The 230,686-nt window shown below is 47.7% G+C and carries 207 protein-coding genes, 5 tRNA genes, 1 other RNA gene and 1 pseudogene (1 of these 214 cut by a window edge); 133 read left to right on the top strand and 81 right to left on the bottom strand.

Annotated elements, in window-relative coordinates; genetic code table 11:
- A protein-coding gene (locus ASG24_RS01060; protein ID WP_055868352.1) for an Mth938-like domain-containing protein crosses the window boundary here: on the bottom strand, window positions 1–323 show its 5' portion. 67 nt of this gene lie to the left of the window's left edge; the window shows 323 of its 390 coding nt (coding positions 1–323); its start codon is at window positions 321–323; the stop codon falls past the left edge of the window.
- Between the two features lie 172 nt (window positions 324–495).
- Here ASG24_RS01060 and ASG24_RS01055 point away from each other — a divergent pair, with 172 nt between their 5' ends.
- The 5 genes from ASG24_RS01055 to ASG24_RS01035 all read left to right on the top strand — a co-directional run bounded on the left by ASG24_RS01055 (window position 496) and on the right by ASG24_RS01035 (window position 6,112).
- Window positions 496–1,722: a pyridoxal phosphate-dependent aminotransferase gene (locus ASG24_RS01055; RefSeq protein ID WP_055825452.1), complete on the top strand. Its 1,227-nt coding sequence runs from the start codon at window positions 496–498 to the stop codon at window positions 1,720–1,722.
- Between the two features lie 59 nt (window positions 1,723–1,781).
- Window positions 1,782–3,113 carry a homoserine dehydrogenase gene (locus ASG24_RS01050; protein ID WP_055866848.1) on the top strand — a complete coding sequence of 444 codons (1,332 nt, stop codon included), beginning with the start codon at window positions 1,782–1,784 and terminating at the stop codon, window positions 3,111–3,113.
- A 44-nt stretch (window positions 3,114–3,157) separates the two neighbouring features.
- Window positions 3,158–4,591 carry a threonine synthase gene (thrC, locus tag ASG24_RS01045; RefSeq protein ID WP_055866846.1) on the top strand — a complete coding sequence of 478 codons (1,434 nt, stop codon included), beginning with the start codon at window positions 3,158–3,160 and terminating at the stop codon, window positions 4,589–4,591.
- Between the two features lie 26 nt (window positions 4,592–4,617).
- Window positions 4,618–5,412, top strand: coding sequence for a thymidylate synthase (locus tag ASG24_RS01040; protein ID WP_055866844.1), 795 nt, complete (start codon window positions 4,618–4,620; stop codon window positions 5,410–5,412).
- Window positions 5,413–5,587: 175 nt separating this feature from the next.
- On the top strand, window positions 5,588–6,112 hold the full coding sequence (locus ASG24_RS01035; protein WP_055866841.1) for a PepSY domain-containing protein: 525 nt from the start codon (window positions 5,588–5,590) through the stop codon (window positions 6,110–6,112).
- Window positions 6,113–6,419: 307 nt separating this feature from the next.
- On the opposite strand, the gene ASG24_RS01030 is transcribed toward ASG24_RS01035, so the two are convergent.
- A complete protein-coding gene (locus tag ASG24_RS01030) occupies window positions 6,420–7,550 on the bottom strand; it encodes a GntR family transcriptional regulator (RefSeq protein WP_255352540.1) in 1,131 nt (376 codons plus the stop codon).
- Between the two features lie 362 nt (window positions 7,551–7,912).
- On the opposite strand from ASG24_RS01030, the gene ASG24_RS01025 reads away from it, so the two are divergent.
- Entirely contained in the window at window positions 7,913–9,784 is a 1,872-nt protein-coding gene (locus ASG24_RS01025; protein ID WP_055866833.1) for a PQQ-binding-like beta-propeller repeat protein, read from the top strand.
- A 167-nt stretch (window positions 9,785–9,951) separates the two neighbouring features.
- On the opposite strand, the gene rsgA is transcribed toward ASG24_RS01025, so the two are convergent.
- The 3 genes from rsgA to ASG24_RS01010 are packed head-to-tail and all read right to left on the bottom strand — an operon-like array spanning window position 9,952 to window position 12,372.
- On the bottom strand, window positions 9,952–10,827 hold the full coding sequence (gene rsgA, locus ASG24_RS01020; protein ID WP_055866831.1) for a ribosome small subunit-dependent GTPase A: 876 nt from the start codon (window positions 10,825–10,827) through the stop codon (window positions 9,952–9,954).
- Window position 10,828: 1 nt separating this feature from the next.
- The gene (locus tag ASG24_RS01015; RefSeq protein WP_055825428.1) at window positions 10,829–11,128 is read right to left on the bottom strand and encodes a cytochrome c; all 300 of its coding nucleotides are present in this window, start codon (window positions 11,126–11,128) and stop codon (window positions 10,829–10,831) included.
- Window positions 11,125–12,372, bottom strand: coding sequence for a M48 family metallopeptidase (locus ASG24_RS01010; protein ID WP_055866828.1), 1,248 nt, complete (start codon window positions 12,370–12,372; stop codon window positions 11,125–11,127). The genes ASG24_RS01015 and ASG24_RS01010 overlap by 4 nt, the downstream gene beginning before the upstream one ends.
- A 117-nt stretch (window positions 12,373–12,489) precedes the next feature.
- Here ASG24_RS01010 and orn point away from each other — a divergent pair, with 117 nt between their 5' ends.
- A complete protein-coding gene (orn, locus tag ASG24_RS01005; RefSeq protein WP_055825424.1) occupies window positions 12,490–13,056 on the top strand; it encodes an oligoribonuclease in 567 nt (188 codons plus the stop codon).
- A gap of 134 nt (window positions 13,057–13,190) precedes the next feature.
- Here orn and glgA read toward each other — a convergent pair whose 3' ends face one another.
- Window positions 13,191–14,639 (bottom strand): glycogen synthase GlgA, encoded by a 1,449-nt coding sequence (gene glgA / locus ASG24_RS01000; protein ID WP_055866823.1) that lies wholly within the window; start codon window positions 14,637–14,639, stop codon window positions 13,191–13,193.
- Between the two features lie 95 nt (window positions 14,640–14,734).
- On the opposite strand from glgA, the gene crcB reads away from it, so the two are divergent.
- Window positions 14,735–15,106 carry a fluoride efflux transporter CrcB gene (gene crcB, locus ASG24_RS00995; RefSeq protein ID WP_055866820.1) on the top strand — a complete coding sequence of 124 codons (372 nt, stop codon included), beginning with the start codon at window positions 14,735–14,737 and terminating at the stop codon, window positions 15,104–15,106.
- 100 nt (window positions 15,107–15,206) lie between these two features.
- Here crcB and ASG24_RS00990 read toward each other — a convergent pair whose 3' ends face one another.
- Window positions 15,207–17,948, bottom strand: coding sequence for an Rne/Rng family ribonuclease (locus ASG24_RS00990; RefSeq protein WP_055866818.1), 2,742 nt, complete (start codon window positions 17,946–17,948; stop codon window positions 15,207–15,209).
- A gap of 587 nt (window positions 17,949–18,535) precedes the next feature.
- On the opposite strand from ASG24_RS00990, the gene ASG24_RS00985 reads away from it, so the two are divergent.
- The 4 genes from ASG24_RS00985 to ASG24_RS00970 all read left to right on the top strand — a co-directional run bounded on the left by ASG24_RS00985 (window position 18,536) and on the right by ASG24_RS00970 (window position 21,772).
- Complete coding sequence (locus tag ASG24_RS00985; protein WP_082487946.1) at window positions 18,536–19,657, top strand: pseudouridine synthase; 1,122 nt, start codon at window positions 18,536–18,538, stop codon at window positions 19,655–19,657.
- A gap of 33 nt (window positions 19,658–19,690) precedes the next feature.
- A complete protein-coding gene (locus tag ASG24_RS00980; protein ID WP_055866808.1) occupies window positions 19,691–20,344 on the top strand; it encodes an HAD family hydrolase in 654 nt (217 codons plus the stop codon).
- On the top strand, window positions 20,341–20,691 hold the full coding sequence (locus ASG24_RS00975) for a Rieske 2Fe-2S domain-containing protein (protein WP_055825408.1): 351 nt from the start codon (window positions 20,341–20,343) through the stop codon (window positions 20,689–20,691). Before ASG24_RS00980 ends, ASG24_RS00975 begins: the two co-directional genes overlap by 4 nt.
- Window positions 20,692–20,791: 100 nt before the next feature.
- The gene (locus ASG24_RS00970; RefSeq protein ID WP_055866805.1) at window positions 20,792–21,772 is read left to right on the top strand and encodes a S49 family peptidase; all 981 of its coding nucleotides are present in this window, start codon (window positions 20,792–20,794) and stop codon (window positions 21,770–21,772) included.
- A 78-nt stretch (window positions 21,773–21,850) separates the two neighbouring features.
- On the opposite strand, the gene der is transcribed toward ASG24_RS00970, so the two are convergent.
- From der to ndk, 11 genes are all read right to left on the bottom strand, one after another.
- Window positions 21,851–23,284 carry a ribosome biogenesis GTPase Der gene (gene der, locus ASG24_RS00965; RefSeq protein ID WP_055825400.1) on the bottom strand — a complete coding sequence of 478 codons (1,434 nt, stop codon included), beginning with the start codon at window positions 23,282–23,284 and terminating at the stop codon, window positions 21,851–21,853.
- Window positions 23,284–24,471, bottom strand: coding sequence for an outer membrane protein assembly factor BamB (bamB, locus tag ASG24_RS00960; RefSeq protein WP_235562269.1), 1,188 nt, complete (start codon window positions 24,469–24,471; stop codon window positions 23,284–23,286). Before bamB ends, der begins: the two co-directional genes overlap by 1 nt.
- 34 nt (window positions 24,472–24,505) lie before the next feature.
- Entirely contained in the window at window positions 24,506–25,144 is a 639-nt protein-coding gene (locus ASG24_RS00955) for a tetratricopeptide repeat protein (RefSeq protein WP_055866800.1), read from the bottom strand.
- Between the two features lie 33 nt (window positions 25,145–25,177).
- Window positions 25,178–25,987 carry an ATP-binding cassette domain-containing protein gene (locus ASG24_RS00950; RefSeq protein ID WP_082487945.1) on the bottom strand — a complete coding sequence of 270 codons (810 nt, stop codon included), beginning with the start codon at window positions 25,985–25,987 and terminating at the stop codon, window positions 25,178–25,180.
- A gap of 10 nt (window positions 25,988–25,997) precedes the next feature.
- Window positions 25,998–26,822: an ABC transporter ATP-binding protein gene (locus ASG24_RS00945; protein ID WP_055866796.1), complete on the bottom strand. Its 825-nt coding sequence runs from the start codon at window positions 26,820–26,822 to the stop codon at window positions 25,998–26,000.
- A 106-nt stretch (window positions 26,823–26,928) separates the two neighbouring features.
- The gene (gene hisS / locus ASG24_RS00940) at window positions 26,929–28,188 is read right to left on the bottom strand and encodes a histidine--tRNA ligase (protein ID WP_055866794.1); all 1,260 of its coding nucleotides are present in this window, start codon (window positions 28,186–28,188) and stop codon (window positions 26,929–26,931) included.
- Between the two features lie 21 nt (window positions 28,189–28,209).
- Window positions 28,210–29,496, bottom strand: a complete 1,287-nt coding sequence (gene ispG, locus ASG24_RS00935) for a flavodoxin-dependent (E)-4-hydroxy-3-methylbut-2-enyl-diphosphate synthase (RefSeq protein WP_082487944.1) — start codon at window positions 29,494–29,496, stop codon at window positions 28,210–28,212.
- A gap of 2 nt (window positions 29,497–29,498) precedes the next feature.
- Window positions 29,499–30,710, bottom strand: coding sequence for a RodZ domain-containing protein (locus ASG24_RS00930; protein WP_055866792.1), 1,212 nt, complete (start codon window positions 30,708–30,710; stop codon window positions 29,499–29,501).
- Complete coding sequence (gene pilW / locus ASG24_RS00925) at window positions 30,711–31,508, bottom strand: type IV pilus biogenesis/stability protein PilW (protein ID WP_055866788.1); 798 nt, start codon at window positions 31,506–31,508, stop codon at window positions 30,711–30,713.
- A gap of 3 nt (window positions 31,509–31,511) precedes the next feature.
- Window positions 31,512–32,660, bottom strand: coding sequence for a 23S rRNA (adenine(2503)-C(2))-methyltransferase RlmN (rlmN, locus tag ASG24_RS00920; protein ID WP_055866784.1), 1,149 nt, complete (start codon window positions 32,658–32,660; stop codon window positions 31,512–31,514).
- Window positions 32,661–32,827: 167 nt separating this feature from the next.
- Window positions 32,828–33,232 carry a nucleoside-diphosphate kinase gene (ndk, locus tag ASG24_RS00915; RefSeq protein ID WP_055825381.1) on the bottom strand — a complete coding sequence of 135 codons (405 nt, stop codon included), beginning with the start codon at window positions 33,230–33,232 and terminating at the stop codon, window positions 32,828–32,830.
- Window positions 33,233–33,490: 258 nt separating this feature from the next.
- Here ndk and ASG24_RS00910 point away from each other — a divergent pair, with 258 nt between their 5' ends.
- From ASG24_RS00910 to ASG24_RS00885, 6 genes are all read left to right on the top strand, one after another.
- Window positions 33,491–34,708: a hypothetical protein gene (locus tag ASG24_RS00910; RefSeq protein ID WP_055866781.1), complete on the top strand. Its 1,218-nt coding sequence runs from the start codon at window positions 33,491–33,493 to the stop codon at window positions 34,706–34,708.
- On the top strand, window positions 34,705–36,372 hold the full coding sequence (locus ASG24_RS00905; protein WP_055866776.1) for a formylmethanofuran dehydrogenase subunit A: 1,668 nt from the start codon (window positions 34,705–34,707) through the stop codon (window positions 36,370–36,372). The genes ASG24_RS00910 and ASG24_RS00905 overlap by 4 nt, the downstream gene beginning before the upstream one ends.
- On the top strand, window positions 36,372–37,295 hold the full coding sequence (fhcD, locus tag ASG24_RS00900; protein ID WP_055866772.1) for a formylmethanofuran--tetrahydromethanopterin N-formyltransferase: 924 nt from the start codon (window positions 36,372–36,374) through the stop codon (window positions 37,293–37,295). Before ASG24_RS00905 ends, fhcD begins: the two co-directional genes overlap by 1 nt.
- A complete protein-coding gene (locus tag ASG24_RS00895; RefSeq protein ID WP_055866770.1) occupies window positions 37,292–37,960 on the top strand; it encodes a formylmethanofuran dehydrogenase subunit C in 669 nt (222 codons plus the stop codon). The genes fhcD and ASG24_RS00895 overlap by 4 nt, the downstream gene beginning before the upstream one ends.
- Window positions 37,961–38,087: 127 nt before the next feature.
- Entirely contained in the window at window positions 38,088–39,008 is a 921-nt protein-coding gene (locus ASG24_RS00890) for a rhodanese-related sulfurtransferase (protein ID WP_055866765.1), read from the top strand.
- Window positions 39,009–39,173: 165 nt separating this feature from the next.
- Window positions 39,174–41,360, top strand: coding sequence for a bifunctional diguanylate cyclase/phosphodiesterase (locus ASG24_RS00885; RefSeq protein WP_055866762.1), 2,187 nt, complete (start codon window positions 39,174–39,176; stop codon window positions 41,358–41,360).
- Between the two features lie 38 nt (window positions 41,361–41,398).
- On the opposite strand, the gene ASG24_RS00880 is transcribed toward ASG24_RS00885, so the two are convergent.
- Window positions 41,399–42,382 carry an integron integrase gene (locus ASG24_RS00880; RefSeq protein WP_055866759.1) on the bottom strand — a complete coding sequence of 328 codons (984 nt, stop codon included), beginning with the start codon at window positions 42,380–42,382 and terminating at the stop codon, window positions 41,399–41,401.
- Window positions 42,383–42,589: 207 nt separating this feature from the next.
- Here ASG24_RS00880 and ASG24_RS00875 point away from each other — a divergent pair, with 207 nt between their 5' ends.
- From ASG24_RS00875 to ASG24_RS00825, 11 genes are all read left to right on the top strand, one after another.
- Window positions 42,590–43,069 (top strand): VOC family protein, encoded by a 480-nt coding sequence (locus tag ASG24_RS00875; RefSeq protein WP_055866757.1) that lies wholly within the window; start codon window positions 42,590–42,592, stop codon window positions 43,067–43,069.
- Between the two features lie 157 nt (window positions 43,070–43,226).
- Window positions 43,227–43,562 (top strand): hypothetical protein, encoded by a 336-nt coding sequence (locus ASG24_RS00870; RefSeq protein ID WP_055827196.1) that lies wholly within the window; start codon window positions 43,227–43,229, stop codon window positions 43,560–43,562.
- A 7-nt stretch (window positions 43,563–43,569) separates the two neighbouring features.
- Complete coding sequence (locus ASG24_RS00865; protein WP_055866754.1) at window positions 43,570–43,992, top strand: VOC family protein; 423 nt, start codon at window positions 43,570–43,572, stop codon at window positions 43,990–43,992.
- Between the two features lie 18 nt (window positions 43,993–44,010).
- Window positions 44,011–44,373 (top strand): iron chaperone, encoded by a 363-nt coding sequence (locus tag ASG24_RS00860; protein ID WP_055866751.1) that lies wholly within the window; start codon window positions 44,011–44,013, stop codon window positions 44,371–44,373.
- A gap of 54 nt (window positions 44,374–44,427) precedes the next feature.
- Complete coding sequence (locus ASG24_RS00855; protein ID WP_055866747.1) at window positions 44,428–44,796, top strand: VOC family protein; 369 nt, start codon at window positions 44,428–44,430, stop codon at window positions 44,794–44,796.
- 14 nt (window positions 44,797–44,810) lie between these two features.
- Window positions 44,811–45,242: an EamA family transporter gene (locus tag ASG24_RS00850; RefSeq protein WP_229007461.1), complete on the top strand. Its 432-nt coding sequence runs from the start codon at window positions 44,811–44,813 to the stop codon at window positions 45,240–45,242.
- A gap of 133 nt (window positions 45,243–45,375) precedes the next feature.
- On the top strand, window positions 45,376–45,600 hold the full coding sequence (locus ASG24_RS00845; RefSeq protein WP_055866742.1) for a hypothetical protein: 225 nt from the start codon (window positions 45,376–45,378) through the stop codon (window positions 45,598–45,600).
- A gap of 192 nt (window positions 45,601–45,792) precedes the next feature.
- Complete coding sequence (locus ASG24_RS00840; protein WP_055825337.1) at window positions 45,793–46,995, top strand: PQQ-dependent sugar dehydrogenase; 1,203 nt, start codon at window positions 45,793–45,795, stop codon at window positions 46,993–46,995.
- A 5-nt stretch (window positions 46,996–47,000) separates the two neighbouring features.
- Window positions 47,001–47,441, top strand: coding sequence for a thioesterase family protein (locus ASG24_RS00835; protein WP_055866739.1), 441 nt, complete (start codon window positions 47,001–47,003; stop codon window positions 47,439–47,441).
- Between the two features lie 3 nt (window positions 47,442–47,444).
- Window positions 47,445–47,771 (top strand): YnfA family protein, encoded by a 327-nt coding sequence (locus tag ASG24_RS00830; RefSeq protein ID WP_055866737.1) that lies wholly within the window; start codon window positions 47,445–47,447, stop codon window positions 47,769–47,771.
- A 48-nt stretch (window positions 47,772–47,819) separates the two neighbouring features.
- A complete protein-coding gene (locus ASG24_RS00825; RefSeq protein WP_235559624.1) occupies window positions 47,820–48,227 on the top strand; it encodes a hypothetical protein in 408 nt (135 codons plus the stop codon).
- A gap of 68 nt (window positions 48,228–48,295) precedes the next feature.
- On the opposite strand, the gene ASG24_RS00820 is transcribed toward ASG24_RS00825, so the two are convergent.
- The gene (locus tag ASG24_RS00820) at window positions 48,296–49,132 is read right to left on the bottom strand and encodes an outer membrane protein assembly factor BamD (protein WP_055866734.1); all 837 of its coding nucleotides are present in this window, start codon (window positions 49,130–49,132) and stop codon (window positions 48,296–48,298) included.
- 47 nt (window positions 49,133–49,179) lie between these two features.
- Here ASG24_RS00820 and rluD point away from each other — a divergent pair, with 47 nt between their 5' ends.
- From rluD to rimO, 6 genes are all read left to right on the top strand, one after another.
- Window positions 49,180–50,310, top strand: coding sequence for a 23S rRNA pseudouridine(1911/1915/1917) synthase RluD (rluD, locus tag ASG24_RS00815; protein WP_055866731.1), 1,131 nt, complete (start codon window positions 49,180–49,182; stop codon window positions 50,308–50,310).
- On the top strand, window positions 50,300–51,031 hold the full coding sequence (gene pgeF / locus ASG24_RS00810; RefSeq protein WP_156376496.1) for a peptidoglycan editing factor PgeF: 732 nt from the start codon (window positions 50,300–50,302) through the stop codon (window positions 51,029–51,031). The genes rluD and pgeF overlap by 11 nt, the downstream gene beginning before the upstream one ends.
- Window positions 51,032–51,107: 76 nt before the next feature.
- Window positions 51,108–51,761, top strand: a complete 654-nt coding sequence (locus tag ASG24_RS00805; protein ID WP_055866728.1) for an HAD family hydrolase — start codon at window positions 51,108–51,110, stop codon at window positions 51,759–51,761.
- A 4-nt stretch (window positions 51,762–51,765) separates the two neighbouring features.
- Window positions 51,766–52,185: a hypothetical protein gene (locus ASG24_RS00800; RefSeq protein ID WP_055866726.1), complete on the top strand. Its 420-nt coding sequence runs from the start codon at window positions 51,766–51,768 to the stop codon at window positions 52,183–52,185.
- Window positions 52,186–52,276: 91 nt separating this feature from the next.
- On the top strand, window positions 52,277–53,209 hold the full coding sequence (locus ASG24_RS00795) for a ZIP family metal transporter (protein WP_055866723.1): 933 nt from the start codon (window positions 52,277–52,279) through the stop codon (window positions 53,207–53,209).
- Window positions 53,210–53,221: 12 nt separating this feature from the next.
- Window positions 53,222–54,556 carry a 30S ribosomal protein S12 methylthiotransferase RimO gene (gene rimO, locus ASG24_RS00790; protein WP_055866720.1) on the top strand — a complete coding sequence of 445 codons (1,335 nt, stop codon included), beginning with the start codon at window positions 53,222–53,224 and terminating at the stop codon, window positions 54,554–54,556.
- A 108-nt stretch (window positions 54,557–54,664) separates the two neighbouring features.
- On the opposite strand, the gene ASG24_RS00785 is transcribed toward rimO, so the two are convergent.
- Window positions 54,665–55,006, bottom strand: a complete 342-nt coding sequence (locus ASG24_RS00785; protein WP_055868339.1) for a hypothetical protein — start codon at window positions 55,004–55,006, stop codon at window positions 54,665–54,667.
- 116 nt (window positions 55,007–55,122) lie between these two features.
- On the opposite strand from ASG24_RS00785, the gene gltX reads away from it, so the two are divergent.
- From gltX to ASG24_RS00705, 16 genes are all read left to right on the top strand, one after another.
- Complete coding sequence (gene gltX / locus ASG24_RS00780) at window positions 55,123–56,529, top strand: glutamate--tRNA ligase (RefSeq protein ID WP_055866717.1); 1,407 nt, start codon at window positions 55,123–55,125, stop codon at window positions 56,527–56,529.
- A 113-nt stretch (window positions 56,530–56,642) separates the two neighbouring features.
- Window positions 56,643–56,885 carry an RNA chaperone Hfq gene (gene hfq, locus ASG24_RS00775; protein WP_055825305.1) on the top strand — a complete coding sequence of 81 codons (243 nt, stop codon included), beginning with the start codon at window positions 56,643–56,645 and terminating at the stop codon, window positions 56,883–56,885.
- A 3-nt stretch (window positions 56,886–56,888) separates the two neighbouring features.
- Window positions 56,889–58,016, top strand: a complete 1,128-nt coding sequence (gene hflX / locus ASG24_RS00770) for a GTPase HflX (protein WP_055866716.1) — start codon at window positions 56,889–56,891, stop codon at window positions 58,014–58,016.
- 26 nt (window positions 58,017–58,042) lie between these two features.
- Complete coding sequence (hflK, locus tag ASG24_RS00765) at window positions 58,043–59,233, top strand: FtsH protease activity modulator HflK (RefSeq protein ID WP_055866712.1); 1,191 nt, start codon at window positions 58,043–58,045, stop codon at window positions 59,231–59,233.
- A 22-nt stretch (window positions 59,234–59,255) separates the two neighbouring features.
- Window positions 59,256–60,125 (top strand): protease modulator HflC, encoded by an 870-nt coding sequence (gene hflC / locus ASG24_RS00760; RefSeq protein WP_055866709.1) that lies wholly within the window; start codon window positions 59,256–59,258, stop codon window positions 60,123–60,125.
- A gap of 24 nt (window positions 60,126–60,149) precedes the next feature.
- Window positions 60,150–60,329, top strand: a complete 180-nt coding sequence (locus ASG24_RS00755; protein WP_055825293.1) for a DUF2065 domain-containing protein — start codon at window positions 60,150–60,152, stop codon at window positions 60,327–60,329.
- A gap of 129 nt (window positions 60,330–60,458) precedes the next feature.
- A complete protein-coding gene (locus ASG24_RS00750) occupies window positions 60,459–61,613 on the top strand; it encodes an ATP phosphoribosyltransferase regulatory subunit (protein WP_055866707.1) in 1,155 nt (384 codons plus the stop codon).
- Between the two features lie 54 nt (window positions 61,614–61,667).
- Window positions 61,668–63,002, top strand: coding sequence for an adenylosuccinate synthase (locus ASG24_RS00745; RefSeq protein ID WP_055866705.1), 1,335 nt, complete (start codon window positions 61,668–61,670; stop codon window positions 63,000–63,002).
- A 16-nt stretch (window positions 63,003–63,018) separates the two neighbouring features.
- The gene (locus ASG24_RS00740; protein WP_055866703.1) at window positions 63,019–63,606 is read left to right on the top strand and encodes a flavoprotein; all 588 of its coding nucleotides are present in this window, start codon (window positions 63,019–63,021) and stop codon (window positions 63,604–63,606) included.
- A 5-nt stretch (window positions 63,607–63,611) separates the two neighbouring features.
- A complete protein-coding gene (locus ASG24_RS00735) occupies window positions 63,612–65,048 on the top strand; it encodes a DUF6513 domain-containing protein (RefSeq protein WP_055866700.1) in 1,437 nt (478 codons plus the stop codon).
- 3 nt (window positions 65,049–65,051) lie between these two features.
- The gene (locus ASG24_RS00730) at window positions 65,052–65,624 is read left to right on the top strand and encodes a DUF447 domain-containing protein (RefSeq protein WP_055866697.1); all 573 of its coding nucleotides are present in this window, start codon (window positions 65,052–65,054) and stop codon (window positions 65,622–65,624) included.
- On the top strand, window positions 65,624–66,358 hold the full coding sequence (locus ASG24_RS00725) for a (5-formylfuran-3-yl)methyl phosphate synthase (RefSeq protein ID WP_235562268.1): 735 nt from the start codon (window positions 65,624–65,626) through the stop codon (window positions 66,356–66,358). The genes ASG24_RS00730 and ASG24_RS00725 overlap by 1 nt, the downstream gene beginning before the upstream one ends.
- A 117-nt stretch (window positions 66,359–66,475) precedes the next feature.
- Window positions 66,476–67,582, top strand: a complete 1,107-nt coding sequence (locus ASG24_RS00720) for an OmpA family protein (protein ID WP_055866695.1) — start codon at window positions 66,476–66,478, stop codon at window positions 67,580–67,582.
- 102 nt (window positions 67,583–67,684) lie between these two features.
- On the top strand, window positions 67,685–69,022 hold the full coding sequence (locus ASG24_RS00715; RefSeq protein ID WP_055866692.1) for a TRZ/ATZ family hydrolase: 1,338 nt from the start codon (window positions 67,685–67,687) through the stop codon (window positions 69,020–69,022).
- A 21-nt stretch (window positions 69,023–69,043) separates the two neighbouring features.
- Window positions 69,044–69,742, top strand: coding sequence for a bifunctional 2-polyprenyl-6-hydroxyphenol methylase/3-demethylubiquinol 3-O-methyltransferase UbiG (ubiG, locus tag ASG24_RS00710; protein WP_055866689.1), 699 nt, complete (start codon window positions 69,044–69,046; stop codon window positions 69,740–69,742).
- Window positions 69,742–70,386 (top strand): HAD family hydrolase, encoded by a 645-nt coding sequence (locus ASG24_RS00705; RefSeq protein ID WP_055866686.1) that lies wholly within the window; start codon window positions 69,742–69,744, stop codon window positions 70,384–70,386. Before ubiG ends, ASG24_RS00705 begins: the two co-directional genes overlap by 1 nt.
- A 30-nt stretch (window positions 70,387–70,416) precedes the next feature.
- On the opposite strand, the gene ASG24_RS00700 is transcribed toward ASG24_RS00705, so the two are convergent.
- Window positions 70,417–72,798 carry an EAL domain-containing protein gene (locus tag ASG24_RS00700; protein WP_055825262.1) on the bottom strand — a complete coding sequence of 794 codons (2,382 nt, stop codon included), beginning with the start codon at window positions 72,796–72,798 and terminating at the stop codon, window positions 70,417–70,419.
- Window positions 72,799–73,177: 379 nt separating this feature from the next.
- Between ASG24_RS00700 and ASG24_RS00695 the strand changes: the two genes are divergently transcribed.
- Entirely contained in the window at window positions 73,178–73,375 is a 198-nt protein-coding gene (locus ASG24_RS00695; protein WP_055866684.1) for a CsbD family protein, read from the top strand.
- Between the two features lie 100 nt (window positions 73,376–73,475).
- Here ASG24_RS00695 and ASG24_RS14535 read toward each other — a convergent pair whose 3' ends face one another.
- The 5 genes from ASG24_RS14535 to ffs all read right to left on the bottom strand — a co-directional run bounded on the left by ASG24_RS14535 (window position 73,476) and on the right by ffs (window position 77,089).
- Window positions 73,476–73,958, bottom strand: a complete 483-nt coding sequence (locus tag ASG24_RS14535) for a hypothetical protein (protein WP_156376494.1) — start codon at window positions 73,956–73,958, stop codon at window positions 73,476–73,478.
- Between the two features lie 201 nt (window positions 73,959–74,159).
- Window positions 74,160–74,759 carry a recombination mediator RecR gene (recR, locus tag ASG24_RS00685; RefSeq protein WP_055825256.1) on the bottom strand — a complete coding sequence of 200 codons (600 nt, stop codon included), beginning with the start codon at window positions 74,757–74,759 and terminating at the stop codon, window positions 74,160–74,162.
- A gap of 15 nt (window positions 74,760–74,774) precedes the next feature.
- The gene (locus ASG24_RS00680) at window positions 74,775–75,083 is read right to left on the bottom strand and encodes a YbaB/EbfC family nucleoid-associated protein (RefSeq protein ID WP_055825253.1); all 309 of its coding nucleotides are present in this window, start codon (window positions 75,081–75,083) and stop codon (window positions 74,775–74,777) included.
- A gap of 24 nt (window positions 75,084–75,107) precedes the next feature.
- Window positions 75,108–76,862: a DNA polymerase III subunit gamma/tau gene (gene dnaX / locus ASG24_RS00675; RefSeq protein ID WP_055866680.1), complete on the bottom strand. Its 1,755-nt coding sequence runs from the start codon at window positions 76,860–76,862 to the stop codon at window positions 75,108–75,110.
- Between the two features lie 130 nt (window positions 76,863–76,992).
- Window positions 76,993–77,089: signal recognition particle sRNA small type (gene ffs / locus ASG24_RS14285), an RNA gene on the bottom strand.
- A 204-nt stretch (window positions 77,090–77,293) separates the two neighbouring features.
- Between ffs and ASG24_RS00670 the strand changes: the two genes are divergently transcribed.
- The 3 genes from ASG24_RS00670 to ASG24_RS00660 all read left to right on the top strand — a co-directional run bounded on the left by ASG24_RS00670 (window position 77,294) and on the right by ASG24_RS00660 (window position 81,045).
- A complete protein-coding gene (locus ASG24_RS00670) occupies window positions 77,294–79,096 on the top strand; it encodes a GGDEF domain-containing protein (protein WP_055866679.1) in 1,803 nt (600 codons plus the stop codon).
- Window positions 79,097–79,217: 121 nt separating this feature from the next.
- Window positions 79,218–80,336 carry a sensor histidine kinase gene (locus tag ASG24_RS00665; protein ID WP_235562267.1) on the top strand — a complete coding sequence of 373 codons (1,119 nt, stop codon included), beginning with the start codon at window positions 79,218–79,220 and terminating at the stop codon, window positions 80,334–80,336.
- A 64-nt stretch (window positions 80,337–80,400) separates the two neighbouring features.
- Window positions 80,401–81,045, top strand: coding sequence for a response regulator transcription factor (locus ASG24_RS00660; protein WP_055825240.1), 645 nt, complete (start codon window positions 80,401–80,403; stop codon window positions 81,043–81,045).
- A gap of 56 nt (window positions 81,046–81,101) precedes the next feature.
- On the opposite strand, the gene pgi is transcribed toward ASG24_RS00660, so the two are convergent.
- Entirely contained in the window at window positions 81,102–82,754 is a 1,653-nt protein-coding gene (gene pgi, locus ASG24_RS00655) for a glucose-6-phosphate isomerase (RefSeq protein ID WP_055866676.1), read from the bottom strand.
- Window positions 82,755–82,877: 123 nt separating this feature from the next.
- Window positions 82,878–85,094, bottom strand: coding sequence for a 1,4-alpha-glucan branching protein GlgB (glgB, locus tag ASG24_RS00650; RefSeq protein ID WP_055866674.1), 2,217 nt, complete (start codon window positions 85,092–85,094; stop codon window positions 82,878–82,880).
- 211 nt (window positions 85,095–85,305) lie between these two features.
- On the opposite strand from glgB, the gene glgC reads away from it, so the two are divergent.
- From glgC to ASG24_RS00625, 5 genes are all read left to right on the top strand, one after another.
- The gene (glgC, locus tag ASG24_RS00645) at window positions 85,306–86,628 is read left to right on the top strand and encodes a glucose-1-phosphate adenylyltransferase (RefSeq protein ID WP_055825230.1); all 1,323 of its coding nucleotides are present in this window, start codon (window positions 85,306–85,308) and stop codon (window positions 86,626–86,628) included.
- 39 nt (window positions 86,629–86,667) lie between these two features.
- Window positions 86,668–88,377 carry a glycoside hydrolase family 57 protein gene (locus ASG24_RS00640; RefSeq protein WP_055866671.1) on the top strand — a complete coding sequence of 570 codons (1,710 nt, stop codon included), beginning with the start codon at window positions 86,668–86,670 and terminating at the stop codon, window positions 88,375–88,377.
- A gap of 80 nt (window positions 88,378–88,457) precedes the next feature.
- Entirely contained in the window at window positions 88,458–89,915 is a 1,458-nt protein-coding gene (malQ, locus tag ASG24_RS00635) for a 4-alpha-glucanotransferase (RefSeq protein WP_055866668.1), read from the top strand.
- The gene (locus tag ASG24_RS00630; protein ID WP_055866665.1) at window positions 89,908–90,840 is read left to right on the top strand and encodes an ROK family protein; all 933 of its coding nucleotides are present in this window, start codon (window positions 89,908–89,910) and stop codon (window positions 90,838–90,840) included. The genes malQ and ASG24_RS00630 overlap by 8 nt, the downstream gene beginning before the upstream one ends.
- Before the next feature lie 91 nt (window positions 90,841–90,931).
- Window positions 90,932–91,711, top strand: a complete 780-nt coding sequence (locus tag ASG24_RS00625; protein WP_055866662.1) for a DUF1566 domain-containing protein — start codon at window positions 90,932–90,934, stop codon at window positions 91,709–91,711.
- Window positions 91,712–91,792: 81 nt separating this feature from the next.
- On the opposite strand, the gene queG is transcribed toward ASG24_RS00625, so the two are convergent.
- Complete coding sequence (gene queG, locus ASG24_RS00620; RefSeq protein ID WP_055866659.1) at window positions 91,793–92,899, bottom strand: tRNA epoxyqueuosine(34) reductase QueG; 1,107 nt, start codon at window positions 92,897–92,899, stop codon at window positions 91,793–91,795.
- Between queG and tsaE the strand changes: the two genes are divergently transcribed.
- A complete protein-coding gene (tsaE, locus tag ASG24_RS00615) occupies window positions 92,898–93,356 on the top strand; it encodes a tRNA (adenosine(37)-N6)-threonylcarbamoyltransferase complex ATPase subunit type 1 TsaE (protein WP_055825215.1) in 459 nt (152 codons plus the stop codon). The genes queG and tsaE overlap by 2 nt on opposite strands.
- Window positions 93,347–94,684 (top strand): N-acetylmuramoyl-L-alanine amidase, encoded by a 1,338-nt coding sequence (locus ASG24_RS00610; RefSeq protein ID WP_055866657.1) that lies wholly within the window; start codon window positions 93,347–93,349, stop codon window positions 94,682–94,684. Before tsaE ends, ASG24_RS00610 begins: the two co-directional genes overlap by 10 nt.
- A 163-nt stretch (window positions 94,685–94,847) precedes the next feature.
- Here ASG24_RS00610 and ASG24_RS00605 read toward each other — a convergent pair whose 3' ends face one another.
- Window positions 94,848–96,371 carry a helicase-related protein gene (locus ASG24_RS00605; protein ID WP_055866655.1) on the bottom strand — a complete coding sequence of 508 codons (1,524 nt, stop codon included), beginning with the start codon at window positions 96,369–96,371 and terminating at the stop codon, window positions 94,848–94,850.
- Window positions 96,372–96,406: 35 nt separating this feature from the next.
- Between ASG24_RS00605 and mutL the strand changes: the two genes are divergently transcribed.
- From mutL to ASG24_RS00590, 3 genes are all read left to right on the top strand, one after another.
- Window positions 96,407–98,290, top strand: a complete 1,884-nt coding sequence (gene mutL / locus ASG24_RS00600) for a DNA mismatch repair endonuclease MutL (protein ID WP_055866652.1) — start codon at window positions 96,407–96,409, stop codon at window positions 98,288–98,290.
- 40 nt (window positions 98,291–98,330) lie between these two features.
- Window positions 98,331–99,266, top strand: coding sequence for a 5'-nucleotidase (locus ASG24_RS00595; RefSeq protein ID WP_055866649.1), 936 nt, complete (start codon window positions 98,331–98,333; stop codon window positions 99,264–99,266).
- Window positions 99,267–99,502: 236 nt separating this feature from the next.
- On the top strand, window positions 99,503–100,303 hold the full coding sequence (locus tag ASG24_RS00590; protein ID WP_055866645.1) for a hypothetical protein: 801 nt from the start codon (window positions 99,503–99,505) through the stop codon (window positions 100,301–100,303).
- Between the two features lie 91 nt (window positions 100,304–100,394).
- On the opposite strand, the gene ASG24_RS00585 is transcribed toward ASG24_RS00590, so the two are convergent.
- Window positions 100,395–101,345 (bottom strand): GlxA family transcriptional regulator, encoded by a 951-nt coding sequence (locus ASG24_RS00585; RefSeq protein WP_055866642.1) that lies wholly within the window; start codon window positions 101,343–101,345, stop codon window positions 100,395–100,397.
- Window positions 101,346–101,590: 245 nt separating this feature from the next.
- Here ASG24_RS00585 and ASG24_RS00580 point away from each other — a divergent pair, with 245 nt between their 5' ends.
- The 4 genes from ASG24_RS00580 (at window position 101,591) to ASG24_RS00565 (ending at window position 104,796) form a co-directional block, all read left to right on the top strand.
- The gene (locus tag ASG24_RS00580) at window positions 101,591–102,388 is read left to right on the top strand and encodes an SDR family oxidoreductase (protein WP_055866639.1); all 798 of its coding nucleotides are present in this window, start codon (window positions 101,591–101,593) and stop codon (window positions 102,386–102,388) included.
- A 22-nt stretch (window positions 102,389–102,410) separates the two neighbouring features.
- Window positions 102,411–103,277 carry an aldo/keto reductase gene (locus tag ASG24_RS00575; RefSeq protein ID WP_055866635.1) on the top strand — a complete coding sequence of 289 codons (867 nt, stop codon included), beginning with the start codon at window positions 102,411–102,413 and terminating at the stop codon, window positions 103,275–103,277.
- A gap of 136 nt (window positions 103,278–103,413) precedes the next feature.
- Complete coding sequence (locus ASG24_RS00570) at window positions 103,414–103,902, top strand: PEP-CTERM sorting domain-containing protein (RefSeq protein WP_055866633.1); 489 nt, start codon at window positions 103,414–103,416, stop codon at window positions 103,900–103,902.
- Between the two features lie 345 nt (window positions 103,903–104,247).
- Entirely contained in the window at window positions 104,248–104,796 is a 549-nt protein-coding gene (locus ASG24_RS00565; RefSeq protein WP_200936955.1) for a bifunctional 2-polyprenyl-6-hydroxyphenol methylase/3-demethylubiquinol 3-O-methyltransferase UbiG, read from the top strand.
- Window positions 104,797–104,879: 83 nt separating this feature from the next.
- Here ASG24_RS00565 and ASG24_RS00560 read toward each other — a convergent pair whose 3' ends face one another.
- Entirely contained in the window at window positions 104,880–105,365 is a 486-nt protein-coding gene (locus tag ASG24_RS00560; RefSeq protein WP_055866629.1) for an ester cyclase, read from the bottom strand.
- A 129-nt stretch (window positions 105,366–105,494) separates the two neighbouring features.
- Between ASG24_RS00560 and ASG24_RS00555 the strand changes: the two genes are divergently transcribed.
- Entirely contained in the window at window positions 105,495–105,938 is a 444-nt protein-coding gene (locus ASG24_RS00555; RefSeq protein ID WP_235559622.1) for a helix-turn-helix domain-containing protein, read from the top strand.
- A gap of 5 nt (window positions 105,939–105,943) precedes the next feature.
- On the opposite strand, the gene ASG24_RS00550 is transcribed toward ASG24_RS00555, so the two are convergent.
- From ASG24_RS00550 to ASG24_RS00530, 5 genes are all read right to left on the bottom strand, one after another.
- Window positions 105,944–106,657 (bottom strand): SAM-dependent methyltransferase, encoded by a 714-nt coding sequence (locus tag ASG24_RS00550; protein WP_055866626.1) that lies wholly within the window; start codon window positions 106,655–106,657, stop codon window positions 105,944–105,946.
- Window positions 106,658–106,782: 125 nt separating this feature from the next.
- On the bottom strand, window positions 106,783–108,210 hold the full coding sequence (locus ASG24_RS00545; RefSeq protein WP_082487941.1) for a DUF4139 domain-containing protein: 1,428 nt from the start codon (window positions 108,208–108,210) through the stop codon (window positions 106,783–106,785).
- A 101-nt stretch (window positions 108,211–108,311) separates the two neighbouring features.
- On the bottom strand, window positions 108,312–108,911 hold the full coding sequence (locus ASG24_RS00540; protein ID WP_055866620.1) for a Maf family nucleotide pyrophosphatase: 600 nt from the start codon (window positions 108,909–108,911) through the stop codon (window positions 108,312–108,314).
- Between the two features lie 73 nt (window positions 108,912–108,984).
- On the bottom strand, window positions 108,985–110,835 hold the full coding sequence (oadA, locus tag ASG24_RS00535) for a sodium-extruding oxaloacetate decarboxylase subunit alpha (RefSeq protein WP_055866617.1): 1,851 nt from the start codon (window positions 110,833–110,835) through the stop codon (window positions 108,985–108,987).
- A 34-nt stretch (window positions 110,836–110,869) separates the two neighbouring features.
- Window positions 110,870–112,288: an acetyl-CoA carboxylase biotin carboxylase subunit gene (locus ASG24_RS00530; protein WP_055825188.1), complete on the bottom strand. Its 1,419-nt coding sequence runs from the start codon at window positions 112,286–112,288 to the stop codon at window positions 110,870–110,872.
- A 323-nt stretch (window positions 112,289–112,611) separates the two neighbouring features.
- Here ASG24_RS00530 and ASG24_RS00525 point away from each other — a divergent pair, with 323 nt between their 5' ends.
- From ASG24_RS00525 to fabF, 8 genes are all read left to right on the top strand, one after another.
- Window positions 112,612–113,124, top strand: a complete 513-nt coding sequence (locus ASG24_RS00525; protein ID WP_235562266.1) for a DUF177 domain-containing protein — start codon at window positions 112,612–112,614, stop codon at window positions 113,122–113,124.
- Between the two features lie 159 nt (window positions 113,125–113,283).
- Window positions 113,284–113,463, top strand: a complete 180-nt coding sequence (gene rpmF, locus ASG24_RS00520; RefSeq protein WP_018985326.1) for a 50S ribosomal protein L32 — start codon at window positions 113,284–113,286, stop codon at window positions 113,461–113,463.
- A 217-nt stretch (window positions 113,464–113,680) separates the two neighbouring features.
- The gene (gene plsX, locus ASG24_RS00515) at window positions 113,681–114,733 is read left to right on the top strand and encodes a phosphate acyltransferase PlsX (protein ID WP_055866614.1); all 1,053 of its coding nucleotides are present in this window, start codon (window positions 113,681–113,683) and stop codon (window positions 114,731–114,733) included.
- 58 nt (window positions 114,734–114,791) lie between these two features.
- On the top strand, window positions 114,792–115,733 hold the full coding sequence (locus ASG24_RS00510; protein WP_055866611.1) for a beta-ketoacyl-ACP synthase III: 942 nt from the start codon (window positions 114,792–114,794) through the stop codon (window positions 115,731–115,733).
- 82 nt (window positions 115,734–115,815) lie between these two features.
- Complete coding sequence (gene fabD, locus ASG24_RS00505; RefSeq protein WP_055866608.1) at window positions 115,816–116,739, top strand: ACP S-malonyltransferase; 924 nt, start codon at window positions 115,816–115,818, stop codon at window positions 116,737–116,739.
- Window positions 116,740–116,767: 28 nt separating this feature from the next.
- Entirely contained in the window at window positions 116,768–117,508 is a 741-nt protein-coding gene (fabG, locus tag ASG24_RS00500) for a 3-oxoacyl-ACP reductase FabG (RefSeq protein ID WP_055866605.1), read from the top strand.
- Window positions 117,509–117,626: 118 nt separating this feature from the next.
- The gene (acpP, locus tag ASG24_RS00495; protein ID WP_055825178.1) at window positions 117,627–117,863 is read left to right on the top strand and encodes an acyl carrier protein; all 237 of its coding nucleotides are present in this window, start codon (window positions 117,627–117,629) and stop codon (window positions 117,861–117,863) included.
- A 51-nt stretch (window positions 117,864–117,914) separates the two neighbouring features.
- Complete coding sequence (gene fabF / locus ASG24_RS00490; RefSeq protein ID WP_055825174.1) at window positions 117,915–119,147, top strand: beta-ketoacyl-ACP synthase II; 1,233 nt, start codon at window positions 117,915–117,917, stop codon at window positions 119,145–119,147.
- 121 nt (window positions 119,148–119,268) lie between these two features.
- Here fabF and tpx (ASG24_RS00485) read toward each other — a convergent pair whose 3' ends face one another.
- Entirely contained in the window at window positions 119,269–119,769 is a 501-nt protein-coding gene (gene tpx / locus ASG24_RS00485) for a thiol peroxidase (RefSeq protein ID WP_055825171.1), read from the bottom strand.
- Window positions 119,770–119,855: 86 nt separating this feature from the next.
- On the bottom strand, window positions 119,856–120,362 hold the full coding sequence (gene tpx, locus ASG24_RS00480; RefSeq protein ID WP_055866601.1) for a thiol peroxidase: 507 nt from the start codon (window positions 120,360–120,362) through the stop codon (window positions 119,856–119,858).
- Between the two features lie 184 nt (window positions 120,363–120,546).
- Between tpx (ASG24_RS00480) and dnaE the strand changes: the two genes are divergently transcribed.
- The 7 genes from dnaE to ASG24_RS00445 all read left to right on the top strand — a co-directional run bounded on the left by dnaE (window position 120,547) and on the right by ASG24_RS00445 (window position 132,457).
- A complete protein-coding gene (gene dnaE / locus ASG24_RS00475; RefSeq protein ID WP_055866599.1) occupies window positions 120,547–124,026 on the top strand; it encodes a DNA polymerase III subunit alpha in 3,480 nt (1,159 codons plus the stop codon).
- Window positions 124,027–124,049: 23 nt separating this feature from the next.
- The gene (locus ASG24_RS00470; protein WP_055825162.1) at window positions 124,050–125,045 is read left to right on the top strand and encodes an acetyl-CoA carboxylase carboxyltransferase subunit alpha; all 996 of its coding nucleotides are present in this window, start codon (window positions 124,050–124,052) and stop codon (window positions 125,043–125,045) included.
- A gap of 2 nt (window positions 125,046–125,047) precedes the next feature.
- Window positions 125,048–126,514 (top strand): tRNA lysidine(34) synthetase TilS, encoded by a 1,467-nt coding sequence (tilS, locus tag ASG24_RS00465; protein WP_055866596.1) that lies wholly within the window; start codon window positions 125,048–125,050, stop codon window positions 126,512–126,514.
- Between the two features lie 205 nt (window positions 126,515–126,719).
- Window positions 126,720–129,194, top strand: coding sequence for a TonB-dependent receptor (locus tag ASG24_RS00460; protein WP_055866592.1), 2,475 nt, complete (start codon window positions 126,720–126,722; stop codon window positions 129,192–129,194).
- Between the two features lie 23 nt (window positions 129,195–129,217).
- The gene (locus ASG24_RS00455; protein ID WP_055825154.1) at window positions 129,218–130,633 is read left to right on the top strand and encodes a sigma-54 dependent transcriptional regulator; all 1,416 of its coding nucleotides are present in this window, start codon (window positions 129,218–129,220) and stop codon (window positions 130,631–130,633) included.
- A 193-nt stretch (window positions 130,634–130,826) separates the two neighbouring features.
- Entirely contained in the window at window positions 130,827–132,023 is a 1,197-nt protein-coding gene (purT, locus tag ASG24_RS00450; RefSeq protein WP_055866589.1) for a formate-dependent phosphoribosylglycinamide formyltransferase, read from the top strand.
- Between the two features lie 5 nt (window positions 132,024–132,028).
- Window positions 132,029–132,457 (top strand): group II truncated hemoglobin, encoded by a 429-nt coding sequence (locus ASG24_RS00445; RefSeq protein WP_055866586.1) that lies wholly within the window; start codon window positions 132,029–132,031, stop codon window positions 132,455–132,457.
- A 53-nt stretch (window positions 132,458–132,510) separates the two neighbouring features.
- Here the strand turns inward: ASG24_RS00445 and ASG24_RS00440 are convergent, their stop codons facing one another.
- Both ASG24_RS00440 and ASG24_RS00435 read right to left on the bottom strand, forming a co-directional pair.
- Window positions 132,511–134,052: a DEAD/DEAH box helicase gene (locus tag ASG24_RS00440; protein WP_055866583.1), complete on the bottom strand. Its 1,542-nt coding sequence runs from the start codon at window positions 134,050–134,052 to the stop codon at window positions 132,511–132,513.
- Between the two features lie 8 nt (window positions 134,053–134,060).
- Window positions 134,061–135,704 (bottom strand): DEAD/DEAH box helicase, encoded by a 1,644-nt coding sequence (locus ASG24_RS00435; RefSeq protein WP_055866580.1) that lies wholly within the window; start codon window positions 135,702–135,704, stop codon window positions 134,061–134,063.
- 400 nt (window positions 135,705–136,104) lie between these two features.
- On the opposite strand from ASG24_RS00435, the gene typA reads away from it, so the two are divergent.
- The 4 genes from typA (at window position 136,105) to ASG24_RS00415 (ending at window position 140,972) form a co-directional block, all read left to right on the top strand.
- Window positions 136,105–137,910, top strand: a complete 1,806-nt coding sequence (gene typA / locus ASG24_RS00430) for a translational GTPase TypA (protein WP_055825142.1) — start codon at window positions 136,105–136,107, stop codon at window positions 137,908–137,910.
- 180 nt (window positions 137,911–138,090) lie between these two features.
- Window positions 138,091–138,903: a polyphosphate kinase 2 family protein gene (locus ASG24_RS00425; protein ID WP_055866578.1), complete on the top strand. Its 813-nt coding sequence runs from the start codon at window positions 138,091–138,093 to the stop codon at window positions 138,901–138,903.
- A gap of 114 nt (window positions 138,904–139,017) precedes the next feature.
- Complete coding sequence (locus ASG24_RS00420; protein ID WP_055825136.1) at window positions 139,018–140,319, top strand: ATP-binding protein; 1,302 nt, start codon at window positions 139,018–139,020, stop codon at window positions 140,317–140,319.
- 32 nt (window positions 140,320–140,351) lie between these two features.
- Window positions 140,352–140,972 (top strand): response regulator transcription factor, encoded by a 621-nt coding sequence (locus ASG24_RS00415; RefSeq protein ID WP_055827174.1) that lies wholly within the window; start codon window positions 140,352–140,354, stop codon window positions 140,970–140,972.
- On the opposite strand, the gene ASG24_RS00410 is transcribed toward ASG24_RS00415, so the two are convergent.
- Both ASG24_RS00410 and ASG24_RS00405 read right to left on the bottom strand, forming a co-directional pair.
- The gene (locus ASG24_RS00410; protein ID WP_255352537.1) at window positions 140,969–141,868 is read right to left on the bottom strand and encodes a DMT family transporter; all 900 of its coding nucleotides are present in this window, start codon (window positions 141,866–141,868) and stop codon (window positions 140,969–140,971) included. The two genes, ASG24_RS00415 and ASG24_RS00410, sit on opposite strands and share 4 nt — an antisense overlap.
- Before the next feature lie 9 nt (window positions 141,869–141,877).
- Window positions 141,878–143,029: an aromatic ring-hydroxylating dioxygenase subunit alpha gene (locus tag ASG24_RS00405; protein ID WP_055866572.1), complete on the bottom strand. Its 1,152-nt coding sequence runs from the start codon at window positions 143,027–143,029 to the stop codon at window positions 141,878–141,880.
- Between the two features lie 262 nt (window positions 143,030–143,291).
- Here ASG24_RS00405 and tal point away from each other — a divergent pair, with 262 nt between their 5' ends.
- From tal to hxlB, 3 genes are all read left to right on the top strand, one after another.
- A complete protein-coding gene (tal, locus tag ASG24_RS00400; RefSeq protein ID WP_055825127.1) occupies window positions 143,292–144,245 on the top strand; it encodes a transaldolase in 954 nt (317 codons plus the stop codon).
- A 179-nt stretch (window positions 144,246–144,424) separates the two neighbouring features.
- Window positions 144,425–145,057: a 3-hexulose-6-phosphate synthase gene (gene hxlA / locus ASG24_RS00395; RefSeq protein ID WP_055825124.1), complete on the top strand. Its 633-nt coding sequence runs from the start codon at window positions 144,425–144,427 to the stop codon at window positions 145,055–145,057.
- Between the two features lie 105 nt (window positions 145,058–145,162).
- A complete protein-coding gene (gene hxlB / locus ASG24_RS00390; RefSeq protein ID WP_055825121.1) occupies window positions 145,163–145,699 on the top strand; it encodes a 6-phospho-3-hexuloisomerase in 537 nt (178 codons plus the stop codon).
- Window positions 145,700–145,749: 50 nt separating this feature from the next.
- Here the strand turns inward: hxlB and ASG24_RS00385 are convergent, their stop codons facing one another.
- On the bottom strand, window positions 145,750–146,445 hold the full coding sequence (locus tag ASG24_RS00385) for a HisA/HisF-related TIM barrel protein (RefSeq protein ID WP_055866569.1): 696 nt from the start codon (window positions 146,443–146,445) through the stop codon (window positions 145,750–145,752).
- Between ASG24_RS00385 and ASG24_RS00380 the strand changes: the two genes are divergently transcribed.
- From ASG24_RS00380 to ASG24_RS00365, 4 genes are read left to right on the top strand one after another with little or no spacing between them, the layout of a single operon-like run.
- Window positions 146,440–147,543 (top strand): ATP-grasp domain-containing protein, encoded by a 1,104-nt coding sequence (locus ASG24_RS00380; RefSeq protein WP_055866567.1) that lies wholly within the window; start codon window positions 146,440–146,442, stop codon window positions 147,541–147,543. The two genes, ASG24_RS00385 and ASG24_RS00380, sit on opposite strands and share 6 nt — an antisense overlap.
- Window positions 147,540–148,592, top strand: coding sequence for a hydantoinase/oxoprolinase family protein (locus tag ASG24_RS00375; RefSeq protein ID WP_055866564.1), 1,053 nt, complete (start codon window positions 147,540–147,542; stop codon window positions 148,590–148,592). Before ASG24_RS00380 ends, ASG24_RS00375 begins: the two co-directional genes overlap by 4 nt.
- Window positions 148,583–150,010, top strand: coding sequence for an aminodeoxychorismate synthase component I (gene pabB, locus ASG24_RS00370; protein WP_055868330.1), 1,428 nt, complete (start codon window positions 148,583–148,585; stop codon window positions 150,008–150,010). Before ASG24_RS00375 ends, pabB begins: the two co-directional genes overlap by 10 nt.
- An 18-nt stretch (window positions 150,011–150,028) precedes the next feature.
- Window positions 150,029–150,679 (top strand): hypothetical protein, encoded by a 651-nt coding sequence (locus tag ASG24_RS00365; RefSeq protein ID WP_055866561.1) that lies wholly within the window; start codon window positions 150,029–150,031, stop codon window positions 150,677–150,679.
- Here the strand turns inward: ASG24_RS00365 and ASG24_RS00360 are convergent.
- From ASG24_RS00360 to ASG24_RS00345, 4 genes are all read right to left on the bottom strand, one after another.
- A complete protein-coding gene (locus tag ASG24_RS00360; protein WP_055866559.1) occupies window positions 150,657–153,812 on the bottom strand; it encodes an efflux RND transporter permease subunit in 3,156 nt (1,051 codons plus the stop codon). The genes ASG24_RS00365 and ASG24_RS00360 overlap by 23 nt on opposite strands.
- A gap of 36 nt (window positions 153,813–153,848) precedes the next feature.
- Window positions 153,849–154,913, bottom strand: coding sequence for an efflux RND transporter periplasmic adaptor subunit (locus ASG24_RS00355; protein ID WP_055866556.1), 1,065 nt, complete (start codon window positions 154,911–154,913; stop codon window positions 153,849–153,851).
- Window positions 154,910–156,328, bottom strand: a complete 1,419-nt coding sequence (locus ASG24_RS00350; RefSeq protein WP_055868327.1) for a TolC family protein — start codon at window positions 156,326–156,328, stop codon at window positions 154,910–154,912. Before ASG24_RS00350 ends, ASG24_RS00355 begins: the two co-directional genes overlap by 4 nt.
- A gap of 92 nt (window positions 156,329–156,420) precedes the next feature.
- Window positions 156,421–156,657, bottom strand: coding sequence for a hypothetical protein (locus ASG24_RS00345; RefSeq protein ID WP_055825094.1), 237 nt, complete (start codon window positions 156,655–156,657; stop codon window positions 156,421–156,423).
- A 164-nt stretch (window positions 156,658–156,821) separates the two neighbouring features.
- Here ASG24_RS00345 and ASG24_RS00340 point away from each other — a divergent pair.
- The 10 genes from ASG24_RS00340 to ASG24_RS00295 all read left to right on the top strand — a co-directional run bounded on the left by ASG24_RS00340 (window position 156,822) and on the right by ASG24_RS00295 (window position 166,667).
- Window positions 156,822–156,906, top strand: a tRNA-Leu gene (locus ASG24_RS00340).
- 168 nt (window positions 156,907–157,074) lie between these two features.
- Window positions 157,075–157,455, top strand: a complete 381-nt coding sequence (locus ASG24_RS00335) for a RidA family protein (protein WP_055866553.1) — start codon at window positions 157,075–157,077, stop codon at window positions 157,453–157,455.
- Between the two features lie 274 nt (window positions 157,456–157,729).
- Window positions 157,730–159,037, top strand: a complete 1,308-nt coding sequence (gene tig / locus ASG24_RS00330; RefSeq protein ID WP_055866550.1) for a trigger factor — start codon at window positions 157,730–157,732, stop codon at window positions 159,035–159,037.
- A gap of 3 nt (window positions 159,038–159,040) precedes the next feature.
- Complete coding sequence (gene clpP, locus ASG24_RS00325) at window positions 159,041–159,685, top strand: ATP-dependent Clp endopeptidase proteolytic subunit ClpP (RefSeq protein ID WP_055825085.1); 645 nt, start codon at window positions 159,041–159,043, stop codon at window positions 159,683–159,685.
- A 33-nt stretch (window positions 159,686–159,718) separates the two neighbouring features.
- Complete coding sequence (gene clpX / locus ASG24_RS00320) at window positions 159,719–161,008, top strand: ATP-dependent Clp protease ATP-binding subunit ClpX (RefSeq protein ID WP_055825082.1); 1,290 nt, start codon at window positions 159,719–159,721, stop codon at window positions 161,006–161,008.
- 135 nt (window positions 161,009–161,143) lie between these two features.
- The gene (lon, locus tag ASG24_RS00315; RefSeq protein WP_055866547.1) at window positions 161,144–163,579 is read left to right on the top strand and encodes an endopeptidase La; all 2,436 of its coding nucleotides are present in this window, start codon (window positions 161,144–161,146) and stop codon (window positions 163,577–163,579) included.
- Window positions 163,580–163,696: 117 nt separating this feature from the next.
- Entirely contained in the window at window positions 163,697–163,969 is a 273-nt protein-coding gene (locus ASG24_RS00310; RefSeq protein WP_055825077.1) for an HU family DNA-binding protein, read from the top strand.
- A 58-nt stretch (window positions 163,970–164,027) separates the two neighbouring features.
- Window positions 164,028–164,103, top strand: a tRNA-Val gene (locus ASG24_RS00305).
- Window positions 164,104–164,270: 167 nt separating this feature from the next.
- Window positions 164,271–164,347 (top strand) — tRNA-Asp (locus ASG24_RS00300).
- 421 nt (window positions 164,348–164,768) lie between these two features.
- Window positions 164,769–166,667, top strand: a complete 1,899-nt coding sequence (locus tag ASG24_RS00295) for a SurA N-terminal domain-containing protein (protein WP_055866545.1) — start codon at window positions 164,769–164,771, stop codon at window positions 166,665–166,667.
- Between the two features lie 360 nt (window positions 166,668–167,027).
- Here ASG24_RS00295 and ASG24_RS00290 read toward each other — a convergent pair whose 3' ends face one another.
- The 7 genes from ASG24_RS00290 to gloB all read right to left on the bottom strand — a co-directional run bounded on the left by ASG24_RS00290 (window position 167,028) and on the right by gloB (window position 175,299).
- Window positions 167,028–168,041 carry an acyltransferase gene (locus tag ASG24_RS00290; protein ID WP_055866542.1) on the bottom strand — a complete coding sequence of 338 codons (1,014 nt, stop codon included), beginning with the start codon at window positions 168,039–168,041 and terminating at the stop codon, window positions 167,028–167,030.
- Between the two features lie 272 nt (window positions 168,042–168,313).
- On the bottom strand, window positions 168,314–169,099 hold the full coding sequence (locus ASG24_RS00285) for an enoyl-ACP reductase (protein ID WP_055825068.1): 786 nt from the start codon (window positions 169,097–169,099) through the stop codon (window positions 168,314–168,316).
- Between the two features lie 35 nt (window positions 169,100–169,134).
- On the bottom strand, window positions 169,135–169,959 hold the full coding sequence (locus tag ASG24_RS00280; protein WP_055866539.1) for an ABC transporter permease: 825 nt from the start codon (window positions 169,957–169,959) through the stop codon (window positions 169,135–169,137).
- 14 nt (window positions 169,960–169,973) lie between these two features.
- Window positions 169,974–170,999, bottom strand: a complete 1,026-nt coding sequence (locus tag ASG24_RS00275) for an ABC transporter permease (RefSeq protein WP_055866536.1) — start codon at window positions 170,997–170,999, stop codon at window positions 169,974–169,976.
- Window position 171,000: 1 nt separating this feature from the next.
- Window positions 171,001–172,647 (bottom strand): peptide-binding protein, encoded by a 1,647-nt coding sequence (locus ASG24_RS00270; protein ID WP_055868324.1) that lies wholly within the window; start codon window positions 172,645–172,647, stop codon window positions 171,001–171,003.
- A gap of 63 nt (window positions 172,648–172,710) precedes the next feature.
- Complete coding sequence (locus tag ASG24_RS00265; RefSeq protein ID WP_055866532.1) at window positions 172,711–174,282, bottom strand: transglycosylase SLT domain-containing protein; 1,572 nt, start codon at window positions 174,280–174,282, stop codon at window positions 172,711–172,713.
- Between the two features lie 237 nt (window positions 174,283–174,519).
- On the bottom strand, window positions 174,520–175,299 hold the full coding sequence (gloB, locus tag ASG24_RS00260; protein ID WP_055866530.1) for a hydroxyacylglutathione hydrolase: 780 nt from the start codon (window positions 175,297–175,299) through the stop codon (window positions 174,520–174,522).
- A gap of 86 nt (window positions 175,300–175,385) precedes the next feature.
- On the opposite strand from gloB, the gene ASG24_RS00255 reads away from it, so the two are divergent.
- Genes ASG24_RS00255 through dnaQ form a run of 3 tightly spaced genes read left to right on the top strand, consistent with a single transcriptional unit; the run spans window position 175,386 to window position 177,294 of the window.
- Window positions 175,386–176,153, top strand: coding sequence for a class I SAM-dependent methyltransferase (locus ASG24_RS00255; RefSeq protein WP_055866526.1), 768 nt, complete (start codon window positions 175,386–175,388; stop codon window positions 176,151–176,153).
- A gap of 1 nt (window position 176,154) precedes the next feature.
- Window positions 176,155–176,601: a ribonuclease HI gene (gene rnhA, locus ASG24_RS00250; RefSeq protein WP_055866523.1), complete on the top strand. Its 447-nt coding sequence runs from the start codon at window positions 176,155–176,157 to the stop codon at window positions 176,599–176,601.
- Between the two features lie 12 nt (window positions 176,602–176,613).
- Window positions 176,614–177,294 carry a DNA polymerase III subunit epsilon gene (gene dnaQ / locus ASG24_RS00245; RefSeq protein ID WP_055866520.1) on the top strand — a complete coding sequence of 227 codons (681 nt, stop codon included), beginning with the start codon at window positions 176,614–176,616 and terminating at the stop codon, window positions 177,292–177,294.
- A 49-nt stretch (window positions 177,295–177,343) separates the two neighbouring features.
- On the opposite strand, the gene queD is transcribed toward dnaQ, so the two are convergent.
- Window positions 177,344–177,790: a 6-carboxytetrahydropterin synthase QueD gene (gene queD / locus ASG24_RS00240; protein ID WP_055866518.1), complete on the bottom strand. Its 447-nt coding sequence runs from the start codon at window positions 177,788–177,790 to the stop codon at window positions 177,344–177,346.
- 56 nt (window positions 177,791–177,846) lie between these two features.
- Entirely contained in the window at window positions 177,847–178,020 is a 174-nt protein-coding gene (locus tag ASG24_RS14725) for a hypothetical protein (RefSeq protein ID WP_200934417.1), read from the bottom strand.
- Between the two features lie 227 nt (window positions 178,021–178,247).
- Here ASG24_RS14725 and ASG24_RS00235 point away from each other — a divergent pair, with 227 nt between their 5' ends.
- The 4 genes from ASG24_RS00235 to ASG24_RS00220 all read left to right on the top strand — a co-directional run bounded on the left by ASG24_RS00235 (window position 178,248) and on the right by ASG24_RS00220 (window position 181,854).
- Entirely contained in the window at window positions 178,248–178,778 is a 531-nt protein-coding gene (locus tag ASG24_RS00235) for a glutathione peroxidase (protein ID WP_055825037.1), read from the top strand.
- A gap of 330 nt (window positions 178,779–179,108) precedes the next feature.
- Window positions 179,109–180,212, top strand: coding sequence for a hypothetical protein (locus ASG24_RS00230; RefSeq protein WP_235562265.1), 1,104 nt, complete (start codon window positions 179,109–179,111; stop codon window positions 180,210–180,212).
- Entirely contained in the window at window positions 180,209–181,057 is an 849-nt protein-coding gene (locus ASG24_RS00225; RefSeq protein WP_055866515.1) for a 1-acyl-sn-glycerol-3-phosphate acyltransferase, read from the top strand. Before ASG24_RS00230 ends, ASG24_RS00225 begins: the two co-directional genes overlap by 4 nt.
- Before the next feature lie 14 nt (window positions 181,058–181,071).
- Entirely contained in the window at window positions 181,072–181,854 is a 783-nt protein-coding gene (locus tag ASG24_RS00220) for a glycosyltransferase family 2 protein (protein ID WP_369814149.1), read from the top strand.
- Between the two features lie 21 nt (window positions 181,855–181,875).
- Here the strand turns inward: ASG24_RS00220 and fabG (ASG24_RS00215) are convergent, their stop codons facing one another.
- From fabG (ASG24_RS00215) to queF, 16 genes are all read right to left on the bottom strand, one after another.
- Window positions 181,876–182,595, bottom strand: a complete 720-nt coding sequence (fabG, locus tag ASG24_RS00215; RefSeq protein WP_055825031.1) for a 3-oxoacyl-ACP reductase FabG — start codon at window positions 182,593–182,595, stop codon at window positions 181,876–181,878.
- A gap of 21 nt (window positions 182,596–182,616) precedes the next feature.
- A complete protein-coding gene (locus tag ASG24_RS00210; protein ID WP_369814148.1) occupies window positions 182,617–183,102 on the bottom strand; it encodes a 3-hydroxylacyl-ACP dehydratase in 486 nt (161 codons plus the stop codon).
- Complete coding sequence (locus ASG24_RS00205) at window positions 183,096–183,896, bottom strand: beta-ketoacyl synthase chain length factor (protein ID WP_055866512.1); 801 nt, start codon at window positions 183,894–183,896, stop codon at window positions 183,096–183,098. Before ASG24_RS00205 ends, ASG24_RS00210 begins: the two co-directional genes overlap by 7 nt.
- On the bottom strand, window positions 183,893–185,152 hold the full coding sequence (locus tag ASG24_RS00200; RefSeq protein WP_055866509.1) for a beta-ketoacyl-[acyl-carrier-protein] synthase family protein: 1,260 nt from the start codon (window positions 185,150–185,152) through the stop codon (window positions 183,893–183,895). The genes ASG24_RS00205 and ASG24_RS00200 overlap by 4 nt, the downstream gene beginning before the upstream one ends.
- Before the next feature lie 187 nt (window positions 185,153–185,339).
- Window positions 185,340–186,173 carry a polysaccharide deacetylase family protein gene (locus ASG24_RS00195; RefSeq protein WP_082487940.1) on the bottom strand — a complete coding sequence of 278 codons (834 nt, stop codon included), beginning with the start codon at window positions 186,171–186,173 and terminating at the stop codon, window positions 185,340–185,342.
- Window positions 186,170–186,847, bottom strand: a complete 678-nt coding sequence (locus ASG24_RS00190) for an alpha/beta hydrolase-fold protein (RefSeq protein ID WP_055866506.1) — start codon at window positions 186,845–186,847, stop codon at window positions 186,170–186,172. The genes ASG24_RS00195 and ASG24_RS00190 overlap by 4 nt, the downstream gene beginning before the upstream one ends.
- Window positions 186,831–189,227, bottom strand: coding sequence for an MMPL family transporter (locus ASG24_RS00185; RefSeq protein WP_235562264.1), 2,397 nt, complete (start codon window positions 189,225–189,227; stop codon window positions 186,831–186,833). Before ASG24_RS00185 ends, ASG24_RS00190 begins: the two co-directional genes overlap by 17 nt.
- Window positions 189,228–189,240: 13 nt before the next feature.
- Window positions 189,241–189,861, bottom strand: a complete 621-nt coding sequence (locus tag ASG24_RS00180; RefSeq protein WP_055866503.1) for a LolA-related protein — start codon at window positions 189,859–189,861, stop codon at window positions 189,241–189,243.
- Window positions 189,858–190,808 carry an acyl-CoA synthetase gene (locus tag ASG24_RS00175; RefSeq protein ID WP_055825018.1) on the bottom strand — a complete coding sequence of 317 codons (951 nt, stop codon included), beginning with the start codon at window positions 190,806–190,808 and terminating at the stop codon, window positions 189,858–189,860. Before ASG24_RS00175 ends, ASG24_RS00180 begins: the two co-directional genes overlap by 4 nt.
- A gap of 4 nt (window positions 190,809–190,812) precedes the next feature.
- Entirely contained in the window at window positions 190,813–191,130 is a 318-nt protein-coding gene (locus tag ASG24_RS00170; protein ID WP_055866500.1) for a hypothetical protein, read from the bottom strand.
- 25 nt (window positions 191,131–191,155) lie between these two features.
- Entirely contained in the window at window positions 191,156–192,487 is a 1,332-nt protein-coding gene (locus ASG24_RS00165) for an AMP-binding protein (protein ID WP_055866497.1), read from the bottom strand.
- Between the two features lie 19 nt (window positions 192,488–192,506).
- Window positions 192,507–193,148 (bottom strand): hypothetical protein, encoded by a 642-nt coding sequence (locus tag ASG24_RS00160; protein WP_055866494.1) that lies wholly within the window; start codon window positions 193,146–193,148, stop codon window positions 192,507–192,509.
- A gap of 32 nt (window positions 193,149–193,180) precedes the next feature.
- Window positions 193,181–193,447, bottom strand: coding sequence for a phosphopantetheine-binding protein (locus tag ASG24_RS00155; RefSeq protein WP_055825004.1), 267 nt, complete (start codon window positions 193,445–193,447; stop codon window positions 193,181–193,183).
- A gap of 328 nt (window positions 193,448–193,775) precedes the next feature.
- Window positions 193,776–193,851: transfer RNA gene (locus ASG24_RS00150), tRNA-Glu, on the bottom strand.
- Between the two features lie 87 nt (window positions 193,852–193,938).
- Window positions 193,939–194,014, bottom strand: a tRNA-Ala gene (locus tag ASG24_RS00145).
- Window positions 194,015–194,170: 156 nt separating this feature from the next.
- Window positions 194,171–194,617, bottom strand: coding sequence for a preQ(1) synthase (gene queF / locus ASG24_RS00140; RefSeq protein ID WP_055825001.1), 447 nt, complete (start codon window positions 194,615–194,617; stop codon window positions 194,171–194,173).
- Between the two features lie 80 nt (window positions 194,618–194,697).
- On the opposite strand from queF, the gene smc reads away from it, so the two are divergent.
- From smc to ASG24_RS00100, 8 genes are all read left to right on the top strand, one after another.
- Window positions 194,698–198,204 carry a chromosome segregation protein SMC gene (gene smc, locus ASG24_RS00135; RefSeq protein ID WP_055866492.1) on the top strand — a complete coding sequence of 1,169 codons (3,507 nt, stop codon included), beginning with the start codon at window positions 194,698–194,700 and terminating at the stop codon, window positions 198,202–198,204.
- A gap of 51 nt (window positions 198,205–198,255) precedes the next feature.
- A complete protein-coding gene (locus ASG24_RS00130; RefSeq protein ID WP_055866489.1) occupies window positions 198,256–199,680 on the top strand; it encodes a cell division protein ZipA C-terminal FtsZ-binding domain-containing protein in 1,425 nt (474 codons plus the stop codon).
- 2 nt (window positions 199,681–199,682) lie between these two features.
- The gene (ligA, locus tag ASG24_RS00125) at window positions 199,683–201,776 is read left to right on the top strand and encodes an NAD-dependent DNA ligase LigA (RefSeq protein ID WP_055866486.1); all 2,094 of its coding nucleotides are present in this window, start codon (window positions 199,683–199,685) and stop codon (window positions 201,774–201,776) included.
- A 1-nt stretch (window position 201,777) separates the two neighbouring features.
- Entirely contained in the window at window positions 201,778–202,668 is an 891-nt protein-coding gene (locus ASG24_RS00120) for a hypothetical protein (RefSeq protein ID WP_055866483.1), read from the top strand.
- Window positions 202,669–202,943: 275 nt separating this feature from the next.
- On the top strand, window positions 202,944–203,837 hold the full coding sequence (locus ASG24_RS00115) for a DUF4394 domain-containing protein (protein ID WP_082487980.1): 894 nt from the start codon (window positions 202,944–202,946) through the stop codon (window positions 203,835–203,837).
- A 176-nt stretch (window positions 203,838–204,013) separates the two neighbouring features.
- Window positions 204,014–204,964: a protein-methionine-sulfoxide reductase catalytic subunit MsrP gene (gene msrP / locus ASG24_RS00110; protein ID WP_055866477.1), complete on the top strand. Its 951-nt coding sequence runs from the start codon at window positions 204,014–204,016 to the stop codon at window positions 204,962–204,964.
- A gap of 59 nt (window positions 204,965–205,023) precedes the next feature.
- Complete coding sequence (locus ASG24_RS00105) at window positions 205,024–205,647, top strand: sulfite oxidase heme-binding subunit YedZ (protein WP_055866475.1); 624 nt, start codon at window positions 205,024–205,026, stop codon at window positions 205,645–205,647.
- Between the two features lie 309 nt (window positions 205,648–205,956).
- A complete protein-coding gene (locus tag ASG24_RS00100) occupies window positions 205,957–208,251 on the top strand; it encodes a bifunctional diguanylate cyclase/phosphodiesterase (RefSeq protein WP_055866473.1) in 2,295 nt (764 codons plus the stop codon).
- Window positions 208,252–208,276: 25 nt separating this feature from the next.
- On the opposite strand, the gene ASG24_RS00095 is transcribed toward ASG24_RS00100, so the two are convergent.
- From ASG24_RS00095 to flhB, 7 genes are read right to left on the bottom strand one after another with little or no spacing between them, the layout of a single operon-like run.
- Window positions 208,277–209,170, bottom strand: coding sequence for a flagellar motor protein MotB (locus ASG24_RS00095; RefSeq protein WP_055866470.1), 894 nt, complete (start codon window positions 209,168–209,170; stop codon window positions 208,277–208,279).
- Entirely contained in the window at window positions 209,170–209,922 is a 753-nt protein-coding gene (locus ASG24_RS00090) for a flagellar motor protein (RefSeq protein ID WP_055824968.1), read from the bottom strand. The genes ASG24_RS00095 and ASG24_RS00090 overlap by 1 nt, the downstream gene beginning before the upstream one ends.
- The gene (locus ASG24_RS00085) at window positions 209,922–210,659 is read right to left on the bottom strand and encodes an RNA polymerase sigma factor FliA (protein WP_055824965.1); all 738 of its coding nucleotides are present in this window, start codon (window positions 210,657–210,659) and stop codon (window positions 209,922–209,924) included. Before ASG24_RS00085 ends, ASG24_RS00090 begins: the two co-directional genes overlap by 1 nt.
- A 16-nt stretch (window positions 210,660–210,675) precedes the next feature.
- The gene (locus ASG24_RS00080) at window positions 210,676–211,482 is read right to left on the bottom strand and encodes a hypothetical protein (protein WP_055866467.1); all 807 of its coding nucleotides are present in this window, start codon (window positions 211,480–211,482) and stop codon (window positions 210,676–210,678) included.
- On the bottom strand, window positions 211,475–212,815 hold the full coding sequence (flhF, locus tag ASG24_RS00075) for a flagellar biosynthesis protein FlhF (RefSeq protein ID WP_055866463.1): 1,341 nt from the start codon (window positions 212,813–212,815) through the stop codon (window positions 211,475–211,477). Before flhF ends, ASG24_RS00080 begins: the two co-directional genes overlap by 8 nt.
- A 1-nt stretch (window position 212,816) precedes the next feature.
- A complete protein-coding gene (gene flhA, locus ASG24_RS00070) occupies window positions 212,817–214,904 on the bottom strand; it encodes a flagellar biosynthesis protein FlhA (protein ID WP_055866460.1) in 2,088 nt (695 codons plus the stop codon).
- A gap of 27 nt (window positions 214,905–214,931) precedes the next feature.
- Complete coding sequence (gene flhB / locus ASG24_RS00065; protein ID WP_055824953.1) at window positions 214,932–216,104, bottom strand: flagellar biosynthesis protein FlhB; 1,173 nt, start codon at window positions 216,102–216,104, stop codon at window positions 214,932–214,934.
- A 615-nt stretch (window positions 216,105–216,719) separates the two neighbouring features.
- Between flhB and flhD the strand changes: the two genes are divergently transcribed.
- The 12 genes and pseudogenes from flhD to ASG24_RS14525 form a co-directional block, all read left to right on the top strand.
- Window positions 216,720–217,043, top strand: a complete 324-nt coding sequence (gene flhD / locus ASG24_RS00060; protein WP_055824950.1) for a flagellar transcriptional regulator FlhD — start codon at window positions 216,720–216,722, stop codon at window positions 217,041–217,043.
- 46 nt (window positions 217,044–217,089) lie between these two features.
- A complete protein-coding gene (gene flhC, locus ASG24_RS00055) occupies window positions 217,090–217,656 on the top strand; it encodes a flagellar transcriptional regulator FlhC (RefSeq protein ID WP_055824947.1) in 567 nt (188 codons plus the stop codon).
- Window positions 217,657–217,718: 62 nt separating this feature from the next.
- On the top strand, window positions 217,719–218,579 hold the full coding sequence (locus ASG24_RS00050) for a class I SAM-dependent methyltransferase (RefSeq protein WP_235562263.1): 861 nt from the start codon (window positions 217,719–217,721) through the stop codon (window positions 218,577–218,579).
- 209 nt (window positions 218,580–218,788) lie between these two features.
- Entirely contained in the window at window positions 218,789–219,649 is an 861-nt protein-coding gene (gene motA, locus ASG24_RS00045; protein WP_055824944.1) for a flagellar motor stator protein MotA, read from the top strand.
- 39 nt (window positions 219,650–219,688) lie between these two features.
- On the top strand, window positions 219,689–220,651 hold the full coding sequence (gene motB, locus ASG24_RS00040; protein WP_055824942.1) for a flagellar motor protein MotB: 963 nt from the start codon (window positions 219,689–219,691) through the stop codon (window positions 220,649–220,651).
- Window positions 220,652–220,742: 91 nt separating this feature from the next.
- Window positions 220,743–221,285 carry a hypothetical protein gene (locus tag ASG24_RS00035; RefSeq protein ID WP_055866456.1) on the top strand — a complete coding sequence of 181 codons (543 nt, stop codon included), beginning with the start codon at window positions 220,743–220,745 and terminating at the stop codon, window positions 221,283–221,285.
- Between the two features lie 42 nt (window positions 221,286–221,327).
- Entirely contained in the window at window positions 221,328–221,696 is a 369-nt protein-coding gene (locus ASG24_RS00030) for a response regulator (protein WP_055824936.1), read from the top strand.
- A 27-nt stretch (window positions 221,697–221,723) separates the two neighbouring features.
- Entirely contained in the window at window positions 221,724–224,114 is a 2,391-nt protein-coding gene (locus ASG24_RS00025; RefSeq protein ID WP_055866453.1) for a chemotaxis protein CheW, read from the top strand.
- Window positions 224,115–224,126: 12 nt separating this feature from the next.
- The gene (locus ASG24_RS00020; protein ID WP_082487939.1) at window positions 224,127–224,639 is read left to right on the top strand and encodes a chemotaxis protein CheW; all 513 of its coding nucleotides are present in this window, start codon (window positions 224,127–224,129) and stop codon (window positions 224,637–224,639) included.
- 57 nt (window positions 224,640–224,696) lie between these two features.
- A complete protein-coding gene (locus tag ASG24_RS00015; RefSeq protein ID WP_055866450.1) occupies window positions 224,697–227,315 on the top strand; it encodes a methyl-accepting chemotaxis protein in 2,619 nt (872 codons plus the stop codon).
- Between the two features lie 508 nt (window positions 227,316–227,823).
- A pseudogene (locus ASG24_RS14530) lies at window positions 227,824–229,495 on the top strand (MCP four helix bundle domain-containing protein); the annotation flags it as partial.
- Between the two features lies 1 nt (window position 229,496).
- The coding region (locus tag ASG24_RS14525; protein ID WP_235562262.1) for a methyl-accepting chemotaxis protein at window positions 229,497–230,645 on the top strand (1,149 nt) is incomplete at its 5' end.
- Window positions 230,646–230,686 lie beyond the last annotated feature (41 nt).

Raw genomic sequence — 230,686 nt, 5'->3', positions numbered from 1 at the left:
ATGTTGAAGGTGCGGCAGGCAGCCGCGGTAGTCATGCATTCGACACCGATATTTTGCGACAGAAAAACCTGGGTATGTTTGGGGTGAATAAAGCGTTGCTTATCACCCGTACCCAGTAGCACTACTTCAGGCGTGAACGCCAATATTGCGGATAGTCTTTCTGCATCCAGAGACTCCCATGCGCCGCTAAACCAGTCTGTAGTGAGTGCATCATCACTGACAATCAGGGGTTGTGTATATGGCTGGTGATTGATGGTAATTGACTGGCTATCTACACCATTAATCTGATATTGCTGATCACTGCTGTGCAAGTGTAATTTCATGCTTTTGTGTTCATCTCTCACATTCAAAAATAAAACAGAAATTGTACCGTGCATGACCCTCACTTCATCGACTGGTTCATCAGGCGTTCATTGATGAAGAAAGGCTTTGCAGGTAGAATGAAAGTTTTACTTTAAGAGCTTAACACACGCCAAATGTGTTTGTTAACAGAGTATGCAGCCAGTCAATAAATCAAATAAATTAAGTAATGTCTGCTACGACATCCGCGGCCCGGTTTTACAGCGTGCCCGCCAGATGGAAGAAGACGGTCAACGGATTATCAAGCTGAATATCGGTAACCCGATGCCTTTCGGCTTTAACGCGCCTGAAGAAATCGTGCAGGATGTCATCCTGAATATGGATCAGGCCTCCGGCTATACTGATTCCAAAGGCCTTTTTTCAGCTCGCAAGGCCATCATGCACTACACCCAGCAAAAGAAAATTGAAGGGGTGACAATAGACGACATTATTGTCGGCAATGGCGTGTCTGAACTGATTGTAATGGCCATGCAGGGTTTGCTGAATAATGGCGACCAGGTGTTGATTCCAATGCCGGATTACCCACTGTGGACCGCTGCGGTAAATCTGGCTGGTGGTAGTGCACGTCACTATATCTGTGATGAACAGTCTGGCTGGTTGCCAGATCTGAAAGATATCGAAAATAAAATCACTGCCAATACCAAGGGTATTGTGATTATTAATCCGAACAACCCGACCGGCGCCTTGTACCCCCGAGAAATCCTGGAAGGCATTATCGAGATTGCGCGTCATCACGGCCTGGTGATCTTTGCAGATGAAATCTATGACAAAGTGTTGTATGACGGTAACACGCATACCTCAATTGCTTCGCTGGCAGATGATGTCCTGTTCGTGACCTTCAATGGTTTGTCAAAAAATTACCGCGCCTGTGGCTACCGTTCGGGCTGGATGATCATTTCAGGTGATAAAAAACCTGCCAAGGACTACATCGAAGGCTTAAATATGCTGGCCTCCATGCGGCTTTGTGCCAATGTGCCTGGGCAGTTGGCTATCCAGACAGCGCTGGGCGGCTATCAAAGTATCAATGACCTTGTGGCACCCGGCGGACGCCTGTGTAAGCAACGCGATTTGGCTTATGACATGTTGACCGCCTTGCCTGGTGTAAGCTGTGTCAAGCCGCAAGCAGCCATGTATCTTTTCCCAAGACTGGATCCTGAGGTTTATCCGATCCATGATGACCAGCAATTTATCCTGGATTTATTGCTGGAAGAAAAAGTATTACTGGTACAAGGCACGGGCTTTAACTGGCCGTCGCCTGACCATTTCAGGGTGGTATTTTTACCCAATGTCGATGACCTGACAGAAGCAATGACGCGCATAGGCCGCTATCTGGATGGTTACCGTAAGAAACATACCAAATAGCACGTGCAAGCACGTGCCAATGATTTATTTAGAGATTTGCTAAGTTATAGAATGTGGATATGAAAGAACTAAAAGTCGGTAAAGAATTAAAAGTAGGTTTATTGGGCATAGGTACAGTCGGCGGCGGCACTTATACCGTGCTGACGCGCAACCAGTCTGATATCGCGCGCCGCATTGGCGGCAATATCCGCATTGTGCAAGTGGCTGACCGAAACCTGGAACTGGCAAGGCAAGTGACTGGTGGCCAGGTTGCTGTGACCGATGATGCATTTGCGGTAGTCAATAATCCTGAAGTGGATGTGGTGGTCGAGCTCATTGGTGGTTATACCATCGCCAAGGAACTAGTGTTGCAAGCTATTGCCAATGGCAAACATGTGGTTACCGCTAACAAGGCTTTGCTGGCCGTACACGGCAACGAGATTTTTAAGGCAGCGGCTGAGCAGGGCGTAATTGTGGCCTTTGAAGCGGCAGTGGCGGGTGGTATCCCTATCATCAAGGCATTGCGTGAAGGATTGAGTGCGAACAAAATTGAATGGGTAGCCGGCATTATCAATGGCACCACCAACTTTATTCTGACTGAAATGCGGGACAAAGGCCTGGCCTTTGCGGACGTGCTCAAAGAAGCACAACGTCTGGGTTACGCAGAGGCCGATCCAACCTTTGATGTGGAAGGCATTGATGCCGCCCACAAACTCACCATCATGGCCAGCATCGCATTTGGTACACCGATGCAGTTTGAACAAGCCTTTACTGAAGGCATCACCAAACTGACCACCCAGGATATCCAGTATGCGGGAGAGTTAGGTTATCGCGTTAAATTGCTGGGCATCAGCAAAAAAACCGAAGCGGGCATTGAGTTGCGCGTGCATCCAACCTTGATCCCTGAAAAACGCCTGATTGCCAATGTCGATGGCGCGATGAACGCCGTCGTGGTGAAAGGTGATGCAGTCGGGCCAACTTTGTATTACGGTGCGGGTGCCGGCGCTGAACCTACCGCCAGTGCGGTGGTGGCTGATCTGGTCGACATTGCGCGTTTGCATGGCACTACTGCAGAGCAGCGAGTGGCTTTCCTGGGGTATCAACTGGATCAGCAGCAAGCGTTGCCGGTATTGCCGATTGCCGAAATACAGTCTGGTTATTACCTTCGCTTACGTGCTTCCGACAAGCCAGGTGTGATGGCTGATGTGACCAAGATCCTGGCAGATTTAGCGATTTCGATTGATGCCATGCTGCAAAAAGAACCGCAAGAAGGTGAAGCCGAGGCAGATATCATTATTCTTACGCATACCACTCAAGAAAAAACCATGGATGCCGGTATCGCCAAGATTGAAGCATTACCTGCAATCGCCGGTGCAGTGACCAAAATCCGTCTGGAAACATTGTCGCGCTAAGCTAGTTTTGCATAATGTGGCTATAAATTATTAGGTTTAATGTAATGAAATATATCAGTACCCGCGGACAGTCTGCCGCCTCGAGTTTTAGTGAAATTTTGCTGGGTGGCCTGGCGCCAGATGGCGGCTTATACCTGCCTGAGCAATATCCGCAATTCAGTGACGCTGATTTGACGGCCATGCGCAGTATGAATTACCGTGAGCTGGCGTTTGCGATTTTGTCGCGCCTGGTGGATAACAACGATATCCCGCATACCGACCTGCAAGCCATTATCGACAAAACCTATCGCGCTGACGTATATGGTTATACCCGTGCGGGGCAATCTGCCGAAGATATCACACCGACCATTAAGCTGGAAGATAACCTGTACCTGTTAAGTCTTTCCAACGGTCCAACCCTGGCTTTTAAAGATATGGCCATGCAGTTGCTGGGCAACCTGTTTGAATACGTACTGACGAAAACCGGCCAGACGACCAATATCCTGGGCGCCACTTCAGGCGACACCGGCTCTGCCGCTGAATACGCTATGCGCGGTAAAAAAGGCGTGCGCGTATTTATGCTATCGCCCTACCAGAAAATGAGCCGCTTCCAGACTGCGCAAATGTTCAGCCTGCAAGATGACAATATTTTCAATATTGCCGTGAAAGGCGTGTTTGATGATGCACAGGATATCGTTAAAGCCGTATCCAACGACCACACTTTTAAAGCGCAATATAAAATAGGTGCCGTGAACTCCATCAACTGGGGCCGTATTGCGGCACAAATCGTGTATTACTTTAAGGGTTACCTGGCAGTCACCACCAGTAATGACCAGAAAGTCAGTTTCAGCGTCCCTAGTGGCAACTTTGGTAATGTCTGTGCTGGCCATATCGCCCGCATGATGGGTTTGCCGATTGCGCAATTGATAGTAGCGACGAATGAGAATGACGTTCTTGATGAATTCTTCAAGACCGGTGTTTATGCGCCACGTGGCGCTGCTAATACTTACCAGACCTCCAGTCCGTCCATGGATATCAGCAAAGCCTCCAATTTTGAGCGTTTTGTTTATGACCTCGTAGGCCGTGATAGCGCCAGGATACGCGAGCTATGGACGGCAGTTGATCACGGTGGCAAGTTTGACTTGAACACCGAGGGCTATTTTGACCAGGTCGGTGATTTCGGTTTCGTGTCCGGTAGCAGCAATCATGCAAATCGCCTGCAAACCATACGCGCAACCAAAGAAAAATACGGTGTGACTATCGATACGCATACTGCAGATGGCTTAAAAGTCGCCTTGGAAAAACGCGACCCGAATGTGCCCATGCTAGTGTTGGAAACAGCGTTAGCCGCCAAATTTGAAGATGCTATCGTGGAAGCGCTGGGTGAAGTGCCTGAACGTCCGGCCAGCCTGGAAGGCCTGGAAGACTTGCCACAGAAGTCTACCGTACTGGAGGCTAATGTAGATTTAATCAAAAGCTTCATTGTTGCCAATACCTAACCATCTCAAACTGACGGAGTCCATGTATGCAACAATATCATGACCTGCTAAACCACGTGCTTGCACACGGGCACCAGAAAACTGACCGTACCGGCACCGGTACGATTTCTGTATTTGGTTACCAGATGCGTTTTAACCTTGCGCAAGGCTTTCCGTTACTGACGACCAAAAAAGTCCATTTAAAATCTATTATTCATGAGCTTCTGTGGTTTTTAAAAGGCAGCACCAACATTGCCTACTTGAAAGAAAACGGCGTAAAAATCTGGGATGAGTGGGCGGATGCTGAAGGTAACCTTGGCCCTGTATATGGCTACCAATGGCGCAACTGGCCTAAGCCTGACGGTTCTCACATAGACCAGATCACACAAGTCGTAAACCAGATCAAGAAGACGCCAGACTCACGTCGTTTGATCGTGTCTGCCTGGAACGTGGCTGATGTTGACCAAATGAAGCTGCCGCCGTGTCACGCATTTTTCCAGTTTTATGTGGCGGATGGTAAATTGAGCTGCCAGTTGTATCAGCGCAGCGCAGATATTTTTCTCGGTGTGCCATTCAATATTGCTTCTTATGCCTTACTGACCATGATGGTCGCGCAAGTCTGCGATCTGCAATTAGGGGATTTCGTCCATACGCTTGGCGATGCGCATATTTATAATAACCATATGGAACAGGTGAAGGAACAATTGTCACGCTCAGAACGTGCGTTGCCTACGATGCTTATTAACCCTGAAGTAAAAGACATCTTCGCTTTCCGTTTTGAAGACTTTACGCTGGAAGGTTATGATCCACATCCGGCGATTAAGGCACCAGTCGCTGTATAGTCCAGTTTGTAAAATTCATCCCAAATGGCTATTTTTAGCCATTTTGTTAACAGAATGTAATATTTAAAACAACTAATTACGTTTTTGATATCCTTTTCGCGTTATGAATCGCGGTGTAAGAGTACCTAGCTTGCGCATCGCACCCTCATCATGACTTTAAACACGGAGATCAAAAATGCAAAAAGTGTCAATTATCACTGCCGCCCTGTGCGGTCTATTGTCTGGTCAGGCGTTTGCTGACCACGAAACTATCAAGCCAAAAGCCTATGACAGCCTGGGTAAATGCGTAAAAGCAGCTTTGTCCAAGCATGACGGCAAAATCGTTAAACTGGAAGCCAAGTCCGAGCGTAAGCAACTGGTTTATGAGTTTGACGTACAATCTAACGATGGTAAGGCCTGGGATATCGAGTGCAATGCCAAAACTGGCAAAATCACTGAAGTAGAAGAAGAAGTGACTGCTGATGATGAAAGATTCAAGGCTCTGACAAAGGTATCTGAAGAAGATGCAAAAGCCACCGCTTTAGCAGCACATCCAGGCAAGGTCGTAGAAACAGAATACGAACTTGAGCCTGATGGTAAAGCTTCCTACGAGTTTGATATTCTTGAAGCTGACAACGAAGAAGTTAAAGTTGAAGTAGACGCAACGACTGGCAAAATCGTAGAAACCAGTTATGAAGTTTACCAAATTGGTCAAGAGTAATAAGTGAATTGAATAGCCTGTAAGTTTACTCAGGCATTCCAGATGTTCAAAAAGGCACCGCGGTAGCGGTGCCTTTTTTGCATGAGATCAATATGCAAGTTAGGGAGTGTCTACCCCGATATGGGCAAATTTGCAGTTGCCCATATCGGTCCTAGTGATAGTTCACTCCCTACTTGTAACCTGCATTTTGTATGCCAGTTTGAGGTGTGCATTTAAACTGATGATTGAAAAAACGTTTTTTTCAGTCAATGGGAGTTTTTCCTGAATTTTAGGTGGTTGATTACAACCATTTGGTTGTATGCATAACTTATGCTGGTGTCAACAATTTGGCATCAGGGGTTTGCATAAAGCGATAAATACCAGTCAGCAGTTTTTTGTATTCTCCGCGTTTGATCAATTCACTTTGAGCCAGCATATTGAGCAATGAGGATTGCTGGTGTTGCTCATTCAAGGCGCTCAGAAACTCGCTGGAAAGGTTCTCATTGCTGGCGACAAAGCACAAGTTAAAAGTGTCGCAAAAGTTGCCGTACAAGCTCCCCAGCATCATGCTTTTAGCGTACTTGCTGGCTAACGGTGGATGGTTTTGCTGGCTCAATGGAAAACTGCCACGCTGGTCATCAATCAACAATAAGTGGTAGTCAGCTAATTTTTGGATAAGCAGCGTTTGGCCGGCTGCATCACTCTCATTATTAAAGAGTGTCGAGCTATTACACCAGACCGCCGCTACGGGATAGTTAATACAATACTTTTCGATCTGCTCGGTAAAGTTGATCGCCTGATTGCCATTACTTTCCGGCAGTTGAATAACGCTAATACCTTGTTTTTGCAGGCTCTTGATCATCACCGCGCTTGTATGATGATCCGCCAGCAACAATCCATCTTCGGGCCTGATACTTTGGATGACAGCGTATTGCAGCGCTAGCCAGCTTCCGCAGGCGATATGTTCAGGAGACACCAGGAACCTTCTTTCATGCGCCAATAGATTAGCCAGCATATGTTTAAGGTTAAACAATCCGGTGGCATCGTAATCATGCGCTTGCAGCTTGTGCATATGCAAAGCTGCTCGACGGATGTGGTGCAAACTGGTTTTCTGGATCAGGTGGTGAATGCTGTTCGAATAAGGGTCTACCTGCTGGCGCTGCAAAGGGGGGTATGTCTCTGATTCATTTGAAGCTGATGGTAATGCGTTTGATACAAAAGTACCGCGCTTAGGCTGCGTATAGATGAGGCCTAAGGCTGAAAGCTCTTCGTACACACGTGAGACTGTTTTACGGTTAATCCCCAGGCGTTGCGCAATGTCGCGTGAGCTGGGCAGGGCGCTACCGCCAAGCCAGGCTCCGCCTTCAATCATTGTGCGGAAATGCCCTATGAGTTGTTGATGGATGGACGAAGAGGAGTCTTTGTCTAATACCAGAGAGTAATGCCAGGGTCTGAGCACAGCCAGTGTTTACCTTAAATTTATCAAGTAAAAAAGCATCATCTTTGCAAAGAAGATGCCGCAATTACCTGAAGGTCACACTAGGACATGTCCCTCAATAACAGAATGATACAAAAAAAAATCAATTCAACAAAGTTTTCGGAAAAATTCCCTATCTGGCCCATGAATAAAACCCTGAACTGGCTGGCTGTTATCCCTGGCTATCTATATTACAGTTACAACCGCTTAATAAAGTGATACATCTGTTACCAGATGGTTAAAAAGCTCTGGAAGCCTAGTCCGGTTGCAAACTTTAAGCATTCCGCAATGTTTAAATGTTTCTTCAATATTGCTACATGTGATTTATCTTCGGAGATATAACTATGATGAAAATCAAAACTGCTTTTGGTGTTGCTGCTAGCGTAGCACTTGCCTTGCCAGTGATGGCGTTTGCAGCTGCTGACCAAGAAGCCGCGATGAAAGACCCAAATAACTGGGCACATCCACGTGGCCAACACAATAACCAGGGGTATAGCGCTTTGGCACAAATTAACAAGGGCAACATCAAAAACCTGAAAGCCGCCTGGACATTCGCTACCGGTGTAAACCGTGGTCACGAAGGTTCACCAGTGGTTGTGGGCAATATGATGTACCTGGTATCTGCTTTCCCAAACAACGTTTACGCTCTGGATCTGAATGATAACCAAAAAATCGTTTGGTCCTATTTCCCTAAACAAGACCCTAGCGTTCAAGCGGTACTGTGCTGTGATAACGTGACACGTGGCCTGGGTTTCGGCGACGGTAAAATCTTCCTGCAACAGAATGACGGTATGCTGGTTGCTTTAGATGCTAAAGACGGCAAAAAAATCTGGGATGTTAAAAACACAGATCCAAAAGTAGGTGCGACTAACACTAACGCGCCACACGTGATTAAAGACAAAGTATTGACCGGTTGTTCAGGTGCTGAATTCGGCGTACGTTGCTTTATCCAGGCTTATAACATCAAAGATGGTTCCACTGCATGGAAAGCCTACTCAACAGGCCCGGACAGCGAAACATTGCATGACGCAAACACTAACAAAGACAATCCTCTGTATAACGCACTGTCAGTTTACCAAGACGTAAACGGCGGTAACAGAGAAGGTGGTTCTTTCAAACGTTTGACGGCTGAACAAATCAAAGGTGGCGAAAAAGAATTGGGTACACGTACCTGGTTGAAACCACAAGCGATCAAAGATGGCTGGCAACATGGTGGTGGTTCCGTGTGGGGCTGGTGGCCGTATGATCCAAAAACAAACCTGGTTTACTACGGTGCTGGTAACCCATCTGTTTGGAACCCGGATGTACGTCCAGGCGACAACAAATGGTCCATGACTGTGACTGCACGTGATCTGGACACTGGCGTGGCCAAATGGGCGATGCAAATGACACCACATGATGAGTGGGATTACGATGGCGTAAACGAAGTCATCCTGTTCGACAAAGGTGGCAAAACATACGCTTGGCACCATGACCGCAACGGTTTTGCTTACACATGGAATGCAAACACAGGTTCTTTGATTGCTGCTGAAAAAGTACATCCATTCGTTAACTGGGCAAATGACGTAGACCTGAAAACAGGCGTACCAAGCAAAGATGGCCGTTATTCAACTCACCAGGACTACAACGCTAAAGGTATCTGCCCAGCTGCGTTGGGTACTAAAGACCAACAACCAGCTGCTTACTCACCAAAAACCGGTTTGATGTATTCTCCACTGAACCACGTATGTATGACATACGAGCCAGTTGAGTCCAAATACGTTGCTGGCCAACCATGGGTGGGTGCGACTTTGACTATGTTTGCTGGTCCTGACGGTGTGATGGGTGGCTTCGGCGCTTATGATCCAATGACCAACAAAAAAGTCTGGTACAACAAAGAGAAATTCTCTGCATGGAGTGGCGCTCTGACAACAGCATCTGATTTGGTGTTCTACGGTACTCTGGATCGTTGGTTCAAAGCGGTTGATGCCAAATCCGGTAAAGAGTTGTGGAAATTCCAGGTTGGTTCAGGTGCGATTGGTAACGCATTCACCTACGGTAACAAAGGTAAACAATACGTTGGTATCTTTTCAGGTATCGGTGGTTGGGCTGGCGTGGCGATGAACCTGGGTATGACAAGTGACACCGACGCACTGGGTGCTGCTGGTGGTTACAAAGAGTTGACCAAGTACAACGCTGCTCCTGGCGGCGGTGCACTAAACGTTTTTGCACTGTAATTTGAGACTTGTCTCACATTACGCGTAGAAAAGCGTAGACTTAAAAACACCCTGCTTCAGCAGGGTGTTTTGCTTTATAGAGTGCTGACAATAGAAATAAAATGCAGAGCGGGCAGCAGTTTAATCTGCTTTAAAAATCATTGGACTAAAGAAGAAGTAGTTAGCGCCTAACCGTAAATATGGACAGCGTTTTCAGCACGTATCTGCTGGAAAATCTGATGTCTTGCTGGGGCGATTTCACCTTTGGAAACGGCTTCCAGGATCATGCATCCAGGCTCATGTGTATGCGTGCAGTTATTGAATTTGCAGTGGCCAATATGCGGCCTAAACTCAACAAAAGCATATTCGAGCGCGATATTGTCGATGTGGTATAACCCAAATTCTTGCAGGCCGGGGGAGTCTATGATGGCACTGTCACTATCCAGATGATAAAGATGGGTAGCCGTAGTGGTATGCTTGCCACTATCCAGGGTAGTACTGATTTCCTGGGTCTTACTACGTACCTCGGGCAATAAGCCGTTAATAATGGTTGATTTACCCATTCCGGATTGCCCGACCAGTATGCTCGTATGTCCGGCGAGGATAGGCCGTAAAGCATCTACCGATTCTTTGGCGTTGAGTGGTAAGGAGATGTAGCCTAACTGTGCATATCGGGCAAGCTTTTCCACCGCATCTGGGTTAGGCAAATCACTCTTGTTCAGAATAATCACTGCGCGTATGCCAGCAGCTTCAGCCGCGATCAGGCAACGGTTTAGCAGGTCTTCATAAAAACTGGGCTGGGTGGCCAGTACGATCAATATCTGTGTGACATTGGCTGCAAGAATTTTGCTTTTAAAGGCGTTGCTGCGGTAGAGCAGGGTATCGCGCACCAGAGTTTTCTCGATCACGCCTTCTTTATGTGAAGTCAGTTTGACTGACACACGGTCACCCGCAGCGTTATCGACTTTTTTGCCGCGCGTAACACAACTGAGTACGCGCCCATCAGCCAATTCAACGTTATAGCGCTTGCCAAACGCAGAGACTATCAATCCTTCTTCAAGCATATTAGAAATGATAGTAGGTGTGATTAAGATACTGTACTACCTGTTGCTCATCGTCATCAAACCACTTGAGGTTAAGCATGGTATTACAGTTGGTGACCTGGGCTTTCAGGCCATTGAATGAGCGCACTTTGCGGTATTCCCTGGTGTAAATGCCGCTGCCATCGCCACCGAAGCTGCTGGCATGGCAGGAAATGCAGTGCGTTTTAACCAGCTTTTCACCTGCTTGAAAGTCGGGAGAGCCAGCAGCATAGGCGTTATTGAATACGAATGTTGATAAAGCGATGATGACTAATGTTTTCATGCGTAGGTCTGCAATTTCGCAATGCGCAAACTTGCAGGTGGGTGCGAATCATAAAACGCCGAATGCAGTGGATCAGGTGTCAGTGTCGAGGCATTATCGCGATATAACTTAACTAGTGCATCAATCAGGTATTGAGGGCGAGATTGTTGTGACGCATAGTGATCGGCTTCAAACTCATTGGTACGTGAATAAGCTGCCAGCAATGGGCGCAGAATAAACATGAATACCGGGCTGACGATCATAAACAGCAGCAAGGCCATATGATTGCTTGCTTGTGCAACGCCCAAACCGTTATAAAACCAGTCCTGTTTCATTAAAAAGCCTAGCAAAGCCAATCCCAACAGGCTTAAGCCAAACATCATGACAATACGCTTGATTACGTGTTGATGTTTGAAATGCCCTAGCTCATGCGCCAGCACGGCTTCAATCTCATCCGCATTCAGTTTTTCCAATAAAGTATCGAAAAACACCACGCGCTTGTTTTTACCGAAACCAGTGAAGTAAGCATTGCCATGACCGGAGCGGGTAGAACCATCCATCACAAACAAACCCTGGCTGGCAAAACCGCACTTTTTCAGCAATGCTTCAATACGTGCTTTCAGGCCTTGGTCTTCCATAGGTGTGAATTTATTGAACAAAGGCGCAATCCAGATCGGGTATACGGCCAGCATAAACAGGTTGAAGGCACTCCAGATTAACCACAGGTATAACCACCACCAGTCGCCAGCACCTCGCATCAGCCAAAGCGCCACGAATAATATCGGGCCACCTAACAAAAGGGCTACGATTGAGTGTTTGATCAAGTCTGCAAAAAACATCGCGCGGGACATTTTGTTAAAACCAAATTTTTCATCGACGTTGAACGTCTGGATATATTCGAAAGGCAAGGTCGCGGCACTTGAAATTAACATGGCCGAGCAAATAACTAAAGCGCCGCGGATAACTTCATGTTCTGGCAGCCACTGTAACCAAAGCTTGTCCAACATTTGCAGAACACCGCCTAATGTTAAGGCCAGCAGGACGACTGATTCCATTACCGTTTCACTCAGGCGCAATTTCACTTTTGCCGATGTGTAATCAGCTGCGCGCTGATGCGCTTCTAAGCTGATGCTTTCACTAAAGGCGGCAGGGACTTGCTGGCGATGTTGCTGGATATGACGGATATGACGAAAGCCAAGCCAGACACGGATGCTGAAGCTGATCACAATGACAGCAACAAAAATTTGAGTAAAGAGTTCAGTCATAAAGGTTACGGATTCTTAGAGTAATTGGTAGCTATTTTGATGGATTTATATCCACCTTGTTCACTGAACTGAATATAATGTTTCATTTTAATGGAAATCATGACATGAGGCACACAATTGGCGACTAATCAGGACAATTTAATCTGGCTGGATATGGAAATGAGTGGCTTGCTACCGGATACAGATCGTATTCTTGAACTGGCAGCTGTTGTGACAGATGCGCAACTCAATGTGATTGCAGAGTCTCCCGTTTTGGTCATTCATCAATCTGATGCTGTGCTGGATGGCATGGATGCATGGAATAAAGGTACGCATGGCCGCAGTGGCCTGATTGATAAAGTAAAAGCCTCTACGCTGGATGAAGAAGCGGCTACTGATGCAATGCTGGCTTTCCTGAAAGAACATGTGCCTGCGAGTAAATCACCTATGTGTGGCAACTCTATCTGTCAGGATAGACGTTTTATGGCGCGTTACATGCCGCGTCTGGAGCAATTCTTTCATTACCGCAATCTGGATGTCAGCGTTTTTAAAGAGTTGTCACGTCGCTGGCGCCCGGACATCTATTCAGGCTTTAAAAAAGCCAGTCGCCATGAAGCATTGGCTGATATTTACGAATCCATTGATGAGCTGAAGTATTACCGTGAACATTTCCTGGTCATGACACCACCGGCCAAGACTGAGTAATAGATAAAAAAAGGACGCCTACTTGGGCGTCCTGAGGGAGGAGAAGTTAGCTTTGGAGAAGCTTGATTAGTAATAAGCATCTTCTGTGCCAGCTCTCTTCCTTTTTTATGGCTTAAAAGTGAGAGTTGATTTTTTTATTTTAAAACAACGGTTTGATAAAGGTTTGAATAGTTTTCAGCCCTGGTTTCCCAGCTGACATCTTGTAGCATGGCCTGTTTTTGCAGTTGTTGCCACTGACTAGGATTGGCAAATACCTTAATTGCCTGACGCAATGTGACCAAAAGTGTCCACGGATTATTTTGCGGCATTACAAATCCTGTCATGTTTGCAGGCACGCCTTCTGCCTTAATTTCACCACCATGCACTGAGTCCGCTAAGCCGCCGGTTTTGGCGACTAGGGGAATTGTGCCATAGCGCAAGCCGTACATTTGGTTTAGGCCACAGGGTTCAAAGCGAGAAGGCATCACAAAAATATCCGTACCTGCCATGATGCGATGAGATAGCGGTTCGTTATAACCGATGGTGACAGACACTTGCCCAGGATATTGCTGCATGAGCGCTTGATACTGTTGCTCCAGCAAAGGTTCACCGCTTCCCAATACCGCTAATTGACAACCGCTTTCCAACAGTTGATGGGAAATCGTAGCCAGCATATCCAGGCCTTTTTGGTGCGTCAGCCGGCTGACAACGCCAAGCAAAGGCACATTTGCCTGTTGTGCTAATCCCAGTTCAGTTTGCAGCGCATGTTTAACCTCTTTTTTGCAGCGCAATTTATCAACATGGTAATGTACTGGCAGATAGGCATCCGTCGCCGGATTCCATACCTGCGTGTCAATGCCATTTAAAATGCCGGTCAAGTCTGCTGCGCGATGTTTCAGCAAGCCTTGAAAGCCGAAACCAAATTGCTCGGTTTGAATTTCTCTGGCATAGGTCGGGCTGACTGTAGATAGGGAATCAGCGTAATAAATACCTGCTTTCATGAAGGAGATCTGGCCATAAAACTCATAGCCGTCTACTTTGAAATCCTGTTCATCCAGGGTGAGGCGGAAGCGCCAATCTGCATGAAAATTACCCTGGAATGCTAAATTATGAATGCTGAAAACAGACTTGGCTTCACTGTTCATCTGGCGTAGATAGTAAGGGGTAAGGCCGGTTTGCCAGTCATTACAGTGGACCACTTCCGGTTTCCATGCTTGTAATGCATTAGGAATCGCCAATAAGGCGGTTACTTTAGAAAGTACGCCAAAACGTAAAGCATTATCCTGCCATTCGCCATACACGGGATGGTGGTAAGGCCCACCTTCTCGGTCATAAAGTTGGGGGTAATCAATCAAGAGTAGGGGAATCTGCGTACCCGGAAGTTTGGTCTGGTAAATATCACAGTTGATATCATGAAACACCTGCAATGATCCAAGCCATCGCGGTGATTCGCAGGTGGCCAGCATGCCACGGTAGGCGGGTAACACAATCTGTATATCCATTCCGGCGGCAAATAGTGCTGTTGGTAAAGCGCCGCTGACGTCTGCTAAGCCTCCTGTTTTGATCAATGGGAAAATTTCTGAGGTGGCAAATAATAAACGCAAGGGAATCTCTTTAAATCAAACAGAATGAGGTAGATTGGCAGTATCGTTAACGAGTTATGATACATTGCCTGAATTGGTTTTAGAAGGACAATAAAATGAAATCTTGGCTAGCAGTAGCGGTAGGAGCGAGTGTTGGTGCATGGATACGCTGGGGCTTGTCTGTCAGTTTGAATGGGGTAGGGGTCATACCCCTGGGGACTTTTTTAGCCAACGCGATAGGCGGTTTATTAATGGGCGTTGCGCTTGGCATATTGCAAAGTGTGCCAAATTTATCACCGGAGTGGCGTTTATTGATGACTACCGGTTTCCTCGGCGGATTAACGACATTCTCCACTTTTTCGGCAGAGGCTTTTACCCTCATGCAGAAACAAAGTTATGGTTGGGCGGTACTCCACATTAGCAGCCATGTGATTGTATCGATTGTACTGACCATGATTGGTTATTGGTGTGTGCTGCGCTGGCAGTAAGCATGTAGAAATGCATCTTTAAAAAAGCACCTCATAAAAAAAAGAGAGCCAGTGATGGCTCTCTTTTTTTGCTGGTTAGGTATAACACCAGAAGTGAAAGCTACTCTTTCTTCTGCGTTTCTACCATCACCATTTGATTCGCTTCACCAGTGGCAGCTTCATCTTTTTTCCACTTGGCAGTAGCACGTGGTTTCTTAGGTTTAGCTGGCGCATCCGCAGTTTTAGTCTCTGCAGTTTTGCTTTCACCAGAATTAGTCTCTACCAGTTGAATACCTGAGTCTGCAGTTGAAGCGTTAGCTTCTTTGGCAGCGGCTGGTTTGCGCTTGCGAGCAGCCGGTTTTTTCTGGGCTTCTGGTTTTTCAGTAGCCGCTTCATTGCTGGCTTTGCTAGATGCTGCGGTTTCAACTAACTCAATCGCTGGCGCAGCGCTAGCCGACGCTTCATCTGCGGCTTTACTACGCGTTTTGTTAGCGGCTTTGCCGCCACGGGAGCGATTACGGGCCGGTTTTTCTGCACCGGCTTCGTCAGATCCAGCGTTTTCATTGGCTTTCACTTCAGCAGTTGTTTTTGCTGGCGTAGCCGTTTCAATAGTTTCAGCAACATTAGCTTTTGCCGCTGGCTTGGTTTCAACGACTGGTGTATTTGCTTCAGTATTGGCCGCGGGCGCTGTTACAGCAGGCGCTTGCGTAGGCGTTACTGATTGCGCTTCAACCGTCTGGTTGTTGTTTAAATTTTCTGCATTTTCGCTGTTAGCAGATTCATCACGCGGGCGACGATCACGACGACCATGACGGTTACGACGATTACCACGCTCGCTACGCTCTCTATTCTCAGCTGGCTGCGCAGTTAATGCCGCCTGGTTAGCATCCGTTTTTACTGCTTCTTGCGCGGGTTGACGTGGTTGCCTGTCTTTATTGTTTCTTTCTTGCTGATTATTTCTTTCCTGCAGCGGGCGTTCTTGTTGTGGACGCTCCTGTCTAGGTTTATTAGACGTATCTTGGTCTTTAGCCTGGCGTTCGCCGCGTTCTTGTTGTGGACGTTCGCGTTGGCGGTCACGGTCACGACGATTACGGTTCTTATTACGGTCACGACCATTGTCTTTGTTTTCTCTGGCTGGCTTGGTGACTTCTACCACAGTTTCTTTTTCTTCCAGGCCCAACCAGGATTTAATCACACCGAAGAATGATTTTTTAGGTTCTACGGCTACGTAAACAGGCTTCTCTTCCACGATGGGTGCAGAGGTTGCCGGGGTAATGCCTTTTACCAATGCTTCAACTTTGCCTGGGGCAGCTGCCTGTTCTAAACGGTGCTGGTAATCTGACTCAGTTGGCAGATCTACCATTTTGTAGCTGGCTTGATTGGTTTCTTCGTTTACATCATCCAGGCGGATACGCACGATATTGTAGTTAGGCGTTTCCATATGAATGTTTGGGATGAGGATAACTTCAACCCCGGTGCGTTGTTCAATTTTGTGAATATCTGCACGTTTTTCATTGAGCAGGAAAGTCGCGGCTTCAACAGGCAGTTGCACCTGGATGATCGCACTGTTGTCCTTCATCGCTTCTTCTTGTGTAATGCGCAGAATATGCAATGCAGTTGATTCAATGCCACGGATATGACCGGTACCATTACAACGCGGACAGGTCATATGGTTAGTTTCACCCAGGCTAGGACGCAGGCGCTGGCGTGAAAGCTCTAACAGACCAAAACGTGATATCTTGCCCATTTGGACACGTGCACGGTCGTGGTGCAATGCATCGCGCAGTGCGTTTTCCACGTCACGCTGGTTGCGCTGGTTTTCCATATCGATGAAGTCGATCACGACCAGGCCACCCAGGTCACGCAGGCGCATCTGGCGTGCCACTTCTTCCGCTGCTTCCAGGTTGGTATTGAATGCAGTTTGTTCAATATCAGCGCCTTTAATTGAGCGGCCTGAGTTGACATCTATCGATACCAGCGCTTCGGTATGGTCGATCACAATCGCACCGCCGGAAGGCAGGCGCACTTCCCGTGAGAATGCCGATTCAATCTGGTGTTCGATCTGGAAGCGGGAGAATAACGGAATTTCATCCTGATACAGTTTGACGCGTGTGACATTGCCTGGCATCACGTGATTCATAAACTGTAAAGCTTGCTCATGTACGTCAACGGTATCAATCAGGATCTCACCGATATCAGCACTGAAGTAATCACGGATCGCACGGATGACCAGGCTGCTTTCCTGGTAAATCAGGTAGGCGCCAGGCTGGAAGTTGGAAGCATCTTCAATGGCCTGCCATAATTGGGTCAGGTAATTCAGGTCCCATTGCAACTCTTCAGCGGTACGGCCAATACCGGCAGTACGCGCAATAATGCTCATGCCATTTGGCACTTCAAGTTGTGCCATGGTGTCGCGCAATTCATTGCGGTCTTCACCTTCAATACGGCGGGAAACACCACCTCCGCGTGGATTGTTAGGCATCAGCACCAGGTAACGGCCGGCCAGCGAGATAAAGGTAGTTAAGGCGGCGCCTTTGCTGCCGCGCTCATCTTTATCCACCTGGACGATGACTTCCTGGCCTTCCTTGATCACATCCTGGATACGGGCGCGACCTTCAGGTTTATCATTGAAGTAGCTGCGGGAGATTTCCTTGAAAGGCAAAAAGCCGTGTCTGTCGGTACCATAGTCGACAAAGGCGGCTTCGAGGGAAGGTTCAATACGGGTGATGACCCCTTTGTAGATATTGCTTTTACGCTGTTCTTTGCCAGCATGTTCAATATCCAGGTCAATCAGTTTTTGTCCATCGACAATGGCAACGCGCAATTCTTCTGATTGCGTTGCGTTAAATAACATTCTTTTCATGCAGTGCTCCTAAACGAAGCTGCAGAATACGAATGAGTACAGGGCGAGCCAGGGTTGTGAATCAACCACCTGAATCTAACGTGGGGTAAGTGCAATGGCAATTGCAAAGCAGTGAAGCAATGCATGCATCAATATGCACAATATTTAAGTATGTCAATGAATCGCAAGGGCAATCATATTGATACTCAATATATCTGACAGAGTCTAGCTTGATGAAAGGTTTGGCAGGTGTTGGATTGTTATCCACCTGTATGATCCAACACTATTTATCTACTAAAATAAAACCCTATGCAGAGTCTAAATTCGTTAAAATTCGGGTTTGGCAAACGCCGGGCTCATATCATTAATTATTCTGCTTGAGCTTCGCGTTTCGTATTTCTATTAATTATCGCTACTTGATGGCGAGCGGTATTCACCAAAATTTTTTGATTCTGAATTTACACGCGGAGCCAGTAAAATGGCGGCTGTAACAATGGTTATTTCGATGTCGGCATCATAAAAAATCGTCGACGAAACCGGAAAAAACGCAGACCCAGAATGCCGACAGTATATCTATAAGTCCTGATAAAGCAAAGCAACACCTGCATATGACCTCGAATTCACAATCATCACCATTACAGGTGACGTCTGCAAGCCCTGAAAAGCCTTTCAGCCATCAGGATAAACCGGCCAGTGACCGGGTAACGCTATTGCTTGTAGATGAAGCGTCTGAAACACAGCGCGTGGATAACTACCTGGCTAAGGTGCTCAAAGGCGTTCCTAAAAGCCATGTCTATCGCATCTTGCGTAGCGGTGAAGTGCGTGTCAATAAAAAGCGGGTCACTGCCGAATATCGTTTGCAACTCGGTGACGAGGTCAGGGTGCCACCCATACGTATTGCGGAAGCTGCGCCTAAACCTGGTTTGCCAATAGTGAAAGCCAAGCTTGCAGAGATGGTCATTTATGAAGATGACGCCATGCTAGCCTTGAATAAACCTGCCGGTATGGCGGTGCATGGTGGCAGCGGCATCAGCCTTGGTGTCATTGAGCAATTACGCCTGGAAAGGCCACAAGCGAAATTTCTTGAGTTAGTGCACAGGTTGGACCGGGAAACTTCCGGCGTACTGATGATTGCCAAGAAGCGCTCTGCCTTAACAGCTTTGCATGAAGCCATGCGCCAGCACAAGATGGATAAACGCTATGTCATGATGGTGCAGGGGCAGTGGCAGGATGCGAAAAAGAAAGTCACGCTGGATTTGCAGAAGTTTGTCACTGAAAGTGGCGAGCGGCGAGTACATGTAGTTGAGCAACCTTTACTCAACACTGAACCTGGCGGCCGTAAATCGCTCAAATCCAGTGGTGTGATTGCAAAACAGCAGGCAGCCAAAGGCAGGTTTGAGGTTGAAACTCAAGTTTCTGAAACCTGGTTTTATTTGCAAGAACCACTTGGGCAATATAGTTTATTACAGGCGAAATTGATTACCGGACGCACGCATCAGTTACGCGTGCAATTGTCTTATTTGGGTTTTCCTATTCTCGGTGACGATAAATATGGCGATTTTGCGTTAAACAAGCAGCTAAGCAAACAGCGCTTGAAGCGTATGTATTTACATTCCAGCGAAACGCGTATTGCGCATCCATTAACCGGAGAGCCGTTACATTTAGTGGCTCCTTTACCGGAAGAACTGGAAAATTTCCTGCAATATCAGCGTCAACTAAATGCTGAATAATGTTTTTCTTGATCTAAAAAACGAAGGTTACATGTGAAGCAGTTTGATTTAATTGTCTGGGATTGGGATGGCACCATCGCGGACTCCACCGGCATGATTACGCAGGCGCTGATTAAAGCGGCCGCCGAAGCAGGTTTGCCCGCATTAAGTGAAGTGCGTGCGCACAGCATCATCGGTCTGGGTTTGCGTGAATCGATTGAGGTACTTTTTGGCGATATTCCCAACTTTCAGGCACAGGCGCTGATCACCCATTACAACCAGCATTATTACGCAGCTGAAAATACTATTCTGCTGTTTTCCGGTATTGCTGAGACAATTGCCAGCATCTCCCGAAAAGGCTGTAAGCAGGCTGTTGCTACCGGTAAGGGCCGACGAGGATTGAACACTGCTTTGCAGCAATCTGGCCTGGCTAAATATTTCAGTGCTACCAAAACGGTCGATGAATGTTTTTCGAAGCCACATCCGCAAATGCTGGATGAGTTGATGGATGAACTGGTGGTCATGCCTGAGCGCACCTTGATGATAGGCGACTCGCAATATGACATGCAAATGGGCAAAAATGCCGGTGTAATCACAGCTGCCGTGACATACGGCTCGCAAACTGCCACACATTTACAGCAGTATTCCCCGAATCATATGTTTAATGATGTGACAACATTGAGCGCATGGTTGCTGGAATCCATATGAATGAAACCATATTGAAATTTAACAGCGACGATCTGCTGGAGAAGGGTGATGGGCTGCGCTTTGCCATGCCTATATTGGGGCCACACGCCACTGGTTTTGTCGTGCGTTTTCAGGGTAAACCCTATGCGTACGTGAATCGTTGCGCGCATGTACCGGTAGAGCTGGACTGGGAACATGGGAAATTTTTCAATATGACCCAGGAATGGTTGATTTGCGCGACTCATGGCGCCATGTATTCTCCTCAGAGCGGACGTTGTATCGTGGGGCCATGCCAGGGTAAATCATTGTCGCCTATCCCAGTCAGTGAGCAGGACGGAATTGTGACAGTGCATCTGGATCAGTTTTAGCCATTTCTTTTAGCGCAGAATGACTAATTAGTGGCAAACTGATTAAAATTGTTGAAGTAACCAAAACTAGTGTGACTAAAATTTATTAATGAAAGTTGATATGCAAGAAGAAAACCAGCAGTCGCCAGAACTGAATAATAACCAGCCTTCACAAGGGGCCGCGATTTCCAGTCTGGAAAAAATAGCATTAGCCGGCTTGCAAGAGCAAAAAGTATCAAGACGCTGGTCTGTGTTATTCAAGTCGTTAACTTTTATCTACCTTTTTTTCTTGCTACTGATGTTATTGGGCTGGGTAGGGGCAAACAAAAACTCTTCACTGGCACATACTGCACTGATAGACATCAATGGTGTGATTGAGGCTGGTGGCCAGGTGAATGCTGATGCTGTCATCAGCAGCCTGAAAGACGCCTATGACCATAAAGGTACCAAAGGCATTATTCTGCGTATCAACAGCCCAGGCGGCAGCCCGGTACAAGCTGGCATTATTAATGATGAAATTCATCGTCAGCGTAAATTGCACCCTGAAGTGCCCGTATACGCGGTCGTTGAAGATATCTGCGCTTCGGGCGGATACTACATAGCCGTGGCAGCTGATAAAATCTTTGTCGATAAAGCCAGTATCGTTGGTTCTATCGGTGTACTGATGGATGGCTATGGGTTCACCGAGTTAATGAAAAAAGTTGGCGTAGAACGTCGGTTGATGACTGCTGGTGAAAACAAAGGCATGCTGGATCCGTTCTCACCCGTGAATCCAAAACAACAAGCATTTGCACAAAGCATGCTGGACCAGATTCACCAACAATTTATTAAAGTGGTGCGCGAAGGCCGTGGTAACCGTCTGAAAGAAAATGAACAGACGTTCAGTGGCTTGTTCTGGAATGGTGAAGAAAGCATCAAACTTGGCTTGGCCGATGCTGAAGGCAGCGCGGATTATGTAGCACGTGAAATCATCAAACAATCTGATATTGTAGATTTCACTTACCAGGAAACAGTGGTTGACCGTTTTGCCAAAAAACTGGGCGCCAGCATGGGGCAAGAGTTAGGTGCAACAGCAAAATCATGGTTGCCAACATTACGTTAATCACACGTTAGAATCATAGAAATACAGCAATAAAAAAGGGACAGCAATGTCCCTTTTTTATTTGAATGCAAGTGAGCATTATTTTTTGGTTTTATTTTTTTCGTTGCGTTGCTTGAGTTTTGCTCTGAGTTCGTTCTTGCGGCGACGCATGGTGACCAGGCCTTCGCCTTGTTTGCGCTCGTCTTCTTTATCAAACGGGTTATCACCTTTGTGATATTGCACTCTTAATGGCGTACCGACCAATTGGAAAGCTTTGCGGAAAATGCCTTCGAGATAACGGGTATAGCTATCTTTGATGCCATCAATATGATTGCCGTGCACAACCACAATCGGCGGATTACTACCCCCTTGGTGTGCATAGCGCAATTTCGGGCGGATTCCACGTGTAATTGGAGGTTGATGCTGCGTGGTCGCTTCGCCCAATACGCGCGTTAATTGCGGCGTTGCCAGCTTGGCCATTGCCGCTTTAAAGGCGACATCAACAGAACCCAGTAATTCATTCAGGCCCTTTTTACGCAGGGCAGAAATATAGTGGAATTTGGCAAAGTCCAGGAATTGCAATTTACGGTCAATTTCGCGTTTGATCCACTCACGTTCATCGTCTTGCAAACCGTCCCATTTGTTAATGGCGACCACTAATGCACGGCCAGAATCCAGGATATACGCAGCCACGTGCGCATCTTGTTCGGTGATACCTTCTTTGGCATCGACTACCAGAATGGCGACGTTGGCGTCTTCAATCGCCTGCATGGTTTTAACGACAGAAAATTTCTCGACCGCTTCAAACACTTTGCCGCGTTTGCGCACACCCGCGGTATCAATAATGATGTAATTTTTGCCGTCTTTTTCCAGTTCAATTTCAATTGAGTCGCGTGTAGTACCAGGCTCATCAAATGCAATGACCCGGTCTTCACCAAGCAGGGCATTCACCAGGGTAGATTTACCCACGTTTGGACGACCAACAATCGCAATTCTTGGCGTATCTGGGTTGACGGGGGCGGACTCTTCTTCCAGCTTATCAGCAATGGTTTCAAGTGCGATTTCAATCAGGTCACGCACGCCTTCGCCATGCGCAGACGAAATCGACAGTGGCTCGCCGATGCCCAGCTCGTGAAAGTCTGCGCTGACAACGGCTTTGCGCATGCCTTCGGTTTTGTTGACGGCTAGTAATACAGGGCGCTGGGCTCTACGCAAAGTCTGCGCAATTGTGAATTCCTGTGGCGTAAGGCCAGCACGGGCATCCACCAGGAAAATAATCACATCCGCTTCATCAATAGCTAGTAAAGTCTGCTTCGCCATTTCTTTCAAGATACCGCTATCAGCAGTCGGCTCAAAGCCACCGGTATCAATCACCAGATACGGCTGGCTTGCGCCCATGCCGCGGCCGTAGTGACGGTCACGTGTCAGCCCAGGCAGGTCAGCGACTAGCGCATCTCTTGACCGGGTCAGGCGGTTAAATAAAGTGGATTTGCCGACGTTTGGTCGGCCAACTAGAACAATGGTAGGTAACATTACTTGTATGTGACGGCATAAATGTGCCCATCACGTGATTGCGCCAGAAACTGGTTATTCGTTCCCGCAACCAGTGACATGATTGGTTTGGAGCCAAGCTGAATGCGGCCTACAAAGCTGCCATCATCCTGACTTAATAAATGTATATAGCCTTCGAGATCGCCCACTGCAACCACATTACTTAACGGTAATGGTACGGTCAGGTGGCGGTAGCCAAGGTTACCCTGGCGCCAGAAAGTTTTACCATTGCTGTTATCCAAAGAGTAAACAGAACCAATGGTGTGGCTTAAATAAATTTTGCTGTTATCAACCGTCAGGCCAACATAGCTGGAAATATCACGGCTCCAGGCAATCTGCCCACGCTGGCGATCAACGCCAGCTACCTTGCCTTGGTAAGCAACTACATAAACGAAAGCGCCATCCACAAACGGCAGGCTGGTGATATCCGCGATACGCTCGATTTCAGTCACGCCTTTAGGCTGGGCGACGGTGGCTTCCCATAGGAGTTTGCCATTGTCGGCGCGAATAGCAACCAGTTTGCCACCTGGGAAGCCTGCGTAGATAGCACCGCCATCCACGACAATCCCGGCCTGGTTTTTAAGTGACAGTGATGGGGTAGCACGTTCGTATACCCATTTTCGGCGTCCATCCGCAGCATCTATGCCGTAAATATGATGATCACTGGTACGGACAATGACGGTACCGTCATAGTAACGCGGTTGTCCCTGAATCTCGCTGCTGAGAATGGCACTCCACAGTTTTTTGCCATTCATGTTCAGCGCAAATAAATGACCCTTATTAGTGCCAGCCAGTACCAGCCCGCCACCAATGCCAGCACTGCTGCTAATGGCTTCATCCAGCTCGGTGCGCCATAAGATTTTGCCATTGTCAGCAGAGAGTTGCATCACGCTGCCCTCGGCATTGACGGCGTAAATCATGTTATCAGCCAGCACCGGCGCGTAAGTATAACGACCCGCTTCGCCCACATCTGTTGACCATGCTACGCGTGTTTCGTATGAACTCTTGATATCTTCAAGTTCAACTGGCGGATTAGCAGGCTCAGCCCCGAAAATACTTTCACTCAAATTGGTTTTCACATCATTGAACGCTGTACACGCGGTTAGGCTGCTGCCAAGCAATAACAAGGCAGCCAGCGTGAAAGCATTAAGCGAGGTTGGTTTTTTCATACGCAGGGCAGGGAGACTGGGCAAGCGCTGCATGTTAACCCAATGCGTCCAGTTTTTGCTGAGTCAGGTAAAACAGTTTGCCTTCAGGATCCAGACCTTTAAGCGCCTGCAGATAGGCTTCTTTCGCTTCTTTATCCTGTTTCTTTGCAATGTAGATATCACCCAGCATGGTGTTTTTCAGTCCATCAAACCCTTTGTCGTTGATAGCTTCAAGAGTTTTCTTGGCATCATCCAGTGCATTACGTTCGATTTGCAGACCTGCAATTTCAATCGCAGCCATTTGTTTGATAGCAGGTTCTTTCGCTTCAGCCATCGCCCAGTGCAATTGTTTTTCGGCGGCTTCATTTTGTTTCGCCTGATGCAAGGCGCGCGCTGCAAACAAAGCCGCTCTGCCTGCATAAGGTGTCATGCTGAAATCATTTTGTAATGCTTGTGCATCTTTAGAGATTTGCTCGGCTTTTTTGCTATCTACGTCGAGCAATGAAGTGCTGACCAGTGTTTGATAGGCAGTAGAGGCCGCTGTGGCTTTACTGTTCATCCAGGATTGGTAACCTTGCCAGCCGGCATAGGCAACGATAGCAACTATTACCAGGCGGATTGCCATCTTGCCGTTTTTGTTCCACCAAACTCTGAATTCGTCGAGTTGTTCCTGTTCTTCCAAATCGTACGCCATGATATTTTCCTGCTTATTTTTTAGTATGAGTGATTATGCGGTTGCTGCACGCAAGCCCTGACCGGGAATTGCGCTAAGTAATTGTTGTGTATAAATTTGCTGGGGTGCATTATAAATGTTTTCTACGCTTCCTTGCTCAATTACTTTGCCTTTTTGCATGACCAGCACTTCATCTGCAATATGTCTGACCACCCTTAAATCGTGGGTAATAAACAGGTAACTCAGCCCCATTTCCTGTTGTAATTGTTTTAACAACAACAGGATTTGTGCCTGCACAGAGACATCAAGTGCAGAAACCGGCTCATCACATACCACGAGCTTGGGTTGCAAAATCAAGGCACGTGCGATGCCTATGCGTTGCCGCTGACCACCGGAGAACTGATGTGGATACTTTTGCGCATCTTCAGCTTTCAATCCTACTTTTTCCAGCATGTTGATGACTTCGTCTCGCTGCTGGCTGGCATTGCCGATACGGTGGATGACCAGGCCTTCACCGATAATGTCGCCTATCCGTATTCTGGGGTTGAGCGAGGCAAATGGATCCTGGAAGATCATTTGAATATCGCGACGGGCAACCCGTAAAGCAGATTTGTCCAGTGCCAGGAAATCTACCCCGTCAAATACCACTTGGCCGCTATCCAGCGGTAACAAGCGTAATATACCGCGGGCCAAGGTGGATTTTCCACTACCGGATTCACCGACAATCGCGAGTGTGGTACCGCGTTTCAATTGCAGGCTGACATCATCCAGTGCGCGAATGCTATGATTGCCTAACCCGAGTGCGCCAGTACGCTGGGTGTAAGTTTTTACCAGGTGATGTGCTTGCAGAATGAAATCAGACATATGCACTCCGTCAGGCAGGGGTTAACCAATCATAGGTCATAGGCTGTAGTGTTTTTTTACCTTCAGCGTCTGGTACGCAAGCTAACAAGGCTTTGGTATACGGGTGTTGCGGGTTATGCAGTACCTGCTCTACGCTGCCCACTTCCACAATTTCACCCCTGAACATGACAACGACTTCATCAGCAATATCCGCCACTACGCCAAAATCATGCGTGATAAACAGCATGGCCATTTGCAAACGGTCTTTGAGTGCTTTCAACAAAGCCAATACCTGTGCCTGAACCGTTACATCCAGTGCGGTGGTAGGCTCGTCTGCGATCAGTAAAGCCGGTTCACAAGCAATGCTCATGGCAATCATCACCCGTTGACGCTGGCCGCCAGAAAGCTCATCTGGATAGCTATTGGCACGGGTCGGGTCAATACCTACTTGCTGCAATAAATCGGCGACTTTCTGTTTGAGTGCAACGCCTTTAAGCCCTAAATGGGTTTGTAATGGTTCACCGATTTGAAAGCCTACGGTCAACACAGGATTTAATGAGGTCATGGGTTCTTGAAAAATCATGCCTATTTGTCGGCCACGTATGCTTTGCATGGCTTTTTCGCCCAGGCCTGTGATGTCTTGCCCCTGGAATAACACCTGGCCCTGCATATGTAATTGTGGAGACAGTAACTTCATCACGCTCAGTGCAGTGAGGCTTTTTCCGCTACCGGATTCGCCGACAATACAGGTGGTTTTTCCGCGCGCTAATGACAGGGATACGTGATGCACCAGTTTTCGTTCCGGCGCATGGGCAGGATAGATACTTAACTGATCAATACGTAAGATTTCGTTCATGAAGCTATAAAAATACGCAATCGACTTTTCTGGATGCAGGCAACAACTTCGTTGAAAAGGATGTAAAAGAGTATGTAAATCTAGACATCCGTTTTCCTTGTGTTTCTCAAGCCGGTTGTACGATCAGCGGCACTTGCTCAATACTGACGCGGGTTTGTTCGCCCTGACCCAGCATAGGTTTCAAGCTGATTTCATCGGCAGCAGCTTCATCATCGCCGAAAATGGCAGCGAAGCGGGCACCGCTACGGTCTGCTTTTTTCATCTGTGATTTAAAGCTACCCCCGCCAGCATGCAGGACCACACTCAGCCCCATATTACGCAGGGTTTCCGCCACGGTAAAGGCTTTTTGTTCTGCCAGCTCACCCACGTTAACCAGGTAAATATCTGGCTGGTTCTGAGCGTTGATGCCGTATTCCTGCATTAGCAGAAATACACGCTCCAGGCCAATGCCAAAGCCACAGGCAGGGGTAGGGTTGCCACCAATACGCTCTACCAGGGTATCGTAGCGCCCGCCACCAGCGATGGTGCCTTGTGCACCCAGTTTTGTTGTCACCCATTCAAAAACGGTGCGGTTGTAGTAATCCAGGCCGCGTACCAAGCGATGATTAATGGTGTAAGCAATGCCGGACTGAGTAAGCAGGGCGCACAACTGTGCAAAATGTTGTTTAGACGTTTCACCCAGACCATCCATGAGTTTAGGCGCCGCCTCACACATGGCTTGCATACGTGGATTTTTGCTATCCAGTATGCGTAAGGGGTTATTGTGCAAACGCCGTTTTGCATCTTCATCCAACAGCTCTGCATGTTGCTCAAAATAGCTGATCAGTGTTTCACGGTATTGCGCTCGCTCATCGGCATCACCAATGCTGTTAATCTGTAATTCTACGTCCTGAATACCTAGCGCCTGCCACAAACGAGCCAATAGCACGATTTGCTCGGCATCTACATCCGGGCCCTCAAAACCAAATGCTTCAACACCGATCTGGTGAAACTGGCGCTGGCGGCCTTTCTGCACGTTTTCATGGCGGAACATTGGGCCCATATACCACAGGCGTTGCGGGCCGTTGTAAGTCAGGTTGTGCTCGACCACGGCGCGGACACAGCCTGCAGTGCCTTCCGGGCGCAGGGTGAGTTTGTCGCCGTTGAGCGCATCTTCCCAGGCATACATTTCTTTTTCGACAATGTCGGTATGTTCACCCACACTGCGTACAAATAATTCCGTAGGTTCAACCACCGGCATGCGAATATTGTTGTAGCCATACTGGCTCAGGATTTTGCGTGCGGTATCTTCCAGTTTGAACCAGAGCGGGGTGGCTTCCGGCAAAATGTCATAGAAGCCTTTGATGGATTGGAATTTTTGGGTCATTGCTAACGCTTGTTGCTTGAATTATTGGGAGATGGCGACGATAGGAATCACGCTGGGTTTGCTTGCACGCAATTTTCCGCCTTCCGCATAATGTGCGCGTACATAATCATCAACGATCAATTGGAATTCCTCGGCTATATGATCCCCTTTGAGGGTCACCGTTTTTTCCCCATCAACAAACACCGGCGCGACCGGTGTTTCGCCAGTGCCGGGCAAGCTAATACCGATGTTGGCCAGTTTGGACTCCCCAGGACCATTCACCACGCAGCCCATCACGGCTACATTCAATGATTCTACGCCCGGGTATTGGCTGCGCCAGACCGGCATCTGGTTACGTAACCATGTCTGGATCTGCAAAGCCAGTTCCTGGAAATAAGTGCTGGTGGTACGTCCACAACCAGGGCAGGCAGTGACTAATGGGGTGAACGAACGAATGCCCATGGTTTGCAGGATTTCCTGCGCGACAACGACCTCTTTAGTGCGTGATTCGTTAGGTTCCGGTGTCAGGGATACGCGTATGGTATCGCCTATGCCTGATTGCAATAAAATCGCAAGCGCAGCGGTTGAGGCGACAATCCCTTTTGAGCCCATGCCTGCTTCGGTGAGCCCCAAATGTAAGGGATAATCGCAACGCTGGCCAAGGTCGGTATATACCTGCACCAGGTCCTGTACGTTGCTGACTTTGCACGAAATGATAATCTGGTCGGGGCTCAGGCCCAGATCGATGGCCTGTTGCGCGCTTTCCAGCGCTGATTGAATGAGTGCTTCACGCATCAAAGCATCGGCAGATAACGGCTCGGCCAATTTGCCATTGTCATCCATCATTTGCGCCATCTTGGCTTGGTCCAGGCTACCCCAGTTCACACCAATACGTACAGCCTTTTTGTAATGGATGGCTGCCTCAATCATGGCGGCAAACTGTTCATCACGTTTGCTGCCTTTACCGACATTACCAGGGTTAATGCGGTATTTAGCCAAGGCTTCTGCGCAATCGGGGTAAGCTTGCAGCAGCTTGTGGCCATTGAAATGGAAATCACCTACCAACGGCACATTGCAACCCAACGCATCCAGGCCTTTGCGTATGGTAGCGACCTGTGCGGCGGCTTCGGCGGTGTTGACGGTGATACGCACCACCTCAGAACCGGCCTGCCATAACTCGTACACCTGGCGTATGGTGCCTTCAGCATCTGCCGTGTCGGTATTGGTCATACTTTGTACGACCACCGGTGAGGATGTCGTGCCATAGAGGCCACCACCGACTGCGACGTGGCCTATCATTACCTGGCGGGTATTTCGACGTGGTAGCATGTTTATTTCAGTTGAATACGCGCAACACGGCCACGTGTCGCCTGCGTCAAATCATAAGGTTGATTATCAATCGTCAGTTGCGTCCCCTGGGCGTGGCCGACAATGACGTTAACTGGTTTTTCAGCCGTCACATTGTGCTCGCTACCTGCTGTCAGCACTTCACTCAAGACTTTTTTACCTTGCATATCTTCGATGCGTACCCAGGAATCTTCAGTGACTTTAAATACCAGGACGGCTTTTTGCGGATCAGCAGATTTAAGCGTCGTGCTCTCTATAACATTGTTGGCAGCAGGGGTAGGGGTGCTGACAATCGTGCTATCAGAGGTTGATGAAGGTGTGCTTGCCGGTTCCGCAGCGATTGCTGGTGCAACTTCAGCCGGATTACCAGCCGCACTTTCTGCCGCTGGTAATGTTGAGGGTGCAACGGCAGTTTCAGGCGCCGTTGTTGCATCAGTCGCTGTGCTAGGTTGAACAGCGGGGTCAGTCATGGGTGCCGGAACATTAATTTCTTGGCCGGTGGTTTCACTGATTTCATCTACATCCAGCGCCAGCGAGGCATTCTTGAGCGCTTGCGGTTTGATATGGTTCACGTAAAAGTAAGCCAGAATCGCAGCCAGGATCAGAAAAATAAAAAACGTTAATATACGTTGCGGGCGAATAGCGCGCGCAGGCTTGTCAATAATAGACGGGCTGGCGTTAGACCTGACGCTCAGTGGCAAAGGTGCAGTGCTAGGGACCATGCGCTGATAGGCTTCCAGCACTGGCGCGACATCAATGTTCAACAACTTGGCGTAGTTGCGGATAAATCCGCGCACGATGCTGGGTTGCGGCAGTTTGTCAAAATCATCCTGTTCAATCGCCTGGATCTGCTTTGGACCGAGGCGCAGATGGCTGCATACTTCATGGATGCTGAGGCCTTGTGATTCACGAGCGGCTTTTAAAATATTCCCGCAGCCTGAGCCTGGAGTTAAAACCACAGGGGACTCTTCAGTGATGGGTGATTCGTTATCTGGTGAAGAAGGTTGCATGCTGTCATTATCGCCTGTAATTGCCGGTGAAAGCGTATCAAAAGTGTGGGTTTCAGCGCCGTTGCCTGAGCTTAGATCAGGCGTAGCCCCGGTCTCAACTTTGCGCTTGCGCCCACGTTTGGGTTTCTCTGCCTGCTCTGCCTGTAGAGCGCTGACGTGATTTCTGTCTTCTGACGTCACTTGCATTTACTCCATTTTCAACAATTGTTTGGTTTCGTTGGAATTTGGAAACAATTTATGCAGTTGCACACTGTAATGATGCGCTTCATCCGGCATTTGTAAAGCACGGTAGATGCGGACGGCTAACAACAATGATTCAGGCGTAGGGGCAACGCTGACACTATTCTGCAAAGTATTCATCGCGGCAGTGGCGTCGCCTCGGCCAAATTGCAAGTTGGCTAATTGGTAAGCGCTGGCATGCGCCAAGGGATCAACTTGCAGTGCTTTGCTGAAATACGCCTCGGCTTGCGGTTTCTGTTTGCTGCGCAGGGCGCAGACTGCTGCATTGTAGTAAGCCACCTGCGGAGTTTTATACAGGGGATTTTTAACCGCCAGCATGAATTCTTTTTGTGAATCCTCGTAACGGCCCTGGTCACATAAAAAGCGACCATAGTTGTTATGAGATTCTGAGTTTACAGGCTGCAATTGAATCGCACGCTGAAACGCCGCTTCAGCACGGGGTTTATCGCCTAAGGCTGCATATATCAGCCCTTGGCCGTTATAAGCCAGCGCATAGCTGGCACTACGTTCAATCGCTGTATTGAATTCTTCCAGTGCCACATCGTAGCGTTTGAGGCGGAAATATTCTGCCCCCAGTTCGGTATGAACACGGGCTGATTCCACATCGCCAGTTTCACGGCCGATGGGCTGCTGATCATAAGGCGCAGTATTGGCTCCGGTGGAAGGATTTTGTGCGCAACCGGCCAGCCACACGCATGCAGCCAGCAATATCAGTAAGTGTTGCGCAAAAAAATTCTTTTTCATGACTTATTGGCCAGATTGCAAAGCATCAGGCTGGATAGCACCAGATTGTATGGCGATGATTCTTTCTGTCCGGCGGGTTTTGTCGAGCACTTTGCCGGCCAGTTGACCACAAGCAGCATCAATATCCTCCCCACGGGTTTTGCGTACAGTGACTACGTAGCCAGCCTGCATTAACATATCACGAAACGCCCGCACCTGCATTGGTTTGGAAGTTCCGTAACCGCTATTCGGGAAAGGGTTGAACGGGATCAGGTTAAACTTGCATGGCACATTGCGCACGACGTCCAGCAATTGCCTGGCATGCTCAAGTGTGTCATTCACACCATCCAGCATCACATATTCAAAAGTGACAAAGTCACGAGGCGCTTTGACCAGATAGCGTTCACATGCAGCCATCAGCTCTTTAATTGGGTATTTTTTGTTGATAGGCACGATTTCATCACGTAAGGCATCGTTAGGTGCATGCAATGATACGGCCAGCGCGACCGGACAATCTTCTTTCAATTTATCCATAGCCGGTACCATGCCGCTAGTCGACAAAGTCACGCGGCGGCGGCTTAAGCCATAAGCACTGTCATCCAGCATGATCTGCATGGCAGTCACGACATTTTCATAATTGGCGAGCGGTTCGCCCATGCCCATCATGACCACATTGGAAATAATGCGGTCACTCGCGGGCAGCATGTTATAGCCTTCAGCCTGGCGTAAAGAGTGATTGGCTACCCAAAGCTGGCCAATAATTTCAGATACTGTCAGGTTACGGTTGAAGCCCTGGCGACCTGTGCTGCAAAAGGTGCATTCAAGTGCGCAGCCAACCTGGCTGGAAATGCACAAGGTGCCACGGTCATCTTCAGGGATAAAAACGGTTTCTACACTGTTTGAAGTGCCGTCTTTCAGGTTGTTTGTACCGATGAGCCATTTGCGGGTACCGTCGTCGGAAATTTGTTCCAACTGTACATCTGGCAATCTAAATTCGGCTTCCTGGCGTAGTTTTTCACGCAGGACTTTGGCGATATCGGTCATCTGGTCGAGGTCTAGTACCCCGAAGTGATGCATCCAGCGCATGAGTTGCTTGGCGCGGAAAGGCTTCTCGCCGATACTGGTGAAGTACTCGGCGAGTTGCGGTTGGTTCAAATTCAGTAAATTAACCAAAATTCCATTTCTCGATTTCAATCATTGGCCTTCTGCATTATTCGCCTTTAAATCATCAGGCCGCTAAATCAGTGCAGGCGTGCTAAAAAATGATGACGCTTTAAAACGTGAATCCATAAGGAAATCATTTTTAGCAGGAAACGCCGTTTCCGGCGTCGATTCAATGATTATCCAAAGAAGTATTTGATTTCAATCGCCGCATTTTCCAGACTATCAGAACCATGCACTGCGTTCGCATCAATGCTTTCAGCGAAGTCAGCGCGGATAGTGCCAGGGGCAGCGTCTTTAGGGTTGGTTGCACCCATCAGTTCACGATGTTTCAGGACGGCATTTTCGCCTTCCAGAGCCTGGATCATCACAGGACCGGAAATCATGAATTTAACCAGGTCGTTGAAGAAAGGGCGCTCTTTGTGAACAGCGTAAAAGCCTTCAGCTTCAGCTTGTGTCAATTGCGTGAATTTAGCAGCCACGATTTTCAAGCCAGCGTTTTCAAAACGTGTGTAAATTTGACCAATCACGTTTTTTGCAACGGCATCTGGTTTGATAATGCTAAGTGTACGCTCTAAAGCCATGAGAACTCCAATATAGTTAATTAACAAGAAAAATCAAACAGCTATTCTACTATTTTTAACGTGATTGATAAACCTTGATTACGGATTGTTTATGTATGAGTGGATCATTGATTCCCGGTAGCTTTATTTTCAATAGCCTAAATAACGCGCATTCCCCGCTTTATTTTTTCTATCCATCTAGTTTAGATGTTTGTATGATGTGATTGTTTTCAACGATGGCGTTAGTTTTTTCAGCGTAGACGAGAGATCTTTCCACATATGGTAAATACAGAACAGACTATGCATGCTTGCCCGGCGTGTGGCTTGTTATGCGACGATATTTCGGCGGATACAATTGCCAAACAGCAGTTTTCTTGTGGCAAGGCGGCGAAATTCTACGCCCGGTCTACTTCTCTGAGTGTGCAGCCTCAGGTTAATGGACAAGCTGTTTCCTTGGCGCAAGCGGTAAAAGCCGCGGCCGAATTGCTGCAGCAGGCACAATCGCCTTTGATCGCCGGTAGCAGTACTGATGTGCATGGCGCGCGTGCATTGGTCAGCCTTGCTAACCAGAGCTTTGCGGATATGACACACTTGAATGCAGATAGTACTTTGCGCAATATGAAAGTGTTGCAGCATAGAGGCTGGCAAACGACGACATTGACTGAGGTGCGCAACCGCGCGGATGTGATTCTCATGATAGGCACCGATGTGGTCACACACAATGCGCGTTTTTTTGAGCGCGTAGTATGGGTAGACGAAGCCATGTTTACCGAACCTTCAGCCCGGCAGATTATTTACCTGGGTGGCGATAAGCTCAAAACGCAGGCGGGTGTTTCGCCGGATGGCCGCGCACCGCAAGTGATAGCCTGTGCTTCCGAGCATTTGCCAGAAGTTGTGTCTGCCTTGCGCGCACTGGTTATGAACAAACCTGTGGCTGGCGAAAGTATTGCGGGTGTGCCAGTCAGCACACTTGCTGCGCTGGCTGAAACACTAAAAGCCGCAAAATACGCTACCCTGGTCTGGGTGTCCAAAGACTTGCATTTCGAGCATGCAGAATTAACCATAGAAAATATTACCGAAACCGTGGTTGCCCTGAACCAGAAATCGCGCGCCATGGGCTTGTCACTAGGAGGCAGCGATGGTGATACCAGCGTGAATTACGCACATACCTGGCTCAATGGCGTGATTATTGATGCGCCTAACTGGCAAGACCATGATGTAGTCGTCTGGGTAAACAGTTTTAGCCCGGAAGCCATGCCCCCTCCCGAAGTTTCGCCAGTGATTGTGCTGGGCGCAGCCGATAGCAAATTTACCACACCGCCAGCGGTGTTTATCCCGGTAGCCACACCAGGCCTGGATACTGGCGGCCAGCAATTCCGCGTCGATGGCTCGGTGACTTTGCCGCTGACAGCCGCCAAACCTTCTGATGTCCCTACTTTATCTAAAGTAGTTGCTTTGATTGAACAAGCCATAGCCAATGAAGGGAAGCAGGCATGATTACGTTGCTAAAAAATGCCAGGGTAATTGATCCTGCCCATCATAAAGATGGCGTACTGGAAGATATCTATATCCGTGATGGCCGCATTATCGCTAAGCCCGCCGAGACCGAGAAAATCGACCAGGCGCATGAATTGAACGGCAAAATTGTGATGGCTGGTGCGATCGATATGCACAGCCATATTGGTGGCGGCAAAGTGAATATTGCACGCATGCTGCTCCCTGAATACCAGGATATGCGACGCATGCAGGAGCCTGAAGCGCATATCTGTGGCGCGAATTGCAGCCACCATGCGACGCCGAATACCACCGACACCGGTATGCGCTATATCGAGATGGGGTATACCGCTGCGTTTGAACCGGCCATCCTGGCGGTGAATGCGCGGCAAGCGCATATGGAAATGGGCGATACGCCCATGATAGACAAAGGCGGCTACGCCATGCTGGGTAATGATGATTACCTGTTGCGCCTGCTTAGCCAGAATGCAGATCAGAAAACCATCAATGATTATGTCGCCTGGACCTTGCATGCGACGCAAACCATAGGTATCAAGGTCGTAAACCCAGGTGGCATCTCGGCGTTCAAGTTCAACGAGCGCCGCCAGGACCTGGACCAGCAGCACAGCCATTACCACATCACGCCACGCCGTATTCTGCAGGCGTTAAGCCGCGCTGTGCATGACCTTGGCATTGCCAAACCTTTGCATGTGCACTGTAACAACCTGGGCGTGGCCGGTAATTTCCAGACCACGCTGGATACTATGGGCGCCAGCGATGGCCTGCCCATGCACCTGACGCACATCCAGTTCCACAGCTACGGTACCGAAGGGGACAAGAAGTTTTCTTCAGCCGCGGCCAATATTGCCGAGGCAATCAACAAAAACAAGCATATCACCGCCGATGTCGGCCAGATCCTGTTCGGGCAGACGGTGACCGCTTCCGGCGACAACATGATGCAGCATTTGAACGCCAAGGTAGCCAACCCAAAAAAATCGGTGATCATGGATATCGAGTGCGATGCCGGTTGTGGCGTGGTGCCGTTCAAATACCGTGACGAGAATTATGTGAATGCCTTGCAATGGGCGATTGGCCTGGAAGTGTTCCTGAGTGTGGATGATCCTTGGCGTGTCTTCCTGACGACTGACCATCCAAACGGTGCACCATTTACTACCTATCCGCATTTAATCCGCTTGCTGATGGACAAATCATTCCGTAATGATGCCTTCGATAAACTGAACCTGGATGCGCAGGCGATGAGTAACCTGAAAGCGCTGGATCGCGAATACACGCTTTACGAAATCGCCACCATGACACGTTCAGCGCCGGCCAAATTGATAGGCTTGCAAGACCGGGGGCATTTGGGCGTGGGTGCCGCCGCTGATATTACCGTTTATACCGAGCAGCCTGACAAAGAAGCCATGTTTAGCAAGCCTGACCTGGTGTTTAAGGATGGTGAACTGGTAGTGAAAGAAGGAAAAGTCATTAAAGTAGTATGGGGCGCTACCCATACTGCCAAGCCTGCATTTGACCTGGGCGTTGAAAAAGACATCAAGCAGTATTTTGATCGCTATCACACCATGCAAATGCAACACTTCAAAATCAGTAATGACCATATTGCGGAAGATGGCCGCAACCATGTCATTAACCATGTGCAGGGGGCATGATGGTTATTAACGGCGTAGAAATAGACGACACTTTTGCTGAAGCCTTCAATATGCGCGCCACGCGCGTATTGATCACTGCGCAAAATTTGCGCTGGGCTTACAACGCAGCCAATGCCATGACCGGTTTTGCTACCAGCGTGATCGGCTGTGGTGTAGAGGCTGGTATAGAACGCGAGCTGACTGAGAACGAAACGCCTGATGGCCGTCCGGGTGTCAGTGTGCTGTTGTTTGCCATGGGTAGTAAAGTGCTTATGCAGCAGCTGGAAACCCGTATGGGGCAATGTATCCTTACTTGCCCGACTGCGGCCGCCTTTGCGGGTATCGAGTCCGAAGATATGATCAGCCTTGGCAAGCATTTGCGCTTTTTTGGTGATGGTAATCAAATCTCCAAACAGATTCCCAATGCCGAAGGCAAGCTCAAGCGCTACTGGCGTATTCCGGTAATGGATGGCGAGTTTCTTACTGAGGAAACCACCGGCATGGTGCGCGCGATTGGTGGCGGTAACTTCCTGGTGTTAGGCACCAGCCAGGCGCAAGTGCTGACAGCCTGCGAAGCTGCGATTGATGCCATGCGCAAGTTTCCGAATGTGATCATGCCGTTTCCGGGTGGCGTGGTGCGTTCAGGCTCCAAAGTTGGTAGCAAATATCCCAAAATGTTTGCCAGTACCAATGATGCTTTCTGTCCGACATTAAAAGGCGCGGTAAAAAGCGAGCTTGATCCGCGTGTAGAAAGTGTGATGGAGATTGTGGTGAATGGCCTGGCATTTGAAGATATTGCCGCTTCTATGAAAGCCGGTATTGAAGCTGCTTGCGGTTTGGGCAAAGAGAATGGCATTTTGCGTATTTCTGCCGGTAACTATGGTGGAAAACTGGGCCCACATCACTTCAAGCTGCGTCCAATTTTAAGTGGGGAGGCCGTATGAGCCATATCGTCTTAACCGCCAAACCGGTCTCGCGCCAGATTGATTGCCGTGCATTGTCGCCACAAGCTTTGCAGGGTAAAACGGTCTCTGAAATTACCGCTATCAAACTGACTAAACATTCAACGGTGGGTGAAGTATTCGAGGTAAGCGTTGATAACAGTGTTGAAGCATTGAAAGTCACCTTTAAAAACACCGACTCACAGCATGCTTATATTGGTTTTGGCATGACTACTGGCCAAGTGATTGTTGAAGGGGATGCCGGCGATTTTCTGGGTGCACAACTCCAAAATGGAGTGCTCATCTGCAAGGGTAATGCTGGCGCACGTGCTGGTGATCGCATGCGCCGAGGCATGTTGCTGATTGAAGGGAATGTCGGAGACTATTGTGCTTCCGGCATGATGGCGGGTACCTTGGGTGTGCTTGGCAATACCAGTGCTTATCTAGGTTACGGCATGAAACGCGGCACGCTTTTGCTGGCAAAAACACCTGCGGCACAAGCTACCTGGATTGATTGTGGGCCGCATAAATTACCATTCCTGAATATCCTTTATAAATCATTCAAATTGCTGGATAGCCGGTTTGTCGAGATTAGCAGTTTGCGTGTACACCGCTGGATGGGTGATATGGGCGGTTTGGGCAAAGCAGAAATTTTAGTGATTCAATAAATTTTTGATCTGGATCAATTATTATGAAACGGGCGCTAAGCCCGTTTTCTTTTTTGCACATTTCCCTTTTTCATTCAGCGGCTTAGGGTGGTAAAATGCGACTCTTTGAAACAAAGCTACTTCGCAAATGAGTCAATACCTTACCGCCGCACTCTACAAATTCGTTACCCTGGATAATTACAAAGACCTGCAACAACCTATCCTGGAACAATGCCTGATGCTCAGGATTAAAGGCACTTTGCTGCTGGCGAATGAAGGTATCAATGGCACCATTGCCGGTAAGCCGGAAGATATAAAAGCAATTTTGAATTACCTGCGTCAGGATCCTCGCCTGGCTGACCTTGAGCATAAAGAATCCTGGGCTGACACGCATCCTTTCTATCGCATGAAGGTCAAACTGAAAAAAGAAATCGTCACCATGGGCGTGCAGGGGGTAGACCCGAACGAGGTGGTCGGTACCTATGTGAAACCGGAAGACTGGAATGCGCTGATTTCAGACCCGGATGTTATTTTGCTGGATACGCGTAACGATTACGAAGTGCATATCGGTACTTTTAAAAATGCGGTTGACCCGAAAACCACCACCTTTCGTGAATTCCCCAAGTATGTCGCAGACAATCTGGATAAAACCAAGCACAAAAAAGTAGCCATGTTTTGTACCGGCGGGATCCGTTGCGAAAAAGCATCCTCCTTTATGAAGCAGCAAGGGTTCGAAGAGGTCTATCACTTACAGGGCGGCATCCTCAAATACCTGGAAACGGTGCCGAAAGAAGAAAGTTTATGGGAGGGCGATTGTTTCGTCTTTGATCAGCGCGTTGCAGTCAAACATGGTCTGGAAGTTGGTGATCATGACCAGTGCTACGCTTGTCGCATGCCGCTGACCAGTGAAGAAAAGTTGAGTGAGCAATACGAAGCAGGCATCTCTTGCCCTTATTGCTATGAAAAACTCACAGAAGACAAACGTGAATCGCTGCGTGAGCGTCAAAAACAGGTCAAGCTAGCCAAGGTGCGCGGACAAAGCCATATCGGGGACAAACAAAAGAATTAAACTGGCAAAATATAGTTGCCAAAGTGTAAATAAATCCGCAAAGTCAGACTAGTTCCTGGTTAGTATTTATGTAAATATATGTCATGATACTTGCATGATGTGTCAGTAGCCAATAGTTATTAGGCATAGCCCATTAATCCAAAGCTCCAGGAACATGAGACTGCGATGAAATGTCCTGCAATACTAGTCACTGAACAAGAACGATTAGCTGCTTTGTCAGAGCATGGCCTCGACAATGAAAGCCTGGTACCCAGTTTAGATCCTGTCGTACATATTGCTTCACGTATGTTTGGCATGCCAGTGGCCGCCGTGAACATCATAGGCAGCGACCAAGTGTTCTTTGCTGCCAGTTTGGGGATTGGTGAAGCGGATATGAGCCGCGATGTTTCATTCTGCGCGCATGCCATCAATCAGACGCAAGTCATGGTGGTGCCCGATGCAACGCTTGATGACAGGTTTTACGATAATCCCCTCGTCACCGGCGCAACCAATCTCAGATTTTACGCAGGTGTACCACTATTATCCCCAAATGGTTTGGCGCTGGGCGCACTCTGTGTGGTAGATAACCAGCCACATTTTAATTTTTCAGAAGAAGATCAGCGCCGCCTGAAAGAGTTAGCGCAAATGGTTTCTGACCGCCTGGAATTGAGGCGTATTGAAACTGCAAGTAACCGCAACCGCCCCAGTTTTGAAGAGTACGCCGGAAGCTCAGATTCACCAGTGGTTTGGTTTGACGAGCATCGCCAGATTGTTGCCTGGAACCAGGCGGCAGCCGACTCGCATGGTTATGAGGTGTTAGAAGGGATAGGCCAGCCGATCGATATACTTATCCCTGAGCGTGAACGTTTTGTTCTGAAAGATATTATTGATCGTGCTGTAGCAACAGGTTCGCTGGATTACCTGGAAACGCCAACAGAAATTTTTGGTTTGCGCAAAGACGGTACCGAGTTCCTGTTGGGCTTATCACTGTTTAGCTGGAAAGAAGCCGGCAAAATGCGTTTTGAAGCCATTTTGAAAGATATCACTGCACAGCGCATTGAAGAAACTGAGCTTCGCCAGCGCGCCAATATTGATGTACTCACCGGCCTGGCCAATCGCGGCAGGTTTTATCGCGTGGTCGAAGAAACATTGCTCATCCCCAAGCCGGCAGCTGTCTTCATCATTGACCTTGATGGCTTTAAAGACGTCAACGACACACTGGGCCACACGATTGGAGACAAAGTTCTGCAAGCTGTCTCGATGCGCATGTCTGCAGTGGTCAATGCGCCTGGCCTGGTCGCCAGAATTGGCGGTGACGAGTTTGCCATCATCGTCCCGAATATTACCAATGCTGAAGAGGCACTGGCGTTTGCGAATGTATTGATTTCTCAAATTGCGCAGCCAATCATCATTAATGGTCACGAAATACGCGTTGCAGCAAGCTGTGGTGTAGCGCTGGCACCTCTGCAAGCGCATGAAGCATTAGAGCTGGTCAGCAATGCAGACCTTGCCTTGTTTAAAGCCAAAAGCATAGGTGGGCGCGGGCGGGCGTTTCTGTTTACCTCAGCGCTACGGATGGAAGCCGTCACACGTCGCCTTTATGCCATGGAATTGCACCGGGCGGTAGATGAAGGCGAATTTCTGCTTTATTATCAACCGCAAGTCAGTTTAGCCACTGGTGCCATTACCGGTGCAGAAGCCTTAATTCGTTGGCATCATCCCAAACGTGGCATCCTGGCACCGGCTGCATTCATGCAAGCGCTGGAAGGCGGGCCGCTGGCTGCAATCGTCGGCTCGTGGGTGCTTGATGAAGCATGCGCACAAGTTTCATACTGGCGACGCCATGGCGCGAGCCATTTGCGTATCGGCGTCAACCTGTTTGAAGCACAGTTCAGGGTAGGCAACTTGCTGGAAGAAGTCATGCAGACATTGGCCAAACATGGCTTGCCTCCCGAGGCTCTTGAGCTGGAAGTGACTGAGAATATTGCACTGGATAGCGATGAAGTGGTGCTTGAAACGCTGCGCAAGTTAAAAAGTTCTGGCGTAGGTATTGCTTTTGACGATTTTGGTACTGGCTATGCTTCTTTAAGTTTGCTCAAGACCTATCCTTTAACGCGCATTAAAATTGACCGCTCATTTGTGCATGGCATGCTGGAGCACAAGCAAGATGATTCAGTGGTTTGTGCCACGCTTGATATAGCGCACGGTTTTGATCTGCAAGCGATTGCAGAGGGCATTGAAACCCGCAGCCAATACAACTACTTAAGGGAGAAAAGCTGTGAGGAAGGACAGGGAAGCCTGTTTGGCAATCCTATGCCAGCCATGCAGTTTGCCCGTTTAATCGGCCTTAAAATTCTATCTTCGGCTGCATAACTTATGTGCGATTCGCTATTATCTGAATCAATGCAGCACTAAATAACATCGAGTGGACTAGCCACGCCGCGCCCGCCAATATTCACCACCTGCGTGTAAATCATGGTGGTGCTTATATCGGCATGACCCAATAACTCCTGCACAGTACGAATATCCTGCCCGCCCTGCAATAGATGGGTAGCAAAACTGTGGCGGAATGTATTGGGGGTCACTAATTTTTTAATCCCAGCCTGTTTCACCACCTTTTTAATTGCACGTTGTACAGTTTTTTCATCAGCATGATGGCGATAAATATCCCCTGTTTGTTGGGTAACTGAAAGCCTGCTCGAAGGGAAAGCATATTGCCATGCCCAATCTTTACTCGCCTCAGGATATTTCCTGGCTAAGCTTGCTGGCATTCTGGTTTCGCCAAATCCTTTAGCAAGGTCTTCTTCATGTAATGACTGTACTTCCAGTAAATGCGCTTTCAACGGTTCAACCAGGCTAGCAGGCAAGAGGGTAATGCGGTTTTTATACCCTTCAGTATCGCGTACAAAAATCTCAAGTTTCGCGAAATCAATATCGGTGACGCGCAGCCGCAAACACTCCATTACACGCAGGCCGCTGCCGTATAGCAAGCTGGCGATCAACCATATCGAGCCATTCAGGTTTGAAAGGATGGCCTGTACTTCGTGTTTGGTCAGGGTTATAGGCAGCGCTTTATGGGCTTTCACTTTCACCAGGTTTTCCATCACTGGTAATTCACGTTCCAGCACCTGTTCATATAAAAAACGCAGGGCGCTTTTGGCCTGGTTTTGCGTGCTGGCCGAAACTTTCTTTTCTTCAGCCAGATGGTTTAAATAAGCCTCTATTTCTTCACCACCCATATCCCGTGGGTGACGTTTGCCATGGAAAGTAATAAACCGTTTAATCCACTGAATATAAGATTCTTCGGTGCGCTTGCTGTATTGAAGTGTCGTTAAACGCTCAGTAATGCTCGGGAAAAGCTTGGGCGGAGATGATGATATAGGTGGGCTATCCATTTTTTAATCTCTATTATCAGGTGCACTAAATTTTATTTATATATTGAAATATATAACAATATGGTTAATAAAATTAATTGTAGGCATGGATTTAAATAAAATTCAATGAAGATCATCAATTGAACCAGCTTTGAATTTTTTTTGTCATCATTAATGACTAATTTATGATCCAATCTCAGCACTATTAAAGGTCACGGCGGAGGAGATATGGCTGCAAAAAACACAATTTGTCTATGGTTTGATGGCGATGCATTGGAAGCGGCAACGTTTTATGCCGCCACTTTTCCTGATAGCACGGTGGGTGCGGTACATTATGCGCCTGGCGATTACCCTTCAGGCAAACAAGGTGATGCATTGACGGTTGAGTTTACGGTAATAGGTATTCCTTGCCTTGGATTAAATGGCGGCCCGATCTTTAGACATAATGAGGCCTTCTCTTTTCAGGTAGCTACTGATGATCAGGCCGAAACTGATCGTTTATGGAGCGCGATTGTGGATAATGGAGGCGAAGAAAGCGACTGTGGCTGGTGTAAGGACAAGTGGGGAATTTCGTGGCAAATCACGCCACGCGCATTAATGGCTGCAATTACCGATCCGGACCGTGCTGCGGCCAAACGTGCTTTCGAAGCGATGATGCAGATGCAAAAGATTGATATCGCCACTATTGAAGCAGCTCGCCGCGGTTGATATCACTCTCAGCTTACTTGAGGATAGGGATAACTTTGTCGAGTAGGGTGGAGCAATTTGAATCTCCGCAACCTACCTGTTTCGCTATCAAGGGTGGACGTATAGGCATTCAGCCCGTACTATGCAGACAAAGTTAAATAATGTTGGCGAGGTTATTATGGCAATTCAGTTTTTACCTATTATCAAGGCGTTGGCACCGTATATCGCGCAAGTAGCCACTTCTGCTGTGCCTGCCTTTACTTCCAAATCTGAAGCGGCTGCCAAGGTTGATCCTTTGCTGGCCAAGCAAATTCAAGAGCTTCAGGCTGCGGCTGTGCAGAATGCAGAATCAATACATGTTTTGGCCGAGAAAATGCAGCAGGCTATCCAGCAAATTGAAGCGGCTGCGCAAGTGGCAAACAAACAGGTAGCCGCTTATAAAACCATGCTGTTTGTTTCTTTTGGCTTGTCTATCGCTGCCGTTTCAACATGCGTATACATCCTGACCAGATAAGTAAACGATGAAACCTTCGATTGCCATGATTACGCTAGGCGTAGATAACCTGGAAGCCTCGCTCAGGTTTTATCGCGATGGCATGGGATTAGCGACCGAAGGGATCATGGGAACAGAGTTTGAACATGGTGCCGTGGTGTTTTTTGAACTGAAAGGTGGCTTGAAGCTGGCACTCTGGCCGCGCGACAGCCTTGCACATGATACAAAGCTGCCAGTTTTACCTTCAAGCCCGACTAGCTTTGCGATTGCACACAACGTCGGTTCAAAAGCAGAGGTTGATGAAGTCATGACGCAAGCCAGCAAAAGCGGTGCATCCGTCACCAAGCCTGCACAGGATACTTTCTGGGGCGGTTATGGAGGCTACTTTCAAGACCCGGATGGACATCTTTGGGAAGTGGTCTGGAATCCTGATTGGCAGATTGAAGCTTAAACTTCCCAGGAGCCATCTTTGGCATTTAGCGCACATGAGGAATATATCAAAAGCCTGAGTCCTGAGATTCAGGCTTTAATGCTTTCTATCCAGGAAAAAGTCGAGACCTTGCTACCGGAAGCAATGCGTTGTATCAGCTATCAAATACCTGCATTCCGCGCCGATCAACATGTATTTTTCTATTTCGCAGCATTCAAGCAACACATCGGCATCTATCCTCCTGTCACCAAGGATTTAGCATTAATCAATGTATTGCAAGCCTACCGTGGCAAAAAAGGCAATTTATCTTTTCCACTCGATCAGCCATTGCCTCTGGAGTTGATAGGGCAGGTAGCCATGGCTTTGTACCGTGAATATGAGGCAGGTACACGCAAGGGATGAGCTTGATTTATACTTGAGTCATACCAGCAATTCACTAGATAGGCTCACCTCAACATGACAAACCTGAAAGTTACAGAAATCAAGGCATTCGTTCCGGCCAAAGACTTTGAATTATCCAGGCAGTTTTATCAGGATATTGGGTTCACCATGGCCTCAGAAGGTGGCGGTATCGCTTATTTCCACTTTGGGAATTCGAGTTTTTTACTGCAAAATTTTTGTGCTGAGGGTTTTGCCGAAAATTTCATGATGCATCTGCTGGTGGAAGACGTTGACGCATGGTGGCAGAAAATAGAGAAAAGCGGTGTGGTCAATAAATACGGCGTCAAATTGTGGCCGATAGAATTGCAGCCTTGGAAAATGCGCGATTTTTGTATCACCGATCCTTCAGGTGTGCTGTGGCGCATTGGTCAGAATGTTGATTAGCAAACAAGGGCAGTGTGATGATCAATGACTGGTTTTTCTGGGCAGCACTTTCAGCCTGCTTTGCGGCCCTCACCGCTATTTTTGCTAAAATCGGTATCACCGGCGTTGATTCTGATTTCGCTACTTTGATCCGCACGCTGGTCATCACCGCCGTGCTTGCACCCTTCGTCTGGTTTGCAGGTAAATGGAGCAATCCGTTCACCATGCCGGCGCGCTCATTATTATTCATAGGCTTATCCGCTGTCGCGACAGGAGCCTCCTGGATATGTTACTTTCGCGCGCTGCAATTGGGCGAAGCTTCGAAAGTGGCGCCAGTCGATAAATTCAGCCTGGTGCTGGTCGCGTTATTTGCCTTCCTGTTCTTGGGCGAACGCCTTTCTGCGCGAGAGTGGCTAGGTGTCGCGTTGGTAGCTATGGGGGTACTGGTGCTGGCGTTTAAACGTTAAGCTGTTGAGTGTCTTGGTAGACGGTATTGCAGATATTTTTCATAGAGTAGGCATCACAGCCCCACAAGCAAAAGTTTGCGCCGATGTCAAAATTGATAACTGGAATTAATGGTAACGTTGTCATGGAATACATATGTTACGTGGATTGATTTACGGCCTGGCCATTTTGCACCTTGGGCCAGGTTTTGCATTTGCGGTAGTGGCTTTTGGCTGTGATACTGTTAACCCCCTATTGGGTGAAGTTTGCCAGCAGGATACTTTTGCAGCATTTATTAAACTGACACTAGTAGCATGGTTAGTGATGATTGCTGCATTATTACTGAAAATAATGATTACAAATTGGATGAATAAAAAATAATATATTATTGATTTATATAATAAATTTAAAATTTATATAATCGTTTTATAAACTTTTTTCTGTACTTGCGACTCGTATGTAAGTATAAGAATGGAGAACCTTGTTTTGCTTTATCAACCTCATCGATTGTTAATCCGACCACTTTTAAAATTCACATTATTTACCCTCTGTTGGCTGATACTCAGCTGGAATATGCTTGCACCGAATGTACAGGCTGCTGATGATGTGGTACCAAGATTACTGCTATCCGGCAGTGAAGCTGCGCAAGCGGATAAAGATGCTAACAAAGAGCCTGAGCCGCCAAGAATCAGCTCGGTGTTTGGCACTCAACCCCTAAAAGTTTATAAGCTCCCTTTTGAAGACCAATATCCAAGTGGACCGTTTGAGCGCCTGGATAAACATTTATTTTTGTTTATCAGCAAGTGTGGTGATGTATATTTTGTTCGCCAGAATGAAACCATGGAGCTGGTTAAGCCCGGCAAGCAATTGGCAAAATTTATACCTGGCGGTGATACTTCGGCAGATGAGAGCAGCAGCAAGCAACTCGTTTATTGCAAAGAGCTTTCTGGCGTCAAAGACTCACTGCTGATTGGCAAAACCCTCTATGTCGCCTATACGGCCTGGGATGAAGTAACCAACGGTGTGCGCCTGGCAGTGAGCGAGTTTGCGGTGGATGTTGAAAATAGCGAGGTCAGCTTTGACCGCGAGATTTATATCAGCCGACCAGCCATTAAAGAACCGATTCTCGGTCACCAGGTAGGGGGCAAGCTGGTGTTGGGGGAAAATGAACGTACCTTGTACTTAAGCATAGGGGATTTTTCCAAACCTGACCGCGTGCAGGACAAAACTACTTCTCTTGGTAAAGTCATGCGTATTGACTTGCAGCGTTTGAATACAGAGGTATATGCCACCGGTTTCCGCTCACCTTCAGGCGGCCTGTTTTACGACAGGGAAAGTAATGAGTTGTGGTTAACGGATCACGGTCCGCGTGGTGGGGATGAGATCAACCTGATCAAGCGTGGCAAAAACTACGGCTGGCCAATAGTCAGCTATGGCACGATTTATGAGCGTGATGGCATGAGTGGCTACTACGGCAACAAATTCAATAGCCACGAGGGACATGAGAAGCCGCTAATGACATTTGTGCCTTCGATTGGGATCGGCCCACTTGCAAAATATCCGAAAACCGGTCGCAACGATTTCTGGGATAACGATTTTTTTGTCGCCGGTATGGGGAATACCACTTTGTACCGCGTTCGCCGTGAAGGCACGACGCTAGTATATGCAGAGCCGGTATTAAGTGATTACCGAATAAGAGCCATCCAGATTGATGCTAATGGCACTTTTTACCTGAAAACTGACCATAATCAATTGCTTATTTCAGAGCAGGAGTAATTTTTATGGATGCTGCGCTGCAACCTGGCCTGAGATATCAGCACCAGTTCCTGGTACCTGTTTCAAAAACTGTTCCGGCGTTATACCCGGAAGCCGAAGAGTTTCTGATGATGCCGGAAGTGTTTGCAACAGGTTTTATGGTTGGTTTTCTGGAATGGGCATGTATCAAGGCGATACAGCCTTATCTTGATCAGCCACATGAGCAAACTGTGGGCACGCATATCAATGTCAGTCATCAGTCGCCTACGCCAGCTGGATTAACCGTCATTGCTACTGTTGAGCTCATCGAAATAAATGATCGAAAATTAGTATTCAAGGTTGAGGCTCACGATGACATTGACCTGATTGCTACAGGCACCCATGAGCGTTTCGTGGTTCTCAAAGACAAATTTGATGCAAAAGTTGCAGCCAAGAAAGCTTTGCTGCAACAAACCAATAAGGCATAGACGTTGATTAAAACATTTTTGTTGTTTGCACTGACCGCAGTGGCTGAAATTGTAGGTTGCTATCTGCCTTATCTCTGGTTGAAAGAGGGAAAAAGCATGTGGTTGCTGGTGCCTGCAGGCATTAGCCTGGCGGTGTTTGCGTGGCTACTGACATTGCATCCTGCGGCAGCTGGACGTATCTACGCGGCTTATGGTGGTGTTTATATTGGCGTGGCAATCATCTGGCTGTGGCTGGTAGAAGGTATACGTCCGACCGGGTGGGATATAGTCGGCGCCGGTGTGGCAATGTTGGGAATGGCTATCATTATGTTTTCACCAAGACAACTCTGAAGTCAATTTTCTCTACCAGGCTGCTAGTTATATTTAAGATAATAAATTTTGCGCTTACTTATTCTTTTATGGACGTTACCCACGACGCTGATCGGTATGCTGGCTGCAGGAGTCTGGATGTTATTTGGCGCAAAAGCACGTCTTGCACATGGTGTAGTCGAGGTGCATGGCGGCAGGTTCGCATACTGGATGATGCGTCGCGGATTCGCGGCGATGACGCTTGGGCATGTAATATTGGGTTTCTCAGCCACAAGACTGGAGCAACTACGTCCGCATGAACACGTACATGTGCGGCAGGCTGAACGATGGGGGATTCTGTTTATCCCGGCTTATTTGTTAGCGGGACTTTGGCAGGGGTTGAGAGGGCGGCATATTTATTATGACAATCCTTTTGAGCTGGAAGCTTTCGCGATGGATGCACTGGTAGCAAAGACCAACACCCATAAAAAGGTTTGAGTCACTACCAAACAAAAAAGCGCCATAAGATTGGCGCTTTTCGGTATCCGGCGAGACTTTAATCAAAATTACTGGTATAGGCTTTCCCAGAATTTCCACCAGACTTTTTCGTCTTCGTTGATTTTTCCGGTAATCATAGGATTTTCCGGATAGTTTGTTTTGAGTACACGCAAGGTGTCCTCTTTAAGGTCGTCCAGGCCCATGGCGTCGTAAGCGCTGATCATCGTTACCAGTGCTTCTTCAACAGCACTTGAGTTAGGATAGGTTTCCAATACAAATTTGGTGCGGTTCACCGCTGCGACATACGCTTTACGTTGCATGTAATAACGGGCTACGTGCATCTCATGCATAGCCAGTGTATTGACCAGGAAAATCATACGCTGCGTGGCATCTTTCACATAGCGGCTATTGGGAAAGCGTTCGACCAGTTCCTTAAACGCATTGAATGACACGCGCAATGTTTTCGGGTCGCGATCATTGATTTCCTGTTTGGTGTATTTTTCGATAACGCCGCGTTCGTTAAAGGTGGCCAGGCCTTTCAGGTAATAGGCATAGTCGAGGTTAGGGTGGTTCGGGTGCAGTTTGATAAAGCGGTCAACGGCAGAAAGGCATAACACCGGTTCGCTTTTCTTGTAATAAGCATAGGCCACTTCAAGTTGTGCCTGGGTGGCATAAGCACCATGCGGATAACGCGCTTCCAGCTTTTGGAAGTACTCGATCGCCTTATCGTAGTTTTTATCCACCATTTTTTCTTGGCCGGCGGCGTACAGGCGTTGCTCAGGCCAGCCTTTTGTTTCATCAAGCGGATTTGGATCACCAAAAATAGCGCAAGCGCTTAAGGTAAGCGCGGCGATGAAAATAAAAGCACGCGTGAGCAGGGCGTTAAGCGGTAAAATGCGAAGCATGTTGTTCAATATCGTTATATATAAGGAAACTCAGGGCATTATAACTGATGCCGTTTGAAAATATGAAAGAAAGCGCTTCCTTACAGCTGGTCGTGCCTACCAACCTTGGTGGGCAGCGGCTGGATCTGGTGTTGCAGCAAATGCTGCCTGACCATTCACGTAGCCGGTTACAGGGTTGGATCAAAGAGGGCCTGGTATTGCTCGATGGCAAAGCGCCTACCGCCAAAACCAAAGTATGGGGTGGCGAGAACATTACCGTTACGCCGCCAGTGAATGCGCAAGACAACGCATTTGAACCCGAAGATATTCCGCTGGATATTGTTTACGAAGATGACGCACTGATTGTGATCAACAAGCCTGCCGGACTGGTGGTGCATCCTGCTGCAGGGAACTGGAGCGGCACCTTACTAAATGCTTTGCTTTTCCACCGGCCGCAACTTAAAGAGGTGCCACGTGCTGGTATTGTGCACCGGCTGGATAAAGATACCAGCGGCTTGCTGGTAGTGGCGAAAACACTAGAGGCGCAAACCAGCCTGGTGCGCCAGTTACAGGCGCATACGGTCAAGCGTGAATACCGTGCGATTGTCTGGGGCCAGCTCTGGCGCAACGGTAAGGTAGATCAGCCCATAGGTCGCCATCCACACCAGCGCGTCAAGATGGCTGTGATACGCCGCGGTAAGTCTGCAGTGACGCATTATCAGGTGCTGGAGCGTTTTGGGACCAATACCTATCTGCGCTGCAATCTAGAAACCGGGCGCACGCACCAGATCCGCGTGCATTTACAGCATTTAAAAGCACCCATGGTGGGTGATCCCTTGTACGGCATCGGCAATATCATCCCGCATAAAATGATGTCCACAGAATTGCGTGCGGTGATTGGTGATTTCAAACGCCAGGCCCTGCATGCCATTAAACTGGGTCTGACGCATCCGGTAACCAATGAACACATGGAGTGGCAAATTGAGCTGGCGGATGATATGCGTGCTTTGCTCGAGGCCATGCGTGCCACCGAAGTGCCAGATGAACCCTTATCTCCAGTTGACCTCAATGTTGACGAAAACGGATTGTTTATTGGTGACGATGATGAAGACTGGGGCGATGAAGATCTTGAGGACGACCTGGAAGATAGTGAAGAGTGGGATGATGAAGCGCTGATAGCGGACGAGGATGATGCATAAACCCGAATTTATCATTCCTGATTGGCCTGCGCCTGCGAACGTTAAAGCGTTACAAACGACGCGGGCAGGAGGTATCAGCACCGGCAGCTACGCCAGCCTGAACCTGGGTGATCATGTTAAAGATAATCCATTACACGTGGCGCACAACCGCCAGTCATTAAGCCCGTTTTTACCGACGGAACCGGTCTGGCTGCAGCAGGTGCATGGCATACGCGTAATTGATGCCAGCACTTCGAGTTGCCTTGAAACTGCTGATGCCAGTTTTTCAACGCGCAAAGAAGTCGTTTGCGTGACCATGACCGCAGATTGTCTGCCGGTGTTGCTTTGTGATGAAGCTGGCACTGTCGTTGCCGCCATTCATGCCGGCTGGCGCAGCCTTTGTGATGGTGTCATTGAAGCTGCCGTTGAAGTGATGCCAGGTGAGGCAAGTCAATTAATGGCATGGCTAGGCCCTGCAATCGGTCCGGAATCCTTTGAAGTCGGCGGTGAAGTACGGCAACAGTTTATAGTGCATGACGCGCAAGCAGAAGCTGCATTCCGTCCTCATGGCAATAAATGGCTGGGTGATTTGTATACCATCGCCAGGCAACGGTTGCAGAGTTCAGGAATTACCCGTATTTATGGTGGCGGAAGATGCACCTACAGTGAACCTGAATCTTTCTTTAGCTTCAGGCGCGATGGAGATACCGGACGCATGGCGACTTTCATCTGGCTGGAATAATCCCCCAGCTTTGCCACATAGCCATTATTCGCAATACAAGTCGTAACAATGCGACTTTTTTTAGATAAAGCACCTCATGAAAAAACACCTGATTTTTGATCTGGACGGCACTTTGATCGATTCTGCCCCCAGTATCCTGGAAGGCTATGCCCATGCATTCAAAAGCACAGCGACGCCTTTAAAAATGCCATTAAGCAATGATGTGATTGGCCCGCCACTGATTGAAAGCCTTCAATTGCTTTCCGGCCAAGACGATGATGCATTATTGCAATCACTGGCAAAGGTGTTTAAAGAACACTATGACTCAAGCGGCTACCTGAAATCGGTTGTGTTTGATGGTGTGACAGAGATGTTGCAGCAACTGCACCAGGCTGGCTACAATTTATACATCGCCACCAATAAGCGATTATTCCCAACCGAAAAAATTGTCAGGCATTTGCAGTGGGATCAGTTTTTCCAGGGTGTGTATGCCCTGGATTATTTTCAGCCTGCCCTTAGTCGCAAAGCAGATATGGTTGGCCGGATTGTGCAGGACCTGGCATTGCCGATTGAGGAATGCCTGTATATCGGCGACCGGCTGGAAGATGGCCTGGCCGCAGATGCGCACAATATGGACTTTGTGCTGGTGACCTGGGGGTATGCAGCAGATGCCTCACAAAAAAAACCGCATTGGCACCGCTGTTCGCAAGTGGATGCACTGGCAACCACCATTGCCGACTTAAAAGGATAGGGCCATGGTCAAGAACAGACTTCGACGTCCTTCGGCCAAACCTGTAGACAGTGCAGCTTCATGGCGATGGCAAGACTGGAAAGTCATGTTGCCAGTCACCATATTGACGGTTGGTTTTCTTTACTGGGGCCTGCAACATCAGTGGGATGTCAAAATGCTGGCCGGCGTGGCATTGCTGGTAGGCTTTGTTTCTGGTGCATTTGTGTGGATAGTCGGATTAATCGGTTTGTTACCGGTGATTGGTCCCATCATCGTCAAAGTATTAAGCTTTGGTTTTATCTGGTTGTTGAATGCACTCGGCTATCTGGTTTCGTTTATAGCTATCCGGCGTGGCTATTCAAAAGATGTGCTGACTTACCGCGGCTTAACCGTGGCCTTAATGTTAGGGATTGTGATTGGTTACGTGATTGCGCAATTCATCTGATCTGAAAGCCTGCATTGAGGATAACTAATTGTTTATGCTCATTTTTGCTATAACTCACGTATAATGCGCGCCTCATTTCCACAAACTATGCATGATTAATTTCCCGACATCATTAACCGCGGCGCTAGCGACCATTTCCCCACTGACTGGCCTGATTCTGGCTTGCCTGGCGGGTGGCGTTTTAAGTGTGTCGATTGCGGCGGTGTTTGCACTGAATGCCAGAAAACATTGGGTACCTTTGCTGGTCAGCTATGCTATCGGTGCCTTGCTGGCGGCAGTATTCCTGGAAATATTACCTCACGCGATTGAAACCAGCCCGAATATAGAGGCGATGACTGCCACCATGCTGTTTGGGATTTTGCTGTTTTTTGCACTGGAAAAACTGGTGCTTTGGCGCCACTGTCATGGCGAGCATTGCGAAATGCATGCCATGCACGATGAAGCTCATTGTCCGGAGCTCTCTTCAGGGTCAGGCAAGGAACAAAAAGTAAAACCTCCGCAAGGGGCTATCAAATTCAGGCCGGTGCTACCCGAATCGTCACAGGTGTTAGGGCATCATCACCACCACGATCAGGGCCGTAGCGGCATGATGATTATGATAGGCGATACCTTTCATAACTTTGTTGATGGCGTATTGATCTGCGCTGCATTTATGGTAGATATGCAGGTGGGGTTGGTCACTGCGCTTGCAATTATTGCGCACGAGATTCCGCAAGAGGTAGGGGATTTCCTGATTCTGCTGCATTCCGGCTACAGTAAGCGCAAAGCATTCCTGTTTAATATCGGCTCCAGCCTGGCAACACTGGCTGGCGGTTTAATCGCTTATGCTGGACTTTCCATGGTTGAGCACTGGGTGCCTTACATTTTGAGTCTGGCGGCTTCCAGCATGTTGTACGTGGCGGTGGCAGATTTGATTCCCGGATTACACAAACGTACCGCCTTGCGCGATACGTTATTACAGTTATTATTGATTACATTAGGCGTCGCTTCGGTCGCGGTTACCAAGTTCCTGGTGGAAGGTTAAAAGGTTTAATTTATGCAGACTATGCCTAAAGTAGGTTTTGTTTCACTGGGCTGCCCCAAGGCTGGCTCTGACTCTGAGCGTATATTGACCCAGCTGCGCGCTGAGGGTTACCAGATCAGCAACAGTTATGAACAATCCGATCTGGTGGTGGTGAATACATGCGGATTTATCGATTCCGCCGTGCAGGAATCCCTGGATGCCATTGGTGAAGCGTTGAATAAAAACGGCAAGGTGATCGTAACCGGTTGCCTGGGGGCGAAAAAAGACGTCGTTACCGGCGCGCACCCGAGCGTGCTCGCAGTCACCGGTCCGCATGCGCTGGAAGAGGTGATGGGGCATGTGCACACCCATTTACCCAAGCCGCATGATCCTTACACTGATCTTGTGCCGCCACAAGGTGTGCGCCTGACACCCAAGCATTATGCCTACCTGAAAATTTCTGAAGGCTGTAACCACCGTTGCAGTTTCTGCATTATTCCAAGCATGCGTGGTGACCTGGTCAGTCGCCCGATTGGCGATGTGATGAACGAAGCGGAAAACTTGGTCAATGCCGGTGTGTCGGAAATCCTGGTGATTTCGCAAGATACTTCTGCGTACGGCGTCGATATGAAATTCCGTAGCGGTTTCTGGAACGGCAGGCCGGTTAAAACGCATATGACGGCGTTGAGCAAGGCGCTGGGTGAATTGGGTGTATGGATACGCTTGCATTATGTGTACCCGTACCCGCATGTGGACGAAGTCATTCCGTTGATGGCAGAAGGCGCGATTCTGCCTTACCTGGATGTGCCGTTACAGCATGCAAGCCCTCGTATTCTTAAAGCGATGAAGCGCCCGGCCAGTAGCGAAAACAATCTGGCCCGTATCAAAGCCTGGCGCGAAACCTGCCCTGAGATTGCTATTCGCAGTACGTTTATTGTCGGTTTCCCAGGCGAAACTGAAGACGACTTTAAAATGCTGCTCGACTTTATGGAAGAAGCACAACTGGACCGCGTCGGTTGCTTTGCCTATTCCGCAGTGGATGGCGCAACCGCCAATGCACTGGATTTTCAGGTGCCGGAAGAAATCAAGAAAGAGCGCCTGAGCCGCTTTATGGAAGTGCAGGAACGTATCAGTGCTGCCAAAGTGGCTGCCAAAGTGGGTAGCCTGCAAACTGTGCTGGTGGATGAACTGACTGAAGATGATGATGGCAACGTGATTGCCATTGCGCGCACCAAAGCGGATGCGCCGGAAATTGACGGTATTGTTTACCTGCAGGACGCTGAGGGTATTAGCCCGGGTGATTTTGTCGATGTACAGATTGTCGATGCACAAGGGCATGACCTGATAGGTGCGCCACCCGAGTTTTAATGAACTGGATAGAATAAAAAATGCCGCAAATTGCGGCATTTTTTATTTGATAGTACGGGTTAGCGCCGTGACTTAAATCCAGTAGTGCTATGGAGTTGTTAAAACTAATTATGCAGGTTGGCTGAATTGAGGCCGTTCGCAATCAGCCCGATCAGCAAAAATATCCAGTGTAAAAGGGCAGCGTTTCAGTTTGGATTGGATATTTTTACTTTTATTCGTTTTTGCCAGGTTCACATAAGGCGTCTGGCTTAGCCTGACATAACCTGACTGCAGCAGCTTGTGTTCGGTGGTTTCAAACTGGCTCAATGGGTTATCCATATTTTGCAAGGTGATGCCTTGCTTGTGCACGGCAATCACATGATAAATCACACTGGTTTGACCAGACATGGCGGGTTTGCCATAAAGCTCGCCGACATGAATCTCACCGCTGGAAGAAATAGACTGCATCATGAGCGCATGATAACGCGTTTGCTTCGGCGCTTCAATCTGAGTAATCCAGGTTTGTGGCACAGCATGAGCGGCGTCAGCATGATAAAATAGGCCGCTTAAGTATTTAGAGAGTCATCATGCAACAAGCTGTTAAAACCCGTTTCGCACCCAGCCCAACCGGCTACCTGCATATTGGTGGTGCACGTACCGCATTATTTTCCTGGGCCTATGCCAAACGCCATGGCGGCCAGTTTATCCTGCGGATCGAAGATACGGATGTTGCGCGCTCTACACCTGAAGCTGTGCAAGCGATTCTGGATGGCATGGCCTGGCTGCAGCTGGATCATGATGAAGGCCCTTACTACCAGATGCAACGCATGGATACATACAAGGCCATGATTCAGAAAATGCTGGATGCTGGCCAGGCTTATTATTGTTACAGCAGCAAAGAGGAGCTGGATGCCCTGCGTGAAAGCCAGATGCAGCAGGGCTTGAAGCCGCGTTACGATGGCCGCTGGCGTCCTGAACCAGGCAAAGTGTTGCCTGAGCCGCCAAAAGATGTGCCGCCAGTCGTGCGTTTTAAAAACCCGCAAGAGGGTGTGGTCGCCTGGGATGATTTGGTCAAAGGTCGCATAGAGATCGCTAATGCTGAACTGGATGACCTGATTATTGCCAGGGGCGACGGTACGCCTACTTACAATTTTTGTGTGGTAGTCGATGACTGGGAAATGGGCGTGACGCAGGTCATCCGTGGCGATGATCACGTGAATAACACTCCACGCCAGATCAATATGTTGCAGGCATTGGGTGCGCAGGTTCCACAGTATGCCCATTTGTCCATGATTCTGGGCGATGACGGTCAAAAACTCTCAAAACGCCATGGTGCCGTCAGCGTGATGCAATACCATGAAGATGGTTATTTGCGCGAAGCAGTATTGAATTACCTTGCTCGTTTGGGCTGGTCACATGGCGACGATGAAGTATTTGATATGGCACAGTTTTGCCAGTGGTTTGATCTCGACCATATCACGCCATCCGCCGCGCAATTTAATACCGAAAAACTTAACTGGTTAAATGCGCATTACATTAAAACTTTACCGTTGGAACAGATTGCTGCTGAAGTGAAGCCACGGTTGACTAAGTTGGGGGTCAGCGAGACTCAATCGCCAGATTTAATGGCAGTACTGAATTTATACCGTGAACGAACGAATAACCTGAATCAGTTGGCACAGGAGATCTTCTTCTTTTACCAAATGCCAGCGATCAATGATGCGGATGCAAGCAAGCATATCCAGCCTGAAACAGCTGCTTACATTGAAAGTTTTCTGGAAAAGGTTAAAGATTCCGCCTGGACTGCCGATAAATTACACGATGGCCTGAATCAGGTCGTCACTGAGCAGCAGATTAAATTCCCCAAATTGGCCATGCCATTGCGGGTGGCTTTAATCGGGATTGCACAGTCGCCGAGTATTGATCAGGTGATGTCGATTCTAGGCAAAGAAACCTGTTTACAACGCATTCGCGCTTTATTCCCAAAAAAATAAAGCAGAAGCATTGAAATTGGAACAAATTGGTACAATCATAGTCCCTGATAGGGATTGGTGTTCTACATAATAAAAACTCCAATATATGATTAAAACAAAGAAGGAGCAACTCGATGAATAATAAAGGCCAAATGCTGCAGGACCCTTTTCTGAATGCTTTAAGAAAAGAGCACGTACAAGTGTCTATTTATCTCGTAAACGGTATTAAATTACAAGGCCAGGTTGATTCGTTTGATCAGTATGTTATTTTGCTGAAAAACACGGTTACCCAGATGGTATACAAGCACGCTATCTCTACCATCGTACCAGCCCGTCCAGTTAGCCTGGGGTCACACGAGCCCGCACAAGAATCTTAATGCATGTTTGATAGACCTAGCGGCGGAGATGCTGTCGTTCTGGTCAGTGTCAACTTTGGTGATGCTGATTACGAAGAAAGTTTACAAGAGCTCCGCCACCTTGCCGGTACTGCCGGATTAAATATTTCTGCTACGCTTGAAGGCAAACGACAGTCGCCAGACCCTAAGTTTTTTATCGGGTCGGGCAAAGCGGATGAACTCAAAGCATTAATGGCCACATACGAAAGTAAGGTGGCTGCGTTTAATCACGACCTCAGCCCATCGCAACAACGCAACCTTGAAAAGTTTCTGGAAGCCCGTGTGGTTGACCGTACCGGACTGATTCTTGATATTTTCGCCCAGCGTGCGCAATCGCATGAAGGTAAGTTACAGGTCGAACTGGCGCAGTTAGAGCATTTATCGACCAGGCTTGTACGTGGCTGGACCCACCTTGAGCGTCAAAAGGGCGGTATCGGTGTACGTGGCGGCCCTGGTGAAACGCAGCTTGAGCTGGACAGGCGCATGTTGCGGGTGCGTGTCAAACAGTTGCGTGAAAGGCTAGAAAAACTCAAACAGCAGCGTGGCATGCAGCGTCGTGCGCGTAAGCGTTCCAACCTGATGACGGTTTCACTGGTTGGCTACACCAACGCCGGTAAATCCACCTTGTTCAATCGGCTGACACATTCTGGTGTTTACGCAGCAGACCAGCTATTTGCAACACTGGACACGACTTCGCGCAAAATGCATTTGCCGGAAGGATATCCCGTCGTGCTTTCTGACACGGTTGGTTTCATCAAACATTTACCCACCACGCTGATCGAAGCCTTTGGTGCCACGCTTGAAGAAGCTTCACAGGCAGATTTATTGCTGCATATTGTGGACGTCGCCAGCCCTAATCGCGACACACAAATCGAGCAAGTGAATATCGTCCTGAACGAGATTGGTGCCTCGCAAGTGACGCAAATTGTAGTGCTGAACCAGATTGATCGCATGGGTATGTCACCGGGAATCGACCGCGACGAGTATGGTAATATCAGGACAGTACGCGTCTCAGCCATGGATGGTACTGGTATCGAGGATTTACGTCAGGCATTGCTGGAACATCAGCAACATCTGAAGAAACTGAGCACGGAAGAGCGTGCTTACGTTTAACCGGAAAATAAAACACGGAGTAGAGAATGAGAAAGTTTCCAGGCTTTTGGAATAAGAATAACGAGGGCCCGCCCGATCTGGACGAGGTTTTCAAAGATTTGAATCAAAAGCTGAATCGTATGTTCGGTGGTAAGGGCGGACAGGGTGGCCCTAAGAGTAACTCACCTGCGCCACAGCCTTTGCCAATTGCACCGATTTTAGGTTTGGTGGCGTTAATTTGGCTGGGTTCAGGCTTTTACATTGTGGATCAGGGTTCACGCGGTGTAGTGTTGCGCTTTGGCAAACATGTAGAAACGACTACGCCTGGGCCGCGCTGGCATCTGCCTTTCCCGATTGAAACGGTTGAAAATGTAAACCTCGAGCAAGTGCGCACCATTGAGTTGGGCTATCGTTCATTTGAAGGTGAGTCTGGCCGTAGTAAAGAGCCGCGCGAGTCTTTGATGCTGACCGATGATGAAAACATTATTGACCTGCAGGTGGCCGTTCAATACAACCTCAAATCTGTAGAGGATTTCCAGTTTAGCAATCGTTCGACTGAAGAAAGCGTACGCGGCATTGCCGAGACAGCTATTCGCGAGATCGCCGGTAAAAGCAAAATGGATTTCGTCCTATATGAAGGCCGTGACGAAGTTGCCGCCAAAGCGAAAAAGCTGATGCAGGAAATGCTGGATAGGTACAAATCCGGCGTGCACGTGGTGAATGTCACCATGCAAAATGCGCAGCCACCCGAGCAGGTACAGGCTGCGTTTGATGATGCAGTGAAAGCCAAGCAAGACCTTGAGCGCCAAAAGAATGAAGGTCAGGCTTACGCCAATGATGTCATCCCTAAAGCGCGAGGAACGGCAGCACGTTTGTCTGAAGAAGCTTCTGGTTATAAATTACGTGTAGAAAATGAAGCCAAAGGTAATGCCGACCGCTTTGAGCAGATTTTGACCCAGTACAACAAGGCGCCGGAAGTGACGCGTCAACGTTTGTATATCGATGCGCAAGAACATATCCTGGCCAATACCAGCAAAGTTTTGGTGGACCAAAAAGGCGGCAATAGCCTGCTTTATTTGCCATTGGATAAATTGATGGGCGCAAGCGGGGCCGGGGGCGGTAGTAACGCTGTACCAGCAGCTGAAAAGCCGGCGCAAGAATCCTCACAATCATCTGATGCCGGTGTTCTGGATCGCACGCGCGATGCCATGCGTAGCCGTGATCGTGAATATCGCTAGTTTGCCCTGAAGGAAAAAGAACATGAGAAATATTGGAAGTGTGTTAATCGGGGTATTTGTATTGCTGGTAGTAATTACCTCATCAGCGTATACCGTAGATCAGCGTGAGTTTGCCTTGGTGTTCCGTTTGGGTGAAATCGTATCGGTCAAAAAGGAGCCTGGCCTCTACTTCAAGATGCCGATGGTGGAAAATATACGTTATTACGATAAACGTATCCTCACCCTGAACTGGGAAGAGCCAGACCGCTTTATTACCAGCGAGAAGAAAAACGTGCTGGTGGATTCTTTCATCAAGTGGCGCATTATTGATCCGGCAAAATACTATGTTTCTGTGCGAGGTGAAGAAGTACAGGCTGAGCGTCGTATTTCGCAAATGGTCAACGATGGTTTACGTGCTGAAATTGGTAAACGTAATATCCACGACGTAGTTTCTGGCGAACGTGCCACGATCATGAATATTCTGCGTGAACGCGCTGACAAGGAAAGCCGCCAGATGGGCATCCAGATTCTGGATGTGCGTTTGCGCCGGGTTGACCTGACTAAAGAAGTCAGCGAGTCTGTCTACCAGCGTATGGAAGCCGAGCGTAAATCTGTGGCTAACGAATTGCGTTCGCAAGGTTCTGCGGCAGCCGAGAAAATCCGTGCTGATGCAGACAGACAGCGTGAAGTCATTATTGCAGAAGCCTACCGTGAGGCACAAAAAGTAAAAGGCGAGGGCGATGCCAAAGCGGCTGAGGTTTATGCGCAGGCATATGGCAAAAACCCTGAGTTTTATGCGTTTTACCGTAGCCAGGAAGCTTACAAAAACAGCTTCAAAAGTAAATCTGACGTAATGGTGATCGACCAGAGTTCAGACTTCTTTAAATACATGCGTAATTCCGGTAAAAAATAATCAGTCTATCTGCAAAATCATTGTATGAAGTGGTGGTGGCTGATTGGTGGTGTATTGTTGATTGAGGGTTTAATGCCATTAATATTTACCCAGGCATGGCGGCAAACCTTTGAGAAGCTGCTGCAACTGAGAGACGGACAGATTCGTTTTATCGGATTTATTTCAGCGTTAGTTGGGCTACTGATTTTATGGCTTAATCGCTGATCGCAGACTTGAAATATATGAAGGCACGCTTAATCAGCGTGCCTTTTTTATATTCGCCTCTCGTGATTACAAGCCATTTCCATTACTAAAGCCATGTCTTAGGCAGGGGTTTGCAGGTATAATAATGGGATGCATAATTGGTTACTTCCAGAATATATTGAAGACGTGTTACCAGCTGAAGCTGCGCGTCTTGAATCCTACCGTCGTCAAGTATTGGATTTATTCCGTGTTCATGGCTATCAGTATGTGATGCCCCCGATGATGGAATATGTGGAGTCGTTATTAACTGGCACAGGGCATGATCTGGATATCGCTACTTTTAAAGTAGTGGACCAACTCACCGGTCGCCTGATGGGTTTGCGCGCGGATACCACGCCGCAAGCTGCCCGCATTGATGCACATATGCTGAACCATCAAGGGGTTTCCCGCCTGTGTTATGCCGGTACCGTTTTGCGTACCAAGCCGGATGGTCTTGCACGTACGCGTGAACCGTTGCAACTGGGCGCAGAAATCTACGGCCATGCCGGTATTGAAAGCGATATCGAAGTGCAGCGGTTGATGGTAAAAGCATTACAGTTGCTAGGCATGCGTACCCTGTTTGTTGATCTCAGTCACGTGGCTATTTTTGCCAGCTTGTCACATATGGCGCAGCTGGGGACTCAGCAAGAGCGTGAATTACAAATCGCATTACAAGCCAAAGACGTCTCCCGCGTAAAAGAATTAATTACAAATCTATCCGAAAAGTCACGCAAAGCTTTTGTGGCTTTGACCCAGTTAAGCGGCGGTATAGAAGTACTTGAGCAGGCGAGGGATGTCTTGCCGGACTCTCCTGAAATTGAACAGGCCTTGCATGAAATGGCTACCGTCGCTGCTGCATTAAGCAATGATGAAGTGACAGTCACCATAGACCTGAGCGAATTGCGTGGCTATCACTACCACAATGGAATGGTGTTTGCTGCTTATGCTAAAGAATATGCCGGCCCGATTGCCCTGGGCGGACGCTACGACGAAGTCGGCGCTGCTTTTGGCCGTGCGCGTCCCGCAACTGGCTTTAGCCTGGATTTGCGTGGAGCTTTGCAGGCATTGGGTCCGGCTACTTTAAACAAAGGTATTCTTGCGCCTGCATCCAGTGATGGCGAACTGGCAACAGTCGTTGAAACCCTGCGTGCGCAAGGCCAGATCGTGGTTGAGGCTTTGCCGGATGCGCTGCTGGATTACTCTGAATTGGCATGTGACCGTACTTTGGAAAAAGTAGATGGTCGCTGGCAGGTAGTTGCGATTTAAAACTGTTTTTAAATTGGCAACCCATTTTCGTTTTTGACAAGATAATTATTGAACATGACACAATCAAGGCAAGCAAAAAACGTCGTTGTTATTGGTACCCAGTGGGGCGACGAAGGTAAGGGTAAAATTGTTGACTGGCTGACCGATCACGCACAAGGTGTGGTGCGTTTCCAGGGTGGTCATAATGCGGGTCATACTTTGGTCGTCGGCCAGGGTGATGCGCAAAAAGTGTACAAACTCAACCTGGTACCTTCCGGCATTGTGCGTGAGGGTGTTAATTGTTATATCGGTAATGGCGTGGTGCTGGACACTACACATTTATTGCACGAGATTGCCACGTTGGAGCAGGGCGGGTTAGATGTTAAAAGCCGCCTGAAAGTCAGCCCTGGTTGCCCGTTAATTTTGTCCCACCACGTAGCGGTGGATCTTGCGCGCGAAGCCAAGCGCAGCACCGATAAGAAAATCGGTACCACAGGCAAAGGCATAGGCCCTGCCTATGAAGATAAAGTCGCACGCCGTGCGTTACGTGTGTATGACTTGTTCCACCCTGAACGCTTTGCAGAGAAGCTGCGGGAAGTGATGGATTACCATAACTTTGTGTTAACCCAGTATCTGGGTGCAGCTGCCGTGGATTTCCAGCAGCAATACGATGCCAGTATGCAGCATGCATCCGTGTTAAAACCGATGGTAGCTGATGTTTCTGCCGCTTTGTATGAAGCGAATGCACGCGGCGAGCATCTGTTATTTGAAGGTGCGCAAGGCACGTTGCTGGATATCGATCATGGTACTTATCCGTATGTCACCTCCAGCAACTGTATCGCTGGTCAGGCTTCAGCCGGTACCGGCGTTGGCGCCAATATGTTGCATTATGTATTGGGCATCACCAAGGCTTATACCACCCGCGTTGGTGGAGGTCCTTTCCCGAGCGAACTGGATATCGAAACCGAAGGTGTACCCGGTTACCAGATGTCTACCGTTGGACAAGAGATTGGCACGGTGACACGTCGTAAACGTCGTTGTGGCTGGTTTGATGCCGCAGCACTGCGTCGTTCTGCCCGTATCAATGGCTTGACTGGTTTATGCATCACCAAACTAGATGTACTGGATGGGATTGAGTCACTGGATATCTGTACCGGATACACACTGGATGGCAAAGTGGTTGACATGTTGCCGGTCGGTGCAGATGATGTAGCAGGTTGTGTGCCGATTTACGAAACGGTACCGGGCTGGACTGAAACTACTTTTGGCGTTAAAACCTGGGAAGGCTTGCCGAAAAATGCCCAGCATTACCTGAAACGGCTTGAAGCGTTATGCGGTGTGCCTATCGCAATTGTTTCAACCGGCCCAGAGCGCGATGAAACCATCGTTTTGCAACATCCTTTTGCCTGATTAAGGGATTTTAGCGATGCGCGCACAACGATTGGCTTGGGCAATTACCGGCTCCGGCCATTACCTGCGGGAGTCCCTGGATATTTTGCAGACCTTGCAGGATGTAGATATCTACCTGAGTCGCGCTGCTGCTGAAATTATCAAGCAATATGGTTTCCAGGCGCAACTGGATGCGGCTGGCCATAAGGTGTATCAGGATAAAACCGCCAGCAGTATCCCGGTTGAGCGCTTTTATGAAGGCGTTTATCACACGCTGGTGATTTCTCCGGCGACCTCCAACACCATTGCGAAAATGGCTTATGGCTTTTCAGATAGCCTGGTCACAAACTTATTTGCCCAGGCAGGCAAGACCCGAGTGCCTAGTATTGTGTTCGCCTGCGATACGGCGCCGGAACTCGAATCTGAAGCGCCACGAGATAATGTCGTTAAAGTCTACCCACGCCAGATAGACCTGGAAAATGTGGCTAAACTGAAGAAATTCGCTGATACTGCCGTAGTGGAAGACATGGCTGATTTGCAATCCACCATCATGCAACGCCTGGCAACGCACCATGATTTACATTTGCACGCAGGTGTACAGGTAGCTGATCACCGGGCTGAGTAGACCTGATGGCTAAACTGCTGTTCCTCACCGGAAAACTGGCAGAACATAGTCTGCACCAGGTAATAGAGTCTATCCTGGCGGATAAAAAACAATCTCCATTTGAATATGAAGTGAAACATATAGGCGTATCGGTAGCCGCACTGATGACTCCATCATTGATTGCGCGTCGGGTGCCTAAAGTGGAAAATATAGACAAGGTAATTTTGCCAGGCTTATGCCAGGGAGACCTTGAACCATTAGTCGCGCAATGGGGCGTACCGGTGGAACGTGGACCTAAAGACTTGAAAGACTTACCTCAATATTTTGGACAAAAAGGCAAAGCGCCAGACTTGACTCGCCATAGCGTGACGATTTTTGCTGAGATCGTCGATGCGCCTGATTTAAGTGTCGAACAGATTGTCGCCAAAGCTGAACATTTCCGGCAACAGGGTGCGGATGTGATTGACCTTGGTTGCTTGCCTGGGAAATCATTTGAACACATGCCGGCATCCATCAGCGCGCTGAAAGCTGAAGGGTTCCAGGTCAGCGTTGATTCTATGCGCGATGAGGATTTACTGGCTGCCGGCAAAGCAGGCGCCGACTACTTACTTAGCCTGCATGAGAAGAATTTATGGATAGCCGATGAAGTCGCTGCGACGCCTGTCCTGATCCCCACCAGACCGGCAAATACTGCCAGCCTGACCCGGGCAATTAAACACTGCCTTAAGCGTGGGCGGCGTTTTATCGCCGACCCGATTCTTGACCCGATTCATTTTGGCCTGACAGACTCTATTGTCCGTTACCATAAATTGCGCAAGCGTTATCCGGATATCGAGATCATGATGGGTGTTGGTAACCTGACCGAATTGACTGATGCTGATACCACCGGTGTCAATGCACTTTTGTTTGGTGTAATCAGCGAATTAAATATTAATGCCGTGCTGGCAACTTCAGTGAGCCCGCATGCTTCTGAAGCGATTGCAGAAGCGGATATCGCCAGGCGTGTCATGTATCGGGCAAGTCAGGATAAGCGTTTGCCGCGCGGGTATTCAAGTGGCTTATTAGGGCTGCATGATCGCAAACCATTTCCATATTCCACTGAAGAAATCATGGATCTGGCTAGCCAGATCAAAGATCCTAGCTTCAGGATTATGGTGAGTGAAGAGGGCGTACACGTTTACAATCGTGACGGTATCCAGCATGGCACCGACCCTTTCAGCTTTTATGCTGGGCTGAATGTGCAAAATGATGCACCCCATGCATATTACCTGGGCGTAGAGCTGGCCCGCGCGCAAATCGCATGGCAATTGAAAAAACGTTATGTGCAGGATGAAATGTTGGAGTGGGGGGTGGCTTCCATTCAGCAAAACAAGCAGGCCAAAATTGCGCATCGCGAAGCCTCTATTAAAGAGAGATTGGAAAACACACGCGCTGAACCTAAATCAGCGTCAGATCCGGAATAGCCAATGATTTACGAAACGATAGTGACTACATGTTCTGCCCAGGGTGAAGTGCATATTGCGCCATTCGGTGTGCAATGGAGTAATGGCAAAGTAGTTATCTCACCCTATAAGCCCTCTGCGACGTTGCAAAACATCCTTGATACCCGTCATGCCGTATTAAACCTGACGGATGATGTGCGCATATTTGCCGCTGCCATTGCAAAAAAATCACCGTTTGCCACGCAGGAGATTGCGCCCGGTTGTGTGCGTCTGCAGGATTGCCTGACGCATCACGTCCTCAAGCTGGATGAGATGGAGGAAGATGAAGTGCGCCCCAGATTGACCATGACTGTTGTGGAAAGCGCCTTGCATGGGCCATTTATGGGATTCAACCGTGCCCAGGCGGCGGTGATTGAATTGGCGGTACTTGTAAGCCGTTTACATATGTTGCCTATCGAAAAAATTAACCAGGAAATGCAATATCTGCAAATTGCTATCGATAAAACTGCCGGTGAGCGTGAGCTTGAAGCCTGGCAGTGGCTGGTGGATACGATTAATAACCATATAGCGCGCCAGAGCGGCTTGCAGCAGGCTTGATGATGCAAGTGTTGGTTAGTGTTAGTTCAGTGCCAGAAGCGCAAACCGCTTTGTCAGCAGATGTCCGGTTGATTGATCTCAAAGATACCTCACACGGCGCGCTGGCTGCACTCGATCTGCAGTTATCTCAATCAATTGTAGATATTGTGAATGTTCACCGGAAGCGCAAGCCCGACACTGGCATTACAGTCAGTGCGACGGTTGGTGATGATTGCTCGTCCGCTACGCTCTTGCAGGAATTAATTCAGTCTCGGTTGACTATAGGTATCGATGTGATCAAGTTACCTGAGGCTATCTGGGCTAATCCAAGTTATCACGATGTTATCAACACTTTCCTATTCAAGCATATCAAGTTGATTGCAGTGTTGTCACCGGCAACTATTCTTGACCAAAGCACCATCAAAGATACTTTGTCAGAACTTGCTAAAGCAGGATATTGGGGAGTCATGGTAGACACCATTCAAAAATCAAAGTCTTTAACGACATTGATTAATCTGGATATGCTGAATTCTTTCGTGTATTCGGCAAAATCATTGAATTTATATGTCGGGCTGGCTGGTGGTTTGAGCTTGGAACAGTTCGATCAGCTGGCAGATTTATCACCGGATTACCTCGGCTTCAGAAGTGGTTTGTGCATGAACCAGCAGAGGGGGCAGCCGTTGATCACGGAAAAAGTACAGCAGCTAACAACAAAATTGTCTGAAATTTGTTGTTTATTGCCTCAAACCCAATAAATACTTGAGTCCTAGTGCTATTGAGGGTTGCGTCAGGAAGTAGGTTTGCGTATAGTCTGACTTGTAAGTCTTTCTAAAGATGTGGCGAGTTAAGCCAAATAATAAAGGAGTCGATGAATGAAAAAGAATTTTTTAAGCTTGGCAATTGCGTCTGCATTTGTACTGGCATCGCAAGTTGCACAAGCTGAAGATATGTACCGTGGTGCATGGTATGTTGTACCAGGTGCGACTTATATGAACACTGACAACGATCTTGAAGCTGACAATGGCCGTGGTGGTTTCTTGTCAATTGGTAAAGAAGTTAGCGAACACTGGGATATCCAGGGTCGTTTGGGCTACAACCGTGCTGACGAAGATACTGGTATTGCTGGTGCAAGTGGTAAATACAAGCAAACAGCTTTGGGCCTGGATGCTTTATATGTATTCAGCCGCGAAAAATTCCGCCCATTCCTGTTAGCAGGTATTGGCGCAGCGCGTAACGATGTGGATTACACAGTACCTGGCTTTGATGTTGATGGTAAAAAAACATCATGGATGGCAAACGTTGGTTTGGGCGCGCAATATCTGTTCAATGACAAATTTGGTATCCAGGCAGATGTACGTCACCAATGGAGTCGTGCAAGAGTTGCAGTTAGCAATGGTGTAGCTTCTGGTTCAGAAACAGATACTATCGGTAATACATTGGTAAACCTGGGCGGTATCTTCCGTTTCGGCGCGCCAGCTCCAGTTGTTGAAGAGCCAACACCAGAGCCAGCACCGGCACCTGTAGCAGCGGCTGAGCCAGCACCTGCTCCGGCACCAGCGCCAGCACCTGCTCCGATGTGCAAACCGCAAAACGAAGTAGTGACTGTAAGTGCTGAAAAACTGTTCGGCTTCGACAAAGCTAACCTGCGTGAAGAAGGCCGTAAAGTTCTTGAAGAAACTGCAGCTAAAATCAAGGCTAACCCAGAAATTACTGCTGTTATCGTAACAGGTCACACTGACCGTATCGGTACTGATGCTTACAACCAGAAACTGTCTGAGCGTCGTGCTAAGCAAGTGTCTGATTACCTGATTGCTCAAGGTATTGATGGTGGTATGATCACTGCCGAAGGTAAAGGTAAATCTGAGCCAGTAGTACAGTGCGAAGGTAAAAAAGTATCCAAGAAATTGATTTCTTGCTTGCAACCTAACCGTCGTGTTGAAATTCGTGCTGAAGGTACGAAACAACTTGGTTGCCAATAATTAGCAGCTAGTTTTACTAAAAAGCCACGCAATGCGTGGCTTTTTTTACGTCTGTAGTTTTGAGCAGGCACAGTGCAGACTAGCCTCGGTTATAATTCAAGCATGAGTGACTCTCAATTTATTATCAAACCACGCTGGATAATTCCCATGGATGGAAAAAAGACCACGCTGGAACAGCATGTAGTGATTGTCGATGCTGGTGTTATCCAAGCAGTGGTTCCTAAAAATGAGATTCCGGAATGGGCGATTGATTGGGAAACCATTGACTGCTCCCAGCATGCACTGCTTCCTGGCCTGATTAATTTGCACGCGCATAGCAGCATGAATCTGCTTAAAGGCTATGCCGATGATTATGCATTGATGCCATGGTTAAATGACCATATCTGGCCTGCTGAACGTCAATGGGTTTCAAAGCCTTTTGTGCATGATGGCAGTCTATTGGCAGGTGCTGAAATGCTGAGCGGTGGAATTACTACTTTCAATGACATGTATTTCTTTCCCCAGGCCACAATCGAGGCTGTAAAACGACTGGGTATGCGTGCGCATATTGGATTGGTCATTATGGAGTTTCCTACCAATTATGCGAATAACGCGAATGAATATATTCGCTTAGGCACTGAAGTACGGGATCAGTTTAAATCTGATGCAGGCATCAGTTTTTCATTTGCGCCACATGCACCTTATACCGTAAGCGATCAAACTTTCGAGCAAATCAGTACCCTTGCGGAGCAATTGAACATGGGTATCCACACCCATTTGCACGAAACCCGCGCCGAAATCCAGCAAAGCCTGGATGAATTCGGGGTGAGACCTATAGAAAGATTAAAAGCGCTAGGGATTCTTGGCCCCAGCACCGTATGTGCGCATGGCGTACACCTCGAGCCAGCCGAATTGGAGATGCTTGCTACACAGGGCACGCATATTGCACATTGTCCCTGTTCCAATTTGAAATTGGCCAGCGGCATTGCACCTGTCGCCGCTGCCTTACGCGCAGGATTAAATGTAGGCTTGGGCACCGATGGTGCGGCAAGTAATAACCGACTGGATTTATGGCAGGAAATGCGTACTGCAGCGCTGTTGGCTAAAGTCGCTGATGACAATGCTGAATCGGTCCCTGCTTATACAGCCCTGGAAATGGCGACGATCAACGGTGCACAGGCATTGGGTTTACAGGATAAGATAGGCAGCATCGAACCGGGCAAACAGGCTGACCTGATTGCAGTCAGGCTGGATGATTTAAACAGTTTACCGTGTTATGACCCGATTTCGCATCTGGTATATGTCGCCGGAAGGGAACAGGTTACGCACACATGGGTAGATGGCCAATTGCGTTATCAACGCACAGAAGAAGGCCAAGCCGTCTTTGCGGACATAGACACCGAAGAATTAAGGTCTATTGCTTTGCAATGGCAATTAAAAATACAGTCATCCCAGTCTTGAATAAATGAAGAGGAATGCATCATGGCGAATGTAGAAGCCGCTGAAGTGAATAAATTTGCTGATCTGGCACATCAGTGGTGGGACGCACAAGGCGTATTCAAGCCTTTGCATCAATTAAATCCGCTACGTCTGGATTATATTGATAGTCGCGCTAGTGTGAATGGTAAACAGGTATTGGATGTAGGTTGTGGCGGCGGTATTTTAAGTGAATCTATGGCACGTCGCGGTGCACGGGTGTTAGGCATTGATATGGCTGAAAGATCTCTGGAAGTCGCACAACTACATGCATTAGAGGCAGAAATACAGATCGAATATCGTTGCATTGCAGTAGAGGCATTGGCTGAAGAAAAGCCAGCGTCATTCGATGTAGTAACTTGCATGGAAATGCTGGAGCATGTGCCCGACCCGGCCAGTGTCGTACGCGCTTGTGCTGCTTTGGTCAAGCCGGGCGGCCATCTGTTTTTTTCTACGCTTAACCGCAATGCCAAAGCTTATTTGATGGCAGTCATAGGTGCAGAGTATGTACTGAATCTGCTGCCAAAAGGCACGCACGACTATGCTAAATTCATCAGGCCCTCAGAGCTCGCAACCTGGTTACGCCAGTCTGGTTTGGAACTGCAACATCAGACCGGCGTCACCTATAATCCACTGAACAAGCAATACAGCCTGACCGCAGATACCAGCGTGAATTACATGTTGCATGCAATAAAGGATTATTAATGCAGGCAGTTTTGTTTGATCTGGATGGTACTTTGGTGGATACCGCACCAGACCTGGGTTATGCCTTGAATTTGCAACGCGCGCGCCATGGGTTACCTTTTTTACCGGATGACACTATTCGCCCACATGCATCTCACGGTTCGCGTGGTTTGCTGGCCATTGGTTTTGGTTTAGAGCCCACCGATAGTGATTTTGATGCGATGCGACATGAGTATCTCAGTTTATATACTGAAGTGATGACTCGACAGCCTGTGTTATTCGACGGTATGGCCGAAACATTGGCAGATATAGAACAGCGCGGTTTACGTTGGGGGATAGTGACTAATAAACCGAGGCGGTTTACTTTGCCTATGATTGAGCATATGGGGTTGAGCAGCCGCGCCAGTGCAGTAGTGAGTGGTGATGATGCACCGCTGCCCAAACCTTCACCACAAACATTATTATTAGCCTGTGAACACATGCAAATTGATCCGGCCAGTATCTTGTATGTAGGGGATGCTGAGCGCGATGTGCAGGCCGGTAAAGCTGCCGGTATGACCACACTGGTTGCTTTATTTGGCTACTTGTCTGATACAGATAAGCCTCAGGAATGGTGCGCCGATGGCTATATCCTGCAACCGCAAGAATTACTTGCCTATCTTTAAGCTCCTCCAATTAGCTAAACCTACCTTGATTTAACTGCGTGCACTGCTAAGCACGGCCATCGCTGCAATATTAATATCGGCAACCAGAATACTGACAAGCTGGCCGTTGTCATCCAGGATAGGCAGAGATACCGTCAGGCAGAAATCTTCAGTGGCGGTAGATAAGTAGATGCTGGATATGTAGGGCGCATTTGTTTCTGCCACGCGTTGATAATAGGCCTGTTGACTACGGTCTATGCCTGCACCACCTGCCTTGATTTTTCCATACATATTCGGATTAATCCAGTTGGCATAGCGCTGGACACCGTTAGGTTCAAGTTCAAAAATCACTTCAAAATAAGGAAATTCGGCAAAGCAGCTGTCAAGATCGTGTGAACCCGTTGAGCGATGCGTATTCAATAGTGACTGCAATGCCGACAGTGCTTTCTGTTGCCATCCTGAATAAAACTCTTTTTTCGGCAAAATGGTTTGCGGTGGTGTATCCTCGACCACCACAATACTGCCAATATTGGCTTTCCCGATTTTTTTAAGTTGGGCGGCCCGTTCCGCCGCGACCACGCTGTTTTCCAGCTCACCTTGTTTACCGTTGACAACAGCGATAGACACGCTGGCCACTGGATGATCTTTCCCGTCTTCGGTAGTAAAGAATCCGCGCTCCAAATCGGTCGCGTCATAAAGATGCACAGCCAACGCCTGAAACTGGCTAATAATATGTAGCAATGTTTCATTCAGGGTTGGGGCATTATGATCGTAGATGAGCACGAAGTCATCGCCACCGATATGCCCCACCATGACGCCGGATTTATCTTGATATTCCTGACGGATAATTTCCGATAACAACCGGATCATGGCGTCACCACGGATAAAGCCGTAGCGGTCGTTATAAGCTTTAAAATGATCCAAATCTATATAGATCAGTTGTGTATTGGCGTTATTGCGCAGGCTATTGTCCAGCGTTTGTCTAAGCGTAGGCCCGGTAGTCAAATGGCTGAGTGGATGCAAATTACCGCTGGATGCTTTACGGCTGATTAATTGAGCCATGATCTCCATGGGTTGCAAAACACCCATGTAAGCGCCTTCATCATTGACTGTAATCCAGATGTCGATGTTGCCACGTTCCAGATAAAAAATGCGCGCAAGTACAGAAGAAGGCCACATATGGTTAATGACCTTTGGCAGCGGGTCACAACAAGCGCCGAGCCCCGTTTGTTTCTTGGAAAAGACCTTGCCACGTCTTAAAACGCCGAGAGGTTTTTGTCCATCTAGTACCACCGCATTCGCAATATCGGCATGAGCATTGAATAAACGTCTTGCTTCGGCCAGCGAGCAGCTGACATCAATCGTCAGGCCATGACTGATATATTCACCGATATGAAAATCATCAGGCACATGTGAACGATGTGATTCATCGCGTACAGGCAGCGCGGTCACCTGGTCACTGGGCACGCTTTTGGGGTGGGCAAAATAATGGCCCTGCGCATAATGCAGGCCCAAATCCTGGCAATAAGTGATATCTTCTACGCGTTCAAGCCCCTCCGCAATAATGGTGCATCCCAGACGTTGCGCCATGGAAATAATAGCTTCGAGCAGCACTGTCCGCACACGGCTACCTTGTGCCTCATGCACAATCGCGCGATCTATTTTGATGAAATCTGCGCGTACCTCAGCCAGAATACGCAGTCCATTAAAGCCAGAGCCCATGTCATCCAGCGCGATACGCAGACCATGCATGCGAATTTCGTCACAATAACGAGCCAGTACTTCCGGGTCTGTTTTTTCACTTTCTACAATTTCGATCACCACATCGCGTTTATCAATCTGCTGCTGATTCAATATCTTTAAAATAAAGTCGAGCCAGCCGGGGCTCATGATTGTTTGCGGGAGCACATTAATAAAGATTGGCTTATCCGCAGATATAGATTGTGACTTGCCTATCAAAGCCAGTTGCTGGCAAGCGAGATCCAGTTCGTGAGTGCGCTTCACTTCTGCCGCAAGCGCAAAAGCCTCCATGCCGTTAAGCCATTTGCCTTCTGGCGTTTTCAGTCGGCATAAAGCCTCAAAGCCAAATACTTTACCGCCTTGGCCAAAATCAACAATCGGCTGATAATGCATTTGAATATGGGGCGTGAGGTCAGAAAGCAACCATGGATATTTGTGACGCGCATAAAAGGTATTGAAGGGCATTGTTGCCTGCAGTGCCTCCATCGGGTTCATGGAGTGATTGTCTTCTGTCACGAGCACCCAGGTATCTTTTAGTGTGAGTGCGGCTTCTGTTGCAATCACCTGGTCAAGAATTTTCAACAATTCAGGCTCTGAATCATAGCTGAACGACGAAGTATTAATTCCTGAAAAAAGTGGGTTTTCTGAATTGGCGTGACTGTTGGCGTCAAAAGTATGCAGAAATAATTCCATTTAATACGACCTTGCTTTTAAAAGTGTAACAGGCTTAAGTGACGACGTGATTGTTTTGAAAACCTGGGCGTCTACCTGTTATAACGACAATGCCGGATTTTAATTAAGTGCAGAGATGATTAGTTTGCATAATTTCTGTTGCTCCCTTATCAGCTAAGCATGTTTGAATTTAAATTCGCCTCTCTTGCATTGTAAATAGATAGTGCCTGCGAAGTCGCTAATACTCATTACAGAGTGCCGGTGTGATTTTGCCCACATTACATTTTTCAGATTGAAAATCCTACAAACGAATAAGTAACTTCCTATAAAAGCGTTATTAAATTGACACAATAATGTTTTCAGGAACTTTTCTATTAGTGCTGTAATGAAGGAGAACATTATGAACGAAGATATTGTAAAAGGTGACTGGAAGCAATTAGCCGGTAGGATTAAAGCCAAATGGGGCAGATTGACTGATGATGAAATTCAGGAAGCAGAAGGTAATACCGAATATCTGATAGGTAAGTTGCAGGAACGTTATGGACTGGCCAAAGAACAGGTGGAAGAGAATCTACGAGATATCGGATATGATCAATGATGCTTATTGTCTAGTTACAGCCATTGTTTTAATAAAATAATAAAGCCAAGAATCACTTCTTGGCTTTATTTTTTAATGACTCTATCTTGATGAGTCTATTTTAACGGGGTGTAGCTTCAGTTGGTACACAGTCGCTACCTCCTGAAGTAGGCTGACCAGCTACAGAATAACAGCCATTGTTTGGAACGGTTGGTACGGTTGTAGTGGAATTATTCATACTATTTCTGGCACGGGTATCTCGAGTATTAGGATCTACACGGTTCATATCTTTTCTACCCGGATTTGTGGTTGGATTAAGGTCTTGACCAGTCGGAGACGCTGGCTGATTTGGATTAACAGTCGGTCTGGCCGGAGGTGTGACGCCTGGATTGCCCGTTCCTGTTGCTCCAGCTCCAGTTGCATTTGGCGTGGCACCATTCGGGGATACGCCATTTGTTGTTGCGCCATTGCCAACAGTACCATTCGTTGCTCCACCTGTTGTACCGGCAGGACTTGCACCTACGGTTCCTGCACCAGCAGCCCCAGCTGCGCCTCCGGCGGCACCAGCTGCACAACTATAAGAACATTGTAATAACCCTGTCAATATGACGCTTAATACAGAAACTTGTAATTTGTCTAATTTCATTTCATGACTCCTTATTGGAAAAGTAACGCAATGCGTCACTATAGGGATTCATGTCTGGTAGCTTAATAGGTTTAAGCTTAAATTCCTGTAGGAATTAGTTGACTGGGATGGAGAAGGTTTGATGGAGGAGGATTAAAATTTTGGAAAGTGCATGTAGGCTCAAGTTACCATTTTGCGCTCTAGCAGGGCGGTTGAAAGCGTTCCGCTATCCACATATTCAATTTCGCCACCCATCGGCAGGCCGCGCGCGATCCGGCTGACTTTAATGCCTCTGGATTTTAGCATTTGGCCGATGTAATGAGCAGTAGCTTCACCTTCAGAAGTGAAGTTGGTAGCTAGAATGACTTCTTCAACCAGGTTATCTTGCGCACGCTTGAGCAGTTTATCCAGATGAATATCTTTCGGGCCTATACCATCCATGGGGGAGAGCTTACCCATGAGTACAAAATATTGGCCCTGGTAGCTACGTGTATTTTCCAGCATCATCAGGTCGGTAGGCATCTCCACCACGCATAGCGAGGATTTGTCTCTGTGGCTATCCTGGCAAAGGCTGCATACCGCATGCTCGCTGAAATTATTGCAATAGTCGCAATGCGCCAGCTTATCCAGGGCCTGTTGCAAGCTGGCGGCTAGGCGCTGGGCGCCTTCCCGGTCACGTTGCAGCAAATGGTAAGCCATGCGGGTAGAAGATTTAGGCCCCACTCCAGGCAGGCAGCGCAGGGCATTAATTAGTTGTTCAAGGACTGCGGGTGAGTTCAAGCGCGCGGTTCCGGTTTAAAACGGTAATTTAAAACCAGCTGGCATCATGCCACTCATTTTGGCAGAAGAAGTGGCTTCGGCCTTTGCTTTGCCGTCCTTTAAAGCGATGAGGATCAAGTCTTCCAGTGTTTCCTTGTCGTCCATGACTGAGTCATCGATCTGGATGCGTTTGACATCGTTGCTACAGGTCATAGTCACTTTGACCAAACCATTGCTGGCAATGCCTTCAACTTCAGTCAATGCCAGTTCGGCTTGCGCCTTTTGCATATTGGCTTGCATCATCTGGGCCTGTTTCATCATATTGCCCATGCCACCTTTCATCATCGTATGCTCCTAAATTTGATGTGGTTAATGTAGAGGTTTAATCGAGTTGGGCACAATGGTCGCACCCATTTCCTGCATCAGGCCCTGCACAAAGTGGTCGCTCAGTATGGCGTCTTTGGCTTGATCCTGTAATTCAGCTTTTTCTACCGCCATCTGTCTGGCCGGTGTGTTGGCTTCTTGTCCCACCTGGATAGTCAGTTTGATACGGCGGGCAAAATGGTTGTTCAAGGCACTGTTCAGTTTATCCAGGTAATTAGTGCTGGCAAGATGTTTGTGTGCGTCACCGATGCGTAGTGTCATTTGATCGGCATCATAAGATACCAGTTCGCAATTTTGTGCTAATGCCCGCACCAGCCCTAGTTTACTTAAATGATTTTCTACTAAGGATCGCCAGTTGCCATCCCAGTTTACTATCGCTGCTTCATTGTTACTGACTGGCTGTGCAGGCGCTGGTTCGTCAGTCTGTGGACTTTCGATCACCGGCTGGTTGATGACTACGGCTTCAGTGACAGTAATAGTCGTTTCCATCAGGCCAGCAGGCGTTGTACTAGCTGGTTCTTGCTGAACATTTGGAGCCGCTGCCTGACGGCTTTGCGCCAGCGCGGCGCGTGCGCCACCACTGGCAGATGTGGTGTGAGCATTATTTTCGTTTGACCCGGCATTGCCGGCAGGAGCCGCTGAAGAGGGCGCCATTGCGTCTGCTTTAAAAGCCAGCATCCGTAATAGTGTCATGGTGAAACCTGCATACGCATCTGGCGCAAGCCCGATATCCCTATGCCCCAAAATGCTGATCTGGTAATACAGTTGCAGCATTTCTGCTGAGAGCTGCGATGAAAGCTCCAGCAGGGTCTGACGTTCCGGATGGTCATCTGCAATGGCCTGAGGGTTATGCTGGGCAATCGCAAGCAGGTGTAATAAAGCTGCCAGGTCTTTTAACGCGCTTTCAAAACCTATGCTGCGCGAATCCATTTGCTGCGCAATATCTAACAAAGCTGGTGCATCGTTTGCAATCAGGGCACGTAACAACTCATACAGATAGCTCTGGTCAATCGCCCCCAGCATACTGCGAACATCGGTTTCACGGACTGACTGATTGCCATAGGCAATCGCTTGATCTGTTAGAGACAAGGCGTCACGCATACTGCCATTGGCGGCGCGCGCAATCAGTTGCAAAGCGGGGGCTTCAAACGTAATTTGTTCCTGACCAAGCACATCCTGCAAATGGGCTGTAATGGTACTGCTCGCCATTTGACGCAAATTAAATTGCAAACAGCGTGAAAGAATCGTGACAGGTACTTTTTGCGGATCAGTCGTTGCCAGGATAAATTTGACATGTGCTGGCGGTTCTTCCAGCGTTTTCAGCATGGCGTTAAATGCTTCTTTGGTCAGCATGTGTACTTCATCAATCATGTAGACTTTGAAGCGGCCAGCAGAAGGCGCATAAATGGCCTGCTCCAGCAGGCTGACCATATCTGCTATGCCGCGGTTGGACGCGGCATCCATTTCCACATAATCAACATAGCGGCCAATATCAATCGCACGGCAGGCATCACATTCACCACAAGGCGTCGCCGTGATGCCGGTGGCGCAATTTAATGATTTGGCCAGGATTCGAGAAAGGGTAGTTTTACCAACGCCACGGGTACCGGTAAACAGATAGGCGTGGTGCAGTCTTTGCTGGCTTAGCGCATTGCTTAGCGCTTGAACCACATGGTCTTGTCCGACCAGACTGCTAAAGGATTTTGGGCGCCATTTGCGCGCCAGCACTTGGTAAGACATTGCGTACTCTATTGATTAAATGTCATGAGGCAAACCAATACTTTAGCCTAAATTGCCTGATTATGTGCACATCTCTCAACTAATCTTTGAAAGGAACACATTAGAAAAATGCCGGAATGACAATACAGAAAGGGGCGAGCCCGACCCCCGGCACTTGCTTGACAGTTGTGGCTGCTTGCTTCCGCATCTGACCAGGTTGGCTATCTTACAATGCGGGGAGGCCCGCCGGCGCTATTGTATCGCAAAAGCCGGCTAGCATGGCTGAGTTTTTAAAAAGTTATGCCTTAAAAAGCATTAACGGCATAGCTAAAAAATAACAGGCAATCTGCCTTCTTATGGTCACATCGATTCACCGGATTTCACTTCACAATGTGCTTTATTTTCTATAAATTTACGCGGTAACAAATATTATGGCAACGAATGGATACTCCATGACTGCATCTGAAATTGCTCGTGAAACCATCAAGCAAATGGCGGTTCGCCGCGTGGAACCAACGCCTGATAATTACGCACAGATTTATTTGGAAATTTCTGGAAAACCGGCCAAGGAGGATGCTGCATCAGCCTTACGCAAAGCATTAAAGCAGTTACCACATGATTCTATGGAGCAAACCAACTGGGTTAACCGTTGGGAAAAAGTATTAAAGCAGGACAACTGGCAAGGACTGGCAGACTTGCTAAAAGAGGCAATGTTGCAACAACTTAGCCATTCCACCAAATGGCCTAAAGCGATCCGCACCTTGATGCAAGGCTGGGATGACAAACGTACAGGCATGGACTTAGGAAAAAAACGTGAAATGCTTGAGCGTGTGCTAATCAATTTTGGTAATGACGACACCTTGTCTGAAAAATTACTTGGCATGGCGAATAACTGGTTGCCCGCAGATGCCCGAGTTGAAGGGGTAACTGCTGCTCCCGAATCAAAAGACAAAACAGCTGTAATGGCTGCCCCAGCGGCTATTGAGCCTTTGACCAAAGAAGAATTACCTGGTGAGGTGCAGCAATTCCATAGTGCCTATACTATTTTACAAACCTTGTTGAAACAGACATTGCATCTTGGGTTAATCCCCAGGCTTGAGGGTTATCCGGATTTGCAATCAGAAGCAGTTGCTTTGCAAGAAAGCACAGAGCGCGCAAAAAAAGTAAAAGAGTGGGAGGCACTGGCTAAATCACTTAAAGCTTTGTTGCTACGCGTAGAGGTTATAGGTGCTAAAGAAGACGATGTGCGTGGCGACATTATTGACCTGCTGCATTTGCTGCTTTCCAATATTGGCGAGCTGGTGGCGGATGATAGCTGGTTAAGCGGCCAGGTCTATGCCGTGCAATCGATCATTGGCGGTCCGTTGGATCGTGCCAAGCTTAAGCTGGCCGAAAAAAGCTTGAAAGAAGTTATCTACAAACAGGGCTTGTTGAAACATAGCCTGATTGAAGCGAGAAATTCCTTTAAAACCCTGATCAGTTCATTTATCGATAAACTGAAATACATGGGTGACGCCAGCGAGTTGTATGGCGGCAAGATCGAAAGCTATGCCCAGCAACTTTCGCAAACTGACGATCTGATTAAAATCAATGAGTTAGTCAATTTATTAATGCGTGACACCTCGGTTATGCAAACCGACATCATGCGTTCTCGCGATGATCTGCTGAATCAGCAACGTGTTGCCAGCGACACACAGCAACGTATCTTAAAACTGCAAGATGAACTGACCCAGCTCAGCGAAGTCGTGCGGATTGACCAATTAACCGGCGTCCTGAACCGCCGGGGTATGGACGAAGCTTTTAGCACTGAGATAGCCCGTTATCGCCGAAATGGCGAGCCGCTAAGCGTTGCGCTGCTTGATATTGATAATTTCAAATTCTTGAATGATCAGCACGGCCATGCAGCTGGCGATACTGCATTGAAGCACCTGGCTAGTGTGGTAAAACGTACGGTGCGGCCAACGGATATCGTCACCCGCATGGGTGGCGAAGAGTTCGTGGTCATTCTGCCGAATACCAATCTGGAAGAGGCGGTGACCACCATGAGCCGTTTGCAACGCGCCCTTACCAAAGAGTATTTTTTAGGTAATAACCAGAAGTTGCTGATCACATTCAGTGCTGGAGTAGCGCTATTCCAGGAAGAAGATGACGTGGCATCGATTTTATTACGTGCTGACCAAGCCATGTACCTGGCGAAAAAAAGCGGTAAAAACCGGGTCATGACAGATATAGATTTACGGCAAAATCAGGTCTGATATATTTTTAGTTAATTTCAGCTCCATTGCAATCAAGGCTTAACGCCTAGCCTTTCTGTAAAGCATACCCACTTTTGCAAGTGTCATGGTATGCTAATTGGCATCTTACACGAGGTGCCCTGTGACCAGCTCTACCACTGATCTCCCTGTCGATAGCGTCAAAGATGCCTTGCAAGAAAGCGAGCGCAGATTTTCAGCCATTGTTTCCAGCATCCCCGGTTTGGTCTTTCAAATGCACATGACTGCTGATGCGCAAATCGTATTTACCTATCTGAGCGAAGGCTGTGAAGCGTTATTGGGCATTCCCGCTGCCGCATTGCTGAAAGATGTGCAGGCTTTTTTCAATGCTATGGATGAAAAGTCCGCCAGCCAGCTAAAGCACAAGCTGCAGCAATCTGCCCGTCAGCATAAACGGCTTGATTGGGAAGGTAAAATCTGGATTGCCGACTGGCAGGACATGAAGTGGGTTAATATCCGCGCCACCATACAGGCCCTGGGGCAGGGTGCTGTGCAATGGGATGGCATTATGCTTAATATCAGCCAGAGCAAGCAGGAAAAACTGGAAATCGAGCAGGCCAGGAAAGATTTGCAGGCACTTACCGCCCATTTAAACCAGGTAAAAGAGCAGGAGCGTGTCAGCATCGCACGCGAAATTCATGATGATCTGGGTGGCAATATGACGGCGATGAAGCTCGGTCTTTCAACCATTATCCAGAAAATTCAGAACGGCTCACCGGTAGATATTGAGCAGGCGACCATGCTGCAAGCAATTGTTAACCAGACATTCGATTCCGTGCACCGAATTTCCGGTAACCTGCGGCCTAATATCCTCGATCTGGGCTTGGTAGATGCACTAGAATGGCAAGTGAATCAATTCAAAAAACAATTGGGCTTGAAGGCAAGGTTCATTACTAATTGTGAAGAGCTGGAATGCGACCACGATAAATCGATGGCCTTATTCCGTATCTGTCAGGAAGCCTTATCTAATATAGCGAAATACGCGCAAGCCGATGAAGTACGGGTAGAATTGAACAGGGTTGAAGAAGAGTTATTCATGACCATTGCTGATAATGGCATTGGCATCGCACCAGCTGATAAAATAAAGCCGAATTCTTTTGGCTTGAGGGGTATGCAGGAGCGCGCAGCCGCTTTTGGAGGAGAGTGCTATATCGAATCCCCTGCGCAGGGTAAAGGCACTTTAATCCGCGTACAAGCGCCAGTGCGTACTGTTGCACTTTGAGATGACTTAAATATGTTTTACTTAGATATTTAGCACAGAACCAGGGAAATAATGAGGGAACGGTTTGGATACTAAAAAAATCAGAGTCATCATCGTCGATGACCACGCCATTCTGCGCTCTGGCATTAAACAGATATTGGTAGCGAGTGGTGATATTGACGTCGTTGGTGAAGCGGAAAATGTGGCGCAAGCCCTTAAATGTGTGCGTGAAATTGAAGCGGATGTGATGTTGCTGGATATCTCGCTTCCAGATAAAACTGGCATTGAAGCGCTAAAACTGATTAAGCGTGAAAATGCGGCATTGAATGTCCTGATGTTATCCATGTATATGGAAGACCAATATGCGGTGCGATCTATACGCTCAGGTGCTTCCGGCTATCTGTGCAAACATACCGCTTCTGAGGAATTACTTACTGCCATCCATACTCTGGCTAAAGGCAGGAAATATATTACCGCCAATGTGGCGGAAATTCTGGCCGAACAGGTCGGTAATGAACATGCAGCTGCATTACATGAGTCTTTGTCTGATCGTGAGTTTCAGGTAATGCGTATGATTGCTTCAGGTTTATCCGTCAGTGAAATTGCGGATAAATTAGCTTTGTCAGTGAAAACCGTAAGTATGTACCGCACGCGTTTACTGGAGAAAATGAATCTGAAACATAATGCAGATATTACGCATTATGCTATCAAGAACCAGCTGGTTGAATAGAGTTTAAGTAATAAAAAAGGCCTTTTAAAAGGCCTTTTTATTTTAACAACAATTAACTACGCGTTTTTCTTCGAGTAATTGATGAGTCCGTTGGTGGAGCTATCAAAGCAAGTGATCGCATCATTATTGTTCAGCAATGGCAGGATTTGGCTGGCAATCTGTTTGCCATATTCCACGCCCCATTGATCATAGCTGTTAATGTCCCAAATGATACCTTGCACAAAAATCTTGTGCTCATACATGGCGATCAATTTACCCAATGTAAATGGCGTTAATTGCTCAAACATGATAGATGTGGTCGGGCGGTTACCTTCAAACACTTTATGCGGCAACAAGTCTTCTAACGCTTTGCCGCTAAAGTCTTGCTTTACCAATTCTGCACGGGCTTCTTCGCGGGTTTTACCCAGCATCAATGCCTGGGTTTGCGCCAAAAAGTTAGCCAGCAAAATTTTGTGATGCTGGTCATCCGGGCTGCCGACTTTGTAATGGCTTTTTACCGGCATCAAAAAGTCAGCCGGGACCATTTGAGTACCCTGATGAATCAACTGGTAAAATGCATGCTGGCCATTCGTGCCAGCTTCCCCCCAGATGACCGGGCCGGTTTTATAGCTGACGCGGCTACCGTCACGGCAGATGAATTTGCCGTTACTTTCCATATCTGCCTGTTGCAGGTAAGCCGCAAAGCGCGACATGCCCTGATCGTAAGGCAAAATTGCATGCGTATCGACGTGGAAGAAGTTGTTATACCAGATGCCAAGCAACGCCATAATCACGGGCATATTTTGTTCCAGCGGCGCGGTTTTGAAATGCTGGTCCATGGCGTGACCACCGGCCAGCAACTGTTCAAAATTATCCATGCCTACATACAGGGCAATAGATAAGCCAATGGCAGACCATAGCGAATAACGGCCGCCAACCCAGTCCCAGAATGCAAACATGTTGTCCGGGTCAATACCGAATGCTCCTACAGCCTTGGCGTTCGTAGATAACGCTACAAAGTGCTTGGCGATGTGTTGCTCATCTTTTGCAGCCTCAAGGAACCAGCGACGTGAGGAGTGCGCATTGGTCATGGTTTCCTGAGTGGTGAAAGTTTTAGAAGCCACAATAAACAGTGTAGTTTCGGGGTTGCATTGCTCAAGTGCGCGAATCAGGTGTGCGCCATCGATATTTGAAACAAAGTGTGCTTTCAAATCAGGGCTGGCATATGGTTTCAATGCATCACAAGCCATTACCGGACCAAGATCTGAGCCACCAATACCAATATTCACGATATCAGTAATGCGTTTGCCGGTGTAGCCAGTCCATTGACCGCTGCGCACTTGTTCAGTGAATGTACGCATATGCGCAAGTACGGCATTCACTTCCGGCATTACATCTTTTCCATCGACTTCAATCGGTGTATTGCTACGGTTGCGCAGGGCAGTGTGAAGCACGGCACGATTTTCGGTGATGTTGATTTTTTCACCACTGAACATGCGGTCGCGCCAGGTTTCTATTTTAGAGTCACGGGCCAGTTGGAACAGCAGCGATAAGGTTTGTTGAGTGATGCGATGTTTGGAATAGTCCAGCAGGATGCCATCTACATTTAAACTGAATTCTTCGAAACGTTTTGGGTTTTGTTTAAACAAATCGCGCATTTGAACATTGCGGATATCACTTTGATGCTGGTTCAGCGCCTGCCAGCTAGGATGCGTCGTTAATTTTGCCATGTTATGTTGTTGCTTTATTTTTCAAGTCAATTAAATTTCAAGTCGGATAAATTCATCAGGCCCGCAAATGGCAATCCTTGAACGCCTTTTGCGAGCCGTTATTAATCGTTATAGTGTATCAATTCATTGTAACCGAAGTATGACACCCGCTAGTGGAGGTAAGTTTATGCTGATTGAGTCAGGCTGATCCATCCACGGAACAGGGTCAGTGTGACAGCCATAGCTGTTGCATACGTCGCTACCGCCATAAATCGCTGCATCACTGTTAAACACTTCTTTGTATACACCTGATTGTGGCACGCCCAGGCGATATTGATGACGCGGTACCGGTGTAAAATTAAGTACTATTATAACAAAACTATGGTCATTGCCGCGGCGAATATAACTCAACAGGGATTGACCCGCGTCCTGGCAATCTATCCATTGAAAACCCTCCTGGTCAAAGTCATGCACATGCAGGGCAGGGCTTTGCTTGTAAAGCGTGTTCAGGTCGCGAGCCAGTGATTGTACGCCCCTGTGCATATGGTGTTCGGGATAGCTATCTTCCAGCAAATGCCAGTCCAGGCTCTGGTTGACATTCCACTCGCGCCACTGTGCAAATTCGTTACCCATAAAATTCAGTTTTTTTCCAGGAATGGTCATCTGGAAGGTCAGTAGCAACCTTAAATTGGCAAATTTCTGCCAGTTATCCCCCGGCATTTTGCCTAGTAGGGATTTTTTGCCATGTACCACTTCATCATGAGAGAACGGCAATACAAAGTTCTCTGAGTAGGCATACATTTGCCCAAAAGTCAGCCGATTGTGTTGGTATTGACGATAGAGCGGATCGATCTCCATATAGGCGAGTACATCATTCATCCAGCCCATGTTCCATTTCATATTGAAACCAAGCCCACCTGTGTAGACAGGGCGTGAAACCGCTGGCCATGAAGTAGATTCTTCTGCGATCACAAGTGCACCGGGAAAGCGCTCGCCAACCATGGTATTCAGCTGCTTGAGGAATTCAATGACTTCAAGGTTTTCGCGTCCACCATAAATATTCGGCACCCATTCACCTGCATTGCGTGAATAGTCCAGGTATAACATCGAAGCGACTGCATCAACACGCAAGCCATCGATGTGGAATTCTTTAATCCAGTAATAAGCGTTGCTCAGCAAGAAGTTACGGACTTCATTGCGGCCGTAATTAAAAATATATGTACCCCAGTCGGTATGTTCACCTAATCTTGGGTCGGCATGCTCATAGAGTGCCGTTCCGTCAAAGCGTGCCAGCGCCCAGTCATCTTTAGGAAAATGTCCCGGTACCCAATCAAGGATCACGCCGATATTCGCGGCATGACATTGATCGATAAAGTACTTCAGGTCATCCGGGCTACCAAAACGCTGGGTAGGCGCAAAGTAACCAGTCACCTGGTATCCCCAGGACTCATTCAGTGGATGCTCGGCAATTGGCAATAATTCAATATGGGTATAGCCCATGCTGCTTACATGCGGAATTAAGGTATCAGCCAGGTTACGATAGGTCATGAAATGACCATTCTTATCTCGTTGCCAACTACCCAGATGCACTTCATAACAATTAAACGGAGCGTGCAGCCAGTCATGTTGCTGGCGATCTTGCAGCCATTGATCATCCTGCCAGACGTAACGACTCTGGCAGATCCGGTTGGCCGAACCTGGCCTAGGTTCAAACGCTTTGCCATAAGGGTCAGCTTTAACCACCACAAAGCCATGTTCGCGGTTGCGGATCTCAAATTTATATAAGTCATGTTCGGTCAAGCACGGGATAAACAATTCCCATACGCCGCTGCCACCCAGCACGCGCATGGCATGCACACGGCCATCCCACTGATTAAAGTTACCAACCACGCTGACACGTTCTGCACTTGGCGCCCACACTGCAAACCTGACGCCTTCTACGCCATCGATAGTCATCGGTATAGCGCCCAGGGTATTGTAGGCTTCCAGCAGCCTGCCTTCGCCAAACAGGTAAATATCCTCTTGAGGAATGGTGCTGTTAAAACTGTAGGTGTCTGTGGTTTCGTAATAGGTTTCTTGACCATGCGGTTGAATGCGTAATTGCACCGGGACGGTTAAAGCCGCTGGCGATGCAAATTCAAACAGACCCTGGCGATCAACCAACGCGAGCGGTTGCCAGGTTTTATTTACATGCACCCAGATTTTTTCGGCATTGGGCTGGAATACACGTACAAACCATGGCCCGTTCACCTCATCCTGATGAGTCCCGAGAAACTCGAATGGATTGTGATGAGTTGCATCGAGAATGCGTTGCAGGTGTTGGGAATAAATGTGATGCGATGCTGCTGATTTGAATGTCATGCTTGCAAGGTCCGTTTGACTAACCCTCATCCTAACAAAAAAAGTGAGGTTTTACGCCGTTTCCCGCGGAAATATCGTTGTCTTTGCCTGAATTATCATGCAGACTGTGGGTGTCGGACCTGCTATTTACAAGCGTTGAGTCGTGTTTTAGTTTGTATCGCTATGCATAGCTGCAGGCTGATTTTCAGGATCAGGAAAACAGGAAGGCATCATGGCTCAAGCAGTCGAATTCGTAGAACGCAGAAGATACAACCGACGGCAGGAGCGTCATTCTGACCGGTTTATCAGTACCCTTACAAAAAATACAGTTGCCATTATCCTTGCTGGAGGTCGCGGCAGCCGATTAAAAAATCTGACTGACTGGCGTGCGAAACCGGCAGTACAGTTTGGCGGTAAATTCCGCATTATCGACTTCCCGCTTTCCAATTGTATTAATTCCGGTATCCGTCGTATCAATGTCGCCACCCAATACAAGGCACAAAGCCTGATTCAGCACATCCAGCGCGGCTGGGGGTTTTTACGTGGTGAATTTAATGAATACGTGAACATTATTCCTGCCCAGCAGCGTTTGGGCGAAGAGTGGTACAAAGGTACCGCAGATGCGGTTTACCAGAATATTGACTTGTTACGCGAAAATGGCGGCGAGTACATTCTGATTCTGGCTGGCGACCATATTTATAAAATGGATTACGGCAAAATGCTGGCTACGCATGCGCGCAGTAATGCGGATATGACCATAGCCTGCATCAATGTACCGCTCGAAGATGCAAAAGGTTTTGGCGTGCTTGAAGTGGATAACACGGATCGTGTGGTTGCTTTTGACGAGAAACCACCTAACCCCAAGCCGATGGTGGATGACCCGACCCAGGCATTCGCAAGCATGGGTATTTATATCTTTAACGCCAAGTTCTTGTACGAGCAACTGATCCGCGATGCCTACGACCGCAATTCAAACCATGATTTCGGTCAGGACATTATTCCCTACATTATTAAAAAATACCGGGTGCAGGCACATCGTTTTACCGATAGCTGTGTGGGCGCACTGGGAAACAGCTTTTACTGGCGTGATGTCGGAACCATAGATGCCTATTGGGAAGCCAATATGGAACTCACAAAAGTCATTCCTGAATTGAACTTGTATGACAGTGAGTGGCCTATATGGACTTACCAGGAACAATTGCCGCCTGCAAAATTCGTCTTCAAGGACGAAGGTCGAACGGGTAAGGCAACAGATTCACTGGTATCCGGAGGCTGCCTGATTAGCGGTTCAAGCGTCTCCAACTCGGTATTATTCTCCGGTGTGCATGTGGCTGATTACTGCGACCTTGATGGCGCAGTCATATTGCCTAAGGTGAAGATCAACCAGGGTGTCATCCTTAAAAATGTTGTGATTGACCGCGGTTGTGACATACCGGCAGGCATGCAGATTGGCGTAGATTTAGTTCGCGACAGCAAACGCTTTTACGTGTCCGAAAAGGGCATTGTGCTTGTCACGCCAGACATGCTGGGTCAGGATTTGTATCGTGTAAAGTAATTTATAGAACTATGTAAGTCGAAGACGAAAGAGAGATGTATGTCCGATAAAAAATTGTTATTGAATCTGTATTGGCACATGCATCAACCCGATTACCGGGATCAGGTCAGTGGTGAGTATGTTCTGCCGTGGACCTATTTGCATGCGCTTAAAGATTACAGTGACATGGCCTATCATCTTGAACAGAATCCAAAGGCCAGAGTTACCTTCAATTTTGTCCCTATTCTGGTAGAGCAATTACAGGATTACGCCGAACAATCCCGTATCGGCCAATGGCGTGACCCGTTGTTACGCTTATTGGCCAGTCCTGACCTGGATCATATTAGCGATGCGGATTGCCAGTTGATTGTGGATAGCTGCTTTAAAGCGCACCACGAGAAAATGCTTAGTCCGTTCCCGCATTACCAGCGATTGTTGCATCTTTATGAATTGGTCGAGCCAGTGATGAAAACAGGACAATTTCATTACCTCTCTGCCCAGTACAAGTCTGACCTTCTCGTTTGGTATCACCTGGCGTGGACGGGCGAAGGTTTACGCCGCAAGAGTAAGGTCATTCAGCGCCTGATGACAAAAGGGTTGCTGTTTACCCTGGAGGACCGCGTAGCTTTGCTGGAGGTGCTTAGCGAAACCATGCAAGGCATTTTACCGCGCTACAAGGCACTGGCTGCCAAAGGGCAGATTGAGCTCACTACCACGCCTTACTATCATCCTATCCTGCCATTGCTGATTGACCTCAAAAGTACGCAAGATGCAATGCCAGTTGCACCTTTACCTAAATCGCCGAATTACCCGGATGGTTATGCGCGCGCCATTACCCATGTTGAAGCCGCCAAGGTTTTTCATGAGAAAGTGTTTGGGCAGAAATCAATTGGCATGTGGCCAGCAGAGGGGGCAGTCTCTCATGCTGCCTTATCACTATTGGCAGAGCAGGACGTTGCCTGGGCAGCGACCGGGCAGGGTGTACTTGCCAATAGCCTGAAAAAACTGGGACTGGAACACGAACATGCGAAAGACTATTTATACCAACCATATCGTGTCACTAATGGCCAGCAGGATATCGTCTGTTTTTTCCGCGATGACCAATTATCCGACAAAATTGGCTTTGAATATTCCAAGCAATACGCAAGTGAGGCTGTCAAAGATTTTATCCAGTCACTTGAAGCTATTCACGCCAATAGCGATATAGATACGACGCCCGTTGTAAGTGTGATTCTCGATGGTGAGAATGCCTGGGAATATTACCCTTACAACGGCTATTACTTTTTGCAGGAGCTATACCAGACTCTGGCGAATCACCCGCTGATCCAGATGACGACCTTTAGCGATATTCTTGCTTTGCAGCAATCACAAGTTTTACCACAGCCCAAACTCCTGAAAGATATTAGCGCCGGTAGCTGGGTGCATGGCACTTTCAGTACCTGGATCGGCGAACCAGCCAAAAACCGCGCATGGGACCTGTTGTGTGAGGCTAAGCGTGACTATGACCAGCACGTGCACAAGCTTTCACTCTCTGCCAAGGAGAAATGCCAGCAGCAACTGTCTGTCTGCGAAAGCTCAGACTGGTTCTGGTGGTTTGGCGATTATAACAATGCGCAAAGCGTCACCAGTTTTGACAAGCTTTACCGCCGTAACCTGAGCAATCTTTATCATTTGCTGGGACTAGTCCCGCCTGACAACCTGTCCCAATCTATAAGCCAGGGCGGTGGTAATTCGGAAAATGCAGGCACTATGCGTCGAGGGACTTCTTGAATGGGTGTCAATTAACTTGATCAGCCAGTCGCCTTTACTTTCACTTAACCCTTACAAGACCTCAATTCAATAAAAACAATATGACGCAAGCCAGACAAGTTGGTGTATTAATGCATATCACCTCATTACCCGAAGGTAATGTTGGTCCGGATGCGTATCGTTTTGTAAATCATCTCGTCGATATGGAAGTGTCTATCTGGCAAACCTTGCCAGTCAGCCTGCCGCATGAAGATCAGTCTCCCTACCAAAGCGTTTCTGCGCATGCCGGGCATACCGGGATGATCAGTGTAAAACAGCTTTTGAACGAGGGCTGGTGCCTGCCGGATGAAGTAAATCTGTCTCAACCTGAGTTATTTTCCAAGGTCATGCTGCGCGTGCAGTCGAATGGTGCTATTTCCAAAGTGGATGGCCATGGCTTGAGCTGGTCAGGTTTCGCACGTTTTTGCCAGGCGCAACAATACTGGCTTGAAGATTTTGCCCTGTTCATGAGCCTGCGTGAGCATCATGGCTACAAAAGCTGGAATGAATGGCCCGAAGCTTACCGTGTGCACGATATATTGGCGTTGCAGGCATTTGCGGAAACGCATCAGGAAAGGCTGACGCTGATCAAATTCACGCAATATATATTTTTCCAGCAATGGGCCCAGCTAAAAATATATGCCAACCAGCGCGGCATCAAGTTGTTCGGTGATCTTCCGATATTTGTTGCCTATGACAGTTCTGATGTATGGGCGCATCCAGAGTTGTTTAAACTGGATGCACAGTCAAACATGACTGTGGTGGCCGGCGTGCCGCCAGATTACTTTTCAGTCACTGGCCAGCGCTGGGGTAATCCGCATTACAACTGGGATGCCATGCAATCTAATGGCTTCTCCTGGTGGCTGGGGCGTATTGAAACCCAGTCAAAGCTATTTGATATTGTGCGCATAGATCACTTCCGCGGGTTACAGGCAGCATGGGAGATCCCAGCCAGTGAACCGACTGCCATCAATGGCTACTGGCAATCCGCTCCAGGCCATGCGCTATTACAAACCATCTTACAAACTTTCCCACAACTCAGCTTGGTGGCCGAAGATCTCGGCATTATTACTGAGGATGTAGATGCCCTAAGGCATGCCTTCCACCTGCCTGGCATGAAAATCCTGCAGTTCGCGTTTGGCAGTGGTTACGATAATCCCTATCTGCCGGAGAATATTGATGAAAACAGTGTGATCTATACCGGCACACACGACAATGACACCACACTGGGCTGGTATCAGGAGGCGGACGAAAGTGCACGGTTGCATTTGCAGGACTATGTGCGCCAGGAATCGCCAGAAATGCCTTTAGCCTTAATGCGGTTGGCCTTAAACAGCATCGCGTTCCTCGCTGTGGTGCCTATGCAAGATATTTTAGGGCTGGATGGCAGCGCACGTATGAACACACCCGGCACCAGCATTAATAACTGGGCCTGGCGTATGCATTGGGAACAACTCACCGATGAAAAGGTGTCCGTATTCAAACAACTGGTAAAGGAAAGTGGCCGCGCCTATGCCTGAATCCAGCACAGCCATGCGCCTGGGACTGGATGTCGGTGGCACTAACTTAAGACTAGGTGTGTTCTCTGATCTCACATTGTTAGAGGAAACCCGTTTTCAAGCCAACTATTCCGCCATTTGCAAACAAAACTCACCTGAGCAAGCGTGGCAAAATATATTGCAAGTAACTGCCACGGCAATCCAAACCATGCTGGATAAGCATCCTGAGATTCAGAGCATAGGAATAGGCTTCCCGGGTTTTATCAATCCGGAAACTGGTGTACTTGCTCAATCACCAAATCTCCCCGGGCTACTTAATGTCAATTTGGGCAGGGATTTATCACAGCTACTCGGACGGAAAGTACTCGTAGTTAACGATGGCAATGCAGCGGCCTATGGTGAGTACTGCTCCCTCGAACAACCTGCTGGTGGTTTGCTATATGCAGGTCTTGGTACCGGGATTGGTGGTGGATTGGTTGCCAATGGCAAAGTATGGGCAGGGGTACATGGTTACGCATTAGAGTTAGGCCATTTGATTGTTGAGCATGATGGCCCGGAATGTGGTTGTGGCAATCGTGGATGTGTAGAACAGTATGCATCAGCCACAGCAATTGGTAAAAACTATGCCAGGCAAACCGGCAAGCAATTGTCAGCACATGAAGTTTCAACGCTAGCTACACAAGGTGACAAACAAGCGCAATCAGTGTTTGCAGTTGCAGGTGAAAAGCTAGCACAGGCGGTTGCGCTAACGCTAAACATTGTCGATGTAGAAAATGTGGTGATTGGCGGTGGAGTGGTGTCTTCCTGGTCTCTGATGGAAGGGTCTTTCACAAACCGGCTTCAACACGATTTGATTCCGGTATTGCGGGATAAAGTAAACATTCATCTCTCAGCTTCAGGGGATAATGCAGGCATTTTAGGAGCAGCTTTGCTTGCAGATAATTAAGCTTAAGTGACGGTGATAAGCTGGATGTGATAAATTACGTTGTTTTTCAAAAAAATTAAAACATTAATTAAAAATTCTGGGAGGAATTGTCGTGCTTAACAATAATAAAACGGCTTTAGTTTCTGCGGTGCTTTTTGGTTTATTCAGTAGTCATTCCCATGCAGCATTAACCAATTTCACTTCGAGTGGCAGTGAAGTTGTATTTAGCAGTGCAAGCGTAATCACGTGGACTAAAGATGCCAATCTACTGGGGTCTATGTTCAACAGCCAAGGCTTTTCAACCGTTGTAAATTCAATTATCGGTGCTTATTCAGGAAGTTACTCTTTAAGCAGTGCGGACTTTCACAACAATGGGACTGCAACCTGGTATGGGGCGGTGGCATTTGTTAACTATTTGAATCACGTTTCTTATGCCGGCAGCAACCAATGGCGTTTGCCAGCCATCATAGATACAGGTGCACCTGGGTGCAGCTTTCCTCTGAATAATATTGATTGCGGCTATAACGTAGACACTAGCACCGGAGAAATGGCGACCTTATATTACGATGAGCTTGGCGCTAAAGCCGTAAAAGATGTTCATGGTAATTATCAATTTGATATCGCTGGTATTCCAGATACTGCCATTTTTGATAATGAAGTCAGGGATATTTATTGGACATCCCTGCAGTCGTCTGCAAATCCTGATAGTGCTTGGATATTTGCTACGGATGATGGTGTGCAAATGGATGGCTACAGTAAATCTTCGCATACCTATGTCTGGGCAGTCACTTCAGCGTTAGCCGCCCCGGTGCCTGAAGCGGATAGTCTGGCCATGCTGATAGCAGGGTTGGGTTTGCTCGGGCTGATGAGCAGGCGCCTACAGTCAGTCTGATCAGGCTGCTATTAAAATAAAAAAGCTGACCCCTGGTCAGCTTTTTTATTTTAATAATTTACTTTATAAATATCAATTAAATTATTGATTAATAATATTTTTATGATGAATTCTCAAAGCCCATTGCACATGCTCTCTGACCAGTTTATTGACATCGTGTTGCCTGGCTGTTAGTGCATTGATCACGGCAGCTGAAGTCGGGGCATTGCCTAAACCCACTGCCACGTTGCGCAACCATTGCACATAGCCGATACGATAAATCGCGCTGCCTGCCATGCGCTGCTGAAACTCCGTTTCTGTCCAGGTAAAGCAGGTCACCAGGTCCGTGCTGTCCAGGCCATTGCGTACGGCAAAATCGCTTTCTTCAGTGGCAACAGCAAACTTGTTCCACGGACAAATAAGCTGGCAATCATCACAGCCATACACGCGATTACCGATTAACGACCGCAACTCCAATGGAATGCTGCCTTTGTGCTCGATAGTTAAATAAGAAATACAACGCCGCGCATCGAGCTCATAAGGGGCGACGATGGCCTGGGTAGGGCAGATATCGATACACGCACTGCAACTGCCGCAATGTGAAGTCGTTGGTTGATCAATCGGCAAAGCCAGGTTGGTATAGATTTCCCCTAGGAAAAACCAAGAACCTTGTTGTCGATTAAGCAGCAAGGTATGTTTTCCGCGCCAGCCTACACCAGCTTTGGTTGCCAGTGCGACCTCCAGCACGGGTGCGCTGTCGGCGAACACCCGGTATTCAAAACTACCAAAGGTGTCGGTGATACGTGTGCATAACTGCTGGAGCTTTTGCCGCATGACTTTATGGTAATCCCGCCCCATCGCATAACGCGCGACATAAGCTTTGTTCGTATCTTCAAGAATTTTCCAGCCATCCTGTGCATCGTCCGGCATGTAATCCAGGCTCACAGAGATCACGCGCAAAGTACCGGGCACCAATTCTGCCGGTCGGCTGCGCTTGGAGCCGTGTTTTGCCATATAATCCATGTCGCCATGGTATTTTTTTTCCAGCCAGCGCATAAATCCTGGCTCAGCGGCGGACAGGTCAGTATCGGTAATGCCGATATTGCCAAAGCCCAATTCGCGCGCCCAGCCCTTGATCGTGGTTGCCATTTTTTCGGCAGCATGATGATCAGGTAACTGAATGGGAGCGGGATGTAAATGGTCTGACATGACAGAAACGTATTCTACACAGATTTTAAAAGACGAAGCAGCGACTACGCATGCGGCAGGTTTGCTGGCAAAGCAGTTACAGCCAGGGCAGGTGATTTACCTGCATGGTGACCTCGGTGCCGGGAAGACCACGCTGGTGCGCGGTATCCTGCATGCACTGGGGCATAGCGGAAAAGTCAAAAGCCCAACTTATACCATCGTAGAACCTTATAACCTGTCTATCGGTTCATGTTACCATTTTGACTTGTATCGCTTTCAAGACCCTGAGGAATGGGAAGCCGCCGGATTCAGGGATTATTTCAATGCCACGAGTATTTGCATGGTCGAATGGCCTGAGAATGCAGGTACTTTGTTACCAATTGCCGATATTGAGATTCAGTTTGATATTTTGCCACATGGGCGCGTGCTGCATATCACTAGCCAGCAACCGCTATCATTGGAAGGTTTATGCCAGTAAGTCGTTTTAACTGCTTTAAAGTCTGGCTGCTGACAGCTTTGTTATTTGCATTCAGCATCGCGTCACAGGCCGCTGAAGTGATTCTAGCCAATTTGCAGCAGCAGGGTAGCCAGGTGCATCTGGAGTTGTTGCTGGACCAGCAGGTGAAATACCGGGTATTCACACTCGATAACCCGTTTCGGGTAGTGATTGATATGGATACAGTCGCTATCAGCCCCACCTTAAAAGCGTTGCCACCGCAGCTTGATCCGCAGCATCCTTATCTCTCTAAAATCCGTATTGCGCCATTTACCGAAAATACCACCCGACTGGTGTTTGATATCAAATCTGATATCAAACCTTTGGTGACTGATATGAATGCCGGTAACTCGCAGCAACGCCTGGCCATCAGCATTGCCCCGGCTACAGCCACGACTGAACCACCGCTAGGTTCACCGGCCTTGGCACATACAAAAAAACTGCAAGAATCTGATGCTGTTGGCAATGAAGAAAAACCTGGTAGTGCCACCGAGCCAGTCGCTGAGCCAGTAACTCCTGGTACATCAGCAGAAAAGCCCGTGGAGAAGTCAGTTTCAGATAAGCCAGCTGAAAAGCCGGTTGAAAAACCTAAACAAGTAAAACCAGGCCAGAAAATTATCACCATCGCGATTGATGCGGGCCACGGTGGCGAGGATCCCGGCGCCAGAGGTGCCAAGGGCAGCCACGAAAAGAATATTACGCTGGCGATTGCACGCAAACTGAAACAACAGATTGATGCCGAAGATAATATGCAAGCCATCCTGATCCGAGATGGTGATTACTTTGTGCCATTGGGTGACCGCGTTAAAAAAGCGCGTGCAGCAAAGGCTGACTTATTTATCTCTATCCATGCAGATTCGTTTATCAACAGCACCGCGCGTGGTTCTTCGGTGTTTGCATTATCCGAACGTGGCGCCACCAGTGCCGGCGCACGTTATCTGGCGAAGAAAGAAAACGCGGTGGACTTGATTGGTGGCGTGGCCATTGATACTCGCGATATGGACCTAGCACGTACATTATTGGATTTATCACAAACGGCTACTATTCATGACAGTATTCGGATGGGTAAAGCGGTATTGGGGCGTATTGCCAAAATTAATACCTTGCATTCCAAGTATGTGGAACAGGCGGCGTTTGCGGTATTAAAATCACCGGACATTCCTTCGATTCTGGTAGAAACGGCGTTTATCAGTAATCCTGAAGAAGAAGCCAGGTTGAATGATGATGGGTACCAGGATAAGTTGGTCAATGCGATTCTGTCGGGGGTGAAGTCGTATATAGCGACGAACCCTTCATTTTCAAAAAAATAAAAGTCAGATCTCTCAGGCGAGTTCTTCTGTACGTCATTCTGGCGTAGGCCAGAATCCAGGCTGGGTTAATTTTGGCTAGTAAATATAAGAAAAAGTACGCTGTACTGCTTAAGTATTTGGTTATTTCTTTGGATATGCACGATTCCTTTTCGCTTCTCAGGCACTAGCGCTGTTGCGCCAATTCCGTCTCTCTCTGCGTCTTTCCATATCCCGCCTGCACCTTCAACGCCCGGCTGATAAATCCATTCAAAGTCTTCCTCGCCTCATCCACCAACTCTCTATCCGTGAAAATTTTAGGATACTGATACCCCAGCCAACTATACAAACTTAAATGCTGGCAAATCAGTTCTGCCTGTTCCAGATATTGCGCTTGTTTGCCTTTCAACCACTCTGGCAGCATCGGCAATGCGCGCGGTTGTTGGTGATAAATAGCCTGTATGCACTGCACAAAGTAATCACGTGCAATCGGTACCTGTATCGCAAGAGGGGCGCACATCAGGCGATATTTATCACGCATGGACAGTTGCGGAGCAGTTTCATCAATCAACAGCGCCTGCTGGTGCTGCATCGATGTGATCTGCCATTGCATGGTTTGCGTACCAGATTGTCGTTGATATTGCGTATGTAAATATTCCACACATTCCGCAAGCCGCCAGGTGGGAATCCGCTGGCTTAAATCTTCAATATCGCCGCCGCTGATTGCGACTGGCAGGGCAAAGGGTGCCACGGTGTCATCGCAGCCCAGCATTTCATTCAAATGCCATTGCTCATCATCTTCCAGCACCGTGACATAGCCGGTGTCATACAAACCATGCCGTCCGGCACGTCCGGCGATTTGCCGCATTTCGGTGGCGTTCAGCATGCGTGGTGCCACACCATCGAACTTATGGATATTGGCAAAAATCACCCTGCGGATAGGCAGATTGAGTCCCATGCCAATCGCATCGGTGGCCACTAGTATTTGCGCTTCGCCACTGGCAAAGCGGGCTGATTCGCCGCGACGTACTTCAGGAGAAAGCGCACCGTAAATAGTAGCAACCTGAAATCCCCACTGGCGAATCCTGGCTGCCAGCGTCAGCACATCTTTGCGGCTGAAAGCGATAATCGCATCGCCTGCCTGCAAGACTTTTCGCAACTTGGCTGCGTGGTACCGTTCACCGCAAATACTGGCATCTTCAATCACCAAAGGCGTCATGCGCTGCAAGTGGGTGAGGGTGTAAGGCTCATTGAGTGCATCCAGCACGCGGGTGCAGCTTTCAGTTACGCTATTGGCGCCGCAGATAAACACCTGTCTGGCGGGCACGCCAACTAAAGCAGCAGTCCATGCACTGCCTCGATCCGGGTCCATCAGCATCTGGATTTCATCAATCACGGCGACATCAACCGCCATATCTGGCCGCAGCATTTCAATCGTGGAAGCGGTGTGTCTCGCCCCAGGAACCATAACTCGTTCTTCACCCGTGACCAGGTTGCACGCCACGCCTGCCTGCATCAGCCGGTCCCGCACTTCCATCGCCAGTAAACGTAGGGGCGCCAGGTAAACGCCAGACTCCGCTTTACGCAAGGTTTCCAGGGCCTGGTAGGTCTTGCCTGAATTGGTCGGGCCGACATAAAAGTGATGCTGGCGTTTAAGCTGGCGGGCGAGGGCAAAACGGTTGAGGTAGGCCTGGAAATCGGAAAGCGACATGGCCTCCATTCTAGCAAAACAGGTAGAATAAGCAGATGCAAATTAAACTACTTCCAGATCAACTCATCAGTCAAATTGCTGCAGGTGAGGTGGTGGAACGCCCGGCCTCGGCACTCAAAGAACTCCTTGAAAACAGTGTTGATGCCGGTAGCACCCAGATTCAAGTGGCATTAATTCAAGGTGGCACCAAACTACTCAAAGTCACTGACAATGGCCACGGCATTGCCAAAGATGAGCTGGAACTCGCCTTGACGCGGCATGCCACCAGTAAAATCCAGAGCCTGGAAGACCTGGAGCAGGTTGGCAGTCTCGGCTTCCGTGGTGAAGCGCTGGCGAGTATCGCTTCAATTTCACGCACTGTGCTTACCAGCCGCCAGCAGGCTTCCAGCCATGCCTGGCAGATTAGTGCTGAAGGCACGCAAGGTCAGCCAATCAGCCCGGCAGCGCTTGATGAGGGTACCATCGTTGAGGTACATGACTTGTATTTCAACACGCCAGCCCGCCGCAAATTCCTGAAAACTGAAAACACCGAGTTCGGCCATTGCGAAGATGCATTTACCCGTATCGCCTTGTCGCGCTCGCAAATTGGTTTTTTACTGCAACATAACGGCAAAGCCATTATGCGGCTGGCAGCAAATACGCCACAGCAACGTATTACCGATGTCTTAGGTAACGAGTTTGCCTCACAAAGCGTCTGGCTGGATGAAGGCAACGGTGGTTTGCGCCTGTGGGGCATGACCGCATCGCCTACCTATCAACGCCATAGCCGCGATACGCAATATGTGTTTGTGAATGGCCGTTTTGTGCGCGATAAGTTGATTGCGCATGCCATCAAACAGGCTTACCAGGACGTATTACATGGCGACAAACATCCGGCTTTTGTGTTATTTCTGGAGCTTGATCCATCGCTGGTCGACGTCAACGTTCACCCGGCCAAAACCGAAGTCCGTTTCCGCGAATCGCAAGCCGTACACCGGTTTATTTTCCATAGCCTGCACAAAGCATTAGGCAAGACTTCAGCCGAAATTCAAGCTAGCCAGCCGGTGCAAGCGCCATTTAACCCGTTTACGCCCGGGCTATCCATGCCGCGCCAGCAAGTGGAAATACCCCTGCAAAACCGCTCGGTTTTCGATGGCAATTACCAGCCGACCATCAGTAATGGCGCAGCTATTGCCCAACAATTTTACGGGCAAATGTATGGTGACCTGAAACCTACTAACGTGAGTGTATTGGGGAGTATCCAAGAAAACGCTCTTTCAGAAGATTACTTAAACCCGATATCACTGTCTGAAGCCGTTCTCACTCAAGAATCAGCGCCACAAGCGCAACAATATCCACTCGGTTTCGCGCTAGGCCAATTGCACGGCATTTATATCCTGGCCCAAAATACGCAAGGTATGGTCGTCGTCGATATGCACGCGGCACACGAACGCATTATGTACGAGCGCCTGAAAAGTGCTTTAAGTGAGCAAGCCATCGCCACACAGCCATTGCTGATCCCAATGAGCTTTTATGCAGAAAAAGTAGAAGTTGCGACATTGCAATCTCTGCAAGGCAGCGATACCTTACAACAGCTAGGATTTGATTTAGCTACCTTGTCGCCGACCACCATTGCCATCCGTGCCGTCCCGACTATGTTGCAAGATGCTGATGTGGTGTCATTAGCCCGCGCCGTGTTGCGTGATCTACATGAGTACGGTGCCAGCAGGGTATTGCAGGAAAGACAGAATGAAGTGCTAGGTACGATGGCTTGCCATGCCGCTGTCAGAGCCAACAGGCAGCTCACACTCACTGAAATGAACGCTTTGCTAAGGGATATGGAAGCCACTGAAAGAAGCGGGCAGTGTAATCACGGCCGACCAACCTGGTTCCAGGTCAGCTTGAATGATCTGGATAAGATGTTTATGCGTGGGCAATAATATAAGCCTATATAAGAAAACTAAATAAAAATAATAGGTTATGGCTTATCCAATTGAACAAAAGTTAGTCATCAGTGTTGCTTCAAGCGCTTTGTTTGATCTAACTGAATCTCATGAGGTTTATAAAACCCACGGCGTAGAGGAATATCGCCAGCATCAAGAAAAGAACATTAATGTTCCGTTTGCAAAAGGCGTTGCGTTCCCCTTTATTCGCAGGTTCCTGGCAATTAACAAGGCCTTTCCCAAAGAGTTGCCGGTAGAAGTTGTGCTGTTATCAAGAAACTCACCGGAAACAGGATTGAGAGTGTTCAGATCAATCCAACATTACGGCCTGGATATCTCCCGCGCCAGTTTTATGACAGGCAGGTCTCCGCATGAATATATACCAGCATTCAATACCTCACTATTCCTGAGTGCCAACGAAGCGGATGTGCAAAGTGCGATAGATTTAGATTATCCCGCAGGCGTAGTTTTACCCTCAAAAGTCTATGATGATGAGACTGATACGGAGTTGAGAATCGCCTTTGACTTTGATGGCGTGATTGCGGATGACGAAGCTGAAGCTGTTTTTAAAACGAATAATGATCTAACCGAATTTGAAGCACATGAGGTTGCAAAGCAGTCTATCCCGCATCAGGCTGGCCCTTTGGCCGATCTGTTTAAAAAACTGTCTTTGATGCAAAAGCTGGAAGACAAACTCCTGAGCGAAAATCCCGATTATAAAAAAATATTGAAAATTGCCATTATCACAGCCAGGGGTGCGCCTGCTCACGAACGTGTCGTCACAACCCTAAAGGAGTGGGGCGTTTCAGCAGATGAGTCTTTTTTCCTTGGCGGCATGGAAAAGGCCAGGATTCTTTCAGTGTTAAAACCGCATATGTTCTTTGATGACCAGAGAAGTCATTTGCAATCTTCTGCTGGCGGTATTCCGATGGTGCATATTCCATTTGGGGTTGCTAATTCAAAAGTTAAATAAAATATTAATAGCAAGATTGTTACTCTGCCTATAGAGATAAAAACAACGATAATTTAATCATATTAGGCTATGCATAAGAAGTTTTTCAAGGTGTGAGTAATTCAAACATGGCCGGCAATCTAGGTTGAAGTTGGCTTCAATGATTTAGATAAGATGTTAGGCGACCTCAGTAAGCGTAATATAAAACCATAGTCGATACATAAAAATGAAACTAAGATATTTTTAGAGGGGGAGTTATGGAACATCAAGATAATCTTTTTGAAGAGTATTACAAATCCGCAAGAGATTTGATTTTGGAGCGTTTTTCTAGCCCTCTCTTTTTCTCTTTTATTATTTCTTGGTTAATAACTAATTACAAAATTGTGATCACAGTCTTGTCCGACCAGACAGCAGAGTTCAATGTATATTATAAATTTTGGCTTGTTCAACAGTATTTTAATATTTGGGATGGCCTCGTTTATCCTTTAGTAGCGGCCTTAGCATATGTCTTCCTATATCCACATATTGATTTAAAGATTACAGAGTATCTTTTAAATCGAGCGATTGAAAAAAGAAATTCAATTCACGACATTGAGAAAACTCAAACAAGAACAGCTGCTGAAGTTGCTGCAATTCATTTAAGACACTATAAAGTTGAGTCCGAATTACGAAAAGAAATAGAGGATTTAAGAATCACCGAGCAACAATTACGAGAAAAAATTTCTAGTTTCGAAACAACGTCAGTCGAAATTCCTCTAGAGCCCAGCTCAAATGCATTTGTAGATGAGCCGTTAGCTAAAAGTGAGAGCTCCGATATCAGATGGGATGCTGAAGAATTAGATACGATAAAGGCTTTAGGAATATTAGTTGATAATGGAGACGAGTATGTGGAGTTTGAAAGTATTGTTAATTATTCAGATTATTCGCAATCAGCAATTCGACTTGCCTTGTTAGATTTGGTAGAGCACAAATATGTTGATAACAATGCGAGTGTTTACTGGCTGACCAAAAAAGGCTTGGCTAAATACAAGCAGATTGTAAAAGATGCAAGGGTTTAAGATCAGTTGGCCACCTTGATAAGCCTATATTTTGCTTCGACCATTTAAGGTGTGAAACAATTTTTTTGAATGTAGATATAACTTTCTTAAACTACATTGACATTCTAGTATTACCTGCCGAAATTCGCTGTATCGCTTGCGGCGGCTGCCCATAAGCCCTGAGAAAAGCCTGTCGCATACGTTCTCTATCTCCGAAGCCTGTTTCGCGGGCAATGATTTCAATCTGGTGGTGGCCGGTTTCCATCATCAGCCTGGCCGATTCTACGCGCAGTCGCTCTACCGCTTTGGCAGGCGGTAGCCCGGTTTCTTCAGTAAACACCCGGCTAAATTGGCGCGGGCTCAGGCTGGCAACTTCTGCTAAGGATTCAACGGATAAATCTGCTTTCAGGTTTTCTTTGACGTAGGAAAGCACCATTTGCACGCGGTCAGATTTTGCGTCCAACTCTAATAGAGTTGAAAACTGGGATTGACCACCACCACGGCGTTGATGAATAACTAATTTACGGGCGATTTGTCTGGCTACATCCAAGCCAAGGTCTTTCTCCACAATGGCTAATGCCAAGTCAATACCTGCTGTTAAGCCTGCCGAAGTCCAGATCTGGTCATCTACCACGAAAATTTTGTCTTCATCTAACTGCACTTTTGGATAGAACTTCCTGAATGTATTCGAATGCAGCCAGTGCGTAGTGGCTCGCTTGCCATCCAGCAAGCCTGCTTCTGCCAGGATAAATGCACCAGTACAAATGGCTGCGATTCTCCTGATATGCTTGGGAGATTCACGTAGATAGTCCAGCAGCTCAGGTGAGGGCAATTTGCAATCGTTATCGCCTCCCACAATTAATGTGTCGTAAGTAGAGTCAGTAATCCGCTCGGTATTGACCGAAAATGTCTGCGAGGTCATGACCGGGCCGCCATGTTCCGATACCAGGCGGAAATGGTATGTTTTTTCAGGATGCATCAGGTTGGCATATTCAAAGACTGCGGAAACGGCCAAGCCCAGTGCCTGAAAGTTAGGAAAGACCAAGAGACCTATCGTATGCATGAATTTCCTTTATTTTTTGTGTGGCATAAATAATTCTTATGATATTAAATATGCCATTCATTCCACACATGGTTAAATGTTAATTATCAATATGGTTAGCATAAAACAATGTCTATATAAAAATAAAGTGAACATTTCAGCAATGGCATAAAACATTGTATATATGTCATTGATGATATTTGGTATCAAGATCAAAATGCGCTTCGTAATACAAATCAAGACACATTTTTATCTGGAGAAATAACATGACATCTACAAATAAAGGCACTGCAGTAGTCACGGGCGCATCCACTGGGATTGGTGCGGTATATGCTGATCGTTTGGCAAAAAGAGGCTACGACCTGATTCTGGTTGCCAGAAATATTGATCGCCTGAATACGCTGGCTGAGCGCTTGACCAAAGAAACTGGTGTTAAGGTCACGACCATAGGCGCTGATCTGAATGACAAGAAAGCTCTTGGCGAACTTGAAAAAATCCTGAAAGAATATAAAGACATTAACATGCTGGTGAACAATGCTGGAATTGGGTCTGTGGCTTCCATTCTGGATGCAGATGTAGATGAAATGGAAGCGATGATAGATTTGAATATCACTGCGCTAACGCGTTTGACTTATGCAATTGCGCCGGTATTTGCGGCAAAAGGTAGTGGGACCATTATCAATATTGCGTCTGTCGTTGGGATTGCGATTGAGTTGCTAAATGGTGTTTACAGCGCTTCAAAATCTTATGTGCTCAGCTTTGGGCATTCTTTGCAAAAAGACCTGGCTGATAAAGGCGTGCGTATTCAAACGGTATTGCCTGGCGGCACTGCAACCGAGTTCTGGGATGTGGCTGGTTACGCAAAAGTGAAAGAAGCACCGACCACAATGAGTGCAGAGGACTTAGTGGATGCTGCATTGGCTGGCCTGGATAATGGCGAACTGGTGACGATTCCGCCATTGCAAGATAATCAAGATTGGGAACAATGGGAAACTGCACGCCGTGCATTGACTCCAAAATTTGCCAATGCAAAACCTGGCAGCCGCTATGGTCTTGCTTCATAACATTTAGTAAAAGGTTGCGCTTATGTCTGAACTCAACACGATACAAACTCATATTAATTTGGGTGATCGTCAGCTTCACCGTATTGGTTTCGGCTCTATGCGTATCACAGGAGCCGGGGTTTGGGGGCAACCTGATGACCCGGCCCATTGCCTGGAATTATTGCGTAGACTGCCCGAGCTGGGCGTTAATTTTATAGATACCGCAGACAGTTATGGCCCGAATGTCAGTGAGGATTTGATTGCTGAGGCGCTTTATCCCTACAAAGGACTGACGATTGCAACCAAGGCAGGATTGACCAGGCAAGGCCCTAATATATGGACACCAGTGGGGCGACCAGAGTATCTACGTCAATCGCTATTAATGAGTTTGCGCCGCTTAAAAGTAGAGCAAATTGATTTGTGGCAATTGCATAGAATAGATCCTAAAGTTCCTAGAGATGAGCAATTTCAGGTAGTAGCTGAGTTTCAGAAAGAAGGCTTGATAAAGCACATTGGTTTGAGTGAAGTGAAGGTTGAAGATATTAAAGAGGCACAGAAATATTTCAATGTGGATACTGTACAAAACCAGTTCAATCTTATCAACCGCCAATACGAGGATGAGCTGGATTTTTGTGCTGCCAACCAGATTATTTTCATTCCATGGTATCCGCTAGCCAAGAATGCCCTGGCTGGAAAGCTGGATGTGTTGGGCCAGATGGCGCAGAAATACCAAGCCACACCTAACCAGATCGCGATCGCATGGTTGCTGAAACGCAGCCCTGTGATTCTGCCTATCCCCGGCACCAGCAAGCTGCAGCATTTTGAGGAGAATATGCAAGCTATCGATATCCAATTAACAGACCAGGACTTTGCCTTGCTGGCGGATGCTTACAAGACGGTTACTTCATAAGCCTAAGCTTATCCAGGCATGAGGATAGCTCCTATCAAAAGCTTCTAGTTATGACTTCATAAAACTGTCATTCGGCAATCAATGGTTTCTGTTATTTTTACGACAAATAAAATTTAATAATAAAAAGTGAGTCGTTATGAAATTTCTGAAAACAGCTTTTTTGTTGAGTCTAGCGTTCACGGTAAACGTCAGTCATGCGTTAGTGATACCTGATGCTGGACAGTCTTTGGTAGTTGATAGCTTTGAGACGCTTTATGTTAATGATGGAGATGTTCTAAATTTTTCATCAGTTAATATAAAACAAGGCGGCGGAATAGATATTTTTAGTAATACGCAGGGAGCTACTTTCTCTATTGCCGTTGAAGATGATTTTTCTCTCGCTGGGTACTTAAATCTGTTTGTTGCAAATACCGTGATTTACGCTACTAATATTTATATTTCAGGGAATATAAATATTCAACATCAAGGAACACTCGCTTTACTTTCTCAACACATTACCTTGGCTGACGGTTCTGCTGTAAGTTTCATGTCTCCCGCATCAGCTGTGCCTGAAGCTGATACCTATCCGATGCTGCTCACTGGTTTAGGTTTGATCGGCGCAATCATTCGTCGCCGTTATATTTAATGAATAATTGAATGAAAAAAACCTCGTCGGAATCGAGGCTAAGCAAGCGTGGCAAACAAGCACTTGGCTGCAGCTATTGGTGATGCATGTTTTTTCCTGCTATTTCAAATCTGCTGCTAGTATGCCTGCATGAAGAATCCAGCGCCATCCACTCTCAGTAGCGATCTCGAACTCATTGAAGCAAACCGGCAATTCTACGACCCGCTATGGACGGATGCGCGGCTAGTCAGCCCTGAGCGCTTCAATACCTGGCCGTTAGTGTCATCTTTGATCTCCCAATCTCAAACTCGTCTTGAAATCGCTCCGGGCTTAAGGCCGCGATTACCTATTGAGGGCACACATTTCGTGGACATCAGTGCACCCGCAGTTGCCAAGCTGCAAGCGCATGGTGCTAATGCGATGCAGGGCCTGGTTTCGGCGCTGCCGTTTGAGGATGGCATATTCGGCCTGGTATGCGCTTTCGATATTATCGAGCATGTCGATGACGACGATGGCGCTTTATCCGAGCTTTCGCGTGTGGCTGCACCTGGTGCGACATTGCTGCTCTCGGTGCCGCTGCATCCATCGCAGTGGACAGCTTTTGACGACTTTGTCGGACACTGTCGCCGTTACGAACCAGAATCTCTCGTCGCCAAGCTTGCCAAATTTGATTTTGAAATCGAGCAAAGTGCTATTTACGGTATGCAGCCGAAATCGTCACGCCTGCTTGATCTCGGCATGTGGTTTCTCACCCATAGACGTAAACGCGCGCTGTGGTGGTATAACAATGTATTCATGCCGATGGGTGTACGTTTCCAGAAGAAGCTCGACCTTGTCACGGGAATGATAGACACCAAAGGAGTGGATGAGGTGCTGCTTGTATGCCGCAAGATAAATAAGCGTAATACAGCTTAATAATGGTAATAGAGCTTTATCGCTGATCTAAAATGATGAAGCCTGTTATTAACAGGCTTCATCTATCTAGCGTCAAATAGTGACTATTGAATAATCCCTAGTTGTTTAAATAGCCCATACGTATCCAGCACATCCCAATGTTCTGCCAGTTTGCCATTCTCGATTCTGAAAATATCTACTGCATGGATGCTGTAATGCTTGCCGGTAGCGGGGATGCCTAACCAGTCACCTTGCTGGGTGCCTGAATACACGCCATACGCCCATACCATATCACCTTCTGCGACCAGTTTTTCCAGCTGATAGTGCCAGTCCGGGGCTGCTTTAAACCAATCCGCAAAAAAAGCTTGAAATCCGCTTAATCCTTGTGGCACCAGCGGGTTATGTTGAATATAGTTTTGCTGCATAAACTTCGGCAGTTGAGTGAAGTCTTTTTTCACAAAAACGGCATCGCAGAAATCTGCCAATAGTTGCTTGTTTTGTTGAGTGATATCTTGCGCCATGAGGGTGGTTCCTTTCGTTAACAGTGTTGTCAAAATCAATGCATTCAATATGCGTTTGATAAGTTTCATCAAATCTCCTTGCTACGGTTGCATAACACTTGTGTGTGATGGAGTTGCGCATCATAATGCCAATAGTCACTATTAGTAAGTAGGAACTTAAAAGTGACTTAGGCACCTAAAATTAACTGAAAGTAGACGATGATGATTGAAAACAGTGACCGGGTTTTGCAGATATCGAGTAGCTGGGATGCGTATCACACTGAATGTCCGACGCGGCTGGTATTAAATAGAATTGCGGATAAATGGGCAGTGTTGGTGCTTGGTTTGCTGGAGACAGAAACCAAACGTTTTAGTATTTTGCAGCGCGAGATTGGTGGGATCTCACAAAAGATGCTCACGCAAACATTGCGTGGTTTAGAGCGGGATGGGTTGATAGCGCGGACCATTTTCCCCACCGTGCCGCCTAAAGTGGAGTACACCATTACGCCATTGGGTAAAACACTGGTGGGTTTGCTGGCTGCGGTACGCGTATGGTCAGAAACGCATATTGAGGAAGTGCTGAAAGCGCAAAGCGATTATGACAAGGCTGCTCAGGAAACCCTTAACTCGGAAGCACCAGGCGTGAGAACAGTCCGCTTTTAGATGCTTTATGCCAGTAACAAAAATACCGTCGGTTTTTTATGCACATCCGGTAATGGTGTTTTCTTCCACTCTGCAGTAGTCTTAGTCACAATCAATTCATTTTCTGCCGTGATATTGCAGGCTACACACAATCTTGTTTGTGGCTGCAAGTTTGCAATCAAGTCTTCCAGCATATGCTGATTGCGGTAGGGCGTTTCTATAAACAATTGCGTTGCCTGCTGTTTCTTGGAATCAAACTCAATCCCTTTGATCGCTTTAATGCGTTCAGCTTTGTCACTTGGCAAATAGCCCAGAAACGTAAACCGTTGGCCATTTAAACCACTTGCCATTAAGCCTAATAACAAACTGCTGGGGCCAATTAAAGGCGTTACGCGTATGCCTTTTTGATGCGCCACGGCTGCCAAGGCAGCGCCGGGGTCTGCGATACCGGGACAGCCTGCTTCACTCATCAGGCCGACATCAGTCCCTTGTTGCAGGGGCTGTAATAGGGCGGGTAATTCTTTTGGCTGAGTATCTTTATTCAGCAGACTAAACGTCAACTCTCGAATCGGCGTCGGATGGCCGCTGGCGGCCAGAAACTGGCGGGCGGTTTTTTCGTTCTCGACAATGAAGTGCTGCAAGCTATGCATGCGGCTGATCACTTCTGGCGGCACGACTTGTTGCGGCGAAGTATCTTCTGCCAGGGGAACGGGAATGAAATAAAGCGTGCCGGTTGTCATAGGTTTGTTATTTGATTGAATAAGCTGAATTATCCCACGGCCGACATAAAAAAAGCATCCTTGTGAAAGGATGCTTTTTTAGCTTGATAGATCACCGTTTCCATTAGATGGAAACGGCAACTCATTTAATATTTCACTTGCACGCGATATTTAAGCGTCACATCGCTTTCAGCGGGAACGTTGATTTTCCAGGTGGCCTGATGCGCACTGGTTTTTTTGTGCGGCTGCGATTCATTGAGGATTTTCCAGTCGCCATTGATCGGCTCTTGAACGTTGACCGTCACCGCTTCTTTTTTGGCATTGTGCAGGGTGATGGCATAGGCGCTTTCGTACAGCGGCACCTGGTTATTGCTTTTGCTCAGGTTTTTAAAATCGGTTTGCACGCGTTCTGCGGTGACATCAAACGCATTGCCCAATTTGAGGCGCACGGTATCGTTTTTAGCGGTGTGATCAATCTGGTCTTCACCGACAAACTGTGCAGTGCCATCGCTATCCTTTTTGTAAACGCGCATGGTGCCTTTGGGTAATGGAATGCCCAGTTTGCTGCTTTCCTTGTTTTCAAACTCGACGTAGACCTGCACCTTCTGCTTTTTCTCTACGTCACGGTATTGGCCTTGATAGTAGTAATCAGCGCCGGTTAACACGAGCTCTTTACGCGCAGGAATCTGCTGGGCGGTGAGCAGTGCCACCTGCTTGGTCTGATTTTCGGCAATACTGGTTGCGCGTGGCAACGTATAGAGATGGTATTCCAGCAAGCCTTGCTCAGTTGGCATAGGCGCATCGGCCGCCATGGCTTCCGAGCGCATCATCATGGTTTTCGGGCGGATGGCTTCGCGCACGCGATTGACATCGCCGGCTACTAATTGCACTTTGGCATTCGGGTAAGAAGTACCGCTGGTGTTGTTCAGGGTGACCCAGCCTGACAGGTCTATAGTGTCTTCCTTACTGCTGAGTTCAGCGACGTAATCGGCTTTCCAGTTCAGGCCGCCGGTGAGGTAGCTTAATTCCACACTGCCTTGTTCAGCACCCTTATATTGCACCTGCGTGGTCAAGGTTGGGCGATCTCTCAGCTGACCAGGCACATTCGGATAGGCGATGCGGCCTGGAAAGCCGGTTTCGATACGATTGCCGATTTTAAGCACGATGCCGTTTTGTGCGGAGAGTACGGTCGCTGTTTCTTCAGTCTCGGCACCGGTTGTTGGGTTGGTTTTAATGACGCTGACTTGCTGGCCAACAAATTTCTCTAGTAATGTTTGCGGGCTGAGCAAGTCAAAATCAAAGTTTTGTTCCAGCACTTGCAGGCTGGTATTCGGCAACAGGCTGCGTAGCAGGGCTGTTTCAGGCTTGATCTGAGCGCTGACATCACGGAATGACAAAGCGGATAAGCCATTATTCAATTTGAGTTTACGGCTATCTTTGACCAGGGCCAGATCTTCGTTGTAGATTGTGACGGCGACACCGGTTTGATCTGATTGCGGGCTGATGATGGCTGTTTCCGCGTGAGCGAGTGAAAAACTACCCAGTGATAAAAGTAGCAGGGAGCTGAGTCGCATGAATATCCTCTCGTTGTTGTGTGTGCTTGTATGCTTGTGACTTTGTAAACGCGGCTGCCGTTCAAAAGTTAACAGCGTTCGCTCTGATATTTAACTATAAGCTAGGTACGTGGCAGGGATAAGACATCAATGCCAGCTTGATTCAGCATGTTGACCAGTGCAATTAAAGGCAGGCCAATTAAAGCATTAGGGTCGTCCCCACGCATATAGTCGAGCAGCGCGATGCCCATGCCTTCGGATTTGGCACTGCCTGCGCAATCGTAGGGTTGTTCCAAGCGTAAATAGGTTTCGATCTGTAGGGGCGTCAGCGTTTTGAATTTAACGAAGTAGGGCACGATAGTCGATTGCATCTGCTGGCTGGCGCTGTCATACAAAGATAAAGCACTATGAAAAACCACTTCTCTGCCACTGAGCATGGTGAGTTGTTTGACTGCGTTTTCATGATTTCCTGGTTTGCCTATTTGCAAACCATCCACCGTGGCTACCTGGTCGCAGCCGATGATCAGGGCATTTGCGTAACTCTCTGCCACTTTTAGCGCCTTGCTTTCAGCTAGTCTTAAAGAAGTGTGTTCCGGACTTTCGCTCGCTAGTGGCGTTTCGTCGATACCAGGCGACACGCATTCAAATGGCAGGTGCAGTTTTTCCAGGACTTCGCGACGGTAGCGGGAGGAAGAAGCAAGAATTAGGGTTGGCTTAGTCATTAGGATAAAAAAATCCCCGAAGGATATTCGGGGATTTTAGCATTTTGATGAAACCGGTAGATTACTCTGATTATTAATCAGGTTGAATTTCAATCAGTGTTTCGTCTGGCGTTACGCTATCGCCTTTGGCTACGTGTATTGCGACCACTGTACCTGCTTTACTGGACTGGATTTCGTTTTCCATCTTCATGGCTTCGATCACCAGTACGCCATCACCGGCATTGACTTTGTCACCAACGTTGACTTTAACAGTCACGATAGTGCCTGGCATGGCAGTAGTGACACAGCCTGGATGGGTAGGGCGAGGACGGCCACTGGAAGTCACGGCAGCTGCTTTTTTCTTGCCACCGTTGGAATTGCCACCATCACTGATTTCCATTTCGTCCAGGGTTTCAACGAAGACTTCTTCAGAGATACCATCTACTTTTACGTAGTAAGGACGGCGCTCTTCACCGGCATGGCCGCTACCAGTCAGTTTGATATGGTAGGTTTCACCGTGCAATGTGATATTGAATTCATTCGGTGCGTAGCGTGCAGCAGCGGTTTGCTGCGTCACTGCTTCCTTGCTGAGTAATTGCTCAGGTTGCAGTGAGCCGGCATTACGTTCTTGCAAGAAAGTCTGACCGATATCAGGGAACATGGCATAGGTCAGCACATCTTTTTCATTATTAGCAAAGCGTTCGGCTTCACCTTGCAACTTGGTCATTTCTGGTTGCAACAGGTCAGCAGGGCGGCAGGTAATCACTTCTGCATCGCCAACTGCTTTCTGACGCACTTCTGCATTCACAGGCGCTGGCGCTTTACCGTATTGACCTAGCAGGTAGTTCTTTACTTCGTTAGTGATAGATTTGTAACGGCCACCGGTCAATACGTTCAACACTGCCTGGGTTCCTACGATTTGTGAAGTAGGCGTCACTAAGGGAGGAAAGCCCAAGTCTTCACGTACACGCGGGATTTCAGCCAGTACTTCATCCATGCGGTTGAGCGCGCCTTGTTCTTTCAACTGGTTGGACAGGTTGGAGATCATGCCACCCGGCACCTGGTTAACCAGTACACGGGTATCTACGCCAGTGAATTCGCTTTCAAACTGCCAGTATTTTTTGCGTACGTCTTTGAAGTAGGCAGTGATTTCCTGTAATTTGCCCAGATCCAGGCCGGTATCGTATTCAGTCCCGCGTAAAGCAGCGACCAGGCTCTCGGTCGTCGGATGGCTGGCACCTTCGGAGAAAGAAGAGTTGCAGGTATCGATAATGTCCACGCCGTTTTCAACGCTCTTAAGCATCACCATACTGGCTAAACCAGAAGTGGCATGGCTGTGCATGTGCACTGGCACGCTGACTGCGGCTTTCAATTCCCTTACCAGTTCGCCGGCCAATGTTGGTGTGAGTAAACCGGCCATATCTTTAACGCCAATACTGTCGCAACCTAAGGCTTCCAACTCTCTGGCCATATTGACGAAGTAGGCCACGTCATGCACCGGACTGGTCGTGAACGACAAGGTACCAATCGCATGTTTTTTAACGTTTTTGACCGCTTCAATCGCAGTTTTCAGGTTGCGGATATCGTTCATCGCATCAAAGATACGGAACACATCGACGCCGGTATCAGCCGCCTGTTTTACAAATGCATGTACCACATCATCTGAATAATGGCGGTAGCCAAGCAGGTTCTGGCCACGTAGCAACATATTGATAGGCGTGTTAGGCAAAGCCTTGCGCAGCTTACTCAGGCGCTCCCACGGATCTTCTTTCAGAAAGCGCACGCACGCGTCAAAAGTGGCCCCGCCCCAGGCTTCAAGAGACCAGAAACCAATATCATCCAGTTTGCTGGCGATAGGCAGCATGTCTTCGGTACGCATGCGCGTCGCAATCAGGGATTGGTGACCATCTCTTAAAACGAGTTCGGTGATATGTATTTTGCTCATAATCTTGTCGATCTAATAATCTGCGATACGTTAATTAAATGCCTTCGTGGGCGGCAATCGCGGCAGCGATTGCTGCGGCCATCAACTCTTTCGGTAACCCGACGTCATATTCAGTCAGCTCCGGGTGTTGCTCTACAAAGCTGGTATTGAAATTGGCGGCACGAAAATCCGGATGCAACATAATTTGTTGGTAGTAAGGAATCGTGGTTTTCACGCCATACACCACCATGTCATTCAATGCCCGGCGACCGCGCTCAATCACGCCTTCCCAGTCCAAAGCCCAAACAGTGAGCTTGGCGCACATGGAGTCATAGTAGGGTGGAATCACATAGCCACTATAAATCGCCGCATCCATACGCACGCCCGGACCGCCAGGCGCATAGTAACGGGTGATTTTGCCAAAGCTGGGCAGGAAGTCTTTTTGCGGATCTTCTGCATTGACACGATATTCCATCGCGAAACCACGGAAAGCAATCTCGCTTTGCTTGTATTGCAGTGGCAAACCGGCAGCAACGCGAATCTGTTGCTGTACGATATCCACACCGGTAATGGTTTCAGTCACGGTATGCTCCACCTGCAAACGGGTGTTCATCTCCATGAAGTAGAAATTGTTATCGGAATCCAGCAGGAATTCGACGGTACCGGCATTTTCGTAACCAACCGCTTTGGCTGCTTTTACGCCTAAACCACCGATGTAGTCACGCTGCGCTTGGGAAAGCTGAGGGGATGGAGCAATTTCAATCAGCTTCTGGTTGCGGCGCTGGATAGAGCAATCGCGCTCAAACAAATGAATAACATTGCCATGCGAGTCAGCCAAAATCTGTACTTCAATATGACGCGGATGTACGACACATTTTTCCAGGAACACTTCTGGCTTGCCAAACGCCTTGCTGGCCTCGGAAATCACGCGGTCATAGTTACTTAGTAAGTCTTTTTCACTGTCGCAACGGCGAATACCGCGACCACCACCACCGTTAGTGGCTTTTAACATGATCGGGTAACCAATTTTTTTCGCTAATGCGACGGCTGCATCCAGCGATTCCAGGTTGCCATCACTACCTGGTACACATGGAATGCCTGCATCGATCATGGCATTACGCGCTTGAATCTTATCGCCCATCTGGCGAATCACATGTGCTTCCGGGCCAATAAACTTGATGCCGCGGCGGTCACAGACTTCAGCCAGTTCAGGATTTTCGGAAAGAAAACCATAGCCTGGATGCAAGGCATCACAGCCCGCAGCCACGGCGATATTCACTATATTATGTGCATTCAGGTAACCCGCAACCGGGTCAGAGCCGATGTTGTAGGCCTCGTCAGCTTTTTTGACATGCAATGCATGGCGATCGGCGTCGGAATAAATGGCCACGGATTTAATGCCCATTTCCGAACACGCGCGCACAATGCGCACCGCAATTTCACCGCGATTCGCGACTAAAATTTTCTTAAACACACATTACCCTTAAAGCAAGAAAAAAGGACAGAGTTTTAGTAGCACCAGCTCTTACGCGGTTTTAAACCTTGTATCAAGACTGTTTGGGCTAGTTAGGTTGTGGTTTTGTACTATCTTGACCACCAGAAGTAGGGTTGATAATACACACCGCACCATAGTTGCGCTCTTGATAAAGAGCACTGCGTGAAGCGACGCCATTATAACAAAAAACCTGCGCCTTAAATAGTATGAAGTAAACAGGGCGCGAGTGTTTGTATGGAAGGATTCGTCAATCACTGTATAGTTTGCTATATTAAATAGCCTGTAAATAAAAGGAGTTTTCTTTGTCGAATGCGCGTTATCTGGAATTAGCCAGACAGCAAAAACATACCGAAGGTGTGCTGGAGATGGCATCGCTTAACCGTTTGGAGCAGGCCTTGCGGGAGCTCGGTGTGGATGATACGAAAGCGTTGTCAGCAGTTTCGGTGGCCTATCAACTACAGGGCCTGCCGCCGCGCTATTTTGGTGATACGCAATTACCCATGCTGTCTCTCATGTTGCAAACAAATCTGCCCCTTATTTGCCAACGTTGTTTTGCGCCTATGCCGCAAGCCTTGGATGTGCAATTTGAATTTGCGGTTTGTGACGAGCCGCCTGAAGCGTTACTTGAAGATGAAGATGTTGACTGGTTGGAATCGAACGCTGAATCCACTTTTGAATCGGTGGTGGAAGATGAGTTGCTAATGGCTTTGCCTATTGCAGTGATGCACGAAGAAGAGTGCGCGCCTTTGCAAAAGACCGCTGGTGAAAAACCTAATCCTTTCGCAGCGCTTAAAAATCTGAAGTTGAATAAGTAAAAATTTAAACTTGAAGATAAAATATCCAATGAAAAGCGACGTTTGCACTATTTGTTGCAGTTGTCTCTGGAATATTTTATAATGCTGGATTAGGTAGCAATTCTGGTTTTTAAACTGCCCATTTGCAAATTGCGGCGGTTAATTTTGGAGTAATTTAAAATGGCAGTTCAGCAAAACAAAAAGACACCGTCCAAGCGTGGTATGCACCGTTCACACGACTTCTTGACAAACCCACCTTTGGCAATCGAGCCAACGACTGGTGAAGTACATTTGCGTCATCACGTAAGCCCTAACGGTTTTTACCGTGGCCGTAAAGTGATGCCTGCAAAAGGCGAGTAAATCGCTGTTAAAGCAATAAGGTAAACTGCGCCGCGCACAAAATGCGCGGCGTTTGTGTATCTGGCGCAAGCGACTACTTTTCCTGTGCCCTGCAAGGCATGCGTAGATTTAAGAGTGCTCAGATGCTGGCGAATGAATGAACTAGTGTACAGATAATGATTGTGTCAGTAATACAGCGCATAAACTAAATCGTGTGTTAGTAAACTTGGGAAATAACATGAGTACAAGTCAACACGGGCAATCTCAGGAAGTTGTGATTGCAATTGATGCCATGGGAGGAGATCACGGTCCACATGTGACTGTGCCTGCGGCAGTTCGTATCCTGAACGAAAATCCTAATCTCAATATTATTCTGGTCGGCTTGCAGGATGCCATCGAGGCAGAACTGAAAGTCCTGCATCTTTCTGCTGGCCCGCGCCTGCGCGTGCATCATGCGTCTGAAGTGGTATTGATGAATGAGTCACCACAAAGCGCTATGAAGAATAAAAAAGATTCTTCAATGCGGGTGGCTATCAACATGGTGAAAACCGGTGAGGCCCAGGCTTGTGTCAGTGCAGGCAATACCGGTGCCTTGATGGCGACGGCACGTTTTGTCCTCAAAACCCTGCCCGGGATTGACCGTCCGGCGATTGCTTCTACTTTGCCTTCTGAAAAAGGCAGCACCTTTATGCTGGATTTGGGTGCGAATGCGGATTGTACGCCAGAGCATTTATACCAGTTTGCAATTATGGGTGCCATGGTGGTCAGTTGTGTGAACAATAAACCTAACCCGACCATCGGCTTGCTCAATATTGGTTCGGAAGATATTAAAGGTAATGAAGTTGCCAAACAAGCGGCAGAGTTATTGCGTGGTAGCCATCTGAATTTCTATGGCAACGTTGAAGGTGACGATATTTTCAAGGGCACTACTGATGTGGTGGTCTGTGATGGGTTTGTCGGCAACGTCTCCCTCAAAACCACTGAAGGCTTGGCACATATGATGGGTAAATTCCTGACCCAGGAATTCAAACGCAACTGGCTGACTAAGTTAATGGCGCTTGGTGCTTTCCCGGTATTGAAGGCATTTAAAAAACGTGTAGACCCTCGCCTTTATAATGGCGCCAGCTTTCTGGGCTTGCGTGGCATTGTGGTGAAGAGCCATGGCGGCGCAGACAAGGTTGGTTTTTACCATGCTATTCACGTGGCAATGGAAGAAGCGCAAAGTGGTGTTCTGAAGCGCATTCAGTCCCAGCTTGAAATCGAACATCTGGCGACGGCGGAAGAGCCGTAGCGCGCTCATGCCATTGTTCTGTTAGGCGTTTTTATCCATTTAAGGCATAATCGCACCCATGATTTACGCACGAATTGCAGGGACCGGCAGCTATCTGCCACCTAATATATTGACCAATCTGGATTTGGAAAAATTGGTCGATACCACCGATGAGTGGATATTTTCCCGGACAGGTATTAAACAGCGTCACCGTGTCACAGATGAGCTTACCAGTGACCTGGCAACCAAAGCTGCGCTGAACGCGATTGAGGCTGCAGGCATTCAGGGACAGGATATCGACCTGATTATCGTTGCGACGACTACCCCAGATAAAATTTTCCCCAGTGTAGCCACTATGGTCCAGCGCAAGCTGGGAATTGCTGGCTGTCCGGCCTTTGATGTGCAGGCAGTATGCAGCGGTTTTATCTATGCTTTGGCCACCGCCACGCATTTTATGCGCTCAGGCCAGCATAAAAATGTATTGGTGATTGGGGCTGATACCTTTACCCGTATTTGCGATTACACAGATCGTAGCAACTGTATTTTATGGGGTGATGGCGCTGGCGCCGTGATCCTGCAGGCCAGTGACCAGCCTGGCGTGTTGTCTACCCATATTCACGCCGATGGCAGCTATGAAAACCAGCTACATGTGCCACGAAATCCTGATGGACCAGATACGGTTGTCATGGAAGGCAATGCGGTATTCAAAATTGCGGTCAACACACTAGACCAGATTGTCGACGAAACGCTCAAAGCGAATGACATGCAGAAATCTGATATTGACTGGCTGGTTCCGCACCAGGCCAATATCCGTATTCTGCAAGCCACTGCCAAAAAACTCGATATGTCCATGGACAAAGTGATCGTAACGGTTGATCGCCATGGCAACACTTCTGCAGCTTCCATCCCACTCGCATTAGATACCGCCGTCCGGGATGGCCGTATCCAGCGCGGGCACATTCTGTTAATGGAAGCATTTGGTGGTGGATTTACCTGGGGCTCTGCACTCGTTAAATTTTAAGTGAAGATGGAAGTTGTTCACTAAAACTTAACTCTTAGCCAACTATCTGTTTTTAAATAATTAATTTAATATTCTTACTCTTATGTCTACATTTGCTTTTTTCTTTCCAGGCCAGGGCTCACAATCTGTGGGCATGATGCAAGGGCTTGAGTCTCATGCTATTGTTAAGCAAACATTTGAAGAGGCTTCCTCGGTATTAGGGGTAGATTTCTGGAAAATGGCGACTGAAGCCAATGATGAAATCAACCTGACCCAGAATACGCAGCCAATCATGCTCACTGCCGGTATTGCAACCTGGCGCGTCTATCAAAGCCTTGGTGGCAAGCAACCGGTAGCGATGGCTGGACACAGTTTAGGCGAATACACAGCTTTAGTCGCCGCTGGCGCGCTAAGCTTTGCAGAGGCATTGCCTTTGGTTAAATTCCGTGCAGAAGTCATGCAGCAAGCCGTGCCTGAAGGGCAGGGCGCCATGGCAGCCATCTTAGGCTTGGATGATGACACTGTGCGTTCGGTCTGTAGCGAAGCTGCACAAGGCCAGGTCGTGCAGGCTGTAAACTTTAATTCTCCTGGGCAAGTGGTTATTGCAGGGGATAAAGCGGCGGTTGAACGTGGAATGGAGCTGGCTAAAGCCAAGGGTGCCAAACGTGCACTGCCATTGCCAGTCAGCGTGCCTTCACACTGCGAATTAATGAAGCCTGCCGCTGAAAAATTACATGCTTATTTACAGAATGTCGCTGTCCAGTCACCGCAAGTGCCGGTTTTGCACAATGCGGATGTCGCGGCTTACAGCGATGCAGCACAGATCAAAGATGCTTTGGTGCGCCAGTTATATAGCCCGGTACGTTGGGTAGAGACAGTGCAGCAACTGGCTGCGCAACAAGTTTTAAGCAGTGCTGAAGCTGGTCCCGGCAAAGTGTTGACCGGTCTTGCAAAACGTATAGTGGCTGAAATGAGTTGTGTGGCTTTGGTGAACGAAGAGTCCATACAAACCTTTATAAACCAATAATAAAAAAACGCTGTGTGAAGGAGTAATGATGCTGAATCAACAAGTAGTTTTAGTGACCGGCGCTAGTCGCGGCATTGGCGCTGCCATTGCGCAAGAGTTAGGTAAGCAGGGTGCAATCGTCGTTGGAACGGCCACATCCGCCAGTGGCGCAGATGCGATTACCACCTCCCTCAAAGCTGCGGGCGTAAATGGTATAGGCATGGCGCTGGATGTGACACAGTCGGAGCAGATCGATGCTGTGCTGAAGAAAATTGCAGAGCTCTATGGTGATGTGACTATCCTAGTAAACAATGCAGGCATTACCAAAGATACATTATTGATGCGTATGAAAGATGATGATTGGGATGCTGTGCTGAACACCAACCTGAAATCAGTATTCCGCATGAGTCAGGCAGTGTTGCGCCCGATGATGAAAGCACGTCAGGGCCGCATCATTAATATTTCAAGCGTGGTCGGGCACATGGGTAATGCGGGCCAAACCAATTATGCTGCGGCTAAAGCAGGCATGACCGGCTTTACCAAGTCATTGGCGCAAGAGGTAGGTAGCCGCAACATTACTGTAAACTGTGTGGCGCCTGGTTTTATTGAAACCGATATGACCGCCGAGTTGTCAGATGACATCAAGACAAAAATGCTTGAGCGTATCGCCGCTGGCCGTCTGGGGCAGGTTTATGAAATTGCAGCGACCGTGGCTTTTCTGGCTTCACCAGCTGCTGCTTACATTACCGGTGAAACCATACATGTAAATGGCGGCATGTACTGCGCATAGTTTGATATGGTAAGTCTATTGCCATATCTTTTTAACAATAGTTTTTTGGTATTCTAGGCAACATTTGTTAGAATACCGGTTTACTGAACACGACACTTATCAATAAGGGGTATTTTAGATGTCCGACATCGAACAACGCGTAAAGAAAATCGTTTGTGAACAATTAGGTGCAAACGAAGCTGACGTTAAAAACACATCATCTTTCGTGGATGATCTGGGTGCAGATTCTCTGGACACGGTAGAATTGGTAATGGCTTTGGAAGAAGAGTTCGATTGCGAAATTCCTGACGAAGAAGCTGAAAAAATCACAACCGTTCAGCAAGCGATTGACTACGTCAGCGCCAACCTTAAGTAATTCTTTGACTTAATTCTTTAATCAGCCCTCGCAAGAGGGCTGATTTCTATTATGACCAAACGCAGAGTAGTAGTAACTGGTTTAGGCGTGGTGTCTCCAGTAGGGATTGGTTACCAGAACGCCTGGGACAATCTTATCGCTGGTCAATCAGGCATTGCCCGTATAACCAAATTTGATCCAACGCCATTTGCATCGCAGATTGCCGGTGAAGTCAAAGGCTTTAATGCTGAAGACTTTATCCCGGCCAAAGATGCCCGCCGCATGGATACATTTATCCAGTATGGCCTGGCAGCTGGCCTGGAAGCTTTCAAGGATTCCGGTCTTGAAGTGACAGAAGCCAATGCCGAGCGCATCGGTGTCACCATTGGTTCAGGTATCGGTGGCTTGGGTTTGATCGAGTCAACCAACGACAATTACGACGATGGTGGCCCGCGCAAAATCTCGCCATTCTTCATTCCTGGCACTATCATCAATATGATTTCCGGTAACCTGTCGATCATGTTGGGCCTGAAAGGGCCAAATATTGCGATTGTGACTGCCTGTACCACTGGTACGCATAGCATTGGTGAAGCAGCACGTATGATTGAATATGGTGATGCAGATGTCATGGTTGCTGGCGGTGCAGAAGCAGCCATTACAGAGCTGAGCGTAGGGGGCTTTGCCTCTGCGCGCGCCTTATCTGGCCGCAATGATGATCCGGCGACGGCAAGTCGTCCCTGGGATAAAGACCGTGACGGCTTTGTCATTGGGGAAGGCGCTGGAGTATTGGTGCTGGAAGAGTACGAGCATGCCAAAGCACGTGGCGCAAGAATTTATGCTGAAGTGTCAGGCTATGGTTTGAGTGCCGATGCTTATCACATGACTGCACCCAATATGGACGGCCCACGCCGCTCCATGGTCAATGCACTGAAAAATGCAGGCGTGAGCCCTGACCAGGTACAGTTCATGAATGCGCATGGCACTTCAACACCTTTGGGTGATGCCAACGAAACCAATGCGATTAAGGCCACTTTTGGCGACCATGCTTATAATTTGGTCGTTAACTCTACTAAATCAATGACTGGTCACTTACTGGGTGGTGCAGGTGGCTTGGAGTCCGTATTTACGGTGTTATCAATCTACCATCAGGTATCGCCACCAACCATTAACATTTTCAATCAGGATCCCGAATGTGATCTTGATTATTGTGCCAACACAGCACGTGATTTGAAAATTGAATATGCCTTGAAAAACAACTTTGGCTTTGGTGGAACTAACGGTAGCTTGTTGTTTAAGCGTGTTTAAATTCACCTGATATCAACAAATAAAAAAGCCAGCAATAGCTGGCTTTTTTATTTGTTGAAACTGAGCGAATTTCAGTCCCAGCAGGCGGCTATGCAAGCCGGCCTACTAAATAATTCAACAGTTACAGAACGGCCAGGGCAGCTTCATAATTAGGCTCGTTAGCGATTTCGCTTACTAACTCGCTATGAAGTACTTTGTTGTTTTCATCCAGCACAACCACAGCACGGGCTGTCAAGCCAGCCAGACTACTGTCAGTGATAAAAACACCATAGTCGGTGGCAAATTTTTCTGTGTCACGGAAAGTCGACAAAGTCACTACATTTTCCAAACCTTCTGCGCCGCAGAAACGGCTTTGTGCAAATGGCAAATCTGCAGAAATGCACAATACGGCGGTATTGCTGGCTTTACTGGCTTCTTTATTGAAGGTGCGTACGGAAGTAGCACAAGTCGGCGTATCAATGCTAGGGAAAATATTCAGCACTTTACGTTTACCAGCATAGGCATCCAGGCCTACCAGGTTGCGCTTAGCATCCGCCAATTGAAAGTCAGGTGCGGTATCACCTACTGCCAGAAATTTTCCGCCAACAGCGACCGGGTTACCTTTAAGCGTTACGCTTGCCATAGTGTTCTCCAAAACGGGTTAAGTGTTAAAAGTAGCTACTGTAGCGCTTCATGCGGTGGCAATCAACCTTATAAAAAATAAGGTAATCAACGCGCAAGCAGGTTAAGGGCAGCTACAAAGTCTGGCTCTGTGGTCAAGTCATTCACTAATTCCACATGCAAGATCTTGTCATTCTCATCCGCCACCATCAGTGCCCGCGCCGGTAATCCTGCTAGTTTGCTGGACATAATCAGTACGCCATAGTTTTTAAACATATCGCGTCCACGCAGGGTAGACAGGTTGATGCTATGCGTTAAATTTTCGGCTTCGGCAAAGCGTGTCATGGTAAATGGCAGATCTGGTGAAATATTCAGGATCACAGTATTGGATAAGCTTTTCCCAAGCTTATCCAATGTACGCACGCTGTGCGCGCTGGTTGGGATATCAATACCAGGGAAGAAATGCAGGATCTTGCGTTTGCCCTGAAAGGATTCCAGGGTAATGTCTTCCAGTAAGTGATTCACGAGCTGGAAGAACGGCAAAATATCACCCACACTCGGCAAATTGTCTTCTATCAGAATAGGCTCATCAAGTAATGAAATAGCATGCGACATATCAAACAAGCCTAATTATCTACAAGCCTGACATCATAGTGCATATTCATGATGGACTTAAGTCCTTTTTGCATATGTTAAGACCATGGATTAAGCCTTGATTGGACGGCGATTCAGCGCTGTCAACCAGATTATTTATATTTCGGATGGGTACAAAAAAGTCGATGGCGGGTAAAATAACCCTATGGAATCGCCACAAACTCCACCGTCATCACCCGCATTTATTCACCTGCGTTGTCACAGTGAATATTCCATTGTGGATGGCACCGTACGCATTGGCGATTACGTCAAAGCTGCCAAGCAGGATGGCATGCCGGCGCTTGCTTTGACCGATCTTGCCAACCTGTTTGGCGCAGTCAAATTCTATAATTCTGCGCGTGGCAAAGGCTTGAAACCAATATTGGGTTGCGATGTTTGGGTAGAAAACACCATACAGCGCGACCAGCCACACCGCATGTTATTGCTCGTGCAAAACCAGCAGGGTTATCGCAATTTATGTGAGCTGTTGAGCCGCGCTTATCTTGAAAACCAATACCGTGAACGGGCAGAATTAAAACCAGAGTGGCTGGAAGAGAAAAATGCCGGCCTGTTAATGTTGTCAGGCTTTAATGCAGGGGATATCGGCCAGCTTTTGCAAGCTGGTAACCAGGCACTGGCATTGCAATCCGCGCAGCATTGGGCAGAAGTGTTTCAGGGGCGGTATTATCTGGAAGTGCAACGTGTGCACGATGCCGGGAGCCCCGAGTCGCGTGCCCAGGAGCAATTAATACAGCAAACAGCCTTCATAGCCCAGCAACTCGATTTACCTTTGGTGGCGACACATCCGATCCAGTTTCAAACACCTGATGATTTTATGGCGCACGAAGCGCGTACCTGTATAGCTGAAGGGTATGTGCTGGCAGACAAGCGCAGGCCTAAGCGCTTCGTCGCATCCCAATATGTCAAAACCCAGGCAGAGATGCAGGCCTTGTTTACAGACATGCCGATTGTTCTGCAAAACGCAGTGGAAATTGCCAAACGCTGCAATTTGGCACTGACTTTGGGCAAGAGTTATTTGCCTGACTTCCCTACACCGAACGGTGAAAGTCTGGAAGCTTTCTTGATTGACCAGTCAAAACAAGGATTGGAAAAGAGGCTACTGTACCTGTACCCCGATGAGGAAAAACGCGAGCAGAAGCGCACTGAATATGAAGAGCGCCTGCAGTTTGAGTGCGGCATTATTATCCAGATGGGTTTCCCTGGCTACTTCCTTATCGTGGCCGATTTTATCAATTGGTCTAAAAATAATGGTGTGCCGGTGGGGCCTGGCCGGGGTTCTGGTGCAGGCTCGTTAGTCGCCTACAGCCTTGGTATTACTGACCTTGATCCTCTGAAATATAACCTGCTGTTTGAGCGTTTCCTCAATCCAGAGCGGGTTTCGATGCCCGACTTCGACATTGACTTTTGCCAGGAAGGGCGTGATCGCGTCATCGATTACGTCAAAAACAAATATGGCCTGGCATCGGTATCCCAAATCGCCACCTTCGGTACCATGGCCGCCAAGGCGGTGATCCGCGACGTTGGCCGCGTACTGGACCTGCCATTTAATTTTGTAGACGGCATTGCCAAACTGATTCCGCTTGAGCTGGGCATTACTCTTGAATCCGCGCTTGAGAAAGAGCCGCAACTTCAGGAACGCCGCGAAAAAGAAGAAGAGGTCGCAGAATTACTTTCTTTGGCTTTGCGGTTGGAAGGTTTGGTAAGAAATATCGGTATGCATGCCGGTGGTGTGCTAATTGCGCCAGGCAAGATTTCAGACTTCTCCCCCGTTTATTGCCAGCCCAATGGCGACAGCCTGGTTAGCCAGTACGATAAAGATGACGTCGAAGCAGTCGGTCTGGTCAAATTCGACTTTTTAGGCTTGCGTACACTGACGATCCTTAATATGGCGTTAGAAAATGCCAATGCGCAGCGCGCGCAAGAGCAGTTACCACCGTTAAGCTTTGAAACCATTCCGCTGGACGACAAGCGTAGTTACCATCTGCTGAAAACAGCGAATACCACTGCAGTATTCCAGCTGGAATCGCGCGGCATGAAGGATATGCTCAAACAAGCCAAGCCTGACCTGTTTGAAGATATTATCGCGCTGGTAGCGCTGTATCGACCAGGCCCTATGGACCTCATTCCAGACTTCTGCCGTCGTAAACACGGTACCCAGCGAGTTGAGTATCCGCATGCATCCACTGAGTCTATCCTTAAAGAGACCTATGGCATTGCCGTGTATCAGGAGCAGGTGATGCAGATTGCGCAGGTAGTGGCCGGGTTTAGTCTCGGTGGTGCAGACTTGCTGCGGCGCGCCATGGGTAAGAAAAAACCGGAAGAAATGGTTATACAGCGTGAAATTTTCAATGAAGGCGCGCTTAAAAATGGATTGACCTTGCAGCAATCAAACGACCTGTTTGACTTGCTGGAAAAATTTGCCGGTTACGGCTTTAACAAGTCGCACGCCGCTGCTTACGCATTGGTGGCTTACCATACCGCTTACCTGAAAGCACATTATCCGGCCGCATTTCTGGCCGCGACCATGTCTGCCGACATGAACAACACCGATAACGTGCATACGTTTTTTGATGATTGTGCCGGCAACCATGTGGAAGTATTGCCACCGGATGTAAACGCCAGCATTTATCAATTCAAGCCTATGAGTGCCCAGCAGATTTTATATGGCTTGGGTGCAATCAAGGGTACAGGCGGTGCGGCGATTGATTTGATCGTCGCTGCGCGCGAAGCCGACGGACCATTCAAGGATATCTTTGATTTTTGCCAGCGCCTGGATTTGCGCAAAGTGAACCGGCGAGTGATGGAATCACTGATTAGGGCGGGTGCTTTTGATAAGCTTGAGCCAAATCGTGCTGCGTTGCTGGCAGGTTTGGATGGGGCTATCAGTGCGGCTGAGCAAAGAGCCGCGCATGCCGGGCAAGATTGCCTGTTTGGCGGTGTGGTCGAGACACAGCATCAACTGCCTGAAGTCACGCCCTGGAGCCCTGAGCAGGCGTTACAGGAAGAAAAGGCAGCGCTGGGTTTCTACCTCAGCGGGCATCCTTACCTGAGCTATAAATCACAGTTGGGGCCGTTTATCAAAGGCAACCTGGGAGAGCTCGCACCGCAAAATGAGCCTAAGCTGCTCGCGGGTGTGGTGATGGGCGTGCGGGTACGCATGACCCAGCGTGGCAAAATGGCCATCGTCACCCTGGATGATGCGGTCGGTAGAGCAGATGTGGTTGTGGGCTCTGAATTGCTGATGCAACACGCACAGTGGATCAAGGAAGACCAGTTATTGATTGTCGAGGGGCGTATTTCCAATGACGAGTTTTCCGGCGGTATTCGCGTCAGTGCCAGAAAATTATATGATCTTGCTGCCGTGCGCAACCGGTTTGCGCAGATGTTAACCCTGAGTTGCAACGGCCAATCCGACCTGCAACGGTTGATGACAGTGCTGACACCTTATCGCTACGCCAATGAGGAGCAAAAGCGCTGTCCGATCAAAGTGGATTACCATAACCAGTCAGCCCAGGTTAGCCTGATGCTGGGCGATGACTGGCAAGTGGTGTTACACGATGACCTGCTACTGAATTTACAGGGCTGGTTGTCAAAAGAAAATGTCAAAATCCTTTATAATGCCTGAACTTTTTAACTAAAGAATTCATAATGAGTGCCAAACGTTTGACGCCTAGTAAACTGACTTATCTTGATTTCGAGCAACCCATTGCCGGACTTGAAAAGCGCATTGAAGCGCTGCAGTCATCTCATGACGAGCATGATTCGCTGGATATTTCCAAAGAGCTGGATCTGTTGCAAAAGAAGAATAACAAGCTGCTGCAAGACACCTACCAAAATTTAACTGCATGGCAAATTTCACAGGTCGCCCGCCATCCCCAGCGGCCTTATACCATGGATTATATCAACGCTCTGTTCACCGATTTCCAGGAGTTACATGGCGATCGCGCCTTTGCCGATGACCCGGCAATCGTCGGTGGCATCGCCCGCTTTAAAGGTATCCCGGTGATGGTGATCGGTCATCAAAAAGGCCGCGATATTAAAGAGCGTCAATACCGTAATTTTGGTATGCCGCGTCCAGAAGGCTACCGTAAGGCCTTGCGCTTGTTCCGGTTAGCCGAAAAATTTCATATGCCTATCATCACGCTAATAGATACTCCAGGGGCTTACCCGGGTATTGGCGCAGAAGAGCGTGGTCAATCCGAAGCGATTGCGCGTAACCTGTATGTGATGGCAGAACTCAAAACCCCAATTATCGGCATTGTGATCGGCGAGGGTGGTTCTGGTGGTGCGCTAGCCTTAGGTGTAGTCGATCACTTAAATATGTTGCAGTATTCAACTTACTCTGTCATTTCACCGGAAGGTTGTGCTTCTATTCTTTGGAAAAGTGCCAGCAAAGCTTCAGACGCAGCCGAAACATTAGGTATTACCGCTGATCGCCTGAAATCGCTGGGCCTGATTGATACCATAGTGAGTGAACCATTAGGCGGCGCGCATCGCAACTATGAAGAGGTGATGGAGCGTATTGGCCAGACTATCGCTCAGCAACTTAAAACCTTGCAATCCAAAAAAATACCGCAGCTGCTGGAAACTCGTTACCAGCGTTTGATGAGCTACGGTAAGTTTAAAGCTGCCACTGACAAATAACAGTGACAAATAACGCTGCAACCGCTGTATCTGCAAAGCTGGAAAAGAGCATTGCCTCTTTTCTGGCTGCACAAAAAAACCTCACATCACCTTCGCACCTCCTGCTTGCGCTAAGTGGCGGTGTCGACTCTATTGTTTTACTGCATAGGCTGGTAAAGCTTTCTGCGGAGTTGCCATTTACCCTTTCCGCCATGCATATTCATCACGGGTTGAGCCCACATGCAGATGATTGGCTAAGCTTGTGTGAACGCGTGAGTAGAGAAATAGGTGTAGCGTTTTATGCTGAGAAAGTACATGTCGATTCTCGCAGCGGGCTAGGCGTCGAAGCTACCGCACGCGAGGCGCGTTATGAGGCGCTTGAGCAGCAGCGGCAAAAGCTTGCTGCGCATGCCATAGTCACTGCGCATCATTTGCAGGATCAAAGCGAAACCTTGCTTTTACAACTTGTGCGTGGCGCCGGCGTCAAGGGGCTTTCAGCCATGAGTGAGTGGGATGCGGATCGCCACCTGTTAAGACCATTATTACAAGTTAAAAAGGCAGATATCTTAGAGCTCGCGCATGAGTTACAGTGCCAGTGGGTAGAGGACGAAAGTAACACAGACACCAGTTATGACCGTAATTTTATGCGTCAAACGGCAATGCCTGTTCTGCGCGAACGTTATCCGCAGTTAGATAGCGCTTTGTCACGAAGTGCTCATCATATGGCTGAAGCGCAAATCTTGCTCGATTCGTTAGCCAGTCAGGATATTTCTGCATGCGATGTGCGGGAGGAGTGGTTAGGTCAGTCTGTAGATATCCAGCGCCTGCGGTTGTTGGGCGATGTACGTGCAAAAAACATGTTGCGGTACTGGTTTCAGCAGTTTGATTTGCGCATGCCTAATACCGAACAATTGCAGGATTACTGGCAACAACTATCTACGGTAAAACCGCATCGCTATCTGCATCTGCCATTACACGGGCAAGCCGGCAGACGCCTGGCCTATTTGCATAATTATCAGCAGCGCCTTTATTGTGTTGGCAAGCCTAGCGCATTACCTAAAACGCCATTGGTGTGGCAGGGCGGCAAAAGTCAAATTTGGGGTGACTGGCAAGTGCACTTCAAAGTCAGTAAAGGGCGGGGAATTGCACTTGCACGTTTGGGCGTAAATCCTGCAGCTATCACGTTGCACAGGCGCTATGGGCAAGTGTTACCTAAGTTTGAAAACCTTGAATTAATGTTGCTGCCCAGATCTGGTGGTGAGGCTTTACAGCCGGACGCCAAACGACCACGCAGGGAATTAAAAGTTATTTTCCAAATGCTGGCAATTCCGCCATGGCAACGTGCGTTTTATCCAGTCGTTCATGTCAGTTCGTCAGAATCAGATACCCCAAACCTTGTATCGCTAACCTCGCTTGCAGTAGATGCCGCCTGGCAACCTGGCCGTAATGCTTATGGCCTGGAAATCACACTGCAACCACTACCTGCTTGATAAAAAAATGGTTGCTTGCAACCAATAACAACCATAAAATTGGTTATCTACAGCCAATTTAATGGTTGTTATACACCATCTGATTTTAACTCTATTGATTTTAAACGTCTTTTTCTTTACTGCAATTGCGGAACAGTAATTGCATTTGGGAATATGCTTTTTTATAAAAGTTAAAAATTAATATTCTCGGGAAAAGGATACCTTTATGAATAAAACTACTGTCAAGCCGCTATTGCTTGCCATAGTGTCTGCATATGCAGCACAAACCGCCATCGTGAAAGCGGATGAATCATTGAATCTTCAAAAAGTTGAAGTGTTCAGTACAACACCGCTGAAAGGCATTGGTTTGCCTCTGCACAAAGTGCCAGCCAATATCCAGATGGCGAATCCTGCTGCTATCAACAACCAGACAGGTGTCTCGATTGCTGATTACATGAACAGTAATATGCAAGGCGTGACGGTGACAGAGCTGGGTGGTAACCCATGGCAGCCGGAAATTAATTTCAGGGGTTATTCTGCTTCTTCATTGCTAGGCAACCCACAAGGCTTATCCACTTATGTCGATGGCGTGCGCGTCAATGAACCGTTTGGTGATGTGACTTCATGGGACAAGATTCCAAATTTCGCTATCGGTGATATGCAACTCGTCCCGGGTTCAAATCCTTTGTATGGCTTGAACACATTAGGCGGTGCGATTGCGGTGCAAACTAAAAACGGACGCGATAACCAAGGCGCTGCTATTGAGTACGAAGCGGGCTCATGGGGACGTCAACGCGCATTAGCTGAATATGGTGGCGTTTCTAAAGATGGCTCAGTCGATTTCTTGATAGGGTTTCAGCACACTACTGAAGATGGCTGGAGAAAATACTCGCCGTCACACGTAAACCAGCTATTTGCTAAAACAGGTTGGCAAAGCGAAACTAGCAAGCTTGAGTTGACTTACATCGGTGCAGATAACAAATTAATTGGTAATGGTTTAACGCCAGAATTTCTTTTGAGCGGAGATCGCGACCAGATCCATACGCGTCCTGACGCGACGAATAATTACTCACACTTCTTGGCCCTGAATGGTAGCCATTGGTTAAGTAATGACACTCTGCTGTCAGGAAACGTTTATTACAAAAAATCCAACCGTAGCACCTTAAATGGCGACGGCTACGAAGGTTCATTTACTGATGATGGTTTGGGCGGCAGTTTCCTTACTGGCTATCCAGGAATTACATGCGCAAATCCTGCGGATGACTGCGAAGTGATTGGTTCTGTGTTTAATAGAACGCATACCAGCCAAAATACTTATGGTGCAACAGGACAGGCTACTTTCAATCAAGATTTCATGGGTAAGGAAAATCAGTTTGTAGTGGGTGCAGGATATGACTACAGCTTGATTCGTTTTAAACAAAACGAAGAAATAAATTTGTCTTCTTTGAGTGAGTCGATAGATGATGGTGACATTACTGGTACCCCAGGTAGCGGTACAGTATTTGATCCAAGCAGGGCACCTGTGACCTCCGGCGACGGTGCATTGGGTCAGCGCCAGACTGTAGGCCTAACAGGCAAGCAATACACAGCCCGTTTATTCGCCACTGATACTTTGTCACTCAACGAGTTTTGGCATTTGAATGCAGGTGCCAGCTGGAATTTCACGCGTGTAGATAACACTGACACATTGCGTGGCCCGGCTTCAGCTGCCAATAACTTCAATAGCTTAACGGCAAAAGACAGCTACACACGTTTGAATCCAACTGTAGGTTTAACTTACACACCTACTAAAGCGCTGACCGTTTATACGTCTTACAGCGAGTCCAGCCGTGCACCGACAGCGATTGAACTGGGTTGTTCTAACCCAGCTGCACCTTGCTTACTGCCTGCGGCATTGGCGGATGACCCACCTTTAAATCAGGTAGTTGCCAAGACTTATGAATTTGGTGGCCGTGGTCAACTGACAGACAATATGTTCTGGAACGCCGGCATTTATCATGCCATCAACCATGATGACATTCAGTTTACCGCTGCAAACACTCAAACAGGTGCCGGTTACTTCAAAAACATCGGCAGAACAAAACGCCAGGGTATCGATATGGGTGTTAACGGTTTTATTGAGAAGTTTAAATGGAGCGCGTCTTACAGCTTCGTTCATGCAACCTACGATACTGATGTTGAATTTGTGAACGGGTCTAACTCTTCAGGTGAAACCAATGACGGAATTTACACGGCGCGGTCTGGCGACAGAATTCCAGCCATTCCACAGCATCAGTTGAAGTTACGTGGGCAATACTCAGTCACACCTAGCTGGAATGTGGGTACCAACGTAATTGGATACTCTAACCAGTATGTTTATGGTAACGAGAATAATAGCCATCAATCAAATGCCGCGATTTGTAGTAATGGCGATGACTGCGCCACAGGCCGTGGCAAAATTGGCGGTTACTTTATTGTAAATCTGGATAGCCAGTATAACTTTGGCAATGGCTGGAAATTATTCGCTAAAGCTACCAATATTTTTGACAAGGAATATAACCTTGCCGGCCGCTTAGCTGAAAGCTTGTTTGACGCTAGTGGTACTTTTGGGGCTGAAAGCAAAACGTTGAGTTTGTTACCAGGTGCACCACGTGCTGGCTGGATTGGTTTGCGCTATGAGTTCAAACCTAAGCAATCTTTGGCAAGTTACGATAAAGACTAAAAATAAAATAAAAAGGAGGATGCGTGCTTTCACAAATTTCATCATCTACGGATAAATCGATACTTTTACCTTTCAAAAAGAAAATTTTGTTGGTGGAAGATGAAGTGCTTTTTGCACGCGCGGTAGTCAAGCGTTTGCAAAAAGCCGGGTTTGAGTGTGAGCATGCAGAATCCCTGCATGATGCCAGGTTGCTTGTTAAGCAGTTTGAGCCGGATATCGTATTGCTTGATATGCGATTGCCAGATGGCAATGGCCTGGATTTATTGTCTGACTTCGTAGCAAAAAATATCAATACCATCGTGATGACTGCGTTCGGTGATGTGACGGATGCAGTGAATGCCATTAAATTAGGCGCGATTGATTACCTGAAAAAACCAATTGATCTTGAAGAGTTGCTGTTAATCATTCAAAAGAATGAGAAAACAACTGACTTGCAGACCAGCCTTGATTATTCACGTCAACGTGACACGATTGCCAATGAATCAGTGCAGCTGATTGGCGAGAGTGCTGCTATGCAAAGCGTGCGCCAGCAAATCACACGCATTGCCCAACTGAGCTCGCTAAGCGATGCCGTGCAACCGACCGTGTTAATCACTGGTGAAACCGGCACTGGTAAAGATGTGGTGGCGCGTTATCTGCATGCGAGTTGCGTGAACCATGACAAACCTTTCGTGCATGTGGATTGCGCTTCGTTACCGGCAGAGCTGATTGAAAGCGAGTTGTTCGGTAATGAAAAGGGCGCATTTACCAATGCGGTGACTTCCCGCCCGGGCCTGATTGAATCTGCCGAAGATGGCACCTTGTTTCTGGATGAAATCGGTGAGTTGCCACTAGGCTTACAGGCCAAGCTGCTTAATGTACTTGAAAGGCGCATGGTCCGCCGTCTTGGTTCAAACAAAGAACGGCCGGTACATGCACGTATTATCGCAGCGACCAATCGCGATTTATACCAGATGTCTAACGAAGGCCGTTTCCGTTCAGACCTTTACTACCGGCTGAATGTGATCACCATGCAGATGCCGCCGTTACGAGACCGGGGCCAGGACGTGATGCTGCTAGCCAACTATTTCAGACAAATGACCGAAAAGCGCTATGCATTGCCTTACCATGAGTTTAGTTCTACCGCATTAATTGCCATTCAGCAATACCGCTGGCCAGGAAATGTACGTGAAATGCGCCACCAGATCAGCCGTGCAGTTCTGATGTGCACGCAACCGGTAATTTCGGAGCATGATTTGGGACTACCCCAGATCGGTCATCAATCAGTGAGCCCATCAGCTAGCAATGAAGCGCAGTTAACGCTGGACGATGCTGAAAAAGCCATGTTGTTAAATGCACTGGAGCAAGCGCGCAATAATGTCTCCAAAGCTGCCCGTATATTGGGCATCACCCGTATGACTATGCGTTACCGTATGGATAAGCACGGGATTTCTGTTTGATGCATTGCTAGACCTTCTTAAATTTTAAGACTTTATCAAAAGTCACTACAGTTTTAAGACCTTGCGAAAGCGAGGTCTTTTTTTATTTAACATCTTTATAAAATACCACGTGGCTTTTGCGCTAAATCAATGCCGATAAGCTTTCATATAAATCCCACATGGTAGAATTGCACTTTTATATCGGAGTGCAACAATGATCGGGACCCCATTAAGCGCAAACGCGACCAAAGTCATGCTGTTAGGCAGCGGTGAGCTGGGTAAAGAGGTCGTGATTGCCTTGCAGCGTTTAGGGGTAGAAGTGATCGCTGTAGATCGTTATGAGCATGCGCCTGGTCATCAGGTGGCGCATCATGCTTATACGATTGATATGACAGATGCAGACGCGTTAAAAGCGCTTGTCAATAAAGTAAAACCACATTTTATCGTGCCCGAGATTGAAGCATTGAATACAGATGCGCTGGCAGAAATTGAAGCTTCTGGTGTGACCGTCGTACCAACAGTACGCGCAGTACAACTGACCATGAACCGCGAAGGCATCCGTCGCCTGGCCGCTGAAGAATTAGGATTGCCAACTTCTCCGTATGCGTTCGCGCGTTCCGAGGCAGAGTTGCAGGCGGCTATTGATGCAGGTATTGGTTATCCTTGTTTTATCAAACCTACCATGTCTTCTTCTGGGAAGGGTCAATCACGCATTACCCAGGCCAGTGAAGTCAAAACTGCTTGGGAATATGCTGCCAGCGGCGGGCGTGTCAACCAAGGGGTGGTGATTGTAGAAGGCCAGATTGATTTTGATTATGAAATTACCTTGCTTACCGTGCGTGCAAAAGATGTAGCAGGGCAGGTTAAAACCTATTTCTGTGCCCCAATCGGGCATGTGCAGAAGCAGGGTGATTATGTGGAAAGCTGGCAACCTCAAGCCATGCATCCTAAAGCGCTGGAAAACGCGCAGGAAGTTGCGAGGAAAGTCACCGATGCTTTGGGTGGCCAGGGTTTGTTTGGGGTTGAGCTATTTGTCAAAGGCGAGCAGGTATGGTTTTCTGAAGTTAGCCCGCGCCCGCATGATACCGGCATGGTTACCATGTGCACCCAGCGTTTGAATGAGTTTGAGCTGCATGCAAGAGCAATCCTAGGCCTGCCGGTCGATGTCGCACAACGGGAAGCTGGCGCCAGTGCCGTGATTTATGGTGGCGCAGATGCTAGTATTCTTGAGTTTCATGGGCTGGAAGCAGCAATGTCAGTGGCTAACAGCGAAATTCGTTTATTTGGCAAGCCAGAATCTTTTATCCGACGTCGCATGGGCGTGGCATTGGCTACCGCAGAGAATACTGAATTAGCGCGTGAACATGCCAAACAGGCAGCAGCTCTAGTAACACCAAAAGTAGCTGGCTAATAAACATGGCATTCACTGATATTCAAGAGTCAAATTCAGCAAAGCAATCTTTGTATGAGTGGCTGGGCGGTGCGGAGAAGGGCACAGAGAATATTCGACTGCTGGTCGAGACTTTCTATGACATCATGGAAGCCGATCCCAAAGCATCAGGTTTACTTGCCCTACATCCGCAGGATCTGACCGAAACCCGTGAAAAGTTATTCATGTTTTTTATGGGCTGGACCGGGGGACCCCAGCTTTATATTGAGCGATATGGTCATCCGCGCTTGCGCGCCCGTCATATGCCGTTCACGATTGGTGAATCCGAACGTGACCAATGGATGTATTGCATGATAAAGGCCATGCACCAATGCCAGTTTGAGGAGAGCCTTATCCGGCATATGGCTAATCAGTTATATGGAGTGGCTGACTTTATGCGGAATCGCGAAGGTTAAAGTCCAACTGATTTAAAAATACATAAAAAGCCCCGTTGAAACGGGGCTTTTTATTATGATTGCGAGCTTTCGACTTCTACTTCTGGGGATGCCGGTTGCTCTAAGCCCTCTTTCTGGCGGGCTTTGCTTGTATTCTGCCGTTTATTTTCGGCAGGGCGTGCTTTAGCTTTTGGCGTTGCCTTGAAACCAAAGCCACCTAAAAGCGCAGCAACCACTTTACGTTTGGCTGATGATGGTTTGGTGGTTGGCGCCACCGTTGGTTTGGTAGATTCAACAAAACCAGTCGATTCATAAGGCTGGTAAAACCAGGCGTCATCAGCTGTTTTGGCTTTAGATGATCGTTGGCCAGTTGCGCGTGAACCAGGTGTACGTGGACTCGATGATTGACTAGACTTGTAATCAGGCGTGCTGGTTACCGCTTTCTCTTTCGGAATCTGTTTTTTAATCAGCTTTTCAATGTCATCAAAGTACTTGGTTTCTTCCTCATCTATCAACGAGATAGCGATACCTTTGGCTCCAGCGCGGCCTGTACGGCCAATCCTGTGCACATAGTCTTCAGGTGAAGTAGAAATTTCGTAATTGATTACCAATGGTAAGTCACTGATGTCCAGGCCACGCGCAGCTACATCGGTGGCTACCAGGGCATGAATACTACCTGCCTTGAATGCATCCAGTGCTTCAATACGTTCTTTCTGCGACTTATCACCGTGAATCGCGCTACAAGGAACTTCAGCGCGTTCCAAAGCACGTGCCAGTTTGCTGGCAGACAATTTGGTTTTGGTAAAAATAATCACTTGCTGGCTGGCATATTGTTTCAGTAGCTGCACCAGGAAACGTTCTTTTTTATCTGTGTTCACCAGAAAGGCTTTTTGCTCCACATTGTCATTGGTGGCATTGCTGCGTGCCACTTCGATCAATGTTGGCTGGTTCAAGAAGGCATCGGCTAATCTTTTAATCTCATCCGAAAACGTGGCTGAGAACATCAGGTTCTGGCGCTGTTTTGGGAGTAACGCCAATATACGCTTGAGGTCAGGCATAAAGCCCATATCCAGCATACGGTCGGCTTCATCCAGCACCAGAAATTGCACCTGGCTTAAAGACAGTGTTTTTTGCTCAACGTGGTCCAACAGGCGACCAGGCGTAGCGACCAGAATTTCGACACCGGTTTTGAGTATCGGTGTCTGTGTCTTGATATCTACACCGCCGTATACCACCAGGCTACGCAAGGAGGTATGTTTGGCGTAAGTTTTAATGTTGTCATACACCTGGATTGCCAGCTCACGTGTAGGCGCCAGCACCAGTGCCCGGATCGGATGTTTTGCCGGGGAGGTGCTGGTACTCGCATGAGGAAGCAATGTATGCAAAATCGGTAACGAAAATGCTGCCGTTTTCCCTGTGCCAGTTTGTGCACCTGCCATCAAGTCTTTGCGCTCAAGCGCTAAAGGAATAGCCTGGGCCTGGATTGGCGTTGGCGTTGTGTAGCCTGATTCTTCAATGGCTTTTAACAACGGCTCAGCCAAGCCCAAAGACCTAAAATCTAAGGGTGGCGGAGCATCTGAAGGTGCACTCAAATCTACAGTATTTTGCTCTGACATATGTCTGCTTATGCAAATGAACGAGGACGTTTGATACCACCAGCTTCACCAAATGGCTTGCTACCACCAGTGCGTGGTTTGTTTGCACCACGATTGCCACCGTTAGGATTGCCGAAGCGCTCTTGCGGCTTTGCTGATGGGCTGCCCGAAGTAGAACGTGGGCGGCGTTGACCAAACTCTTCGGTCAATGCACGGGCGAACTGAAAGTCAGTGTCTTTAGTGTAGCTTTTGCTGTTGCCATTTACTTCGCGGTCTGTTCTTTGTTCAGCATGACGTGGTTCGCTTACGCCGGTAGTTGCACGTGGCTCACGTGGTTTGCTAGGCTGGCCATCACGCATCACACGGTCACCAAAAGAGCTGTTTTCACGGTTGCCACGGAATTCGCGGTTTTCGCGTCCACCGCCATCACGGCTGTTACCACGAAAGCCACCTTTGTTTTGCGGGCGACCATTGCTGCTACCAGGACGTTTACCACCATTACCGCGTTTTTCACCACCACCATCATCCATGCGGATAGCGCGTTTAGGCTCGAAACCGGCAATGACTGCTGGCTGGAATTTATGACCGGTGTATTGCTCAATTTTACGCAACAGGTGACGATCAGTGTTAGAAGCAAAAGAAATCGCAATGCCGGAGTTGTTGGCACGGCCGGTACGACCAATGCGGTGTACGTAATCTTCAGCGAATTTTGGCAGGTCATAGTTAATGACGTGTGTAATGCCATGCACATCAATACCACGCGCTGCTACGTCGGTGGCGACCAGTACTTTGACATCGCCATGACGCAGTTTAGTGAGGGTACGGTTACGTGCACCTTGGGTCATATCACCATGCAATGCCGCTGTGCTGTGACCAGCTGCATACAAGTCTTCCGCCAGCAAATCAGCATGACGTTTGGTGCTGGTGAAAATAATCGCCTGGTTGACATCTGGAGCAATCAGCAAATGCTCCAGCAGTTTGTTTTTGTGGTTCATGTCATCTACAAAATGCAGACGCTGTTCGATATTGGCATGTTGTTCTCTTTGACCAGCCACTTGAATCGTCAGTGGATTGTTCAGGAAGCGTTTGCCGATATCCTTAATACCATCTAAGGTGGCAGAGAACAGCAAAGTTTGACGCTCAGCAGGCAAAGCGGCACAAATTTTCTCAACATCAGGCATAAAACCCATGTCCAGCATACGGTCTGCTTCGTCCAGTACCAGCATTTGCAAACGGCTCAAGTCAATACGGCCACGCTCAAGGTGATCAATAAAACGGCCAGGCGTTGCCACAAGAATATCTAATGGTTGTGACAGCAATTTGTTTTGCAATGGGTAAGGCATGCCACCGACGATACTGACGCAACGTGCGCGCAGGAATTTACCGTATTTACGGGCTGCTTCGTTTACTTGCGCAGCTAATTCGCGGGTAGGAGTTAAGACCAGAATGCGTGGGCCACGGCTGCGAACCGGGTGCTGGGTAGCTAATAAATTTAATGCTGGCAATGTAAAAGCTGCTGTTTTACCGGTACCGGTTTGGGCAGAGGCCATAATGTCACGGCCTTGCAAGGCTTCAGGAATAGATTGAGCCTGGATAGGTGTTGGATTCTCATAGCCTGCATCGGTCAATGCACGCAAAATGGATGGGTCTAGATTTAAATCTGCAAAAGACAAGGAATGTCCCTTTCATAAACAATTAAAAAGGGCGCAAGTAAAGCAAATTAAAGCAAAGCAAAAAAGCAAAGCTAACCAATGTCAGCACAAAGAAAAGTCGTGTGCTAAATCATTAAAGTAAGCCAAAGCAAATATGGAGATGAATCGCTTTTACCGGCGCTAGGCATAGCCACTAACCGATAAAAGAAGAGGTTGTCATGAAAACAACTTCTAAAGATGATAGCCTCAAAATTTCACGAGTTATCGATGGGTCAGGGCGATGAATTTAAAACAGTCGGGCATTAATTTCAACCCAGTGCGTTTTAAGTTGAGCGCAGTATAGCCATTTTATTTTAAAAGTCAAATATTTAACGTGATTTATGCTAAAATCGCGCCCTTTCCAAAACAGATGGCAGTTCACATGGCACGCAACCTTAGAAATATCGCAATTATCGCCCACGTTGACCACGGTAAAACCACCATGGTTGATAAGTTACTTCAACAGTCAGGTACTTTTGCCTCACACCAGGCAGTGACTGAACGTGTGATGGATAGTAACGATCTGGAAAAAGAACGTGGCATTACTATTCTGGCAAAAAATACAGCCTTAACTTATGAAGGCACACATATTAATATCGTCGACACACCGGGCCATGCTGACTTTGGTGGGGAGGTTGAGCGTGTATTGGGTATGGTGGATGGCGTTTTACTGTTAGTGGATGCCGTTGATGGCCCAATGCCGCAAACACGTTTCGTAACTAAAAAAGCATTGGCGCTGGGATTAAAGCCAATCGTCGTCATCAACAAAGTTGACCGCCCAAGCGCGCGCCCTGACTGGGTGATCAACCATACGTTTGATTTGTTTGCAAACCTGGGTGCTACCGATGAGCAACTGGATTTCCCGGTGGTTTACGCTTCTGCTTTAAACGGCTTCGCAACTCTTGACATGAAGGTACCTTCAGACAATATGCGTGCCTTGTTTGAAACGATTTTAAGCCATGTTGAAGCCCCTAAAGGTGATAGCAATGCACCATTGCAGTTGCAGATTTCAGCATTGGATTACTCTACATATACTGGTCGCTTGGGCGTTGGCCGTGTGACTAATGGCCGTATCAAACCAGGTCAGGTTGTAGCAGTGATGCGTGAAGATGAACAAGTAGCACAAGGCCGTATTAACCAGGTGCTCGGCTTTAAAGGTCTCGAGCGCGTACCGGTTGATGAAGCTGAGGCAGGGGACATCGTGATTATTTCAGGTATCGAAGAAATCGGTATCGGCTTCACCATCTGTGACCGTGACAAGCCAGTAGGTTTACCGCATCTTGGCGTAGATGAACCAACACTGACCATGGACTTTATGGTGAATACTTCACCATTGGCAGGTACTGAAGGTAAATTCATTACTTCCCGCCAGATACGTGACCGTTTAACCAAAGAGTTGCTGGTTAACGTGGCTTTGCGCGTTGAAGATACTGAAGATACCGATGTGTTCCGCGTATCTGGTCGTGGCGAGTTGCACCTGACTATTTTGCTGGAAAACATGCGCCGAGAAGGTTTTGAAATTGCAGTGGGTAAACCACGCGTAGTTTTCCGGGAAATCAATGGTGAAAAATGTGAGCCATACGAGATACTGACCGTCGATCTGGAAGACGAGCACCAGGGTGCTGTGATGGAGGAATTGGGTCGTCGCCGTGGTGAAATGAGCAATATGGAGTCTGACGGTAATGGCCGTACACGCCTGGAATACCGCATTCCAGCCCGTGGCCTGATTGGCTTCCAGGGTGAGTTTTTAACACTGACCCGTGGTACCGGTTTGATGGCACACATTTTTGACGAATATGCGCCATTGAAAGCAGATATGCCAGGCCGCCGTAATGGCGTGCTGATCTCTGCTGAACAAGGCGAAGCGGTGGCTTACGCTTTATGGAAACTGCAAGACCGCGGCAAAATGTTCTCCAGCCCAGGCGACAGATTATACGAAGGCATGATTATCGGTATACATAGCCGTGATAATGACCTGGTGGTTAACCCGATCAAAGGCAAGCAGTTGACCAACGTACGTGCATCCGGTACTGATGAAGCTGTGCGTTTGGTGCCGCCTATCTCTATCAGCCTGGAAAGTGCTGTGGAATTTATTGATGACGACGAGTTGGTCGAAATCACACCTAAAACCATTCGCCTGCGCAAGCGCTTCTTGCTTGAGCATGAGCGTAAACGGTCTTCCAAGTAATACTTTAAATAAAATTGCCGGCTATGCCGGCTTTTTTATTGCTGGTTCTAGCTGATGAAGTATTTAATAGTCAGCCTTAGTTTTGTCTAGACAGAGGTTCTTTTGCCTGAAGGCATGCCTGGCTGAATAAACTGCGATACACTCTTTGATATTTTCTGATAATGAGTTGGTATATATTGCATGGATAAATTAAGCAGCTATCGCGTTAACCCTAAAAAATTCTCCCTTAAACAGATTAAAGCGGACGATAAATCCGCCAGGTCAGGCGACAAAGCCGAAGATGCAGCGATATTAATGCAGCTGACCGAAGCCATTAACGAGCGGCAGGATATTCTGCATGCGCAAGGTGAGCATAAGGTGTTACTCATTCTTCAAGGAATGGACACAAGTGGCAAGGATGGCACAGTCAAGCAGGTATTTAGTGCCTGCGACCCGTTAGGCATACGACTGGCCAGTTTCAAAGGGCCTAGTGAGGACGAGCTGGCGCATGACTATTTGTGGCGTGTGCATGCGCAAGTGCCACGTAAAGGCGAGTTGGTGATTTTCAACCGTAGTCACTATGAAGATGTGTTGATCGTCAAAGTGCATGACTGGATTAATGACGCGGAAGCCAAACGCCGCTATCAGCAGATCAATGATTTCGAGCGCATGTTAACCGAAACAGGCACAACCATCATTAAGTGTTTCCTGCATATTTCCAAAGAAGAGCAAAAAGAGCGGTTGCAGGAGCGGCTGGATGATCCGACCAAAGGCTGGAAATTTAATCCCAACGATCTTAATGAGCGGGCGTTATGGGATAAATATATGAAAGCCTATGAGATGGCGCTGCAGGAAACATCTACCGAACATGCACCATGGTATGTCATTCCGGCAGATTCAAAAACCAACCGCAATTTGTTGATATCGCGGATTTTGTTGCAGGCGCTGGAAGATTTGCCCCTGGCGTATCCTGAAAAACCCAAGGAGTGGAATAAGTTAGTGATTGAAGACTGAGGTCGGATTTAATGATTTTACGCTGTCCCAAATCAGCTAATCACGGTTAAATAGCGCCAAATACTAGCTAGCTTAAAAATGAGTTTACGTTTTCGATTAAATCTCCTGGTAACCATGCTCTCATTGGCCTTTTTGGTGGCTGCCGGTGTAGTATTGGTGCGGGATACGCGAGACAGCATACGCGAACGTGTCGAAGCGGCCATGCGGGTAACAGTGCAATTACTGGATACCGTCATTGTCAGCTCTGCCATGAACCCCAGCCTGGGTCCCACCCATTATGTGCTGCAGGACTTTCTCAAGTCTTTGGGCTATGTGCGCAGCAGCCGGATCGAGCTTTACGATTATTCAAATACGCCGCTGTATATTTCCCCTGACTCCACCTTTAAAACCGAAATTGATCCGCCGCAATGGTTTGTGAAGCTGGTTTCACCCAAAGTAGAAACGGTTACGCGACGTGTGCGCTATGGCATCCTGATCATCACTTCAAGTGCTGAAGGTTCGATTCGTGAAGCTTGGTCAGGTTTTCTGCAACTGATTGTCATGGGAACCGGTTTTTTTGTGCTGCTAAATTTGCTGGTTTACGGTTTGTTAAGTCATGCCTTGCGGCCTGTGCATCATATATTGCGCGGCATCAACCAGATAGAGCAGGGGGATTTGACCACCAGATTGCCACGCTTTTCACTGCCAGAGTTTGATCGTATAGGCGCCAGCCTGAATCAAATGGCGGTTTCTCTGGATGCCGAGCGGCAATTGGAACAGAACCGTCAACTGACACAACTGATTCAGCAGCATATTGAAGATGAGCGCCGCAGTTTAGCCCGTGAACTACACGATGAATTGGGCCAGTACGTAACGGCAATTAAGACCTTTGCGGTGGCCATTGTAAACAAAACAAAGGATAAAACGCCGGATATCGCTGCAAGCGCACAGACCATTGTGGCGGCTGCTAATCATATTTACGACGGCATGCACAATATCATTCGCCAATTACGCCCTGCGGCGATGGATAACATGGGGCTGATAGAAACTTTGCGCGATATGGTGGCTGGCTACCAGGCGCAACATGCGGGGTTGAATATCCAGTTACATGTTTCTGGTCGATTCCAGCCTATGGGCGAAAATGTGAATATCAATATTTACCGGATAGTGCAAGAAGCCGTTAACAATGCAATTAAGCATGCGCACGCCCAGTCGATCAATGTGCACATCGTTTCCAGTGAAGATGACCTGCTACTGACGATTAATGATGATGGCGTCGGTATGCCGCTAGAAGCCATCGACCAAACCCGCCATTTTGGCCTGCTAGGCATGCGTGAGCGGGTACAAGCCTTGCATGGCCAGTTTAAGATCGTTTCCGAAACAGAAGCCGGTGCTGGAACTGCACTAGAAATCCGATTGCCTATACAATCGGCCTAAAACAAAAGGGAAGACTAAGTATGATTAGCGTGATGCTGGTAGATGACCATGCAGTTGTGAGGATGGGTTTTAAAATGCTGCTTGAATCCGATCAGGATATCAAGGTCATTGCCGAGGCCGAAAGTGGTGAAGCGGCCATTCGTGCCTATGTTGAACATCATCCGCAAGTGGTGGTGATGGACATCACAATGCCCGGTATTGGCGGCATGGAAGCGATTGAGCGTATTCTTGCCAAGGACAATCATGCGCGTATTCTGGTGTTGTCAGCGCATGAAGATTCGGTACATCCCAAACGCGTGCTAAATGCAGGAGCGATGGGCTATGTCACCAAACGCAGTGCGGCGGAAGAGTTGATTAAAGCGATCCGCAGTGTGGCTAATGGTAAAAAGTATATTGAAGCCAGCGTGGCACAACAGATGGCAATTCAGCAATTGTCAGGTGAACAGAACCCGGTCGATGTATTGAGTGAACGTGAGTTTGAGGTGTTTATGTCGCTGGCGCGCGGTAAATCCACTAATGAAATTGCGGAAACATTATTTCTGAGTCCGCGTACGGTGGGGACGCATTTATACAACATCAAGCAGAAACTGAACGCACAGAATTCAGCAGAAATTGCGCTGATTGCCATGCGTTGTGGCCTGCTTGAGCCTTAAGCTGATGGTCTGGGGCTACTGGCGCGGGAGCTGATAACCCCGCTCAGCATAATCAGCAGCATACCGGCATATTCAAGCCAGGATAAATGTTCGCCCCACCAGAACACGCCGATCAAGGTCGCGAATACCACTGTGCTGTAGGCGAGGCTTGCCACGGTCAATGTATGGCCTGTACGGTAAGCCCGTGTCAGGGCGAGCTGGCTGATAGTTGCCGAGATGCCTAACCCAAGTAACAACGGGATATCCTGCCAGTGTAAAGTCGTGATCTCGGTATTCAACATCAGAGCACCACTGGCAACACTACACACCAGCGTGAAATAAAACACCGTGCGCCAATCCGGTTCGCCACTAACGCCCAATTGTTTGACGTGCACATATGCCAGGGCAGCACCTATTCCGGACAGCAAGCCTACACCAGCAGTTAGCCAAAGGTCAGGTTCCCATCTTGGTTGCAGCAACAATGTCACACCGACAAATCCGCCAATCACACAAAAATTCAAGGTGTTTTGCTGCCAGCGTGACAAGGGTTGCTCTGCGCTAAGCAACCACGGTGAAAACAATGCCAGAAACATGGGAGAGGTGTAGTTAAGGGTAATGGCCGTTGCCAGCGGCAAATGCGCGATCGCATAAAAAAACAGCAACAGGGCAGTAAAGCCAATTAAAGCGCGGCTCATCTGCTTGCGTAGCACAGGACTTTTCAGCGGTTTACCTTGCCAGTAAACCATACAGGCAATCGTAATAAAGCCAAATACAGACCGGTAAAACACTAACTCTGTACTGCTGAAGCGTTCGGCGCCGGTTTTTACAAATGCGCCCATGATGGCAAAGCCTAATCCGGCGACCAGCATCCAGAGGCTGCCTAATTTCCAATGTCTTGGGTGTGAAAAGGTTGGCAAAATGTGAATCTAGCGTACTGCTTGCGCTGGTAGGTGCGGTTCTATTTGCTTGCGATACCAGTGATGAAAATGTTCCAGGCCCGTTTCCATCGGATGTTGATAAGGACCGCGCTCATCTTTTCCGGTCAGGTAAAGCGCTTTGCGGCCATCGTGCATCCGTTGGCAGATTTCGTTGTCTTCGATTGCAGTTTCGAAATAGGCAGCTTGTTGCGCTTTTATATATTCCCGCTCAAACAAGGCAATATCTTCCGGATAATAAAATTCAACTACGTTTTTACATGAGTCGACGCCGGTCGGGATGATATGCGACACTACTAGTACATTGGGGTACCACTCGATCATCAGGAATGGATAAAGTACAAACCAGATCGCACCATATTTAGGATTTTTACCTGCCTGGTAATCGGTAACTGCTTGTTGCCAGGCTTTGTAAGTCGGAGACAAACTATAATCCGGCAATGGTTTGTAACCGACGGTTTGTACGCTGTAGTGTTCACCAAACTCCCAGTTCAGCTCACCGCAATCAACGAATTGATTCAGGCCGGGGTGGAACGGGCCTACGTGATAATCTTCAAGATAAACTTCAATAAAGGTTTTCCAGTTGAAGTCATAGTGATCAACGACCGCCTGGTCAAAGTAGTAGCCGGTGAAATCAAAGTCCTGCTTGCAGCCTAATTGTTTAAGCGTGTCAGCAATCTGTAATGATTTGCTTTTAGTTGCGGGCTGGGTGGCTTTAAATAACAAACCTTGCCAGTCACTCAGTCGTTGGTTCTCCAGGTGCAAACAAGGATTTTTCTCGAAGTGGGGCGCACCAAGTAGCTGGCCATTCAAGTCATAAGTCCAGCGATGGAGCGGGCATACGATATGCTGGGCGTTTCCCTGGCCGGACAGCATGACTGCCTGGCGGTGACGGCAGATATTGCTCACCAGTTGCTGCTCGCCCTGGTTATTTACCAGTGCCATCGCATTGTGCATCCAATCCAGTGTACGGTAATCACCCGCTTTTGGTGCCATGCATGCGTGACCGATGTATTGAGGATGTAGCGAGAACAAGTGTGCTTGCTCTAATGCATAAATTTCCGGATTGAGATACCAGTCAACAGGTAATTGTGCGAAGCGAGTCTTGTTTTGTTCTTTATTTAAAGAGGTGACAGAACCCATATTCCAAACTGAATGAACACTTGCAAAAAACAATAATTGTGCCCGAAAAGGGGCTGGATGAAAAGCCAAGGCCGGAGTGATGCCTATGGTTATGTGCAGTGCTTAATTGATGGCAGCAGTGGTTAATGTGCCTGTTGTGAGCAACACGTACACAAGCAGTTATTGTAACAGCCCTTAACTATCTCAATTAAATTCAGTTATAATATTAGAGGTTTCTATGTATAACTATACGTAACGATAATTGCATTTTAGGAGCAAGCGAATGGCAAATTTATTAGATCAGTTGAAAGCAATCACCACTATTGTGGCTGACACAGGTGATGTTGAAGCGATTAAAAGCGTTAAACCGGTAGACGCAACTACCAACCCATCACTGGTATTGAAAGCGAGTCAGATTCCTGAATACGCACCTCTGATCGAGACAGCAATTGCCTATGCAAAAGCACAAGGTGGTTCAAAGGAACAACAAATTGAAAATGCAGCTGACAAACTGGCTGTGTTGATTGGCGCTGAAATCACTAAAGTGGTTCCAGGCCGTATTTCTACTGAAGTAGATGCACGTTTGTCTTTCAACATTGATGCGATGATTGCCAAAGGCCGCAAACTGATCAAACTGTACGAGGATTCAGGCATTTCCAAAGATCGCGTACTGATCAAACTGGCTTCTACCTGGGAAGGCATCAAAGCAGGTGAACAACTGGAAAAAGAAGGCATTCAATGTAACCTTACATTATTGTTCGGTTTTGGCCAGGCACGTGCTTGTGCTGAAGCTGGCGTATTCCTGATTTCCCCATTCGTTGGCCGTATCCTTGACTGGTACAAAGCGAAAAACCCAGGTACCGAGTACACACAGGAAACTGACCCGGGTGTGGTTTCTGTACGCGCTATCTACCAGTACTACAAAGAACATGGTTACAAAACAGTAGTGATGGGTGCTTCTTTCCGTAATACCGGCGAGCTGATTGCATTGGCCGGTTGTGACCGCCTGACTGTTTCTCCTAACCTGTTGCAAGATCTGGCAGCAACTGAAGGTACATTGGTACAAGTACTGAAAGATGGCGGCAAAACCAAAGAAGCTCCTGCAAAATTGACAGAGGAACAATTCCGTTTTGAATTGAACCAGGATCCAATGGCGACCGAGAAGCTGGCTGAAGGTATCCGTGGTTTCGTAGCTGACCAGAACAAACTGGAAACAGCATTAGCCGCAAAACTGTAATATCTGTGTGAGAACATAAGAAAACGGGCAGGACCTGCCCGTTTTTGATTTTTACACTCAGGCATAAATTGGCCTGTAACATTGACTTATTTTGGCTGCCGGCTTACTATTAGCGACCAGCTTGAATTGGTAGTACGCTAGAAATAGCATTTAGAAACTTTAAATATTTGGAGAAAAACATGGCATTAACTCAAATGGCATTAGACTCATTGGATTTTGACGCAACTATCGCTTTGGCAGAAAAAGTTGCTCCGCACGTTGACATTCTGGAAATCGGTACACCATGCATCAAGCACAACGGTATCAAATTACTGGAAACTCTGCGCGCTAAATTCCCAAACAACAAAATCCTGGTTGACTTGAAAACTATGGATGCTGGTGAGTACGAATCTGAGCCATTCTACAAAGCTGGTGCTGACATCTGCGTAGTTTTGGGCGTATCTGACATCGGTACAATCAAAGGCGTAATCAAAGCTGCTAACAAATACGGCAAAAAAGCTCAAGTTGACCTGATCAGCGTTGAAGACAAAGTTGCTACAACTAAAGAAGTTGTTGCTGCTGGTGCTCACATCATCGGTATCCACACTGGTTTGGACCAACAAGCTGCTGGTCAAACTCCTTTCGCTGACTTGGCAGCGATCGCAGGTTTGAACCTGGGTGTTGACATCTCTGTTGCTGGTGGCGTTAAAGCTGCTACAGCTGCTCAAGTACGTGACGCTGGCGCGACTATCATCGTTGCTGGTGCTGCTATCTACGGCGCTGCTGATCCAGCTGCTTCTGCTGCTGAAATCACTGCTATCGCTCACGGTTAATTTTTTAACTATCAATAAGTAATTATTGATCAGCGATTATAAAAACCCGACTCAGCAATGTGTCGGGTTTTTTATTTGATATTTTGACTACAACAGGATAAAAACATGGATCATCAACAGTTTATTTTGGACAATTTAAAACGTATTTTAGACGTGACTGACAAGTCAAAGGCGGCTGAATTACTCAAATTAGTTGAAGAAGCAGGCTCAACATTTATCGGTGGCGCAGGTCGCTCACTGTTGGTCTCACGTTTCTTTGCAATGCGTTTGGTGCATTCTGGCTACAGCGTTTTCATGATTGGCGAAGTAGTGACTCCTGCTATCAAAAAAGGCGACCTGCTGATCCTGGTTTCAGGTTCTGGCGGTACTGCAACCCTGTTGCCATTCGTGAAAAAAGCCAAAGAAGTTGGCGCTAAACTAGTGGTTATTTCCATGAAGAAATCTTCTGCCATGGCAGATGTAGCTGACCTGGTTGTCCAAATCGGTCAGGACGACAGCTTCCCATTGGTTAAAGGTATGCCTATGGGCGGTCAATTTGAATTGTCTACCCTGGTATTCCTGGAAGGCGCAATCTCCGAGTTGATTCACGCTAAAGGCCTGACTGAAGAAGGTATGCGCGCATTGCACGCAAACCTGGAATAAAGCTTATTCCCGTAGTAAAAAAACCGGCCTTGGCCGGTTTTTTTATTGACCTAACCCTTTAAGTCTACCGCCGTGATTTTTTTCTGGTGCAAGGCGCTGGCGATCAGTACTCCCTCCGCACCAGTGCTTTCCAGCGCGTAGATATCGTGCATATTTCTCACACCACCTGCCGCATATAACCCTGTATGCGTAGCCTGTTTGATTGCGTGTAGTTTTTCCAGATCCGGGCCCTGATTGGCACCGACTTTTGGCAAGCTCATCACAATAGTCGGTTGCGACCAATATGAGTGATCTTTTTCAAGTATCTCCGGACCATGAAAACCATCCTGGAAGTAATCCAGTGACAGCACACTGTTTTCTGCCATTTCACGCAGCTTTTCATAAGCGTGAATATCCGATAGAGATTCACTAGCGAGTACCGGCCTGATAGCGCTATTTAGCCAGGGTACAAGGTTTGCAGTGCTTTTAAAGCCGGCATCCACCCACCACTGAATCTGTGGGAATACCTGCATGGCTTCGGCAATGTAGTCTCTATGGTTTGGCAGGGTGGTATCACCGGTAATGGCATTTAAATCGGCAATATACACACAGTCAAATGGATAAACTTGTAAAATAGCAGTCACGACATCGAGCAGGGTGTGACTGTCTGTCAATTTTGATTGTATGGGACGGTAAGATTGGCGTTGCCCCTGAATGGCTTGTACTACCTGGCCATGCATCAAATCGATGACGGGAATAATATGCAAAATAAATCTCGTTTGAACATCTGGGTTTGTGAATATGTCAGTGCCGGTGGCCTGGCATCTGAATCAATGCCAGCCAGCCTGTTACAGGAAGGCCTGCTGATGCGCGACGCTCTGCTGGCTGACTTGTCTGAGCTGGATGTGAATTGTATCACCAGCCATGATGTCAGGGTGATGCCTCCAGTCAGCGTATCTAGCATGGCTATACAGCCTGCAGATGATATTTTTGCACTCTGGCGTAAACAATTGGCTACCAACGATGTAGATGCCTGTTGGGTAATCGCACCAGAGACGGATGGCATCCTTGAACGCATGTATCAGTTGGTGCAAGAGGCAGGAAAATGCTGGATTGGCTGTAGCGCAGATGCCATCCGGAAAACAACTTCCAAATTGTTAATGACCGACATTTGCGATCAGTCAGGGATTTCAGTTATTCCTGGTCGCTACTTAAAAGAGTCAATGCCATTGCGATCTCTGACCTGGTATGAAAATACTATAGCTGGCTGGGTAATTAAACCCGATGATGGGGCTGGGTGCGAACATACTTTTCACTTTAACAATGATTCAGAAGTCGCTGAATTTAATAATAATATAAAAAATAATTATTCATTCCCTTATGATAAATTACTGTTACAGCCTTATATCACCGGTCAAGCTTTAAGCATGTCTGTTTTATCAACCAAGGACCAGGTAAAAGTGATTGCAGGTCATCAGCAAAGGATAACTATTAACCAGGGAAAATTCAGCTTTGAGGGTGCGGGTGTGAATCAGGCAGCGCAGTATTTACCATTGATGCAAGCGCTGGCTGAACGCATTAAAAAAGCTATTCCGGGATTGATTGGTTATTGGGGTGCGGACATGATATTGACTGACAACAATGCGTTAACCTTGGTTGAGATTAATCCTCGATTGACAACTCCCTATATTGAACTCTCCAAGTTAGTTACTGAGAATCCAGCCAAATGCATACTGGATGCGGTTTTACATAACAGGCTGTCAGAGTGTGTAGCGCAATCGTCGGTTTCGCTGGAACTTCCGTCTGTTGAAGTGGAGTTTGATACAGAGTCCAAGGCTGTGTCGAATGAAAGTTTTACTGTATGAGTAATGTGGTTATTGGTTGGGATATAGGCGGCGCGCATGTGAAAGCGGTGATGCTGGATGCGCAAGGGCGCGTCTTGCGAGTATTACAGCAGGCGTGTGCTTTATGGAAGGGTCTGGACCGGCTCGAAGACTCATTGCAAAAAGTGCTGGATTTATGGTCTTTGGAACCCAATCAATCCATGCATGTGGTGACCATGACAGGCGAACTGGTGGATTTATTTGAGAACCGTGCGCAAGGCGTACGCGCTATAGCAGACACTGTGAAAAAATACTTGCCACAAGCCATGTTCTATATGGCTTCACAAGCTGATAAATCTGCGTTTGTTGCTTTAGTTGATGGCAAGGAATCTGGTATCGCCTCTATGAACTGGCATGCTTCAGCGCAATGCCTCGCAGAAACATATGCAGATTTAAGTATGCTGATTGTAGATATCGGTAGTACCACCTGCGATATTACGGTTTGCAATGCACAGCAGGTGCTGGCTAATGGCTGGACAGACGCCGAACGCATGGCCAGCCAGGGTTTGCTCTACACTGGTGTGGTCCGTACCCCTTTGATGGCATTAGGACCTTATATCGAGTGGCAGCAACAGGCGCGTCATATTGCCGCCGAGTATTTTGCTACCACTGCCGATGTTTACCGCGTGCTGCAAGAATTACCTTCTAAGCATGATCTGGCGGATACAGCAGATGGTCAGGATCGCTCTTCGGATGCTAGCACGCGGCGCCTGGCACGCATGGTAGGTCATGACCTGGAAGATGGCGATACAATCCATTGGCGCTCGCTGGCGCAAGCATTCAGGGATAAACAATTGAACATACTGGTCAATGCGATTCAATCTTGTACAAAAAAGTCAGCCATGCAACCGCAAACCTTAACAGGGCTAGGAGCAGGCAGTTTCTTGTTGCCTGAGATTGCGCATCGCTTAGGCATGATTTACAAACCGGCATCGGCATCAATATTGGCTGATGATTCCCAATTAAAGAACGACGCAGAAGTGTGTTTTCCGGCGTATGCCGTTGCGAGGTTATGGCAGGCATGGCATTGATTCAGCTGGAATTACCCTATCACGAAGGTGCTTATTGGCTGACACAGGTCAGACATTTGCTGTGGCCTATGTTGCTGGAAAGTGGGCGTGTTGATGCCGTTGAAAAGCAGTTTTCAGTCGATGAAGAGATCAGCCTCGGCGCCAGGTTTGATATCGTGGTTGCTGAACCGGTTGCCAGAATTATTCATCGTCGCCCGGTCACAGAGGTGCATATTAACCATGCACTGCAACAGTATGAAGAAGATCCTTTTGCAGCCATCAAGCGTTTCTTGGCACCACACAAGGTTGACCGGGTGACCGATGTACCTTTTGCCGGTGGCGCGCTAGGTTATTTTTCTTATGACCTGGGGCGCAGCATCGAACCTATGCCTGAACTGGCCGCACAGGATATGCCTTTGCCTGAGTTGCTGGTCGGCATATATGACTGGGCGATTGTGGTCGATCATCATAAACGCTGTTGCCAGCTGGTTTCACATGCCCGCTTTAACACTGCTGACTCACTCCATGCATTGCAGCTTAGCCTATTGCAGCCCAAAGAGCAGCCTGAGAAACAGGCATTCAGCGTAGTGGGCGACATTGCGCATAATATGGACAAGCCTGCTTATGCAAAAGCTTTCCGGAAAGTAAAAGACTATATTCTGGCGGGAGATTGCTACCAGATTAACCTGGCACAACGGCTGGCTGTCAAAGTGCAAGGCGATGCGTGGCAAGCGTATGACCAGTTCCGCCAATTGAGCAAAGCACCGTTTATGGCTTATTTGCAGGTGGATGACGGGCAGGGGATGCCGTTTGAAGTACTTTCCATGTCGCCGGAGCGTTTTCTGCAAGTGACTGATAATAAAGTGGAAACACGCCCGATAAAAGGCACGCGCCCCCGACATGCAGATGCAGCAATGGATAAGCAGGAAGCAGAGTCGCTGGCTGGCAGTATCAAGGACAGAGCCGAAAACCTGATGATTGTCGATTTATTGCGCAATGATATCGGCAAGGTATGTGAAATTGGCTCGGTTAAAGTGGATGCTCTGTTTCGCTTGCAGCGTTTTACCAATGTGCATCATCTAGTCAGCATTGTGCGCGGCGTACTTGCCAGTGGCTATCATGCAATGGATTTGCTACGCGGCTGTTTCCCTGGTGGTTCCATTACCGGCGCCCCCAAATTGCGGGCGATGGAAATTATAGAAGAGCTGGAACCGCACCGGCGCGGCATTTATTGTGGCAGCATCGGTTATGTTGGATTTGATGGTAGTATGGACACCAATATATCAATACGCACAGCGGTTATCTGCAACCAGACCATGACGTTTTATGCCGGTGGCGGGGTAGTTGCTGACTCTGATTGCGATAAGGAATACCAGGAAACACTGGATAAAGCTTCGCAGTTTCTTAAACTGGTGGCGCAATTTAAAACACATTCTTAATTTTTTCGGGAAAACATCATGTGGGTGATCAAGCTTGGAGGAAGCGTGACACACCATGACAGTCTGCTCAAATGGCTGGAGCTGGTTGTCCGTTGGGGCGATGGGAAAATCATTATTGTGCCGGGCGGCGGTGTGTATGCCGATGCGGTGCGTCAATTTCAGCAAATACGTGCCGAGCTGCCCGATGGCCATATCAGTGACTTGCATGCGCATGCGCTGGCTATTTATGCCATGGACCAAATGGCGCGCAGCCTGGTAGCCATGCTGCCGGAACTTGCTTTGGCTAGAAATCCACTTGAAATCGCTGAGCGCGGCTGGCAGCACCGGGGGCTGGTCTGGTTGCCTAGTGAAATGGCATTGAAACCGGAACTAGGGGGTGACACAGCGTTACCGGAAAACTGGGAAACGACTTCCGACAGCTTGGCTGCCTGGCTGGCCTGCCAGCTTGAAGCCAGCCATTTACTGCTGGTTAAATCGGATGACAGGGTGCAGCAGCCAGAAACTTCTTTTGCGCTGGCTGATTTGCAAGCCATGGGCATTGTGGATGCCGGATTGTCTAAAATCTTGCCGCAATCAGCATTCAAATCCTGGATAGTACATCAAAGCGAATTTGATTTGTTTCAGCAAGGGCTGGATACCAAAGTACTTAGCGGGCGCCTGATTCTGTAGTCTCAAACTGGCTTGTTTTCTCAAACCTGCCAAAATGCAGCATGATGGTCGGCAAGATCAGCAAATTGAGGATGGTCGAAGAAATCAAACCGCCCACAATAATGGTCGCCATCGGACCTTCAATCTCACGTCCCGGTTCGCCGCTACCAATCGCCAGCGGCAATAAACCAAGTGCTGTCACCAAGGCAGTCATTAATACTGATGGCAAGCGTTCAGTCGCACCACGGATGCAGGTTTCCATGTTCCATTCGCAACCTTCCTTATCGACCAGATGCTGGAAATGCGAAACCATCATAATCGAATTGCGCAGTGTGATACCAAACAGCGTTACAAAGCCAACCAGCGTGCCGACTGAAATCCATCCACCCGCAAAGAATGTTGCCACGACACCTCCGATCAATGCGAAGGGCAGGTTGGCAAAAGTCAATAACAGGTTACGCAAGCTGCCAAAAGCGATATAAAGCATGAGGAAAATAGCGACGCCGGCTACCATTGAATGGACGATTAAATCGCGACGGGACTCGGCATTGGCCTCAGCTTCGCCTGAAAATTCCATATAATTTCCGGTATGGAGGGTCACTTTCTGGTGTAAGGCTTTCTGTATTTCACTGAGCACAACCTCCTGGTCGCGGCCTGCAATATTGGCAGTAATGGTTTGAATACGTTTTGCTCCAGAGTGTAAAATTTTGGAGCGGCCACCTTCCTGTGCGATATAAGCCACATCGGACAGTTTCAGCATTTGACCTTCAGCATTGAAAATCGGGATGTTGCGCATATCAGCAATATCGTCCCGGTTGGCATCATTTAGCAATACGCTGACGCCAATAGAACGGTTGCCCATAAACACGTGATTGACCGGCACACCTTCATAACTTGCTTTAACTGTGTCCAGTACATCTACAGACTGCAAACCCCATAATGAAAGTTTTTCCTGCTTGAGCCTTATCGCAATTTCGGGCGTTTCCGGTGGCGACTGCACCATCACATCGCGCACACCGCGTATGCTGCCTAAAACATTCGCAACTCTTTGTGCATCGCGGTCGAGTGCATCCAGGTCAAGTCCATAGATATTAATCACCAGGCCGGCAGCATAGCCTGAAATGGTTTCTTCAATACGCTCGCTTAAAAAAGTATTAATTGCAAAGTTTGCGCCTAGAAACCCTAATTCTATTTTGCCGTCGTCATCGTCATCTTCAGTTTCTCCCGAGAGTTCTTCTCGGATAGCGCGATAGATACGTTCCTGGTCTGCACCTGAAACGGTGCCGATTTCAACCTCAAATTCGCTGTAATGTGTGCCAAAAGTATCCGCAGCATTAGGCGCACGGCCAACCCACTGGGCAACGCTTTTTACGCCCGGGATTTCCAGTAACACCTTGGTCACCTGGTTGCCAAGTTTCAGGGATTGTACTTCTGAAGTGCCCGGCACTGTGGTCATATGCAGAATGTAATGACCCTCATGCAAGGCAGGAATAAACTGACTCCTGAACAGCGGCAATAACACCAGCCCAATAGCGATACAGACAAAGCTGGTGACCAGGATTAACTGATAACGATGTTCTATGTGGTGCAACACTTTCACATATTTTTGCTTCAACCAGCGCAGTAACGGTGATTCCTGATTGTCCAGCCGCGCGTTGCCGAGAAGGGCGTAACATAGCGCCGGTGTCAAAGTGAGAGCGACCGCGAGTGAGGCCATGATGGCTGAGATATAAGCATAGGCAAGAGGTGCAAACAACTTACCTGCTACACCAGTCAGTGTGATTAGTGGTAAAAATACCAGTGCGACAATAATGGTGGCATAGACAACAGAGCCGCGCACTTCCATGGAGGCCTGGAAAACCACTTGTGGAATCGGCAAAGGCTGCGCAAGTTGACGGTTTTCGCGCAAGCGCCGGAAAATATTTTCCGTATCGATAATGGCATCATCAACCACTTCGCCCAATGCAATCGCCAGTCCACCCAACACCATGATATTAAGGCCCACGCCATATTGATGCAGCACAACAATGGCAGAAAGCAGTGAAAGCGGGATGGCCGTGGCAGAAATCACTGCCGTGCGGACATTAAACAAAAACAGGAATAGCACGGCTATGACCAGCGTTGAGCCAATCAGGATATCGGAGCGCAAGCTTTGAATCGCGGTTTCAATAAAGTTTGCCGGACGGAACAGCCCTTCATGCAAAGTGACTTGCTGACTTGTCAGGCTCGGCTTGATATCCCGCAGCTTGGTTTCCAGTAATTTGGTAAGCGCATAGGTGTTGGCACCCAGCTGGCCCTGCACAGACAGATACACCGCAGGTTTACCGTTAATGGCGGCAGCGCTGATCGATGGTGCTGCACCTTCAGCAACTTCTGCCACGTCGTTGATACGGATAGTGCGCCCCAGCTTGCGTATTAACGTGATATTACCTAGCTGCTGCGGCGTAGTGGTTTGGCCCTGGCTATTCAAAATAATGCGCTGGTTGTCATTTTGGATGTAACCGGCTCCGCGCACTCCGGTGGCGCGGCTTGCGGCATTCACCACATCCTGTACATTCAACTGGTATAGCATCAATTTGCGCGGATCGATTTTTATCTGGAACTGGCGGACTTCGCCACCGAAGACATTGATATCCGCGACGCCTGGAATCGCCATCAGATGTGGCGTCAGGTGCCAATCAACCAAGGTACGCAACTGCATCAGAGTGAGTTTGTCCGACGTGACGCCTAGACCCAACACCGTACTGGCAGAAGAGGTGAGCGGGGTAATATTGGGGGTGATGCCTGGCGGTAGCTGATTGCCCAGCATATTCAGATTTTCGGCGATGATTTGCCGGTTTCGGTAGATATCCGATTTATCCTGAAAAATAACGGTGATGACAGACAATCCCGGAATGGATTGTGAACGCAGGCTTTTAATGCCTATGGCACCGGCGATGATATTTTCAATCGGTTGGGTGACCAGTTTTTCTACCAGGCTGGCTGACAGGCCAGGAGATTCAGTCTGGATAACGATTTGGGTAGGGGCGAACTCAGGGAAGACGTTTAAATCACTTTGAGTCAGGCTATAAGTACCATAGCCTAACACCAGCAGTGCGAGGCCGATAATCACGCCATAAAATCGAATCGCGAATCTGACCAGTGCTGACATCATGCCTGTGGCTCTTTCCGGCTCTTAAGTCGGCGCGGCTTAATCGTCATTCTCATTTTTAATCTGGAATTTAAATTCTTCCGAGAGCAGCAATTGCGCCCCATGGGTGACGACTTCAGTACCCGGGCGCAGGCTGTTATCAAACCAGCCATTGTCAAGTTCTACATCAGAGGCCACAGGTTTACGCAAAAACGTATCTGCTTTGGTTTTGACATAAATCCAGGCCATACCACCATGCCAGACAATGGCCTGATTCGGCACAATCACACCTTTCAGCATAGAGGATGCCGACTGGGCAGGCACCACATTGACACGCATGCCCACCCGAAGGAACTCTGCCGGCGCACTATAGAAATAGGTTTTACCGATATTGCTGATATCAGTCTGGATAGACTGGGAAACATAGTCGGCCCGCACAGGTTTAATTTCATCCTGGATGGGCGAAATAAAAATAGTCGAGTTTGCTTCAGGCTCTTTGAAATTAAGCGGGAAACTGACTTGCACCAGTACTTTTTTTTGCGTCAGTAAATCATGCAGCGAGCCAGTTGCAGGATGCTGTGTAATCAATGTCGCCAATGGTTTACCCCATTGTGCGACTATGGTATCCGTCAACGCTTTTAATTGTGCCTGCGCAGACTTGATTTGGGTCTGGTCATTAATCACCAGTGCCTGCGCCTCTTGAACCGCTTTGTCAGAGACGTTTTTATCGTCTTCATTTAATTGTTTATAACGCTGATATTGCAATTGGTGGTTAGGCAATATGCTTTCGGCAATGGCTAATTGGGTTTTTAACTGCTGATACTGGCTGTTGTAATCCACCAGTGTCTGAATGGACACCACAGTGCCAAGAACCTTGATATTGCCATGATAGTCATAAGGGTGCAGCGGTTCTACATGGATGCCACTATTTTGCTGCGTGGCCAGGTTTAACTGCACGAGCTGCAGTCCGTGTTGCTCGACTACATGCAATGGGCCTTCAATTTCTTCTTCATTGTCATCCTGCATGGTCTCGTATTCATCGCGGCCAACCAGGACAACCGCCCAAATCAGCAGGATAATAAGTGCAATCTGAGCCCCGATAATCCAGAGTGCTTTTTTATTCATTTTAATGGCGCCTCTTGTGTCTTTATGGCAAATGTCATCGATTGCTCTGATAAAAGCAAAGGTTTTTGCATGACATTCTCAATTTCCTGCAGTGCGCGCAGCACATTGGCCTGTTGTATGACCAGTCGTTGCTGTGCTGCATAAAACTGGATTTCAGTTTGCAGGTATTCCGTTTTATCAATCAGACCTTTACGCCACTGGCTTTCCAACTGTTGCTTGCGGCTGGATTGCTGGGTGTATTCCTGCGTCATTGTAATCAGCAGATTGGCTGTATCACGATATTTTAAATAGGTTTGTTCAGATAACTGAATAATGTGGTGTTGCAGGGCATAGAATCGTGTCGCCTCGTTCTGCCGCACCTCCTCGGCATATGCCCACAGGTCTGATGATTTATTCAGCAGATTCAGCATGCCGCCAATACCCAGCGCCCAAATCCTGTCACCATATTCATACAAGATACCCGGGCTTAATGAGATATCAGGGTAGCGTTTGGCCATTTCCAACCTCAGTTGGGATTCTGCCTTGGCATATTGTGCCAGCCCGCGCTGAATATCCATGCGGTTGGTTAATGCGTAATGCTGGATTGTTTTTGCGTCCTGATAGGTTTGCGGTTGGTCAAATCTGGCCTTAAGAATTTGAGAAATGTTCAGCGGTGCAATATTCAGGGATACATTTTGCTGGTCGGTCAGGCCTGCATCATGCATGATTTTTTGCTGGGTTTGCTTGATCTGCAATGTCAGCTGTTGTAGCTGCCAGGCCGCTTGATCATGCTGCAGGCGTATCGGCAGCACATCAGACTTACCCGCCACACCAAGGTCCAGCCTTTTTTGATAGGCATTCAATAAATCCGCCTGCGACTTTTGCAGTTTCGTCAGGCTGGAATGCAAGGCCTGCTGTTCTGCCAGCGTGATCAAATCCAGACTCAGTTGCTGCCTGAGCATCCAGGCACTCTCTGAAACAAATATTTTGGCAATATCTGCCTGGTACTGCGCAATATCAATATTGATCTGGCGTTTATTGGCAGTGATAAATGGAATATCGACTTGCAAGCCATAAGCCCACGGATTGATATCGCCGTTGGCCTGGTTACTATGCGAAAGCTGGCCATTCAAACCGACCATTGGGCGCAGGCCCGCGCTGGTAATGCCTGCGAGTGCAACGGCATAATCAGACTTGGCTACTTTAAGGGCAGGGTGGAAGTAGAGGGCTGATAATGTCAGCCTGTCGATATCCCAGGAAGTAATCGGCCAGACAGTTTGCGGGTATTGTGTGCGGACAAACTCTTTGAAACCTTCCTGTGTAGGCGAGGCTTGCTGGATATTCTCAATATTTTGCTGCTGTTGTATTGGTTGGGCCTGGTATGCAATGCCGCATGCTGCGAGTAATAGCGGGCAAAAGCAGGCTAGGTAACGCATATTGTCAACAGTATTTAAAAATAGCGCGCGTATTGGCGGTGAAATCAAACTGGCTGATCGAAATGCTCAACGTCGAAGCACTATTCAACAATTTATTCGACGATAGTCGCGTTGACAGCATCCAGTGCATCCTGGAGCAGGTCTTCTGGTAACTGGTTAATGCTGGTAGCCAGCAAATCAGCGGCCTCTACAGTACGGATAGGAAGGTCTGCCGAATTTAATTCTGCAATCAATCCTGCAGCAACGCCTGCAATCTTGAGCAACACTTCACGTTCTCTCATTAAAAGCTCAAGTTCTGCTCTGAGCATATTTTCTTCGGCTGAATGCATATCCTGTCCTGACACTAACTATTTACGATAATCAATTCCGCATCTTGCAGTTGAATGCCCGGCTTGTCAATGTGATGTCAGGTAGATTGTGAGCGCAGTTGGAATGCGCTATAATGACGAAGTCGGTAGTGCACGCATGAATGCTTGCATATATGACTGGCAATGCGAAAGTGGCGGAATTGGTAGACGCACTGGATTTAGGTTCCAGCGCCGCGAGGCGTGAGAGTTCGAGTCTCTCCTTTCGCACCATACATTTAAAGCCATATGAAAAAAGTATGGCATAAGTTTTAAGGCGGCATTTTAAAATTTATCAAAATTTAAATTGTATTACGATCAATCAGGCTTCCTTCCTAGGAGGCCTTTATTGTTTGGGCACTGCCTTAATTGGTTGTTGACTTAATCATAATGGAATAAATCATGAAAATCGTACAAACTCCAAATGCACCGGCAGCAATAGGTCCTTATGCGCAAGGCGTAATCGTCGGTAACACGCTGTATACCTCAGGACAAATCGCTTTGCGCCCTGATGGCAGCTTGAATGACGGCGATGTGGTGGTGCAAACCCAGCAAGTGCTGGCAAATCTGCAGGCGATTATTGAAGCAGCAGGTGGTAATTTGCATCAAGTAGTTAAAACCACTGTTTTTTTGAAAAACCTGGATGATTTTGTGGCGATGAACCAGGTGTATGGCGAGGCCTTTGGCACCCATACTCCGGCACGTTCTACGGTACAAGTGGCTAAATTGCCGCGCGATGTACTGGTTGAAATTGAAGCCATTGTGGCATTAGGCGAGATTTAAAGGCTAAGACTCTTCAAATCCTTGCGGGTCTATTGTTTTATCTAATCGAAACGCGCAACATCGCCTCTGCAACCTGCATCTGGGTTGAGTGCTGTTTTGAAGTTTATTTCAATTGAGACTTGTGTTATATTTTTATGCTCTTTTTTCATGATTTGATCACTTTGTAAAGCTTATAGAGTATGGTCAGGTTATGCTAAACATTCATTGAGACGCGCAATGGCGCGCCCATTCACATAACCCATCGTTATCAAACGATTTTTACAGGAAGTGCAGCATGGCAGCAGTATCTGTTGAAACAGTCAGCAACTTGGAACGTCGCATGACAATTAAAGTCCCTTTAGCTCCGCTGGAAGGGCAAATCAGACAACGTTTGCAACAAATTTCGCGCACCGCCAAATTTTCAGGTTTCCGTCCAGGCAAAGCGCCGGTTGGTCTGGTAAATCAGCACTACGGTAACCAGGTGCGTGATGAAGTCTATTCCAAAGCGGTTGAAACCAGCTTTGGTGATGCTGTCGAGCAAAACAAACTGCGTGTTGCCGGCTTCCCGAACATTGAGCATCTGCCATTTAAAGAAGCGGCTGAAGAATTAGAGTATGTAGCGACTTTTGAGATTTTTCCTGAAGTCACCGTAGGCGATTTGAGCAAAGTCAAAATCGAACGCCCAACATTAGAAGTTACTGACGCCGATGTTGAAAAAACACTGGATGTCTTGGTTAAGCAGCGTGTTAGTTATGAGCCTGTAAAACGCGCGTCCAAAAAAGCTGACCGTATTAACATTACATTGAGCGCTTCCATCGATGGCGAGCAGGTTGAGAGCACTGGCGACCGTGGTATCGACCTCGTGATTGGTGAGCCTGGCCGTGTCAGCGAGTTTGATGATGCTTTGGTGGGTGGTAAAGCCGGTACTGAAAAAACATTCGATATCACTTATCCTGCTGACCATAATCCAGCGCAACTGGCTGGTAAAACAGTAACTTATGCTGTGAAGTTCATTTCAGTTTCCCAGCCGGTTTACCCTGCGGTGGATGCGGAATTTGCTAAAAACCTGGGTGTTGAAGATGGCAATCTGGAAACGATGAAGTCTGAAATCAAACAAAGCCTGGAACAAGAAGTAGCCAAACGCATAGCAGCGCGTTTAAAAGAGAGCGTATTTGAAGCGCTGGTGAACGAAACTACTTTTGAGCTGCCAAAATCTATCATTGCAGCTGAAACCAACCGATTGATGCAGGTTGCAGCACAAAACTTGCGTGAGCGTGGTGTTGACCCGCAAACAGTGCCCATGGATCCTTCACTATTTGAAGCCCAAGCGCAACGCAATGCTAAACTGCGCCTGATTTTGACTGAAGTGGTGAATAGCAATAATTTGCAAGCCAATGCGGATCAAGTGCGTGCAATGGTAGATACTTTTGCATTGAGCTTTGAAAAACCGGCTGAATTGGTGACCTGGTATTACGCGGATGTTAAACGTCTGGATGAGCCAGCAGCGTTGGCGACTGAAGAAAATGTAGTGGCTTGGGTGCTTGAAAAAGCAAAAGTCTCCAACAAAAAAATTAAATTTGATGAATTGATGATGGGTGCTTAAACCATGAATTATATGAACGCACATGATGGCATGATGCAAGAAAGAATGGAGCCGCAAGGTCTTGGGTATATCCCAATGGTCATTGAGCAAAGTGGTAGAGGTGAGCGTTCATATGACATCTACTCACGTTTGCTTAAAGAGCGCGTTATTTTCCTGATTGGCCCGGTGAATGATATGACCGCCAACCTTGTTGTAGCGCAGTTGCTGTTTCTGGAAGCTGAAAATCCTGACAAGGATATTTCTTTGTACATTAACTCACCAGGCGGTTCGGTCACTGCTGGTATGTCTATTTATGACACCATGCAGTTTATCAAGCCTGATGTAAGTACTTTATGTATTGGTCAAGCCGCTAGCATGGGCGCGTTCCTGTTAACAGCTGGCTCAAAAGGTAAACGTTTTTGCCTGCCAAACTCACGTGTAATGATTCACCAGCCATTGGGTGGTTTCCAGGGCCAGGCCTCAGATATTGCCATTCATGCTAAAGAAATTCTGTATTTAAAAGACAAGTTGAATGGCATCATGGCGCATCATACCGGCCAGCCGGTTGATAGGATTGCTGCCGATACAGACCGTGATAACTTTATGAGTGCTGATGCTGCCAAAGATTATGGATTGGTAGATCAGGTAATTGCCGCACGTACTGTTTAATATCAGTGCAAGACGACCAGCAGGGGAATAAATATGGCCAATAAGTCAGATAGCGAAAAGCTTTTATATTGCTCGTTTTGTGGCAAAAGTCAGCATGAAGTTAAAAAGCTGATCGCAGGCCCTTCTGTATTTATTTGTGATGAATGCGTAGATTTATGCAATGACATTATTCGTGAAGAAATCCAAAGTCTGAACGAGATCAAGTCAGCAGATAAAAAGCTGCCTACACCACAAGAAATTTGCGCCATTCTTGATCAGTACGTCATCGGTCAGGTGCAAGCTAAAAAGAATTTGTCTGTTGCGGTTTACAACCACTATAAGCGTTTGGGTTACAACCCGCTTTCTGACGGTGGTCAAAACAATAAAGATGATGTAGAAGTCCAAAAAAGTAATATTTTACTGATCGGGCCTACAGGTTCAGGTAAAACACTGCTAGCACAGTCTCTGGCAAGAATGCTGGATGTGCCGTTTGTCATGGCTGATGCCACTACCTTGACTGAAGCAGGCTATGTGGGTGAAGACGTAGAAAACATCATGCAGAAATTGCTGCAAAAGTGTGATTACGATGTTGAAAAAGCGCAGCGCGGGATTGTTTATATTGATGAAGTCGACAAGATTTCGCGTAAATCGGACAATCCTTCCATTACTCGCGATGTATCGGGTGAGGGCGTACAACAAGCTTTGCTTAAACTGATTGAGGGAACGATTGCCTCAGTGCCGCCGCAAGGTGGGCGTAAGCATCCGAATCAAGAGTTCGTGCAGTTAGATACCACCAATATTCTGTTTATTTGCGGTGGTGCATTTGACGGCCTGGATAAAGTCATTCGCCACCGTTCGGAAAAAGGTGGTATTGGGTTCGGTGCTGAAGTAAAAAGCAAAGAAGATATCCGCGCTGTAGGTGAAGTATTGCGTGATGTGGAACCAGAAGATTTAATAAAATTTGGTTTGATTCCGGAGTTCATTGGTCGGTTGCCAGTCGTGGCGACGCTTGAATCGCTGGATGAAGCCGCATTGATGACAATTCTGGTTGAGCCAAGAAATGCGCTGACCAAGCAATACATGAAGCTGTTCAAGATGGAGGGCGTTGAGCTTGAGTTTGAAGACTCTGCACTGCGTTTGATCGCCAAAAAAGCATTGGAAAGAAAAACCGGTGCCCGAGGCCTGCGTTCTATCCTGGAGCATTCATTGCTTGACCTGATGTATGAATTACCATCGCTCAAAGATTTGTCCAAAGTCATTGTCGATGCAGGTGTGATCGAGCATACCTCTGAACCCATCCTGATTTATCAGGATGCCCAAAAACGCGTTGAAAACGCGAGTTAAATCATGCTTGCAATAGCCTTCGGGCTATTGCAAGATACCATCTATGTCACAAGAGAATCCGTTCTCTTGATTTTTCAAAGTACGTTCCCATCTAAATGTAAAGGCACAAGCCTTTGACACTTTTTGAAAGAAGCTATGACTGAACACACTTTGTTTGACGCTGAGACTCCAGAAGAAGCCACCTTAATCCCATTGCTGCCTTTACGCGATGTCGTGGTATATCCCCATTTAGTCATCCCTCTGTTTGTTGGCCGTGCCAAATCAGTTAAAGCCTTGGAGCGTGCTTCCGAAGGTGATAAAAAAATCTTACTGGTTGCGCAAAAGTCTGCAAATAAAGACGATCCTGTGGCTGAAGACCTCTATGAAATTGGTACTTTGGCGACGGTATTACAAATGCTCAAGCTGCCCGATGGCACGGTAAAAGTGCTTGTGGAAGGCTTGCATCGTGTGCGTGTGACTGATTTCACAGAAACCGACGAATGCTTTATGGCATTGGGCGAAGAAGTCGAGCAAACTGACCAAAGCGATAAAGAAGCAGAAGCTTTGATGCGTACAGTCATGACCCAATTTGATCAATACGTCAAATTGAACAAAAAGATTCCTCCTGAAATCCTCACGTCACTTTCAACAATTAATGAACCAGGTCGGCTGGCGGATACTATTTCTGCCCACTTGACATTGAAACTGGAAGAGAAGCAAAAAGTGCTGGAAATGCTCAGCGTGATTGAACGCCTGGAGCATTTGCTATACCTGATGGAATCAGAGATTGATATCCTGCAAGTTGAAAAACGCATTCGTGGCCGTGTTAAGCGGCAAATGGAAAAAAGCCAGCGCGAATACTATTTGAACGAACAAGTTAAAGCTATTCAGAAAGAACTCGGCGAGCAAGATGAAAATGCCGAGATGGATGAGCTTGAGCAGCGTATTAAAAACGCTGCCATGCCTAAAGAAGCTTTAACCAAAGTTACTGCAGAATTCAAAAAGCTGAAATTGATGTCGCCTATGTCGGCAGAAGCTTCTGTTGTCCGTAACTACATAGATACTTTGCTCAATTTGCCTTGGAAGAAAAAAACCAAGATCAGCAAGGATCTGCAAATAGCCGAAGATATTCTGGATGCCGATCACTATGGCCTGGATAAGGTTAAAGAGCGCATTGTTGAATATCTTGCCGTGCAGCAACGTGTTGGTAAGTTAAAGGCCCCAATTTTATGCCTGGTAGGCCCTCCAGGTGTCGGTAAGACATCGCTTGGGCAAAGTATTGCCAAAGCAGTCAATCGCAAGTTTGTGCGCATGGCCTTGGGTGGTGTGCGTGATGAAGCGGAGATTCGCGGTCACCGCCGTACTTATATTGGCTCCATGCCAGGCAAAGTATTGCAAAGCATGACTAAGGTTGGCGTGAAAAACCCGTTATTCTTGCTCGATGAAGTCGACAAGATGGGGCAAGACATGCGTGGAGATCCGTCCTCTGCATTGCTAGAGGTGCTTGATCCTGAGCAAAATCATACATTTGCTGATCACTATGTTGAAGTTGACTATGATTTAAGCGATGTAATGTTTGTTGCTACGGCGAACAGCATGAACATTCCGGAGCCGTTATTGGACCGTATGGAGATTATTCGTCTTTCAGGTTATACCGAAGATGAAAAAATCAATATTGCCCAACGCTACCTGTTGCCTAAGCAGCTTAAAGCACACGCATTGAAAACCACGGATATATCCGTGGCAGAAAGCGTTTTACGCGATATCGTACGTTACTACACGCGTGAAGCCGGGGTGCGTCGCCTTGAGCAGGAAGTCGCCAAAATTTGCCGTAAAGCAGTTAAAGAGCAGTTGCTGGCTAAAGGTAAAACTAAAACCGTTAAGAAAATTAACGTCACCAGCAAAAACCTTGAGCAATATCTTGGTGTGAAACGGTATGACTTCGGTGTTGCCGCCAAGGATAACCAGGTGGGGCAGGTGACTGGCCTTGCATGGACCTCAGTGGGCGGTGAATTGCTGACGATTGAAGCTGTAACCTTACTGGGTAAAGGTAAAACCATTACCACCGGTAAATTGGGCGATGTGATGCAAGAGTCTGTAGCTGCTGCAATGAGCGTCGTGCGTAGCCGTGCCGAAGGATTGGGCATCAGTCCTGATTTCTATGAGAAAAAGGATATCCATATCCACCTTCCTGAGGGCGCTACTCCAAAAGATGGTCCAAGTGCAGGTATTGCATTAACAACTGCGCTTGTATCGGTTCTGACGGGCATTCCTGCGCGTGCTGATGTGGCAATGACTGGTGAAATTACCCTGCGCGGTGAAGTATTACCGATTGGTGGGTTAAAAGAGAAATTATTGGCAGCGCATCGTGGTGGTATTAAAACCGTATTGATTCCTTCAGCGAATGAAAAAGATCTGGTAGATATTCCTGGAAATATCAAAAAAGATCTGGAAATTCACCCGGTAAAATGGATAGATCAGGTGCTGGATTTGGCATTGGAAAGCGCGCCAAAACCACTTGCGGTAAATACTGAAGCCGTTGAAATTGTTGCTGCTGGAGACGCAAATCCAGAACAAGCAGTCACGCATTAGGCAAATTGATGCGAATTATTGTCAAAACGCGGGATTAGCGCTTGACAGCTCGTTTTGCGGCTTGATATAAAGGCAATACAGGATGTACCTGTTTTTTTAACTAGATAGGGGAAACACGTGAATAAATCAGAATTGATAGATCATATTGCTAATGCAGCCGGTATTTCTAAAGCCGCAGCCGCTCGTGCTCTGGATGCAACAACAGAGGCAATCTCTGGTGCACTGAAAAAAGGTGATTTGGTAACATTAATTGGTTTTGGTACATTCTATGTAGGTGAGCGTTCAGCCCGTTCCGGCCGCAATCCTCGTACTGGTGCGACAATCAACATCAAGGCTGCTAAATCTCCTAAATTTAGGGCTGGTAAAGGTCTGAAAGATGCTGTAAACTAGCGTGCTTTGGTTGAGCGCTAACATGCTCGGCCAACTGTAGCAACACTTGGGTTGTTACGGGTGCTTAGCTCAGTTGGTAGAGCGTCGCCCTTACAAGGCGAATGTCAGCGGTTCGACCCCGTTAGCACCCACCAGACAATTTAAAAATCAAGAGTGCGATGTCTGCGCTCTTAATTTTTTGAGTCTTGCCACACTTAATAAGTTACTTTAATAAGTAGCAATAAGTGGCGGTAAATAGTTAGAAAATAGTTGTTGAAATTATAAAAAATATCGTGCTATAATTTCATTTTTGACGAGTACTGGAGCGGTAGTTCAGTTGGTTAGAATACCGGCCTGTCACGCCGGGGGTCGCGGGTTCGAGCCCCGTCCGCTCCGCCAACATTAAAACGAGTTAGGTTAATCCCTAACTCGTTTTTTTTCGTCTTTTGTAAACATTTTTTGTTTTTATGTAGTGTTGATCTATTGCTTAACTTTTAATGAATAAGTTAGTCAATTGAGCTTGAGTCTGCTAAATTTTAATCATGATCTGGGTTTGGAAACCTTTGTCATAGCAATATGCGTTTCCACCAAACATGCTCTCAACAACAAATACTCGATGGCATTTGCTAATCTATTTTCTGTGTCAGTGCTCAAGTGTTAGCGAGTGATTTCACATTAGATACTTTCGTCATTAGTTTAGACCCGCAAGGCTTCTTAACCATATGCTTTTAAAGCGATTGCAACTGCTGGATTGGGGCGATTTGTATCGGTTTATGGTATAGTTTGCTGTTGCAAAAAATCAGGTAATGGAAATTAAAAAATGTTAGAAGCATTAAGAAAACATACACAAGGGTGGATGGCAAAAATCATTTTGGCACTGATTGTTGTACCATTTGCATTGTTCGGTATTGATTCATATCTAAACAACGCAGGCGGCCAGGTCGCGGTTGCAAAAGTAGATGGCCAGAAAATATCACTGCAAGAGTATTCAAACGCTGTAGAGAATGCGCGTAATTACCTGCAATCTCAAGGGCAAAAAGTAGATGCTGCTTTGTTGGAAAGCCCAGCGTTTAAACAATCCGTACTTGATAGCATTATTACTCGCCGTTTAGTCGAGGGCGCCATTCAGGATTACCGTTTTAAAATCAGTGATGACCAATTGAGCCAGCATGTGGTGGGTATGCCTGAGTTTCAAAGCAATGGTAAGTTTTCTGAAGATACTTATAACCAACTGTTATCGCAGAATAAATTAACTCCCGCAAAGTTCGAGCAGAATATCCGCAAGGACTTAACCGTGCAGCAAGTGCGTGATGGCTTAACCAACCTGGTATTTATGCCGCAAAAAGTTGCAGAGCAGTCATTGATGTCTGAGTTCGAACAGCGTGAAGTGTCTGTTGCAGACGTCAAGGTCGTTGATTTTATTAATCAAGTGACAGTCACGCCTGAACAAGTACAAGCGTACTACAATCAACATAAAACTAAATTTATCGCGCCAGCCAAGGTGAAACTGCAGTTCACGTTGCTATCGGCTGCCGGCTTAGTTGGTGATGTCAGCGTTAGTGATGAAGAAGTAAAGCAAGATTACGAAGAAAATGCTGCTAAATATCAAGGTGATGAGCAGCGCCAGGCCAGCCATATCCTGATTGGGTTTAACAGTACAGCTAGCGCTGAAGAAAAAGCGGCCGCTAAGCAAAAAGCTGAGTCCATTCTTAAGCAGGTAAAAGAAAATCCTAAAAACTTCGAGAAGCTGGCAATTGAATTTTCGCAAGACACGGGTTCTGCCAGTAAAGGCGGCGATCTGGGCAGTTTTGGACGTGGTGCCATGGTGAAGCCATTTGAAAATGCTGCATTTTCAATGAAAGTTGGCGAGATTAGTGACCTGGTGGAATCAGAGTTTGGTTATCACATTATCAAATTGACCGGTATTACTGGCCAGTCTTCAGATTTTGATTCTATGAAGCTCAAAATCAAAGCCGAATTACTGTTTCAGAAAGCACAGGCTAAATATGCTGAACTAGCAGATGACTTCGGCAATACTGTTTACGAGCAATCCGGCAGTTTAGAGCCAGTCGCCAAGAAGTTTAATTTGCAAGTACAAACTTCACCGGCAATGACTAAAGATGAAATTGCCAAATTCTTTAAGAGTGACCGTCTGGCCTCTATGGTGTTTTCTGACGAAGTGTTAAAAGAAAAACGTAATACTGAAGCTGTAGAAATTTCTCCAAACAACTTGGTTGCCGCGAGGGCAGTTGAGTACACACCAGAAGCACCGCGTACTTTTGACGAAGTCAAAAGCGGTATTGAGTCTTTATTGAAAGCTGAAGCTGCGACTAAATTGGCCAAGCAAAAAGGCGAGGCGCTTCTTGCCGAGTTAAAAGCTGGCAAAGCAGTGAATGCGGACTGGATTCCGCCTGTTACCATTGACCGTAGAAATGCGCAGGGCTTAACTGATGCAGTGATGAGAAATGTATTCAAAGTGAATACTCATACTCTGCCAGCCTATTATGGTTTTAACGAGCCTAATAAGGGTTATACAGTGATTAAAGTGATCGCCGTGAACCAGAAGCTTAAAGACAGTCCGGAGGTCGCTGACAAGGCTTATAAAGCGTATCAAGCGGCACTTGGGTCTGAAATGTCATATGCTTATGTGTCATCGCTGAAAGCTAAAAAAGATATTCAGTACAACACGAAAGTATTGTTGTCTAACGGTAACAATTAAATAATTGGATACCATTGAAAAAGGAGGGCAGTTGCCCTCCTTTTTTGTTTTCGACTTCTTGTCTGATCTTAAGTACTCTTGATCAGAGCTTTAAATAAAAGATTCACCGCAGTTGCGTGACAATCAATAGAGTTTAATGGCTAACGAAGGTGATTATGCTTAAAGCTAGCTGAAAAAATAATAAGCAGGGAGCTCTTTAAAAAAAGCTGAAAATGCAGATAAGAATTGGTAATGAAACAATAGGGAAGCGTGGATTGTTAATTGGCTAGTTCAAACCATTTATTTTTAATCACTGCGTTTAGTCCGCAGTGATACTCTTCATTTAAATAACAATATCCAAAATACTGCGTCTAGCTGAATTTAGCCAGTAAATAAAATTTTGATGTTTTTCTTTAGCTCGGCACGATCGATTCGCTCAAGCAAATGGCTTATCAGCAAAGTTTGTAAATAAGTGATCACAACGGCTGTGAAGAAAACAATGAAAAACTTGAGCACGTATTGTGTATGGATATTCTTAATCAAGGGAATATGCCATAAGTAAATCCAGATAGAATTACTGGCAATAAACAGCACAACATTTTTTATATTCATTTTTTCAAAAAAATACTCAATCTTATCGCTGTAAATCCACAGCAAGCTTGAAACAAGAAGCGCATATGAAAAATAGTAAATCGAGGGAGGGTATTTCAGTGATTGGGTAGGAATAAACTCGCCATTGAAAAGAAACAGTCCCATACCCGCAATGGCAAATATCCCCAAACTAATACCAGTAATTACGTAAAGTTGAGGCTTGGCGGCATTAGCCATGCGTAAGCCAATCGCGAACAGAATCTCGTAGGGAATAACATACAATAAGATGGCCGACGCTATTTCTGCCGGACCTTGCCAGATGTATGGCATGGCTAAATAACGTACCAATTCATAAAGTAAAAGGGTGGCTGCCAGCATGCCATAGTATGTGCTATTGCTTGCTGTGTTTCGATGCCAGCCATATATCACAGGCGAGATCAGTGCAACCAATAAAAATACCCTGATCACCCAGACATATCCTATGCCTTCGAGCAGCGCGTAAGAGGTGACTATGGTATGCGTTTCAAGCTCTTGGTTACCAGGATCAAATGCCATTAAGGCCAGGAAATAAAAACTTAAAAATATCCAGACTGGGAAAACCAGTCTTTTAATTCTTTTCCATACATAAGACTGGTATGGCTCATTGGTTTTATAACTCAGGCTAAATGACATTGCTGAGACTAATATCATTAAGGGGACGTCAAAATTTCGCAGTTGAAAGAGAATTCCTGGCGGATCCACATGAGCGAAAATAATCATGGATAGACCGATAAATCTAAGTATATCTATTTTTTCATTTCTCATAATTTAACCCACGCAAGAACCTGGTAAACTGAAAATTGATCTTTTAATATTTATTATTAAGTGATTGATATATTTATTTAATATTTTTATTTATAAATAAAAATTAGATAGTTGATTTTATTTAGTACACCTAATTAAACAATAATTAATAGTTTTATAAGTGCTATTTTAGTGTTAATAATGTTTGAATTCAAAAGTAGATTCTTTAACTTTTGGAACAAAAAACGCCTGACATTTAAAGTGCAGGCGTTTTTTGCTAACTCTTGAAAGCCTTAGTCGATTTGACCGGCAGCAGTGATATTCATACCACCATCAACATAGGTGATTTCGCCAGTCACCCCTGAAGCCAGATCGCTGGAAAGGAAGGCGGCAACATTACCTACTTCTTCAATCGTCACATTTCGGCGTAAGGCCGCATGTTTTTCATTAAAGCCAATCATTTTGTCGAAATCAGCAATCCCTGAAGCTGCCAATGTCTTGATGGGGCCAGCAGAAATCGCATTCACGCGGATGCCGCGTGGGCCAAGACTTTGTGCCAGGTAACGTACATTGGCTTCCAGGCTGGCTTTGGCTACGCCCATCACGTTGTAATTAGGCATAGTACGTTCAGCGCCCAAATAACTCAGCGTGAGCAGGCTGCCATTGCGACCTTGCATCATCGGATAGGCTGCTTTGGCCATTGCCGAGAAACTGTAAGAGCTGATGTCGTGCGCAATATGGAAGTATTCGCGGCTGATATTGTCCAAATAATCACCAGCCAGCGCGACTTTTGGAACGAAAGCGATGGAGTGTACTAAACCGTCCAAGCCATCCCATACTTTTGCCAACTCGACAAACAAATTGTCGATTTGGGCATCTTCAGCCACATCACAGGGTAATACCAAAGTTGATTCAAAGTCAGCTGCGAGATCACGAACGCGCGTTTCGTGTTTATCCACTTGATAAGTAAAGGCCAGTTCGGCGCCTTGACGTTTCATGGCCGCTGCGATGCCATATGCGATTGAGCGGTTGCTAAGCAAACCGGCGATCAGAATTTTTTTTCCAGCAAGAAATGCCATGCTTGATCCTGTTTATTGATTTTAAGGGTTAACGGTTAGCGTGCGGTGTGTGACCTTGGGTCAAACACATCCCGCAAACCTTCACCAAGCAGATTATACCCTAACACGGTAATTAAGATCGCAAGCCCGGGATATAGCGATAACCACCACGCAAACTGGATATACTCTTTGCCATCAGTCAGGATATTGCCCCAGGAAGCTTGCGGTGCTTGCACTCCAAGCCCGAGAAAACTGAGGCCGGATTCAAGCAGCACCGCACTGGCGATACCCAATACCACGCTGACCAAGACTGGCGTCAGGCTGTTAGGCAGGCAATGCTTAAATATCACGCGCCAATCTTGCGCACCCAGTGCAGTCGAAGCAGTCACAAATTCACGCTGGGTGAGGCTGAGGAACTCTGCCCGCACCAGTCGTGTGACACTCATCCATGAAGTCAGGCCAATCACAATCATGACATTGGTGATTGAGGGACTTAAGAAAGCGATCACGGCAAGAATGAGGAAGAAGCTGGGGATGGAAAGCATGATATCGACCAGTCGCATGATGATAGTATCAACCCAGCCACGATAATAGCCAGCAATAGCGCCCAGAAACACGCCAATCGCTGTCGAAATACCTACTGCAACAAGACCAACCAGTAGCGAAACCCTGCCACCGTACAACATGCGGCTCCATACATCGCGCCCTAAACCATCCGTACCCATCCAGTGCTGCATGGAAGGCGCCAGCAGAATTTGCTTCACGTGTATATCGTCTGGGTCATACGGTGCCAGCCAGGGAGCGAGCAGGGCGAGCAATAGAATGATGCTGATCAGTAATAGACCGGTGATCGCCAATGGATTATGCAATATTTTTTTCATGATTGACTTGTCGATTACCGGGCAGGCATCACACCTTTGCGCAAACGTGGGTCCGCCCAGGCATAAGCTAGGTCTGCCAGTAAATTACCCAGCAATGTCAGTGCGGAGCCTATGGTCAATATTCCCATGACCACCGGGAAATCACGCATCATTACCGCCTCATAAAATAATTTACCCATGCCCGGGATGGCAAAGATGGTTTCGGCAATCACCGAGCCACCAATCAACCCAGGCAAAGATAGGCCAATAAGCGTAATCAGCGGTAAAAGCGCATTACGCAGCGCATGCCGATAAGTGACCATATGATCACTTAGGCCTTTGGCACGTGCGGTAGTGACATAATCCTGACTGAGGACATCCAGCATGCCATTTTTAACGAATAAAGTAATGCCTGCCAGGCCGGTAATAGAGGGAATCACCACCGGCAGGAATAAATGCATAAACAAATCCTGGCTTTTTTGCCAGAAATCCAGTTGATCGTAATTCAAGCTGTGCATTCCTGAAATGGGGAACCAGGGATGGATCACGCCCAGCCAGTACATCAATAGCAAAGAAAGCCAGAAACCGGGAATAGAAAAACCGATAAAGTTGAATAGGGTAATTGACCGGTCAGGCCATTGCCCATATCGTTTGGCAGCCCACACACCTAAAGGTACGCCAAGCGACAGGGTAATTAACAAACCTGCAATATTCATGAGCAAGGTGATAGGCAGGGCTTCCTCAATCATGCCTGGCGTCACATTGCCGTCTTTGTCTTTTTCCGACCAGAACACCGGCTTCTGATGGCTGGCAAATGAATGGCCAAAGTCCAGGCGTACCATACGTTCCATCCATAAGCCGTATTGCACGATGACTGGCTTGTCCAGATTATATAAAGCACGTAATTTTTGCCTGGATTCTTCAGATGACTTTAGGTCAAAAGCAGTCTCGGTGCTGGTAATGTCGCCAGGGGCCAAATGCATAATAAAAAAAGAAATCAGACTGATGCCAATCAGCATCGGCACCATCCAAAGCAATCGTCTTATCAGGTAACTAAGCATGTTATTCAGCCTGTATCTGTGTGCGTCTCAGGGGCAGTGGGATGTACCATTTTTGAGAGTCGTAACCAACACCGGCTGGTGGCACCGGATTCATAATGCCTTGCACGCGTTTATGGATAGCTGTCAGGCCGTAACCTGCCGATAAGTAAACGATGGGGCTGTCTTCGTACAAAGCTTCCGCAAACTGGTGGTAAACGTGCATACGCTTGTCTGGGTCGAATTCACTACGTCCTTGCTCAAGCAGCTTATCGACTTTAGGGTTATTGTAGCCAATAAAGTTAAACTGACCTGGCTTTTGCTGGCTGGAATGCCAGATGCCATATTGGTCCGGCTCAAGCCCTAATTGCCAGCCCAGCACCACTGCATCAAAATCACCGGTTTTGATAAAGCGGGTAATAAAACTCGCCCATTCAATAGAGCGTATACGAATATCAATACCAACTTCTTTTAAGCGGCGTTGAATAATGACAACAGTTTTTTCGCGTTCCTTATTGCCATGGTTGGTTAAGACTTCGAATGACAGTTTTTTGCCGTCACGTTCGAGAATGCCATCACCATCAGTATCCTTGTAGCCAGCTTCAGCCAATAAAGTGCGCGCCTTTTGCGGATCAAAAGCATAGGGTTTTAATTGAGGGTTGCTCCAGCGTGTGCCAGGTTTATATGGCGAAGCAATCTGTTCACCCAATCCCAAATAAACGCCATCGATGATTTCCTGCTTATCAATCGCGTAATTAATTGCTTTGCGAATGCGCACATCATTAAACGGTTGGCGTTTCAGGTTAAAGCCTAGGTAGGTATAACTGTTACCTAGCGCTTTATATTGATTTAACCTCGCTTGTAACTCAGGACGCGATGGAATAATACGGGCATAGGTAATAGGGTCCATATTCATGCTGTCGATATGATCCGCCATCAACTCCAGGAATTGTGCGCCTGGATCCGGAATGATCCGCTCTATCAAAGTGCTGATTTGCGCTTGTCCTAAAACAGCCTTCGGGTTACGTTCCAGTTTCAGATATTCGCCATGTCGCCATTCTTTTAATTGGTAATAATGGCTCCCCAACGGTTTTTGCGCGAAGCTGGAGGTGTGAATATCCTGCCTGGCTAGTTTGTGCTTGGGCAGAATTTGCAAGCCAGCCCAGCTATCCAGCGCAGGCGAAAAAGCCTGGTCGTAATGCACTACAAAAGTCAGTTTATCCGGTGTTTCGGCTTTGGTGACTAGCTGAAAATCGGATGCATAAGGGCTGCGGGTTTTTTCATCAATAATCAATTGCCAGGTGAAATACACATCTTCACTGGTGAGCGGGCGACCGTCGGCCCAAATTAAACCAGGTTTCAGATGAAAGGTAATCGTTTTCTGGTCGGCAGCTACTTGCCATGACTCAGCCAATTCACCAGCCAGATCAAGATCCTTGTTATATCTCAGCAATGTGTTGAATATATTGGCAGTAATCGCGCTGGAAGCAGATTCTCCAGCCACCATGAAAATCAGGCTGCTGGGGTCTGATGGCATAGCATCAATGAATGTACCGCCAGATTGACTGGGAAAGGATTGATTGTACGGAGCGTTATTTTGCTCGGAAACGTCCGCGCTGCAGGCTGCCAACAAGCCACACAAAGAAATAATCAGGAAATAACGGTGAGCCATGTGCAATATTGTGTGTTTGGCAAGTTTATAGTCAGGCAGAACACTCATCATATACAAATTCTGTTATTTATGACTGGTTTTGCTCTTTTTTGTAGAGGATGTTGAGGACTTCTTCGATGAAGAGGACGATTTATTCGAAGAGGTCGATTTTTTAGAGCGATGGCTACTGCCGGATGAAGCCTTCTTGTAACTGGCTTTTGTAATATGTGCACCAGAGCTCTTCTTGCCTGAAACGCTGGTCATACTCTCTTGCTGCTCAAATTGCAGGGTTTGACCAACCACCAGGTTTTTACTTTTCAAGTGATTTTGCTGCATGATTTGCTTGGAACTTACCCCGTAGCGTTTCGCCAGTTTAGAGAGTGTATCGCCTTGTTTCACTTTGTGTGAGATTGCTGTGTATTTATTTGAAGCTGCTTTTTCAACAGCCACTTCAATCGGGATCTGTGCCATTGCCACTGCGTCAATCGGCTTGGTCAGCGTAGAGTGATTGCCTGCAGGCACTAATAATGTCCTGCGCACCACCAGGTTCCTGTTCGGTTTAAGGTTATTGGTCGCACTTAATTCATACAGGCTGATATCAAAGCGATTGGCGATATCGCCCAAACGCTCTCCACGTTTTGGGTGATAGCTATGCCAGTTGGATAAAGGGCGCGTGTAACCATTCAAGTTATTGGTGAAATTGCTGGCTGCCCACGTTGGGAGCAACAGTTTCTGGTAACTGTTTTCAGTGATGAGCACCGGGCGCGTGAAGCTTGGGTTCAATGCGGTGAACTCTTCCAGAGAAATGCCTGCGAGTTCTGCCGCCAGTTTGGCATCAATTTTATTCGGTGCCTGAACAGTGGTGAAATAAGGCTTGTTAGGAATTTCATTAAGCGTCAGCCCATACTGTTCCGGGCGGAAAATAATGTTTTTAATCGCCTGTAACTTGGGGACGTAATTACGTGTTTCGTCAGGCAATGACAAATGCTGGTAATCGGTAGGCAATCCCAGGCGTTGATTACGCTCAATCGCACGTGCCACTGTACCTTCACCGGCGTTGTAAGCCGCCAGAGCCAGGTCCCAGGCACCAAACATGGTATATAGCTTTTGCAGGTAATTCAGCGCTGCCTGTGTCGCAGCGGTGACGTCTTTGCGTGAATCTTTCCAGTAGTTTTGTTTAAGGCCGAAGTCTTTGCCGGTGGAGGGAATAAATTGCCAGATGCCAGACGCCTTGCTGGTTGATAAAGCTTTAGGGTTAAACCCGCTTTCAATCATAGGCAATAGCGCAATTTCGGTCGGCATGCCACGTTTTTCGACTTCGACAACGATGTGGTACAGATACTTTTTACTGCGCTCCAGCATACGCGAGACATAATCAGGCCGCGAGGCATACCATTGTTCGTGTTTGTTGGTATAGTCCGAATCAATATCCGGCATGTTGAAACCATCACGTACACGGTCCCATAGGCTATCTTGTAATGTCAGCGCATCCTCAAACTGGTAGGTGGAGCTGTAACTTTCAGCCTCGGTTTCGCCAAAGCTTTGATCATAACTGCCGTTATCATCCGACAAGGTTGCTGGTTCTACGTATTCGGCCATTACCAGCAATGGACTGGCCAAAAAGGTAATACACAACAGTAATTGATTAAAACGCATGACGGTAATTCAAAATCCTGAGGCTAATGCACGATGTCGCATAAGATAGCCTGGCTATCCGTGTATGAATGCGTGTGCATGCATTGATAAAACTTGATTGGCCGCAAATCCCGGTCAAACAGCATGTGGTTGACGTAACGTATAAGAACGGTAAAGGACGACACATTCTACGTTAATTTCAATGTGAGACAAGCCCTTGCGCAGCCATGGACTTTGTGCGTGTAAATTTGGGTTTGGTTAGAAGGCATTACGGCGTTCGCGTAGTTCGGTAAAAATTTCGACAGCTTGCTTATCTTTAAACTTGGTTTGTTTTGCCAGAGACTCGCAACGTAAAAAGGGGTTGGTAGCCAGTTCCAGTGCCAGTGTAGTCGGTAAGGAAGGCTGTTGATTCTGCCTGAGCATGGCAGTAGTTTGCGCGCGCTTTTGTAAAGCAGTATTGTCAGGCTCAACAGTGCTGGCAAAGGCGATGTTATGCGCTGTATATTCATGCGCCGGATAAATCAATGTATCTGCCGGCAAAGCCGCTATCCGTTGCAAAGATGCATACATTTGCGCTGGAGAACCTTCAAATAAACGTCCACAGCCTGCACCGAACAAGACATCGCCACTGAATAAATGTTGCTGATTGATATAGTAAGCAATATGGTCAAGGGTGTGCCCCGGTAATGCCATGACCTGGCAGGATAAATCTGGAAAAGACGCAAACTCAATACAATCACCTTCTTTGACGCGTATCGCTTTTACCGCATTGTATGTCGGGTGGTGATGATCGGGAGCATATACCGGACACTGCCAATGTTGCTGCAAGGCGAGGGCACCACCCACATGATCTGAGTGATGATGAGTCAATAAAATGCCTTCCAGCTGATACCCCTTGGCTTGCAATGCATGCTCCACCACCATGGCGTCGCCCGGATCAATCACCAAAGCATGTTTGCCAGTGTGTATCAGCCATAAATAATTATCGCTAAAAGCGGGCAGGGCAGTGATTTCTATACTTGCGGAAGTTTCTTGCATCACGCATCATTGAGAAAACGGTCATTAATGTCAAGTTAGGCGTAAAACCTTAACGTATCATCTTTGTAAATTTCATCGGAGCCTACATGCAGCCTAGTCAGCCAGTCACCTTCGATGCCACCGCGCTGGGACACTACATCGCCCAATGTGAGACTAAGGTTTATGAGCAGGCTGTCGCCAACGTTTTCGGTTTTCATGCATTGCAACTGGGTTGGTCAGGGTATGATCTGCTCGCGCAGTGCCGTATTCCTTACAAGCATTATCTGCATGGGCAATTCACAAAAGACAGCTCCATGTGTTGTGAGCCTGAGTATTTACCTTTAGCTGAAAATTCCGTTGACCTGATTTGCCTGCCGCATGTATTGGAGCAATGCCATGATCCGCAGCAAACATTGCGTGAAGCTTTTCGGGTATTGGTGCCTGAGGGAACCTTAATCCTGACCGGCATAACACCTTTCAGTTGCCTTGGTTTGCGTGCGAGAGCCGGATGGTTCAAGCAGGCAGGCGCTTTTAAACGTCTGTTCACAGCTCGCCGGATTCGAGACTGGTTAAATGTATTGGGGTTTGAAATCGTAGAGAGCCATCACCTGATGCATGCCTTACCGATCAATGATCAACATTGGCTTGAACGCCAGACCAGGCTCGAAAAATGGGGAGCTTGCACTTTTGGCATGACCGGCGGTGTTTATTTTCTCGTGGCGAAAAAAAGAGTGCTTCATGTTCGGCTGCTCAAGCCTGACTGGAAAAAATCACCGCTGAACAAGGCATTACAAACGCAAAAAAGCCGGACACGCATTCAAAACAAAGTACAAAAACAGTTAAAATGCGCGGATGTCGACACAAAGCTGGATTGAAATGTATGCGGATGGGGCCTGTAAAGGAAACCCGGGCGTAGGTGGTTGGGGCGTTTGGCTGAAAGCCGGGCTGCATGAAAAAGAATTATTTGGCGGTGAAGCCCTCACCACTAATAACCGCATGGAGTTGATGGCGGTGATTCAGGGCCTGCAGGCTTTAAAAAAACCTTCCTTAATTAAGATTTACACCGACTCCAGTTATGTGCAAAAAGGCATGACCGAGTGGATTAAAGGCTGGAAACAAAAGCAATGGCGCACGGCTGATAAAAAACCCGTCAAGAATGCTGATCTCTGGCAAATGCTGGATGCACTGGCAACCCCGCATACCATAGAGTGGATCTGGGTGAGAGGGCACGCCGGCAATGAGGGCAATGAACGCGCAGATGTGCTTGCAAACCAGGGCGTGCTAACGATCGCAAAATCATCTCCTACCAAATCAATCATTTAAAGAGGCGGATACATGAGACAAATTTTTCTGGATACGGAAACTACCGGCCTATATCCCGACCAGGGCCACCGGATTATTGAAATTGCCGCGGTAGAGATTTTTAACCGCAGACCAACCCAGCGTCACTTTCATGTTTACATCAACCCTGAACGCGAGATTGATGCCGGTGCGCAGGAAGTACATGGCATTTCGCTGGAGTTTTTGCAGGACAAGCCGCTATTCGCTCAAATCGCCGAAGAATTTGTGGAGTTTGTGCGCGGTGCGGAATTGATTATCCATAATGCCCCGTTTGATATGGGCTTCCTCAATATGGAATTGGCCAGATTGGGCCTGGATAATCTGGAAGCATCAGTCAGTGGTGTTGTTGATACGCTTAAAATGGCTAAAGAATCTCGTCCTGGCCAGCGTAATAATCTGGATGCACTGTGCCGGCACTTTGGCATAGATAACTCCAAGCGCACGCTGCACGGCGCGTTACTTGATGCGGAATTGCTAGGTGAAGTCTATATCGCAATGACGCGAGGTCAGGAAAGCCTGCTAATGGAGTTAACCGGTACGGCTGAGCAGGTAAATGACGCAAGTATCGTGGTGGATTTAAGCAGACTAAAATTGGTAACCGCAGATGTAGAAGAGATCGCAGCACATGCCAAATATATTGAAGGGCTGGCTAAATCCGGTGCAACACCTTGGTAAGCAGTCCGAAACTAGTTAAAACGATAACTTAACGTGATCAAAAACTTAACTAGGCTTGATCAAACGCATCTGTCCAACTGTTAGGTGTTTCATACAGCCTGACTTTCATCAATTTAAGATGATTGTCAAAAGTGCCGTGATATTGCGCCTTTAGCAATTTAAAAGCTTCGGCAGCCATATTTTCTGCAGTAGGGATAGTCGGGAAAATCACTGTTTTATGATTAGGCAGGCTGTTTAAAAAATCCAGAACAGCGGTATCGCCTTGGTAAACCAGGAAAGCATGGTCCCAGCGATCGACGATGGTTTCTCTGGCAATGCGCTTAACGTCGGCAAAGTCCATCACCATTCCGTTTTCTGAAGCGTGTTCTGCCTGAATAATGTCACCAGATAATGTAATCTCTATCGCGTAGCGGTGACCGTGTAAATTGCGGCATTGACTTTTGTGATCAGGAATACGATGTCCGGCATCGAACTCCAAGCGTGTAGTAATTTCCATGACGCTATTATATCAGTAACCATGCAGCTCACTCTGCACGAAAAACGGTCACACTATTAATATAAATCGTCAATATCCATCAATGCATCTTCATCTGCAGAGTAGTGCTTATGACTTTTTTCATAGCTGCCATAGCTAGTGTCAAAATCATCCACTTCATCGCCTGCAAAGTCTTCCAGCATTTGGTCAATACGTTTAAATTTGTCGGTTGGGCCTGCTTTTTGCAACATAATTTACTCCTCATTACCAGTTAATTATTGCTCAAACATGTCAGTCATGACATTCTTACCGTATTCATTAGCATAGACTGTGCCAAAGCCAAGTTTAGTTCCTGCAATTAGTTCATGTTTAAAGAGTGAAAAATAAAATATGCTAGCGATCAGATAGAACAATTAGCCTAACTGATTGTCTGTAAAGCATTAATGTAAATATTATGATTAATATCAGGAGATTTTTAATGCGTGGTTTGATAATCGCATTGTGTACCTTGGGAGTTTCTTCAATGGCAATTGCAGACTGCTTACCTATATATCAACACCAGTTTAAAACGCTGCAGGGTCAAACTGTCGATTTTTGTCAATTTCAGGATAAACCGATATTAATTGTAAACACCGCCAGCAAATGCGGATTCACGCCACAATTTGAAGCGCTGGAATCCATTTATGAGCAATATAAGGATAAAGGGCTGGTTGTCATTGGATTCCCCTCTAACGATTTCAAACAGGAACCTGGCAATAACAAGCAGGTAGGTGACTTTTGCAAACTGACATATTCTGTCAAGTTTCCCATGATGGAAAAAACCAGCGTGACTGGTGCCAGCGCAAACCCGCTGTATCAGCAACTTATCGCGCAAACCGGCAAAGCACCACAATGGAATTTCTATAAATATGTCATTCTGCCGGGTGGGCAAAAAGTATACTCATTCAACAGTATGACTCGCCCTGATAGTGAAGAGATTCTGAGTAAAATAAAACCGTACTTAAAGTAACTATCAACTTGAAGAAAATAACGGCCTGTGAGCAAAACTCACGGGCCATACTTTTTATAATGAGGTGACAACAACATTCAAACTAACCATTGAAAAAACACTTCACAATCTTGCCGCTTTCACAGTTTGAAAAAATATGCCAAGCATTTAATTATCATAAATATCAAAGCTTTGGTAATTGTGGCACTGTAACCACTTATAATTCGTTTTCTGAAATGACTAGCTTTTTATTGACTCAAACTTGCTTTGTGTCCAATATGAAAGTAGTAAACTTAATTCCGTTTGGTGCCGAACTTGGTGTGTAATGCAATTTTTAAATGAAGTAATCTAATGGGCATTAAACTTGAATACATGCCTTATTCCGAATTAAAGCGTCAACCCCAAACATGGCGAGATCAGGTTTTAGGGGCGGTCAGTTTTAGCGGCTCTCAAGGTGACCTTGATAGTCAGTCTGGTCACGATAATATCCCGGAAATTCATCTCAACGCGCCTGTCTTGTCAGGTATCCAATTGTCTAGCGAAGTCTTGCTGCCTGTCGAATCCGCAATACTAAAGAATCAGCCATTGATAAGCGATCATAAAGGTCTCATTAGCTACAGACTTAATGGAGAGCTGCTGTTTGGGGTAATCACTTTGGATGAGTCATCCAAAGTGATGATTGATAGTCAAGTGCACACGATTTCTGGATTACAACAGGCAACTGAAACCGCTTATCAGCTGATATTTGGATTGATAGATGAACTTGGCTATTCGCAGGTTTACCGTTTCTGGAACTACATGGCCGATATCAATGGCAATACTGTTGCTCATAGCGATAGCCTTGAGCGGTATCGCCAATTCAACATTGGCCGTAAAAACGTATTTGTGAATGTGGGCAGGGAACATGGCGAGCAATTGCCTGCGGCCTGTGCACTGGGTTTGCAAACCGGACCATTAAGCATCGCATTTTTGGCGGGTAAAACCCCTGCAATAGCGATTGAAAATCCGCGGCAGGTTAAAGCTTACAATTATCCAGAACAATACGGTCCATTGACGCCTAGTTTTTCAAGAGCGACCCTGGTGCAGATAGGCCAGCAAATGAGCTTGTTTATATCAGGCACTGCTAGTATTGTGGGCCATGAAACTTTGCATGTTCAAGATGTCATTGGACAAACCAGAGAGACGCTAATCAATCTGCAAGCAGTGGTCAGCGAGGCCAACCGTATGCAAGGCAAACAACTGTTCAATCTTTCCAATGCATGTTTCCGGGTGTATGTTCGCCATGCAGCAGACCTGGCATCCATTCGTGAAACACTCAACAATCACTTTAAAAAAGAGGTAAAGGCAATATTTGTGCAAGCGGATATCTGCCGTCACGAGTTACTGGTTGAGATAGAAGCAACGCTGCAAGAGATCTTGATACAAGACGATTCGCAAGCTTTGCATATCGCATGAAGACCTTTAATCGCGTATTCACATTTCCATTCTCAACGTTGCTGGTGAGACTGTATGACTACTTTGTGCTCTATGCAGGCTTACTCTGGTTAGGCTTTTTGTGCTTGTGCTGGACATTGATAGCCAGCCTGATTTATCCATTATTGCCTGAACGTAAAGCGCTTTATTTTGGGCGATATGTGATCATGATTTCTTTTCGTGCTTACCTGATGAGCCTGAGTTTATCGCAACGTTGCAGTTTTGACCTGACTGAACTGGACGAACTCCGCAATGAGCAGCCGCTGATCATCGCGCCTAACCATCCATGCCTGTTAGATGCGGTCATGATTATTTCCAGATTGCCTAATGTCGCCTGCGTCATGAAGTCTGAACTTATGAATAATGTTTTTTTAGGGGCAGGGGCGCGTTTAGCGCGTTACATCCGTAATGACCCGATACGGCATATGATCAAGCAGGCCACGGAAGACTTTAACACTGGCAGCCACTTATTATTATTCCCTGAAGGTACGCGTACCGTGCGCCCACCTGTAAACGCTTTAAAAGGAAGCATTGCAGTCATTTCGCGTCAGGCAAAAGTACCTGTTCAAACCGTTATTATTGAAACCAACTCTCCCTATTTAAGCAAAGGTTGGTCTTTGTTCCGTAAACCGGCCATGCCCGTGAGTTATAAGATCAGGCTCGGCAAACGATTCTCTCCACCTGAAGATACGCATAGCTTTATGCAAGAACTTGAAGATTATTTCAAGGATGTGCTAAGGGACGATGCTTTGAAAATGCCGATGTTGGAAAGTCACAATACATCCAGCATTGATACACCTGACTTTGATTCGCCGGTTCAATGGTGATTCAAGCAAATCTGATGATAAGTCCAACTATGAATCCTTCAAAAACCCATATTGTGTTGATTCCGAGTTACAACCCAGGTGTCAAAGTATACGAAACTGTGCAGGCTGCACGCCAGTTCTGGAACCCTGTGTGGGTAGTGATAGATGGCAGTACGGATGGGTCGGAAGTGGCGTTGAAAGCCATGGCAGAGGCAGATTCTGGATTGCGTGTGATCCATCTTCCGCAAAATAAAGGCAAAGGTGCGGCTGTGCTGCAGGGGCTGCATCAGGCGAGTGCAGAAGCGTACACGCATGTGCTGACCATGGATTCAGATGGGCAGCATCCGGCAGAGCTAATCCCGCAATTTATGCAGTCATCTATTGAACAGCCAGCTTCTATGGTGCTTGGCAAGCCGATCTTCGATGCCAGCGCTCCTAATATCCGTGTGCAAGGGCGCAAACTTTCCAATATGTGGGCTAACCTGGAAACGCTGGGTGGAAATATTGGCGATTCCCTGTTCGGCTTCCGTGTCTATCCGATAGAGCCGTTAAGGAAAGTGATGCGATTTAATCCCTGGATGCGGCATTTCGATTTTGACCCTGAAGCCGCAGTGCGCTTGAGCTGGCTGGGGGTTAAAGTGGTCAATCTGCCGGCACCCGTACGTTATTTCAGCTCAGATGAAGGTGGCGTGTCGCACTTCCGTTACTTACGCGACAATGTGCTGCTTACCTGGATGTATACACGATTGTTTGTCGGATTTGTTTTTAGACTGCCGATCTTGGTAGCACGGCGCTTGCGTACCCAGATCAGCAGTTAAATCACACACTACCTTCGCGATTTAAATCATTCCGCCGTTAATAGAGATAATCTGCCCGGTAATATAGGTAGATTGATCCGAAGCCAGAAAACTGACCAGGTCTGCTACTTCTTTTGCGGTGCCTGCACGTTTCATAGGCACCATATTGCTAATCGCTTGCGCATCAAAGGTATTTTGGGTCATTGCCGTTTCAATAATACCTGGCGCAACCGCATTCACGGTAATTCCACGGCTGGCGACTTCTTGTGCCAAGGATTTGGTCGCGGCGTTCAGCGCGCCCTTAGCCGCCGAGTAATTCGTCTGGCCGCGGTTGCCGGTGATCCCTGAAATAGAAGATACATTAATAATGCGCCCCCAGCGGCTGCGTATCATAGGCATCATCAACGGCTGTGTCACATTGAAAAATCCGTTTACTGATACATCGATGACCCGGTGCCATTGCGTCGGACTCATACCTGGAAACACAGCATCATCATGTATACCGGCATTGTTGACTAATACTTGTATAGGCTCCTCTTCAACCAGCAGGCTTAATGCCGTATTGACCGCTGCCTGGTCAGTGACGTCAAACTGCAAGGCTTCTGCACTGCCGCCCGCTGCCGTGATTTCCTGTGCCAGTTGCTCAGCAGTCGCCTTATGATGGTTGGCGTGAATAAACACGTGATAACCATCTGTCGCCAGCCGTTGGCAAATCGCTGCGCCTATGCCTCCACTACCACCTGTTACCAAAGCTCTTTTCATGATGCAACCTTCATAGATTTTCTAGTGATTAGCGATGAGGGCATCCGCATCTAAAACCACAGCGGCACGGCCTTCAAGCAGTATTTTTTCACCGGCACTTACTTTAAATTCATACAGCATATTATTTTCATTCGCCATGATACAAGTCGCATCAATGAACAGATCTGCTTGGATATCATCCAGGCGTGCCACGTGCATATTCACGCCACGCACGCTGACCAGATAACCGACTTTGGGTTTAGGCTGGTTTTTAGGCGCCGTTAGCGCACCATGGACAGCCATCGCCTGCGCTGCATATTCAATACCATTGGCAATCCCCAATTGCTGATTTGCCCGTAAAGGATTATTTGCTGAGCGATGACTAATGGCCGTACAACGAATATTGGCTGCATCCCAGGCTTGCACCTGGTCTAGAAGGCACATATCGCCTTGGTGTGGAATATGACTGGCAATCCAGGCGTGGTCCAATGGCTTACCAGGTTCAAAAAATTCTTGATTATCTAGCAAGGGTGCACCTCTACCGCCAGGCGTAAATCATCCAGGTAATCCAGCACTATATGGCCACTTTCCTTGCGTGCAATCCATTGCAGCAATGGCAGGCCGCGCATGGATGGTATGGCGGTTCGTAAAGTTTCCAGCTCGGCATCGCTAAATTGATAGGCCGGTGCATCAGTCACACTCACTGTGATTTTCGCAATACTTACTGGACTTTTTTCAGGGGTTAGCAAAAGTGCAATCCCGCTGTTATCAGGAATTGGCCGTTTACTGAACATGGGTTCCGGGTAAGGCGTATCGCTAGTCATCAAGATGCAAGGCGTATCTTGAACCACTACTTGCGTAAGCGCATCCAGCAGGCCAGCGCCGAAACTGCCATCGAATGCGCAGAGTACTGATGAAGTCGCCATGGTTTTTGTGGCGATACTCCAGTAGCCTGCAGCCGCGTTGTGTACCGAATTATGGAAACGGGTAGGGGATATTTCCCTGTCTTCGGATGCCAGCATTTCACAAATACTATGACAGTTCACGCCATCGCCATTGGAAAATGAAAATACACTGGACAGGTTGTTGTCCCTTAAACCGGCTTGGGAGATAGCTTCCAGCGAAGTCGCTAATGTCACTTTCACAATATCGCTGGCACGCCTGCGCTCTGCTGCCGGTAACAATTCCGGCGTAGGAATCACTGTTTTCGCAGATTGGTAAGGTGCCAGGCCTGCCAGCGTCTGGCTGCCGCTTGCCCAATCATTCAATCCCGGCGCGATGAGGCCTATGCCATCGATATATACGGTTAATCTGGAGCTCATGGCTTGTGACTCGTTTCTGCGTCTGCTGCGTTGGCCAAACCGAAAATTAAACTGCAGTTAGTACCACCAAAACCAAACGAATTACTCATCACCCGTTGCAGTGATTGAGGGCGGTTTTGCAATTGGTAATTTAATTGTAGTTCAGTATCTACAGCCTCGGTATTCAGGCCGCCGGGGATAAAGTTGTTCTGCAGTGCGAGGGCGCAAATCACTGCCTCAACCGCACCGGCAGCGCCTAGCGTGTGCCCGGTAGCGCCTTTGCTGGAACTGCATGGCACATCTTTATTTTCCTGCGCAAACACGGCCCTGACCGCTTTAGCTTCTGCTGCATCATTACTTGGTGTAGCTGTACCATGCAGGTTAATGTAATCGATGTCAGATGGTTTCAAGCCGGCACTATGTAACGCTTGCTGCATTGCCAGTTTCGCACCTAATCCTTCAGGATGTGGCGATGACATATGGTAGGCATCGCTGGATTCACCTACGCCTAGCAACAAGATGGTGTCAGCTGAATTTATAGAGTTAACTGAGTTAGGCGTCTGGATATCAGGCGCGCGCTCGAGTAAAGCAAAGGCAGCGGCTTCACCAATTGAAATACCATCCCTGTCCTTGTCATATGGCCGGCAGGCCTGGCTGGAAAGCAGGTTTAAGGAATTGAAACCATAGAGTGTAGTCAGGCACAATGTATCTACGCCACCAACGATTGCCGCGTCAATCAAGCCTGCTTCTATCATACGCCGTGCAATGCTGAATACTTTTGCGCTGGAAGAGCAGGCAGAGGAAACCACAGCAGCCGGCCCGGCAAGCTTAAAATACTCGCGGGTAAAGTATGCGACTGAATAGGTATTCTGGGTTTTGCCATAGATAAAATCCTCAGGCAGTTTACCTGTGGTTCTATCACGGTTGCGGAAAGCAAGTTCTGTTTCCAATATGCCAGAGGTACTGGTACCTAAAAAGACACCGATACGATCGGCGCCATAGGTGTCGATGGCTGCTTTGACAGCCAGGTCAAAGCCATCCTGCTCCAGGCCTAATTTTGCCAGGCGATTATTGCGGCAGTCGTACTCCTGCATACCTGGCGGCATGGCGACATCATCCAGCGCTTCAACTTCACCAATAAAAGTCGGCAAATCGACGGTTTCGAAATCACAAGGTTTAAGCGTTTGCCGTTGTTGTAACAAAGCATCCAGTGTTTGCTGCAAGCCTTGGCCTATGCAACTGGTCACGGTGTAATGTGAAAGTAATAATGGTTTCAAAAAATCTCGGCTTTCGTTACAAGAATTTAATATTACGCATATCTTTAATTAGTACGGATTTCTAGTGCATTGATCAAAAGTTCTCTGCTGCGTTCATTTACAGTTTCAGTACAACGTAACTTGCATGAGTTCAGTATAGCTGAGTACCCTAAGCCTGAAACAGATCGACTGGCAATTAGTAAATATATCAATTAGCGGCTTCGGCCAGGGTGACACAGCGCAGTCCCTTTGCTTTGGCAGCCTCCAATAAAGCCGGCAGCACGGCTACTATGACCGGTTCATTGGCTGGGGTGATCGCAGCATTACCATCATGTAACAAAATGATAGCGCCCGGGCACAAACCTTTTATGAGCTTGGCTTTCACTTTTTCTGCGTCATTCACTCTGGTATCAAATCCGCGCACAGACCAGCTTGCCAGGTGCAATCCCAATTTTTTAAGGATAGGATCGAGAAACGGATTCCGTAAACCTGCAGGTGCACGGAAGAACGTGGGCCGTTTACCAGTGATGCGTTGCAAAGTTTCCTGCGCAGCCAGAATTTCGATCATCATTTTTGTATAGCCGAACATTGAAAAAAAGACACTATGGTGTTGGCTATGGTTTTCTATCGCATGCCCGCGCGTAACGATCTCACGGCACAGTTCAGGATGCTGTGCCACTTTATTCCCTATGTAGAAAAATGTTGCCTTGACCTGGTAACGGTCCAGTATATCCAGCACCGGACGTGTGACTGCAGGCTCAGGACCGTCGTCAATAGTCAGGGCTATTTCATTCCTCAATATGGCAGCTGGCGGTAATCTAGTCCAGTTTGGCCCTAACCAGGTACTTCGCGGCCATAAACCGACCAACGAGATTACCAAATGGTTGGCCAGGAATACAGCCAGCCACCAGTGCCAGAGAGCAGGGACGATCACCAGGCAAATCAGTAATGCCACATGTAGCAAGATAGACGCTTTGATAAACGACGGTGCCTGCTTCCATTTGAACAGAAGACTTTCGTTTTTGGTTTGAAGCTCTGTCATGATTGTGCAGCCGTATTCTGGTTGCGGATGGTTTTCCACTGTGCCTGCTGTTTATCAAGAAAGTTATACCACAGTTGCTGCCAGACAGGCCATGTGTGATCCCCTGGGATTTTATTTACCTGCGAGGCAGGGATTGCCTGCTCCATGAGCGCAATGCCATCTGCAAAGCGGTCTTCGGTTCCGTAACCAAGGTATATTTCAACTGCCTGCGCATGTTTTAACCATATCCAGTTAGCGCGCTCAACATCGTCATCTGCAATGACTCCTGGCTGCCACGCAAGCAAGCCACCAGCATTGGCGATTTCGCCGGTGGTCATGCGATTGCCGGGATAAGGCGCCATCAGGAATAGACCATGCACCTGACCTGGATAATAATGCGCATGCGCCATGGCGATATAGCCGCCAATAGAAATCCCCGCCAGCCAGATTGACCGGTATTGTGAAATCGCAGGTGTCACCACTTTACGGTTCAAATCACACAGCGCAGTCTGGTTGGCAATCTGCTCAAACGGCAATTCCACCAGCATAAGGTCTATGTCCAGATCACGTTCACGTACTGCCTGTACAAAACCTTGCGTGATAAAGTCCTCAGGCATGTGAGTCGCGCCTGGCAGCAGGATAAAAAGAGTGCCGGCTTTTTTCCCGCTAGTGGCTAAATCAACCAGGTATCGCATCAGGCGGCTGCTTTCGTGCGAATACTGCGGAGAAAATCAATGCCAGAATCACCCCAGGCGCCACGGTCACCCCCATCGCTTGTAACACCGGTACAGTGGAGAAAGCCAGCAGGCCGAAACCGAGCACGGTGGCGACGTTGGCGAACACCAGCGAAGCGTAAGTCTGGGGAGCGATAGACTGATTGCCTTGACTGCTTGGGTTGAAAAACAGGGCATAGTTGGAGCCGATCGCCACAATCAGGAGTAAACCAATCAAGTGCAGGATAATCAGCTGCTGGCCAACTAAAGCGAGGCCAGCCATCACTGTTAATACTGCAGCCACTAACGGGATAATAATTGCCAGTAACTGTTTGAATGAACGCAGTGCAAATAATAACAACCCGATAATCCCCAGCACACCCGCCAGCGATAGCAAGATTGCCTCCTGCATATAGCTGGAATAAAGTTTGTTGGACTCGGCTTTCATGTCAACGAACAACACATTCGGGACGCTCGCATCGCGTAGCGCTTGACGTACCTGAGTGGCATCGATATCGCTGCCAGAGGGGGCAGTCAGCGGGATCAGCGAGCTCCAGCGTTGGCCTTGTTGCAAGAGCATGGCATCTACTGCCATCGCCATTGAAGTACCTTGCAAGTTGCTGCGCTGCAATAAGGGCTTTGCCCGATTGGTTTCTATATCTTGCTGGAATGGTTCTAGTAAAGCGGCTTTAATCGGCAGGTCTTTCACTGCGGTATTCAACCTGGATTTGAGTTCTGCACTATCAGGCAAGCTTTCCAACCGGGCTTGTTGGGTGGCCTGGCTAGGCAAGTAATGGCTGGCGCTGTCAAAGCTGGCCAGCAAACCTTTATTCACCAGGTTTTGCAGCGTCAGCGATATTTTTTCGGTATTACCAAGTACCGTTTCCTGGCTATCCCCTGACAAAACGATGACATAACGCACATCCGGTGCGCCCATACCGCTACGTAGCCGGCCATCCAATGCCTGGTCAGCCGCGCTTACCGGGCTGAGTGCCGATAACTCTGTATTCCATAATCGATCGTGGTGGTTGTAGACGATGATGCCTGACGCCACTACCAGCAAAATGGCCGGCCAGCGCAAGATACTTGCGGATTTAGCATAGTGTGCCAGTCGAGTACCGCTATTACTGAAGTCCTTGATATCAAAATTAGCAGGTAACAAGAAAGGCAGTACATAGCGTGTCATGGCCGCAGCGGCTATCAACCCTGTAACCGAATACAGGCCGAGTTGCGCCAAACCGGGAAAGCCGGACATCAGCAGCGATGCAAAGCCAAACACCGAAGTGAGCACGCCCAACCTGACGGTAGGCCACACGGTTGTCACCCACTTTTTGCGGTTCTGTTCCCTGTTGCCACCATGCTCGGTTTGCATGAATAAATAGATCGAATAATCCACTGCTTCGCCTATCAATGCCGTTCCGAAACCCAGGGTGATGCCATGCACCACGCCAAACACCAGGCTTACCGATGCGATGCCAGCCAGGATGCCGGTAGCGACCGGTAGAAAACCTAATAACAAAGCTATCTTCGAGCGATATACGGCTAACAGCAACAATGCGATCAGGACCGAACTGACGATAAAAATAACCCTGACCTGCATTTTGATAGTATCGCGCGCAATGACCGAAAATACGCCGGGCCCGGTCATTAATAATGTTGGCTTGATGCCTGATGCACTGATGTTTACCGCTTGGTCGAATGCAGTGCTGATGGCCTGCATCGCCAGTTTCTGCGCATCAGTATCTGACCCTGCGGCGCTTGTTTGCATGAGTAGCAGTGCTGTATTGCCATCCCGCGATGCCCAGGCGCCTTCAAACATATCCGGGCGACTATTTCCACTGAAAGCATCCAGCAATTGCAGCATCTCACCAGTTGGGTCATGCGGTAACAAAGACTTCGTCAGCAAACCAGCCGGGGATGCTAGCTGGTCTATGCTGTCAGTGATGGCTACACGCAGGCCTTCAGTGCTGAAATGTTCAGGCGTCACAGCGGGGCTTAACAGGTAGCGATGATTAAACAGATACTCGCGGTCACGTTCTGCTGTAATTTCTTCGCCATTGTTAACACTGACAAATGCAGGGTGACTGCGTAGCTTATGGGCGACAGCTTTAGAAAGCCTTGCACGGGTTTGCGGGTCAGCGCCCTCAATTCCGACCAATATCAGTCTTGAAGCCAAACCATCTTTAAGCTGATCCATCAGCAATTGCTGTTCTGCAGTGGGGTGGCTAGGCAAAAATGCCGATAAGTCGGCGGTAAAGTGGCTACGGGCTATAATTCCCAGGCTAAGCAAGACCATGAGTAGCCACAGCACTATTGCCGTACGGGCAGGGCTCTGTTGAGCAAATAAAGAAGGTTTGGTCACTAGAAGTAGCTTACTATTCGAGTGAGGCAGGCGCTTGAGGAACAGGCGTAATTGTCATGACCGAACTATCACCATCGGCTTGTTTGATTTCTATGGTCTGCATCCACTGATTGGCGCCACTAATCGTAATATTGCTCACTACTTTTTTCATCTTATCCTGTATAGGCAGCAGACTGAGTTTCCAGTCTTCCTGTGTTCCGGAGAGATTTAGTCTATAAGACTTTTCCAGGGCTTTGCGGTCGCCAGCCAGTGTGCCGCGGATACTATCAATAAAGGCAGCAATTTCAGGGTAACTCTGCAAAGACAATACGTGCTTTTTGCCGCGTTGTTCAACAGTCAATCTATCTTTCTCTAGAAGCATGCTTTCTGGTTTGGGCTTTAAGGTGCGTTTCTCCAGGCGGTCAGGAGCGGTATAGAACAACTCACCAGAGGATTCGACAGGTTTATCCAGTACAGCGATATTTTTTTTCTCAATAAAGCTGGCATGCCCGCTTTGTGTATTTGCCAGCAATCGCATGAGTTGGTCCAGATCCCAGGTGCCCTCGGCTTTGCCGGTCAAAGACAACAGACATAGCAACAAGCCAGTAAGCGCCATCGTTATGTAGCGTTTGATCATAAAATTCGAGATATTCATTTGTCCTTTTCCAGCAATGAAGCAGGGGTCGACTGCCAGTAATCGAAAAAATTAAACCAATTGTAAGGCGCCACACGCGTGTATTGGTTCAGTAATTCGGTATAACGCGCAATCGCTGCATTTACCGTCTGCTCACGCTGACCGCGTGGAACCTCTGAAAAATCTGCCAGCGTTTCAAAGTGTACCTGGTAGCGGTTATCGCCCATATACAAACCTGCCATAAATACGACCGGGCGGCGCAGCAAGGCAGCCATGCGGAACGGTCCGGTAGGAATGGCTGCTGTATCGCCCAGCAAATCTACCTCTGCCATAGGCTCATTACCCAAGGTGCGGTCAGAAAGCATGCCTACCAGCATGCCTTCATCCAGGCATTGCTGTAGTTGCAACATGGAGTCGATCTGGCCTAAAGGAATCACCCCCATAGAGGCTTCCGGATTGATCGCCGCCAGCATGGCATTGATTTTCTGTGCATTGTCTTCGTGCATGACCATAGACACTTTTAGACCGGGCAGTTGCCGGCCAATCGCACGCATCACTTCAAAACTTCCCAAGTGTGCACCCATCAGCAGCACACCCTCTTTGGCATCGATCAGGGGACGAATGACATCTTTACCGTGAATCTCGATATCAAATAAATCGTAGTCACGGTTGATCAGGTAAATGCGGTCATGGATAGTGGAAGCAAAGCTGAAAAAATGCCGGTACAGATCTCTCCAGGTAGCCGGCCGCCCCAGTGCACGCGGTAAATAATTCAGGGAGGCTTTACGGCTGGCCGGTGAGAACAGTACAAAATAAAAGGCGATAAGATGCAATGCCGAGCGAGAGATAGTACGGCCCAGGCGCAATGAGATCCAGCTCATAATATGCAGCATCAGCATATTGCTACGCTCTTTGCGCTGCAACCATGGGGCAGATTTCTGATAAACGCTTTCTTTTGGTTGTGACATGCGGTTAAGCCTTCACTTTTGCGCTGAGGCTGCCAATGACGATTTGGCGTTGATTATTATTTTGGGGACACAATACTTCAAATTTGATGCTGCCATTGGCAAGCTGCTCGTATTCAAGGCTAGCAGATTCACCCGGGGTTAGCGGGCTGAGAAATTTGACCGAGCTGATCTGCCAATCAGTAACTGTCAGGCCAATCTCGCTACTTAAGGCATGCAGTACTTTATCTAACAGTACAACGCCCGGCACGATAGGCGTGCCCGGAAAGTGGCCTGGGAAAGCCGGGTGGTCTGGTGAAATGCTGAATGGAGTATGTTTTTTCATGAGCTATTCTTCAGTTACTTTAGTGTTACCGCGTGAGCTCACTAATAAAGATTTGTAATGCCTGGCGGGGAAGCTTGCCCGTGCTGTTGCGAGGCAGCGATTGCGCAAACAACAGAGGCCTGGGTAAAAATACCGGATCAATCCGTTTGCGCAGTTCGTCTAATATATGTGCGGCAGTAAGGGTAGGCGCCACTACACACGCACTTAGACGCGTCACGTGGTCTTGCGACAGCTCGTCTGGCATAAAGAACGCCCCATCAACCACGCCGTCTATACTGGTCAAGTGATGATTCAGGCTGGCTAGAGAGTTACGCTTTCCTGCAATATTGATAATATCCTGCATGCGTCCTTGCAACAGGAACCTGTCATCAGCAGTGGGCACAATCACATCATTGAGTGCCGCTGGGATTTCTACATGGCCACCTTCAGCCCATAGCCGGTCAGCGACGGTTTTCAAGCGCACATTTGGCATCAGTCGCCATTCATCGGTTTGCGTAGTACGCCGGGTCGCAATCTGGCCGGTTTCAGTGCTGCCGTATATCTCAATCAAAGGTGCATGCACGCATGCTTCTGTTTTGTGGGCGAGAGCTTCCGATAACGGCGCAGTTGCTGATAATACTAATGCTATTTCAGGTAATGACAGTTCTGCATCTAACAGCAAGCGTAAATGCAGAGGGGTGGAAACCAGTATCCGTTCGCCATTGGTTTGGTTAAGCGCGCCAGTAATATCTTCGGGGTAAAACGGCTGTCCGCTGTGCAAAGCGTTGCTACTTTGTAACGGCAGTAACACTGTAGACTCGAATCCGTACATATGCTGGGGCGGTATAGTGCCTACGAAAGTGTAAGTAATGTCCGGCTTTAAACACAAACTTTCGGCTTGTGCCTGTACATTATGCACCAGCGAACCCCAGCTTTTTATATGAGGCAATGGTGTGCCAGTTGAGCCGGAAGTAAAGACGATAGCCGCCACTTGTTGAGCATCAATCAATGGAATTTCTTCAGCAGTTGTTTGTTTGGCCAAACTTAACGGGTAAAGCAATTTAGGCAGCGCGATGTCGCAATCCTGATTGTCATGCAGGCAGAAAACATCTGTAGCAAAAGCTTGCAGTTGCTGCACCATTTCAACCGTGTGTGTCGGAGGTAGCAGGCTCACTTTATTACTCACCAAAGCTGCCGCAAAGCCAACGGCAAAGTGATAACGGTCACGACAGACGTTCAACACATGCTTGCTTGCCGGGAGTTGATTTGCCAGTGCAGCCACATCAGCAAGAAACTGCCCGACAGTTACCATTGAATTTTTTCGCCAGGCAATCTGTTCATTGAGGCTGGTGTGGCTTACTAAAGGAAATTTCTGCATGGAATAATTGTTTAAAGCGTCAAGATTGTCTGGAGTCCAGGTATGCACGGACTGCATCCATAACATTGCCATTTGGCAAGTCTGTAAGAACGGTTCGGCGCACCAGGAATTCTGCAATAAACATCAGCGCCACCAAAGGCAGTGTCAGGAAGTTCACAAAAAACGACCAGGTAGCCAGCGGGGAAAAAAAGAAAAGCAAACTAGAGACAATTATCATCAAACCGAAGAAAGTAACCCAGGCTATTGTTACATGATAAGCATAGCGTTCGTGATCGGCGGGTAGTGGCCCGCCATTAATAGCCTCGGCAAAACCTACACATAAAGGTTTACGACCGGCTTGCAGTGTTCTGGCGAAAGTAATGAGTAACATCAGCATAAGCCCTATATCCTGTAACCAGAATATCAAACCGGTATGCTGTTTGATCAGCGGCAATGCCCACCAGCTTGAGATTAAAACCAGCAATATGAAACCGATGCCCAATAATTTGGAATCAATATTTATCGCAAATACAAATGCAATCAATAAAAGTGGCGCCAAGGCGAGCAGCGCACCTAACAGACTAGGTTGTCCCAAGGTGTTTACATGGTGAACAAGGAGCGCAAAAGAGACGATAACTAATGCTATTAGCAGGCCACTGATGGCTTTAAAAGCTTTAGGCATGGCGTCTTTTGATTACTTGGCGGATGGCCGCGCTACTTGGTTTTGTTGGCTGCTACGTAATCGGTAAGACTACGCAGAGAGCTGAAAATCTGGTGATTGTTTTCGTTATCGGACTTAAGTTGCAGACCATAGCGTTTGGAAACCACCAGTGCAATTTCAAGGATATCAATCGAATCCAGGCCTAGGCCAGTGCCATATAAAGGTGCATCAGGTTCTATCTCATTCGCAGCAACATCCAGGTTCAATGCCTGTACCATTAACTCGGCGACTTCCAGTTGTAAAGCAGTGTTTTCCGTCATATAACTCTTTATGTGAAGTTGGTTAAGTCAAAAACATAATCTTTAAGTTTGATGTATTTTAGCAGTATTGTTCAATTTTCATTGATAGCTAATTGAAGCCATAAGTTCAGAGCGTCTAGGCTGCAGCAAATGTTGGATACCTTTAAGACATCGCTAGTCAGTAGGCAAGTATGAATGGCTATGTGGAACGAGGATGAATCTTGAAGTTTTGTTCGAGGGAATTACGATGCCGTTTTGGAGGTGAAACCGGATTTTTTCAAGTATTCAAGATTTAATGGTTAAACCTTGATTGCAATGAATTTTGAAGCAGAAACACTATAGAGTGTTTTGGCGTCCCCACGGGGATTCGAACCCCGGTCGCCTCCGTGAAAGGGAGGTGTCCTAGGCCTCTAGACGATGGGGACCTAAGAAATTTTGCAACATGTGCATTATACCATTGTTTCAAGAAATCGAAAAATATTTTTATAAAAAACTCAATACTTTCAACTACTTGGTGGAGATAAGCGGGATCGAACCGCTGACCTCTTGCATGCCATGCAAGCGCTCTCCCAGCTGAGCTATACCCCCTAATCCTGGTAATGCATTTCTTTGTTTTGCACTGCAATTCAAAGAAGGCGCCATATTAATGACGGGCACATATCTTGTCAACGATTTTTCGCAGGATTCTGTAAAAAACTGTGATTGCCGTTCATTCAATGGCTGGCGCCAGTTTAAAAGCTGCTTTTAGCCGCGGATATTGCTCTGTGCGCTGAATTGTGACAGCTCCACATAAGGTTGTGGTTGCCAGCCAGCGGCGCGATGTTCGGCCACTACGTTCGTGAAAATGCCGCCCCGTACATAAAATTTAGCGGTAACGCGCATAAATTTAGGATCAATTGCTGCCACTAAATCATCCAGTATCTGATTGGTGACCGCTTCGTGAAAACAGCCTTCATCGCGGAATGACCACATATATAGTTTTAGGCTTTTTAATTCCACACATAATTTGTTAGGAATGTAATCCAGATAAATCACTGCAAAGTCAGGCTGGCCGGTTTTCGGGCACAGGCAGGTAAATTCCGGAATTTCCATATGAATATGAAAATCACGGCTTGAATTCGGGTTTTCAAAGGTTTCCAGGGCTTTAGTGGGTTCAGCTGTTGGTTTGCCACCGAGTAATTGTTCGTTCATTGCAGGCTATGTTTCTTGGGAAAAGTGGGTATTATAACGCTTAAGCAACCATTCAAATTCTTATAAGCGGTTTTCTTACTTTGCGTCTCACTCATCTAAAACTTGCGGGGTTCAAGTCTTTTGTCGATCCTACCACTATTCATCTGCACGGCCAGCGTGTAGGCGTGGTCGGGCCGAATGGCTGTGGTAAATCCAATGTGATGGAATCCGTGCGCTGGGTGCTGGGCGAATCCTCAGCGCGTGAAATGCGTGCCGATGCGATGGATGCCGTGATTTTTAATGGCTCAGGCAATCGAAAACCAATTTCACGTGCGAGTGTGGAGCTTGTGTTCGATAACAGCCTGGGCGGCGCCAGTGGTGAGTGGAATCAGTATGCCGAAATCTCGGTCAAGCGCGTGATCGAGCGCGATAAAGGCTCTACTTACTATATTAATAATACCGCCGTGCGTAGACGTGATGTGGCAGATTTGTTCCTGGGCACCGGTTTAGGTGGTCGTGCTTATGCGATTATTGGACAGAATACAATTTCACGTATCGTGGAAGCCCGACCTGAAGAATTACGGGTTTTTCTGGAAGAGGCCGCCGGCATCAGCAAATATAAGGAACGTCGCCGTGAGACGGAATTGAGACTGCGAGACACCCGTGAAAACCTCGAACGGGTTGAAGATATTTCGCGGGAGATGAATAAGCAGATTATCAAGCTTGAAGCGCAAGCAGTGGTCACGCAAAAATTTCATACCTTGCAAGACGCCCACAAGCTGGCTGAGGCGCAGTGGTGGTGGTTACGCAAGCGGGATGCCGTGCTAGCGCATGAAGCAGCTTCGCAAACCGTTGACCAGGCGGTGAATGCACTGGAAGCGCAAATGGCCAGCTTGCGCGACAAGGAGCTACAACTCGAACAATCGCGTCAACATCATCAGGAAGCTTCTTCCCAATTGCATACGGCACAAGCCGCTTTTTATGAAGCGAATTCGCAGGTTTCTAATCTCGGTTTGCAAGTCAAGCAATCAGAAGAAGCGAGAGACCGGCTGCTGCAGGAGCAGTTGCAGTTGCAGCGCCAGATGGAACACCGCGCCCAACAGCACTCACAGTTGCAAACACAACTAGCTGATAAAACGGCTGCATTGACCATTGCTGAGAGTTCGGTGGCGCAACATGCGCTGAATCTGCAATCCTTGCAGCAAGGTTTGCCGGAGCAATCAACACAATTACAGATAATCCAGCAAGCAGCAAATCAGGCACAGCAAGCTGTGCAGCAAAGCCGCCAGCAAATGCAGCTGGAACAGAATAACGTGAATTTTATCCAGCGTAACCTGACCGAAGCAGGGCAACGTTTACAGCAATTGCATTATGAGCTTGAACGCTGGGCATTGCCGGATACACAGTCGTTAGGCCAGCTTCAACTGCAGTTGATTGAGCAGCAGGATGCTTTGCAGCGCGAAGAGCAGCAGCTTGTCGATTTGCGGGCGATGGAACACACGCAACAGCAAACGTTGCAGCAATCACGCAATAGCTGGCAACAAGCACAACGTGCCTTGCATCAATTGGAAGCTGAGATTCAATCGCTGCAAAAGTTGCAGCAAAGCATGAAACAGGATCAGCAACTAGGCCCTTGGTTGCAAAAAACCGGTTTGCAATCCGCGCCTCGCTTATGGCAGGTCGTTCAGGTCGATTCAGAATGGCAGACGGCATTAGAGGCGTTCCTGGGTAATAAATTAAATGCATTATTGCCAGAAACTATATTGGAGTGGTCGCAGTTGCCACATCCACAGGCTGCTATTGCGATTGTTCATGCTGGGTCAGCCTCTTCATCTACGGAGCAATGGCAAGGGTTGCCAAGTCTGTATAGCTTGTTGACGATCAAGCAACCGCAGGTGGCTGCTGCATTGCAACACTGGTTGGCTGGAGTATATGTGCTTGCTGATGCTCAGCAATTATCAAGCTATCAATCACTACTGCCAGATGATATTAGTTTGCTGACCAAAAGCGGGGATATTTACCAGCGATTTAGTGCGGTGTTTCATGGTCGCCAAAACCAGATGCAAGGCGTGCTGGAACGGCAACAACAGCTGGATAATCTTCAAGCCGGGTTGAAAGAAGCGCAAGAGGCCGTGGCTGAGGCGCAGCAAAAAGTGCATACGCAAGAAGTCAGCCTGCAAAATACCCGCCAGCAACAGCAGCAATCCCACCAAAGCATCAAGCAATTGACGACTAGCCTGCATGACGCGCAGATGCAGGTATCACGTTTACAACAGGCGCATGATAATGCCATGCGTCGTCAAGCAGTGCTTAAAGAAGACATTACTCAAGCTGAAAGCCGCCAGGCTGATCTGGCTGCGGAAATCGCACAGGCACATGCCAATATTTCAGGGCATCAAGCGCAATTTGCTAACCTGGAACAAACGGCACGCGAAACACAGGCGCAAAAACAGCAAGCCGAACAGGCATATTACAATCTTCGTGATACTGTTCAACAAGCTGAAAAGGCACATCAGTCACAAGTATTTGAGCAAACGCTACTCAAAAATGCAGTCAATGACTTACAGCAGCGACTGACGCAAAACGAACAGGAAAGTCAGAACCTGCAACATCATCTGGCTGAAACTGAGCAGGCATTAGCCATCAGCAATATGGAAACGCTAAAAGCAAACCTTGCGCATGCGCTGACGCAACAGCACGATTGCGAGCAAGCATTGGCTCAGGCGAGAAACCAGCTTGCAGAGCAGGAAAATGCACTGCAGACACAAGAGCGCAACCGCATGCTGGTGGAACAACAGTTGCATCCGTTAAGAGATGCTGTTGAGCAACGACGCCTCAAGCAGCAGGAATGCCGCTTACAGGTAGAACAATGTCAATCTGCCCTGGCTGAAACCGGGCTGGATGAGGCATTGATTCAAAATGGATTGGATACTGATAGCAAAGTGCATGTGTTGGCACAAACTACACAAAAATTACAGCAGCAGATACAACAATTGGGGCCGGTTAATATGGCAGCGATTGAAGAGTTGTCTGTTGAGAAAGAGCGTAAAGGCTATCTGGATAGCCAGTTGAAAGACTTACTGACCGCCAGCGAGACGCTTGAAGAAGCCATCCAGAAGATAGACCGGGAAACGCGGGGCAAGCTGCGTGCAACGTTTGAAGAGGCCAATCGTAACTTTGGCGAGTTGTTCCAGACGTTATTTAATGGTGGTCAGGCCAAGCTGGAGTTACTGGGTGACGAAATCCTTGATACAGGTGTGCAAGTGTTTGCGCAGCCGCCCGGCAAGAAAAATACAACTATTCAATTACTTTCTGGCGGCGAAAAAGCTTTAACGGCGATGGCACTGGTTTTTGCGTTGTTCCGCTTGAACCCCGCACCATTCTGTTTGATGGATGAAGTGGATGCACCACTGGATGACAGTAATACCGAGCGGTTTTGTCAGTTAGTGCGGGTAATGTCTGAAAAAACGCAATTTTTGTTTGTTTCGCACAACAAAATCACCATGGAAATGTCTCAACAATTAATAGGCGTAACCATGCAGGAATCCGGAGTATCAAGGATTGTAGATGTTGATATAGATGAGGCGATACGCATGCATGCGGCGTAAGGCATGTTTTGTTGTATCATATCGCGGAGTTTTAAAGGATAGTAAGCATACATGTCTGATTTGTGGATGATTTTGGTATTGCTGGGGGTCAGCATCGTACTGGCAGTGGTAGTTTTTAACTGGTGGCAAGAGAAAAAGTACCGTAAAGATGTTGAATACCGTTTCAGCCACACCCGTGCCGATGTGCTGGACGGCAGCCAGGTAAAAGAGCCTGCCAGGAAAACACAAGGTGCTGAAAATGCCGAAGAAGTTGAAGGCTGGATGTCAGAGCCTCGTGTTCGCCCATCAGTAAAATTCGAGCCGGAATTTAATGTTGGGGATAATGCAAAAGCAAAAACAGCCTCCGCACCACCCCTTAAAACCCCTGATGCCAATAAGCAGGGTAACGAAGTACGTCCAGTGCCACCAGTGGCTAATCCTTCAGTTTCAAAAACAGAACCCGCTTTTACAGAGCCTGCTTATAAAGCTGAGCCATCTGCGCATCAGCCGCAATACCAGGCAACTGATCATTTCTCTGAGCCGAAATCACCGTCAATGGAGCAATTAACCACAGATTACTCTCCAGAATCGTACGATTCAAGGTCAGATAATGACTATCAAACTGAATCCGCAGCAGGTTCAGTATCAACCGTTGCCATACCGGCTGCCTTGCATACCGCTATGGATTGGGTAGGCGTAATCGATGCGCCATTAGGGGTCATGCTGATTGAACTGGAAGACTTGCAAGCTGAAGCCCGGACGTTCCCGCACCATGCTACTTTATGGGGGCAACAAGCTTCATCAGCAGTTTGGCTGGATGTATTGGCAATGGATGCAGCCGCTATGCAGAATCAGGTACCATTAAGCCAGGTAGTTTGTAGTTTGCAGTTGGCAGACAGAGGTGGCCCGGTTGACCAGGAAACACTGAAACGCTTCCAGAAGTCGATGGAAACCCTTGCACGCGCATTAGGGTTGACCATTCATTGGCAGGGCGGATACGAGCCGTCGCAACAGGCTCAGTTAATTGATGCTTTTTGCATTGAGGTGGATAAAGCCGTAGAGTTTCATGTGCTGGCAAATCAGGGCATGTTCCACGCAACCAAGCTACGCGGCCTCGCAGAAGCCAGCGGTATGCAACTTAGTCCAGAAGGCCGTTTTGAGTTATTTAACAGTGACGGCGACCTCGAGTATTCGATTCGCAATTATGAAGGTAAACCTTTTTCTGGCGAGATGCTAAAAACGGCAGTTATGACAGGAGTGACATTTCAGCTGGATATCCCTACAACAGCTAACAGCCTGCAGGTGTTTGATCGCATGGTCGATTTAGCACGCAATATGGCAGGCAGCCTGAGTGCGAGTTTGATTGATGTAAACCGCAAGCCTATCGGTGATGTGCAGCTAGACAAAATCCGCCAGCAGTTAAACAATATTTCAAATGCCATGGCTGCACAGGGTATTACGCCCGGTAGCGCCCATGCCAAACGCCTGTTCTCTTAATCATGTCTGTCAATGATGCTGCGCTGGTTTTGCAACAGCTTAAGCAGCGTATCGCTGAATACGACTACCATTATTATGTGCTTGATGAACCACAAGTGGATGACAATGAATATGATGGTGTCTACCGGGAGTTGTTGGAGATTGAACAAAAACATCCTGAATTGGTCACTCCAGACTCCCCCAGCCAACGCGTAGGCGGCTTGGCGTCAGCCGCTTTTGAAAGCGTACAACACCGGCAAGCCATGCTTTCGCTTAACAATGCTTTCACTGAGCAGGAGCTCGAAGCATTTGATCGCCGCGTGCGTGAGGCGACAGATGAAACAAAAATTGAATACGCGGTAGAACCCAAATTTGACGGCCTGGCAATTACGCTGACTTATGAAAATGGCGTATTTGTTCAAGGCGCAACACGTGGAGATGGTTATACCGGTGAGAATGTCACCCACAACCTTAAAACCATCCGCGCAATTCCAACCAGGCTAACCTCAAGCAACCCGCCAGCTTTACTTGAAGTGCGCGGTGAGGTACTGATGTTGAAGAAAGATTTTGAAAAACTGAACCAGCAACAGGCCGCTATCGGTGGCAAGCTGTTCGCTAATCCACGCAATGCCGCTGCCGGCAGCCTGCGCCAGCTGGATTCCAATATTACTGCTAAACGCCCATTGCATTTTTTTGCCTATGGCTTGGGTGCAAGTGAAGGGATTCCTGCATTGCATTCACACGCAGAAGCCATGCAGTACCTGGCTGACTTACGCTTTCCGGTGACAACTCTGCGCAGCGTTAAGCAAGGTGCACAAGGCTTACGTGATTATTATGCCGAGATTGGTGCTTTGCGCCCCAGTTTGCCTTTTGACATCGACGGAGTGGTTTACAAGGTCAATGATTTTGATCTGCAAAGCACGCTAGGGTTTGTCTCGCGTGCGCCACGCTGGGCGGTTGCGCATAAATTCGCCGCTGAAGAAGCGTTGACCATAGTTGAAGACATCACCGTGCAGGTGGGTCGCACAGGTGCTATTACCCCGGTGGCCAGGTTGAAGCCGGTGTTTGTCGGCGGTGTCACAGTCACCAATGCCACCTTGCACAATGAAGATGAGTTACGCCGTAAAGATATTCAAATTGGTGATACCGTGGTTGTCAGACGAGCGGGGGATGTCATCCCGGAAGTTGTTTCACCCAAACCTGAGTTGCGTCCGGCAAATGCGCGCGCATTTGTCATGCCGGTCACATGTCCTGAATGCGGCTCACATGTAGTCCGCCTCCAGGATGAAGCGATTGCGCGCTGTACCGGTGGATTGATCTGCCCGGCACAACGTAAACAGGCAGTTACACATTTTGCTTCGCGCCGTGCGATGGATATTGAAGGTTTGGGCGAGAAACTGGTTGACCAACTGGTTGCACGTAACCTGGTGAATCATCTGGATGATGTTTACCGCCTTGATTTAGAAAAATTGTCAGGCCTGGACCGTATGGCCGATAAGTCAGCACAAAATGTGCTGGCTGCCATTGAAAAAAGCAAGAAAGCCACCTTGCCACGATTTATCTATGCGCTAGGGATTCGCAATGTGGGTGAAGCAACGGCCAAGGATCTCGCGCAGCATTACGGTGATCTGGATACACTGATCAATGCCAACATTGAAAGTTTAATGCAGGTAAATGACGTAGGACCGGTGGTGGCGGAGGCGGTATACCAGTTTTTTCAAGAGCCGCACAACATAGAAGTGATTGCTGAAATGCGTCGGCTAGGTGTGCATTGGGCGGATCTGCCAAAAAAATCCCAATCAGCGGCATTTGCAGGAAAGACTTTTGTACTGACAGGCACGCTGCCTACACTCAAACGCGATCAGGCTCAGGCGCTGATTGAGGCGGAAGGCGGTAAGGTAAGCGGTAGTGTCTCTGCCAAAACCAGTTATGTGGTTGCAGGTGCAGAGGCTGGCAGCAAGTTGGAAAAAGCACAGCAACTTAATGTCACCATTCTTGATGAAGACGCATTGCTGGCGATGCTGGCATCGTCGGGTGCCGGTACGGTTAAAGAAACAACGACCAAAGAGAATTTATCTGCAGAAAATACTTCACCTAAACAAGCTGATCTATTGTGATATGTATCTAAAAATTACTTTAATTTTATTACTTAATTTATTGATTATTAATGAATCATTTGCACGAGATGCTGCATTAGAGTCTTGTGATTCGGCACTGCTAAAACGTCAGTTCTCCCAAGCCATCAACATCGCTGAAAAACACCCCGCACAAGCGGAGTTCTGGTTATGCAAAGGGCGTGCGCAATCTGCCTTGAATCAGTCCGCCGATGCAGAGCAAAGCTTTAAAAAAGCCATTGCCCTCAATCCACAAGGTCTGGATTTGATTTCAGCCTACATGCTGCTTGGGAATGTGCAGCAGGAATCAAGGCACACCCCGGCTGCATTGGATAGTTACCAGCAAGCGCTCAAATTGAGCGAGCAGCAAAATATGCGGCGCTATGTACGAATAGCGCATAATTTGATCGGCGAAGCCCTGTTTGAGAATGGCCAGTACAGCGAGTCACTGCAAGCGTTTCAGGCAGGTGAAAAGCTGGCACTAAATGATGATGAGCGGGCTGATAGCTATGTACATGAAGCGCTTACGTTTCAGCAAATGCAACAACTGGACCAGGCGATTGAATATCAGTTGAAAGGCGTCATGATGTTGCGTAAATCAGCCGAACCTCAGCAATACGCTGAAGCGAGTCTGGTTTTGGCTAAGTTATTTGTAGCCAAAAAAGACTTCGTGAGTGCTGATAAAACCTATCAACGCCTCATGGAGTATGCGCAAGAAAATGGCGGCAGCTTTTATGAAGCTAAAACAGCCATTGAATGGGCAGCAGCCAAGCACTTACAAAATGATGCAGCGGGGGCGGAGCGTTTACTGGCACAAGCAGAAAGTATCAGCCAAAAAATCCAGGATCCAGAGTTAACTGCCATGCTTGAAAAAGCACGCGCTGCAAATCCTTAATAATTATTTACATATTATTCAGAACTAGCAGCAAATTCAGCCTGTCAACGTGTAAGAGTTAAGTCTCTTATGTGATTCGACTCGTCTTACAAACTTGCCTTACAAATTAGTCTGATTTAGCGCCGTGACGCTCGACTATCTGCGATAACAATAACTTGATTCTTATGTGTAAAAGTTGGATTTGTTAATAATTAAGCACAGTATTATTTATCGTGATATAGTTTATCGGGGTTATCAGATTTCTATATAAAATAATTATTGAGAGAGGTTAGACAATGAATACACGCTTTATTCGAAAGGCAGTACTTGCAACAGTCATGCTGGCCGGCGCGTTACAGGCAAACGCTGACACGTTATACACCTTCAACACTAATCAACTGGCAGTGATAGATACGCTGAATCTTGGCGCTGTTTCCTATATCAATGTCAGCGGCCTGTCTGCCGGTGAGAGATTACTTGGCGTCGATCTCAGGCCTACCGATGGATTGGTATACGGTGTGACCAGTGCTAATAATCTTTATACATTCAATACGACGACTGGCGCGGCTACTTTTCAAGCCAGTTTGACTGGCGCTTCATTAACTGGTCAATCTGTAGGTATCGACTTTAATCCTACAGCGGATTTTGGTGGCAACCCTTCATTACGTGTGGTGACTGGCGCAGGCAATAATTATGCAGTTAATGCTAATACCGGCGTTGTGGGTAATACCGCTAACAATATTGGCAATGGTTACACCGCAGCTGCTTACACGAACTCCAATCCCGGCGTGAATCCAGGGGCGGGTGATACTACTGATTTGTATTACATCAACACAAGCAGCAACACCCTGAACTTCCTGAATACCGGTTTTAATAGTCCAGGTACGAATGGTGGAATTCAAACAGTAGGTTCATTAGGCATTGACCCTTTATCCGCTAATGGCTTTGATATTTTAGGTAACGGTCAAGCGTATGCATTGTTTAATGTTGATGACGGCACATTGAATTCCCAATTGTTTTCTATCAACCTGACCACAGGTGCAGCCACATACTTAACCACTTTGAACGGAACGTTTAATGGTGTAACAGGTTTGGCAGCTGTTCCGGAGCCAGGTTCCTATGCCATGTTGCTGGCGGGGATGGGTTTGATTGCAGGTGTTGCAGCGAGAAAATCCAAGCAGCGCGTTTAATCATCTGAGTAACACCAAAAGGGCTAAACGTCTCAGGACTTTAGCCCTTTTTTTAACCATACTTCTGTCAGCTGGGCAGGCTTTATTTTTAAAGAAGGCTATCTGGGATTCTTTATTAATCTATCATGTCCAATCTGATTCACGCATGAACCTTTTAAAACATCTTAGGAGCCAGTATGTTGTTGGACAATAATCGCCGTAACCCCAGTGACATACAGCCTTCTGAAATCACTCCGTTTGAGGTGTTTCAACAGCGTCGTACGGTACTTAAGGCGGCCAGTGCTTTAACCACAAGTCTGTTGTTGCCTGCTTATGCCAAAGCGGCGACTGCTACCCTGGATGCGAAAAAAACCGCCTATGGTAAAGACGAAAAACTGACCAGCTACGAGGATGTCACCGGTTACAACAACTATTATGAATTTGGCACCGGTAAAGAAGACCCTGCGCGCGAAGCCGTATTATTTAAACCTACACCGTGGACGATCAAGATAGAAGGCGCAGTCAAGCAGGCAAAAACAATCACTATTGAGCAGTTACTCGCACTGGCACCCCTTGAAGAGCGTATTTACCGTATGCGCTGCGTTGAAGGATGGTCAATGGTGATCCCATGGATAGGCTTGCCATTGAAAGCGCTTATTGATTGGGCGCAACCGACCGGCAATGCCAAATATATAGAGTTTGTTTCTTACAATGACTCGCGTCATATGCCTGGTGCAAGGATGCCTATTCTTGACTGGCCATATGTAGAAGGGTTGCGAATGGATGAAGCCATGCAGCCGTTAACGCTACTCGCGGTGGGTTTGTATGGCAAAGTGTTACCAAACCAGAATGGTGCACCAGTCCGCCTGGTCGTGCCCTGGAAATATGGTTTCAAAGGTGCCAAAGCAATTACTACCATCCGCTTTGTGGAGAAAATGCCGACTACCACCTGGGTGAAAGCCGGCCCGCGTGAGTATGGCTTTTATGCGAATGTCAATCCACAAGTTGATCACCCACGCTGGACCCAATCCTCAGAAAAACGTATTGGTGCAGGCTTATTTGCCGGGCGGATCAAAACCAAAATGTTTAATGGTTATGATGAAGTAGGGCAGCTGTACGCCGGAATGGATTTAAAAAAGAATTTCTAGGGCCTGATCGTTAAACCGCTAGTATTTTTGTACAGCCTAAAACAGATTTTAACGTTTGTATGAACCCTTTGACGTCTCTATTACCGACAGGCCCTGTCGCTAAAATCCGCACCTTAAAAACCCTGATCTGGCTAGGTGCAAGCCTGCCACTATTACGTCTACTAATCCTGGGAATGACCGATGATTTAGGCGCAAATCCTGTTGAATTCGTCGAGCGCTCCACTGGCACCTGGGGACTGGTGTTTTTACTACTTTCTTTAGGTATCACGCCACTCAGACAATGGACGCAGCAGGCTTGGTTGATTGCCGTGCGCCGCCTACTGGGGCTATGGATGTTTGCCTATGCCTGCTTGCATGTGCTGACTTACCTGTGGCTGGATTACAGTTTTGACTGGCCGGATATCGTTAAAGACATTATCAAACACCCCTATGTGCTAGTTGGCGCATCTGCTTTTCTGCTGACTTTACCACTGGCCGCCACTTCCAACCAGCGTGCCATACGTGCACTCAAACAGCGCTGGAAAAGCCTGCATAAACTGGTTTACGTCATCGGGCTATTGGTTTTATTGCATTACTGGTGGCTGGTCAAAAAAGATGTCACTGAACCGGTGATTTACAGCATGGTGTTTGCCGGATTAATGATTGCGCGCTGGAAACTGCATGTTAATCAGGCCAAACGATAGGCATTGATGCCAGGTGCCATCCCTGTGTTCACTACGCTCTTCCAACAAAGCTGATTCCAGGAAGGCATGATCGTTATTCATAGTGCCTAATCCCCTGTTTAAGCTTCTCATGTGACAGCCGCACGCCTGTATATTTAATTCAGGCTTGACATCATTAACGCCAGGACACATTATCGCAAATATAAAAGAGAGCAATACTTTAGGGACGACTCTCACTAATGATTTTGGGGTGTGTCATTTCAACAACCGACAGGCACAGTGTCTTGGTTGTCGGCAGTTGGATTTACACTGCGGTTGTGAAGGTATCTGATGTTAAAAGTAATTTTCGAGCCCAGCGCATTCGTCCTGGCCAATCAAGCACTCGCCAGCACGTTTGAAGAATGGCGTTCCTCTTTTGATTCCTCTGGTTTTGGTTTAGCTGCGGAAACCGATCAGCACGGAAATTGCGATGCCTTATTATTTTTTAATCGGGCGAATATCGCTGTTTCAGATAACGATGGGCAAATGGTTTCCTCAATATGGACACATTTGCCAGAGCTTACACATGGGCCGTTACAAGGATTACTTTCCCAGCCTTTGCCAGGCGTATCCCAGCGGACCATACAACTCCCTTTACAGCAACTCCAATTACCGCAACTCCCCATACAAAATGCAGATCAGCGCTGGCTTGAGATAGTCACCCACGATTTTTCCAACAGTGACGGTGAGAAGCGCTATTTGTTACTGGTGCGTGAAGTAACGCAAGAACGCCAGTCCGCGCAGGAGTTCCAGCATGAGAAATTGCGCGCTATCGCTTATGAGCGCTTCCAGTTTTCAATGCTGGAACTGGTCCTTAAAGAGCAGGATGCTACCCGTGTGCTGGAAACAATAGCCCGCGATATTGAAGCCATGCATGCGGATATGTATTGCGCCATTGTGCTCACGCAACACCTGGGCAAGCTGGTGCAAACGGTGATTGCGCCGACCTTGCCTAAGGCCATGCTGGAAACCTTGTGCCAGCTGCAACTTGAAACTGACAAAGGGTCGCTGGCGACTGCAATTGCACTTAAACAACGCGTGATTGTGGAAGATGTGATGACGCATCCCAACTGGATAAATCACCGCGATGCAGCCAAAGCTTCTGGTATCCGTGCGGGTTGGGCAGAACCCCTGCTGACAGCGGAGGGTGACGTGCTGGGTGCGTTTGCCATTTACTATCGCCAGCCGCAGACGCCCACGGCAAACGAACAGTCGATGATTGAGCAGGCGGCCAAGCTAGTGAGTATCGTGGTCGACAGGCATTTGTCGCAGGATACGATAGAAGCACTGGCTTACCTGGAACCGGTGACCGGCCTTCCTAATCGCCGTAAAGCCTACGAGGTGCTTCAACATTTGCAAACGCAAGCAGAGACGGCTCATCACTGGGGATTGATCTATATTGACCTGGATCACTTCAAGTGGATAAATGAAGCGCATGGGCATACGCTGGGCAGCAATTTGCTGTTACAAGTGGCAGAGCGGCTGCAGAAAGTGGCGTCACCGCATTTTCTGGCATGTATGGGTGGCGATGAGTTCCTGATATTGCTGTCGGGTCTGTCCGGCGAACGCGAAAAAGCGCTGCAGCAAGTGTGGGCACTACAGCGCAAACTCAAAAAGGTATTTCAGCGTGCATTTAAAGTCGCCAATCATAAGCTGCAGATCACTGCCAGCATGGGCCTATCCACTTTTACCAGTGCCGATGCGCTTGAAACCGACTTTGTGAAAGCGGTTGATATCGCCATGCATAGAGCCAAACAGGCGGGACGCAACACCGCATGCGTTTACGAAGCCGGCATGCAGACAGAAATTGCTACCCAGATCATGCTGGAAACTGAATTGCGCCAGGCGATCGAGCAGCAGCAGCTGGCTTTGCATTATCAGGTACAGGTTGATCATACCGGTCGGCCGTTCGGTGCCGAGGCCTTATTGCGCTGGCAACATCCCGAGCGTGGCTTTATTTCCCCGTTGCAGTTTATCCCGGTGGCGGAATCCAGCGGGTTAATTATCGATATAGGCATGTGGGTGCTGGATCAGGCATGCGCGCAGATTGCGCAGTGGCAGCAAGACCGTAAAACCAGTGATCTCAGCTTGTCGGTAAACATTAGCGCCCGCCAGTTCAGGCAAGCCAACTTTATTGCAATGGTCAAAAGCTGTATCCAGAAACACCAGATCAACCCGAATGTATTGCGCCTTGAACTGACCGAAAGCCTGTTGCTTGAAAATGTGGATGACGCTGTCAGCATCATGAGTGAGCTGAGCCGCCTGGGGATCCAGTTTTCACTCGATGACTTTGGTACCGGCTATTCTACGCTGCAATACCTCAAAAAATTACCTTTATACCAGCTCAAGATTGACCGCTCATTTGTCAATGATATCGTTACCGACAGCCACGACCGCACTATTGTGCGCACGATTATTGCCATGGCGCAAAGCATGTACCTCAGCGTGATTGCTGAAGGTGTGGAAACGCCGGAGCAGATGGATTTATTACTGAATAATGGTTGCCGACGCTATCAAGGCTATTTGTTTGGTAAGCCTATGCCGATTGCACAGTTTGATGCCTGCCTGGAGCAGGCACTGGTTTGATGACTGCCTAATCAGGCTGCATGAATTATGGGTTGGTTGAAACGACAGCAGGCGTTTCGCCCAATGTTTCCTTGATTGGCTCCCCGGCAGCCTCAACAGGCTCAGTCGCCTTCGGTAAAATTTCCAGCTGGGTGGTACTGGTATTATTGGCAGCTTGCTGCGCATTACTTTCAGCAGTCAGCACGCGGATGATAATACGGTTATTGATGGTCTGCGCCAGATCATTTTCACTGCTGGAAGCAGGCTTGGTATCGGCCAGGCCAATCGCAGAAAGCCGCTTGCTGATCACGCCTCGTGTACCCAGTATCCCTGCCACACGTGCGGCCTGAGTCGCGGTTATTTCCCAGCGTTTTGCCTCTGGGTTAGGATCATCAGCAAACGCATGGCGGTCAATGTGACCTTCCACCTGTATGGTGCGATATTCGTTTTTCAACACTTCGCTCACCAGTTTAATGACATACGGGCCTTCGTCCGACATCGTGGATTGATCGGGCTTGAACAGCAATTTATTCTGTATGGCAATATCCACCCCAAACTCACCTTGTTGCACGGTGATGGCTTTTTGTTCTATCCAAACGGATAAAACGTTGGCCAATTGTTGACCGATGGCACGCATTTTTTCCATGTCGCGCTGTTTTTTCTCCTGGTACAAATAGCTCAGCGGCAATGGTTTCTTGATGGCGCTCAGGTTTTGCAAAGAGGATGGATTTTCAGTATTCAGCGACGGCGCTTGGCTAGGATTACCCTGAAAAGCATTCACTACCGAATTGGATAATGTCTGGTATTTGTTCAGGTTAATCGTTGATGTGGCATACATCACCACAAAAAAAGCGAACAGCAGGGTGATGAAATCCGCATACGAAATCAGCCACCTGTCGTGGCTTTCATCATCGTCATCGTAGATCTTACGCCTGTACATCACGACTCCCGCAGGCGCAAATAGGCTTCCAGACGTTCACTGACCAGTTTCGGATTATCGCCTCTGGCGATAGAAACCCAGGCATTCAGGAGCATTTCACGGCGTGAGATTTCATGCTGGATATGGCCCTTTAGCTTATTGGCAATCGGCAGGAAAACCAGGTTGGCCAATGCCACACCGTAGATGGTTGCCACAAAAGCTACCGCAATACCGCTACCGATTTTGGCAGGATCTGAGAGATTTTCCATGACGTGAATCAGCCCGAGTACCGCGCCCAGAATACCTACTGTCGGCGCATAACCACCGGCAGCTGACCAGATTTTGGCGGCATCGCGCTCTTGCACTTCAAAGTAATACATATCAATGGCACACACTTCGCGGATGCGGTCAGCCGGTGTACCGTCTACCAGCAATTGCAAGCCTTTGCGTACAAAAGGATCTTGCTCGCGCTTGATCTGGCTTTCCAGGGATAAGACACTTTCCTTACGAGCCTGCAAACTCCATTGGTTAATGCGCTGGGCCAGCTTGTGACGGTCGTCTTCAGGATGTACGAATACCCAGCGCAGCATGCGCAGGCCTTTGATAAATGTTTTCAGTTCGGTTTGCAGCAAGACTGCACCGACCGTGCCCAGCATGACCACCACAAACGCTGACGGTTGCATCAGCGATTTAAGGTGTCCCCCTTCAATCGTTTGACCCAGCACCAGGCCGGCGAGGGCGATAAGCAGGCCTGCCAGGCTACCCCAATCCATCAGGAGACTCCGGTCCAGGATTTGTCACGCATGGACGCACGCAAGCGGGCTACGGCCTGGCTATGCAGCTGGCAGACGCGTGATTCTGACACATTCATAATGGCGCCTATCTCTTTCAGGTTCAGTTCCTGTTCGTAGTAAAGGCCCATCAACATTTTTTCTCGATCTGGCAAATTATCGATGGAGTCAATCAACGCCTCACGGAAATCGCTTTCCAGCAAGGATTTAACCGGGTCATTGCTGTCATCATCCACAAAGCGGTCTAGGAAGTGCTCGCCACCACCGTCGTCATCATGAAAATCTTCATAATAAATAAGCTGGTGACCCTGACAGTCGCTCAATACATCATAGTAGTCTTCGAGACTGAAATTCATGTGTTTGGCGATTTCTGATTCGGTAGGCGGGCGGCCCAACTTTTGTTCTAGCTGTTGCACGGCTACTTCGATATCTCGCATGTTTTTGCGGATACCACGTGGCAGCCAGTCGGCGCCACGTAATTCATCCAGCATGGCGCCGCGCACACGTTGTGAGGCATAGGTCTCAAACTGCGCACCGTGCGTATCTTCATAACGTTGAATAGCATCCATCAGGCCTATCATCCCGGCCTGCACCAAATCATCGACCTCCACGCAAGAGGGCAATTTTGATTTCAGCTGGTATGCCATTTTCTTAACCAGGCCGCTATGCTGCTTGAGCATCTGGTCAGTATTGTTAGTTTTGCCTTTAGCGGTATACATGTTATCCCTCTTTACTCTAGGCAGCAGCCAGTGACGACGTGCTTACACGTTGATCCAGGCTTCTGGCAATGGCCTTGAATGCCAGTGCAGACTGCGTTGCCGGAGATGACTCCAGGCCATGACGGTTTTTCAAGCCATTGGCTTGAATATTTTCTGTCTTTTGTACCACTTTATTTTCAGGAATAGCACCCAGAAAACTCAGGGAAATTCCCAGGAACTGCTGGCAGACCTGGTTCAGTCGCATAAAATATTGCTGGCCCTGCTCATGGCTGGAGTCCGTCACCACTACGCTTAATGGCAATTGCCCATGCTGCTGGCAAAGGCGCTTGATTGTCATATAAGCCGATTTAATGGCTGCTTCATTACGCCCCATCTGCAACACTAATGTATGTTGTGCCATCACGGGCAATATCAGGGTCTGGTCAAGCGGATCTAATAATGCTTCTATAATCACGGTATCGTAGTCATACGCAAGTTGACTCACTATACCGTTAAGCTCTGTTTTTAAATCGCCGGATAAGGACGAGGTTAATATGTCAGTTTCAGCCAGCGTCGCCAGATCGTAACCTTGCGGATGCTTGACCACCGCGCGGCTGAGTATGCTTTGGCGCAAAGCCACCGCATGTAGTGTGTATTTTGTCATAGGTCGTTGCTTAGCCTGGATTAGCAATAGACGCTGCCCAGGACCCACCATACTTGCCGCCAACTGGCTGAGCCAGGTTTCAGCAGGCTGGCCATTCGCCCCCATGACGCTGATCACACGTGCTGATGAGCGGGCCATGATACGGCGCAATCCATCAGCCTGGTCATGGTAGTTAAACATGCTGCTGCTCTCCTTGCGCTTGCATCATGCTTGAGATCACCAGCGGCAACTCTTCATCCAGATACTGGTATGGCAGGCTGGCCTGATGTGGTGTTAACACACGTTCAACCAGTGCATGTTTGTTTGCCACTTCAATATCTTCCGGTACACGTTGGCCACTGGTCGTGTAGAAAAGGCGCATACGCTCACGGATCAGCACATCCAGCACATTGCCAATCGCTGCCGCTTCATCCAGTTTGGTGACGATACAACCGGCAATATCATGCTTTTTATAGCTGCGCATCACGTCAGTGAGGGTTTCACCAGTTGAAGTCGCATTCAGGCACAGTAATTTCTGGATTGGTGTTTCAGCACGGCTCAGCATGGATAACTGCTCAGTCACTGCCTGGTCACGCTGGCTGACACCGACGGTATCAATCAGGATCATGTGTTTGCCTTTTAACTCGTTGAGTGCAATTTTCAGGTCTTCTTCATCTTTCACCGCATGTACCATCACACCCAGGATCTTGCCGTAAATACGTAATTGTTCGTAACCGCCAATACGGTAGCTGTCGGTGGTGATCAGGCCCAGGTTTTGCGTGCCATGTTTCATCACATAACGTGCCGCCAGTTTAGCTGTGGTCGTGGTTTTACCAACGCCAGTCGGGCCAACCAGGGCATATACACCGCCTTTATCCAGCAATGCATCTTCATCATCCAGCGTATGCAGGTTGCGGCTGATCACTTCTTTAGCCCACATCGGTGCTTTTTGTACATCGATATGTTGCGGCATTTTTTCTGCAATCTGGCGTGACAGCGCTGCGCTGAAGCTGGCAGAGAGCAGGGTGCTCAATACTTTGGATTTTGCAGGGCTGTGTTGTAAATGGTGTTGCCAGGTCATGGCGCTCATCTGGGTTTCAAAGTTGCTGCGCATATGACGCATTTCCTGCATCATGGTGAGCATTTTTTCTTCCAGCGTTTGCGTAGCGACCTGGTAGGCCTGCTCTTGCTGTTCGCTGTGCTGTTTGAACAAATCCATGATCGCGTGATCTTTTAATACGGCTTCTTCAGCAGGCGCTGGCGCCGGAGCAGGCGCGGCCACTGGCTGAGGCGCCATCATGCGTGGTGCTGGTTCTTTGCCGTTGACAAAGTCGAGCAGGCTGCGCGCATCATGGTTAGTCTCTGCTGACTGCTTGCCACCAGAGTTCTCGATATCAGTTTCAAGCATTGCCATAATTTCGGTGCCGCCATTGACACTGCGGTTGGCCACGATAATGGCGTCTTCGCCTAATGCTTGCTTGACTTGAGCCAATGCTTCACGTGCATTCTTGCCGAAAAATCTTCTGATATTCATGTTATTGCGCTCCGATTAAACTGGTCACTCGAATGGATTTGTTGTCTGGCAACTCGTCGTGCGACAGCACTCTGAGATGCGGGACAGTCCTTCTTAAAAATCTTGATAAAGCCTGGCGTAGCGGGGCGGCTACCAGCAATACCGGTGTCAGCCCCATTTGCTCCTGTTGTCTGGCAGCCATTTCTGTCTGTTGCGACAGTTTTTCAGCAATGCCAGGTTCAATCACGTTTTGTGCGGATTGATTGTTCTGTAATGCCTGTAGCAGCAAACGTTCCAGCTGTCCGTCCAGGGTCATCGCGGTCACTTCGTCGCTGTAAGGGAATAAATCCTGTACGATGGCACGGCCCAGCTTGACGCGTACCATGGCGGTCAGGTCGTTAGCGTCCTGGCTGTATTGCGCATGGTCAGCCAATGTTTCCAGGATCGTACGCATATCGCGGATATGCACGCCTTCGTTCAACAAGTTCTGCAATACTTTTTGCAATGAAGAAAGCGTAATCAGTTTTGGGACGATCTCTTCAATCAGTTTGCTGGATTCTTTACCCAGGTGATCCAGCAATTGCTGTACTTCCTGGCGGCCCAGCAGTTCACCGGCGTTCAGTGAAATAATATGGTTTAAATGTGTGGCGATCACGGTACCTGCATCCACTACGGTGTAACCCAGGCTTTGCGCGTATTCTTTACGCTCGGATTCAATCCATACTGCTGGCAGGCCAAATGCAGGGTCAGTAGTTTTTGCGCCATCCAGTTCCCCAGTCACTGCACCGGGGTCAATCGCCAGCATCTGGTTGAAATTGGATTCACCACTCGCCATCTCTACACCTTTCATGGTGATGCGATATGCATTCGGTTTTAAGGCCAGGTTGTCACGGATATGTACGGTAGGTGCCAGAAAGCCGATTTCCTGTGCGAATTTCTTGCGGATACCTTTGATCCGTTTCAGCAACTCACCACCTTGCGCTTTATCCACTAATGGAATCAGACGGTAACCCACTTCGAGACCGACAGTGTCCACTGGCAGTACGTCGTTCCAGGTCGCCTCCTCAGCTTCGCTGGCAGGTGCCAGTTTATCTTCCGGTTGCGGTTCCAGAATGGCTTGCAGTTTTGCTTTTTCCTGTTTCTTTTTCACAGAGTAAGCCATGCCGCCCAACATGGCACCCAGTGCCAGAAAAGCCAGGTGCGGCATGCCAGGAATCAGGCCGATACCGGCGATAATGCCAGCAGTCACGCTCAAGACACGTGGATTCTCAAACAACTGGGTGATCAGCTGACCACCAATGTCTTCGTTGTTGGCAACACGTGAAACCACCACACCGGCTGCGATAGAGATCACCAGTGATGGAATTTGCGCCACCAGGCCATCACCGATCGCCAGCAAGGTATAGTTTTTAACTGCGTCGCCAAAGCTGAGGTCGTGCTGCACCATGCCGACGATCAGGCCACCAACGATGTTGATGATGATCACTAAAATACCGGCAATCGCATCACCACGAACATATTTACTGGCACCGTCCATCGCGCCGTAAAATTCGGATTCCTGGCTGACCTCCTTACGGCGGCGGCGGGCTTCGTCTTCTCCAATCAGGCCGGCATTCAGGTCAGCATCAATCGCCATTTGTTTACCTGGCATCGCGTCTAAGGTAAACCGTGCGCCTACTTCAGCAATACGGCCGGCACCTTTGGTGATTACAGTAAAGTTGATAATGGTCAGGATCACAAACACTACGATACCGACTGCGTAGTTACCGCCAATCAGGAAGTGGCCAAAAGCTTCAATTACCTTACCTGCTGCATCCGGTCCGGCATGTCCTTCGGTCAACACCACGCGGGTAGAAGCCACGTTCAGCGCCAGGCGCAACATGGTGGTCATCAGCAATACGGTTGGGAAAGCGATAAAGTCGAGTGCTTTGGTGGTTTGCAGGCCTATCATCAGCACCAGGATGGACAACGCGATATTAAAGGTGAAAAACACATCAAGCACGATGGCCGGTAACGGCAGGATCATCATGGCCAGCAGCAATACAATAATGAGTGGTGCCGCGACTGCGCGACCATCCAGTTTCCCCATCATTTGTTGCCAGTTATTCATCTATAAGCTCCTTAAACCTTGCTTTAACTATTCAATATCTGTTGCGCTTGGTGGTGTAGCCACCAGAGCGTGTGGATCCAGTGCATCCGGTACCGGCACATTGTCTGGCATGGCCGGACGAACACCACCGTGTTGTCTGAACACGCGCAGCTGGAATACATACGCCAGGATTTCGGCCACGGCCGCATACAAGGCTTGTGGAATTTCGCGCTCTAATTCCGTATGTGCATATAAAGCACGGGCCAGCTTAGGGGATTCCAGTGTCATCACTTGATGTTCAGCTGCAATCTCTTTAATTTTCTGTGCGATCGTATCTACACCTTTAGCCACTACGATAGGCGCGCCATTTTCACCTTCTTTATAGCGTACAGCCACCGCATAGTGGGTAGGGTTGGTGATGATGACGTCGGCAGTCGGAATATTGCTCATCATTCTCCTGCGGGCCATTTCACGTTGCTGCTGGCGGATACGGCCTTTCACTTCAGGGCTACCTTCCGCTTCTTTAGCTTCGTCTTTCAGCTCCTGCTTGGTCATCTTATGCTTTTGCGCATACTGATAAAGCTGGTAGGGCACATCAATCACCGCAATCAGCACCAGGGCTGAAGCAATGGTCAGGAAGCCGGTCACCATATAATCGTTAATGGCGCTAATGCCCGATTCCAGCGGCATTTCAGATAAACCCAGCATAGGTTGCAGATCTTTTTTCACGATGGCATAGCCGACTGAAGCAACCAGCACCGTTTTCGCAATCGATTTCACCAGTTCAACGGCTGAGTTTTTAGAGATCAGGTTACTTAATCCTTTAATAGGATTAAGTTTGCCGAAATTAGGCATCAGTGATTTCTGTGACATTACCCATCCCCCCACCAATATAGGAGAGGCTACGGCTACCGCCACAATAATCACTGCCAGTGGCAGGAAGGCCCACATCACTTGCTCGATTACTTTCAATAAATGAGTGATCAGCAGTTCCGGCTCAAACGCCAAGGCCTGGTCAAATCTCAAACCTTGCCTCAATACATCTTTTAGTGCCTCACCCATCGGTTTGCCCAGCATCATGATGGCCATCCCACTGGTGAACAATACTGCACAGGCTGCCAACTCACGGGAGCGGGGGATATCACCGTCTTCGCGTGCCTTCTCCAATCGCTTGGGGGACGCGTCCTCGGTTTTCTCCATATCGCTGTCATCAGCTGCCATAACTCACTCTTTGATCTGGTATTCAGAAACACGACAGGTGTTCCGTTAATACATGAGTGATTATTAAGCAGTGAATCCTTTTTTTATAGTTCGAATAAAGGGACTTATTGACCGCAATCTAATAGTTATAGAATGATTTGTGTTAAAAAATGCAAATATTAAATTTATTTTCCTATTAGAAACAATCACTTAAAAAATAAATGAATTATTTTCAAAGAAAACCCTAAAGTTTTATTTCGTACTGCCGTAAACGAGTTATGACAAAAAGTGCCCGCGTGATTAACCGGATGATGTTTTCTTAGAGAAAATGCATCTGTTATCGGAATACAAAGGGAAAACTTTAATTATTTTTTGAATTGAAAGAAGATCATCACTGAGAAGATAGAGCTATATTTATTCTAGTTAAACATTAAATAAATATCATAACCTTATGTTTTTTATGGTTATGTGTTATGCCATGTCGGGTTTTGTAAGACAAACACCTACATGGCTGTTTTCGTCCGTCTTACAAAATTAACCGACAAACCCTGATTGTTGGCATCCATGAATGCGCGCAAAGTACGCCTAACGCAAATGCGTACTTAAATTGAACCGCAAATAAATGGAGAAAAGATCATGAATGTCATGCAAAACGATTTACTCGCTGAAATCAAAGATGCCAATCTGAACTACCTGATGCTGGCACAACAACTGATCCGCGCTGATAAAGCCACCGCAATTTTCCGTCTGGGTATCAACAAAGAAATCGCAGACCTGCTGGAAAACCTGACCAACCTGCAATTACTCAAACTGTGTAACACAAACATGCTCCTGACCCGCTTCCGTTTTGATGACAGCGAAATCCTGGGTATGTTGACCAGCTACACTAAAGATCCTGCACAAGCACATTTGCACACAGCGGTATTAATGTCCGCTCAAGCAGCAGAATCTACCGTATAAGTTGTCATTCCCATCTGACGATAAATAATAGAAAAGAGGGTTTATCATGCAAAAGAAGAGTGTAGTTAACGAAGCAGAACAAATTAAACTGGCCATGCAAATGATTGAGTTGGGCGCACGGTTGCAATTGCTGGAATCGCAAACGACTTTATCTCGTGAGCGTTTGATCAAGCTCTACAAAGAGATGAAAGGTGTTTCCCCACCAAAAGGCATGTTGCCATTCTCGACCGACTGGTTCCTGACCTGGCAGCCAAATATTCACTCCTCTATTTTCTATAATATCTATCGTTTCATGGTGGATTACGCAGGTGTTGAAGGCATACACGCGATTATCAAAGCCTACACACTGTATATCCAGCAAGTGCAAAGCCCAGATGCAAGCCAGACGGAAGAGCCAATCTTGTCTCTGACACGTGCCTGGACCCTGGTTCGCTTTATTGAAAGCAAAATGCTGACGACTAAAGTCTGTCATTGCTGCGGTGGCCAATACATCGTGAACAGCTACGATTTGAACCAGAACTATGTGTGCAACCTTTGCCACGTACCTTCACGTGCCGGTAAAACCAAAAAAGCCAAAGAACTCAGCTACAAACTAGTTTCAATGACAGCTTAAGTGAATGAGTGACTGATGGTCAGGTTGATGAGTGCAACCTGGTATTGATAGAAAGACACAGCATGCGTTCTATTAAACTTTCGGCAGGGGCGTTGCAGCAAGGTGTTGCACAACGTTCCCTGTCTCAAAAGTTATGGCCACAGAAATTATGGTGTCAGGCATTGCTGATTCAGTGTTTGAGTTTGTTGTTGATTGCGAGCATTGCGCCAGGCGTAATCAACAGCGTATTCGCTTTCGAACTACGTAGCGTGGGATTAAGACTGGACTCGGTCTGGTTCTGGTTAATTCCACATGCATTTCTAGTCAGCCTCATGGCTAGAGCCGCGCTTATGCCGGTATGGTGGCGCTGGATTCATCTTGTTTTTCCTGTAGCGGTCGTAGTGATGCTGCAAGTTGACTTGCCTGCTATCGTTTATCTTGCCGGTTTTGTGGTGACTTTGACGCTTTACTGGTCGGTGCACAATACCCGCGTTCCTTTTTACCCTTCGTTTCCTGCCACATGGCGTGCGATGCATCAAATCCTGGACCAACATGCCGGTGAACAACCTTTGCGTGTGCTGGATATTGGCAGCGGTCTCGGTGATGTGTCGTTGTTTCTATCACGTCAACGCACTCAAGACCAGATCGACGGGATTGAGATCGCGCCATTACCCTGGCTGGTGAGCAAGGTACGGTCGATTTTTTCCCATAGCCGTACGCAATTCACGCTAGGTGATTATCGCCAGAGTGACTTTGCACAACTGGATGTAGTATTTGCTTATTTGTCGCCTGCGGTGATGCCGGATGTATGGCAAAAAGTTCACCAGGAAATGCGACCAGGCAGTCTGTTTGTCAGCTCTGAGTTTCCTGTACCTGGCTTAACTGCAGGGCGTATTATCTATCCCTCCAATAGCTCTCCTGCACTTTACGTGTATTCCTTGTAACACCCTTTAACTCTGTAGAAGCTGTTTTTTAAAATCACTTGCCAAGTAATGGCTAGCAGCCATTTTTATATTCGAACTTATCCGTATTTAGTGTATGCCAGCAACGGCACGATCAATAATTAACCTGCTAAATCCCTTTTATTTGAAACATTGAAACTTGCTGGCGATTGCTATGCTGTAGGTATTCAATGCTAAAAGTGGAGTAGGGCATGTTCGTTATCATCGGGTATGTAGTCGTATGCGGCATGATTTTCGGGGGCTATGCGCTCGCAGGTGGTCATTTGGGCGCACTGTGGCAGCCGCTTGAAGTTATGATGATTTTTGGCGGGGCGTTTGGTGCATTTATTGTCGGTAACGACAGTAAAGCCATCAAGGCTACTGTGAAAGCCTTGCCGACCTTATTCAAAGGCTCCAAATACTCCAAACAGCTGTATATGGATTTGCTGGCATTGCTGTTTGAGATACTGACCAAGATTCGCAAGGATGGCTTGATGGCGATTGAAAAAGACATCGAGGATCCTGAATCCAGTGCTCTATTCAGCAAATATCCGTCCATCCTGCATGACCACCACCTGGTGGAATTCATCACTGATTACCTGCGTTTAATGGTCTCCGGCAACATGGATGCTTTCCAGGTAGAAAACCTGATGGATAACGAAATTGAAACCCACCATATGGAAGGCCATGTACCAGCGCATTGTATCGCCAAGCTGGGCGATGGCCTGCCGGCATTTGGTATTGTGGCCGCGGTGATGGGTGTGGTGCACACCATGGAAAACGTGGCATTGCCACCTGCCGAGCTGGGCATCCTGATTGCGCACGCACTGGTAGGTACTTTCCTCGGTATTTTGCTGGCTTATGGATTTGTTGGCCCGTTGTCCGGACTGCTGGAGCAAAAACTGGAAGAGTCCAGCAAGAGCTTTCAAACCGTGAAAGTCGTGCTGCTTGCCAGCCTGAACGGTTACGCCCCACCGATTGCCGTGGAATTTGGCCGCAAAGTTTTGTACTCCACCGAACGCCCTGGATTTACCGAGCTTGAAGAGCACGTGAAACAGGCCAAGTCGAAATAGTTAACCTAGTTATTAATCAGCGCATCGCTGGAGAACATCATGGCAGAAGATCGTGTTGCCCCGATTATTGTAAAAAAGATAAAGAAATCCGGTGGCGGTCATCATGGTGGCGCCTGGAAAATTGCCTATGCTGACTTTGTGACTGCGATGATGGCGTTCTTCCTGTTGATGTGGTTGCTGGGTTCTACCTCTAAAGCACAAAAAGAAGGCATTGCCGAATATTTCCAGACACCTTTACACATGGTGCTGATGGGGCCTTCTGTCGGGCAAAGTGATTCTGCACTGAAAAATACCGGCGGCCGCGATGTCACCAAAAAACAAGGACAGGTGAAACCGGTGGATGGCGATCCCGGCAAGCTGAAAACGGTCAAGATCGAAGATGTGAAAGAAGCGTTGAAACGCGCTGAGAAGATCAAGCTGGAATCACTCAAAGCCAAGATTGAACAGGCGATTGAAGAAAACCCTACCTTAAAGCAATTCAAGTCGCAGTTGAAACTGGATATCACCAGTGAAGGGTTACGCATACAGATTATTGACGAGCAAAACCGGCCCATGTTTGAGAATGCCAAGGCGGAATTGCAGCCTTATGCCAAACAGATTCTGCACGAGATAGGTAAAACGCTGAATGGCGTGGATAACAAGATCAGTTTGTCCGGCCATACGGATGCGGCAGGTTATGCTAATGGTGACCATGGCTACAGCAACTGGGAGTTATCGGCAGACCGGGCCAATGCATCGCGCCGTGAACTGATTTCCGGCGGTATGGATGAGACCAAATTGATGCGGGTGGTCGGCTTAGGCTCTGCCATCATGATGGATAAAGAAAATCCATTTAATCCGATTAACCGGCGTATCAGCCTGATCATTATGAATAAAGAAACCGAAGAAGATCTGTTGAAAGACAATGACCAGATTTCAGCCAGCGAAAGTGATCTTTCACAGGTGAAAGCATTACAAAGCAGTTCGCAACAAGAGCCACAAAAAGAAATTGAAAAGAAATAAACATTAGATCAAGGAGCCAAGAAATGAGCGATTTTTACAATGCTTATTTCTTGATTGAAAAACACGGAAATCAGGCAAGATAGGGACCACTATGAAAACATTGCCCATCGAAGAGTTAAGAGAGTTACTGGCTGCAGTTTCTCGCAATGGCAACTGGCATTTGCTGGAAATCGAAACCGATTTACAACAAACGACCTTTTTGCTGAACGAAGCGATTGAAAAACTGAGCGCCAGTTTTATGAATGTCTATGCCCAATTGACGGAGCAGCAAGCCGTCATTCAGTCATTGGCTGACACTGGCAAGCTACACCTTGACCTGGTGCAGCAGTTGCAGGTTTACCAGGACAATATCGGGCAGGAAGTAAACAAGGTTGTGACTGGCATGCAATTCCAGGACATGACCAACCAGCTATTGCAACGCACGATCAATCGTGTCAATGGCTTGAAAACACTATTAGATGAGTTATCCAGCCACCAGTTTCCGATGGCGGCAGAGAACGAGCATGAAGAAATCAGAGATTTCATCATGCAACTAAACCAGAATTTTGATCAAGGTAGCGCCCATCTCACCGGCCATTTACGTAAGTCAGTAAATCAGCAGGATTTGGCGACCGGTGATATCGATTTATTCTAATCACAGCATGTTTAACATAATGAGCGAAAAAGGCGAGTGAAAATGGCGAAGACAATTTTAACAGTAGACGATTCAGGTTCTTTGCGTCAAATGGTTGCTTTCAGTTTGAAAGCCGCCGGCTATGATGTCGTGCAGGCCGTAGACGGACAGGATGGCTTGAACAGGGCCAAGGAAAAGACCGTTGACCTGGTATTGACCGACCAGAACATGCCTGTCATGGATGGCCTGACGCTGATTACCAATCTGCGTAACCTGGCTTCCTATCAAAAAGTACCTATCCTGATGCTGACTACTGAGTCATCAGATGAAATGAAAGCAAAGGGTAAAGCCGCTGGAGCTAATGGCTGGCTGGTAAAACCTTTTGATCCTAAACGTTTGATCGAAGTCGTACAAAAAGTAATTGGTGCTTAAGCGCCGGTTAAGGGACTGGAGAAAATAATGACAGTGGATATGAGCCAGTTTTATGAGGTGTTTTTTGACGAGGCTGAGGAATTACTCGCCGAGGCAGAACGTCTCCTGCTGAATATTGATGTGGACTCTCCCGATATTGAGGAGCTGAACGCTATTTTCAGGGCAGCACACTCAATCAAGGGTGGTGCAGCTACGTTTGGCTTTATGGATATGGCGGGCATTACCCATGTCCTGGAAAACTTGCTGGACAAGATTCGCAAGCAGGAAATGGCACTGACCATGGAGCATGTAGATGCTTTCCTGGCCGCTAAAGACGTGATCAAAATGCAACTGGATGGTCATCGCCACGGGTCCGAAGTCGATGCCGCGCAAGTGGACGAAATCTCTGCCACCTTGAAAGCTCTTTCTGAAGGTAAAACTGAAGCACCAGCTCCGGCTGCTGCGGCACCGGCTGCGCCTGAACCTGCTGCTGTCCAAGGAAGCGCACCTGCACCTGCATTAACAGCTACAGCCGAAGAGCAGGCGAGCGGTATCCAGGTTTACGATGTGGGTCTGCCTGAAGTCACCGAAAAAGATTTAGATAATCTCAAAGATGAATTAGCCTTGTTAGGCGAAGTTGCTATTTACAAGCGTGGTGATAAACATGCTTTGCTGGTTAAAACAGACTCCAGTGCCGACGACATTATTTCCATCTGTTCCTTTATTGTGGATCCGGATGCACTGGTGGTTAAAGTAGCCGGCGCAGAAGCGCCTGCAGCCGAACCAGCACCTGTTGCAGAGGTAGCCGCAGAAGCGGCGCCAGCAGAGGCGGCACCAGTTGAAGCTGATCTTGGCTACGGTTTCTTCGATAGTGAACCTGTGTCAGGAGACGCCAAGCCGGCACAAGCTAGCAGCGCAGACGGCAAAGTTGCTGTTGCTGAAGAAGTGGGTTATGGCTTCTTTACCAATAGCGGTGAAGAACCACAGGAAGAAGGTTACGGTTTCTTTGCACCGTTTAAGCCACACCCTGATGCACCAAAAGCACAAATGATTGGTGATGACAATGCAGCTGCAGCGCTGGCGAAAGCCTCCTCTGAAGCAGAGGCCAAAGCTGCCACCAATGCACCGCCTGCAGAAGTGAAAGAAGACCGCCGTGCACAATCACGTCGCGAATCAGACAAGCCTGCTGCACCACAGAATGCAGAAAGCAGTTCGATTCGTGTTGGTATTGAAAAAGTTGACCAGTTGATTAACCTGGTTGGCGAACTGGTGATTACCCAGGCCATGATTGAACAGCGCGTGAATGCACTGGATCCAACGGATAACGAAGGCCTGATCAACAGTGTCAGCCAGCTGACCCGTAATACCCGTGACTTGCAGGAATCTGTCATGTCTATCCGTATGATGCCTATGGACTTCGTATTCTCGCGCTTCCCACGGATGGTGCGTGACCTGGCAGGTAAACTGGGCAAAAAAGTTGAATTTGTCACCAATGGTGCGACGACAGAGCTTGATAAGAGTCTGATTGAACGTATTGTCGACCCATTAACGCATTTGGTGCGTAACAGTGTGGACCACGGTATTGAAAAGCCTGAAGTGCGTCGCGAACTCGGCAAGTCTGAAAGCGGTACGCTGACTTTATCAGCAGCCCATAAAGGCGGCAGCATTGTCATTGAAGTCACTGATGACGGTGGTGGCCTGAACCGTGATCGTATCCTGGCTAAAGCAGCATCGAATGGATTACCGGTGAACGAGAGCATGAGCGATAGCGAGGTATACAGCCTTATTTTCGCACCAGGCTTTTCTACTGCTGAAGTGGTCACTGATGTTTCAGGTCGTGGTGTAGGCATGGACGTAGTCAAACGTAACATCAGTGCCATGGGCGGTAATATCGAAATCCGCTCGGCGCTGGGATATGGCACCACTATTTCCATTTCACTACCACTGACACTGGCGATTCTGGATGGTATGTCTGTCTCGCTGGGCAAGAGCCTGTATGTAGTGCCGTTGAACCTGATTGTAGAAACCTTGCAACCACGTGCAGAAGACCTGAAAACCGTTACTGGCGAAGGCTTGATGGTGCATGTGCGGGGCGAATACTTGCCGATCATCGCATTGCATGCCTTGTTTAACCATCCTACCGAAATCACAGCCCCGACTGACGGCGTGCTGCTGATCCTGGAGGCGGATGGCAAGAAATCTGCATTGTTTGTCGATCGCTTGGTAGGCCAGCAACAGGTAGTGATCAAGAGCCTGGAAACCAACTTCAAACGTATTCCAGGTGTATCCGGCGCCACCATCATGGGTGATGGCTCAGTAGCATTGATTCTTGATGTGCCGGCCATTACACAGATGGGCCAAACAACCAATTACATCACGGGCGGTCGGTCTTTTGCTGACCAGAATTATTCCAATTTACAGAATCACATCAATGCATAAGGAGCATATGCAATGACTACAACAGAAACGACTAACAACCACGGCGGTAACAATGCTGGCAGCATGAAAACGGCAGCCGGCGAATACCTGACGTTTGTATTGGGCAATGAGCAATATGGCATCGAGATTCTCAAGGTACAAGAGATTCGCGGCTATGACGCGGTGACGCAAATTGCCAATATGCCGCCATTCATTAAAGGCGTGATCAATCTTCGCGGCAAAATTGTGCCGATTGTGGATTTGCGCATCAAATTCAAACTGGGCAAGGTTGAGTACAACGAATTTACCGTTGTCATCATCCTTAACCTGAATGGCCGTATTGTCGGCATCGTCGTAGATGGCGTGTCTGATGTGCGTGAACTGCGCGAAGAGCATCTGCGCGAAGTGCCATCACTGGTGACGCGTATTGATACCAAGTACATCGTTGGTTTAGCCACCATAGAGCAGGAAATGCTGATTCTGGTGGATATAGAGAAACTGATGACAAGCAATGAAATGGAATTAATGGATGCAGTCGTGCATTAAGCACTGGCGCTTTTCAATAACGGAATTGAAACAGGAACTTCTTCCTAGGGGCCCATTATGTTTTCAACAATTTTAAATAAATTGGCAGCAGGTACTAAGCAGTATCAGCATATTCTGGATGAGTATGCCGAATTCTCAGCGCTTAAGACTGAGATCAATAAGGCGAGAGCTATCATTGAATTAAATGCTGATGGAAAAATTATCCACGCAAATGAGAATTTGTGTGCCGCGCTTGGTTACAGCGCCAATGAATTGCTTGGACAACATCATCGCAAGTTATTGTCTGCAGAAGATGCAGCCAAGCCTGAATACCAAAGTTTCTGGAAAGATCTTGCTGCAGGGAAGTCATCTGTAGGCACGTTCAAACTGATCAATAAGTCAGAGAAAGAAACCTGGTTTCAGGGCTATTACGCACCGGTGCTGGATAAAAACGCCAAACTGCGCAAAGCCGTAGCCTACCTGACTGATATTACACGTGACAAAAAACTAAATTTCTCTTTCCAGGAAGACGGCTACGCGGTCAACCAGACCTTTGGAGTACTGGAATGTGATGTCAATGGAAAGGTCCTGAATTGTAATGAACTCGTGGTAGCGCCTTTAGGCTACAGCCGCGAAGAAGTGATTGGGAAGCACATCGGATTTTTGCTAAAAGCACATTCTGCCCAAAGCCCTGAATATAAAGCACTATGGGAAAAACTGGCCCGGGGTGAAAGTGGTAAACAGGAAGTGTGCCGCGTCTCAAAATCCGGCAATGAATACTGGTTTAGCGCTAATTATGTGCCACTCCTGGATGATGATAAAAAACTGGCAAAAATCAAGATTTACTCTTTCTGTATCACTGCAGAAAAACAACTTGAGCTGGATTACCAGGGCAAGGTTCAAGCCATCGCTAAAGTACAGGCCGTGATTGAGTTTGACCTTAGCGGTACCGTGATCACTGCCAATCCGAACTTCCTGGCGGTAACCGGTTACACCCTGGAAGAGGTTGTCGGCAAACATCACAGCATGTTTGTCAGTGAGCGTCATAAAGCCAGCCCTGAATACAAAGAGTTCTGGGCCAAATTAAACCGTGGCGAGCCAGACGAGAGTGTCTATCATCGTTATGGCAAGAACAACAAGGATATCTGGTTACAGGCCTCCTATAACCCGATTATCGGCCTGGACGGCAAGCCAGTGAAGGTTGTTAAATATGCCACCGACATTACAAAAGCGGTATTGGCTGATAAGGAACAAGCGATTAAATCTGCTGAAGCCTTCAGAATACAAACAACACTGGACTCAGCTTCTACCAATATGATGATGGCCGATAACGATGGCATTATCCGCTACATGAATGCTTCCACAGAGCGTTTAATGCGCAGCTCGGAATCTAATTTCCGTAAAGTGTTGCCACATTTTGAAGCCGCAAAAATCATCGGCCAGAATTTTGATATTTTCCATAAAAATCCAGCGCATCAACGCAATTTACTGGCTGGTTTAACCAAAGAACATGTGGTTGAAATGCCACTGGGTGACATGTTTGTACGCCTGAAAGCCATGCCGATTTTTGACAACGCTGGCGTACGTTCTGGCACTTCACTAGAGTGGGTGGATATTACACAGGAGCGTCGCGTCAGTGACCAGATTTCATCCATCATTGCCAATGCGGCAGAGGGTGACTTGACTGACCGTATCGATTTGTCTGATAAAACAGGGCCGACAGCAGAAATCTGTAAAGGTGTGAATAACCTGCTGGAAAATATGACAGAGTTATTGATGCAGATTCGTGAAGCAGGCGAGACCATCAACACTGCTGCACAAGAAATTGCCAGCGGTAACAATGATCTTTCCAGCCGCACAGAACAACAGGCATCCAGCCTGGAAGAAACTGCGTCCAGCATGGAAGAACTCGCTTCTACCGTGAAACAGAATGCCGACAATGCACGTCAGGCAAATCAAATGGCTGAAGCTGCATCGCAAGTGGCTGTTCGAGGCGGTGAAGTGGTTGGTAATGTCGTCACTACCATGAGCGCGATTAACGAAAGTGCGCGCAAAATCGAAGACATTATTACCGTGATTGATGGCATTGCTTTCCAAACCAATATCCTGGCTTTGAACGCTGCGGTTGAAGCTGCGCGTGCAGGCGAGCAGGGTAGAGGCTTTGCGGTGGTAGCGGGTGAAGTGCGTAACCTGGCACAACGTTCAGCCAGCGCTGCTAAAGAAATCAAAGAGTTAATCAGTGATTCAGTCAGCAAAACAGCAGAAGGTACCAAACTGGTTGAAAGTGCTGGTGAAACCATGCACGAGATCGTGACTTCTGTGCAACGCGTGACCGATATCATGGGTGAAATCACTGCCGCCTCTGCCGAGCAAAGTTCCGGCATTGATCAGGTCAATAAATCAGTGACTGAAATGGATGAAACAACCCAGCAGAATGCTGCCTTGGTTGAAGAGGCGGCCGCGGCTGCTGAGTCCCTGGTTGAGCAGGCTTCAAACTTGATGGATTCAGTCAATAAATACAGACTGCACACTCAAAAACCAGCGGCACGTACAACGGTTACACCAGCGAGAAAGCCTGCATCAGCACCTATCGCACATAAAGCAAAACCAGTGACACAGAGCACTTCAAGCAGCCAGCAGGCACAGCCAAAACTGGCTAAAACCGGTACCGATAACAACGAGTGGGAAGAGTTTTAACATGTAACTAACGGAGGGTGCAGCATGACAATTAGACTACGTGAAATTTTTAATACATTGCATGAAGGTTTTTTGTTGTGGGCATCCGCCTTGATCGGTTATCCAATTTAAAAAATAAACACCACCAGGAGGCTTTGGTGGTGTTTATTTTTTATCCGGTAAGGCAGATAATTTTCTTAATTTTTAAACGAAAACTCTCTTCAAAACCAATTAAAAAATATTTCTTCCTGAAATCATTTTTATATAGCAAAAGTCATTGAATTCAATCACTAAATTCGTCTGCTTTTAACCTAAAGTTTACCTGAAAAAAGTCGATATTCATGATGTGTATCAGTAAAGTCTGCATGAGCCAGAACCAGCTGATGACAGCGACTATTTTTACAGGATTACCTGAGCAAGATTTGGCAGGTAAATACCCCTCTGATAGCCGCATATTGTTCATTGTTTTTTTGCCATAATTCAGCGATATAAAACTGAATATGTCAGTTATTTTGGTTAGGGATTTGTTATGACAATTGCGAAACGAATGTATCTGCTGATCGCCTCCTGCGCGATCGCAATGGTGATCTTGATTGGCTTTACCTTAACGCAGGTAGTCAAGGTTTTTGAGTACACCAATCAGGCCAATGCGAATAGTATTCCAAGCATCCTGGAGTTATCCAAAGCTGAGAATTACTACCAGCGCCTGCGTTTGAATCTTTTGAGACACGTGTCCGCAACCACGCCTGCCGAGAAAGCAAAGCTTGCCTCGCAAATTCAGGACCGCCGTAAAGTGGTTGAAGAAGCGATGAGTAATTACAAAGACCTGACCAGCGATAGCACAGACAAGGAAATGTTCGCGCAAGAGCAGAATATGCTGGCAGGATATTTCGATCAGATGACCCGTGTGCTTGCTTTGTCCGATGCCGGTTCGCCTGAAGCGGCCAGCCTTCTGCAAGCAGCAGATAAAGTGGCCGTTGAGCTGGCTAATAAGCTGGATGATCATATGGTGTATAACCAGAAGATCAGTAAGGTGCATGCCGACAATGCGGCCGCTATTAAACAGAAAGCCTTGTGGCAATCTGCGGCTATTGCTTTGCTGTGCCTGTCTGTGATTGTGGTGACAGGTATATTGATTACCAAACGTTTGCGTGCGCAACTGGGTATGGAACCAACTGAGCTGAGCGTGATTGCACGCAACTTTGTTGAAGGTAACCTTAACCAGAAAATTACCCTTCCAGAAACCGATAAGACTAGTGTGGCTTACTCGATTCGCACATTGCAAAAAACCTTGGATGGCCTGGTGCAGTCCCTGAACTATGTCAGCCAGCAGCATGATGAAGGCGATATTGATTGCACAGTCGACCAAACCCGTTTTAAAGGTGGTTACGGTGAAATGGCCGCAGGCATCAATAAAATGGTGGCTGGCCATATTGCCATGAACAAGGAAGCGATTGAGGTGGTTAAAGCCTTTGGTGAAGGCAACCTTGATAAAACACTGAAACAATTTCCTGGCAAAAAGGCGTTCGTGAACGAAGCGATTGAACAGGTGCGTAGCAATATTAAACGCCTGATTAGTGATGCCGATGAGCTTGCGCATGCCGCGGTTGAAGGTCGTTTGACTGCTCGCGTGGATGCAAGCAAGCATGAGGGTGATTTCCGCACTATTGTCCAGGGGCTTAACAGCACGCTGGATGCGATTGTGAAACCTTTGAATGTCACCTCCGGCTACCTGGACAACATTGCCAAAGGCAATATTCCAGCCAAGATCACCGAGCAATATCAGGGTGACTACAGCCTCATCATTAACAACCTCAATACGTGTATTGATGCTGTGAATGCACTGGTGGCAGATGCGAATGAACTGGCAGTTGCCGCGCAAAATGGTGCTTTGTCTACCCGTGCAGATACCGGCAAGCACAATGGCGATTTCCGCAAAGTGATTGATGGTCTGAACAGCACGCTGGATGCAGTTGTGAAACCACTGACAGTGACTTCAGAGTATCTGGAGAATATTGCCCGTGGTCATATCCCAGCCAAGATTACCGATCATTATCCAGGCGACTACAGCCAGATAATTGATAACATGAACACCAGCATTGACGCGGTGAACGCTTTGGTTGCAGACACGAATCTGCTGGCCGAAGCTGCCGGTGAAGGCCGTATTACCGTACGTGCCGACGCTGACAAACACCAGGGCGNGACGCGGTGAACGCTTTGGTTGCAGACACGAATCTGCTGGCCGAAGCTGCCGGTGAAGGCCGTATTACCGTACGTGCCGACGCTGACAAACACCAGGGCGACTTCCGCAAGATTATCGAAGGTGTGAACAGCACCCTGGATATGGTGGTAGACCCRATYATCGCTGTGACTGAAGCMGTAGAAACCATCACCACAGCAGCCAATGAAATCTCCAGCGGTAACGCCGACCTGTCAGCCCGTACGGAACAGCAAGCCTCCAGCCTGGAACAAACGGCTGCCAGCATGGAAGARCTGGCTTCAACGGTGAAACAGAATGCCGAGAACGCCAAACAGGCGAACCAGCTGGCATTAACTGCTTCTGATGTGGCTGTCAAAGGCGGTGCCGTGGTTAACGAAGTGGTCGCGACCATGAGTGCCATTAACGATAGCGCCAAGAAGATTGAAGACATTATCTCTGTGATTGACGGTATTGCCTTCCAGACCAACATCCTGGCCCTGAACGCAGCGGTGGAAGCCGCCCGTGCAGGCGAGCAGGGTAGAGGCTTTGCCGTAGTGGCAGGTGAAGTGCGTAATTTGGCACAACGCTCAGCCAGTGCTGCGAAAGARATTAAAGAGTTGATCACAGACTCAGTGAATAAAACCACTGAAGGTACGCGCCTGGTTGAGAATGCCGGTAGCACCATGGAAGATGTGGTGTCCTCGGTACAACGTGTGGCTGACATCATCAGTGAGATCTCGGCTGCCTCTGCCGAGCAGACCACCGGTATTGACCAGGTCAACCAGGCAGTGACCAGCATGGATGAAACCACGCAACAGAATGCGGCCTTGGTTGAAGAAGCGGCAGCTGCAGCTGAATCACTGGTAGACCAGGCTAACCAGCTGGCTGATGCCATCAGCCAGTTCAAGCTGGAAGGCAAGAGCTTTGGTGGCGGGCATGCGGTGACGCAGAAACCGGCAGCAAGACACAGCCCGGTGAAAGTGGCYTCTAGCCAGCAGGGTGCGCAAAGGGATAGCGGTTATAGCTCGAAATCTGTCTCTGAAGGCTCATTTGGCAAGTCGGCCTCCGGAGGTGGCAGTAGTCCGCCACCGATGAAGTCCAGCGCCTCCAAACGCACTGGTACTGACGATAGTGACTGGGAAGAGTTTTAGCCAGTAACGGAATCACAAAAAGCCGACCTAAATAAGGTCGG

Origin of the sequence: Methylophilus sp. Leaf414 (assembly GCF_001425425.1) — a bacterium.
GTDB lineage: Bacteria > Pseudomonadota > Gammaproteobacteria > Burkholderiales > Methylophilaceae > Methylophilus.
This window is presented reverse-complemented; position numbering and strand designations above follow the sequence as displayed.

What these genes read in the sequence shown, in the direction of transcription:
- ASG24_RS01055 (WP_055825452.1), top strand. Translation starts at nt 496, where the DNA reads ATGCAGCCAGTCAATAAATCAAATAAATTAAGTAATGTCTGCTACGAC.
- ASG24_RS01050 (WP_055866848.1), top strand. Translation starts at nt 1,782, where the DNA reads ATGAAAGAACTAAAAGTCGGTAAAGAATTAAAAGTAGGTTTATTGGGC.
- thrC (WP_055866846.1), top strand. Translation starts at nt 3,158, where the DNA reads ATGAAATATATCAGTACCCGCGGACAGTCTGCCGCCTCGAGTTTTAGT.
- ASG24_RS01040 (WP_055866844.1), top strand. Translation starts at nt 4,618, where the DNA reads ATGCAACAATATCATGACCTGCTAAACCACGTGCTTGCACACGGGCAC.
- ASG24_RS01035 (WP_055866841.1), top strand. Translation starts at nt 5,588, where the DNA reads ATGCAAAAAGTGTCAATTATCACTGCCGCCCTGTGCGGTCTATTGTCT.
- ASG24_RS01025 (WP_055866833.1), top strand. Translation starts at nt 7,913, where the DNA reads ATGATGAAAATCAAAACTGCTTTTGGTGTTGCTGCTAGCGTAGCACTT.
- rsgA (WP_055866831.1), bottom strand. Translation starts at nt 10,827, where the DNA reads ATGCTTGAAGAAGGATTGATAGTCTCTGCGTTTGGCAAGCGCTATAAC.
- ASG24_RS01015 (WP_055825428.1), bottom strand. Translation starts at nt 11,128, where the DNA reads ATGAAAACATTAGTCATCATCGCTTTATCAACATTCGTATTCAATAAC.
- ASG24_RS01010 (WP_055866828.1), bottom strand. Translation starts at nt 12,372, where the DNA reads ATGACTGAACTCTTTACTCAAATTTTTGTTGCTGTCATTGTGATCAGC.
- crcB (WP_055866820.1), top strand. Translation starts at nt 14,735, where the DNA reads ATGAAATCTTGGCTAGCAGTAGCGGTAGGAGCGAGTGTTGGTGCATGG.
- ASG24_RS00990 (WP_055866818.1), bottom strand. Translation starts at nt 17,948, where the DNA reads ATGAAAAGAATGTTATTTAACGCAACGCAATCAGAAGAATTGCGCGTT.
- ASG24_RS00985 (WP_082487946.1), top strand. Translation starts at nt 18,536, where the DNA reads ATGACCTCGAATTCACAATCATCACCATTACAGGTGACGTCTGCAAGC.
- ASG24_RS00975 (WP_055825408.1), top strand. Translation starts at nt 20,341, where the DNA reads ATGAATGAAACCATATTGAAATTTAACAGCGACGATCTGCTGGAGAAG.
- ASG24_RS00970 (WP_055866805.1), top strand. Translation starts at nt 20,792, where the DNA reads ATGCAAGAAGAAAACCAGCAGTCGCCAGAACTGAATAATAACCAGCCT.
- der (WP_055825400.1), bottom strand. Translation starts at nt 23,284, where the DNA reads ATGTTACCTACCATTGTTCTAGTTGGCCGACCAAACGTCGGCAAATCC.
- bamB (WP_235562269.1), bottom strand. Translation starts at nt 24,471, where the DNA reads ATGAAAAAACCAACCTCGCTTAATGCTTTCACGCTGGCTGCCTTGTTA.
- ASG24_RS00955 (WP_055866800.1), bottom strand. Translation starts at nt 25,144, where the DNA reads ATGGCGTACGATTTGGAAGAACAGGAACAACTCGACGAATTCAGAGTT.
- ASG24_RS00950 (WP_082487945.1), bottom strand. Translation starts at nt 25,987, where the DNA reads ATGTCTGATTTCATTCTGCAAGCACATCACCTGGTAAAAACTTACACC.
- ASG24_RS00945 (WP_055866796.1), bottom strand. Translation starts at nt 26,822, where the DNA reads ATGAACGAAATCTTACGTATTGATCAGTTAAGTATCTATCCTGCCCAT.
- hisS (WP_055866794.1), bottom strand. Translation starts at nt 28,188, where the DNA reads ATGACCCAAAAATTCCAATCCATCAAAGGCTTCTATGACATTTTGCCG.
- ispG (WP_082487944.1), bottom strand. Translation starts at nt 29,496, where the DNA reads ATGCTACCACGTCGAAATACCCGCCAGGTAATGATAGGCCACGTCGCA.
- ASG24_RS00930 (WP_055866792.1), bottom strand. Translation starts at nt 30,710, where the DNA reads ATGCAAGTGACGTCAGAAGACAGAAATCACGTCAGCGCTCTACAGGCA.
- pilW (WP_055866788.1), bottom strand. Translation starts at nt 31,508, where the DNA reads ATGAAAAAGAATTTTTTTGCGCAACACTTACTGATATTGCTGGCTGCA.
- ndk (WP_055825381.1), bottom strand. Translation starts at nt 33,232, where the DNA reads ATGGCTTTAGAGCGTACACTTAGCATTATCAAACCAGATGCCGTTGCA.
- ASG24_RS00910 (WP_055866781.1), top strand. Translation starts at nt 33,491, where the DNA reads ATGGTAAATACAGAACAGACTATGCATGCTTGCCCGGCGTGTGGCTTG.
- ASG24_RS00905 (WP_055866776.1), top strand. Translation starts at nt 34,705, where the DNA reads ATGATTACGTTGCTAAAAAATGCCAGGGTAATTGATCCTGCCCATCAT.
- fhcD (WP_055866772.1), top strand. Translation starts at nt 36,372, where the DNA reads ATGGTTATTAACGGCGTAGAAATAGACGACACTTTTGCTGAAGCCTTC.
- ASG24_RS00895 (WP_055866770.1), top strand. Translation starts at nt 37,292, where the DNA reads ATGAGCCATATCGTCTTAACCGCCAAACCGGTCTCGCGCCAGATTGAT.
- ASG24_RS00890 (WP_055866765.1), top strand. Translation starts at nt 38,088, where the DNA reads ATGAGTCAATACCTTACCGCCGCACTCTACAAATTCGTTACCCTGGAT.
- ASG24_RS00885 (WP_055866762.1), top strand. Translation starts at nt 39,174, where the DNA reads ATGAAATGTCCTGCAATACTAGTCACTGAACAAGAACGATTAGCTGCT.
- ASG24_RS00880 (WP_055866759.1), bottom strand. Translation starts at nt 42,382, where the DNA reads ATGGATAGCCCACCTATATCATCATCTCCGCCCAAGCTTTTCCCGAGC.
- ASG24_RS00875 (WP_055866757.1), top strand. Translation starts at nt 42,590, where the DNA reads ATGGCTGCAAAAAACACAATTTGTCTATGGTTTGATGGCGATGCATTG.
- ASG24_RS00870 (WP_055827196.1), top strand. Translation starts at nt 43,227, where the DNA reads ATGGCAATTCAGTTTTTACCTATTATCAAGGCGTTGGCACCGTATATC.
- ASG24_RS00865 (WP_055866754.1), top strand. Translation starts at nt 43,570, where the DNA reads ATGAAACCTTCGATTGCCATGATTACGCTAGGCGTAGATAACCTGGAA.
- ASG24_RS00855 (WP_055866747.1), top strand. Translation starts at nt 44,428, where the DNA reads ATGACAAACCTGAAAGTTACAGAAATCAAGGCATTCGTTCCGGCCAAA.
- ASG24_RS00845 (WP_055866742.1), top strand. Translation starts at nt 45,376, where the DNA reads ATGTTACGTGGATTGATTTACGGCCTGGCCATTTTGCACCTTGGGCCA.
- ASG24_RS00840 (WP_055825337.1), top strand. Translation starts at nt 45,793, where the DNA reads ATGCTTGCACCGAATGTACAGGCTGCTGATGATGTGGTACCAAGATTA.
- ASG24_RS00835 (WP_055866739.1), top strand. Translation starts at nt 47,001, where the DNA reads ATGGATGCTGCGCTGCAACCTGGCCTGAGATATCAGCACCAGTTCCTG.
- ASG24_RS00820 (WP_055866734.1), bottom strand. Translation starts at nt 49,132, where the DNA reads ATGCTTCGCATTTTACCGCTTAACGCCCTGCTCACGCGTGCTTTTATT.
- rluD (WP_055866731.1), top strand. Translation starts at nt 49,180, where the DNA reads ATGCCGTTTGAAAATATGAAAGAAAGCGCTTCCTTACAGCTGGTCGTG.
- pgeF (WP_156376496.1), top strand. Translation starts at nt 50,300, where the DNA reads ATGATGCATAAACCCGAATTTATCATTCCTGATTGGCCTGCGCCTGCG.
- ASG24_RS00805 (WP_055866728.1), top strand. Translation starts at nt 51,108, where the DNA reads ATGAAAAAACACCTGATTTTTGATCTGGACGGCACTTTGATCGATTCT.
- ASG24_RS00800 (WP_055866726.1), top strand. Translation starts at nt 51,766, where the DNA reads ATGGTCAAGAACAGACTTCGACGTCCTTCGGCCAAACCTGTAGACAGT.
- ASG24_RS00795 (WP_055866723.1), top strand. Translation starts at nt 52,277, where the DNA reads ATGATTAATTTCCCGACATCATTAACCGCGGCGCTAGCGACCATTTCC.
- rimO (WP_055866720.1), top strand. Translation starts at nt 53,222, where the DNA reads ATGCAGACTATGCCTAAAGTAGGTTTTGTTTCACTGGGCTGCCCCAAG.
- ASG24_RS00785 (WP_055868339.1), bottom strand. Translation starts at nt 55,006, where the DNA reads ATGATGCAGTCTATTTCTTCCAGCGGTGAGATTCATGTCGGCGAGCTT.
- gltX (WP_055866717.1), top strand. Translation starts at nt 55,123, where the DNA reads ATGCAACAAGCTGTTAAAACCCGTTTCGCACCCAGCCCAACCGGCTAC.
- hfq (WP_055825305.1), top strand. Translation starts at nt 56,643, where the DNA reads ATGAATAATAAAGGCCAAATGCTGCAGGACCCTTTTCTGAATGCTTTA.
- hflX (WP_055866716.1), top strand. Translation starts at nt 56,889, where the DNA reads ATGTTTGATAGACCTAGCGGCGGAGATGCTGTCGTTCTGGTCAGTGTC.
- hflK (WP_055866712.1), top strand. Translation starts at nt 58,043, where the DNA reads ATGAGAAAGTTTCCAGGCTTTTGGAATAAGAATAACGAGGGCCCGCCC.
- hflC (WP_055866709.1), top strand. Translation starts at nt 59,256, where the DNA reads ATGAGAAATATTGGAAGTGTGTTAATCGGGGTATTTGTATTGCTGGTA.
- ASG24_RS00755 (WP_055825293.1), top strand. Translation starts at nt 60,150, where the DNA reads ATGAAGTGGTGGTGGCTGATTGGTGGTGTATTGTTGATTGAGGGTTTA.
- ASG24_RS00750 (WP_055866707.1), top strand. Translation starts at nt 60,459, where the DNA reads ATGCATAATTGGTTACTTCCAGAATATATTGAAGACGTGTTACCAGCT.
- ASG24_RS00745 (WP_055866705.1), top strand. Translation starts at nt 61,668, where the DNA reads ATGACACAATCAAGGCAAGCAAAAAACGTCGTTGTTATTGGTACCCAG.
- ASG24_RS00740 (WP_055866703.1), top strand. Translation starts at nt 63,019, where the DNA reads ATGCGCGCACAACGATTGGCTTGGGCAATTACCGGCTCCGGCCATTAC.
- ASG24_RS00735 (WP_055866700.1), top strand. Translation starts at nt 63,612, where the DNA reads ATGGCTAAACTGCTGTTCCTCACCGGAAAACTGGCAGAACATAGTCTG.
- ASG24_RS00730 (WP_055866697.1), top strand. Translation starts at nt 65,052, where the DNA reads ATGATTTACGAAACGATAGTGACTACATGTTCTGCCCAGGGTGAAGTG.
- ASG24_RS00725 (WP_235562268.1), top strand. Translation starts at nt 65,624, where the DNA reads ATGATGCAAGTGTTGGTTAGTGTTAGTTCAGTGCCAGAAGCGCAAACC.
- ASG24_RS00720 (WP_055866695.1), top strand. Translation starts at nt 66,476, where the DNA reads ATGAAAAAGAATTTTTTAAGCTTGGCAATTGCGTCTGCATTTGTACTG.
- ASG24_RS00715 (WP_055866692.1), top strand. Translation starts at nt 67,685, where the DNA reads ATGAGTGACTCTCAATTTATTATCAAACCACGCTGGATAATTCCCATG.
- ubiG (WP_055866689.1), top strand. Translation starts at nt 69,044, where the DNA reads ATGGCGAATGTAGAAGCCGCTGAAGTGAATAAATTTGCTGATCTGGCA.
- ASG24_RS00705 (WP_055866686.1), top strand. Translation starts at nt 69,742, where the DNA reads ATGCAGGCAGTTTTGTTTGATCTGGATGGTACTTTGGTGGATACCGCA.
- ASG24_RS00700 (WP_055825262.1), bottom strand. Translation starts at nt 72,798, where the DNA reads ATGGAATTATTTCTGCATACTTTTGACGCCAACAGTCACGCCAATTCA.
- ASG24_RS00695 (WP_055866684.1), top strand. Translation starts at nt 73,178, where the DNA reads ATGAACGAAGATATTGTAAAAGGTGACTGGAAGCAATTAGCCGGTAGG.
- ASG24_RS00680 (WP_055825253.1), bottom strand. Translation starts at nt 75,083, where the DNA reads ATGATGAAAGGTGGCATGGGCAATATGATGAAACAGGCCCAGATGATG.
- dnaX (WP_055866680.1), bottom strand. Translation starts at nt 76,862, where the DNA reads ATGTCTTACCAAGTGCTGGCGCGCAAATGGCGCCCAAAATCCTTTAGC.
- ASG24_RS00670 (WP_055866679.1), top strand. Translation starts at nt 77,294, where the DNA reads ATGACTGCATCTGAAATTGCTCGTGAAACCATCAAGCAAATGGCGGTT.
- pgi (WP_055866676.1), bottom strand. Translation starts at nt 82,754, where the DNA reads ATGGCAAAATTAACGACGCATCCTAGCTGGCAGGCGCTGAACCAGCAT.
- glgB (WP_055866674.1), bottom strand. Translation starts at nt 85,094, where the DNA reads ATGACATTCAAATCAGCAGCATCGCATCACATTTATTCCCAACACCTG.
- glgC (WP_055825230.1), top strand. Translation starts at nt 85,306, where the DNA reads ATGGCTCAAGCAGTCGAATTCGTAGAACGCAGAAGATACAACCGACGG.
- ASG24_RS00640 (WP_055866671.1), top strand. Translation starts at nt 86,668, where the DNA reads ATGTCCGATAAAAAATTGTTATTGAATCTGTATTGGCACATGCATCAA.
- malQ (WP_055866668.1), top strand. Translation starts at nt 88,458, where the DNA reads ATGACGCAAGCCAGACAAGTTGGTGTATTAATGCATATCACCTCATTA.
- ASG24_RS00630 (WP_055866665.1), top strand. Translation starts at nt 89,908, where the DNA reads ATGCCTGAATCCAGCACAGCCATGCGCCTGGGACTGGATGTCGGTGGC.
- tsaE (WP_055825215.1), top strand. Translation starts at nt 92,898, where the DNA reads ATGACAGAAACGTATTCTACACAGATTTTAAAAGACGAAGCAGCGACT.
- queG (WP_055866659.1), bottom strand. Translation starts at nt 92,899, where the DNA reads ATGTCAGACCATTTACATCCCGCTCCCATTCAGTTACCTGATCATCAT.
- ASG24_RS00610 (WP_055866657.1), top strand. Translation starts at nt 93,347, where the DNA reads ATGCCAGTAAGTCGTTTTAACTGCTTTAAAGTCTGGCTGCTGACAGCT.
- ASG24_RS00605 (WP_055866655.1), bottom strand. Translation starts at nt 96,371, where the DNA reads ATGTCGCTTTCCGATTTCCAGGCCTACCTCAACCGTTTTGCCCTCGCC.
- mutL (WP_055866652.1), top strand. Translation starts at nt 96,407, where the DNA reads ATGCAAATTAAACTACTTCCAGATCAACTCATCAGTCAAATTGCTGCA.
- ASG24_RS00595 (WP_055866649.1), top strand. Translation starts at nt 98,331, where the DNA reads ATGGCTTATCCAATTGAACAAAAGTTAGTCATCAGTGTTGCTTCAAGC.
- ASG24_RS00590 (WP_055866645.1), top strand. Translation starts at nt 99,503, where the DNA reads ATGGAACATCAAGATAATCTTTTTGAAGAGTATTACAAATCCGCAAGA.
- ASG24_RS00585 (WP_055866642.1), bottom strand. Translation starts at nt 101,345, where the DNA reads ATGCATACGATAGGTCTCTTGGTCTTTCCTAACTTTCAGGCACTGGGC.
- ASG24_RS00580 (WP_055866639.1), top strand. Translation starts at nt 101,591, where the DNA reads ATGACATCTACAAATAAAGGCACTGCAGTAGTCACGGGCGCATCCACT.
- ASG24_RS00575 (WP_055866635.1), top strand. Translation starts at nt 102,411, where the DNA reads ATGTCTGAACTCAACACGATACAAACTCATATTAATTTGGGTGATCGT.
- ASG24_RS00570 (WP_055866633.1), top strand. Translation starts at nt 103,414, where the DNA reads ATGAAATTTCTGAAAACAGCTTTTTTGTTGAGTCTAGCGTTCACGGTA.
- ASG24_RS00560 (WP_055866629.1), bottom strand. Translation starts at nt 105,365, where the DNA reads ATGAAACTTATCAAACGCATATTGAATGCATTGATTTTGACAACACTG.
- ASG24_RS00555 (WP_235559622.1), top strand. Translation starts at nt 105,495, where the DNA reads ATGATGATTGAAAACAGTGACCGGGTTTTGCAGATATCGAGTAGCTGG.
- ASG24_RS00550 (WP_055866626.1), bottom strand. Translation starts at nt 106,657, where the DNA reads ATGACAACCGGCACGCTTTATTTCATTCCCGTTCCCCTGGCAGAAGAT.
- ASG24_RS00545 (WP_082487941.1), bottom strand. Translation starts at nt 108,210, where the DNA reads ATGCGACTCAGCTCCCTGCTACTTTTATCACTGGGTAGTTTTTCACTC.
- ASG24_RS00540 (WP_055866620.1), bottom strand. Translation starts at nt 108,911, where the DNA reads ATGACTAAGCCAACCCTAATTCTTGCTTCTTCCTCCCGCTACCGTCGC.
- oadA (WP_055866617.1), bottom strand. Translation starts at nt 110,835, where the DNA reads ATGAGCAAAATACATATCACCGAACTCGTTTTAAGAGATGGTCACCAA.
- rpmF (WP_018985326.1), top strand. Translation starts at nt 113,284, where the DNA reads ATGGCAGTTCAGCAAAACAAAAAGACACCGTCCAAGCGTGGTATGCAC.
- plsX (WP_055866614.1), top strand. Translation starts at nt 113,681, where the DNA reads ATGAGTACAAGTCAACACGGGCAATCTCAGGAAGTTGTGATTGCAATT.
- ASG24_RS00510 (WP_055866611.1), top strand. Translation starts at nt 114,792, where the DNA reads ATGATTTACGCACGAATTGCAGGGACCGGCAGCTATCTGCCACCTAAT.
- fabD (WP_055866608.1), top strand. Translation starts at nt 115,816, where the DNA reads ATGTCTACATTTGCTTTTTTCTTTCCAGGCCAGGGCTCACAATCTGTG.
- fabG (WP_055866605.1), top strand. Translation starts at nt 116,768, where the DNA reads ATGCTGAATCAACAAGTAGTTTTAGTGACCGGCGCTAGTCGCGGCATT.
- acpP (WP_055825178.1), top strand. Translation starts at nt 117,627, where the DNA reads ATGTCCGACATCGAACAACGCGTAAAGAAAATCGTTTGTGAACAATTA.
- fabF (WP_055825174.1), top strand. Translation starts at nt 117,915, where the DNA reads ATGACCAAACGCAGAGTAGTAGTAACTGGTTTAGGCGTGGTGTCTCCA.
- tpx (WP_055825171.1), bottom strand. Translation starts at nt 119,769, where the DNA reads ATGGCAAGCGTAACGCTTAAAGGTAACCCGGTCGCTGTTGGCGGAAAA.
- tpx (WP_055866601.1), bottom strand. Translation starts at nt 120,362, where the DNA reads ATGTCGCATGCTATTTCATTACTTGATGAGCCTATTCTGATAGAAGAC.
- dnaE (WP_055866599.1), top strand. Translation starts at nt 120,547, where the DNA reads ATGGAATCGCCACAAACTCCACCGTCATCACCCGCATTTATTCACCTG.
- ASG24_RS00470 (WP_055825162.1), top strand. Translation starts at nt 124,050, where the DNA reads ATGAGTGCCAAACGTTTGACGCCTAGTAAACTGACTTATCTTGATTTC.
- ASG24_RS00460 (WP_055866592.1), top strand. Translation starts at nt 126,720, where the DNA reads ATGAATAAAACTACTGTCAAGCCGCTATTGCTTGCCATAGTGTCTGCA.
- purT (WP_055866589.1), top strand. Translation starts at nt 130,827, where the DNA reads ATGATCGGGACCCCATTAAGCGCAAACGCGACCAAAGTCATGCTGTTA.
- ASG24_RS00445 (WP_055866586.1), top strand. Translation starts at nt 132,029, where the DNA reads ATGGCATTCACTGATATTCAAGAGTCAAATTCAGCAAAGCAATCTTTG.
- ASG24_RS00440 (WP_055866583.1), bottom strand. Translation starts at nt 134,052, where the DNA reads ATGTCAGAGCAAAATACTGTAGATTTGAGTGCACCTTCAGATGCTCCG.
- typA (WP_055825142.1), top strand. Translation starts at nt 136,105, where the DNA reads ATGGCACGCAACCTTAGAAATATCGCAATTATCGCCCACGTTGACCAC.
- ASG24_RS00425 (WP_055866578.1), top strand. Translation starts at nt 138,091, where the DNA reads ATGGATAAATTAAGCAGCTATCGCGTTAACCCTAAAAAATTCTCCCTT.
- ASG24_RS00420 (WP_055825136.1), top strand. Translation starts at nt 139,018, where the DNA reads ATGCTCTCATTGGCCTTTTTGGTGGCTGCCGGTGTAGTATTGGTGCGG.
- ASG24_RS00415 (WP_055827174.1), top strand. Translation starts at nt 140,352, where the DNA reads ATGCTGGTAGATGACCATGCAGTTGTGAGGATGGGTTTTAAAATGCTG.
- ASG24_RS00405 (WP_055866572.1), bottom strand. Translation starts at nt 143,029, where the DNA reads ATGGGTTCTGTCACCTCTTTAAATAAAGAACAAAACAAGACTCGCTTC.
- tal (WP_055825127.1), top strand. Translation starts at nt 143,292, where the DNA reads ATGGCAAATTTATTAGATCAGTTGAAAGCAATCACCACTATTGTGGCT.
- hxlA (WP_055825124.1), top strand. Translation starts at nt 144,425, where the DNA reads ATGGCATTAACTCAAATGGCATTAGACTCATTGGATTTTGACGCAACT.
- hxlB (WP_055825121.1), top strand. Translation starts at nt 145,163, where the DNA reads ATGGATCATCAACAGTTTATTTTGGACAATTTAAAACGTATTTTAGAC.
- ASG24_RS00380 (WP_055866567.1), top strand. Translation starts at nt 146,440, where the DNA reads ATGCAAAATAAATCTCGTTTGAACATCTGGGTTTGTGAATATGTCAGT.
- ASG24_RS00375 (WP_055866564.1), top strand. Translation starts at nt 147,540, where the DNA reads ATGAGTAATGTGGTTATTGGTTGGGATATAGGCGGCGCGCATGTGAAA.
- pabB (WP_055868330.1), top strand. Translation starts at nt 148,583, where the DNA reads ATGGCATTGATTCAGCTGGAATTACCCTATCACGAAGGTGCTTATTGG.
- ASG24_RS00365 (WP_055866561.1), top strand. Translation starts at nt 150,029, where the DNA reads ATGTGGGTGATCAAGCTTGGAGGAAGCGTGACACACCATGACAGTCTG.
- ASG24_RS00360 (WP_055866559.1), bottom strand. Translation starts at nt 153,812, where the DNA reads ATGATGTCAGCACTGGTCAGATTCGCGATTCGATTTTATGGCGTGATT.
- ASG24_RS00355 (WP_055866556.1), bottom strand. Translation starts at nt 154,913, where the DNA reads ATGAATAAAAAAGCACTCTGGATTATCGGGGCTCAGATTGCACTTATT.
- ASG24_RS00350 (WP_055868327.1), bottom strand. Translation starts at nt 156,328, where the DNA reads ATGCGTTACCTAGCCTGCTTTTGCCCGCTATTACTCGCAGCATGCGGC.
- ASG24_RS00345 (WP_055825094.1), bottom strand. Translation starts at nt 156,657, where the DNA reads ATGCATTCAGCCGAAGAAAATATGCTCAGAGCAGAACTTGAGCTTTTA.
- ASG24_RS00335 (WP_055866553.1), top strand. Translation starts at nt 157,075, where the DNA reads ATGAAAATCGTACAAACTCCAAATGCACCGGCAGCAATAGGTCCTTAT.
- tig (WP_055866550.1), top strand. Translation starts at nt 157,730, where the DNA reads ATGGCAGCAGTATCTGTTGAAACAGTCAGCAACTTGGAACGTCGCATG.
- clpP (WP_055825085.1), top strand. Translation starts at nt 159,041, where the DNA reads ATGAATTATATGAACGCACATGATGGCATGATGCAAGAAAGAATGGAG.
- clpX (WP_055825082.1), top strand. Translation starts at nt 159,719, where the DNA reads ATGGCCAATAAGTCAGATAGCGAAAAGCTTTTATATTGCTCGTTTTGT.
- lon (WP_055866547.1), top strand. Translation starts at nt 161,144, where the DNA reads ATGACTGAACACACTTTGTTTGACGCTGAGACTCCAGAAGAAGCCACC.
- ASG24_RS00295 (WP_055866545.1), top strand. Translation starts at nt 164,769, where the DNA reads ATGTTAGAAGCATTAAGAAAACATACACAAGGGTGGATGGCAAAAATC.
- ASG24_RS00290 (WP_055866542.1), bottom strand. Translation starts at nt 168,041, where the DNA reads ATGAGAAATGAAAAAATAGATATACTTAGATTTATCGGTCTATCCATG.
- ASG24_RS00285 (WP_055825068.1), bottom strand. Translation starts at nt 169,099, where the DNA reads ATGGCATTTCTTGCTGGAAAAAAAATTCTGATCGCCGGTTTGCTTAGC.
- ASG24_RS00280 (WP_055866539.1), bottom strand. Translation starts at nt 169,959, where the DNA reads ATGAAAAAAATATTGCATAATCCATTGGCGATCACCGGTCTATTACTG.
- ASG24_RS00275 (WP_055866536.1), bottom strand. Translation starts at nt 170,999, where the DNA reads ATGCTTAGTTACCTGATAAGACGATTGCTTTGGATGGTGCCGATGCTG.
- ASG24_RS00270 (WP_055868324.1), bottom strand. Translation starts at nt 172,647, where the DNA reads ATGGCTCACCGTTATTTCCTGATTATTTCTTTGTGTGGCTTGTTGGCA.
- ASG24_RS00265 (WP_055866532.1), bottom strand. Translation starts at nt 174,282, where the DNA reads ATGCGTTTTAATCAATTACTGTTGTGTATTACCTTTTTGGCCAGTCCA.
- gloB (WP_055866530.1), bottom strand. Translation starts at nt 175,299, where the DNA reads ATGCAAGAAACTTCCGCAAGTATAGAAATCACTGCCCTGCCCGCTTTT.
- ASG24_RS00255 (WP_055866526.1), top strand. Translation starts at nt 175,386, where the DNA reads ATGCAGCCTAGTCAGCCAGTCACCTTCGATGCCACCGCGCTGGGACAC.
- rnhA (WP_055866523.1), top strand. Translation starts at nt 176,155, where the DNA reads ATGTATGCGGATGGGGCCTGTAAAGGAAACCCGGGCGTAGGTGGTTGG.
- dnaQ (WP_055866520.1), top strand. Translation starts at nt 176,614, where the DNA reads ATGAGACAAATTTTTCTGGATACGGAAACTACCGGCCTATATCCCGAC.
- queD (WP_055866518.1), bottom strand. Translation starts at nt 177,790, where the DNA reads ATGGAAATTACTACACGCTTGGAGTTCGATGCCGGACATCGTATTCCT.
- ASG24_RS14725 (WP_200934417.1), bottom strand. Translation starts at nt 178,020, where the DNA reads ATGTTGCAAAAAGCAGGCCCAACCGACAAATTTAAACGTATTGACCAA.
- ASG24_RS00235 (WP_055825037.1), top strand. Translation starts at nt 178,248, where the DNA reads ATGCGTGGTTTGATAATCGCATTGTGTACCTTGGGAGTTTCTTCAATG.
- ASG24_RS00230 (WP_235562265.1), top strand. Translation starts at nt 179,109, where the DNA reads ATGGGCATTAAACTTGAATACATGCCTTATTCCGAATTAAAGCGTCAA.
- ASG24_RS00225 (WP_055866515.1), top strand. Translation starts at nt 180,209, where the DNA reads ATGAAGACCTTTAATCGCGTATTCACATTTCCATTCTCAACGTTGCTG.
- ASG24_RS00220 (WP_369814149.1), top strand. Translation starts at nt 181,072, where the DNA reads ATGATAAGTCCAACTATGAATCCTTCAAAAACCCATATTGTGTTGATT.
- fabG (WP_055825031.1), bottom strand. Translation starts at nt 182,595, where the DNA reads ATGAAAAGAGCTTTGGTAACAGGTGGTAGTGGAGGCATAGGCGCAGCG.
- ASG24_RS00205 (WP_055866512.1), bottom strand. Translation starts at nt 183,896, where the DNA reads ATGAGCTCCAGATTAACCGTATATATCGATGGCATAGGCCTCATCGCG.
- ASG24_RS00195 (WP_082487940.1), bottom strand. Translation starts at nt 186,173, where the DNA reads ATGACAGAGCTTCAAACCAAAAACGAAAGTCTTCTGTTCAAATGGAAG.
- ASG24_RS00190 (WP_055866506.1), bottom strand. Translation starts at nt 186,847, where the DNA reads ATGCGATACCTGGTTGATTTAGCCACTAGCGGGAAAAAAGCCGGCACT.
- ASG24_RS00180 (WP_055866503.1), bottom strand. Translation starts at nt 189,861, where the DNA reads ATGAATATCTCGAATTTTATGATCAAACGCTACATAACGATGGCGCTT.
- ASG24_RS00175 (WP_055825018.1), bottom strand. Translation starts at nt 190,808, where the DNA reads ATGTCACAACCAAAAGAAAGCGTTTATCAGAAATCTGCCCCATGGTTG.
- ASG24_RS00170 (WP_055866500.1), bottom strand. Translation starts at nt 191,130, where the DNA reads ATGAAAAAACATACTCCATTCAGCATTTCACCAGACCACCCGGCTTTC.
- ASG24_RS00165 (WP_055866497.1), bottom strand. Translation starts at nt 192,487, where the DNA reads ATGCAGAAATTTCCTTTAGTAAGCCACACCAGCCTCAATGAACAGATT.
- ASG24_RS00160 (WP_055866494.1), bottom strand. Translation starts at nt 193,148, where the DNA reads ATGCCTAAAGCTTTTAAAGCCATCAGTGGCCTGCTAATAGCATTAGTT.
- ASG24_RS00155 (WP_055825004.1), bottom strand. Translation starts at nt 193,447, where the DNA reads ATGACGGAAAACACTGCTTTACAACTGGAAGTCGCCGAGTTAATGGTA.
- queF (WP_055825001.1), bottom strand. Translation starts at nt 194,617, where the DNA reads ATGAACGAACAATTACTCGGTGGCAAACCAACAGCTGAACCCACTAAA.
- ASG24_RS00130 (WP_055866489.1), top strand. Translation starts at nt 198,256, where the DNA reads ATGTCTGATTTGTGGATGATTTTGGTATTGCTGGGGGTCAGCATCGTA.
- ligA (WP_055866486.1), top strand. Translation starts at nt 199,683, where the DNA reads ATGTCTGTCAATGATGCTGCGCTGGTTTTGCAACAGCTTAAGCAGCGT.
- ASG24_RS00120 (WP_055866483.1), top strand. Translation starts at nt 201,778, where the DNA reads ATGTATCTAAAAATTACTTTAATTTTATTACTTAATTTATTGATTATT.
- ASG24_RS00115 (WP_082487980.1), top strand. Translation starts at nt 202,944, where the DNA reads ATGAATACACGCTTTATTCGAAAGGCAGTACTTGCAACAGTCATGCTG.
- msrP (WP_055866477.1), top strand. Translation starts at nt 204,014, where the DNA reads ATGTTGTTGGACAATAATCGCCGTAACCCCAGTGACATACAGCCTTCT.
- ASG24_RS00105 (WP_055866475.1), top strand. Translation starts at nt 205,024, where the DNA reads ATGAACCCTTTGACGTCTCTATTACCGACAGGCCCTGTCGCTAAAATC.
- ASG24_RS00100 (WP_055866473.1), top strand. Translation starts at nt 205,957, where the DNA reads ATGTTAAAAGTAATTTTCGAGCCCAGCGCATTCGTCCTGGCCAATCAA.
- ASG24_RS00095 (WP_055866470.1), bottom strand. Translation starts at nt 209,170, where the DNA reads ATGTACAGGCGTAAGATCTACGATGACGATGATGAAAGCCACGACAGG.
- ASG24_RS00090 (WP_055824968.1), bottom strand. Translation starts at nt 209,922, where the DNA reads ATGGATTGGGGTAGCCTGGCAGGCCTGCTTATCGCCCTCGCCGGCCTG.
- ASG24_RS00085 (WP_055824965.1), bottom strand. Translation starts at nt 210,659, where the DNA reads ATGTATACCGCTAAAGGCAAAACTAACAATACTGACCAGATGCTCAAG.
- ASG24_RS00080 (WP_055866467.1), bottom strand. Translation starts at nt 211,482, where the DNA reads ATGTTTAACTACCATGACCAGGCTGATGGATTGCGCCGTATCATGGCC.
- flhF (WP_055866463.1), bottom strand. Translation starts at nt 212,815, where the DNA reads ATGAATATCAGAAGATTTTTCGGCAAGAATGCACGTGAAGCATTGGCT.
- flhA (WP_055866460.1), bottom strand. Translation starts at nt 214,904, where the DNA reads ATGAATAACTGGCAACAAATGATGGGGAAACTGGATGGTCGCGCAGTC.
- flhB (WP_055824953.1), bottom strand. Translation starts at nt 216,104, where the DNA reads ATGGCAGCTGATGACAGCGATATGGAGAAAACCGAGGACGCGTCCCCC.
- flhD (WP_055824950.1), top strand. Translation starts at nt 216,720, where the DNA reads ATGAATGTCATGCAAAACGATTTACTCGCTGAAATCAAAGATGCCAAT.
- flhC (WP_055824947.1), top strand. Translation starts at nt 217,090, where the DNA reads ATGCAAAAGAAGAGTGTAGTTAACGAAGCAGAACAAATTAAACTGGCC.
- ASG24_RS00050 (WP_235562263.1), top strand. Translation starts at nt 217,719, where the DNA reads ATGCGTTCTATTAAACTTTCGGCAGGGGCGTTGCAGCAAGGTGTTGCA.
- motA (WP_055824944.1), top strand. Translation starts at nt 218,789, where the DNA reads ATGTTCGTTATCATCGGGTATGTAGTCGTATGCGGCATGATTTTCGGG.
- motB (WP_055824942.1), top strand. Translation starts at nt 219,689, where the DNA reads ATGGCAGAAGATCGTGTTGCCCCGATTATTGTAAAAAAGATAAAGAAA.
- ASG24_RS00035 (WP_055866456.1), top strand. Translation starts at nt 220,743, where the DNA reads ATGAAAACATTGCCCATCGAAGAGTTAAGAGAGTTACTGGCTGCAGTT.
- ASG24_RS00030 (WP_055824936.1), top strand. Translation starts at nt 221,328, where the DNA reads ATGGCGAAGACAATTTTAACAGTAGACGATTCAGGTTCTTTGCGTCAA.
- ASG24_RS00025 (WP_055866453.1), top strand. Translation starts at nt 221,724, where the DNA reads ATGACAGTGGATATGAGCCAGTTTTATGAGGTGTTTTTTGACGAGGCT.
- ASG24_RS00020 (WP_082487939.1), top strand. Translation starts at nt 224,127, where the DNA reads ATGACTACAACAGAAACGACTAACAACCACGGCGGTAACAATGCTGGC.
- ASG24_RS00015 (WP_055866450.1), top strand. Translation starts at nt 224,697, where the DNA reads ATGTTTTCAACAATTTTAAATAAATTGGCAGCAGGTACTAAGCAGTAT.